The organism is Citrobacter sp. On2M (assembly GCF_018035235.1).
Classification (GTDB): domain Bacteria; phylum Pseudomonadota; class Gammaproteobacteria; order Enterobacterales; family Enterobacteriaceae; genus Citrobacter; species Citrobacter meridianamericanus.
The window spans coordinates 689,959-920,042 of sequence record NZ_WPCV01000004.1; the positions used below are offsets into that span (position 1 = coordinate 689,959).

The window sequence follows — 230,084 nt, forward strand, 5'->3', positions numbered from 1 at the left end:
GGTAAGAGCTATGCGCGCACAGCCATCCGTTATCGACAGGTTTGTGGATTACTACGCCAGTTTGGATCGCCAGCCTGTCCCCGCGCTTGCCGGGTTGTACGACGTGCATGCGGTACTTGTCGATCCGTTCGGGGAACATAACGGGCTGTTTGCCATCCAGCGCTATTTCTCGCACCTCCTGGCGAATGTAAACGCCTGCCGTTTTGCTATAGATCCGCCGCTTTGTGAGAGCGGGCGGTTTGCCGTGACCTGGACCATGTACTGGTCGCATCCGCGGATTTCTGGTGGAGAAATACGATCTTTGCCGGGATGTTCAATGGTAGAGACGCATGGTGAGAAGATTTTTCGCCAGCGTGATTATTACGATGCCGGTGAGATGCTCTATGAGCATCTGCCACTGTTGGGCTGGGCCGTTCGCGGTGTGAAAAGGAGGGTGCGCGCATGATGACTGTCCTCATTACTGGCGCAAGCTCCGGGATTGGGGCCGGGCTGGCAAAGTCATGGGCCGATGACGGCTGTCACGTGATTGCCTGTGGTCGCAACCCTGAACGGCTGGAACAATTGCGCCAATCCCATGCCAACATTACAGTACGCCTGTTCGATATGACAGACAGGGACGCCTGTCGCCAGGCGCTGGCGGACTGCAAACCCGAACTGGTTATTCTCTGCGCCGGAACCTGCGAATATCTCGACCACGGCTGGATAGATGCCGAGAAGGTTGAACGGGTGATGGCGACGAATTATCTGGGCCCCATCAACTGCCTGGAAGCGCTTCAGACGCAGTTAACCTCCGGTAGCCGCGTGGTGCTGGTCAGTTCGATGGCGCACTGGATGCCGTTTCCTCGGGCTGAAGCCTATGGCGCGTCTAAAGCGGCGCTAACCTGGTTTGCTAACAGTTTGCGTCTGGACTGGGAACCGAAAGGTGTCGCCTTGACTGTCGTTTCGCCAGGATTTGTCGATACCCCGCTTACCCGTAAAAACGATTTTCCTATGCCCGGTCAGGTAAGTGTAGAGCAGGCGGTGAAGGCGATTCGCCGTGGCCTGGTGAAAGGAAAAAATCATATTGCCTTCCCGACAGGCTTTGGCGTGCTGCTGCGTCTGTTGGCCGGGCTGCCTGAGTGTTTCCAGCGCATGTTGCTGCGCAGGATGGTACGTTCATGAAAATTGCTATCATTGGCAGTGGTATTGCCGGACTAACCTGCGCCTGGCGTCTGGCCGGACACCATCAGGTATCGCTTTTTGAAGCGGCGTCGTCCCCTGGCGGCCATACTGCGACAGTGGATGTGGCGACTCCGCACGGGAGTTTCGCGATTGATAGCGGCTTTATCGTCTATAACGACCGAACCTATCCGCGTTTTATGGGCTTGCTGAGCGAACTCGGCATTCAGGGGCAAAAAACGCAGATGAGCTTCTCGGTGCATAATCCGCAAAGCGGTATGGAGTATAGCGGTCATACGCTGACTTCATTGTTTGCCCAACGTCGAAATCTGGTCAACCCCGCATATTGGGGAATGCTGAAAGAGATTGTCCGTTTTAATCGTCTGGCGAAACAGGCATTAAATGAGACCGATGTGAACGCGACGCTTCAGACCTTCCTCGACCAACACCACTTCAGCGTGTTCTTTGCGCGGCATTATATTTTGCCGATGGGCGCGGCCATATGGTCATCTTCACTTCAGGAGATGCGCCGTTTTCCACTGGCGCTGTTCTTACGGTTCTTTGAGCACCATGGCTTGTTGGATATCTGGCATCGACCGCAATGGTATGTGGTGCCGGGCGGATCGCGCGAATACATTCGTGTCATGCTGGCGAAGCTGGGCGATCGTCTGAAATTGCACCTCAATTCACCTGTTCAGCAGGTTATTCGCTACGACAGCGGCGTCAAAATACAATTGGCAGGATCAATACAGACATTTGATCAGGTGATCTTCGCCTGCCATTCCTCGCAGGCTCTGGCTTTACTTGAGGATGCGACCCCAGCAGAACGCGACGTGCTGGGCGCAATTGGCTGGCAACGTAACGAGGTTGTGTTGCACAGCGATCGCCGCTGGTTACCGGTACGCGAACGCGCGTGGGCAAGCTGGAATTACCGCCTGAGTGAGCAAGAGAGGGCCAGCGCTTGCGTCACCTATAACATGAATATTCTCCAGGGATTACCTGAAGGAAGCCCGCTATTTTGCGTGACCCTCAATCCGGACATCCCCATCGACGACCGCTTCGTCTGGCGACGCTTTGTTTACGAGCATCCGTTGTTTAACCCTGAAAGCTGGCGGGCGCAGGCGCGTCGCGCTGAGATCAACGGTCAGCATCGGAGCTGGTTCTGCGGTGCTTACTGGTACAACGGTTTTCACGAAGATGGCGTACGCAGTGCGCTGGATGTGGTACACGGCATTGCCGCAGGAGAGGGGCGCTAAGATGAACAGCTGCCTGTACCACGGCGTATTACGCCACCGACGCCTTCAGCCGGCCACGCACCAGTTTACTTATCAGGTGTTTATGGCTTGGCTCGATCTGGACGAGCTCGCTCAGCTTCCGGGCGTGGGCGTGAAACGTAATCGCTTCGCTGCAACTGCTTTTCATGATGTGGATTACCCGCTGGGAACCCCGTTAAAAGAGAACGTGCTGAATCAGCTTGCCAGCCTGACGGGCGATCGTCCTGAAGGTCGCGTGATGCTCCTGACGCAGTTGCGCTATTTCGGTTTTCATTTTAATCCGGTCAATTTTTACTACTGCTATGACCGCGCGCAGATCCTGCGCTGGGTGCTGGCGGAGGTCCGCAATACGCCGTGGAATGAGCGTCATTACTATGCCGTAGATGCGCAGGAAAAGCGGCCACTGGAAAAAGCGTTCCATGTATCGCCGTTTAATCCGATGGATATGGTCTATCACTGGCGATTTAACTCGCCGGGTAAAACGCTGCATATGCATATCGAAAACCATCAGGCAGAGAAAATTTTTGATGCCACCCTGATGCTCAAACGCGAGCCGTTGACGCCGGCAAGTTTACGCACGTTGCTGCGACGACTGCCGATAATGACGCTGAAAACGGTGTCAGCGATTTACTGGCAGGCGCTACGACTGTGGCTCAAGCGAGTCCCTCTCTACAATCATCCCGTGAGCAGGAGTGAACGATCATGACCGATCCCACCTTTGCGATTGAACCCGATATTCCGCGCAACCTGCGTGTTGCGCGTTGGTTCCTTTTTCGTATGCTGAGCGGCCTTCGTCAGGGTTCAGTCACGGTGCGGGAAGGGGCCCAGGTCTTTCATTTTGGTGATGTTTCGGCTGAATTACGCGCCGACGTACATATTGTTTCGCCCACAGTGTATTGGCGGGTGTTGACGGGGGGAAGTCTTGCAGCGGCAGAGTCCTGGATGGATGGAGAGTGGGAAACGCAGCAGCTCACGCCGTTATTGCAAATATTTGCGCTCAACAGCACCCTGCTGGGGCGACTGGAAAGTGGATTCCGCCTGCTTGGCCGACCCGTTGAGCGTTTACGTCATTGGACGCGCCGCAACCATCGGCAACAGGCAAAAGAAAACATTGCCGCGCATTACGATCTCGGCAATGCCTTTTACGCGCACTTTCTGGATGAGGATTTACTCTATTCCAGCGCCTTGTTCACCTGCCCCGAGCAGTCGTTAGCGCAGGCTCAGCAGGCCAAAATGGCGCGACTTTGCGATCAGCTGGCGCTGACCGCGAATGATCATCTGTTGGAAATTGGGACCGGCTGGGGAGCGATGGCGGAATACGCCGCGCGTCATTACGGATGCCGGGTGACCACCACGACCCTGTCGCAGGAGCAGTTTGCCTGGGCGAAAGCGCGCATTGCCCGCGCTGGTTTACAGGAGAGAGTCACCGTATTGCTCTGCGACTACCGCGACCTGACCGGGGAATTCGACAAACTGGTATCAGTTGAAATGATCGAAGCGGTGGGGCAGCGCTATCTGCCGACGTTTTTCCGTACGTGTCAGGCACGCCTGCGCCCTGGGGGCAAAATGGCGCTTCAGGCGATTACCATTCAGGATCAGCGCTATCGCGATTACAGTAAAAGTGTCGATTTTATTCAGCGCTATATCTTTCCGGGAGGTTTTTTACCCAGCATCACCGCGATGAGCGGCCTGATGACAAAACATACTGACTTTGTGGTTCGCAACCTGTTCGATATGGGGCCCGACTACGCCCGGACTCTTGCGCACTGGCGGCAAGGATTTGTTCACGGCTGGCATGAAATTGAAAAGCTGGGCTTTGATGAGCGTTTTCGCCGTATGTGGTTGTACTACTTCGGTTACTGCGAAGCCGGATTTAACGCCCGCACAATCAGTGTGGTGCAACTGACGGCGGAGCGTCCATGAAGCGCCATTTACAGGTCTTTCTCTTGGCTGTCGGGTTCGATCTGTACTGGTTCATGGTGGTGTTATTTCGTGAGCGCGGTCTGGTGTTATGGCTTGGTCTGGCTATTCTGGCCTGCTTCATGTTGCCTGCGGCGCAACGACTGTGCGCGTTAATGCTGACAGCTGCGGGCGGTGGTTTGGATGCGTTGTGGGCGCTGACCGGGTTGATTGATTTTCACGGCGAAGCATTGTTGCCGTTATGGATGCTTGCGCTCTGGCTCATGTTCGCCGTCATGTGGACGCACCTCACCTGTTCGACCTCCTTGCCAGGATGGATGCTGGTAATCATGGCCACCGGTGGTGGACCGATCGCTTATCTGATAGGAGAGCGTTTGGGAGCCATTACTTTTCTGGAGCCGACATTTATTGTGGTCGGTTTAATGGCGACGGGCTGGCTGGTGTTGATGCTGTTTTTTCATATTTTTATGGGGAGACACCAATGAAACTTGCCTTACTGATACTGCTGGGAGTAATGGCGATTGCGCCGTTTGCAGGTGCCACAGACTGGTTAAGCTGGCGGAAAGTCGGTGATGCGACGCTCACCTGGGGGCCATTCACGATCTATAACTCACAATTACGCACTCCGGATGGGCGCTATCGTGGGTTGAAAGAGGATCAGGCACTGATTATCACCTATCAGCGCAATATTGAACGGCAAGAACTGGTGGATGCCACCCGTGATCAGTGGCGAGCGCAGGGTATTTTGGCACGGGAAGCGCAGAGTGAGTCCTGGCTTCGCATGTTGGGTGAGCTATGGCCAGACGTTGCGCCGGGTACACAACTGGTTTTTGTCTTCCAGGATAAGCAGGGGCAATTTTGGTATCGCTTGTCAGTGGCACAAAGGCATTTCATCCCGCTTGGCCCACCACAGTCGGCGGCGTTCAGCGAAAACTTTCTCGCTGTCTGGCTGGGTTCCCGTACGCAATATCCTGAGCTGCGGCAGCAGCTCACTGGAGGTAATAAATGAAACGTTTATTAGCCCTAAGCTTACCGCTGATGATGCAACTTTCTGGTTGTAGCGCCGAAATTACTGAGTATCGCCAGCAGCAGCCGACGCTGGATATCTTTCAGTATTTTCAGGGAGAAACGCAAGCATGGGGGATGGTTCAGGATCGCAGCGGTAAACAGCTTCGTCGTTTCCATGTCGATATTAACGGCGATGTGGTGGGGGACACATTGACCCTCAATGAACGCTTTGTGTACGACGATGGAGAGAAGCAGCAGCGTGTATGGCATATCCGTAAAGTCAGCGCCGATCGTTACGAAGGTACCGCTGGCGATATTGAAGGCGTGGCGAAGGGGCAAGCAGCGGGCAACGCGTTCAACTGGCATTACAGTATGAATGTGAAAGCCAGCGGCAGAACCTGGTTGCTGAATTTTGATGACTGGATGTACCTGCAGGATGCTAACCATTTGTTTAATAAAACGGAGATGAAGAAATTTGGTCTCACCGTCGGCACGGTGACGCTCTTCTTCTCCCGTAAAACGCAATAGCGAGGAAGACGCCATGAAAATGCAACCCATCGTTGGGATCAGCGGCTGTTTAACGGGGGCTGCCGTTCGCTTTGACGGCGGGCATAAGTGGGCAGAATTTGTGATGGAGAGGCTGGCCCACTGGGTGACTTTCCGGCCAATTTGCCCGGAGATGGCGATGGGCTTGCCTGTCCCCCGACCGGCGCTGCGGCTGGTACAGACGACCGGGGATATCCGTATGCGTTTTAGCCATGCCCCTCACGAAGACGTAACCGACAAAATGGACGACTTTTGCGAGATGTATCTGGCTGGGCTGGAAACATTGTCTGGTTTTATTGTCTGTGCCAAATCCCCCAGCTGTGGCATGGAACGCGTGCGTTTATATGATGAAAAAGGGAATCGTGGGCGTAAAGACGGGGTAGGGCTCTTTACTGCTGCGCTGATGGAGAAATATCCGTGGCTGCCGGTTGAGGAGGATGGACGGCTGCACGATCCGGTTCTGCGTGAAAACTTCGTCGAACGTGTTTTCGCGTTACATGAGCTCAATACGCTGCGCCAAAATGGTCTGACGCGGCGGACGCTACTGGAATTTCATAGCCGTTATAAACTGCAATTGTTGGCCCACCATCAGGCCGGATACCGGGAAATTGGTCCATTTGTCGCATCACTGCATGAGTGGGACGATCTGGACGCGTTTTTTGCGGTCTACCGCGACAAATTAATGGCAATCCTGAAGAAACCGGCCTCGCGTAAAAACCACACTAACGTGCTGATGCACATTCAAGGGTACTTCCGTAATCAGTTAACGATGCGCCAACGCGGTGAGTTACGCGAGGTTATCCTTAATTATCGCGCCGGGCTACTGCCCATATTGGCCCCGATGACGCTGTTGAAACATTATCTGGCGGAATACCCGGACGGCTACCTGCTGACGCAAAATTACTTTGATCCTTACCCGCAAGATTTAACATTGCGACTGTAAGATCTTTACCATCGAGGTTTGCAATTAACGGTAGCGTGTTGAACGTGCCTGCAATGAAATTGTTTCCCTGTCTTATTATCCACTCGTTAGCAGGGAGTCATCAAGGCTTGTTGTGGGCTCGTTATGAGCGATTTAGCTAATAAAAGGCAAAACGAGAGTAAAGCCTCCAACATAAAGTGCTGACCAGCTCGCCGCAGATATCAGACTGACTACATATACTTTCACTGGATGAAGCCGCAACATTCCAGCCACTAGTGGCACAATATAACGGAGTACGGCAATAAAGCGTGAAGTAAAAAGTATCGGTACTGAACTGTTTTGCAACCGGCGTCGAACCCGTACTACTGTATCGGCATGATGGGACATTATGCGTGCAAGCCAGGCCAGGTGTCCCATCATCATTCCAAGATGATAATTAACAATTGTCCCGCACCATGCTCCAATCATTACAGCAATTCCCGCTTCCCATGGTGAAAGCGTCGCCTTGCCGACAGAAATTACAGCAACCAACATAACAGATGCTGGCGGCAATACAGCAGAAATGAGGAACGTAGATTTTGCGAATGCTATTCCAAAAAGAAGGCCCCACAGGCTGAAAGGATGAAGCGCGAATTGGTTCATCAACGCGTTTACCCACTCCATCAGTAATTCTCCAGTTAAGGTCACTTTACAATTTAACCCTGATACGACTCAATCAGGCCTCAACACAGATGAATTACTGACTGTTGCATGAAATCCCGGTGGTGACAGCTATTTGCACATAGCAGCAGAATACAGTCGAGCGGGATAGAGTAAAGGAAGATGAATCGAACGCACTTAATCTGAAACCAGCCACATATCAGCCTCTTCAAACATTTCCTGAACAGTACGACTTATCTGTTCTTTCTCATGTTTGCTCGCGTCAGTGTTGATGGCTGGCAGGGTCATCATCGGTTTAACCCGGACCTCAGCATCGGGGAAGATTCGGTGAACTCTTTTTGTTAATTCGTCCAGAATGATATCTTTTGCACGGGGCAGTCCATCAAAATTCCTTTTGTCATAAACGAGTTCCACAAACATTGCTCATTGTCTCTTTGCTGGATGAATATACAGTATTTATACTGCGTTTTTATGCGGATTTCAATAGAAGGCGTAATCGATGCCACAACATAACGATGTTGAAATCGCCAGGCACGATTCGAAACGGCAAGAACTGAATGGGCCTCTTAGGCAATCCATGCCTGAATATCCCCTCTATCTCACTACAGCATGATTCTTTGTAGGTGCAGGGTTTTCATAAGCCGCTTAAGCGAAAACCGGACGGATGACCGTTGCAAAGGTTCAGTCAATGCTTACAGCACCGGCGTGTATGCCAATGATGAATCGCATTACGGCGCCTTGCTGGAAATGGGATAAGCCTGGAAAATGGGGGAATTTGCCGGAAACCAGGGAACGCTGAACGAATGGTACATACAGTCAGACTGGCGTTTGTCAGTCTGACTATTTGCCAAAATTTAATAAATAACCGTTATAATGACAGCTTGTATGCTTTCATGTCTGCAATGCGGAATGAAGTAATTTCCCGTTATTTTAAGTGCTTAGACTCCGGCATCATTCTCACAAGTGTATTATCCTTCTGTATATAGTGATGGAATAATGCTGCCCCAGCATGGGCTGCAATCAGGAAGTAGCCGATATTGGCAAGTGTTTCGTGAATGTCCTTAACAACTGACTTTATCTCTCCGTTACTGTCAACGAAAGGAGGAATATTTAATCCCAAAAAAGTCCAACTCTTACCACCGAAAGCCATCGTTAAGATCCCTAACAATGGTAGTGCCAGAAAAGAAACATAGAGCAGGATATGCATCAATTTGGCAGACGCCAGTTGCCATGCTGGTGGGGGAGGTATGATGGCCGGGTCACTATATTTATGCTTAATAATTAAACGCACTATCATTAAAAACCAAACAAATACGCCGGCATTGTAATGGGTCTCTTTCATCAACAGGTAAGCATTGCCGCCTTTGGGAAACCAGCCACGGAGCTCCATAGCTGCATAGGTTATTGCTATTAACATCAATGTTAGCCAGTGTAAGTGGATCTGAAGCTTTGAGAACCTGGACATTATTTTTTCCTCAAACGATATGTCGCTGCTACCGTATCGCAGAAAGCTTAACAAATCCTTATTATCAATAGGAGATTAGGATTTAGTTATTTTCAACCTGATACCAGGTGTAATGTATTGACGTGTTACCTGGGCCTCATGGGCCTCCTGGACCTACAGTTCAGGTTTTGATGGCGCTGCGTTCTGTTAACAAAATCAAAAGTCAAGTTTTTTGGTGAGAAATGGATGAGATTCATCCCCCAAAAAGCGTCAGATGTTTGGTTGAGCTGTGAACAATCCAGCGATTATCGTGAGATAAATCTCAGTTCCTGTTCTTTAAAGCCTATATCCTTAGCAGTGTGATGGTTATTTGTGTTTTCCTGTACAGTAATTGGATAACGGTATGGCAGATATAACATTCGCTATGGAGTGTGATTCACGTCACGAGGTGGTCTCAGGAAATAAAGAAAAGTTGGATGTGCAAAGCAATGTGAAATACACAAACCGCAACCAACTTGCGATTGCAGCAGTCCTGTTTTTAGGCGGTATCGCTGGAGTTATTGCTTTGGTATTGTATCTAATGGTGCAGGAAGGGGTGTTTTTGTATTAATTGTTTAGCTATTTTAATGTGATTACTGAGTCACGAATGGATGCTGAAACAAGCTGCTTCTTCCGTACTTATAAATGGAATTACATCGTACGGAATAGCAGTTTGGGACGAAAGATTGAAGATTTTACCGTCATAATTGCTGCTTACAAAAGAAAATGACTTTAATATGAATTCAAAGTCAGCTGGAAGTGTTGTAGGTTGCGTATTTATTTCGTTATAAAATCGTTTACAGCTCCCATTTAAATCTAAACCAGAAAATATTATTCTTTCAAACTTTAAGCTAATGGCTATTTGTAATGCGCTAAATGCGACCGTTGCACTACCAAAATGGCCATAGGTGACATCAGTTGAAAATGCGATCGTTTTCACTTTTCTGAAGGCTGAACACTTAATTTTAAGGTTTTTATTAGCAAAGGATTTTATTTTATAACGAATTTTTCGGCCAATGCCTCCTCTGGATTTGCAAATGTCCTTTAAAAGAAAACATGTGCTGAGTAAGTTCTCTTTCTCGGTCATGTCAGCTCTTTTAACAACATCCTCACTAATAAAAGTATGTTGGGCATAGGTACAATATTTATAAAATAATTCTTTATTATTTTCATAAAATGAACCGTCACAAACAACATAGATAAATACAGGGATATTGTTGTTAACCAAATAACCTGCGCTACCATTTACGCAAATGCAGTTTTTACTACGTATTATATCAAGGGGCGTATCTAATGATGACGGTCCAGACAAGTAAATAATACAATCATCGGAAATCCTTTCACCGATTATTCTATAAAGTACTTCGTGCGTGATGAGCATGATGGTTACCGTTGATGTTATTTTCGAAATAATAACATTGCGTATCTGGATAAAATAAAAGAGATGTTACGTTTTGTTTTTTAAATCTAGATGATTGGTTTTATGAATGTATATTTATTATTGTAATGATAAATGTTTTTTTTGAGGGTGAGGGCATGTAGATCAGGAAGATATGATGATATTGGGTTTTATTTTTCGGTTTTTAAAATCTAAATATTCATAGAGCGAATGAATTTGATTCCGGATTTCTTACTTCGTGAGAATATTGCAGTCGGACTCGTTACTTTTAGTTACAAAAAGCAGGCGTTATTTTAATGATACTCTTATAAAGAATAGGCTGTTGTAACATCGTTGTTTGACAGTGATTATTATGTAACATATCCCTGACGGGCTATCATTGACAGCCCGTCAGGAAGAGGAAATAACATTAGAACTGATAGTTTAAGGATACCCAATAGTTGCGACCTGGGTTTACGTATCCGGTGGTTGATTGCGCCGTCTGATAGTAATCCCCCGCGTAGGTGCTACTACGGCCCACCTGGTAAAGTTTAACCTCGCTAAAGTCTTTATCCAGCACGTTATTGATTGCCGTATTCAGCGTCAGATCTTTGGTCAGTTTGTAAGACATTCCCATGTCCAGGACGGTCCAGGCTTTTAAATTAGCACCTTTATCGTCATAGACGGCTTTTTGTACTGCGCTGAGATTGTCGTAATTTTCCGTGAAGCGTGGGGCTTTACCGCGATACCGTGCGCTCAGCCAGGCGTTCATATCTTCCGTTGCCTGCCAGTTCAGACGGGCGTTAGCCATATGCTTTGGCGTGTAGCTTAACGGCGCGCCTTTATTGTCACCGTCTTTTTGCTTACTCTGGGTGTAGGTGTAATTGAGGGATAGGGTCAGTACATCCGACCAAAGAGGGAAGGTGCTGGCAAATTCAATGCCATCGGTTCTCGCCTTACCGCTGTTGGTATAGCTATTGGTATTGTCATCGATAGAATACGAGACAATTTTATTTTTATATTCGGTATAGAAACCGGTTATGTTGGCGTTCAGCCCGGCGTCGTTCTCATAATACAGCCCGGTTTCGTAGCTGATACTTTCCTCCGGTTTGAGGTCCGGGTTACCGACCGTATTCACCGTTCCTTGTGCGGTTACGCCGCTGATCCCGTTATGTAACTGGCTCAGTGATGGCGCTTTATAACCGGTCGTTACGCCGCCTTTGAGCGTCCATTCCTCAGATACGTCCCAGACCATATACGCACGCGGGCTGAGATGACCACCGAAGACATCGTTATGTTCATAGCGCGTCCCTGCGGTTAAGGCCAGCGAGTCGAGAATATGCCATTCATCTTCGGCATAGGCTGCCCATGTTTTTTGATGGAACGTCTCGCCGGTATTAGCCAGCACCACACCATCTTTCATCCGCGCATCCCAGTATTCTCCGCCGAGGGTTAACAGATGCGAATCACCTAGTGGCGTCAGCAGTACGGAGTCCAGAATGACGTTGGTGTTTTTAAGCTCACGCGCATCACCGGCCCGGCCGGCGTTTTCTGGCGTGAGTGCGGAGGAGACCAGTTGTCGGCCCTTGTTCTCGGTTTCGTTCCAGCCAAGGGAGGATTTCCAGGTACCAAATGTTAAGGCGGTATCGTGACCGAGGGTCACTTTGTTACGCTCATAGCGCAGCGTTTTATCATAACCTCCCGTCAGGTTACCCAACTGACCATCATCGTTGTCATAACGCTGTCTGGCGGCGTCGAGATCCAGCCACAGCGTATTGCTTTCATTGGCTTTCCAGTCGAGTCGCGTGCCGATATTGTAGTTTTCCGACTCGGTTGGATAAGGTATGCGGGTGGAAGAGGTATCGCTCAACGAAGTGATACTCGAACCCTGACGTTGGGTGGTGCTTCCTCGCACCTGCATATCCAGTACGCCTGCGATTAATGGGCCGCTTGACCAGAAGTTGGCGACCGTGCTGTTACCCCACTTATTACTCTCCTGCAGATTAACGCCGGTATTGATGGAAGTGCTCCATTTGTCGGTGCTTTTTTTGGTGATGATATTGACTACGCCACCGATTGCGTCAGAGCCATAAAGTGTCGACATCGGGCCGCGAATTACCTCAATATGGTCGATCGCCGCCAGTGGAGGCATAAAACTGGTATTCATGGCAGAGAAGCCGTTTGGCGTCACGTCGCTACTGCCATTCTGACGAATACCGTCAATCAGAAGCAGGGTATAGCTGGCGGGCATGCCACGAATGCTGATCTCCAGACCACCGGTTTTACCGGTGCTACTTTCAACATCGACCCCTTCAACAGAACGCAGGGCTTCACCTAAATCATTATATTTATTGGTTTGTAATTCTTGCTGTGAAATTACAGAGACGCTGGCGGCGGCATTGGTGATTTTCTTTTCGTAACCGGACGCGGTTACCACCATGACATCTTCGGCGAAAACAAAGGGGCTGGAAAATCCTAAACAGGACAGAACGACAGAGGCAACAGGTTTTAAACGCATAGTCAAACTTCCTTTGTTAAAAATCAAAGGCAGTAAGATAAGTGATCGAAATGATAATACAAATAATTATCATTACAAATTTACATAACTTGTCATTTCTGGTGATTTTCTTGAATAAATATACATAAATTGTCATGAGTTTTAGATAAAGGAAAATCGGGGTGGCCAATAATCCTTATTGATAACTATTAGTCTGTGATTAATATGGCATTGAATACATGGCTAAGGTTTACTCAATTTTCTGAGATTCAGGTCGTACTCATAACGGAGTATCAGAAAAAAGTATGATAATTTTAGAAAATCGTCATACTTTTCTGCGCCGCATCATTTTTTTCGTCATTTCTGTCCGCCATAATCCTATCCCCAGGAGGCCGTTAAACGGCTATCAGTCGTTCGGCGGTATAAAAATAACGCAAATCTGGAAAAAATAATGATCAAAGGCAAGCTAGCACTGCTGACGTGCGCATTGACTCTCGCATTAACCTCACCACTCTTTGCTGCACAAAATGCCAGCGAAGGACAGACGTTAAAGCTGGCAATTGGACCAGAGCCAACGGAGGGGTTTGACCCGATGCTGGGATGGAGTCATGGCAGCTATTTGCTTTTGCATGCACCATTATTAAAACAAAATGCTGATATGAGTTGGGGAAACCTGCTGACGGAAAAAGTAGAAACCAGCGCTGATGGCAAAACCTGGACGTTGACGTTAAAACCCGACCTTAAATTCTCTGATGGTTCCCCGTTAACTGCTGAAGATGTGGTCTTCACTTATAACAAAGCCGCAAAAAGCGGCGGCAAAATCGATATGGGTAACTTCGCCCATGCCAGCCTGAAAGATAACCGTACGGTAGAAATTACGTTGCGTAGCCCGCAAAGTACCTTTGTGAATGTGCTCGGTTCATTAGGCATTGTTCCGGAAAAACGGTATGACGAAAAAACATTTGCGAAAAATCCGATTGGTGCGGGTCCGTATCGACTGGTGAGCTTTCAGCCGGGTCAGCAATTGATCGTGGAGGCTAACCCTTGGTATGCCGGCAAGAAAAATGATTTCAGTAAGCTGGTGTTTGTTTTCCTTGATGAAGATAACGCTTATGCCGCAGCGCGCAGTGGTCAACTGGGACTCGTGCGCATTGCACCTTCGATGGCGGTTGCCCCTCAGCAGCAGAATTTGAAGCTTTGGGTTCGCGACAGCGTGGAAAATCGCGGCATTGTGTTCCCGATGGTTCCTGCGGGTAAAAAAGATGCTAACGGTTATCCGGTCGGTAACGATATCACGGCCGATGTTGCCATCAGGCGTGCCATCAACTACGCCATCGACCGCAAGCAGCTTGCCGATCAGGTTATGGAAGGTCATGCGATTCCGGCGTATAGCGCGGTTCAGGGTCTGCCATGGCAGGGACAATCAGTTGCGTTCAAAGATGGCGATAGCGAAAAAGCGCGAACGATTCTGGAAGAAGCCGGCTGGAAGGTGGGTAAAGACGGTATACGAGTGAAAGACGGTAAAGAAGCTCGCTTGACGTTGTGGTACGCCAGCGGTGACAGCACGCGTCGGGATTTAGCCGAAGCCGTACGTGCGATGCTGGAGCCAGTGGGTATTCAGATTTCTCTGCAATCCGGAAGCTGGGAAACCGTTGAGCGGCATATGCATGCCAACCCGACGCTGTTTGGCTGGGGAAGCCTGGATCCGATGGAGCTTTTCCATCACTACAGTAATCAGGCTGCGGGCGTGGAATACTACAATCCAGGGTATTACAGCAATCCCGCCGTTGAGCAGCATCTTAAACAGGCAATTGACGCTCCAGACTGGCAAAAAGCGTTGCCGTTCTGGCAACAAGTGGAATGGGATGGCAAGCAAGGAGCTGGTGTACAAGGGGATGCGGCCTGGGCATGGCTGCTGAATATTCAGCACACTTACCTGGCAAATCCGTGCATTGATCTTGGCAAAGGCGCACCGGAAATTCACGGTAGCTGGTCACTGCTCAATAATCTGGATGAATGGACCTGGACCTGCCGTTGATGAAGTCTGTTGTAGGCCATTTTCTACGGCTGATGGTGTTATTAGTGCTGGTTGCGGCTGGCACTTTTATGCTGCTCAGCTTTTCTCCTGTTGATCCGATTCGGGCTTATATCGGTAACGATCTCCTGCACGTGCCGCCGGAACAATACGCGCGTATTGCGGCTCGCTGGGGATTGGACCAACCGCTATGGGAGCGTTTTGGGCACTGGTTTGTCCGGGTATTACAGGGCGATCTCGGCTACTCAATGTTGTTTAACGCGCCGGTTGCCAGCGTGATCAAGGAGCGCTTTGCGACCTCGTTTGCACTGCTAAGCGGCGCGTGGCTGCTGTCAGGAATACTTGGAACGATGCTGGGATTTGTTGCGGGACGCTATCTGAATCGCTGGCCGGATAAAGCAATCTGTCGCCTGAGCTATCTGCTTTCTTCGTTGCCGACCTTCTGGATTGGCATGCTGTTGCTGGCGTTATTTGCTGTGCGCTGGCCGGTCTTTCCGGTCTGCTGTGCATGGGAGCCTGGCAATAGCGGTGATATGGCAACATTGAGTGAACGTCTACGCCACCTGGTGCTTCCTGTTTGCGCGCTCAGTTTGTTGGGCCTGGGACAAATTACGCTCCATACGCGGGAAAGTATCGCCAGCGTGATGAAAAGCGAATTTGTTCGTTTTGCGCGTTCTCAGGGAGACAAAGGTTGGTCGCTGTTGCGCCATCAGGTTTTGCGCCACGCCATCACGCCAGCGCTGTGCCTGCAGTTTGCCTCACTGGGTGAACTGCTGGGCGGCGCACTACTGGCAGAAAAAGTGTTTGCTTATCCAGGACTGGGGCAGGCCACTATTGATGCTGGATTACGTGGCGATCTGCCGTTACTGATGGGAATTGTGTTGTTCAGTACCGTATTGGTTTTCATTGGCAACTCGGTGTCTACCTGGCTTGTTCATGCGTTGAACCGTGCTCTGGAGCGACCTGATGCTCTATAACCCGACGCCGACGCTGATTCGTCTTTTGTTCTCTTTTAGCTGCCTGCTGGGCATTGCGGTGTATGGCGCGACGACGCTGGATAACCCATTAAGCGTTAATCTGCTTGCCCGGCATTTACCGCCTGATGCGTTGTACTGGTTTGGCACCGATAATCTCGGTCGCGATCTTTGGATCCGTTGCTTTCAGGGCGCGTTAACCAGTCTGCAAATTGGTATCGGCGCGGCCCTGTGCAGCGGTTTCATTGCATTAATGATGGCGGCTGTTTCGCGTATGCATCCGCGTCTGGATGTGTTTATGCGCCTGATTACCGATGCCATGCTGTCGATGCCGCATCTGCTGTTGCTCATTTTGATCTGTTTTACGCTAGGTGGTGGGAAAAACGGCGTGATTATGGCAGTTGCGCTGACCCACTGGCCGCGTCTGGCTCTGATCCTGCGTGCCGAAGCGCAGCGCGTGGCGCACAGTGACTATCTGACGTTGACCTGGCGTCTGGGACACGGACATTTTTACTGCTGGCGACATCACTATCTACCCGCTTTGTTACCCCAATGGCTAACGGGAACACTGCTGATGTTTCCCCACGCGGTGTTGCATAGCGCGGCGTTAAGCTTCCTCGGTTTTGGACTGGCGCCTCATGAACCGTCACTGGGACTGCTGCTGGCGGATGCGCTGAGATTTATCAGTCATGGCGACTGGTGGTTAGTGCTGTTTCCGGGGCTGATGCTGTTCAGTCTGGTGATGTTATTCGATCAGCTCGCAAGGGCGGTGCATCGTTTATGGTTACGAGGTGACGCATGTTAAGTTTAAGGCAGGTCTCGCTGGAGGTGGCGCGTTATCGCTGGTACGGCGCGCGAAACTGGTCTTCGCTGTTGCAGGATATCTCTTTCGACGTGGCTCCCGGCCAGATGGTGGCGTTAGTCGGAGGAAGCGGGGAGGGTAAGAGCCTGCTGCTGCAATGCCTTCTCGATCTCTTACCGGACAATTTGCGCTTCCACGGCGCTATCACGTTGGAGGGTAAAACGCTGGACAGCGAGGATATTCGCAAATGTCGTGGCAATACCTTCAGCTATGTCCCGCAAGGCGTTCAGGCGCTTAATCCGCTACTCTCGATTGAAAAGCATCTGCGCAGGGCAAGTCATCTCTCCGGCAAGGAGTGGAATGCCGGGAAGATTGACCAATTGCTCAAACGTAGCCAACTGGAAAGCCGTGTATTGGAAGCCTTCCCGCGGCAGCTTTCTGGTGGTATGGCGAAACGTGTTCTGGCCTGTCACGCGTCACTGAGTCAGGCTCGTTATATTCTGGCGGACGAAATTACCGCCTGGCTTGATGCACCGTTGGCTAATCAACTGCTTGAACAACTGCGCGAGCTTTGTGAGAAAGGGGCTGGCGTGTTATGGGTAACGCACGATCTCACACTGGCAGCCCGCCATGCGGACCGCATTGTCGCGCTGCATCAAGGAAGGGTGTCGGATAACGTCAGCAGAGAGCAGTTGTTACGCGGAGAGATCAGCGAGCATCTGCAACGTCAATGGCGGGCGCTACCTGAAATAAGTCAACTTTTTGGAGAGCGGGATGCTGTGCTGTCGTGATGTGACCATTCGCCAGGGAGAACGGGTTTTGTGGCAAAATCTGACCTTCTCTCTGCGCCCTGGAGAACGCATAGGAGTTTGTGCCCCTAGCGGAACAGGCAAAACGACGCTGGGGCGCGTGCTGGCGGGTTGGCAAAAACCGACTTCAGGCGAGATCCTGATCGATGACCAACCGCTGCCGATGCACCAATATTGCCCGGTGCAGCTGGTGCCGCAACATCCGGAATTAACCTTTAATCCCCGACGCAGTACTGGCGATGCGGTTCATGATGCCTGGCTACCTGATGCGGAAATGCTTACCCGTCTTCATATTAACCCTGAGTGGTTAACTCGCCGTCCAGGACAGCTTTCTGGCGGTGAACTGGCGCGCATCGCCATACTTCGCGCACTGGATCCGCGGACGCGTTTTCTTATTGCCGATGAAATTACCGCCCAGCTCGACCCTTCCATTCAAAGAGATATCTGGGCGCTGCTGCTTGAAGAATGTCAGCGTCGGCCATTGGCTATGCTGATTATCAGCCATCAGCAGGCGTTGCTTGATCAGGTCTGCTCCAGGAAACTTATTGAAGAGTAAGGCAAGGGCTTTCAGTTGGTCTATTGATTAAATTGAAATGTTATATTATAACATTTCACTCGCAAATGATTTGAGGGTGAAATTTTGGCTATTCGTATTAAAAAACTGACAATCGCTCTGGGGATGCTTTTAGTCAGTGGTTCGGTTATGGCGCACGGTCATCATTCCCATGGTGCGCCGATGAGTGAAGCGGAACAAAAGGCATCGGAAGGGGTGTTTGATGACAACCAGGTACAAAACAGGGCACTGACCGACTGGGATGGCATGTGGCAATCAGTCTATCCGTATCTGGGCAGCGGTGAGCTTGATCCGGTATTCAAAAAGAAAGCGGAGAAAGACAAAAGCAAAACGGCAGAACAAATTAAAGAGTACTACCGTAAAGGTTATGCAACTAACGTAGACACCATTGGCATCGAAAATGACGTGATGGAATTTCACACCGGTAGTCAGGTTGTATCGTGTAAATACGACTACGCCGGGTATAAAATACTGCACTATAAATCAGGCAAGAAAGGTGTACGTTATCTGTTTGAGTGTAAAGACGCTGACAGCAAAGCACCAAAATACGTACAATTCAGCGATCATATTATCGCGCCGCGTAAGTCCAGCCATTTCCATATTTTTATGGGAAATACCTCACAAGCCGCCTTGCTGGAAGAGATGGAAAATTGGCCTACCTACTATCCTTATCAGTTAAAGGGCGAAGAGGTCGTGGATGAGATGCTGCACCATTAAGCCGGACTAAACTTATCTGTACACACCCGCCGCCAGTGGCGGGTTTTTTAATTAATAACCTTCTCTTTCCATCACCCGATGCATTCGTTAGCATATTGTCTCGCAGCAAGTGCATGTGTTTTTTCAGGAAGAGGTTAATGTGTTCGCAGAGTATGGAGTTCTGAATTACTGGACGTACCTGGTAGGGGCTATTTTTATCGTGCTGGTACCGGGGCCAAATACAATATTTGTGCTGAAAAATAGCGTCGGACGGGGAGTAAAGGGCGGATATCTCGCCGCCAGCGGTGTGTTTATCGGTGATGCCGTACTGATGTTTTTGGCTTATGCCGGTGTTGCCGCATTGATTAAAACAACGCCTGTTTTGTTCAACATTGTTCGCTATCTCGGCGCGTTTTATCTGCTGTATCTTGGCGCGAAAATCCTGTATGCAACACTCAAATCGAGGGCTGGCGATGCGACGCCTGAGGAAGTCCCGTTTGGTGCTATTTTTAAACGAGCATTAATTCTGAGCCTGACCAATCCCAAAGCTATTCTTTTTTATGTCTCGTTCTTCGTGCAGTTTATTGATGTCAATGCGCCGCACTCAGGGCTGTCATTCTTTATTCTGGCTATTACGCTTGAGATAGTGAGCTTTTTCTATCTGAGCTTTCTTATTTTCTCTGGCGCGTTCGTGACGCAGTATATCCGTACGAAAAAGAAACTGGCCAAAGTGGGCAATTCTCTTATCGGTCTGATTTTCGTTGGTTTTGCTGCTCGTCTGGCCACGCTTCAGTCGTGATGCCATTGGCCCGTTGATTACGGCGGGCCTTCAATATTACGTACTGCAATTCATTTACACTTGTATTGTTATAACCAATAAATGGTATTTTAAATGTATATTTAGAGGCGTACCCTGTGTACAGCAGCGGTTCAGAAAGAACTCGCTGGTTGTCGACTGGAAAAGGGAAGAAAAATGCTTCAAATTCCACAGAACCATATCCATACACGCTCTACTCCATTCTGGAACAAAGAAACGGCACCTGCCGGAATTTTCGAACGCCACCTTGATAAAGGAACCCGTGCCGGGGTTTATCCTCGACTTTCGGTTATGCAGGGGGCGGTCAAATATCTCGGATACGCAGATGAACACAGCCCGGAGCCAGTACAGGTGATGGTGATTGAAGCCGGTCAGTTTGGCGTTTTTCCGCCGGAAAAATGGCATAACATTGAAGTGATGACCGACGATACTTACTTTAATATCGACTTTTTTGTTGCCCCGGAAATTCTGATGGAGACTGCAAATCAACGAAAAGTCGTGCGTACCGGCAAGGAGTAAATCATGGGCAAAGCAACCTATACCGTAACAGTGACCAATAACAGCAATGGTGTGTCAGTCGATTATGAAACTGAAGCGCCGATGACGCTGTTGATTCCGGATGTGGCCGCTGAAGTGGTTAAGGACCTGGTCAATACGGTACGTTCATACGATACCGAGAATGAGCACGATGTCTGCGGTTGGTAGATGTTAGCCTCTGCTTCTGATTGAATATCATCGTTTTTGATTTATAAACCGCACTGCGTTTTGACGGCGCAGCGCGGTTTTTTTATCCGTGCTATCCGGGAAATATTCGTAAAAAGATTTATTAAGAATACCTTAAGAAATCCGCATTGATTGCTAATGTTGGATCATTCACAGGGGTTATGATCGTGAAACAGTCACAATACAGAACCTCGCTTATGAAACTGAATACCCGACTAACATTACCTACTTTCATTCTTGGGCTGGTCATCGTAACGATCCCGTTCACTGCGAACTGGAATCTACCTTTGCTCAACGGTACTGTCGTCAGATGGATTGAGAATGGCCAGGCGTTATGGCTGCTGTTTGGTGCGCTTTTTACTCTCAGCTACATCCGGCCCTTATCACGTCCCGAAGGCGAGAAGCAATTTTGGCTTTGGGCGGCTGTATGGTGGTTGGTGTTGCTGGGTCGCAGTACCAGTTGGGGCCGTGATTATTTCCCTGATCAACCTAAACTTCTGTTCAGAGCTATCTCAGTGGTATTGATTGCGATGATTATTCTGCCTGTCCTGATATCAAAACACTTACGCCAAGATATTGCCTGTCGCTTACGCAATGAACCGCTACCGCTGTGGCTATTAGCGATCACCATCTGTGCATTTTTGATATCCGATACGGTAGAGCATCATCGTCTGCTGGCCCCTATCTTTTTGCACAATGCGCAGTACGGCGATCTCATTGAAGAGCTGTATGAACTCCCGTTTATGGCAGGATTGTTCCTGATGAACCTCGGTTTTATGCAGCGGGATAAGCAGGTGGAATCAGCTACCATTCGTTTTAGTGAACCACAACTGGCGAAGTAACGAGAAAATGCCTGAGTCTGGGGATCCAGACTCAGGCGGCCTGGTGGTGACTTACCCAATGGCCTCACACAAGCGTGATTTCATGTCGCTATACGTTTGTGCGGCATACTTTTCTGCCCATCCCTGATCGCTAATGTGCTCAATATTTACGGCGCAATACTTGGTTTCCGGCGTTTTTGAAATAGGATCGAGGTTATCCTGGGTTAACTCGTTACATGCGCCAATCCACCATTGATAGGTCATATACACCGTTCCGACGTTAATGCGATCGGAGACATCCGCGCGGCTGATGACCTTACCTCGACGCGAACTGACCCATACCAGGTCACGATGACGAATACCTAATTTTTCTGCATCATGGGTATTGATTTGCACATACCCTGGTTCATCTGCCAGGGCTTGCAGCGCTGCACAGTTGCCGGTCATTGAGCGACAGGAGTAGTGCCCAACTTCACGCACCGTACACAGTACCAGTGGATATTTTTCATCAGGAACTTCTGCGGGCGCTCGCCACTGTGCGGCAAACAGTTTGCCTTTGCCATTAGCGGTATCAAATTGGCTGTTCGCATAGAGGTAAGGGGTACCGGGGTGATCGAGTTCCGGGCATGGCCACTGCACATGGCCCATCTCACCCATTTTCTCATAGGTTACGCCGTAGAACAGAGGGCATAGTTCGCGCATCTCATCCCAGATTTGCTGGTTACTTTGATACTGCATGGGATAGCCCATTTCGCTGGCCAGCAGGCTGATGATCTCCCAGTCACGCTTTACGTCACCTGAGGGTTCAATCGCTTTTTCAAAACGCTGGAAGCCGCGATCGGCGCAGGTAAAGACGCCACCGTGTTCGCCCCAGGAGGTGGCTGGCAGGAGGACGTCAGCCATTTCCGCTGTTTTGGTCATGAAGATATCTTGCACGACGACAAAATCGAGCGCGTTAAAGCCTTCGCGAACCAGACCCAAATCAGCCTCGGTTTGCAACGGATCTTCCCCCATGATGTAGTAGGCTTTAATTTTGCCTTCGATAGCCAGATGCGGAACTTCGGTGATGCGGGTCCCAACCTTGTCATCCATCTGATTAACATCAATCCCCCAGGCGTTGGCGAATTTCTCCCTGACGGTGAAGTCGGTCACGTCCTGATACCCTGGGAACTGGTTAGGTAGCACTCCCATATCGCACGCGCCCTGGACGTTATTTTGCCCACGCACCGGACCAACGCCGACGTTAGGGCGTCCCAGATTACCGGTCAGCAACGCCAGACTCGACAAGCCTCGAACCACGTCAACGGCCTGACCAAACTGGGTGACACCCATTCCCCACATCACGGTTGCCGATGGCGCAGCGGCAAAAGTACGCATCGCCTGACGAACCTGCTGTGCGGGAACGCCCGTCAAATGTTCAACGGCTTCAGGCGCATAGTCCTTCACGGTTTCCCAGTATGTTTCCAGTCCTTCCGCATGCTTTTGTACATACTCGCGATCGTAGAGTTGCTCATCGATGAGAACATGGCCAAAGGCGTTGACCAGGGCCATATTGCAACCGTTTTTCAATTGCAAATGTTGGTCTGCGATACGAGCAGTTTCAATACGACGTGGGTCGCAGACAATGATTTTTGCGCCGTTTTGGCGAGCTTTAATTACCCGGCGGGCCACTATGGGGTGCGAGTCGGCACAGTTATAACCAAAGATCAGCAGACATTTTGAGTTTTCAATGTCGCTGATGGAATTGCTCATGGCACCATTGCCTAACGTTTCCTGTAACCCGGCAACGGAAGGGCCGTGGCATACACGGGCACAGCAATCGACATTGTTGGTATGGAGAACGCCACGCGCGAACTTTTGCATCACGTAGTTGGTCTCATTCCCTGTTCCACGTGAAGACCCGGTAGTCATGATGGCACGGGGACCATAGGTATTTTTGATTTCAGATAAGCGTTTTGCGGTGTAACGAATAGCTTCATCCCAGCTAACGGGAGTGAATTTTCCACCTTTTTCATACCGGATCATCGGGCGAGTCAGACGGGGAGTCAGAAGGCGAGTGTCGTTAAGAAAGTCCCAACCATAGTAGCCTTTCAGGCATAACTGATTTTGGTTCGTTACCCCCTCTGCGGCCTCGGCGCGGATGATTTTGTTATTTTCCACAACAAGCTTGAGCTTGCACCCGGCCCCACAGTATGGGCATACACTGGTGATTTTTTTCATCAATAACAGACCTGTTAAATGCTGAAATAGCGCGAATTGTAAACGGAGCCACGCGATACGCATCGCGGACTACGATTTGTCATAGTGACGGACTGTTAAAGCATAAAGTGTGCCAGAAGTGAAAACCCAGCAATTGCAGGTGCTGAGGGGGAATGAGACAAACCTGAATGACTGACGATTCGACATTAATGACGAGCTACGTCAGGGCAAGTTCCGCCATTGAATGGTTTAACCTTATGAAAGATCAGAAAAAGATGAAAATGTCAGGTGATGCTCATCACAAATTTTAATTTTTCAGCGCTATGCTATGCTTTTATACAACGAGCGAATCGTTAACTTAAAAACATAAGTGAGGGATATTATGGGCATCATTTCATGGGTGATTTTCGGTCTTATCGCTGGGATTTTGGCAAAATGGATTATGCCGGGTAAAGATGGCGGCGGATTCTTTATGACCATTATCTTAGGGGTTGTTGGTGCGGTAGTAGGGGGGTGGATCAGTACCTTCTTTGGTTTTGGTAAAGTCGATGGTTTCAACTTCGGCAGTTTCGTCGTAGCCGTTATCGGCGCAATTGTGGTGCTGCTTATCTACAGAAAAATCAAAAGCTAAGCAAACATACTGACAAAAAAGGCCACTGATAAGTGGCCTTTTTCAGATTACCACCAGCCCAGTTCTGTTCCCAGAACGACGATGATAGCCACGCCAATCATAATGAGCGTTGTTTTTTTCATCGTTATGCTCCCGGCGCAGCGTAGCCGCCAATAAAAAACCAGGATAAGAAAACGACAGCGGAAATGAAAATGATGACGGGGAAAATAATACCGAGTCGCATACGATTATCTGCCAGGGTTATTTAAAGACGGGTCAGCATAGCAGGGGTTAATGTACGACAAAAGTGGTTTTATCCTGACGCTTTTTATCCTTGTACATTGCACTGTCTGCGAGATGAAGCGCACAGTTTATATCCGTCTCCAGCGGATCGATTTCCACCACGCCCAGACTGGCACCAGGATAAAACAAATGAATGTCGCCCAGGTGATAGTCGCCGCAAATTTGCTGCTGCAACTGATTTTTCACCTGCTGCAGGCGATCGCGCTGCTCCTTGTCATCTTCCGGTGACAAGCTAACGACTAAAAATTCATCACCGCCCAGTCGACCAAGAATATCATTGTCACCGCATTCACGGAGTAGGCGCTGCCCAATCTGGATTAGAAACTGGTCGCCGATCTCATGACCAAATCGATCGTTAATCAATTTGAAATCATCCAAATCAATATAGGCAAAGATTATTTTCTGTCTAAGATGTTGGGCGAGCGAGAAAAGTGTCTCGACGTTTTCAAAAATTGCGCGCCGATTCGGTAATCCGGTCAGGGCATCAGTGTAGGAGTGAGCAACCAGCGCGGCGTTCGCTTCGCGTAGCTGTGCCACCAGCGACTCTTTTTGAATCGACTGGGCGATAAGTCCGGCAAACAGATGCAACACCTGTTCACCACGTTCGCTCAACGCATGCTGGCGGCGGCTGGTAGCACAGAGTGTTCCGTAGAAAGTGCCGTCGGGAAGATGAACCGGAGTACTCAGGAAGGTGGTGATTTCCAGCGCGCGGGCAGCACTGCATTCCGGCCAGCGTGTGGGTACGTTGTCGCTGTACAGACAGTTTTCATCTATGGCGAGTTTGCACAACGTCTCATCCCACGGTACGGACAGCCCTTCGGGGATTTGCATTTGTCGGCTATTACGCGCGTACAAAATATGCTGCAGGCGGGCATCTAAATCAACCTTGGTTAAATAGGTGGATTCCATCTCTGTCACCACTTCCAGCATCTCCAGAAGTTGGCGAACCAGACTCTCAACTGACTGCTCCATGGCTAAGGATTGTGAGACTCTGGCGAGGATCATGTCCGACATGAGGTGTAAATACTCTTGAGTGATGACAGGGCTGATGTGGGCGCATGATAGAACATCCGGGAGCAAGATGAAACACGCGTTCCTGGCTGAAATGTAATCACAAAATTGAAATCGTAACGTTAAACATGGAGATAGAAGGGAAGTCGGGGTAATCTGCCGGAATAATGCTTTTAAACAGGAGTAGAGATGAAACTTACGACTATTGTTTTGCCCGGCTTGCTGGTGCTGGCAGGATGTACCACGCAGCCTGACGCCCCCAAACCGCCAAAAATAGGCATGGCGAATCCGGCATCGGTGTATTGCGAACAAAAGGGCGGTTCGCTGATTGCGGTGCAGACTCCACAAGGCGTAAGGTCAGACTGCAAACTACCTGGTGGGGAAGTGATTGATGAATGGGCGCTCTGGCGCAGAGATCATCCCACCACGGTCAAGTGATACACGGTCAGCATTGACGTAGCCAGTCTGCCAGCACCTGCGCGTGGTTTTGCTGGGTATTTTTCGCCGCATACAGTAGCGTTAAGGTTTGCTTTCGGGCAATCTCTGCAAGACGCTTTCCTTCCTGCTGCTGTTGAGCCAGTTCAGCGCGATATTGCTCAGAAAAATGCGAGAAATCGAGCAGCTCCGCGTGGAATGCCTTGCGTAAATCAGATGACGGGGTAAGTACTTTATTCCATTCGTTGAAAATAAGATCGCTCTTTTTCACCCCACGAGGCCACAACCGGTCGACCAATACACGATACCCATCACTTTTTTCTGCCGGATCATACACGCGTTTGCACTGAATATTCATCTCTTCATCCGCTCCATTACGCCATTGCTAATACGGTAAAATAAGATCGTAAAACGTGACCATTATAGCATTCGACCAGCCCTGCCTCCCAATTTAAGGGATTGTGATACCAACAAAAAATCGGTAGGCTGAGGCTCCTTATAGTGTCCCTCATTGTCTGGACATAAGGAAAGTTTAATGGAAATTTCCCCGATTAAAGATACGCTTCGCATTGCGCTGGTGGGCGATTACAACCCCGATATTGTGGCGCATCAGGCGATTCCTCTTGCCATCGATGATGCTGCTGCCGTCCTGGAATTAGTGGCTGATTATGACTGGCTAACCACATCTGATATCAGCAGCAGTGAGGATCTGGTTGGCTATGATGCCATCTGGGTCGTGCCAGGCAGTCCTTATCGCCACCTGGAAGGGGCGCTGATCGCGATACGCTATGCGCGTGAAAACAGCATCCCATTCCTGGGAACCTGTGGCGGTTTTCAGCATGCGATTCTGGAGTATGCCCGCAATGTGCTGGGCTGGAGCGATGCCGCCCATGCGGAAACAGATACCACGGGTCGGATAGTGATCGCACCGTTGAGCTGTTCGCTGGTAGAAAAAACGGATGATATTGAACTGCGTGCCAATACGCTGATTGCCAAAGCCTACGGACGGGATGTTATCTCGGAGGGATACCACTGCAACTATGGCGTATCGGAAGATTTTGCCGCTTTGCTGGAGAGCGGCGATCTTCGTGTTACCGGTTGGGATGAAGCAGGTGATATTCGCGCCATTGAGTTGGTGACGCATCCTTTTTATGTCGGCACACTCTTTCAGCATGAACGTGGGGCACTGGTGGGAAAACCCGTGCCGTTAGTTCAGGCGATACTGCGCGCTGCGCGAGGATAAAAAACGGGCAGGTCGATCACCACCTGCCCGCTGCATTATGCGCTCGCTATCTCCCGATTGCGTCCCGCACACAGACCAAATACCGCCATCAGCATTGCCAACACGGCGACCCCGGCTAACGGCATCAGCCAGCTCCCGTTGAGGTCGTGAATTTTCCCCATCAGCGGTGGCCCGCAGGCGGCCAATAAATACCCGACAGACTGTGCCATGCCGGACAAGGCCGCAGCCTGATGCGCCGAGCTTGCGCGCAGGCCAATAAAGGTCAAGCCGAGGATCATAGTCGCGCCTGAGCCAAAACCAAACAGTATGGTCCACAGCAAAGCCTGGTCGGGTATGAGGGCGAATCCCGCCGCGCCGATAGCGCACATTAACGAAACCAGAGCGGCGATGGCGCGCTGATCCTTAAATCTGTTCAGAATGAGGGGAATCAATAACCCCGGCGCGGCAGTTGCCAACTGCAGTAAACCATGCAACGAACCGGCCTGAGATTCACTGTAGCCATGGCTAATTAAAATGGCGGGTAGCCAGCCGATGATGACGTAATAGACAAGGGAGTTGATCCCCAGAAACAGCGTCACTTGCCAGGCGAGGCCAGAGCGCCAGATTGCGCGGGAATGCAAGGCGCGCGAGTTACTCAGACTGGCATGAGCGGTCTGGCGGCATTGAGGCAACCAGATAATCAGCGCCAGAAGTGGAAAGGCTATCAGAACCATCAGCGCCCCGCGCCAGCCAAATCCACTTAATGCCAGCGGTACTACAATGGCCGAACCCAGTGCGGCCGCCGCGCCCATGGTCAGCGAGTATGCGCCAGTGAGTTTTGCCACATGTTGGGAAAAATCGCGCTTAATCAACCCGGGTAGTAGCACATTTCCCAGAGCGATACCGCACCCAATGGTGGCAGTACCGCTAAACAGGAATCCTGACGAAGGTAGCGAACGTATCGCAATACCTGCGCAAATCAACAGCATAGCGGCAAACAGGCTGCGTTCGATGCCCCAACGGCGCGCAACGGCGGCAGCCAGGGGGGATACCAGCGCGAAGGCCAGCAGCGGCAGAGTGGTCAGAAGTCCCGTCTGGGCGGTACTCAGGCCGTAGTCGGCGCGAATGGCATCCAGCAATGGGGCCGCTCCGGTAAAGGTGACACGCAGTGTGGTGGCAATCATCAGGATCCCCGCGATCAGCAGCACTGTGTTTTTGCCGCGGGAGGAGGGTGTCGTAATCATTTTTTTCTCATATCGTCAGGCGAGGCGATACTTTAGCGTTTTTACACTATGGATGAATCAAGCTAAAATGACAGTTTATCGCTAAAATAGGACATTATTATGTTGGGGCTGAGACTGGATGGTTATGAACCCGATTTGCATCATGATGCAGCGGTCGCATTTTGTATTCAGGCTCGGGAAGATGAACTTTTCAGTCCTCTGCATCAGCATCGTAAGGGGCAATTGATCCTGGCGCTGCATGGCGCGATCACTTGTGAGGTTGAAAACGCCATGTGGATGGTGCCTCCGCAATATGCGGTGTGGATCCCCGGCGAAATTCCACACAGCAACCATGTTACAGTGGGCGCGCAATTATGTTTTCTGTTTATTGAACCGCAGGCGGTCGTGATGCCTGAACGCTGTTGCACGCTTAAAATCGCCCCATTATGTCGGGAACTCATTCTGGCGCTGGCGTCCAAAACGGATGCTCAACGACTGGAACCGGTAACCCAGCGGTTGACGCAGGTGTTATTTGATGAACTCCCGCAGCAGCCGCAGGAGCAAATGCAATTGCCGGTATCCGATCACCCGAAAATCCGCAGAATGGTGGAGACGATGGCGCGGGAGCCTGCGCAGTGGCAAACGCTAGGGCAATGGGCCAGCGAATTTGCGATGAGTGAGCGAAACCTTGCCCGTCTGGTTGTCAGGGAAACAGGATTAAGCTTTCGTCGCTGGCGTCACCAGCTTCAACTGATTCTTGCGCTGCAGGCGCTGATAGATGGTCATAACGTGCAACAGGTTGCGCAAATGCTCGGTTACGATTCGACCACAGCATTTATCACCATGTTCAAAAAAGGCCTGGGGCAAACACCAGGCCGTTATCTGGCGGGGCTGGCTACTGCTTCCCAACAATCAATGAGACCAGACCTGCCGCAATGAGCGGTCCCACCGGCACACCGCGAAAGAGCGCCACGCCCAATACCGTGCCGACCAGTAAACCTGCAACAAGCTGGGGCTGACTGCCCATAAGCGTGACGCCGCGCCCGCCGAGCCATGAGACAAATACCCCAACGGCAATAGCGACCAGTGATTTCCAGTTCACAAAGGAGTGGATGAGCGTGGAGGGCGGTAGCGTTCCACTGGCTATTGGCGCCATGACGCCAATGGTCAGAATGATAATCCCGACGGTCAGACCCTGTTTTTCTATCCATGGGAAGAAAGTATTGAGAGGGGTAACTCGAACAATGATCAGCACCAGGATTGAAACAGCGACAGTGGTGTTGTGGCTGACAAAGCCCAGAGCTGCCAGTCCGAGGAGGATCAGCAGAGTGACATCAAACATCGTAGTTTCCTTACCAGAAGAAATAATAAGCCTGTTTACTGTACGCGTAAACGCGTGACGGAACAGGCTTTTTTTATGATTATGATTTTTTTTTGGCTAACGCACGAGGCGACGTTTTTTACTGCTAACGCCAACCGTTATTGCTCGCGGCGGAAAGGGATTAATTCAGGTTGCGCGATACGCAGATAATCTGTGGTATCCATGATCACAGATTTTTCCAGCAACCCGGCATTAAACGCAATTTCATTGAAACGCTCAAACAATAGCGGATCGGCAACCAGTTTGAGATTAGGATGGAAGCTAAACGGTGGGATCGCGCCAAAAACGCAGCCTGTCAGTGCATCGACTTCCGCCGGGCTGGCAAGCGATGCTCTTAACCCACCAATATGACCCGCTAACAAACTGAGATCGGCCTGCTGGTCCGCGGGAAGAATTGCCAGCACATGCTGATTAACGCCATTGCCTTTGACCTTACAGACCAGGGCTTTTGCTCCCTGGCCAAGTGCGGTGCCGCGAATTTCAGAAACCGCCTCACATTTGCCGACGGCTTCATGGCTTACCACGCGGTACGTTGCGCCTTGCTCTGATAACAGCGAAATTAAACGCTCATGCGTTGCGTTACCTTTGTTCACTTCCGTCATGACTGACTCCTGGTACAACAATGAAAATCCTGCAGAAAAATAATCACACACCGGCGCGTTTTTTCTGTTTGTTCAGATAAAGTTGTGCATCAGATGCTTTGTAAGCATCATCAATAGTGTCGTTCGGCTGCATATTATAAACCCCGGTGGAGAAGCTGATGGATATATCATGCGCAATAATTTTTAAGTTATAGCGAATCCTTTCCAGCAGGCGGGGCGTTAAATCACTGGGGTGGTCAATGAGGATAATACAAAACTCATCGCCACCGAGGCGGATGGCATAATCGCTTTTGCGAATAGAGCTTTGAATGGCTTTGGCCAGATGGGTGATAATCCGATCGCCTTCTTTATGCCCTAATGTATCATTGATGACTTTCAGCTTATCGCAGTCGATGGCGATAAAAGTAACGAGAGTGCCCGCATTGACCAACTGCTGCAAACGTTGTTCGAGCGTAGGGGTTAAAATTTTCCGATTGTAGAGTCCGGTCATTGCGTCACTGATATTTTCGCGCGTGACGTTGTGATACAAGCGAAAATGCGTTCTGACCAAATTCAACAGCAGAATTGTTGCCAGCAGATAGAAAGCGAAGATTTTCCAGGACGAGACAATAAAATACATTAAATCAAGTGATAAGGTGACTCGTATTCCGCCTGGAATGTCTTTCTCGTAATGAACATAGTGAAACAGGTCAGTCTCACTTTGGTTAACGAGGATTTCTCTACCGGAGCTGATATCCGAGAGCGTAACGTTAAGATAGCGCCAGACCAGAGGCCGGTCGCTGGTATAAAAAATATTCTTTAAATTCTCTTTGTTGATATCCACCATTACTACACCTTTTAACTTACCGGTATAGTAGACCGGCGTTAAAAAGCTCATCACCTTTTTCCCGGTCAGGTTATCCTGATAAATACTGGAGATCACCGTGCGCCCAGTGAAAATACCGTCAATATCATTCTGGTCGATGCCCAGGCTGCCTTTTTGCAAAAATGTCCAGTTATGTATCGCAAATTGGCGCGAGTCGATCCGGTCATAAAAATAGACGTAATTATTTTTGAGGTCGACGTAATATCTGAATTTATACTCCAGCGTACCTAAACCCTGACCGTAATCTTTCTGTTCTCGATTAGCGTTGACCGCCTTATCAAAAGAGGGCAGCAGGAATATGTCTTCAAGTTTTTCGCTACATTTCGTTGAGGTGGTTTGCAGCGTTCCGTGCAAAAGCGGGTAGTTATGCTCTATGAGATTGAGCCCATGAGTGCCGTTCACGCTGTCGAAAGCGTTGCAAAGTGTTTTTTGTTGTTCGACAGAAGCGGGTTCCTTGGGGGATGAAAATGTGCGCATCAGATGGGCTGCAATGCTTTGATTAGTATATCTATCATAAAGAAACGATGAATCGGCTTTCTCATTGATATAGCGCATATACGCATTCATTGCTTTATCGCTGGCAATGAGCTCATAAACCAAAAAAGAAGACGTCAAAACAATTACGCTTACGGAGATAAAGAGCCTGAGCGCTTTATGATGCAATTTCATAATGATTTACAGCCCTGGAGTAGAGATGCGATTTTAGCACATGCACCAGTAACGCTCTAACGGAGCGGCGGGATAAACCATTGCAAAATGTCACTATTCTGGAAAGAGGAATACAATCAGCCGGAGCCAGAGCTACGGCTGATTGTTGTCGGTCAATTATTACTGGTTGTACTTTGCTTATGGAACAGTTCGCGAAATACTGGGTAAATATCATCCTGATCGCGAATATGCTGCATCGCAAAGTTATCAAAGGTTGATTGCAGATGTTCGTATTCACGCCACAGGGTCTGGTGAGCGCGGCGAGTGATTTCGATATAGCTGTAATACCGCACTACCGGCAGCAGTTTTTTCGCCAGAATTTCATGACACAACGGTGAATCATCCGCCCAGTTATCACCGTCCGAAGCCTGTGCGGCATAGATGTTCCACTGCGCCGGGTTGTAGCGCTCTTTTACCACTTCATCCATTAGCTTCAACGCGCTGGAAACAATGGTTCCCCCGGTTTCCTGAGAGTAGAAGAACTCATGCTCATCCACCTCTTTCGCCTGGGTATGGTGGCGAATATAAACCACTTCCACGTTTTTGTAGGTCCGGCTCAGGAACAGGTACAGCAGGATATAAAAACGCTTAGCCATATCTTTGGTCGATTGATCCATTGAGCCGGAAACGTCCATCAGACAGAACATCACCGCCTGGCTGGAAGGATCGGGCCGTTTTTCATAATTTTTGTAGCGTAAATCAAAGGTGTCGATAAACGGTACGCGTTCGATTTTTGCCCGTAATTCGGCAATCTCTTTGCGTAACCGTTCCTCTTCCAGCAACTGCGCGGGTTCACTTTTGGCAATGGTTTCCAAATCCGCTTCAAGCGCGTGCAGCTCGCGACGCTTACCTGCGGTCATGGCCGTACGGCGTGCCAGTGAGTTTTGCAGTGAGCGCACCACGCTGATGTTGGCCGGCACACCGTTAGAGGTAAAACCTGCCCGGTGCGTTTTATACTCCGTTAACTGGCGCTGCTGATTCTGCTTCAGGTTAGGCAGTGCTAAATCTTCGAACAACAGATCGAGATATTCATCTTTAGAGATCTGGAAGACGAACTCATCCTGGCCTTCGCCGTCCTGGCTGGCCTGGCCTTGCCCGCTGCCTGAACCGCCGCCTCCGCCCTGCGGGCGTTCAATACGGTCGTTCTGTACAAAATGGTCGTTACCCGGATGCACACGATGGCGCAGTCCACCACGCCCCTGATGAAACATCGGTTCGCTAATATCATCGGTAGGAATAGAGACAGATTCGCCGCTATCCACATCAGTCACCGAACGCTTGTTAATGGCCTCGGAGATCGACTGTTTAATTTGCGATTTATAACGGCGTAAAAAGCGCTGGCGGTTTACCGTGCTCTTGTTCTTGCCGTTAAGACGCCGGTCAATAAACCAGGTCATAAGCCCCCCGTACTGCATTTGCCAACTTACGCTTCATCCTTCAAGTTGTCACTGCGTTGGCTCACTCCAGTCACGTACTTATGTACGCTCCTGGGGATTCACTCATTTGCCGCCCTGATACCTCTTGAATGATTTCGCGTACAGAAGAACTGTTGGCCCGGTAAATGGATAAAATTTTCCGGGCCGTTTATGTTGTTAAGATGATTTACGTACGCGCAAATACCATTCGCACAGTAAACGCACCTGTTTACGTGTGTAGCCTTTTTCCATCATACGGTCGACAAAATCGTCGTGCTTTTTCTGCTCGTCAGTCGAGGTTTTCGCATTGAACGAAATGACCGGCAGCAGTTCTTCGGTATTGGAGAACATTTTCTTCTCAATAACCGTGCGCAGTTTTTCGTAACTGGTCCAGTTAGGATTACGACCGCTGTTATTCGCTCTGGCACGCAGAACAAAATTGACTATCTCGTTACGGAAATCTTTCGGGTTACTGATACCCGCCGGTTTCTCAATTTTCTCCAGTTCTGAGTTCAGCGACTCACGGTCAAACAATTGACCGGTATCCGGATCGCGATACTCTTGATCCTGAATCCAGAAATCCGCATAGGTGACATAACGGTCGAAAATGTTCTGTCCGTATTCGGAATAAGATTCGAGATAAGCCGTCTGGATCTCTTTGCCGATGAATTCAGCATATTTCGGGATCAGGTAGCCTTTCAGGAATTCAAGATAACGTTCAGCTAACTCCTGCGGGAATTGTTCACGCTCGATTTGTTGCTCCAGTACGTAAAACAGATGCACAGGGTTAGCTGCCACTTCGGCATGGTCAAAGTTAAAGACGCGAGAGAGGATCTTAAACGCGAAACGCGTTGACAGACCATTCATTCCCTCATCGACCCCGGCGTAATCCCGATACTCCTGATAGGATTTCGCTTTAGGATCGGTATCTTTCAGGCTTTCACCATCATAAACGCGCATCTTCGAGTAAATACTCGAGTTCTCCGGCTCTTTCAGGCGAGAAAGAATGGTAAAGCGAGAGAGCGTTTCCAGCGTCCCCGGAGCGCAAGGTGCATGGGTCAGCTCGCTATGATTAAGCAGTTTTTCGTAAATTTTGATCTCTTCGGAGATCCGCAGGCAATAAGGCACTTTGACAATGTAAACACGGTCAAGGAACGCCTCATTGTTTTTGTTATTACGGAACGTCACCCATTCGGACTCGTTCGAGTGGGCAAGAATAATCCCGTTAAACGGCAGGGCAGAGATACCTTCTGTCCCGTTGTAGTTTCCTTCCTGGGTTGCGGTCAGCAGAGGATGCAGCACTTTAATCGGTGCTTTAAACATCTCAACGAACTCCATAATCCCCTGGTTTGAACGGCACAGTGCGCCCGAATAACCGTAGGCATCAGGATCGTTTTGGGCGTGGTGTTCGAGCTTACGAATATCCACTTTCCCGACCAGCGCAGAGATATCTTGGTTGTTTTCATCACCAGGCTCTGTTTTAGCGATAGCGATCTGCTCCAGAATAGACGGCCAGACTTTGACAACGCGGAATTTTGTAATGTCCCCGCCAAAATCATGCAGACGTTTCGCAGCCCAGGGCGACATGATCGTCCCGAGATAGCGACGCGGGATCCCATACTCTTTTTCCAGAATTTGCGCGTCTTCCTGCGGATTAAACAGGCATAATGGATGATCGTTTACCGGGCTACGTTCGCCGTTGGCACTCAGGACATAAATCGGTACTCGCTGCATCAGCGACTTCAGCCGTTCAGCAAGAGATGATTTCCCCCCTCCCACAGGCCCCAGCAGATACAGAATCTGCTTCTTCTCTTCCAGACCTTGAGCCGCATGCTTCAAATAAGAAACAATCTGCTCAATGGCATCTTCCATGCCGTAAAACTCTTCAAATGCGGGATACCGTGCAATCACCCGATTCGAAAAGAGTCGAGAAAGTCGAGGTTCGTGGGCAGTGTCGACCATGACAGGCTCACCAATAGCCATTAATAGCCGCTCAGCCGCATTGGCATAAGCACTGCGATCTTGCCGACAAGTGGTAAGAAACTCCTGCAGTGTGAACTCTTCGTCCTTGGCAGCTTCATAACGCTGGCGATAGTGATCGAATATATTCATGGTATGCCGTCCTTTCGTTTTTTAGCACATGTTAAGAGCCGTTCATATGAATAGTAGAGGCCCCTGAAGAGGTAAACTGAACGACGTCGTTGCCGAAGAAATAAGCAACTCTCATGCCATTGTGGTGGTCAGGAGATCAACGTATTCGGTGATACACCTTCTAAAATTAAGCGTAGATGGCATTTGCAAAACTTGCCTGTGCGCGCAAATGAATTTCAATGGCATATCAATAACTCATCGGCAAAAAAAGCACATCTAATGTAAAGATATGGGGCAGGATTCATGCGGTGTTCACCTTCCTGCAAGCAAATTGTCATCACTCGCTGAGAAATTAGGGGGTTACATTCTGGGGGGAATACGTAAAATAGTTGGGTTGAAGCGTATTGGCGGTTACACTTTGACCGCTACACATTTGAATAAGGAATTATGGACTGTGACCAAACTCAAACTTCTGGCATTGGGCGTCCTTGCCGCAACCGCAGTTAGCACCGCACAGGCGGAAAGTCAGTGGACTGTTGGTGCTGGTGTCGGCGTGATAAACAGCCCGTACAAACAGTATGACCGCGATGTTTATCCCGTTCCGGTTGTTACCTATGAAGGCGATAACGTCTGGTTCCGCGGTCTGGGTGGCGGCTACTATCTGTGGAATGACACGGCAGATAAGCTCTCCATCATGGCGTACTATGATCCGACGCACTTCAAGCCGGGTGATAGCGATAGCCATGCTCTGCGCCAACTCGACAAGCGCAAAGGCAGCTTGATGGCTGGCCTCTCGTATGTACATAACACCCAGTATGGTTTCCTGCGCACCGCACTGGCGGGTGATACCCTGGATAACAGCAACGGCTTTATCTGGGATCTGGCCTGGCTCTACCGTTACACCAATGGTGCGCTGACTCTGACGCCGGGTATCGGTGTGCAGTACAGCAGCGAAAACTACAACGACTATTATTATGGCGTTTCCAATAAAGAGTCTCGCCGCAGTGGCCTGAAAAGCTACAACGCTGACGATGGATGGGATCCGTTCCTGGAGCTGACTGCGAGCTATAACTTCCTTGGCAACTGGGACGTATACGGCACAGGCCGTTATGTGCGTTTGAGTGATGAAGTGAAGGATAGCCCGATGGTTGATAAATCCTGGTCTGGCATCTTCTCGGTGGGTGTGACCTACAAGTTCTGATATCACTGCGTTCAAATACTAGCCCGCTGAGATGCGGGCTTTTTTACGTCATTAAAATTAGGATAACCCCCAGATCATGATGGTGCAATTTGTGCACCTTAACAGGACATATGCCAGTAGTTTTGCTTTACTGTGGTGCATCAACACAGGAGGGTGCGATGACCGTGAAACAGGTGATGTTTACAAAACAGGTATCACTTCCTGCTATTGGGCAGGGTACATGGTATATGGGCGAGGATGCTGGCCGACGCCGGGATGAAGTATCTGCGCTGCAGGCTGGTTTGGATCTCGGCCTGCGGCTGATCGATACCGCCGAAATGTATGCTGATGGTGCAGCGGAAGAGGTGGTTGGTGAAGCATTGACGGGGTGCCGTGATAGCGCTTTTTTAGTCTCGAAAGTTTACCCATGGAATGCGGGTGGGCAGAAGGCCATTGCTGCTTGTGAAGCGAGTCTTCGCCGACTGAAAACCGATTATCTGGATCTCTACTTGTTGCACTGGACGGGAGATTTTTCATTTGCCGAGACCGTTGACGTCATGGAAGTGCTTATCGCACAGGGCAAAATTCGCCGTTGGGGGGTGTCTAATCTCGATTACGATGATATGCAGGCGTTATGGCAGGTCGCTGGTGGGCGGGAATGTGCAACTAACCAGGTGCTCTATCATCTGGCATCGCGCGGTATTGAATATGATTTACTGCCGTGGTGCCAGCAGCAGCAGATGCCGGTCATGGCTTACAGTCCGCTGGCTCAGGCGGGGCGATTGCGCAGTGGCTTGCTTTCTAACCCTGTGGTCAACGACATCGCACGCACACACCATGTTAGCGTCGCGCAGATTTTACTGGCGTGGGTGATTCGTCTTTCGGGCGTGATGGCGATCCCAAAAGCGGCAAGCGTAGCGCATGTCGAACAAAATGCTGCCGCGTTGGAAATCATGCTCTCGGTTGATGAACTGAAGCTGTTGGATGAGGCATATCCGGCACCAAAAGGTAAAACGGCGCTGGATATGGTCTGATTTGTCAAATGACGATGCTCAGGTCTCCGGCTACGTGTTGTTTGTAGGCCGGATAAGGCGTTAGCCGCATCCGGCATGGTGCTCTGAGCTGTTTCAGGCAATGGAGACAATCTTAGCGTTTAGCAACCTGAATGGTTTGCGCCAGGCGAGACGGTTTCTCGGCGGTAGTTTTCTGCGGTTCGGTCGCGTAAGCCGTTTCGACGCAAACAAACGTTTTGTAGCCATCATCCGGCATGTCACCCATGCTAATGGATAGCGCCGGGCCCGGGTTCCAGCCGACAACGTTCAGATGGTGGTGATGGATCACGTTAATATTGCGATTCAGCGCATCATCATGAATGACGCTGCACGCTTGCGGATTCAGATAAACACGATCGGTGCGGTCTGGGAAAGTCTGAATGCCGTCAGCCAGTACATCTTCTTTAGCATCATTCACTTTATCGATCAGGCGATCGCCAAGACCACTGACTTTCACTGCCGCAATATCACCGACGTTGAAATAGGTATGCAGCGCGGAGGTGGTTTCAAACTCACCGTGAGCTTCCAGTTCCATCTCGCAGGTGGCGCCTACTTTGAAGCGGGCTAGCAAGCAGAATTCGTGTGGCCACAGCTGACACGTTTCAGCGCTACTTTGCAGCTCAAATGTCAGGACCACGCCATTGTCGTCTTCATTGTGCGCTTTCAGCGTCCATGGCAAGTTACGAGCAAAACCATGAGAAGGCAAACCTTGTTGAGTCGCCGGGCCAAACCACGGCCAGCAAATGGGGACGCCGCCACGCAGCGCTACGCCGGTTTTGAACGGGGTATTGTTACTTAGCCACAGGACTTCCTCTTCGCCGTTTGGTTTCCAGGATAGAAGATGTGCGCCCTGCAGCGCGAAAGAAGCTTTAACCTGTGGGTGATCGACAACAAGAACCTCAAGCTCATCAAGCTGACGGCGGGATAGGACAGGGGTAATTTGTTCGATTACCGGAAGTGCAAAAATTTTATTAATCATTACGCAGTCCTTTTTAACCTTGAATAATTCGGGTTGCAGGACGGCGGCAAGTGAACGACAAATTCGTCAGGAACGAATTTGAACAACCGAAGGTTGCCTTCGGTCAGGGACATGGATGTCCCTGATTCACCTCGATGAGCTTACTGTAGTAAGCGATTCGAGTGAGAGAGCGTAGCCAACACACCTGCAACTTGAAGTATGACGGGTATCTTCAGGCAAAAAAAAGAGCGACCAGAGTCGCTCTTACAGATTACTGTTTCATCTCAACTTATTTGGAGATGTGAGCAATCAGATCCAGAACTTTGTTAGAGTAGCCGGTTTCGTTGTCGTACCAGGATACCAGTTTCACGAAGTTGTCGTTCAGTGCGATACCTGCTTTAGCATCGAACACGGAAGTGCAAACTTCACCGTTGAAATCGGTAGATACTACGTCGTCTTCGGTGTAACCCAGAACGCCTTTCATCGGGCCTTCGGAAGCAGCTTTGATTGCTTTCTTAATTTCTTCGTAAGAAGCAGCTTTTTCCAGACGAACGGTCAGGTCAACAACGGATACGTTCGGGGTAGGAACGCGGAACGCCATACCAGTCAGTTTGCCGTTCAGTTCTGGCAGAACTTTACCTACAGCTTTAGCAGCACCGGTAGAGGACGGGATGATGTTCTGGGATGCGCCGCGGCCGCCGCGCCAGTCTTTGTGAGACGGGCCATCAACGGTTTTCTGAGTAGCGGTGGTCGCGTGAACAGTTGTCATCAGACCTTCGATGATGCCGAAGTTGTCGTTGATAACTTTAGCCAGCGGAGCCAGGCAGTTAGTGGTGCAGGAAGCGTTAGAAACGATGTCCTGACCTTCGTATTTGTCAAAGTTAGCGCCTTTAACAAACATTGGAGTGTTATCTTTGGACGGACCAGTCAGAACCACTTTTTTCGCGCCAGCAGTGATGTGCTTACGAGCGGTTTCGTCTGTCAGGAACAGGCCAGTAGCTTCAGCAACTACGTCAACACCAACTTCGTCCCATTTCAGGTTAGCCGGATCACGTTCAGCGGTAACACGGATTTTTTTACCGTTTACGATCAGATGACCGTCTTTCACTTCAACGGTACCGTTGAAACGGCCGTGAGTGGAGTCATATTTCAGCATGTAAGCCATGTAGTCAGCGTCTAACAGGTCGTTGATTGCAACGATCTCGATGTCAGAGCGTTCTTGAGCAGCACGGAAAACAATGCGACCGATACGGCCAAAACCGTTGATACCTACTTTGATAGTCATATATTCCACCAGCTATTTGTTAGTGAATAAAAGGTTGCCTGTAAAATTACAAAAACCTTACGCAGCGTCAAGCGGAATCGTGTCAATCATTGCGACAAATCAATCTGCTGCCTAAGCTTTGCGCAACTGACTCGCCTCACTCTTCCTTTGGGCTTGGAACCACATGGGGTCGGCGACCCGAATTTTAAAGGGCAATTAAGATAAAAACGTGAGTCTGATCACGAATTACAGGCTGCCATTTCGCAAGGATCAAGTTTAGAACAAAAGTTCGCACTCCGGTGTTAATGTTTTGTTAGAATCTGTCTCGCAATGTGAGTTTAGATAAAGTGAGATGTGAGCAAATGGCTAATCAACCTTCTCCAGAAGAACTGAAAAAAAATTTAACCGAAATGCAGTTCTACGTGACGCAGAATCACGGGACAGAACCGCCATTTACCGGGCGTTTGCTGCATAACAAGCGTGACGGCATCTACCATTGTCTGATCTGCGACAAACCGCTATTTCGTTCCGAGACAAAATATGACTCTGGTTGCGGCTGGCCCAGCTTTTACGAGCCCGTCAGTGAAGAGGCTATCCGTTACATAAAAGATACGTCACATGGCATGCAGCGCATTGAAATTCGCTGTGGTAACTGTGATGCGCACCTCGGACACGTCTTTCCGGATGGCCCTAAACCTACCGGTGAACGTTACTGCGTTAACTCAGCGTCTTTGAACTTCACCGATGGTGAAAACGGTGAGCAAACCAAGGGCTGAGGAAACGATTCAGCAAATTATTCTACGAAGAGTGGATTTAACATGAATCTTGATGAGATGATCAACAGCATGACGCCGGAAGTTTATCAGCGCTTATCTACAGCCGTTGAACTCGGAAAATGGCCGGATGGCGTCGCGCTAACGGCAGAACAAAAAGAGAACAGTTTACAGCTGGTGATGTTATGGCAGGCGCGAAATAATATTGACGCGCAGCATATGACGATTGATACCAATGGTGAGATGGTGATGAAGAGTAAGCAACAGCTGAAAGTGGAATTTGGTATTATGCCCGAACCGATTGCGACGTTTAAATCCTGATTATCCAGGCCCGACAAACATCGGTGTCGGGCCCGCAGTTGATGTTATTTCTTATTCATCATCGCCTTCAGATCGGCAAACGGATTATATTTCGCCTCGCCGACGTCTTTCTGCGCATCTTCCCCTGCCACTACAGTAGAACCATACTGATCCACCTCAGTATATTTCGAATGCTCATGATCGTGGCAATACAGGCATAGCATCTCCCAGTTGCTACCATCTTCCGGGTTATTGGAGTGATCGTGATCGATGTGATGTACCGTCAGCTCGCGCAGATTGGAATACACGAACTCACGTGAACAACGTCCGCAAACCCAGGGGAAGAGTTTTAGCGCCTTTTCCCGGTATCCGACTTCCAGACGGGCGTAATTTTTAGGGATAAAAGCCATAAAAGCGCATGCCTCCAGTAGATAATGAAGAGCTGCGCCAAAAGCTGGCGCAGCAGAATGGGCTAATCATAACCTATTGTGTCAGGCGTTGGGATCAGTGTTTGATGCCTAGTGAATCGGCTAACTGCCTCGCCAATTGATTATTGTCATCTGCGCCGTACTCCCAGAACATGGCGCCTCCCAACCCTTTGCTTTTGATGTAGTCGGCTTTTATCGCCACCGAACGCGGATTTTCATAGGAGAGGGCAAAGAGTGTTTTTCCATCCGCAGACTGCACCGACAGCCACGGCACTTTTGCTTCATCATCCCAGTGCTGGCTAAAGCGTTTTTGCGGATCGTTGATCAACTTCGCCACAATATCGTTGTACTTCACATAGGTATCTTTGCTCAGATCGACGCCCAGTGATTTGAACAACTCAATTTGCGCTGGCCCAAAATAGGGCTGGGTAGCCGGGTTTTTCTGCGCGTCAGGTTTGCTCCAGTCAATGCCTGGCTCAATGGCGCGTTTTGGTACGCGTCCATAAAAGCCAATGCCCAGATTCATTTGGCTCGGTTTCAGACCGGCTGCGAGATAGTTACTGACTACAAAATCGGCGCTGTACTTATCCGCCGCCGCGACCGTCGGCCATTGCGTCGAATTATACAGGTTCGAGTTAAAATACTGGGTGCCGTAAGCCATGTCATAGGTCATCAGGTTGATGTAATCGAGCGATGGCGCAATGGCTTTCACATCTACCCAGCTTTTCGGACTTTCCGCATTCGCACCCACGGCATGTTGGTGAAGAGACAAGCTGTTTGGGCAGGTGTTATTGGTTGGAAATTACGCCACCAAATGGGGCTGCGAGTCTCTTTTTTGGCCTACAGATTTGCAGAAATGCGCAAATCTGTAGGCTGGAGGAGGCGTTTAAAATTATTTGTGCTGGGTTTCCAGCCAGTCATCAAGTGTATACAGCGTTGCGCCCGCCGCCGCCATATCTATAAAGGCGTTTGCACTGTCCTGGGGTTGAATATTAACGCCACGGCAACCGTCGGTAATAACGCTGACGGTATAACCCAAGTCGAGCGCATCGAGAACGGTAAATTTGACGCAATAATCAGTTGCCAGCCCCATGATGATGAGGTCGGTAATATGATGTTGCTGTAGCCACGCATTCAGTGCTGTAGCCTGGCGACGACCGTTATCAAAAAACGCACTGTAACTGTCGACCAGCGGGTTCTCGCCCTTGGTAAAGGTTTGAGTTATTGCCCGCTGGTTCAGCAGTGGATGCAGGGTTGCACCTTCGCTGTGCTGTACGCAATGGTCAGGCCAGAAGGTTTGCGCGAGGCCATCGAGTTGTCCCTGACTGTAGGGGGCAACCTGATGCTGACTGGCAAAGCTGCCGTGATGAGCCGGGTGCCAGTCCAGGCTGGCAACGACGGTGTCACCGCGTATGGCACACCAGTCAATCAGACGGTTGGCAATATCAATTGTGCTGTCGCCTTGCGGAACGGCGAGCGCACCACCGGCACAAAAGTCATTTTGTAAATCGACCAACAGTAAGGCTCGGGTCATGGGCATAAACTCCTTTATTCGTCCGGGGTAAGCTCACCGCGCAGATTTTGCGTCATTGCTTCACGAATGGTCTGCGTATCCAGTCCCTGACTCAGTAAATAGTGCAATTTGGTGAGCGTGGCTTCGACCGTCATATCCGCGCCGCCAATCACACCCGCATGTGCCAGGGCATTCCCCGTCGCATAGCCCCCCATATTTACCTTGCCGGACATGCACTGGGTCAGGTTAACCACCACAATGCCACGTGAGCTCGCATCTTCAAGTTCTTGCAGAAACTCTTTATTTTGCGGCGCATTGCCCACGCCGTAAGAACGCAGAATTAACGCTTTTACCGGCTGGCGCAGGAAGTTTCGCACCACATCAGCGGAGATACCGGGGTAAATGGTGACCACGCCAATCGGTTGTGGCGTAATAGGGTGCACAATCAGTTCGCCGGTGCCATGTGGTGCAGGCGGTGTCCCCAGGCGACGAATGTGGATCCCTGCCTCCAGCAGCGGTGCAAGGTTGGGTGAGGCAAAGGCGTCAAAACCATCGGCGTGCGCTTTAGTGGTACGGTTGCCACGAAATAGTCGATTGTTGAAAAACAGAGTCACTTCATTAATCGGATAATTTGCCGCAACGTACAGCGCATTGAGCAGGTTGATTTGCCCGTCTGAGCGTAGCTCGGCTAACGGTATTTGTGACCCTGTCACAATTACGGGCTTACCCAGATTTTCCAGCATAAAAGAGAGCGCCGAAGCCGTAAACGCCATGGTGTCGGTGCCGTGCAGAATAACAAAGCCATCATAATCGTCGTAGTGCGCTTTAATGTCTTCCGCAATATGCTGCCAGTCTTCCGGTGTCATATCGGAGGAATCCATCAGCGGGGCGTATTCGTGGATGGTGAAGTCTGGCATCTCCGGACGGTGGAATTCAGGCATCAATGCCAGCTGGCGCTGCAGGTGACCGGAAACGGGAATATAACCCTGTTCTGAGCGCTGCATACCAATGGTACCGCCGGTATAGGCAACGTAAATTGATTTTTTCTGCATGACTTTTCTTCTGTCTCAAAGAAAACCCCTCTTCATCCCGAAGAGGGGTCAATAGTTAGCGAACGTTGGCGCAGGTCAGGCAAAACGCATAGCGGTTTTGCGGATCGTTGAATGCGGCCAGCTTATCGCTTTCGGCTTTTACTGCACTGGCCGCAGAGGCCAGCGGTGGCGGGAGCATAGCCTGTATGGTGTCAGGTAACATGGCACGAACGGAGCCTGACATGCTGTTCATCACCATATCAACGAATGTTGGTTCGTCCTGATAATACTCAATGTGCCACTGTTTCAGTTTGCCAAGCTCAGCCGCTTTCGCGATGGCGTCGTCAAAATCACCGAGGCTATCTACCAGACCGTTGGCCTTCGCATCCTGACCGGTCCAGACGTGGCCCTGGGCGATTTTGTCAATCTGCTCAGGCGTTGTCTTACGCGCATCTGCGACCAGCGTGATAAAGCGCTTGTAGCCGTTCTCAATGCTCAGTTGCATCATCTGCTGCACTTCCGGCGGTAATGCTTTGGTGACGGAGATATCGGCCAGCGGGGAGGTCGCTACGCCGTCAGTATGTACGCCGATAAAGTCCAGGCTATTTTCAACGGTATTGATCACACCAAAGATGCCGATTGAACCGGTCAGAGTGCTGGGGTTCGCCACAATGTAGTTGGCTGGCGTGGAGATCCAGTACCCACCGGAGGCTGCCATGCCGCCCATGGACACCACAACCGGTTTACCCGCCGCTTTTGCCGCAGCCAGCTCAGCACGGATCACTTCAGAGGCGCTCACGCTGCCACCAGGGCTGTTAACGCGCAGAACAATGGCTTTCACTTTCGGATCAAGACGCGCTTCACGGATTTGTGCGGCAGTGGTGTCACCGCCCACATTCCCAGGCGTTTCTTCACCGTCCATAATCGCGCCATTGGCGAAGATAACGCCAATACTGTCGCCAGTGTCGGCCGGGGTTTTCAGCGTGTAATCGTAATAGCTGATGGCGCGGTAGTTTTTATCCGCTTTGCTCCAGCCAAACTGTTTGGTCAGCATTTTTTCGACTTCAGCGCTGGAGGCGAGTGCATCCACCAGTTTGTTGTCGAGCGCATATTTCGCGGTATCACCATCGACTTTCGTCAAACCGTCCAGCATGGCCTGCGCGCCGGGGAACACCTGTTGCGCAGGGATTTGGCGGTTGGCGGCGACCGTGTCGAGATAGTTCTGCCACAGCTCACCGATCCAGCGGCTGTCTGCTTCACGCGCGGCAGGAGACATATCATCGCGGATAAATGGCTCGACGGCAGACTTATAGGTTCCGACGCGGAACACGTGTGTGGAAACTTTCAGCTTGTCGAGCAAGGATTTGTAGTACAGGCCGTTGGTGGCAAAGCCGTGCAGATCAACGGAACCTTGTGGAGAGAGGTAAATTTTGTTGGCAAAACTGGCGAGATAATACTGCCCCTGGCTGAAGTTATCGCCCACGGCAAAGACCGGTTTACCGCTATCGCGGAATTCCCGTAGCGCTTTGCCGATATACTGCATGGACGGCTGATCGGCCCCGGCAAAGTTTTTCAGGTCCATCACGATACCGGTGATGTTGCGGTCATCTTTCGCCTGGCGAATGGTATTCACGATATCGAACAGGGAGTTTTCCTGCAGACGATCGGAACTGGCGCCAAACAACTGACGGCCAATAACGCTTAAGCGACTGGTACTCGAGGGCTTATCAACAATCACGCCCGAGATATCCAGCAGCAGTGCGCCTCGCTCAGCATGTTCGCTGGTGTTGCTGCTACTGACCTGCATCCAGATGCCCACACCAACCAGCACCAAAAAGATGAAGAACAGGTTAAGCACAAATTCACGGACGAAATTGAGTAATCGCCATGTCCATTTAAAAAATCCGGCAATAAATCGCCACAGGGTTCGCATGTATTCTCCCTACCGATTAACAACACGCCACCCGAAATTCCGGAGAAAGGCGTTAAGATGAGGCTATCGTAATGACCCGACAGGCACTTGTCAGCAGGAATCGCCGCCTGTGCTGTAACAAAATCCGCTCACGTGTTAATTTTGTGAACAAATTTCATTGTTGGAGTTAAGCAAATGGATGCACTCGAATTACTTATCACCCGTCGTAGCGCTTCTCGTCTCGTCGAGCCAGCCCCGACAGGAGAGCAACTGCAAAATATTCTGCGGGCGGGAATGCGCGCCCCGGACCACAAAACGCTGCAACCGTGGCAATTCTATGTCATTGAGGGAGAAGGGCGTGAACGCTTTAGCGCCGTACTTGAGAAAGGCGCGATTGCCGCAGGTAGCGATGAAAAAGCTCAGGAAAAAGCGCGCAGCGCACCGTTTCGCGCGCCGCTGATTATTACCGTGGTGGCGAAATGTGAAGAAAACGACAAGGTTCCGCTGTGGGAACAGGAAATGTCTGCCGGTTGTGCAGTAATGGCCATGCAGATGGCGGCAGTTGCCCAGGGCTTTGGCGGTATCTGGCGCAGCGGTGCATTAACCGAAAGTGCGGTTGTTCGCGAAGCATTCGACTGTCGTCCACAGGATAAAATCGTCGGTTTCCTCTATCTGGGCACACCGCAGCTCAAAGCCTCCACGACGATTAACCTGGCCGATCCGAGCGCATTCGTCCGTTATTTCTGATAACAACGGCAAAACTGTCTGGATTATGAGCAAAGAGACCCGAATTCAGACAGTCACTCTTACCACATCATGGAATGAGCGCTACCATATCCGGATTGCACTGACAGGAGATGTCCATGAGCGAGCAAGCTATTCGTTTAACGCAATACAGCCACGGAGCCGGTTGCGGTTGTAAAATTTCCCCCAAAGTACTGGAAACCATCCTGCACAGTGAGCAGGCGAAGTTTGTTGATCCGAACTTACTGGTGGGTAATGAAACACGCGATGACGCGGCGGTATACGATCTGGGGAACGGTACCAGCGTAATCAGTACCACCGATTTTTTTATGCCGATTGTCGATAATCCGTTTGATTTTGGGCGTATTGCCGCCACTAACGCCATCAGCGATATTTTCGCCATGGGCGGCAAACCGATTATGGCAATTGCTATTCTTGGCTGGCCGCTTGATAAGCTGGCGCCGGAAATCGCCCGCGAAGTCACCGAAGGTGGGCGCTTTGCCTGCCGTCAGGCGGGTATCGCGCTGGCGGGCGGTCACTCTATTGATGCCCCTGAGCCTATCTTTGGTCTGGCGGTAACCGGCATTGTCCCGACCGAACGTGTGAAGAAAAACAGCACCGCCGAGGCAGGATGCAAACTGTTCTTGACCAAGCCGCTGGGGATTGGCGTCCTGACTACCGCAGAAAAAAAATCACTGCTGAAGGACGAACACAAAGGACTGGCGACGGAAGTGATGTGCCAGATGAACATTGCTGGTGCGGCATTCGCCGACATAGACGGCGTGAAAGCCATGACCGACGTTACTGGTTTTGGTCTGCTGGGACATCTGAGTGAGATGTGTCAGGGGGCCGGCATTCAGGCGCAGATCGTCTACCAGGATATTCCTAAGCTTCCCGGTGTTGAAGAGTACATTGCACTGGGCGCAGTGCCGGGTGGCACCCAGCGTAACTTTGCCAGCTACGGCCACCTGATGGGTGAAATGCCGCAGTCGGTACGCGATCTGCTCTGCGATCCGCAAACCTCCGGCGGTTTGCTACTGGCGGTAACGCCGGAAGCTGAGGCTGAAGTTAAAGCGGCAGCGGCGCAGTTTGGCATCGACCTCACCGCGATTGGTGAGTTAGTGGAAGCTCGTGGCGGTCGCGCCATGGTTGAGATCCGTTAACTCGATGCGGTTGTTTATTGCCGAAAAACCGAGTCTGGCGCGCGCTATCGCCGATGTGTTGCCAAAGCCACATCGCAAAGGTGACGGCTTTATTGAATGCGGAAACGGACAAGTGGTGACCTGGTGCATCGGTCACCTGCTTGAGCAGGCGCAGCCAGACGCCTACGACAGTCGCTATGCTCGCTGGAGTCTGGTCGATCTGCCGATTGTCCCGGAAAAGTGGCAACTGCAGCCGCGTCCCTCAGTGACCAAGCAACTTAACGTCATTAAGCGTTTTTTGCATGAGGCCAGTGAAGTCATTCACGCAGGTGACCCCGATCGTGAGGGGCAACTGCTGGTGGATGAAGTGCTGGATTACCTGCAACTGGCGCCTGAAAAGCGCCAGCAGGTGCAACGTTGCCTGATTAACGACCTTAACCCGCAGGCTGTGGAGCGGGCTATTGAGCGTCTGCGCGCCAACAGTGAGTTTATTCCGCTGTGCGTCTCGGCGCTGGCGCGTGCGCGTGCCGACTGGCTGTACGGCATCAATATGACGCGCGCTTACACCATTCTTGGGCGTAATGCGGGTTATCAGGGCGTACTTTCGGTCGGACGCGTACAGACGCCAGTGCTCGGCCTGGTGGTGCGTCGCGATGAAGAGATTGAAAACTTTGTCGCCAAAGACTTCTTTGAGGTAAAGGCGCATATCGTGACGCCTGCTGATGAGCGGTTTACCGCTATCTGGCAGCCGAGCGAAGCGTGTGAGTCGTATCAGGATGAAGAAGGGCGCTTGCTGAATCGCACGCTGGCTGAACACGTGGTAAACCGCATTAACGGTCAGCCAGCGATAGTCACCAGCTATAACGATAAACGGGAATCAGAATCTGCGCCGCTGCCGTTCTCGCTGTCGGCATTGCAGATTGAAGCGGCGAAACGCTTTGGCTTAAGCGCCCAAAACGTTCTGGATATCTGTCAGAAGCTGTATGAAACCCATAAGCTGATTACCTATCCGCGTTCGGATAGCCGCTATCTGCCGGAAGAACACTTTGCCGGACGTCACGCGGTGTTGAACGCGATTAGCGTTCATGCGCCGGATCTGCTCCCACAACCGGCGGTCAATCCAGATACGCGAAACCGCTGTTGGGACGATAAAAAAGTGGATGCGCACCACGCCATCATTCCTACCGCACGCACTTCGTCCATCAACCTGAATGACAACGAAGCGAAAATCTACAACCTGATTGCCCGTCAGTATCTGATGCAATTTTGCGCGGATGCGGTATTCAGGAAGTGCGTTATTGAGCTGGATATCGCCAAAGGCAAGTTTGTCGCCAAAGCACGTTTTCTGGCGGAAGCCGGATGGCGCACGCTGCTTGGCAACAAAGAGCGCGACGAAGATAACGACGGGACGCCGTTGCCGGTGGTGGCAAAAGACGACGAGTTGCTGTGTGAAAAAGGCGAAGTGGTTGAACGCCAGACTCAACCGCCACGACACTTTACCGATGCCACGCTACTGTCAGCAATGACCGGGATTGCGCGCTTTGTGCAAGACAAAGATCTGAAAAAGATCCTGCGTGCAACGGATGGCCTGGGAACGGAAGCCACACGCGCCGGGATTATCGAGCTGCTGTTTAAACGTGGTTTTCTGGTGAAGAAAGGGCGTTATATCCATTCCACCGATGCCGGAAAAGCGCTATTTCACTCACTACCTGAAATGGCGACGCGTCCGGATATGACCGCGCACTGGGAATCTATCCTGACCCAAATCAGTGAAAAGCAGTGTCGTTATCAGGACTTTATGCAACCGTTGGTGGGAACGCTGTATCAGCTTATCGATCAGGCGCGCAGCACACCGGTACGACGCTTTCGTGGAATTGCTGCACCGGACGGTGGTGGTGGCGATAAGAAAAAGAGTGCGCCGCGTAAACGCCCGGCGAAAAAAAGCCCGCCATCTGAAGAGGCGGGCGTGTAGTTTCCAGGTCGGATAAGGCACGTGTGCCGCATCCGGCGTACGGAATGAATTAGATCACTCCCTGGCCCAGCATCGCGTCGGCAACTTTCACGAAGCCCGCGATGTTGGCGCCACGTACGTAGTTGGTTTGCTTGCTTTCGCCGCCGTACTCAACGCAGGCATGGTGAATATCCAGCATGATGTGGTGCAGGCGCGCATCCACTTTCTCCGCTTTCCAGCCCAGACGTGCGGCGTTCTGCGCCATTTCCAGACCGGATGTGGCGACGCCACCGGCATTGGCGGCTTTACCCGGCGCAAACAGTACGCCCGCTTCGAGGAACTGGTCGGTGGCTTCGATGGTGGTCGGCATGTTCGCGCCTTCAGCCACGGCCTTGACGCCGTTGGCGATAAGCATTTGCGCGGCTTCCACATCGAGTTCGTTCTGCGTGGCACACGGTAGGGCGATGTCGACCGGAACTGACCACGGTTGTTTGCCTTCCAGGTAGGTCAGGCCAAACTCACGGGCATAATCTGCTACGCGACCGTCGCGGCTGTCTTTGATTGCGCACAGCCGCGCCAGTTTTTCTTTGGTAAATCCGCTTTCATCGACCACAGTACCGCTGGAATCGGAGGCGGTAACCACCCGCGCGCCAAACTCCATGGCTTTCTCAATGGCGAATTGGGCTACGTTACCGGAGCCAGAAACCGCTACGCGCATACCTTCAAAGCCCAGACCATGGCGTTTGAGCATCGCTTCGGTGAAATACACCAGACCGTAGCCGGTCGCTTCCGGGCGAATCAGACTGCCGCCGAAAGAGAGACCTTTACCGGTAAAGACGCAGGCGCTGTTGTTGGAGAGTTTTTTCATCATCCCGGCCATAAAGCCGACTTCACGGCCGCCCACACCGATATCGCCCGCCGGAACATCTGTATCGGGACCTAAATGGCGGAACAGTTCGGTCATCAGCGCCTGGCAGAAACGCATGATTTCGCCTTCACTTTTCCCTTTTGGATCGAAATCGCTCCCGCCTTTACCTCCGCCCATTGGTAGCGTGGTGAGGGCATTCTTAAACGTCTGCTCGAAGCCAAGGAATTTCAGGATCGACAGGTTCACGGAAGGGTGGAAACGCATACCGCCTTTGTATGGGCCAATGGCAGAACTAAACTGCACGCGCCATGCGCGGTTGACCTGCACCTGATTGCGGTCGTCCAGCCAGACTACACGGAACTGGATTACGCGCTCCGGTTCAACCAGACGCTCCAGCAATGACATCTGGCGATAACGCGGGTTTTGTTCAAGGAAAGGCCATAGCGTGGTCATCACCTCACGAACGGCTTGCGCGAACTCGGTCTGATTCGGGTCGCGCTTTTGCACATGGTTAAGGAATGACTCCAGAGAACATGTCTGATCCATAGATATAAGAACCTCTTATGTATTGATATGGTTATATTTTTGATTTTTGTGTTAAGTGTTGTGCAGTTTTTGACTATACCATCAGCACTGTGACGCGACGCAAGAAAAAATTAACCCCGCTAAGTAAATTAATATTGCGTCGTGGGTCATAACTAAAAGCGATGATCGAAGAGGCTAAAGTTTCTGCCGATTTATACCGTTATACTGAGCATAATTGTCAGTTAAAAAGGAAAGAATATGCGCCGTTTAATCGTGGCAGGCGTGTTGGCCCTGGTGTCCAGCGCGACGCTGGCAAATCAGCTTTATCGCCCGGACGTGCAGGTGAATGTACCGCCGGAAGTGTTTAGCTCCAGCGGTCAGCGGGCGCAACCCTGTAGTCAGTGCTGTATTTATCAGGATCAAAACTACTCAGAAGGGGCAGTGATTAAAGCGGACGGCGTTTTGCTTCAGTGCCAACGCGATGAAAAAACGATCAGCACAAATCCGCTGGTCTGGCGTCGCGTAAAAGAATAAACGCTTCCAGTAGTGGGATATCAGCAGGCGCCAGCGGATAACGCAGCGCCTCTTCGGGTGAACACCAGACGATATCCTGATGTTCATACGCTTTCAGTTCCCCCTGATATGACGGTACATGCCAGGCATGTAAGTGAATCAGTCGGCCCGAAACTTCGCGTTGATGGCTGGCAATGTAGCGACCCACGACCGCCTCAATGCCCAACTCTTCACGCAATTCACGGATCAGCGCCTCGGGTTGATTTTCGCCCGATTCAACCTTGCCGCCCGCAAACTCCCACATCCCTGACTGATCCGTATGCTGCGGACGTTGAGCCAGTAAAATTTTGCCATCACGTTCAATAATAGCGGCGACCACGTCGAGGGTTTTCATTATATTCATCAAGATCTAATGACAGAAAATGACATACTATCGTTATCTTTGTTTTATCTAAAGTATTCAGGAGCAACCGTTGAATGATCCTCAGTCGTGGGTAAAACCGTTAACGCGTATCCCTTCCAGTTTAAAACCGCTCGTTGCTACGCAGAAAAAGCATTATGGCGATGTATTGCATCCTACTCGCTGGTGGGGGCGGATGCCGTTTCTGTTCTGGCTGGTGGCGCTGTTTGTCGGATTTCTGGAGCGTAAAAAAGCACGTTTAACGCCGGTGATGCGCGCGCTGTTGATGACCCGCGTTTCTCAGGTGTGCCACTGCGCTTTCTGCGTTGATGCCAACAGTTTACGGTTGGCTGAACGCTGTGGCGCGTTGGATAAAGTCTTACAGGTTGCCAACTGGCAAGAATCGACGCTATTTAACACAGAAGAGCGCGTAGCGCTGGCCTATGCTGATGCGGTCACCGCTACGCCTCCACAGGTTGACGCTGCGCTTAAAGCGCAGATGAAGCAGCATTTTACCGAGGACGCCATTACTGAAATGACCGCGTTGATTGCGTTTCAAAATCTCTCGGCGCGTTTTAATGCCGCTCTCGAGATCCCTTCCCAGGGGCTGTGCGACAGCCTTAAAGGACGCCCGCATGCTTGATCGTCATCTTCATCCGCGATTAAAACCGCTTTTGCATCGCTGCGTGGGCATTATTGATAAGCCTGCGATTACGCCGGACGGGCTTACGCTGGTCGGTTTTGCTATTGGCGTGTTGGCCTTGCCATTTCTGGCGTTAGGCTGGTATCTGGCAGCGTTGGCGGCGATTGTGCTTAATCGGCTTTTTGATGGGCTGGATGGGGCGCTGGCGCGGCGCAGAGGGCTAACCGACGCGGGAGGATTTCTTGATATCTCGCTCGATTTTCTGTTTTACGCCCTGGTACCATTCGGTTTTATGCTCGCCGATCCGGCGGCTAACTCGCTGGCTGGTGGCTGGCTACTGTTCGCCTTTATGGGAACCGGCAGCAGCTTTCTGGCCTTTGCCGCGCTGGCGGCGAAACATCAAATTGATAACCCGGGGTACGCGCATAAATCGTTTTATTATTTGGGGGGGCTGACCGAAGGTACCGAGACGATTATGCTGTTTGTGTTGGGGTGTCTGTTCCCGGAATATTTTGCCATGATGGCGTGGGTCTTTGGCGCACTGTGCTGGATGACGACGTTTACCCGGATCTGGAGCGGATACCTGACACTGAAAGCGGTCCAGCGTCAGGCGTAGCGTATTGCGTTGCCGGATGCGCTTATCCGGCAATAATGACAGCCTTACTTGCTGGTTTCAGGACCCCGTTCACCGCTGGCAACCGGATTTTTGGGATTGCTGCTCCACTCATACCAGCCGCCGTCGTAGACTGAGACGTTTTTCCAACCCATCGCGCGGGCGTACATAAATGTTTCCGAAGCACGCCAGCCGGTACCGCAATAGAACGAGACCTGCTGCTGTGGCAGGATATTCCATTGCTTCCACATGGCGGCGATGTCATCCGCACTGCGCATGGTGCCATCCGGGTTATGGAAATCTTCCATGTGGGTGGAATCACTGCCCGCGTGGCCCCAACGTGCGCCTGCGATCTCACCTTTTGGCTTAATGTAGCTATAGCCGCTGGTGGTACCGACAAATTCCGGCCATGAACGAATGCTCACCAAAGACGCATCCTGGCGATGCAGCAGGCCGCGAGCCTGTTCCATATCCAGCATCAACTGCGGCTGGGCGGGAATGGTCACGCCGAAATCAGGTTCTGGTTTCACCGATGGCGCAGTGCCGCGTTCAACCGGTAAACCTGCGTCGGACCAGGTTTGCCAGCCGCCGTCGAGCAGACGAACATCTTTTACGCCTGCATACAGCATAATTTGCGCCACGCGCGCGGCGGCATAGACATCACGGCCGTATAAAATCACCGTGGTGTCATGGCGGATGCCGTGCTTCGCCAGCATCGCTTTGAGCTGGTCGTCTGACACTTTGTTCCACAGCGGTTCGCTTTCGACTTCGTTGGTATCAATGTAGCCCGCACCGGGGATATGGCTCAGCAGATACAACTTCGGTGCGCCCCAGGCGGCCTCAATCACTTTCCAGTCACCCGCTGGTTTAGCGGTTACGTTTTTACCCTGCTGCAGGTCGTGAAGCCACTGCGGGTACACCAACTGTTCGAAGTGCGGCAGACGTTGCAGGCGGGCAGGGTCCGTAAGCGCATCGCTGAGGGTAGAGATATGGTTAAAGCCAACTTTTTGCAGGCGGGATTTGACAGCCTGCATGTCGTTATCGCTGCCATACAGCGCCACCGGCGCATCGGTGCTGAGTTGATGTGACTTAACCCAGGCGCTGAGTTGTTCATCATTCATCTTGTCGAGCCAGGCAGCAGACAGGTTCAGAGCGGAAGGTTCGTGTCCTGAAGGGCCATTAAGCGACTGCGGCCAGCCGTTGTAAAAAGCGCTCTGACGGGTATCGATCGCCGCGCCTTGCTTTTGGTGTAACTGGTCGAGGGTGAGCGTCTGTGCTGTTTCAGCAGCCCAGGAGGAAGCGCAAGCGAGCCCTAAAGCAAGTGCCAGCGCGGTCATTTGAGAAACACGTTTCATCGAATAGCCCGACGTTGAAAAAAGAGGACGACATTCTGTGCCGCCGGTTAAGTAAAAACCTTGCGTTAACGCAGCATATCGCCACATTCACGCCCAGTTTTCCATCTGTAATACACGACCTGCTGGCGGGACATCCTGCGCGTCATGGGTAACCTGCACCACTGGAATACCCTGCTTACGTACCTCGGTAAAGACCCACTGACGAAAGGTATCACGCAGCGACGCGTCCAGCCGACTAAAGGGTTCATCAAGTAACAGTGCCTGGGGCTGAGCCAGTAGCGCGCGGAGCAGGGCGACACGCGAGCGTTGTCCGCCGGAGAGCGACGCCGGATCGCGCGAATAAAAACCGGCCAGGTCCGCACGTGCGAGAGCGCTTTCCACCGCGTGTCGTCTGGCTGGTCCTTGCAGACTGGCGGGCAGAGCCAGCAGTAAATTCTGCCCAACGCTGAAATGGTCAAACAACAACGCATCCTGGAACAGAATGCCAATCTGGCGCTGCGCCGTAGGCAGCGCGTCAACGCGTCGTTCGTTGAGCCACAGCTCGCCTGATGCCTGAAACTGCGGCGACAACGCCCCGACCATCCACGAAAATAACGAAGACTTTCCGCTACCGGAAGAACCCATAATTGTGACAATGTCACTTTTATCAACCTGAAAGGTAACGTTCTTCAGCAGCGCAGTCGCACCCTGGTACAACGAAACGTTTTGCACAATGAGCATTAGCGGAGTCCTTGTCGAAAGCGGCCAATCCATGCAGCGAGAAATGCGACCAGGGCGAAAATGGTGAGTGGCAACAGAAGTTGCCATAGCGCCTGGGTTGCCAGAATAGCAGTGCTACCGCCGCTGCTTAATGCGACCGCTTCGGTGGTTAACGTGGGAAAGCGCCCGGCACCTAACCACTGCGTCGGCATATACTGGGCGATACTGACAGAGAATCCTACCGCGAAGGCAATCAGCGCCGGGCGAGCCAGTAGGGGACATTTTACCTGCCAGAATATGCGGATCCGTGTCCAGCCCAGCGTTTGCGCAATCAAAATCAATCGCGGGTCAATGCGCTGCCAGGCCGGTTTAAGCACAAATAGCATCCAGGGCATCACCCACAGCAGGTGGCCCCAGATAATGGTCATCATCAGTCCATCCTGTCCGGCATATAACGCCAGCAGATATTGTCCGGTTACCAGCGGTAGTGCGGGCAAAATCAGCGGTAGCCAGACCCAACGGTGTCCGGTTTGCGGCCCCCATTCCAGCCAGGCAAAAAGTATTAGCAGTGCCAGCAGGCTGGAGACAAGTCCCAGTTGCAGACTATTGCTGAGCGCCTCGCTATTTAGCGATGAATAGCTGGCGAGCAGCGCCAGAACCAGCGCGGATACCATACCGCTAAGGGGTAAAAGTTGTACTAACGAACGTTCGGTTGTACAGGATGGAAAACGCAGGCGTTCACCGGTTACTGCGGGAATGGTGCGTCGCCAGGCGCGCCACAACAGATACCCTGCCAGCGCGATGATGAGGAGCAACAGCACCAGCAACAGGCTGGCGAGCGCGCCTTTCGCCTGCTGCCCGGCATCGCCCTGACTGAGCCATTGCCAGCTCAATACGGCAAGCGTTGGCGGATTTCCGGGGCCAAGAACGATTGCCACATCCACAACGGAGAGTGACCAGGCGACAATCGCCAGCATCGCTTTACCTGAGGCAGGGGCGATTGAAGGCAGGATTAGCCAGTTCAGGCATTGCAGTCGGCTGTAGCCCAGCGAATCCAGAACGATAACCTGCTGCGAAAGGTGTTTTTCGCTCAGTTGGGCTGAGAGGAACCATAACAAAAAGGCGCTTTCTTTCACCGCCAGCGTCACGCCAAGTCCAATGCCGTAACGGTCTGGCTGTGGGCTGAGGAACGGGAGCCATTGCCAGATTTTACCGCCTTCAGCAAAAATCAACAGCGCGCTGGTGGCGAAGGCAACGTGCGGAATCGCCAGCAGCCACGGAAGGCGCGAGCACAGACGCGCCCAGCCAGCGCCGGGCCATAAGGCGAGGATTGCCAGTAGTGCAATGATCAGTGCGCCGCCGGCAGCGAGTCCTGTGGAAACAAGCGTCGCCAGTAATGCCTGCGCAAGTTGAGGGTCGGCAAAGAGCGCCAGCCAATGGGTCAGACTAAGGGCTGGCACTATCAGAGAGAAAACCGCTGGCGCCAGCGGCAGATAAACTGCCACCATGATGGCCCAGAGTAGCAAAATTAATGCGTACCGTAGCGGCGTAGCCATTCTTGTTCCAGAGCGTTTACCCAGGCGGCATGCGGTTCTGGCAGCACGGCGGGAAGTCCTTGCGGGATCCGTGCCAGCAGTGCATCACGTTGTTCGACGGGCAATTTTTGTGGATCAAGCACCGAAGGATCTCCCCAGACAGTTGAGTCGGCTTTACGCAGTTGTGCTTCGGGCGAAAGCAGGAAGTTTGCCACGACTTTTGCTCCTGCACTGGCGCGGGCATTCGCCGGAATGGCAACAAAGTGCACGTTGCCGAGCATGCCCTGTGAGAAACCAAAACTGTAGCTGCTTTTAGGCAATTCGCCGCTGGCTACTTTTTGCTGCGCGTGGGCAGGGTTAAAGGTCAATGATAAACGCAGGGTTCCAGAATTGAGTAGCGCATCCATTCGTGCAGGCGAGGGCGGAAAGTCTTTACCTTCACGCCACAGTACAGGGTGCAGTGTATCAAGATAATGCCACAATGGCGCGGTAACGTCGGCGAATGTGGCTGTATCTGGTGCGATTTTAAGCGCTTGTGGTTGCGTGGTGAGCGAAATTAACAACTGCTCCAGAAACGCCGTGCCGGTAAAGTCTGGTGGACGCGGATAGGTCACCGTGCCAGGATGCGCCTGGGCAAATTCTAGCAGCGCCTGTGGGGATTGCGGTGGCTGCGCGGTGAGATCGCGCCTCGCGATGAAGGTTAGCTGTGCGCCACCCCAGGGGGATTCAGCCCCCTCGGTTGGAACGGAGAAATCTTCGCTCACCGGTTTTTGGGTATCAACATAGCGCCAGTTAGGCAACGTTTGCGCCCACTGGGTTTGCAGCAGCCCGGCTTCTTTCAGCGTACGAAAATTTTCGCCGTTTACCCACAGTAAATCGACAGACCCCCCGGTTTTTCGCCCGGATGCAGCTTCAGTCTGAATGCGTTTTACCGCGTCGGCGGCATCTGCGAGACGTACGATTTTCAGGTTTATGGCATAGTGTGTTTTCATCTCGCCGCTAACCCAGTCGAGATACTGGTTAACTGCGTTGTCGCCACCCCAGGCATTGAACCACACCGTCTGACCGCGGGCGTCATTTTTGATTTGCTGCCAGTCGGCATCCTGGGCAAACGTCGCCAGCGGACAGAGCAATAAACTCAGGCACAATAAGCAGTAACGCATAGTATCTCCATTGCTAAAAATGGGGGAATTCTCAGGTTTTTTTTCGTTGATGTTCAAGATACAGGCTTCTCGCCACTGAAATCATCACGCTCAGGGCGAACAGGATGAACAGGCCGGTTACAAACCAAAATGTACCGCCGGTTAACAGGCTACCCGCCCATGAATAGACGATAGTGGCGGGTAACTGGCCGATGCCGGTGGCAATGAAAAAATGGCGAAACCGAATCGAGGTCAGGCCTGCTGCGTAGCTTACCGGATCGAACGGTACAAAAGGTAACAGGCGACAGACAAGAATGGTGTGCTTGCCATAGCGCTCGAAAAAAGCGTCCATGTTGTTCAACACCGTTTTTCCGGTCAGTTTCTCCACCGCGCCACGGCCTAAAACGCGAGCAATAAAAAAGCACAGCGCCGCGCCGGTCATCGCGCTGCACCAGGACAGTACGCCGCCCCAAAATGCGCCAAACAGCGAGGCGTTGGCAAAGGTGATCACAAAGGCCGGAAGGGGGGCGACGATGGCCTGTAAGAGCATCAGGAAGAAAGAAACAACCGCCGCCTGAGTTCCGTAAGAACGAATGAAATTCTCAATGGCATGCTGATCGAGCGTGGCAAATGCCGCCAGGCTGGCGCGGAGAAAATCGCTCACACCAGGTATCCACGCCCACGCCATCAGCGCGAGCAGCAACAGGATAATCACTCCTGCCCGGTAGAAATGGATGCGTCGTTTTATCATTTATCTGCGCACTCGTGAGGAGCTGATGGATCGACATGCTTATAACGAGCCCAGGCTTTGGCAGCCTGTACGAGGACAAAAAGCGCCAGCCCCGCAACGCTGAGCTCACCGATAAATGTCCAACTAATTCCTTCGCTGGCCAGTTCGTGCGACATCAGCGTATAGATAAAGATGCCAGGTAAGGTGGTTACAGCAGATATCACGGTAAATGACCAGAACGGAATGGCCGTCAGCCCATAGGCGTAGTTTTGAATGTTATAAGGGAACAGCGGCACGAGGCGGGTGAGGATAAGAAAGTCAACTCCGCTATGGGCAATGCCTTTTTCGATAGCCTGAAACATTGCCGTATGCCCAGCGTATTTTTGCAGCAGTTCCCGGCCCAGCCAGCGAGCCAGCAAAAAAGACAGCGATGAAGCCACAGTTGCCGCCACTAATGAGATAACCGTCCCGGTCACGGGGCCAAACAGCACACCGCCAACGATCACCAGGATGCTGCCTGGGATGAGACACAACGCCGCGAGAATAAACAGCAGGATAAAAAGCGTATAGCCGAATATGCCGCTCTGGCGGATGACGTCTTGTAAATGATGGAAATTAGTTATCAGGTCGGTCAGACCGTAATGATGGAAAACACCCGCCAGAACGCAGAACAGGGCCCCGACAATCAGCAGCCGGTATTCTGCTTTATGCGAACTTCTTTTTCATGGGGGTTCTCCTGTAAAACTGAGTGCAATGCAGCATTTTCATCAGCGAAAAGTGCGCGCGAAGATATAGTAAAATTCCGACTACAACAATGAATTACCGTTGCTTTATTGATTTTGCACCAAATAAACACACTCTCCAGGCCTGGCCCGGAGAGTGCAAAAACGCAAAAGATTAGACGCGGAATTTAGCCCATACCGGCGCATGATCGGACGGCTTTTCCATGCTGCGAATTTCATAATCGATGCCGGTTTCTTCGCAGCGCTCCGCCAGCGGGTTGCTCGCCAGCAGCAGATCGATACGCAGGCCACGGTTATCGTCAAAGCCTTTTGAGCGGTAATCAAACCACGAGAACTGGTCGTTCTTTTCAGGATAGGCGTGACGGTAGGTATCCACCAGACCCCAGCCCAGCAGACGCTCCATCCACTCGCGCTCTTCCGGCAGGAAGGAGCATTTTCCGGTACGCAGCCAGCGTTTACGGTTCTCTTCGCCAATGCCGATATCGAGATCGGTTGGGCTAATATTCATATCGCCCATGATCAATACCGGATTGTCGCGCTTCAGCTCTGTCTCAAGATAGTTTTGCAGGTTCTGATAAAACGCGGCTTTGGCCGGGAATTTGGTTTCATGGTCACGGCTTTCGCCCTGCGGGAAATAACCGTTGATCACCGTGATGCTGCCCAGAGGAGACGGAATTTCCGCCATGATGATACGACGCTGCGCCTCTTCGCCATCGCCTGGGAAGCCACGACGCACCGCAATTGGTGTTTCTTTTGTTAACAACGCGACGCCGTAATGACCTTTCTGGCCATGATAAAAGACGTTATAACCGAGTTTTGCCACCTCTTCGAGAGGGAACATATCGTCGTGGACTTTTGTCTCCTGTAAGCCAATCACATCCGGTTGGTGTTTTTCGACAATGGCTGCCAGTTGATGGGGACGGGCCCGCAGGCCGTTGATATTAAAAGAGACAAATTTCATAGTCACTGCCACTTTGCAAGATGAATAGTGCAAGGATGGTAGCAGAATTTCTGCAGACTGACTGCTTCTTGTCACGTGATTCCAACAATGATTGCTAATGGTGTTAACGATGGAGCAAAAACTGCACCGTTTTGGCGCGAAGCGCGTCGGAATGGGGCAATAATTTCCGAAAAATTTCGTATACGATCACAATTCCAGAATTATATTTGGCGACTGAATAAAACTGCGTTTTTTCCTCTGTTTAGTCGCCTGATGTGCAAACATATTCACTTTATATGCACATATAGTGAATATCGTCACGTTGTAACTTGTTGATATTCCGTCCTGGACCTCCGTTTATGCACTTTTTTCGCTGGCTGGCACGAACCCTGCAATCTACATTTACACCGCAAACACTATATTTATTAACATATAAATAACCTTTTATTTACCGTTGAGGTCGCTATGTCTCTGTCAATTACGCGTGAAAATTTTGATGAATGGATGATGCCCGTATACGCTCCGGCCCCTTTTATTCCGGTACGGGGTGAAGGTTCACGTCTGTGGGATCAACAGGGTAAAGAGTATATCGATTTCGCGGGAGGCATTGCAGTTAATGCGCTGGGCCACGCACATCCAGCATTGCGTGAGGCATTAAACGACCAGGCGAGCAAATTCTGGCATACGGGAAATGGTTACACCAACGAGCCGGTATTGCGTCTGGCGAAAAAGCTGATTGACGCCACCTTTGCCGAGCGCATTTTCTTCTGTAACTCAGGGGCAGAAGCCAACGAAGCGGCGTTAAAACTGGCACGTAAATATGCTCACGATCGTTTTGGTAGCCAGAAGAGCGGCATTGTGGCGTTTAAAAATGCTTTTCACGGCCGCACGCTATTTACCGTCAGTGCTGGTGGTCAGCCTGCTTATTCACAGGATTTCGCGCCGCTGCCACCGGATATCCGCCATGCCGTGTATAACGATCTCGATTCTGCCAGCCAACTGATTGATGACAGCACCTGTGCGGTCATCGTCGAGCCTGTGCAGGGCGAAGGCGGCGTGGTGCCGGCAACAAACGCGTTTCTGCAGGGGCTGCGTGAATTATGCGATCGCCATAATGCGCTGCTGATTTTTGATGAAGTTCAGACCGGGGTTGGCCGTACTGGCGAGCTGTATGCCTATATGCATTACGGCGTTACGCCGGACCTGCTGACTACCGCAAAGGCGCTGGGCGGCGGTTTCCCTATTGGCGCACTGCTGGCGACAGAGGATTGCGCCAGTGTGATGACGGTAGGTACGCACGGTACAACGTACGGCGGAAACCCACTGGCCACTGCGGTGGCGGGTAAACTGCTGGAAATTGTTAACACGCCGGAAGTGTTGAACGGAGTCAAACAGCGACATGACTGGTTTGTGGAGCGTATTAGCGCCATTAACGAGCGTTTTGAACTGTTTAGTGAAATTCGTGGACTTGGACTGCTGATCGGCTGCGTGCTGAATGCGGAATATGCAGGTAAAGCGAAACTTATCTCACAAGAAGCGGCTGTCGCCGGGGTGATGGTACTGATTGCTGGTGCGAATGTGGTGCGTTTTGCGCCAGCGTTAAACGTCAGCCAGGAAGAAGTTGCTACCGGCCTGGATCGCTTTGCGCTGGCCTGCGAACGCATTAAAGCAGGAGGTACATCATGATGGTGATTCGTCCCATTGAACGTGCTGATATCACCGCGTTGATGCAGCTTGCCGGTAAGACGGGCGGTGGGCTGACCTCGTTACCGGCCAATGAAGCCACGCTGATGGCGCGTATTGAGCGCTCGCTACAAACCTGGCGCGGTGAGTTGCCGAAAAGTGAGCAAGGCTATGTTTTTGTACTTGAAGACAGCGCCAGTGGAACCGTGGCAGGGATTTGCGCCATCGAAGTGGCGGTGGGGCTTAACGATCCCTGGTACAACTACCGGGTTGGGACGCTGGTGCATGCCTCGAAAGAGCTGAACGTATATAACGCGCTGCCGACGCTGTTTCTGAGTAACGATCACACGGGTAGCAGCGAGCTTTGCTCTCTGTTTCTCGATCCCGACTGGCGTAAAGAGGGCAACGGCTATTTGTTGTCGAAGTCGCGCTTTATGTTTATGGCGGCATTTCGTGACCGGTTTAATGAAAAGGTGGTGGCCGAGATGCGCGGCGTAATCGATGAGCACGGTTACTCCCCCTTCTGGGAAAGCCTCGGCAAACGTTTTTTCTCCATGGAATTCAGCCGGGCGGATTTTCTCTGCGGCACCGGACAAAAAGCCTTTATTGCTGAACTGATGCCCAAGCATCCTATTTATACCCATTTCCTGTCTGATGAAGCGCAAAGCGTGATTGGTCAGGTACATCCGCAAACCGCTCCGGCGCGGGCGGTGCTGGAGAAAGAAGGATTTCGCTACCGCAACTATGTCGACATTTTCGATGGCGGTCCGACGCTGGAATGCGATATCGATCGCGTGCGGGCTATTCGTAAAAGCAGGCTGGTGGAGGTGGCTGAAGGTCAGCCTGCAACCGGCGATTACCCGGCCTGTCTGGTCGCCAATGAAAACTATCAAAACTTCCGTGTCATGTTGGTTCGCGCCGACCCGGACACCCAACGTCTGGTGCTGACGGCAGCACAACTGGATGCCCTGAAATGCCACGCGGGCGACCATGTACGTTTTGTGCGTCTTTGTGCAGAGGAGAAAACAGCATGACATTATGGATAAACGGCGACTGGGTAACAGGGCTCGGCGAGCGTCGGGTGAAAACCAATCCTGTCAGTGGAGATGTGCTGTGGCAGGGTAATGATGCCGATGCAACTCAGGTGGCGCAGGCGTGCCACGCAGCGCGTACGGCTTTTCCTAGCTGGGCAAGGCAGACTTTTGCCGCGCGTCAGGCGATTGTGGAGAAATTTGCTGCTCTGCTGGAAAGCAATAAAGCCGGGCTAACACAGATTATCGCACAGGAAACCGGAAAACCTCGTTGGGAAGCCGCCACGGAACTGACGGCGATGATCAATAAAATTGCTATCTCCGTGAAAGCTTACCATGCCCGCACCGGAGAGCAGCATAGCGAATTACCGGATGGCGCGGCAACGTTGCGCCATCGCCCACACGGCGTGCTGGCAGTTTTTGGTCCATATAACTTCCCAGGTCATTTACCTAATGGACATATTGTTCCGGCACTGCTGGCAGGCAATACATTGATTTTCAAACCCAGCGAGCTGACGCCGTGGACCGGTGAAGCCGTGGCAAAGCTGTGGGCGCAAGCGGGATTACCGCCGGGCGTGCTGAACCTTGTACAGGGCGGGCGTGAAACGGGGCAGGCGCTGAGCGCGCTGGAAGACCTCGATGGTCTGCTGTTTACCGGCAGCGCCAATACTGGTTATCACCTGCATCGACAGTTATCTGGTCAGCCGGAAAAAATCCTCGCCCTCGAAATGGGAGGGAACAACCCGTTGATTATTGAGAACCCGGAAGATATTGATGCTGCTGTGCATCTGACCATTCAATCTGCGTTTGTTACCGCCGGACAGCGTTGTACCTGCGCTCGTCGCCTGTTAGTTAAAAAAGGCGCGCAGGGTGATGCGTTCCTCGCACGTCTGGTGGAAGTCAGCCAGCGTTTAATGCCCGGTAACTGGGACGCAGAACCGCAGCCATTTATTGGCGGGCTGATTTCCGAACAGGCCGCGCAGCACGTTTATGATGCCTGGCAGCGTCTGGAGTCGTTGGGTGGACGTACGCTGTTAGCCCCACGTCTGGTGAAAGGCGGAACATCACTGCTGGCTCCCGGTATCATTGAACTGACCGGAGCGGCGAACGTACCGGATGAAGAGGTTTTTGGCCCTCTGCTTGGCGTCTGGCGCTATGACAGCTTTGATGACGCGATTCGCATGGCGAACAACACCCGTTTTGGACTGTCTTGTGGGTTAGTTTCACCCGATCGCAGCCAGTTTGATCAACTGCTGCTGGAGGCGCGGGCAGGGATCGTCAACTGGAACAAACCGTTAACTGGCGCGGCGAGTACAGCGCCGTTTGGTGGTGTAGGTGCTTCCGGAAACCATCGTGCCAGCGCGTGGTATGCCGCAGATTATTGCGCCTGGCCGATGGCAAGTCTGGAATCACCAGCCTTAACGCTGCCAACAGCGTTAAGCCCTGGCCTGGATTTTTCTCGTGAGGATAAGCGATGAAAGCCCGTGAGATAAATTTTGATGGTTTGGTGGGGCTTACTCACCACTATGCTGGATTGTCATTTGGTAATGAGGCCTCAACCAAACACCGTTTTCAGGTGTCGAACCCACGTCTGGCGGCGAAACAGGGTCTGCTAAAGATGAAAGCGCTGGCGGATGCGGGATTTCCCCAGGCGGTGATCCCGCCCCATGAGCGGCCTTATATTCCGGTGCTACGGCAGTTGGGATTTAGCGGCAGCGACGAACAGGTGCTGGGGAAAGTGGCGCGTCAGGCACCGCACTGGCTTTCCAGTGCCAGCTCCGCATCGCCGATGTGGGTGGCGAATGCGGCAACGGTCTGCCCTTCAGCAGATGCGCTGGACGGGAAACTGCATCTGACGGTGGCGAATCTGAATAACAAGTTCCACCGTTCGCTGGAAGCGCCAACCACTGAAGCGTTGTTAAGGGCTATCTTTCGTGATGAGCATCGCTTTGCGGTCCATGGTGCATTACCCCAGGTGGCGCTTTTCGGTGATGAAGGTGCGGCCAACCATAACCGCCTTGGCGGGGAGTACGGCGGCCCCGGCGTACAGCTATTCATTTATGGTCGTGAAGAAGGGAATGCGTCCCAGCCGACGCGCTATCCGGCGAGACAATCTCGTGAGGCCAGTGAGGCAGTCGCGCGACTGAATCAGGTCAACCCGCATCAGTGTATTTTTGCCCAGCAAAATCCGGATGTCATCGATCTTGGCGTGTTTCATAACGATGTGATTGCGGTGTCGAATCGCCAGGTGCTGTTTTGTCATCAGCAGGCGTTTGTCAGACAGCAGGCATTGTTGACGCAGTTGCACAGCCAGGTGGCAGGTTTTACGCCGCTGGAAGTCCCGGCTGCTGAAGTGTCGGTGCAGGATGCGGTGACGACCTATTTGTTTAACAGCCAGTTATTGAGTCGTGATGATGGCTCGATGATGCTGGTTCTGCCACAAGAGTGTCGGGAGCATGCGGGCGTGTGGCGGTATCTGAACCGTCTGCTTGAGGAAGACAATCCGATCGATGAGCTGCGGGTATTTGATCTGCGTGAAAGCATGTCCAACGGCGGCGGTCCGGCGTGTTTGCGCCTGAGAGTGGTGCTTACCCCTCAGGAGCAGCAGGCCGTGAATCCGGCGGTTTTCATGAACGATACGCTGTTTAACACGCTGAATAACTGGGTTGATCGATACTATCGCGATCGTCTTACCGCCGCCGACCTTGCTGACTCGCAACTGCTGCGCGAGGGACGTGAAGCTCTGGATACATTGACACAATTGCTTAGTCTCGGCTCGGTTTATCCTTTCCAACTGGAGAGGTCGAACCATGAATGATTTTCTGACCCAAACGCTTGCAGGGATAACCCCCGAGCAAACCAAGGGCACCGCTCGCGGTTTTTCATGGCAGTGGCTCGGCTACGGGATTCTGGAGCTGACGCCGGACGCACCGGTCGAACATTCTCTGGTGCTGTCAGCGGGGATCCACGGCAATGAAACGGCCCCGGTAGAGATCCTGGATTCATTGCTGTCCAGTCTGTTTCGCGGTGAGTTGACGCTGACATGGCGGCTGCTGGTGATTCTGGGCAACCCACTGGCGCTGGCGGCGGGAAAACGGTATTGCCATAGCGACCTGAACCGAATGTTTGGCGGCCGTTGGCAGGTTCTCGCCGCGAGTGATGAAACGCAACGTGCCCATGAGCTTGAGCTGTGTCTGGAAGATTTTTATACGCGCGCGCAAGAGTCAGTACGCTGGCATCTGGATCTGCATACCGCGATTCGCGGCTCACAGCATCTGCGTTTTGGCGTGCTGCCACAACGAAATATTGCCTGGGACGAAGATTTTCTGGGGTGGTTGGGAGATGCAGGACTTGAGGCGCTGGTGTTCCATCAGACGCCTGGCGGTACGTTCACCCATTTTAGCGCTGAACATTTTGGCGCGCTGGCCTGTACACTGGAACTGGGTAAAGCGCTGCCGTTTGGGCAAAACGATCTGTCCCAGTTTGCGCAGACGGCGGATGCGCTGGCGAGGCTGCTGCAAGGCGAGCGAATGCCTGCAGGAAAAACATCTCCGCTGCGTTACCGCGTGGTATCGCAAATCACGCGACGTAGCGACGATTTCATTCTTCATATGGATAACCAGACGCTCAACTTTACCCCTTTTAAAGAGGGAACTTTGCTGGCGCAGGACGGTGATGAACGTTTTATTGTCACCCATGATGTTGAATACGTTCTCTTTCCGAATCCCAGTGTGGCCTGTGGTTTACGTGCCGGGTTGATGCTCCAAAAAATGTGATAAATATATATGCCCTGATGGTTTATTCCTAAGGGCTTATTTTTGCGTGCTGTTTTTATTTATTACGGATTATTCCTGGTGAATTGCTTTCTTAATAATCAGGGTTCAGGTATAGTTCTTCATAATCCTTTCAAAATCATCCTGTTGTGATTTTTTATTGCAACTCTGCGCAATTTATTCTTTTTTTCTTCATAATTGATGAAAATTTGTTTTTTATACTTTCACTGTTTTACCGTTACTCTGATTAATTGACGCTTAAGCCGGTAAAGTTAATCTCGTCAACACGACATCACATTGCATAAGAGTCGCATGAGTGTCGTAAAAATAACTGAAAGAAAGGATAGAAATTATGCGTAAACTGACTGCTCTGTTTGTTGCCTCTACTCTGGCCCTGGGCGCTGCCAACCTGGCCCACGCCGCTGACACGACAACAGCTGCGCCAGCTGATGCCAAACCGATGATGCACCACAACGGTAAATTCGCCCCGCATCACGACATGATGTTCAAAGACCTGAACCTGACCGATGCGCAGAAACAGCAGATTCGCGAGATCATGAAAGGTCAGCGTGACCAGATGAAACGTCCGCCGCTGGAGGAGCGTCGCGCGATGCACGACATTATTGCCAGCGATAGCTTCGATAAAGCGAAGGCCGAAGCGCAGATTGCGAAGATGGAAGAACAGCGCAAAGCCAACATGCTGGCGCATATGGAAACCCAGAACAAGATTTACAACATTTTAACCCCGGAACAGAAAAAGCAGTTTAATGCCAATTTTGAGAAGCGTCTGACAGAACGTGCGGCGCAGAAGGGTAAAATGCCACAAGCTGCCGAGTAATCGTTCAGCGTTTACACTAAATCATTCATGCTGTGTGTCCTGATTGCCGCACAGTGTGAAACCAAACTCAAGACCGCCGCTCTTGTCCACAATACGTTTATCGTGGTGGGCAGGATCGGCGGTTTTTTCTTTACCGCCTCTTGCACCGCGCTTGTGACACGTTATTCTCCTGAAGCCCGCGAAAATTCCACCGGGACGACGCGTCAGTCTTTTTTGCAAAACACCGGGTTCATCGCTAAGGCAAATCAACTCTGCTGCCGATAACAATAATCTGCAGGGTTAACATAACAATGATGATTTATGGCTGCCAGTTTACGGTGGGGTGCCGTACTGCGCCTTTCTGGAGGGATGATGGAATACTTCGATATCCGCAAAATGCCGGTCAATCTGTGGCGAAATGGTGCGGGAGAAACCCGTGAGATTTGCTGTTTTCCGCCAGCAACACGAGATTTTCACTGGCGGGCGAGTATCGCCTCCATTGCAGCCAACGGAGAGTTTTCTCTTTTTCCCGGCGTAGAACGCGTGATTACCCTGCTGGAGGGCGGTGAAGTGACCCTGGAAGAGTCGAACACCTTCACACATACCCTGAAACAGCATCAGCCTTTTACCTTTGCCGGTGACAAGGTGGTAAAAGCGAAGCTGACAGAAGGAAAGATGTCGATGGATTTCAATATCATGACCCGACGGGATGTCTGCCAGGCGAAAGTCAGAGTTGCCGACCGCACGTTTACGACCTTTGGTTCGCGCGGTGGCGTGGTATTTGTTATCAGCGGTGCCTGGCAATTGGGTGATAAGCTACTGACCGCCGATCAGGGGGCAAGCTGGCACGACGGTAAACACACCGTACGACTGCTGGAGCGCGAGGGAAAACTGCTGTTCAGCGAAATTAACTGGATGCCGGGCCATTCTCCGGACTCAGTTCAATAATGTCATATTGACCAGACAGAACAGGCCTGCAGAGAATTTTGTAGCCATCATGGTCAAAACCGGCCGGCATACGTGCCAGTGTTACCGCCTCATCAAGTGTTGAAACGGCTCCCAGCCACAGCCAGTTATTGATGATGTGGTACTGGGTCATTTCCGCACGGGTTTCCTGCAGCGCAATGGCGTTGTTCCACGGCCAGCAGATTACGCGCACTCTTTCCAGTGCTTCCAGCAGGCGCAAATGATGCGCTTCAGGGCTTTCTTTCCCGCAGCAGGCTCCGGCGCAGCGCTTAAGCGCGGAGCGAAAACAGGCGCGCCCGCGACTCAGGGGTTCCAGCGCCAACAGGCCATAGCATAGCTGTTGTTCATCGGCGAGGCTCTGCAGCGTCTGTAGTGCGGCTCGGCGATTAGCAAACAGGCCAAACAGATTGGTGGCATGGGAGAAGTCAATATCCCGTGCGTAGACAACCTGAACAGTCCGCTCGGTAAGCTGCAAGGCGCAAAGCTGACGATTACGCCGCAGCCTTTTGTTAAACAGTGGCTGCTGCTCTTTGATCAACCGCGCCTCCAGCAGAAGAGCGCCAAGTTCTCCAGCGGTGCAAATCCAGCTAATGCGCCTGGCCTGACGCAGCATACTTGCTTCATCAGCAGTACGCAGGTGCGCCAGCACACGGCTGCGAATATTGATGCTTTTGCCAATATAAAGCGGCATGGTGTCGCTATCACTGTGAAACAGATACACGCCGGGCGTAGTGGGAAGCGCACTCAAAAATGGGCGCAGATGCTCAGGATATTCATAGATTGCCGCTGCCTCAAAGGTCAGACGAGGGGCTGATTGACGCCGTACCACAGTTCACTCCGGATGCTGGTTATTCATCCAGTATAGCAGCCTGGCGGCGATTAAAAAAGCGGCATGAAGTAGCAGGCTAAGGGCAGTGAGCGGCAATCCTGAGGCACTCTGCCCTTATGAAAGAAAAGAATCAGGCTTTTTTCCAGAAATCATCAAACACGGTGATCGGCGTGCGACGTTTGTGCTCGGTTTTCACATACCAGGCTTCGATTTTCTTCGCGATGCTGGCATCCAGCGTTTTTCCCTCCAGATAATCGTCAATGTTGTCGTAAGTGACGCCTAATGCGGCTTCATCCGGCAGAGAAGGTCGATCATCCTCAAGGTCAGCGGTTGGCGCTTTCTTATATAAGTGCTCCGGGCAACCCAGCGCGGCAAGCAGCTGTTTACCCTGACGCTTGTTCAGACGGAAGAGTGGGTTAATGTCTGTACCGCCATCGCCGTATTTGGTGAAAAATCCGGTGATGGCTTCTGCTGCATGATCTGTCCCCACGACAACGCCGCTGGTCATGCCGGCGATACTGTATTGTGCCTTCATACGTTCACGGGCTTTTTCATTGCCGCGCACAAAATCGCTCAGTTCAATACCAGCTTCACGCAGGGCATGTTCACTGGCCAGCACCGCACCCTTAATGTTGACGGTGAGTACGCGGTCCGGTTGAATAAAAGCGATGGCGTCCTGGCAGTCCTGTTCATCAGCCTGAATGCCATACGGTAGGCGTACAGCAATAAACTGCAGTGCGTCATTGCCCGTTTCGTTGCGAAGCTCGGAGATCGCCATCTGGCATAGTTTGCCCGCGAGCGTTGAGTCCTGCCCGCCGCTAATCCCTAATACCAGCGATTTCAGAAAGGGGTAGGTCTGCAGGTAAGATTTCAGAAAATCCACGCTACGGCGAATTTCTTCTTCTGCATTAATGTGCGGTTTAGCGCCAAGCGCCTGGATTATCTCTTGCTGCAGAGTCATTTAACCCCCTGTGAAAAATAAAATGATCAAAAAAATGATGTGTTAAAGCTATCGCGTTGTGGCCCAAACGACAAGGGATGCGAGCCTGATATCGCAGCATTTTGTTTTAATAGAATTTTCCGAAACCGCCTAAGTATCATCTGATTGCTTGAAAAATGCGTTGTTGTGCTCCAGGCTTATATAACACGCTGAAATAAAAGAGGACGGAATATGAACAAGAATCTAACAGGAATTCTGAGCGCAGCGGCTGTTTTGACTATGCTGGCAGGGTGTACGGCCTACGATCGCACGAAAGACCAATTTGTTCAGCCCGTGGTGAAAGATGTGAAGAAAGGAATGAGCCGGGCGCAAGTGGCGCAGATTGCCGGTAAACCTTCTTCTGAAGTCAGTATGATCCATGCGCGTGGGACGTGTCAGACCTACATCCTGGGTCAACGAGATGGTAAAGCTGAAACCTATTTTGTTGCTTTAGATGATACCGGGCACGTGATTAACTCTGGTTATCAAACCTGCGCAGAGTACGATACCGACCCGCAGGCGGCGAAGAAGTAACAACTGTTTATTGCCTGAGCACTCAGAAGAACCGGCCATCGAGCCGGTTTTTTTGTGCCCCACGATCTTATTTATTGCCGCGAATTATTTGCCCGAAATGTGAGGGGGGTCATAACCACAGGTCAAGGAGAGACAATTTAGGTGGTCAAGGAAATACCATCCACCGGTGCAATCCCGTATACTCATTTCAGCCACCTAAAAAAGTAATTTAGCTGACGCAAGTTACCCAGAGCATGGATGCAGGTTATGGCTTGCGGAGTGTCTGGTTGACAGATAATCGCATATGAGGATCGTTTTAATGGAAAAGAAACACATTTATCTGTTTTGTTCTGCGGGCATGTCGACTTCATTGTTGGTTTCGAAGATGCGTGCTCAGGCCGAAAAATATGAAGTGCCGGTTATTATTGAAGCGTTTCCTGAAACGCTGGCCGGAGAAAAAGGACAAGCGGCTGATGTCGTGTTATTAGGTCCACAAATTGCTTATATGTTGCCCGAAATTCAGCGCTTGTTACCAAACAAGCCTGTGGAAGTGATTGACTCGCTGCTGTATGGCAAAGTCGATGGTTTAGGCGTGCTTAAGGCTGCTGTGGCAGCAATTAAAAAAGCCGCAGCAAATTAATTATTTTAATTTTCCCGTCAAAGAGTTATTTCATTAACATTCACCGCAATTATTAATTGCGGTATTTAAGGGTATTTTTCTATGAGTAACGCTATTGCTTCACTTGAAAAGGTACTCCTTCCTTTTGCTGTAAAAATTGGAAAGCAGCCACACGTTAATGCAATCAAAAACGGTTTTATTCGTTTGATGCCGTTGACCCTCGCAGGGGCCATGTTTGTATTAATCAATAACGTTTTCCTGAGCTTTGGGGAGGGGTCGTTTTTTTATTCAATGGGCATTCGACTTGATGCTTCAACTATTGAAACGCTTAATAGTTTGAAAGGCATTGGTGGAAACGTCTATAACGGTACGCTGGGTATCATGTCATTGATGGCGCCGTTCTTTATCGGCATGGCGCTGGCGGAAGAACGCAAAGTCGATGCGCTGGCTGCCGGTCTGTTATCCGTCGCCGCGTTTATGACCGTAACGCCATATAGCGTAGGTGAAGCCTATGCCGTTGGCGCAAACTGGCTCGGCGGTGCCAATATTATTTCCGGTATTATTATCGGCCTCGTGGTCGCGGAAATGTTTACCTTTGTGGTCCGTCGCAATTGGGTGATCAAATTACCTGATAGCGTACCGGCTTCTGTTTCGCGCTCCTTCTCTGCGCTGATCCCAGGTTTCATTATTCTCTCCATTATGGGGATTATCGCCTGGGCATTGAACACCTGGGGTACAAACTTCCACCAGATCATCATGGACTCCATCTCAACGCCGCTGGCATCGCTGGGCAGTGTGGTGGGTTGGGCGTATGTGATTTTTGTTCCCTTGCTGTGGTTCTTCGGTATTCACGGCTCGCTGGCGCTGACCGCGCTGGACAGCGGCATCATGACGCCATGGGCGCTGGAAAATATCTCTATCTACCAACAGTTTGGTTCCGTAGACGCCGCGCTGGAAGCCGGTAAGACGTTCCACGTCTGGGCGAAGCCGATGCTCGACTCCTATATTTTCCTTGGGGGTAGCGGGGCTACGCTGGGTCTGATCATCGCTATCTTCCTGGCATCGCGTCGTCCGGATTATCGTCAGGTGGCTAAACTGGCGCTGCCATCAGGCCTGTTCCAGATTAACGAACCCATTCTGTTCGGTCTGCCGATCATCATGAACCCGGTCATGTTTATCCCGTTCATTCTGGTGCAGCCGATTCTGGCGGCGATTACGCTGGCAGCTTACTACTCAGGTATTATTCCACCGATTACCAATATTGCGCCGTGGACAATGCCAACCGGTTTGGGGGCGTTCTTTAACACCAACGGTAGTGTCGCTGCTCTGCTGGTCGCGCTGTTCAACCTCGGCATCGCCACGCTGGTTTACCTGCCGTTCGTGGTGGTAGCTAATAAAGCACAGAATGTTATTGATCAAGAAGAAAGCGAAGAAGATATCGCTAACGCATTGAAATTCTAAATTTAATCCGGCATGGCTTCACGGTCATGCCGGACTGAACCAGAGGAAAAAAGTATGTTGGATATCGAGAACATCGTCGACACGCAGTCAGAAGCAGAAGAACTAGAAGAAGTGGTGATGGGCCTCATCATCAACTCCGGTCAGGCGCGTAGCCTGGCGTACGGCGCGCTCAAAATGGCCAAGCAAGGCGATTTCGAGTCAGCAAAGGCCATGATGGACCAGTCTCGCCTGGCGCTGAACGAAGCGCACCTCGTGCAAACGAAACTGATTGAAGGCGATCAGGGCGAAGGTAAAATGAAAGTCAGCCTGGTGCTGGTCCACGCGCAGGACCACCTAATGACATCTATGCTGGCGCGTGAGCTGGTAACTGAACTGATTGAGCTTCATGAAAAGCTGAAATAACGAGGAGTGCATAATGCAGCTACAGATTAACGCACCGGAAATCAAAACCGTCTTTGAGCAACAACTGTTTAACGGCAAAAATTTCCATGTGTTCATCTATAACAAAACTGAGAGTATCAGTGGGCTGCATCAGCATGACTACTATGAATTTACCCTGGTTTTAACCGGGCGCTATTATCAGGAAATCAACGGCAAACGCGTATTGCTTGAGCGTGGGGATTTTGTTTTTATCCCGTTGGGATCGCACCATCAGAGTTTCTATGATTTTGGCGCGACAAGGATCCTTAACGTCGGTATCAGCAAACGTTTTTTTGAACAGCATTACCACCCGCTGCTGCCATTTTGTTTTGTTGCATCGCAGGTCTATCGGGCGAATAATTCGTTTCTTACCTACATTGAAACGGTTATTGCATCACTGAACTTTCGTGAGAGCGGACTGGATGAATTTGTCGAAGTGGTCACCTTCTACATTATTAATCGGTTACGCCATCATCGTGAAGAGCAGGTGTTAGATGATATTCCGCAGTGGCTTAAAACCACCGTCGAGACCATGCACGACAAACGACAGTTTAGCGAGAATGCGCTGGAAAATATGGTACACCTGTCCGCGAAATCCCAGGAGTATCTGACCCGTGCAACCCAGCGTTATTACAGCAAAACGCCAATGCAGATTATTAATGAAATCCGCATTAATTTTGCTAAAAAGCAGCTTGAAATGACGAACTATTCAGTAACGGATATTGCCTACGAGGCAGGTTACAGTAGTCCAAGTCTGTTTATTAAAACGTTTAAAAAGCTGACGTCATTTACACCTAATAGCTATCGTAAGAAATTAACTGAATTTAATCAGTAAATATTATTTACCAATAAACCATTTTTTATAGCTTGCCCAAAATAGCGTCGGGACAGCCACGCTATACCTGACAAACGGGTTGAGCATAATACACGTCAGTGTGTTGACACTGAAGGGAGAAAATATGAGCCAGAAATTAAAAGTCGTCACGATTGGTGGCGGGAGCAGCTACACCCCTGAATTACTTGAAGGCTTTATTAAGCGCTATCATGAATTACCGGTTTCTGAATTGTGGCTGGTTGATGTCGACGGTGGAAAAGAGAAGCTGGACATTATTTTTGACCTTTGTCAGCGTATGATCGACAAAGCGGGCATCCCAATGAAGTTGTTTAAAACACTGGATCGCCGGGAAGCGCTGAAAGATGCTGATTTCGTTACCACCCAGTTGCGGGTTGGGCAACTGCAAGCCCGTGAAAAGGATGAACGCATTCCCCTGAGCCACGGGTATCTGGGGCAGGAAACCAACGGCGCTGGTGGGCTGTTCAAGGGGTTGCGAACCATTCCGGTTATCTTTGATATTGTGAAAGATGTGGAAGAATTGTGCCCGAATGCGTGGGTGATCAACTTCACTAACCCAGCAGGGATGGTAACTGAGGCGGTTTATCGTCATACGAATTTCAAGAAATTCATCGGGGTATGTAATATTCCGATCGGCATGAAAATGTTCATCAGCGACGTGCTGGCGCTGAAAGAGAGCGATGACTTATCCATCGATCTGTTCGGTCTGAATCATATGGTCTTTATTAAGGATGTTCTGGTCAACGGTGTGTCACGCTTTGATGAACTGCTGGACGGCGTTGCGTCGGGTCAGTTGAAAGCCTCTGGCGTGAAGAATATTTTCGACCTGCCGTTCAGTGAAGGGTTGATTCGCTCGCTGAAACTGCTGCCGTGCTCGTATTTGTTGTACTACTTCAAGCCAAAAGAAATGCTGGCGATTGAAATGGGCGAATACTATAAGGGCGGCGCGCGCGCTCAGGTGGTACAACAAGTTGAGAAGCAACTGTTTGAGCTCTACAAAAACCCTGATCTGAACGTGAAGCCAAAAGAGCTGGAGCAGCGCGGCGGGGCCTATTACTCCGATGCGGCCTGTGAAGTGATCAATGCCATCTACAACGACAAACAGACCGAGCACTATGTCAACGTTCCTCATCATGGGCATGTTGATAATATTCCTGCCGACTGGGCGGTGGAGATGACCTGTACGCTGGGACGCAACGGTGCTACGCCACATCCACGTATTACCCATTTTGATGAGAAAGTACTCGGCCTTATCTATACCATTAAAGGCTTTGAAGTTGCGGCGAGCAATGCGGCGCTGAGCGGTGAGCTGAATGATGTGCTGCTTGCGTTGAATCTTAGCCCGCTGGTTCACTCTGACAGCGATGCCGAAATTCTGGCGCGTGAGCTGATTCTGGCGCATGAAAAATGGCTGCCAAACTTCGCCGGGTGCATCGAGAAACTCAAAAGCGAACAACACTAACTGGGGTCGGTTATGGAACGCGTACTGATTGTTAATGCGGATGATTTTGGCCTGAGTAAAGGACAAAACTATGGCATTGTTGAAGCCTGTCGTAATGGTGTTGTCACCTCGACAACGGCGCTGGTTAACGGCGCGGCAATTGACCATGCGGTACAGCTGAGTCGCGACATACCTGAACTTGCCGTCGGAATGCACTTTGTTCTGACGCTGGGTAGGCCGTTGACGGCAATGCCAGGCCTTACTCGTGAAGGGGTACTCGGGAAATGGATCTGGCAGATGGCAGAGGAAGACACTCTGCCACTGGATGAAATTTCACAGGAACTGGCCGCGCAGTATCAGCGTTTTATTGACCTGTTCGGACGGGAGCCAACGCATCTGGATAGCCATCACCATGTGCATATGTTCCCGCAGATTTTCCCTATAGTGGCCGGGTTTGCTGCCCAAAAGGGGATTGCGTTACGGATTGATCGTCAGACGGTATTTCAGGCGTCTGACTTTCCGCAAACGTTACGGACTTCCCAGGGATTCAGCAGCGAGTTTTATGGCGAAGCGATTTCCGAAGCGTTGTTCTTGCAGATGCTTGATGCGTCAGCAGACCGGGGAGAGTCTTCGCTGGAAGTGATGTGTCATCCGGCCTTTATCGATGAGATTATTCGTCAAAGTGCCTACTGTTACCCCCGCTTAACTGAGCTCGACGTGCTGACGTCTTCGTCACTGAAATATGCTATTGCGGAGCGCGGTTATCGTCTTGGCAGTTTTCTGAACGTGTAATTCCTGAGTTTGCGGCGCTTAATGCGCCGCATTTTTTAGGCAGGGATTGTGTCAACTTTTCCCGCGCGTGACCAGACGCGGTGCGCGGTCATCAGTGTCAGCAGAGCATCCATAAACTGTACGTCTGCACAGTCCGCTTCCACCACGCCTTCTTCTCCTTCATTTTTGATATTCAACGTTGCTTTAAACTGACGAGCATCACCAGCCAGGGCGATAGGTTTTAAGTGTTTATACGCTTCGAGTAAGTAATATCGGGCATCTCCGTTCATTGCGATATCCGCAATATTCCCACATGGAACAATGACCGCATCGACCGTCAGTGATGGCGAACCCGCAAAGGTACCGGCGATAGTCAGGACGGAGCCATCGTCGGCTACCACATTACCCATTCGGGAATAGAGCAGTTTGGCGTGAACACCTTTGGCCTGTAGGGCTTGCATGATGGCGAGCAGGTCGCCCGACTTTACCTGGTCATTAAGTAAAATGGCGACTACGCGGCCCTTAATCTCACCTTTCGCCCCCGCATATAAACTGAGTGACGGCGCATTTTCCAAACCGTTGACGTTGGGCGGCGGCACAATTTGGGTCTGTTCCTCAGTGAGTTCAAAACCGAGATTCCCGGCAACCGCCACAGCGAGAGCAGTGTCAATATGGGCTAACTGTTCGACCACTCTTTCTCTGATATAGGGGCGCGTAACTTTACTGAGTTCGAAACTGAATCCGCCGATAATATGCTGCTGCTCAATTGGCGTCTGACTTAGCCAGAACAGGCGAGGCTGCGCATAGTATTCGCCAAAAGAGGGGCTGCGTTCGCGGATTTTGTTTCCTTCAATCCGTTCCTGATACGACTCAAATCCACCACGTTTTGGCCCCGGCGGTGTTTCACGCGGCCAGTTATCATTGATGGAATTCGGTTCATAGTTGGCTGGATTGGTATCGATGTCCATGCGATGCATGCCATCACGCTGGAAATTATGGTACGGACAGGTTGGGCGATTAATTGGGATTTCATGGAAATTGGGACCACCCAGGCGGCTGATCTGGGTATCGGTATAGGAGAACAAGCGGCCTTGCAATAGGGGGTCATTGGTAAAATCGATGCCAGGGACGATGTGCCCGGGATGAAAAGCCACTTGCTCATTTTCGGTAAAAAAATTGTCCGGATTGCGGTTTAGCACCATTTTACCGACGAGTTGGACCGGAACCAGCTCTTCCGGGATCAGCTTGGTCGGGTCTAGCAGGTCAAAATCGAACTTGAATTCGTCCTCTTCGGGAATGAGTTGTAGCCCCAGTTCATATTCCGGGTAATCGCCCGCTTCAATCGCTTCCCAAAGTTCGCGGCGATGAAAGTCGGGATCCCGACCGGTAAGTTTTTGTGCTTCATCCCATACCAGCGAGGCCTTGCCTGCCAGCGGTTTCCAGTGGAAACGGACAAAGGTGGCTTTCCCTTGATCATTAATCAACCGAAACGTATGAATGCCAAAACCTTCCATCGTGCGATAGCTACGTGGGATACCCCGGTCAGACATCGCCCATATAACGTTGTGCAACGTTTCAGGCTGTAATGAGACATAATCCCAGAAGGTGTCATGGGCGCTTTGGCCTTGCGGGATAGCCCAATGCGGCTCCGGTTTTACCGCATGGACAAAGTCCGGAAATTTATGGGCATCCTGAATAAAGAAAATGGGCGTATTGTTTCCCACCAGATCAAAAATACCCTCTTCAGTATAAAATTTGGTCGCAAATCCCCGTATATCTCTGACCGTATCCGCCGAGCCTGCGCCGCCCTGAACCGTAGAGAAGCGCACAAAAACCGGTGTAATTTTATTCTCGTCGCTGAGGAAGTCTGCTTTCGTCGTCGCGCTCAAGCTGGCATAAGGCTGAAAGTAACCATGCGCGGCAGAACCGCGGGCATGTACGATCCGCTCCGGGATGCGTTCATGATCAAAATGGGTGATTTTTTCCCGCAGGATAAAGTCCTCAAGCAGGGTTGGCCCTCGGTTTCCGGCGCGCAGAGAGTTTTGATCGTCCGCAATACGCACCCCCTGATTGGTGGTCAGAGCAAAATCTTCGCTTCCTTTACGAAAACTTTCCAGCGCATTGAGTTTGTCACTTCTGATGTCTGGCGCTTTTAAACTGCCGGACGTGGTTGGCTGCGCGCCCGGTGGAGTGGGTTCTGGTGTTGACCGGTGTGAACCGTCAGCTGGCGCCAGTGAGTCAAGTCCTGGCTGGGATTCGCTGGCATCATGAACCGGCGCTGAGTGATGGAGTGGGTGCTTATCATTCTGTGACATTAAACTCGTCTCCTGTTTTCATTGCTGAAAGGGTCGTTGCTGCTGTCAAAAGCTTTAACTATAGACCACTCACTCAATGGCGCAGGTGCGGGCCGATGGCGTAAAGCGCGATGAAACAGACAAACCGCGCACGCAAGGCAGGACGCAAGGGGGCGAAATCGGCTAAGATAGCAGTTTTCTGATTTTTAGAATTTGTCTTTAGTGAAGCAATTGATTATGAAACCTCTTCGCCAACAAAATCGTCCAGTTATCAGCTATGTTCCGCGCGTGGAGCCCGCGCCGCCAGAGCATGCGGTTAAAATGGATGCGTTTCGTGACGTATGGATACTGCGCGGAAAATATGTCGCTTTTGTCTTAATGGGGGAGGCATTTCAACGTTCGCCTGCATTTACGGTCCCGGAATCAGCGCAACGTTGGGCTAATCAAATTCGCCAGGAAAATGAACTAAGCGAGTAATGGATATAAAAAAAACCGCCGGAGCATGACACTCCGGCGGTTTTTTGTTTTCAGCTATCAGGCTTAGCGATGCGCCAGTTCAGCGTTATCGTCGCTGTCCAGAATCGTTTTATCGGTTTGCTTCAGCCATTGGCTGGTCAGCGTACCGGCAGTCATGGAACCGCTTACGTTCAGGGCGGTACGACCCATATCGATCAGTGGCTCAACAGAGATCAGCAGGGCAACCAGCGTGACCGGCAGACCCATTGCAGGCAGGACGATCAGCGCAGCAAACGTTGCACCGCCTCCTACACCCGCAACCCCTGCAGAACTGACCGTCACAATACCTACCAGTGTGGCAATCCACATTGGGTCCAGTGGGTTGATCCCGACGGTCGGTGCGACCATTACTGCCAGCATAGCCGGGTACAGACCCGCACAACCGTTCTGACCAATCGTGGCACCAAAAGAGGCGGCAAAGCTGGCGATAGATTCAGGCACGCCCAGACGACGGGTTTGCGCTTCAACGTTCAGCGGAATTGAGGCTGCGCTGGAACGGCTGGTGAAGGCGAATGTCAGCACCGGCCACACCTTGCGAAAGTATTTCAGCGGACTAACGCCGTTAATACCCAGCAGGATCCCGTGAACCACGAACATAATTCCCAGACCGAGATAAGAGGCCACGACGAAGCTACCCAGCTTAATGATGTCCTGCAGGTTGGAACCGGCCACCACTTTGGTCATCAGCGCCAGAACACCGTACGGCGTCAACTGCATCACCAGACGAACCAGCTTCATCACCCAGCTTTGCAGGGTATCGATAGCGATCAGGACGCGCTCGCCTTTTGGCGCATCATCTTTCAACAGCTTCAGCGCGGCAACACCGAGGAATGCTGCGAAGATGACCACGCTGATAATCGACGTCGGGTTAGCACCGGTCAGATCGGCAAACGGGTTTTTCGGGATAAACGACAGCACCAGCTGCGGAACGCTGAGATCAGCCACTTTGCCAACATAATTGGTTTCAATAGCGTTCAGACGTGCAGTTTCGGCACCACCTTGTACCAGTCCTTCGGCGGTCAGGCCGAACAGGTTGGTCACCAGAACCCCGACCAGTGCGGCAATCAGCGTAGTAAACAGCAGCGTGCCGATGGTGAGGAAGCTGATTTTACCTAACTGAGAGGCGTTGTGCAGACGTGCAACGGCGCTGAGAATGGACGCAAATACCAGCGGCATAACAATCATTTGCAGCAACTGGACATAACCGTTGCCTACAATGTTGAACCACTGTACGGAATCTTTAAGAACCTGGCTGTCGGAGCCATAAATGGTATGCAGGGCGAGGCCAAACACCACACCCATGACCAGACCGACCAGTACTTTTTTGGCCAGACTCCACTGTTTGTGCCGGGCTTGCGCCAGCACGAACAGCAACACTATGAACACGATAATGTTCGCGATTAAAGGAAAGTTCATCCCCGTTCTCCTGATCTTATTATGCGTATCACCGTGTGAAGGTGATTCTGTTGGCGCAAGATTAGCAGAACTGTGACATGCCTCTTATATTCAAATGGAATTGTTTATACCAAAAATGACATTTTGGCTGGTTTATTAGTCAACCTGGTGCGTTATAAAGCGATTAAACTGCATTTGTAGTGTATTAATCATCTGTGATGACCAGCGTATCGCGCTGTTCTCCTGTACGGTCTGCGGCATCCAGATTGCCCACGCGAACAGCGCCATGCACAGAAACCGTTCCAGTTGGTTGCCTTTTTGCGGCACGAGGATGGGCAGACGAAAACGCCAGCGGCAGGGCCAAAGCAGGGGAACGCCAGCTGGAGTCAGCATGTCAGCCAGAATGTGACTGAGATAACCGAGAACCATACCTTGTAAGGCATCTGCCGGGATTATCCAGGTATCAGGGACTTTCAGGTAAAACGTGGTCAGTAGGGCAAAAACCGCCAGCAGGCTATGCGTAAATCCGCGATGACCAAATGCCCTGGCAATGGGTTTAGATATCCACTTCAGACGCTGTCCCAGCAGGGATTTGGGATGATCAATATCCGGCAGCAGGCACGTTAAAATGGCTGAAGGAACAATATGCCACCAGTCACCCTGCGCAAGAACGGGCGTTAGCTCGGCATTCTTGGCAAATACCGCACAGGCAATAGAAAAAAGAAGGTGACCTTCCGCCGTCATGATAAAACCCAATAAACTGTCGATTCATACAGTATAGGGGTTTTATACAGTAGGCGGAAGAGGTGACGTTGTAACCCTTTGTCACAAGTGTGTCTTTACCGCGCCAACCACCCGCCATCTACGGCCAGCGTATGGCCGTGAATATAGTCAGAGGCAGAGCTAGCGAGGAAAACGACCGGGCCTTTCAGGTCATCAGGCGTGCCCCAGCGTTCGGCGGGGATACGATTGACAATCTCCTGATTACGCTCGCTGTCTTCGCGTAGTTGCTGGGTGTTATTAGTCGCCATATAGCCGGGCGCGATGGCGTTGACATTAATTCCCAGAGCCGCCCATTCGTTAGCCAGCTGGCGGGTGATACCCAGAACGCCGCTTTTGGATGCGGTATAGGAAGGCACGCGGATACCACCCTGAAAAGAGAGCATTGAGGCAATGTTAATGATTTTTCCGCCGTTGCCCTGAGCCAGAAACTGGCGCGCCGTGGCCTGTGACAAAAAGAAAACGGATTTAAGGTTCAGGTTCAATACGTCATCCCAATCCTTTTCGCTGAAGTCCAGCGCATCCTGACGACGTATGGTTCCCGCATTGTTGACCAGAATATCGACCCGGCCAAACGTTGACACTGTTTGCGTGACGATGCTGGTGATCGTTTCCTGTTGACTGAGGTCGGCCTGAATTGCCATAAAACGTCGACCGATCGCGTTAATCTTCTCTGCGGTTTCATGCGGTATTTTGCGATTCACGCCGACCACATCGCAGCCTGCTTCGGCCAGCGCTACAGCCATACCCTGCCCAAGGCCGGTATCACACCCGGTGACGATGGCGACTTTACCCTCGAGACGAAAAGCATTCTGCATTATGTCCACCCCAACTATTTATGTCATCAACGCTTACGATAGGGGAAGAATAGGAGAGGTTAAACAGAAATACAATTAAAATGAAACGGTGTTTTAAAATAAGCGGGCAATGCGATCATTGCCCCTGGCAGGATTAGCCGCGCAGATCTGCGACAGTCAGTTCGGTGAGCGAGGTCAGCTTAACGTCGGCAAGAACGAAGCGGGGATCGTGCTGATTTTCATGCGCAGGTACTACGATGGAACGCATGCGGGCGGCTTTCGAAGCAATCATACCGTTCACCGAGTCTTCCAGCGCGACGCAGTTTAAAGGGTCAATGCCCAGTTTTGTGGCGCAATCGAGATAAACCTGCGGGTGTGGTTTGCTGTAGGGCAGTTTTTCCGCAGAAGCCAGTGCGTCGAAGCTGCTGCGCAGATCAAACATGGTCAACACTTTTTCCAGCATATGCAGCGGCGAAGCGGATGCCAGACCTACTTTGATTCCCTGTGATTTGCATAACGCCACGGCTTCGCGCACCCCTGGCAGCAGCGGCTTCGTTTCTTCAACCAGCGCAATTGCGCGGTATATGATGCGCTCGGTGACTTCCTGGCGTGAAGGTCCGTTCCACGGTTGCTGCGTAAACCACAAATCAACCACCATGTCGATGCGTAAGCCCAGGGTATCGGGAAGTTCATGGCGGCGGGAGATATCAACGCCTAAACTTGCTATCACATCCAGTTCGGCCTGATCCCAGAGCGGTTCAGAATCGACCAGTAATCCATCCATATCGAAAATTGCAGCAAGAATTTGACGCGGGGTTGACATTACAACCTCTCCTTTACGGTAATAAAAGGGATTAAGAGCCCGTCTGGACAGGCTTTGGGCGTTTATTATGGCTAATTCAACAGTATACTGCCTTTAAAGATCAGGCGAAAATGGTTATCAACGGGTAAACTTAGGCCAAAATGACACGTCTTTATCAAGGGGAACTCATGACGTATCAACAAGCTGGACGCATTGCTGTCTTGAAAAGGCTGGTGGGATGGGTAATTTTCATTCCCGCGCTGATTTCAACACTGGTTTCAGTACTGAAGTTTATGTATGCGCACAGCGAAAAGCAGGAGGGAATTAACGCGGTCATGCTCGATTTTGCCCATGTAATGATCGATATGATGCGGGTTAACACCCCTTTTCTTAACGTGTTTTGGTATAACTCGCCGACGCCCGATTTTCAAAGTGGACTGAATCTCGTCTTTTGGCTGATTTTCATCCTGATTTTTATCGGTCTGGCGTTGCAGGATTCAGGCGCCAGGATGAGCCGTCAGGCGCGTTTTTTACGCGAGGGCGTTCAGGATCAACTGATTCTGGAACAGGCAAAAGGCAGTGAAGGGTTAACGCGAGAGCAGCTTGAGTCGCGTATTGTGGTTCCGCACCATACGATCTTTTTACAAATTTTCCCGCTGTATATTTTGCCGGTGATCGTTATCGTGATCGGCTACTTCTTCTTTTCATTGTTGGGCTTTCTGTAAGTGCTGCACGTTCAGGCCTGTCGCATTTTGAACCGCCAGGCCTGATAAGCGTGCTAAGCTGCCAGTAATCTGTCCAGTGCCTTCTGCGCCACAACCAGATGCTGCCCCCCAAACAGAATTGCCCGATTCAACAGCGTATAGAGCTGATAGACAGGTTGTCTGTCGAGAAAATCTAATGGTAACGGCGACACAGACTGATAACCGTCATAAATTTGCGGCGGCTGATCGGTGTGTAACGGTAGCATTGCCAGATCGCACTCCCGGTCTCCCCAGTAGCAGGCAGGGTCAAAGATATAGGGACCGTTCGGGCCGAGGGCACAGTTTCCTGACCACAAATCACCGTGCAGGAGAGACGGCTGCGGCTGATGTGAAGACAGACGCTGCTGAACATGCTCGACAATGGCGTCGATATTGCCAAACGCAATGCCTTTTTCCGCGGCGAGCTCCAGTTGCCAGCCAATACGCTGCTCGGCAAAAAAGGTCGACCAGCGACGTTGCCAGGTATTAGGTTGCGGCGTGGTTGAGAGCGCATTATCGAAGTCGAGCCCGAACTGAGGCTGATCGCTCCATTCATGCAAATGCGCAAGCTGTTGACCGAGGATAAAGGCGTTGTGTGCATCAAGCGGGCGGGGAGGGAGGAAATCCATCACCAGAAAGCTGTAATCTCTGTCTGCACCTACCGCCCAAACTTTCGGCACAGATACGGTTTGACTGCGTGAAAGTAGCTCCAGCTGATCGGCTTCCGCCGTAAAGCCGGTTAACAGCTCTCTTTCATCGCATTTGACGAAAAAATCGCGCCCCGCATAGCGTAAATGCCATGCGGCGTGGATCTCTCCGCCGGGCAGTTCGTTACGCAGTTCGATTTCGCCTTCACCTAATTGCTCGCTTAAAAGACGACTGATAGCCTGCCACATGATGTCTCTCCCCATGTTGTCTGCCAGATCATAAGGTTAGCGCAAGAATGCGGTTAAAAAACACGAACTGACGCACACCACGGACGCGTCATCGCTGGAAAGGCACTTAATGTTTGTCGTTCTTCCTAACCTCGCATTGCTGTGAAGACGTCCGGTTGCTCGTGATTCACTGCTTTGTAATCACGTGACTTTTTATCATAGACGTATAACACTAGCGCCGACAGTTTTACGGGAAAATCTTCCTTTAACCTAACACAAGGGAAGGTCTCATTGCTGAGCAAGGTATGCGTATATTTTCTTCGTATCGTCTAAAGCACACAGGCGCGTCCCCTGGTTCAGGGTTGCGGCGCTACCGGCTGCGACACCGTAGCGAACAATATCTTCAAAAGGTGCGTTTTCAGCCAGTTTAAGCGTCATGGCCCCGACCATACTGTCGCCTGCGCCCACAGTACTTTGGCTTTTCACCGGCGGCGGAACCACCTGGACGCAGGTTTCACGATCAACGCCCAGCGCCCCCTGTGGGCCAAGCGAGACCACAACGCGATGTGCTTTACCGCTTTGCACGATTTCCTGTGCGGCTTTACGCACATCATCGGGTTGGGTAAGCTCGCGGTTTACCAGCGCGCTCAGCTCTTTGAGGTTGGGTTTGACCAGTTCGATATTGCCGATAGCCAACGCTGCTGCAAGCGCTTCGCCAGAACTATCGACGATGCAGCGAATTCCCTGTTTTTGCGCCGTGCTAATGAGCCGGGTCAGCTTCTCAAGCTGTACCCCTGGCGGCAAACTGCCGCTAATAACCAGCAGCGCGCCAGACTCAATTTCCAGCACTTGATCCTGAAGCTGACAGAACTCAGCATCGGTCAACGCAGCGCCGGGCATGACAAAGCGATACTGTTCGCCGCTGGACTCAACATGGACATGGAGATTTTGTCGGGTCCAGTCTTTGGCCTCGACGGTGGATACGGGAACATTTTCGTCGGCAAGCAATGCGACGAGATGCTCTCCAGTGGCGCCCCCCGCGGGGAAGATGGCCGTGGCGGTTCCTCCAAGATGGGCAATTGCGCGAGCGACATTGATGCCGCCACCACCGGGCTCAAAAACCGGCGAGGTACAGCGAAGCTTACCTTCCGGGTAGATTTGTGGGGTTATTGTTGCGCTATCGAGAGAGGGCGCAAGTGTTAACGTATAGATACGTACCATCTTTACCTCCTGTTAGGCTTTCCTCAGTCTGGCACTTAACCTTTCGAAAGTGAAGTAATTAACAACATGATTTTTCGTGTCTTTATTTAAAACATTTGCGTTAAAGATATATAAATAAAAAAACGGTTTAGGAAGGCTCTTATTCAAAAAATGAAATAAGAATTTATTGCTATGTTATTCGAGTCTTTTTATAATTTGTTACCTTTCAAGGGTCTCTTGTCATTGATCCATATGAAAGTTTCCGAGACCGTAATGGTCTCTTTTTTTGTTGTACGGACTCTTAATAAATGAAGCTTTTGAAGACAGTGCCCGCAGCATTACTGCTGACGGGGGGCCTGCTTGCGTCAATGCATGCTGTTGCCGATGATTCCGTTTTTACTGTCATGGATGACCCTTCCAGCGCGAAAAAACCCTTTGAAGGTAACCTGAACGCGGGATATCTCGCCCAGTCAGGCAACACAAAAAGTTCCTCCTTAACGGCAGACACCACCATGACCTGGTATGGTGAATCCACGGCGTGGTCTTTGTGGGGAAATGCCAGTAATACCTCTTCGAATGATGAGCGTTCCTCGGAGAAATATGCCGTAGGTGGCCGTAGTCGCTACAACATGACCGACTATGACTATCTCTTTGGGCAGGCAAGCTGGTTGACCGACCGTTACAACGGCTATCGTGAGCGCGATGTGCTGACCGCAGGTTATGGTCGTCAGTTCCTCAACGGACCAGTACACAGTTTCCGTTTTGAATTCGGTCCTGGCGTGCGCTATGACGAGCATACGGATGGCACCACTGAAACGCAGCCGCTGGGTTATGCGTCAGGAGCTTATGCGTGGCAGATGACTGACAATACTAAGTTTACACAAGGTGTGTCGGTATTTGGTGCTGATGATACAACACTCAACTCTGAAACGGCGTTGAACGTTGCTATCAACGAACACTTTGGGTTGAAAGTGGCTTACAACGTCACCTGGAACTCTGAACCACCGGCAACAGCGCCGGAACATACCGATCGCCGTACGACTGTTTCACTCGGCTATCGTATGTAATGACAAACCGGGTCAAATAATTGGCCCGGCTTTTATCTATTAACGTTAAGTTAATTTAATAGTTAATCTGTGTTTTATTTTTAATACTTATCAATAACGCGCTATTTTTTAGACGAATTCGATTTAGTTGATAAATACAATGGAACCAGAACAGCGACCAGTATTTTAACCCCAGATCATCGCTGCCCAACGCAGTATCAGCATTGCTGCACAAATAACCAGCAGGATCACCACCATCTTCCAGTGTTTCTTCGCAAAGCGGTTTTTTGGCATTGTTTTTTCCTGCTCTGGTTAAATGACTTTCTGTAAGTGTAACAAAGACGTCAGGGTGTCAGTGAATTGATTTACATCATAGAGTGCACGTTGATTGTTGCTTTGTTTGAATCGCCACGGATAATCTGGACACTTCTGAGCCGTTGATAATACTGGTTTTCATATTCTGTCGGTGATATCTGATTGCTCGAACCATGCCGACGCTTACTGTTATAAAACATTTCGATGTAATCAAAAATATCGCTGCGGGCTTCTTCCCGTGTTCCGTAGATCTTTTTCTTTATCCGTTCGCGTTTCAGCAACTGGAAAAAGCTTTCTGCAACCGCATTATCGTGACAGTTACCGCGACGGCTCATGCTGCCCTCCAGACCATGTGATTTCAGGAACGACTGCCACTCATGGCTTGTGTACTGACTGCCCTGATCTGAATGAACCATCACCTGTTTTAGAGGATTACGTCGCCATATGGCCATCAGAAGCGCATTCAGGACAATGTCCTTTGTCATCCGGGATTGCATTGACCAGCCGATAATTTTGCGTGAGAACAGATCAACAACCACGGCAAGATACAGCCAGCCTTCGTGGGTCCTGATGTAAGTTATGTCCGTTACCCAACGCTCATCCGGAGCATCCGGATTGAACTGTCGCTGGAGCCTGTTGGGCGATACGATACTGACCTCGCCTTTGTGTGCCCGCGGGCTCCGGTACCCGACCTGAGCCTTTATCCCGGCACGATTCATCAGTCGCCAGACTCTGTTCACTCCGCACTGTTGCCCGCTATCCCGCAAGTCCAGATGGATCTTGCGATAACCATAAACGCAACCGGACTCCAGCCAGAACTGTTTGATCTGTCCCGTCAGTCTCAGATCTATCTGGTGGCGCTGAGAATACGGTTGCTTAAACCAGGCGTAAAAGCCACTGGGATGAACATCCAGCACCCTGCAGAGCAGACGAACAGGCCAGCAAAGGGAGTTGTCACGAATAAAGGCGTACCTCAGTCGGACAGCTTTGCGAAGTACGCCGCGGCTTTTTTTAATATGTCCCGTTCGTCAGTAACCCGCTTCAACTCCTTCTGGAGTCGGCGGATCTCGGCCTGAGCATCTGACTGTTCTTTGTTAGTGGATGAGTCCGGACCGTACTTCTTTATCCAGGCGTAAAGGCTGTGGGTGGTGATATCGAGACGTGTTGCAACGCTGGAAACAGAATGACCGCGATCAATAACCTGTTTGACTGCTTCAATTTTAAACTCTTCGGGATAACGTTTACCGCTCATGGGCACCTCTCTTTAAGTCATCTTAAATGACTCTGAGGTGTCTGTTAAACCCGTGGCGATTCAAAAAGCCGCAAGACCTGAAATATAACGCCGGGAAAATTGACGAGTTTGTTACCTCAATGGCTAAGCAATATATCGACCTCATTTAATTCAATTAGGATAATTAATAATACACTCAGAGGAGGAGGCAGGGCTATACAGGATTATAATGTTGGCCTTCTTGGGAAGAAAGCAACTGGACTGGTTATTGAAGATAACAATCTTGACAGGCCTGATCGCGTCACAATAACAAGCTCGGCATGGGTTGGAACTGTCTACAGGAATAACAAAACGCACATACAGTTCGGGAATCAAGGATGTATAATTGCAGGTCAATATCCCACGATTTCAGGAAATGACTTTGATAGCACATCTTTGCTGGCTGCTAATCTTGGTTATCGGATTGATGGAGCAAACGTAGAGAATAACAATTTCTCTAACAACCTTAGTAACCCAATACCACGCGTAATGGACTGGGATAACTTCGCTGCAATGACATACAGGAATAACAGATATATTGGATTAACTGGTGTTGGCGTATTCAGGGGGGCAGCAGACATCATCCAGTGCGGATGGAAACACGCTGATGCAACTGCTGGGCTGACAAGTAAACCAACAGACATCTACCCAGGTAAAGTGTCTCAAAGTATTGGTGATGTGGTTTATAATTCAAGCCCTATACCAGCGAACTTTGATTTCTGCTACGTTGCAGCCTCAAGTGCAACGTGGGGAAAAGTGGCATTAGTAAATCCATAAAATCAGGCCTCCAACGGAGGCCTTTTCTTTACTTGATGAAATCAATAATATTATCTTTAGACTTAGACCATACTAATTTAGCTCCTGACTTAGAAAGATGTACAGCATCTGAATAAATGAACTGATAATCATCTGTCATGGTAGAGCATTTGCCATCCTTGCAAAGGATGTCGTATGGATCAATAAATAATACATTTTTATACCCAGCAAACTCTTTTTTAATGGCAATGTTTATCCTTTTATTTATAGTATCCCTGTCATCTGTTTCAAGGTATTTTGTGCATGCTAATGGAAGATATGAAGGACGGTTCACGCACTTCTCAACACCACCAACTCCTTCTGTTCCTGGGGGAGCTCCAAGAAGAACAACCTTGCGGCCTTTAAATGCCTCAATATTATTTTTAATGTTTTCTATGCTGAATCTAATAAACTCACTTTCATTGGTAAACTTCTTCTGGTTTCCTTCCGTATCACTTATCATCGCTTCATATCCAACCCAACGCATCCCAAAAATAACTGGGACATTAAATTTATTAGAATAATCAATAGCGAAATTTAGTCTTTGCTGGCATTTTGGATCTGGCAAACCAGCATAGAATGTTGTGTAATTACGCGAGAAAAAACAACCGTCATTCATTGATGTTATGAATTTATATCCTTTGCTATCTACATCTATTGCATGTGCGTATTGCCTTGCAAAACTGTCACCCATAATTACCGCAGATACTTTAGTTGCAGTCTTATCTCCAATTATATGTGCTCCAGCATAATAACCATTCCCGCCGTACTGTTGTAGATGGAATGCTCCAGCATCATTCATCTTCTCTTTAAAGTATTCATTAACGCGGAATGAGAAACCATCATGTCTATAAATCATGGTTGATGAGAAAACTATCAATGCCAGCATAGCAACGAAAGACGCACTCATTACATTTATGCCAGATAAGTTAATTCTTCTAAATTTGTTCTCAATTAGCGCATAGCTTACATAGGCAAGCAGCAGCGACATAATTACTAGGGAAATTTTTTCAAAAGTATACAGTGGTCTAAATATATAATATTTATAGAAAACCAATAAAGGCCAGTGTATTAGATATACTGAATATGAAACAAGCCCAATACTTACAAATATTTTGTTCCTCAGCAGGTAGCCAGCTGGAGTATGTTTTGAATAAATAATGCACAGGCATGCACCAATAACTGGTAACATGGCATTTATGCCTGGGAATGCTGTGTTTTTATCGAAGTGAAACGCAGCGTAAATAATCAATGAAATACCAATAATAAACATCAAGGTACTGAGTAGTTTATTACGGCATTTACTATTTGGGATGAAGAATAGTAATCCACCTGCTGCAAACTCAAATATACGGTATTGAACCATAAAATAGTTTTGAGTGGGGTCAATATTGGTCATATACTGAGATGCTATCAGTGAAGCTATGCCTGATGCTGAGATCATGGCTATAGCTAGTTTACGGCTTGCTTTCATTGATAGCCATATAACAATGGGCCATACTAAATAGAATTGCTGCTCGACAGCTAACGACCAAGTGTGTAAAAGCGGATTAATCTCAGAAGATGTATCGAAATATCCAGCACCTAGCATGAAATGAAAATTTGATGCAGAAAGTGCAGAATAAACAGACGTAACACCAAGTTCTTTGAAGTCTCTTGGCGTATAAATTAAAAACCCAAAAGCAAGAGTTAATTAAATTATCGCCAATAGGGTTGGGTATAATCTTGATACCCTTGATAGCATAAACGTGATGTAATTAAATTTTTTCTTCTCAACGCTTGACACCAATATCCCGGTAATAAGGTAACCAGATATAACGAAGAAAATATCAACACCGATAAATCCACCGCTTAATGATGTAAATCCGGCATGAAAGAACAAAACAAGAAGAACCGCAACGGTTCTTAAGCCATCAACATCAGGTTGGTAATATCTTGATGTAGTTTTCTGAGTTTCAGATAAAGCGAACATTCCATGACCTATTAATTTAAAAGTTTAGAATTATTTATCTATATGAGTGTATCAGGTGTGCTAATTATGATCATTCATAACGCTTCCAAGTTGTTAAATCTTCTTTATTTTCCATATAAATCAGTTGCCTACACAATATTTAATCAAGAAAATAATCAAAAAATTTATTACCTGCGTCGGCAGATTTTATCATTTATTTTTATTGCCAATTTCTTCAGGTTGTGCATGTCTGTAAGTATCCAGATGACAATCATCACCACTTCTACAAGCTGATGAGAGAAATTGTTAGCGCTGTACCCTGTCACTAGGCCAAAAAATGAGATTAAGGCAGCAAAACGTACAAGAAAATCAACCATTTTATAACCACTTTTGCGTTTTCGGATTAACAGAAAACATATTAACACCGTAAAAATTATTGATCGATAGAGATGGCAGGTATCAACGATGCCAGGTAGGCATGGCTTAGTGATAGATTGGATAAAAGGGGCAAAATCGGAACACACAAAGCTTTGCATCGGTTTGCAAGGTTTTGCGTTTACCGTCACTTAGTCGAATACGATCGTCCTTGCAAGACAATTTGAAGCAATGTGAAACAGAGTGGTGCAATCACCACTTTTTTAGTGTTACCATCATTTTACCTGATGAGGGACTGAGGATATCAGTTTTTCATTTGTGTACCAGATTGTGTACCAATTTAGCGATTGTTGGTTAGATGGTTGCACAACTTACTGTAAACAAATAAATTTTCTCTTTGTATGTGATCTTACGTGTGGGTCACCACTGCAAATAAGGATATAACATGCCTGTTATTACTCTTCCTGATGGCAGCCAACGCCATTACGACCACGCTGTAAGCCCCATGGATGTTGCGCTGGACATCGGTCCAGGTCTGGCGAAAGCCACTATTGCTGGCCGTGTTGACGGTGAGCTGGTAGATGCTTCCGATCTGATTGAGCATGATGCGAAGCTCTCCATCATCACCGCGAAGGATGAAGAAGGTCTGGAGATCATTCGTCACTCCTGTGCGCACCTGTTAGGGCACGCGATCAAACAACTCTGGCCGCACACCAAAATGGCGATCGGACCGGTTGTTGATAACGGTTTTTACTACGATATCGATCTTGACCGTACGTTAACCCAGGAAGACGTCGACGCGCTCGAGAAGCGGATGCACGAGCTCGCTGAGAAAAACTACGATGTCATTAAGAAGAAAGTTAGCTGGTACGAAGCGCGTGAAACCTTCGTGAAGCGTGGCGAGACCTATAAAGTCTCCATTCTTGATGAAAACATTGCCCATGATGACAAGCCTGGCTTGTACCATCATGAAGAATATGTCGATATGTGCCGTGGCCCGCACGTGCCGAACATGCGTTTCTGCCATCACTTCAAACTGATGAAGACCGCAGGGGCATACTGGCGTGGCGACAGCAATAACAAGATGCTGCAGCGTATTTATGGTACTGCATGGGCAGATAAAAAAGCCCTGAATGCCTACCTGCAACGTCTGGAAGAAGCGGCCAAACGCGACCACCGTAAAATCGGTAAGCAACTTGACCTGTATCATATGCAGGAAGAGGCGCCGGGTATGGTGTTCTGGCACAATGATGGCTGGACTATCTTCCGTGAACTGGAAGTCTTCGTTCGTTCAAAACTGAAAGAATACCAGTATCAGGAAGTGAAAGGTCCGTTCATGATGGACCGTGTGCTGTGGGAAAAAACAGGTCACTGGGATAACTACAAAGATGCGATGTTCACGACCTCCTCTGAGAACCGTGAGTACTGCATTAAGCCCATGAACTGCCCGGGTCACGTGCAGATCTTTAATCAGGGTCTGAAGTCCTATCGCGATCTGCCGCTGCGTATGGCCGAGTTTGGTAGTTGCCACCGTAATGAGCCGTCAGGTGCGCTGCATGGCCTGATGCGTGTTCGTGGCTTCACTCAGGATGATGCGCATATCTTCTGTACAGAAGAGCAGATCCGTGATGAAGTTAACGCCTGTATTCGTATGGTCTACGATATGTACAGCACCTTTGGCTTCGAGAAGATCGTCGTCAAACTGTCCACTCGCCCCGAAAAACGTATCGGTAGCGATGAAATGTGGGACCGTGCTGAAGCTGACCTGGCCGTTGCGCTGGAAGAAAACAACATCCCGTTTGAGTTCCAACTGGGTGAGGGCGCATTCTACGGTCCGAAAATTGAATTTACCCTGTATGACTGCCTCGATCGTGCATGGCAGTGCGGTACTGTACAGCTGGACTTCTCTCTGCCGTCCCGTTTAAGCGCCTCTTATGTTGGCGAAAACAACGAGCGTCAGGTGCCGGTTATGATTCACCGCGCAATTCTTGGGTCGATGGAACGTTTCATCGGTATCCTGACCGAAGAGTTCGCTGGCTTCTTCCCGACCTGGCTTGCGCCAGTTCAGGTTGTGGTCATGAACATCACCGATTCTCAGTCTGAATACGTTAACGAATTAACGCAGAAACTACAAAATGCGGGTATTCGTGTAAAAGCAGACTTGAGAAATGAGAAGATTGGCTTTAAAATCCGCGAGCACACTTTACGTCGTGTCCCTTACATGTTGGTCTGTGGCGACAAAGAGGTAGAAGCAGGCAAAGTTGCCGTGCGCACCCGTCGTGGCAAAGACTTGGGCAGCCGGGACGTAAATGAAGTGATTGAGAAGCTGCAACAAGAGATTCGCAGCCGCAGTCTTCAACAACTGGAGGAATAAGGTATTAAAGGCGGAAAACGAGTTCAAACGGCACGTCCGAATCGTATCAATGGCGAGATTCGCGCCCTGGAAGTTCGCTTAACAGGTCTGGAAGGCGAAGCTTTGGGTATTGTGAGTCTGAGAGAAGCGATCGAAAAAGCTGAAGAAGCTGGAGTAGATTTAGTTGAAATCAGCCCTAACGCCGAACCGCCAGTTTGTCGTATTATGGACTACGGCAAGTTCCTTTATGAAAAGAGTAAGTCTTCTAAGGAACAGAAGAAAAAGCAAAAAGTTATCCAGGTTAAGGAAATTAAATTCCGTCCTGGTACCGACGATGGCGATTACCAGGTAAAACTCCGCAGCCTGGTACGCTTTCTGGAAGATGGCGATAAGGCTAAGATCACGCTGCGTTTTCGCGGTCGTGAAATGGCCCACCAACAGATCGGTATGGAAGTGCTTAACCGCGTCCGTGACGATCTGAGTGAACTGGCAGTAGTCGAATCCTTCCCAACGAAGATCGAAGGCCGCCAGATGATCATGGTGCTCGCTCCTAAGAAGAAACAGTAAGGCCTTCAAGTAGCAATGTCTGTGGAGCCTGCGGGTTCCACAGCCGTTGTTCGCCTACGTTTCGTTTATTAACAATGCGAAGTGGAAGTTATTAAAATGCCAAAAATTAAGACCGTACGCGGTGCTGCTAAGCGCTTCAAAAAAACCGGTGGTGGTGGATTTAAGCGTAAGCACGCAAACCTGCGTCATATTCTGACCAAAAAATCTACTAAGCGTAAACGTCACCTGCGTCCAAAAGGCCTCGTGTCTAAAGGCGATCTGGGTCTGGTTATCGCGTGCCTGCCGTACGCATAAGCCGTTAACGTTTAATTAATTTTTTTACTAAGAATATAGATACAGGAGAGCACATATGGCTCGCGTAAAACGTGGTGTAGTTGCCCGTGCACGTCACAAGAAAATTTTGAAACAAGCTAAAGGCTACTACGGTGCGCGTTCTCGCGTATACCGCGTTGCCTTCCAGGCTGTTATCAAAGCTGGTCAGTACGCTTATCGTGACCGTCGTCAGAAAAAGCGTCAGTTCCGTCAACTGTGGATTGCGCGTATCAACGCAGCAGCACGTCAGAACGGTATTTCTTACAGCAAATTCATCAACGGCCTGAAAAAAGCCTCTGTTGAAATCGACCGTAAGATCCTGGCTGACATCGCAGTATTCGACAAAGTAGCGTTCACCGCTCTGGTCGAAAAAGCGAAAGCAGCTCTGGCATAAGCCGGTGAAAAGAGGGAGCCTGGCTCCCTCTCTTTTATTTGTAGTGCAATCAATTGGTTGACAATTTATTCGTAAGCCTTTTCAATAAAGGTTGTCCGGTTTTTACCACACAAGGTAACGCAAGCATGAATGCTGCTATTTTCCGCTTCTTCTTTTACTTTAGCACCTGAACTCAGGAGGCTTGCGCGTGAAAGAAGAAACGGAAAACAGCGCCTAAAAGCCTCCCTGGTGGAGGCTTTTTTTATACGCGTCATCCTTCAAGTTGTCTCTGTGTTGGCTGCATTCGCTTACCCCAGTCACGTACTGATGTACGTTCCTGAGGGTTTGCTCTTTTGCCGCCGTGACACAACTTGAATGATTTTGCGTATTTACGAGCGACTAGTGAATATCGCAACATAACGAGGAAAACCATGTCACATCTCGCAGAGCTGGTTGCCAGTGCAACGGCCGCCATTAACCAGGCTTCAGATGTTGCCGCGTTAGACAATGTCCGCGTCGAATATTTGGGCAAGAAAGGGCATCTGACCCTTCAGATGACTACCCTGCGCGAACTGCCGGCGGAAGAGCGTCCGGCTGCAGGTGCGGTGATAAACGAAGCCAAAGAGCAGGTTCAGCAAGCGCTCAACGCGCGTAAAGCCGAATTAGAAAGTGCTGCGCTGAATGCACGTCTGGCTGAAGAAACGATCGATATCTCCCTGCCAGGGCGTCGCATCGAAAACGGCGGTTTGCATCCGGTAACACGTACTATCGACCGTATTGAAAGTTTCTTCGGTGAGCTGGGCTTTACCGTGGCGACCGGTCCGGAAATCGAAGATGACTATCACAACTTCGATGCACTGAATATTCCTGGCCATCACCCGGCGCGCGCTGACCACGACACTTTCTGGTTTGATGCGACGCGTCTGCTGCGCACACAGACTTCCGGCGTGCAGATCCGCACCATGAAGGAAAAACAGCCACCGATTCGTATTATCGCCCCGGGTCGCGTATATCGTAACGACTACGATCAGACGCACACCCCGATGTTCCATCAGATGGAAGGGCTGATTGTTGATACCAACATCAACTTCACCAATCTGAAAGGTACGCTGCACGATTTCCTGCGCAACTTCTTTGAAGAAGACCTGCAGGTTCGTTTCCGTCCTTCCTACTTCCCGTTCACCGAACCTTCTGCGGAAGTGGACGTGATGGGCAAAAACGGTAAATGGCTGGAAGTGCTGGGTTGCGGAATGGTTCACCCGAACGTGCTGCGTAATGTCGGCATCGATCCGGAAATATACTCTGGCTTTGCATTCGGCATGGGTATGGAGCGTCTGACCATGCTGCGTTACGGCGTGACCGATCTGCGCTCTTTCTTCGAAAACGATCTGCGTTTCCTCAAACAGTTTAAATAAGGGCAGGATAAAACAATGAAATTCAGTGAACTGTGGTTACGCGAATGGGTAAACCCGGCGATTGATAGCGATGCGCTGTCAAACCAAATCACGATGGCGGGTCTGGAAGTTGACGGTGTGGATCCTGTTTCCGGCGCGTTCAACGGCGTTGTAGTGGGCGAAGTGGTTGAGTGCGCTCAGCACCCGAACGCTGATAAACTGCGCGTCACCAAAGTGAATGTAGGCGGCGAGCGCCTGCTGGATATCGTCTGCGGCGCGCCAAACTGCCGTCAGGGGCTGAAAGTGGCCGTGGCAACCGTTGGTGCCGTTCTGCCGGGCGATTTTAAAATCAAAGCCGCGAAACTGCGCGGTGAGCCGTCTGAAGGTATGCTGTGTTCGTTTTCCGAGCTGGGCATTTCCGACGATCATAACGGTATTATCGAACTGCCAGCCGATGCGCCAATTGGTACGGATATCCGTGAATATCTGAAGCTTGACGATAATACTATCGAAATTAGCGTCACCCCGAACCGTGCCGACTGCTTAGGGATTATCGGTGTCGCACGTGATGTTGCTGTGCTGAACAAAGCTCCGCTGGTTGAGCCGGAAATGGCACCAGTAGCCGCAACCATTAGCGACGTCCTGCCGATTCAGGTCGAAGCTGTGGAAGCCTGCCCACGCTATCTGGGCCGTATGGTGAAGGGCATCAACGTTAAAGCGCCAACCCCGCTGTGGATGAAAGAAAAACTGCGTCGTTGCGGGATCCGCTCTATTGATGCCGTGGTTGACGTAACGAACTATGTGCTGCTCGAACTGGGTCAGCCAATGCATGCTTTCGACAAAGACCGCATTGAAGGTGGGATTGTTGTCCGTATGGCAAAAGAGGGGGAAACCCTGGTATTGCTGGACGGCAGCGAAGCGAAGCTGAACGCGGATACGCTGGTGATTGCAGACCATAACAAAGCGCTGGCGATGGGCGGTATCTTTGGCGGCGAACACTCCGGTGTGAATGATGAAACGCAAAACGTCCTGCTGGAATGCGCATTCTTCAGCCCGCTGTCTATTACCGGTCGCGCACGTCGTCACGGCCTGCACACCGATGCGTCTCACCGCTATGAGCGCGGTGTCGATCCTGCGCTGCAACATAAAGCCATGGAACGCGCTACGCGCCTGCTGATTGATATCTGCGGTGGTGAAGCGGGTCCAATTATTGACGTGACGAACGAAGCCACGCTGCCAAAACGCGCAACTATTACGCTTCGTCGTAGCAAACTTGATCGTCTGATTGGGCACCATATTGCGGATGAGCAGGTGAGCGATATTCTGCGTCGTCTGGGTTGTGACGTTACGGAAGGGCAAGATGAGTGGAAAGCGGTAGCCCCAAGCTGGCGTTTCGACATGGAGATCGAAGAGGACCTGGTCGAAGAAGTCGCCCGCGTGTACGGTTATGACAATATCCCGAATACGCCAATTCAGGCGGGGCTTATCATGGGTACGCATCGTGAAGCGGATTTATCGCTGAAACGTGTGAAAACCATGCTGAATGATAAAGGCTATCAGGAAGTTATTACCTACAGCTTTGTCGACCCGAAAGTTCAGGCGCTGCTGCATCCAGGTGAAGAAGCGCTGCTGCTGCCAAGTCCAATCTCTATTGATATGTCGGCAATGCGTTTGTCCCTGTGGACCGGCTTGCTGTCTACAGTAGTGTATAACCAGAACCGTCAGCAGAACCGCGTGCGTATTTTCGAAACGGGTTTACGTTTTGTACCGGATACGCAGGCCAACCTCGGGATCCGTCAGGATCTGATGCTGGCGGGTGTGATCTGCGGTAACCGTCATGATGAACACTGGAATCTGGCAAAAGAGACCGTTGATTTCTATGATCTGAAAGGCGATCTGGAGGCGGTGCTCGACCTGACCGGCAAACTGGCGGACATTCAGTTCAAAGCTGAAGCAAATCCAGCCCTGCATCCAGGTCAATCTGCGGCGATTTATCTGAAAGGTGAACGCATTGGTTTCATTGGGGTTGTTCATCCTGAACTGGAACGTAAACTGGATCTGAACGGTCGCACTCTGGTGTTTGAACTGGAGTGGAATAAGCTCGCAGACCGCGTGGTGCCTCAGGCGCGTGAAGTTTCTCGCTTCCCGGCGAACCGTCGCGACATCGCAGTTGTTGTGGCAGAAAACGTTCCCGCTGCGGATATTTTATCCGAGTGTAAGAAAGTTGGCGTAAATCAGGTAGTTGGCGTAAACTTATTTGACGTGTACCGCGGTAAGGGTGTTGCGGAGGGTTATAAGAGCCTCGCTATCAGCCTGATCCTTCAGGATACCAGCCGTACACTTGAAGAAGAGGAGATTGCCGCTACCGTCGCCAAATGTGTAGGGGCATTAAAAGAGCGATTCCAGGCATCATTGAGGGATTGAACCTATGGCGCTTACAAAAGCTGAAATGTCAGAATATCTGTTTGATAAGCTTGGGCTTAGCAAGCGGGATGCCAAAGAACTGGTCGAGCTGTTTTTCGAAGAGATCCGTCGTGCTCTGGAAAATGGTGAGCAGGTAAAACTCTCTGGTTTTGGTAACTTCGATCTGCGTGATAAGAATCAACGTCCGGGACGTAACCCGAAAACGGGCGAAGATATTCCCATTACAGCACGGCGCGTGGTGACCTTCAGACCCGGACAGAAGTTAAAAAGCCGAGTCGAAAACGCAACGCCCAAAGAAGAGTGATTTAACGATCAGCTAAGTCACTTGCTCTGCCATCAAAGCGGCAGCGCAAACCATGATATATAACTAAAAAGGCCGCTCTGCGGCCTTTTTCCTTTTCACTACCGAATCAGCACCGTAGAATCACCTTCATCTCTTTTCAGCAGAATGGAAAACATGCTGACTTTCGCTCATCTACAGCAGCGACGAAATGTGCGCTGGATATTGTCACTGTCAGTACTGATGCTGCTAGCAACGATTCTAAGCTTGTGCGCAGGAGAACAGTGGATCGCCCCTGGCGACTGGTTCAGTGCCCGCGGCGATCTGTTCGTCTGGCAAATCCGACTTCCCCGAACCCTGGCCGTTTTGCTGGTAGGCGCTGCGTTGGCCTTATCTGGCGCAGTGATGCAAGCTCTGTTTGAAAACCCGCTGGCGGAGCCTGGGTTATTGGGCGTGTCTAACGGTGCAGGGGTAGGACTCATCGCGGCAGTGCTGCTGGGACAGGGCCAGCTTCCAGGCTGGGCGTTGGGTTTATGCGCCATCGCCGGGGCGCTGATTATCACGCTTATTTTGCTCCGTTTCGCCCGTCGCCATTTGTCTACCAGCCGCCTGCTGTTGGCGGGGGTGGCGCTGGGAATTATCTGTAGCGCGCTAATGACATGGGCCATCTATTTTTCCACGTCTTTCGATTTACGACAGCTGATGTACTGGATGATGGGAGGTTTCGGCGGCGTCGACTGGCATCAGGCCTGGCTAATGGTGGCGCTGATCCCAGTACTGGTGTGGATCTGCTGTCAGTCGCAGCCGATGAATATGCTGGCGCTGGGGGAGACTTCTGCACGCCAGCTGGGGCTGCCATTGTGGTTCTGGCGTAATCTGCTGGTTGTCGCTACGGGCTGGATGGTTGGCGTCAGCGTGGCGCTGGCGGGGGCGATTGGCTTTATTGGGCTTGTGATCCCACATATTCTGCGGCTGTGCGGTTTAACCGATCATCGCGTGTTACTGCCGGGCTGTGCGTTGGCTGGCGCTATCGTATTACTGTTAGCTGATGTTGTCGCGCGTCTGGTGTTGGCCTCGGCTGAGCTGCCTATCGGCGTGGTGACGGCCACCATGGGCGCACCGGTATTTATCTGGCTATTGCTAAAAGCCGCGCGCTAGAACGTGTTGGTTCGGTCTATGATTAAAAACTGAAAATCCACTTGTTGTTCTGGAGATGCTATGCAAAACACTATCCTCGATACAGAAGTGATCACCATCGACGGTGAGGTTACCTCACTGCAGCCGTATTCCGGAAATGTGCTGTTAATTGTCAACGTGGCGTCAAAATGTGGGTTGACGCCGCAATATGAGCAACTGGAGAACCTACAGAAAACCTGGCATCAGCAGGGTTTCACCGTACTTGGATTCCCTTGCAACCAGTTTCTGGGCCAGGAGCCGGGCAGCGAAGAGGAAATCAAAACGTACTGCAGTACTACCTGGGGGGTTACCTTCCCGATGTTCAGCAAGATTGACGTTAACGGCGAGGGACGCCATCCACTGTATCAGAAACTGATTGATGCCGCGCCAACAGCCACTACGCCTGTGGAGAGCGGATTCTATGAGCGCATGGCGAGTAAAGGTCGGGCGCCGCTCTACCCGGACGATATTTTGTGGAATTTCGAGAAGTTTTTAGTGGGGCGAGATGGTCAGGTATTGCAACGATTCTCACCCGATATGACGCCTGAGGATCCCATCCTGGTGCAGTCCATCAAGAAGGCGCTGGTAAACTAATGTCTCGATTGATGCAGCTACAGGACGTAGCGGAATCAACCCGGCTCGGCCCGCTTTCCGGTGAGATAAAAGCGGGGGAGATCCTGCATTTAGTGGGCCCTAACGGCGCCGGAAAGAGCACGCTGTTGGCGCGGATGGCGGGTCTGACGACCGGAGAAGGCAGTATCACCTTTGGTGATATGTTGTTGGACGAATGGCCAGCGGCAAAGCTGGCGCAATATCGTGCCTATCTTGCGCAACAGCAAAACCCGCCGTTTGCGATGCCGGTCTGGCATTTTCTGACGCTGCATCAACCAGATAAAGCACGTACCGATCAGCTACAGGACGTCGCCGATACGCTTGGGCTTGGAGATAAGCTGCCACGTAGTGTGAATCAGCTCTCCGGCGGAGAATGGCAGCGCGTGCGCCTGGCAGCGGTTATCCTGCAGATTTGCCCGCAAGCGAATCCCTTTGGCCAGCTTTTACTGCTGGATGAGCCGATGAACAGCCTGGACGTGGCGCAACAAAATGCACTGGATCGGTTGTTGAGTCAGCTGTGTTTGCAGGGCATCGCGATTGTTATGAGCAGCCATGACCTTAATCACACCTTACGCCATGCGCATAAGGCCTGGCTCCTTAAACGCGGGAAGTTGCTTGCCAGCGGCCCACGGGATGCAGTGCTGACGCCAGCTAATTTGACTGCGGCTTATGGCGTAAACTTCCGTCGTTTGGACATTGAAGGCCACAGAATGCTCATATCAACCACTTAAGTTAAATGGGTTCTTGAAAATCATATAATTTCCACGCTAAATTGGTATAAAAATATAATTCAGAGGATTCTTCCTGAATGCGCTTTTGGCTTATTTTCATCACAGCATTGTTTTTGGCGGGCTGCAGCAGCCATCGTGCTCCTGCGCCAAATGCTCGCTTGTCGGATTCTATCGCCGTTATCGCCGGTCTGAATGACCAGCTACAAACCTGGCACGGAACACCCTATCGTTACGGTGGCATGAGTCGTAGCGGGGTAGACTGTTCTGGATTTGTTTTGATGACAATGCGCGACAAATTCGATCTGCAACTCCCGCGTGACACACGCACACAATCAAAGATTGGTACCGAAATTGATAAAGATGATTTGCTGCCAGGCGATCTGGTTTTCTTTAAAACCGGATCAGGGGAAAGCGGTCTGCATGTCGGAATTTACGATACCAACAATCAATTTATTCATGCCTCAACCAGTCGCGGAGTTATGCGTTCGTCACTGGATAACGTTTACTGGCGTAAAAACTTTTGGCAGGCGCGACGTATTTAATCCTCATAAGACACAAGGCTGCCAACGACTGCGCAGCCTCGACATCACCATTTGAAAGTTAACTTTTATTTCTGCCGCCAGCCGAACAATAACCCTGAGCAATAAGAGCGTATTTTGCTAAAAATATGATTTATTCCGAGATATTAAAAAGTGCAAAGCTGGATATTCGCTTATAATCAGGATAAGCTAAAAAAAAGGATTCGATTTACTGGCTAAAAAGGGAAAAATGAAAGAGCCTCTACTTGCATCAGCAATAACGTATTTCTCCATCCTTTGCTACAGGATGCCGGATAACACCTATGCAGAGGGGCTGGCACGATGATTGTTTCACTGGATACGCTATACCATTCAGAGTTTTCTTTTCTTCCTGCGAGAAGCGAAAAAGGCGATCTTGAATACGTTGATATCATCACCAGTTTTGCCAGTGAGCAGGGGGGCGTGCGTATACCCACCGAGCTGGTACTGCCTCGGATGTCGGACGATGAGCAATGTCGCTTATTTACCGAAAAGCTTGATTTAATCGAAACGTGCCAACATTTTTTTATTCAACGAAAAGTTTCTGCCTGGATTAATTTAACGCCGGCAATTGCTAATACTTTATTATCAGATGATAAATTTGCTTCACAAGTTGAACGATTTTCGTTTCTGGAAATGGCAATTAATGAAAACTTTCCAGAGTTAAATAATGGAAGAGAGAATCCAACGCTGGCTGCATTGGCGGCGCGATTTCCATTAGTACTGACAAACTATGGTGCTGGCGGGATATCTACCCGGGCAATTTTTGATGGGCTGTTCAAACGCGTCGTGTTGGATAAAAACTTTGTTCAACAAAGGATTGCACATATTTCATTTGAGCCATTTATGCGGGCTATCCTGGCGCAGATATCTCCCTGTAGTGAGTCCGTCATCATTAGCGGTATTGATACACCAGAGATGTTAGCACGTGTATTACCTCTGGGATTCAGTGCCATGCAGGGAGGATTATGGCCTGCCGTGCCTCCTGCGCAGATAATTTCGCTCGCTAAGAGATGACCCTATTATTTGCTGGTGTTTAACAGACTATTAACAGTCTACACTAGAGGCAGGAGGCCCTATGACCCTGTCTTTTACCACCCGCTGGCGTGATGAGTTACCAGCAACCTATACAGCTCTTTTGCCTACTCCCCTGAAAAATGCGCGCCTGATCTGGCATAACGATGCGCTGGCGGAGCAATTAGCGATACCGGAGTCGCTATTTGATATTCCAACCGGTGCAGGTGTTTGGGGAGGCGAATCGCTGCTGCCCGGGATGTCGCCTGTAGCGCAAGTTTATAGCGGGCATCAGTTCGGCGTTTGGGCAGGCCAGCTTGGCGATGGCCGCGGGATCCTACTAGGCGAACAACAACTTGCGGATGGCTCAACGCTTGACTGGCACCTGAAAGGGGCCGGGCTTACGCCTTATTCCCGCATGGGAGATGGGCGCGCCGTGCTGCGCTCGACAATTCGCGAGAGCCTGGCCAGCGAAGCGATGCATTATCTGGGCATACCGACCACGCGGGCATTGTCGATTGTGACCAGCGACACGCCGGTGTATCGCGAAACGGTAGAAGCAGGAGCGATGCTCATTCGTGTGGCGCAAAGCCATATGCGCTTTGGCCATTTTGAACACTTTTACTATCGTCGCGAGCCGGAAAAAGTGCGCCAACTGGCTGACTTTGCGATTCGGCATTACTGGCCGCAATGGCAGGAAGAAGCCGATAAGTATCTGTTGTGGTTTAATGATGTTGTCACGCGTACTGCAACACTAGTCGCTGACTGGCAGGCGATAGGATTCGCGCATGGTGTGATGAACACGGACAACATGTCGATTCTGGGGCTGACGATGGATTACGGTCCATTCGGTTTTCTTGATGACTACGTGCCCGATTTTATCTGCAACCACTCAGACAATCAGGGGCGATACAGTTTCGATAATCAACCAGCCGCGGCGCTGTGGAACATGCAACGTCTGGCGCAAACCCTGTCACCATTTATCCCGGTCGAGGCGCTCAATGATGCGCTGGACAGTTACCAACGGGCACTGTTGACTCGCTACGGTCAACGGATGCGGCAAAAACTCGGTTTCTTTAGTGAGCAAAAAAACGATAACGATCTGCTTAGCGAACTGTTTAGTCTGATGGCGCGAGAAAGAAGTGATTATACGCGAACGTTTCGCATGCTCTGCCAAACGGAACAACACAGTGCGCAATCCCCGCTGCGCGATGAGTTTATCGACCGCGCGGCGTTTGACGACTGGTTCGCTCGGTATCGCGCGCGCCTGCAGCAAGACGGCATCGCCGATGCGGTCAGACAAACGCAGATGAAAGCGACAAATCCGGCAATGGTGTTACGTAACTGGCTGGCGCAGCGGGCGATTAGTCAGGCGGAGCAGGGGGATTACGCCGAACTGCATCGGTTGCATTCAGCGTTGCGTACTCCGTTTGTCGATCGTGATGATGACTATGTCAGCCGTCCTCCTGACTGGGGTAAACGGCTGGAGGTGAGCTGTTCGAGCTAAGGTGCCAGAAACACCTGCGGGGACACGGTGGCCGGATGCTGACCAACGTGTATCTGAGCACCGTACCAGTGCTGCAGATCATCGGCCTGTAACACAGCCGCCGGCGTTCCCTGCGACACCAGCCTGCCGTTGTGCAGCAGCACTATTTTGTCTGCCCACAATGCGGCGAGGTTCAGATCGTGAAGCACAATACACACATGTAGCTCTTGTGACGCGGTGAGCGTCTTCAGCAGGCGCAACAAATGCTGCTGGTGATAAAGATCCAGCGCCGAAGTAGGCTCATCAAGGAATAACCAGCCACGAGGCGCACCGTCGCACCAAAGTTGCGCCAGCGCACGGGCCAACTGTACGCGCTGTTGTTCGCCGCCGGAAAGCGCGGCGTATTGCCGGCCCGCCAACGGTGTGCATCCGGTCATTTCCATCACCTGAGCGATGAGTCGTGGCTCCGGCCGCGGCGTCCAGGGCGCGCGTCCCATCGCGATAACGGCCTCTACCGGCCAGTCAAATCCCAGCCGTGTTTGCTGGCGCATCACTGCCCGATGTCGTGACAGCGTCTGGGGAGGCCATTCATCCAGCGGTTTGTCCGCCAGCATGCAGCATCCACTCGCCGGTTGCAGAAAACCGGTCAGCAGGCGCAGCAGGGTGGATTTCCCCGCGCCGTTTGGGCCAATGAGCGCCACCAGTTCACCTTTTGCGAGGGAGAGGGATACGTCGTTAATCACCGCTCTGCCAGCCACACGATAATGAAGCCCTTCAGCGATAAAATGTTCAGCCATGCGGTCCTCGCTGACGAAAAATAAGCCATAAAAACCACGGAGCGCCAAGGAGACTGGTTAACAGACCGACTGGCATCTCCGCAGGCGCAACCGCCGTACGGGCCAGCGTGTCGGCAACCAGCAATAAAAACGCGCCCGCCAGCACGGAGCCGGGGATAACGGCCCGATGGTCTGAACCGAGCCACATACGCATTAAATGTGGGATAACCAACCCGATGAAGCCAATGACACCGGTTACCGCTACGGCTGAGGCAACCAGCAATGCGCTACACAGTAGCAAAATACGTTGAACGCTACGCACATCTACACCGAGATAATGCGCGTCTTCTTCACCCAACTGCAGCAGGTTCAGCGCCGGTGCCAGACGCCAGATGGTCAGTACCGTCGGGATAGTCAGTGACGTGACAGCCAGCAGCGTTGGCCACTGCGCGGTCCCCAGACTTCCCATCCCCCATAACGACAACTGGCGCAATTGCGCATCATTACTGACCCATGACAAAACGCCAACCGCCGCTCCGCAGAGCGCGTTAATTGCAATACCGACCAGTAACAGACGTGAGAGTGAACCGCCGCGCTGTTGGCTGAGGATAAAAATCACTACCGTTGCCGCCAGGGCGCCAATAAAAGCGGCCAGCATTGGGGCGTACAGCATCAACAATGCGGGTAAAGAGACAGGTAGCACGACCCATAAAGCGACGGCGCAGGCGGCACCGCTGCTTATGCCCAGCAATCCCGGATCGGCAAGCGGGTTGCGAAACAGTCCCTGCATCACGCAGCCTGCGAGCGCCAGAGCGCCACCAATGATTAACGCCAGCAGAACGCGCGGCAGACGAATTGTGAGCCAAATTTGACGCAGCGCTTCATCGCCATCGCGCCAAAGCAGACTTACCGGCAGGCGCAACGCGCCAAAACCGGTAGCCAGGATGGTTGCCACGACCAACATGAAGGCGAGTGCCCATAAAGAACAACTGATTCGTCGGGACATCAGGGCAATTGCTCTGCTTTGGCACGAAGCTGCAATATCGCCTGTGGCGTGCGTATGCTAAAGCCGAGCAGCGCCATATCGTCAATCTGCAATACCTGTTTATTCCGTCCAGCTGGCGTCTGCGCAAGACCCGACAGCGCCCACAGGTTCGCTTCGCCACCCATCGCCTTAACGCCATCTTGTGAAATCACTACCAGATCGGGCTGGCTGGCAATGACGCCTTCTTGTGACATCGGCTGATAGCGGGTAACGCCCTGCATGGCATTGCGCAAACCGGCGGCACGAATCGCCGCATCGGCTCCGGTTTGTTGACCTGCTGCCATCGCGGTCATTCCGCCATGATTGAGAATAAACAGTACGCGTTTGTTAAGTCCGGATGACGGCAATGCCGCCAGTTCCTGACGTAAGCGGGTGCGCAGCGTTTCGCCCTCATCCTCCCGGTGGGTTGCTTCGGCGATGACGCGGATTTTTTCATCAATCACGTTGAGATCGTTGCTCGCCGGGATCGTGACAACCCTGACATTGCTCTGCTCAACCTGTTTTAGCGCCAGAGAGGGCTGCGCCTGTGCGCTGGCAAGGACCAGCGTAGGGCGGGTGGCAAGGATCCCTTCGGCGTTGAGTTGGCGCAAATAGCCCACATCCGGCAATGCGGTTGCCGCTTCCGGCCACTGGCTGGTGCTGTCGAGCGCCACAAGAGATGACTGTGCGCCCAACGCGTAGACAATCTCCGTGACATCCCCACCGAGCGCAACAACTCGTTCCACGGGCGCAGCCAGCGCTGCGATGGGCAGCAGAGCAATCAGGACCAGCAGTTTTTTCATGCGGCAAGTCCTTTCGGCGTGAGCGCGTCAATCTGTGCGCGCCATTGCGTCTGCTCAGGTTCGCCTTCCGTACGTTGACCATACAACTGGGCGATTTGCGTGCCGTCGGCAGCAAACAGTTCCAGACTGGTGACGTGGCCATCGGCGGTCGGTTTGCGCGTTACCCACGTTTCTGCCACGCTCTCTTCCAGCAGATGTAAGGTAAATGCCGGGTTGAATATATTCAGCCAGCCTTTCATCGACACCAGTTTTTCTATTACGCCGGTAAAAATCTGTACGCACCCGCGATTACCTACGAAGACCATAATTTCATTGCCATCCTGGCGTGCGGCATCAAGTATCTGCGCCAGTGCACGATTAGAAACTTTGCAGGCCAGATCGTCACCAACGAGATTAAATGCCTGTTGACGGGTGAGCTCGTGGCGTTTCAGCAGACCGAAGAACTGATGTACATCGGTCATGGCTCGCCACTCTTGATCAACCGTATGCGCATCGACCGTGATGGCGGCTGGTGCAGACGTGTTAGCAGGTTGCAGTACCAGTGGCGGGTTTTCAGCGAAGATGAAACGGGTCAGCAACGCAGCCCATTCCTCAACGAGAGTATTCTGTGTGGCATAGACTTTCAGCAGCGCATCCCCCTGATGGTCAAAGAACTGAATGCTCTGACGCTCGCCGTGGGCCGTGGTCTCACTGATATGGAAGGCGCTTGCCCACTGATTAAGGAACAGACGCAGGTCGAGGGCGCGCGGATTAAGAACCAGTCCGGCATGACCGTTCAGGTGCTGATTGGTAAAAGCGCCAACCTGTTCATGCACCGCATATTCGTTGCGGCAAATGCATTTGGTTTCGCCTACGGTTTCCAGTGCGCCGAGGATTTCGCGGACTTTGCCACGTAAGCGCCAGGCGTCATGGCCGACACGCGCAAAGGTCAGCTCGGCTTCACTAATATTCATCAACCCTGCAATATCGCGTGCGTATTTACCGGGATTTTCTTTCTTCAGTTCCAGCCAGCATGTGTAATGATTCATTGTCTCTTCCTTCCAGATTGCTACCCCGGCGAACCGGGGAAAAGTGATTACCACTGATAACTCACGAAAATTTTGCCATTGCGACCATCCTGCGGAATGCCTTGCGGCGACCAGTACTCTTTGTCGAAGGCGTTGCCCAGCACCAGCGTGGTGGTCATGCCTTTCAGCGCTTGTTGACCCTGATAGCTCACGTAGAAATCGTTTACCGCATAGCCGGGCTGTTTAGCGTAGCTGCTGCTGATATGCGTGGAGCGGTCGGCAAATGTCCCTATCCAGCCCACGGAGAATCCGCTGTGCGCAACCGGCACATTTAGTTTGCTGGTGACGGTGTCCGGGTTAATGCTGGAAATGTATTCGCCCGTGTCAGTATCTTTGCCGCGCGTACGGTTATAGGCCATGTCGAGGCTGAATAAGTCGGCGGTATATTTCGCCATGACGTCCCAACCCCAAATTTTGGCGTTGGGGACGTTATAGGACATCGTTGTTGCGGCAGCAAAGTCGACGCTGGTGGAGATGTAATCTTTCGCTTTGGTGTCGAAATAGCTGGCTTTAAATTCGAGCGCATCGCTTGCCATCAGCAGATCGTCAAAGCGCAGGCCAAATCCGTATTCCTGCGTTTCGTTGGTTTCCGGACGCAGGTTAGGATTGGGTACCCAGTAGTTAGTGTAGAAACGACCAATAGAGAAATGTTTAGCATCGTTATACATCTCGCCCATGGTCGGCGCACGGAAGGCCTGAGCGTATGAACCGAACAGCATCAGCCAGTCGGCTGGCGTAACGGTGAGTCCGGCGCGGGACGACCATTTGTCGGCATCAACATCCGCGTAACCATCGCTGCTACCGCGATACGAGTCATAACGGGTCCCACCGAGCAGCGTAACCGGCAGGTCGCGCAGGGTGATTTCATCCTGTAGCCAGCCGGAGCTGAAATCGATCTTTGCCTCCGGGAAACCGGTGGTTGTGCCGCCAGGCTGTTGTTCCTGACGATAATATTCGCCGCCATAGGTCAGCAGGTGAGAGGCAAAAGAGTCGGTAAACAGGCGGCTGCGATTGTCGATTTTACCGCCTTTGGTGGTCTGTTTGCGAAATTCGCTGGTGTTATCCATGTTTTGTGCATTAATGCGCGCTTCGGACCAGTAAATACGGGCATCCGCGTTCAGCCAGTCATTGTCTGCCGGAGCGAGCGAGTAGGTCAGTTGCGCATCGCGCTGGATGGTTGAACGGTCAGTCATCGGGTTGCTGGTGGCATCCGTCGCGCTGGTTTGTGGGTTCTTAGGTTCACGGGCCTCATTGTTGTAGTAGCGTAACGAGCCTGCCAGCGTCTGGGCGCCGTCAATTTTCCAACTGCCTTTCGCCAGCATATTGTTGATCGCTTCGTCGTTTGGCGCCGTAGTACCGTCGCTCTGGCGCAAATCACCTCGATCGCGACTCGACCATGCAAGCAGTCCGTCCAGCGTATCGGTGCGCCCAAACGCGCTGGCGCCCATACCGAGGCTGTGATCGCCGGTTCCCGCAGTACCAAATACGCGGTAACCGCTGTTTTTTCCGGCTTCCAGCAGATCCTTGGCATCCGCAGTGTCATACGCGATCACGCCGCCAAGTGCGCCGCTGCCGTACAGCAGTGCAGAGGGACCGCGTACGACTTCGATGCGTTTGATAAGCGCCGGGTCGAGGAAGGTACTGTTCAGGTGCCCGGTATCAGTTCCTTGGCGAACGCCGTCAACCAGCACCAGAACGCCGCGTCGATCGTAGCCGCGCAGATTCACGTCCTGACCGTTGGTGCGCCCCGTGCCATCGAGGGTCAGCCCTGGAACCTTGCGTAGCAGGTCAGCAGCCGAACTGGCGGTCTGGTTTTCCGGGGCGGTGGCATCTATCACGCTGACCATCATTGGCGCTTCAAAGACGCTACGGGCGTTGCCGGTGGCGGTGACGGTCATATCTTCGACCGCTGCATACGCGATGGCGGGCAGGCTACTGACAATCGCCAGCGCCAACAGCGAAGGACGTAGGGATGCGGTGTGCAGGTATGGCATAGCAACTCTCCATTAGGAAATCGAAAAGCGCTGGCTGCCTGGGTATGACCTGGGTGGCTGGCGAACAGTATTGTTTATTTGGTCAGAATGAGTTTTCCGGTTTGGGTCTGGCGCAACAAGTAGTGCTGACCATCATGTTCTATGATCACACGTCCTTCTTTACCCAGCAGGCTTTTGCTGTCAATTTGACGCTCATTTGGCGCGGCAGAAGGCGGTGCATTTTCTTTTGCAGACGTTGTTGTTGAGTTATCCATACGTGACATAGTGTTTAAAAATAACAATCAATGTAACAATGATAATCATTATCATCAAACAGCAAATTTGCGGCAAGCATTTTTGTGAAATAATTGTGACGAGAACGGATTTTGTACAGCAAAGAGGGGGAAAACATAGGATTAGCACCGGGCAACGTAGTGTTACCCGGCGAACAGCATTAAAAACGGCTATCAACCGCAGAGGCGAGTTTTTCAACCAGCAGTTCGGTATCCTCCCAGTTCAGGCACGGGTCAGTAATGGACTGACCGTACACCAGCGGCTGGCCGCTAACGATTTTTTGCGTACCTTCACGCAGGAAACTCTCGGCCATAATCCCGGCAATCGCCGTCGAACCATTACGAATTTGCAGACAGACGTCATCGCATACTTCCAGCTGACGACGATGCTGCTTCTGGCAATTGCCGTGACTAAAATCGACCACCAGATGCTCAGGCAGCGAAAATTCGTGCAGCGTATCGCAGGCGGCGGCAATATCTTCCGCATAATAATTCGGTTTTTTACCGCCGCGCATGATGATATGCCCGTAAGGATTACCGCTGGTCTGGTAAATGGTCATCTGGCCGGTTTTATCCGGTGAGAGGAACATGTGACTGGCGCGAGAGGCACGAATTGCATCGACGGCGATACGCGTATTGCCATCTGTACCGTTCTTAAAACCGACCGGGCAGGAGAGCGCGGATGCCATCTCGCGGTGGATTTGGCTTTCGGTGGTGCGCGCGCCAATGGCTCCCCAACTGATTAAATCGGCAATAAACTGACCGGTCACCATGTCGAGGAATTCTGTTGCCGTCGGTACGCTTAATTCATTAACCTGCAACAGCAGTTTACGCGCCAGTTCAATGCCGTGATTTACGCGGTAGCTGCCGTTTAAATCCGGATCGGAAATTAAACCTTTCCAACCCACGACGGTGCGCGGTTTTTCAAAATAGGTGCGCATTACGATTTCCAGACGCGCCTGATGTTTCTCGCGCAGGGCCTGCAAACGCGTCGCGTATTCCATGGCGGCATCAAGATCGTGAATCGAGCAGGGACCCACGATCACCAGCAAACGCGGGTCTTCACCATTTAAAATTTTTTCTATCCGGCGTCGGGATTCCGTGACATGACGGGCGACGGAGGACGAAACAGGATACCGTTGCGCAAGCTCTGCTGGAGTGACCAGGTTGTCAATACGCGCAGTACGGAGTTCATCGGTTCTGTTCATTATTTGTCTCAGAAATTTGTTGCTTCAACGGCAGGACTACCGGGAAGTGATGTACATCACAATATCACACTCATCCTGCCTGGTGGCGAGCATCATAACAAAAAATCGAACCAATGAACTAGCGTTCTAGTACATGCGCCGATTCAGCCCCATAATGTCGAGGATCTTGGTAGCAATCTCTTCTACCGAATAATTGGTACTGTTCAGCCATGGGATTTGATTTTTCCGGTATAGCGCTTCTACCTCAGCAACTTCCATCCGGCACTGGCGCAGCGAAGCGTACCGACTGTTCTCCCGGCGTTCTTCGCGGATTGCCGCCAGGCGCTCTGGGTCGATGGTCAGGCCGAACAATTTATGCTGTAACGGCTTCAGGGACGCTGGCAGTACCAGATTATCCATATCATCGGCAATAAAGGGGTAGTTGGCGGCGCGAATACCAAACTGCATCGCCAAGTACAAACTGGTCGGGGTTTTGCCGCAACGGGAAACGCCAAGCAGGATCACCTGCGCCTGATCGAGGTTGCGCAACGAAATACCATCGTCATGGGCAAGGGTGTAATCAATAGCGGCAATGCGCGCGTCGTATTTGTTGAGATTACCGGGATTCAGACCGTGGGTGCGATGGGCGATTGGCGTGGGATCGAGCTTCATCTCGTGCTGCAGCGGAGCAACCAACGCCTGCACGATATCCTGACAAAACCCCTCGCTTTGCAAAATGATTGAGCGTATTTCTGGCAGGACGATGGAGTAGAACACCAGAGGACGCACGCCAGTTTGTTGGTAGATCGCGTCAATCTGGTCTTTTACCGCCCGCGCACGGCTCTCATTTTCCACAAACGGCAGCGTAATGCTGCTGATCGTGACCGGAAATTGCGACATTACCGCGTGGCCCAATACCTCGGCGGTGATGGCCGTACCATCAGAAATATAAAATACATGACGATCAACAGCATTATCCATTTTGCTCATCCTGGGCAGACATAATTCTCTGAAAGCATAAATTAAAATTCGCCAGAAGCGAATATTGCTGCATCTTTTTTATAAAATGAAACGGTATTTTTATATTTAATGAAAAGTACATTTCATTTTTCGGAACAAATGTTTATACCGGTAGTTTTTGTGGAAATCCCCTGTGGCTCGCGGGTTTGCGCAAATGCGGAAACAATCTGAAAAAATAAAAAATAAAGTTGCTTGAACGATTCACCGTTTTTTTCGCTGGAGTAAATATGCAAAGATAATTACGCAAAATTGAGTTTTCTAACCTCGTTCAAATATAAGGATTGTTCGATGTCCAACAATGGCTCGTCACCGCTGGTGCTTTGGTATAACCAACTCGGCATGAATGATGTAGACAGAGTTGGGGGCAAAAATGCCTCCCTGGGTGAAATGATTACTAACCTTTCAGGTATGGGTGTTTCCGTACCGAATGGTTTTGCAACGACCGCCGATGCGTTTAACCAGTTTCTGGACCAAAGCGGTGTAAACCAGCGCATTTATGAGCTGCTGGATAAAACGGATATTGACGATGTCACCGAGCTTGCAAAAGCCGGCGCGCAGATCCGCCAGTGGATTATCGACACTCCTTTCCAGCCGGAGCTGGAAAATGCCGTCCGCGATGCTTACGCGCAGCTGTCAGCGGACGATGCCCATGCATCTTTTGCCGTACGTTCTTCCGCCACCGCAGAAGATATGCCAGATGCGTCATTTGCCGGGCAGCAGGAAACCTTCCTCAACGTCCAGGGATTTGATGCTGTACTGGTTGCTATCAAACACGTATTTGCCTCGTTGTTTAACGACCGTGCGATCTCTTATCGTGTCCATCAGGGTTATGACCATCGTGGCGTAGCGCTCTCTGCGGGTGTGCAGCGGATGGTGCGCTCAGACCTCGCGTCTTCCGGCGTCATGTTCTCCATCGATACCGAATCCGGTTTCGATCAGGTGGTGTTTATCACGTCTGCATGGGGCCTGGGCGAGATGGTCGTGCAGGGGGCCGTTAACCCGGATGAATTCTATGTGCACAAACCGACGCTGGCAGCTAATCGTCCGGCTATCGTCCGTCGCACAATGGGTTCGAAAAAAATCCGTATGGTCTACGCGCCAACCCAGGAACACGGTAAGCAGGTAACGATTGAAGATGTCCCGCAGGAACAGCGCGACATTTTCTCCCTGACCAATGCTGAAGTGCAGGAACTGGCGAAGCAGGCGGTACAGATCGAGAAGCACTACGGTCGTCCGATGGACATCGAATGGGCGAAAGACGGTCATACCGGCAAGCTGTTTATTGTGCAGGCGCGTCCGGAAACCGTGCGTTCTCGTGGCCAGGTGATGGAGCGTTATACGCTGCATGCGCAGGGTAAAATTATTGCTGAAGGTCGTGCCATCGGTCACCGCATTGGCGCGGGTCCGGTCAAAGTCATTCAGGACATCAGCGAAATGAACCGTATCGAACCCGGCGATGTGCTGGTGACTGACATGACCGACCCGGATTGGGAACCGATCATGAAGAAAGCTGCGGCGATTGTCACCAACCGTGGCGGTCGCACCTGTCACGCGGCGATCATCGCCCGTGAGCTGGGGATCCCGGCAGTGGTTGGCTGTGGCGATGCTACCGAGCGCATGAAAGACGGTGAGAAGGTTACTGTCTCCTGTGCCGAAGGTGACACCGGTTATGTTTACGCTGACATGCTCGACTTTAGCGTGAAGAGTTCCAGCGTCGAAACCATGCCGGATCTGCCGTTGAAGGTGATGATGAACGTCGGTAACCCGGACCGCGCTTTCGACTTCGCCTGCCTGCCAAACGAAGGTGTTGGCCTGGCTCGTCTGGAATTTATCATTAACCGCATGATTGGTGTACACCCTCGCGCGCTGCTGGAGTTCGATGACCAGACGCCTGAGTTGCAAAACGAAATCCGCGCCATGATGAAAGGTTTCGATTCTCCACGTGAATTCTACGTGGGTCGTCTGACGGAAGGGATCGCGACGCTGGGGGCGGCGTTTTATCCGAAACGCGTCATCGTGCGTATGTCTGACTTTAAGTCCAACGAATATGCCAACCTCGTCGGCGGTGAGCGTTATGAGCCGCATGAAGAGAACCCGATGCTGGGCTTCCGTGGAGCGGGCCGTTACGTTGCTGATAGCTTCCGCGACTGTTTCGCGTTGGAATGTGACGCAGTGAAACGTGTCCGTAACGATATGGGCCTGACTAACGTCGAAGTGATGGTACCGTTTGTACGTACCGTTGCCCAGGCGAAAGCGGTGGTGGAAGAGCTGGCACGCCAAGGGCTGAAACGCGGTGAGAACGGACTGAAGATCATCATGATGTGTGAGATCCCGTCCAACGCCTTGCTGGCCGAGCAGTTCCTCGAGTACTTCGACGGCTTCTCCATCGGCTCAAACGACATGACGCAGCTGGCGCTGGGTCTGGACCGTGACTCTGGTGTGGTTTCTGAACTGTTTGATGAGCGTAACGACGCGGTGAAAGCTCTGCTGTCGATGGCGATTCGCGCAGCCAAGAAACAAGGCAAATACGTGGGTATCTGCGGTCAGGGTCCCTCTGACCACGAAGACTTCGCGGCCTGGCTGATGGAAGAGGGGATCGACAGTCTGTCGCTGAACCCGGATACCGTCGTGCAGACCTGGCTGAGCCTGGCTGAACTGAACAAGTAACATTATGCCGGATGGTGGCGTAAGCGCGTTATCCGGCCTACGGTGAGTATCATTCGTGGGCCGGATAAGATGCGGTAGCATCGTCATCCGGTATTTTATCCTTCCACGCTTAAGCCTGATGCAATATTGTCAGTACAGTGCGCAGATCGGTCACTGCGATTTGCCCCGGAGCAGATGCTTTTTTCACCGCACCGAACGTGGCTGCTGAACCAAAAACCTCGCCAGCTAAACGAGAAATCACCCCGTTTTTTGCCATCGACATCGTGATAATTGGACGATCGGCATAGCGTTCATGCATTTCCAGCGTCGCGCTGAGCAGCGTCAGCACATCCGTTTTGCATTGCGGCATCAGCGCAATTTTGGGGATATCGGCGTCCAGTTCCTGCATTTTACGCAGACGCTGAACAATCTCCTCAGCGGCCGGCGTTTTATGAAAATCATGATTCGACATAATAACCAGGACTTTTTTGGCGTGAGCTTGCTCAACGGTTGCTTTCACCTGCGCATCACCAGTGAATAGCTCGAGATCGATCATATCCACCAGACCACAGTCTATCGCTGCACGGTTTAGTGCGAAATAGTCTTCAGCAGGTAAGGCCTGCTCGCCGCCTTCCTGCGCAGTACGGAAGGTAAAAAGTAACGGCTTGTCAGGCAGAATCTCGCGGATGGCGCGCGCAGCGTCCAGTACTGCGTCAATGGATGCGACATCGGCAAAATGGTCAACGCGCCATTCCAGAATATCGAAATCCGCTTCGCGATAGGTCAGCGCTTCACTTTTTACCATTGCGATGTCTTTAGCCATCAGTGAGACAATGATCTTCGGCGCACCCTTGCCAATTACGACATTTCTTACAGTTACGGTTTTCATTGATTACCCTATAAATATTGGCTGATATCTGTCCGTCAGCCCCCTGAGCCTTCAACAATATCACGGTTTTGTGCTTGATATCGAAACCACTTTTTTAATTGGTACAGACCGTTGAATGGTGGGAAAGTTAAGAAAGGAGAGTATGGCGATTAGAAGGGTACGAAGGACAAAAAAAAAGCCCATCGTGGGAGATGGGCAAAGACTACACACAGCAATTCGTTGTTTCACTCAGGGGATTTCCATGCTTATAAATCAATGTGTTGATCTAAAGCCATGGGCTAATAGTAGGCATACGGCTTTTTAACGTCGATCAGATTCATCTCAATAGTTTAAAAACTGTAAAGAATTTGCGACACAAATGAGTGTTTAAAGAAGGGCAACGTTGGGTCTGATTCAGTAAATGGGAGGGATTAATTAGAATTGTTAAACAGTCAGGCAGCTGTGCCGCCTGACGTGGGATTACTTATTGCGTTCTATTTCAGCAATTTCTTCGAGGATTGTATCCGGATCGCTATCCGGCGCAGGGGCTTCGTTTACCCATGCGGAGAACAGACGCCAGGAAACAGCCAGGACCACCGGGCCGATAAACAGGCCAATCATGCCGAATGCAATTAGTCCACCGATGACCCCTGAGAGAATCAGGATCAATGGTAAATCGGCACCCATACGAATCAGCATCGGGCGAATCACGTTATCCAGCGTTCCGACCACACCGCTCCACACGAGCAGCACTGTGCCCCAGGTTGAATCGCCCGTCCAGTACAGCCAGATAATGGCCGGGACCAGCACCGGCAAGGGGCCCAGCTGTACCAGACAAGAGAGGATCATCACCACTGCCAGCAGCGTGGCATACGGCACGCCGGTTACCGCCAAACCAATACCGCCGAGCACGGCCTGCACCAGTGCGGTGACCACGACGCCTAATGCGACGGCGCGAATGGCCTGTGCTGCCAGCAGAATGGCGGCATCGCCGCGTTTGGATGCCAGGCGGCAAGCGAAGTGACGAATACCTAACGCTACCTGTTCACCGCGCCAGTACAGTAGGGCACTGAACAGCAGCATCAGACCACAGTGCATCATAAAGCGGCCAATATGTGCAGCCTGACCGACGAACCAGGTTGTCGTCGTGCCAATATAAGGACGAACCTTCGCCATGATGGCCGAGCCGCCCATATCCAGCAGGCTGTGCCATGCGGCATACATTTTGGCGCCGACTAACGGAATACTATTCAGCCACGCCAGATCCGGCAGCGTCATATCGCCTGCGGTTACGGCATGGATCAACGGCCCGCTGCCATCCACAATGCTATTAACCAGCAGCGCGATAGGAATGATAAACAACAGTACCAGCAGCAGGGTCATCACCAGCACGGCCAGCGAGCGACGCCCCCAGAGCAGTTTTTGTAAGCGTAGCAGGATGGGCCAGGTCGCAATGACCACCGTACCTGCCCAGGCAAAACCGAGGATAAAGGGTTGAACAATCCAGAGACACGCCACAATCATGATGGCTAAAAACAGCACCGATAGCAGCACTTGTGCAATATCCCTGGGCTGACGGAAATTTACCATAAATACTTTTCACCTTTGTCTTTGCGTCAGAACGTTGACGCGACGTGAACATCTAAATGACACCCTGTAATGATGAGCAATTTCAGCGGTTTTGAACAGGTGGATTCTGCCTGTAAATCTGCTGAGCGTATTAGAAAAAAATGTGATACAACAAACAAAGCAACACGCAAACGATTAAATTCACAACACAGACCGCAGGAAAGGGTCACTATAATGATTCCACAAATTTCTCAGGCACCGGGTGTCGTTCAACTGGTGCTCAACTTTTTGCAGGCGCTGGAGCAGCAAGGATTTACGGGCGATACGGCAACGAGCTATGCCGATCGTCTGACAATGTCGACGGATAACAGTATTTATCAGCTGCTTCCTGATGCTGTGGTTTTCCCTCGTTCAACCGCAGATGTGGCGCTAATCGCCCGTCTGGCGGCAGAACCTCTTTTCTCTTCGCTCATTTTTACTCCGCGCGGCGGCGGCACCGGAACCAATGGTCAGGCGCTGAATCAGGGCATTATTGTTGATATGTCTCGCTACATGAGCCGTATCATTGAAATCAATGTGCAGGAAGGTTGGGTGCGGGTCGAAGCTGGGGTAATCAAAGATCAGCTCAACCAGTTTCTGAAGCCTTACGGCTATTTCTTTGCTCCCGAATTATCTACCAGTAACCGGGCTACGCTGGGAGGGATGATCAATACCGATGCCTCCGGACAAGGTTCGTTGGTTTACGGTAAAACCTCCGATCACGTACTGGGGATCCGCGCGGTGCTGATGGGGGGCGATATTCTTGATACTCAACCCATGCCGGTCGAACTTGCCCAAACGTTGGGTAACAGCAATACCACCATTGGACGCATTTACAAGACAGTTTATGAACGTTGCCGCGACAACCGAAAACTGATCATTGATAAATTCCCGAAACTTAATCGCTTCCTGACCGGGTACGATTTACGGCACGTCTTTAATGATGAGATGACCGAATTTGATTTAACCCGCATTCTGACCGGCTCTGAAGGTACGCTGGCGTTTATCACCGAAGCCCGTCTGGATATCACGCCGTTGCCCAAAGTCAGACAGTTGGTTAACGTCAAGTACGACTCGTTTGACTCGGCACTACGTAACGCTCCGGTGATGGTGGACGCGCGCGCGCTGTCAGTAGAAACCGTCGACTCCAAAGTGCTTAATCTGGCGCGGGAAGATATTGTCTGGCATTCGGTCAGTGAATTGATTACCGATGTCCCTGATAAAGAGATGTTGGGCCTGAATATCGTCGAATTTGCGGGTGACGATGAAGCATTGATCGATGCTCAGGTTAGTGCGCTGTGTGAACGTCTGGATGGGTTAATTGCCCGTCAGGAGGCCGGTGTCATTGGTTGGCAACTGTGTACTGAACTCTCGGGCGTAGAGCGTATTTACGCCATGCGTAAAAAAGCAGTCGGTTTGTTGGGGAATGCAAAAGGTGCTGCAAAACCTATTCCGTTTGCCGAGGACACCTGTGTTCCGCCGGAGCATCTGGCTGACTATATTGCCGAGTTCCGTGCGTTGCTCGACAGCCACGGTCTGAGTTATGGCATGTTTGGTCACGTGGATGCCGGCGTGCTGCACGTCAGGCCGGCGCTGGATATGTGCGACCCGCAGCAGGAAGTACTGATGAAGCGCATTTCTGATGATGTTGTCGCGCTGACGGCAAAATATGGCGGTTTGCTGTGGGGCGAGCACGGGAAAGGTTTTCGTGCAGAATACAGTCCGGCATTCTTCGGGGAGGAGCTGTACCGCGAACTGCGTAAAGTGAAATCAGTGTTTGATCCGCAAAACCGTCTCAATCCAGGGAAAATCTGTCCACCGGAAGACGTAGATGCGCCGATGATGAAAGTAGATGCGGTGAAGCGCGGGACGTATGATCGTCAGATCCCACTGGCCGTACGTCAGGAGTGGCGCGGGGCAATGGAGTGTAACGGCAACGGGTTATGCTTTAACTTCGATGCGAAAAGTCCCATGTGCCCGTCGATGAAAATCAGCCTCAACCGTATTCATTCGCCAAAAGGGCGAGCTACCCTGGTGCGTGAATGGCTACGTTTGTTAGCTGATCGCGGGATCGACCCAATACAGCTGGAAAAAGAGCTACCGGAAAAACGCGCCAGTTTACGTGCGCTGATTGCCCGTACCCGCAACAGTTGGCATGCGCGCAAGGGCGAATATGATTTCTCGCACGAAGTAAAAGAGGCAATGTCCGGCTGTCTGGCATGTAAAGCCTGTTCAACACAGTGTCCGATTAAAATCGATGTGCCGGAGTTCCGCTCGCGCTTCCTGCAGCTGTACCACACGCGTTATCTGCGCCCGCTGCGCGATCACATGGTGGCGACCGTTGAGAGCTATGCGCCGTTAATGGCGCGGGCACCCAAAACGTTTAACTTTTTCATCAATCAGCCGCTGGTACGTAATCTGGCGAAAAAGCACATCGGTATGGTCGATTTACCGCTGTTGTCTGCGCCTTCGCTACAACGTCAGCTGGTTGGTCATCGCTCCGCCAATATGACGCTGGAACAGCTCGAATCACTCACTCTTGAGCAAAAAGCGCGTACAGTGCTGGTGGTGCAGGATCCGTTCACCAGCTATTACGATGCGCAGGTGGTGGCTGATTTTATACGCCTGGTTGAAAAGCTGGGCATGCAGCCGGTACTGCTACCGTTCTCGCCAAACGGCAAGGCGCAGCATATTAAGGGCTTTTTAAACCGTTTTGCGAAAACCGCGAAGAAAACATCGGAGTTTCTCAATCGGGTGGCGAAGCTGAATATTCCGATGGTGGGTGTTGATCCTGCGCTGGTGCTTTGTTATCGCGACGAATACAAACTGGTGCTCGGGGAACAGCGGGGTGATTTCCATGTGTTGTTAGCCAACGAGTGGTTATCGACAATTGTGGAAGCGCAGCAGCCAATCGCGGTTGGCGGTGAACCGTGGTACTTCTTTGGTCACTGTACCGAAGTGACAGCTCTGCCAGGCGCGCCTGCGCAGTGGGCGGCTATTTTTGCCTGCTTTGGCGCAAAGTTGGAAAACGTCAGCGTGGGTTGCTGTGGTATGGCGGGTACCTATGGTCACGAAGTGAAGAATCATCAGAACTCACTCGGGATCTATGAGTTATCATGGCACCAGGCAATGCAACGATTGCCGCGTAACCGTTGTCTGGCGACCGGATACTCCTGTCGCAGTCAGGTAAAACGCGTTGAAGGTACGGGAGTTCGCCATCCATTACAGGCACTGCTGGAGATTATAGGATGATCTGGAAACGTGAAGTCACCCTTGAGGCGCTCAATGCCATGGGTGAAGGAAACATGGTTGGGCTGCTCGATATCCGTTTTGTGCACATTGGTGACGATTCGCTGGAAGCCACGATGCCGGTGGATCACCGTACCAAACAACCTTTTGGTTTGCTGCACGGCGGCGCATCCGTAGTACTGGCGGAAAGCATGGGTTCGGTGGCAGGCTACCTGTGTACTCAGGGTGAACAGAAAGTGGTGGGCCTGGAGGTCAACGCCAACCACATTCGCTCCGCGCGGGAGGGCCGCGTCAGAGGGGTATGTCGTGTGGTGCATACCGGCTCCCGTCATCAGGTGTGGCAAATTGAGATTTTCGATGACCAGGGACGATTGTGTTGCACGTCGCGTCTGACGACCGCAATTTTGTGATGCATATTGCTTTTGGTCATTATCTGCGCAGGGAATGGTGTTATACTGTGCAGGTTTTGAACACAAGCGAGGATGATATGTCTACCCAATTAGACCCGGCCCAACTGGCAATAGAATTTTTACGTCGTGATAAATCCGATCTTTCACCGGCTCAGTACCTGAAAAGACTGAAACAACTCGAACTGGAGTTTGCTGATTTACTGGCGCTTTCATCGATTGAACTGAAAGAAGAGATCTATTTTGCCTGGCGCATGGGCGTTCATTGATTCCGGTATGCTTATCGAGTAAAAACCCCGACACGCGTTCGGGGTTATTTTTTGCCTTAAATCTTCATTACCACTTCATCTCACCGGTATTGACTTTTGCACTTAGCTCCAGAGAGCTTGTGTCCGCGAGACCTGACCAAGCCGCGGTCATGGTTTTAATCACATAGTCAGATCCTTTCTTCGCCTCTAATGCCTGCTCAAACGACTGCAAATAGTCCTGAGTGAAGCGAATCGCTTTATCGCCCGTAGGGCGTTCGCCAATGTAATGACCTGGGATCACCTGAGTGGGGTGTAAGTTCTGCATTTCGCTCAGTACGCTACGCCATGCGCTACGTTGTTCTGCAGACTGAGTATCTGCCGTCCAGACATGTATACCGGAAGCCACGCCAGTACCGCCAATAATGGCACGGTTTGCTGGGATCCAGACATAGGCTGCATAATCGTCGGGATGGCGCAGTTCCAGTGTTTCGCCATCAACCGTGAACTGCGTTTGCGTTGTCGCCTGCGGAACGGTGAGCGATGTTGGCGCACCATCCTTCATTTGCGGACCCCAGAACTGCAGTTTAGCCTCTTTGGTGGCGCGGATATGGTCCACTACGTGTGGTGTTGCCAGAACTTTTACCTGTGGGAAGGCATTGACGATAGGCTGCAGGCCAAAATAGAAATCCGGATCGCCGGAGGTGATCACGATAGCCTTCAGCGTTTTACCGCTGGCGTGAATCATCTGCACCAGTTGTTCGCCATCTTTGGTGCTGAACTGGGCGTCAAACAAAATGGCCTCTTTGGGACCAGACACCAGCGTCGAAGAGACCGGGAAAATACCCTTGTCCTGGGGATTGTAAACCTCCAGTTGTAGCGGCGCGGCGAAGGCTGAAGAAGCGAAGAGAGGTAACAGCAGGGCCAGAGTTTTAACTTTCATGCCGGGTAACCTTATGCAGGGAATTGTCTTTTGATAGTTCCCGTATTTTAAGGAAATTCGGATCTGTTAGAATTCCCTCATTAGGACATGCTGAGTTTCATAAAACGATCGGATGGGATGTAATGGACAGAGTAATGGCGGCAACGGTATTTAACCATATCTGTGATTTGGGCAGTCTGAGCGCCGCTGCACGTGCATTGGGGCTTTCCCGTCCGATGGTCAGTCGTTACCTCGACGAGATGGAAAAATGGGCAGGCGCAAGGCTTATCCATCGATCATCGCGTCGCTTGACGATCACGCCAGCGGGTGAAGAGGCATTAGCGAAAACACGTTCTCTGGCGCAACTCTCGCTGGATATCGGGGCCGCCAGCGCCGCGCAAACGCCCAGTGGCACGCTACGTGTGGCCTGTGCGCACTTTACTGCTATGCATATATTAGCGCCGGTACTGCCCACATTTCTGGCGCAGTATCCGCAGTTGCGGATCGAGGTGGAGATCAATAATCAACCGGTAAGCCTGGTAGGAGAACGGATTGATGTGGCAATCCGTATAACGGAAAATCCCGAACCCGGAACCATCGCCCGTCGCCTTGGCGACTGTAAATCGGTGCTCTGCGCGTCTGTAGATTACCTGCATCAATACGGTACTCCTGAAACGCTCGACGATCTGACGCGGCACAATTGCCTCTATTACAGCGGGTTTGCTGGTAAATCCTGGCACTTTCAGGATGTCTACGACCAGGATGTCGCCGTTGCGATTAAAGGGAACTTGAGCGCCGGAATCTCTTCGCTGCTCTGTGAGTCGGCGCAGGCGGGAATGGGCATTGCGCTGGTGCCGGAACTGGAGGCGCGGGAAGGGCTGGCGCAGGGGGCGTTAATTCGCTTATTACCAGAGCTACAGCCCAAATGCCTGCCGATTTATGGTTTATACCTTTCTCGGGAGCATCAGCCAGCTGGGTTACGCCTGTTGTTAGACGCAATTAGTGAAACTACGCGCTAATTATGTCATTGACTGCGCTCAAAAAATAATCAAACCGCAATTTGTGTTAAAAAAAAATTATCAGTGTATGAGATTCTTCTTATCGCCCCTTCAAGAGCTAAGCCATTGTGAGTGCCGGAGATAAGCGCCGGATGGGGCCGGAACCCTTAAGCCTGCCAGCAATCAGACTTAAGGGTTTTTTGTTGTTTGTCAATTAGCTGGGGTCGATTCCATTATCATTGACACGGAAAATATAAAAATCCCATTTAGTTCGCGCAGGCTTTTTTACTTTCCGGCGATATAGCAGGGGTATTCGCGGATGTGCCATGGCATAGTAACTCTGTCATAACGTCGTTAATTGTTATCGCGTGCAGCAACGGACTGTACTTTCCACTCGCCATTTTCATTAACCATACAATCAATAACTGTGTGAGGATTTTTTTTGCCGAACGTTATATTGACGTTTACGCAGACAGGATCCCAGTCATATGAGGATATGGCCACATTCTCTGTCCAGTCGTCACCGATATATTGTGATTTTAGAAAAAAATCAGAAGAATAGAAAACCTCATCATCATAATTTGGATCTTGTGTTCGCCTTAGTTTCTGCATTGTTGATGCAGTAACGTATTTATCGATATCCTTACCGTCGGTAATCGGGAAATTATTATTGTTAATTTGGTTCACGTACCACTTATTAAATGCAACGGCCTGGTTAACAGGATCGTTGGTATTATTTGCTATAGCAGATGAGGTCACCAGTAGCAAAAGCAGTAATTTTTTCATGTTACTTGTGCCTGTATATAGTAACAGTGGGCTGGATTTTTCTGTACTGTGGCCCAGGGCATAAACTGCGCTGTACGAAATCGGAGTACCAGGCTCCCGTCCCATCGTAAATACAGGCGTGCCCATACTGGTTTGGACCTGGTAAAGCATCAATAACCGCTATATCGCCCTCTATTGGGGTGCCGTATGATTTGCTGAATCCTGCTTTTTCTAGTGACCTTGCAAAACTGTTGGCGTTAGTACCTTCAATTTTTGACGCCGCCAGCGCGAATTGCTGCAGCTACTGCTCGAGCGCAATAACCCTGGCTTTTTTGATGCGCGTGACTTCGCGTATACGAGACCGCATCATGTTTATTCCATGACATAATTTCCCCTTAGTAATAGAATGAATCATAAAATAATAATACTCCGGCACTTAATTCGAAATTGTATTTTATAGTGAGATTTAATTAATCAACATATGTAATGCCAATATTAATTATCGAATTGATAATTAAAGCGTATGGCAATATATTGAATTAGCAATTAGTCCTGCAAATCCCAAAGTTAATCTTATTTACGTAATGTTTACTGTTAAAATCAAACTGGCTTGTAAATTATGACGTTTAAAATTGGGAACACGCCTCGCATAACCTCCATTTTAGGATTTGGGGGGCAAAATCGCGCTGAGGGCTCAATTTGGGGCGTTAAATAGTCTGTACTTATCTATCACGAGAAAAGACTAAGTTACTGACTATATAATAATCACATGATTTCATTAAATTTTCAAAACCTATCTCTTAAATAGACATTATCTATACATCTTTTGATCTTTGACCTGCCTGAACGATTGGATTTTCATAATCCATTATTAATCAAAGCATTGAACAAAATAATCCATCTCTGATAACCCGCGCTGCAGGGTCTATGCTTATTAAAAGTAACCAAAAAGGGCGATTAACCCGAATGCCCCTGCTGTTGAGGGGTTGAAGTGATAATCATTATCACTAACATATTGTTATAGCTTAAAAGCTAGTGACTCGAGGTAACCCTATGGAATTGCATTCAGGAACATTTAACCCGGAAGATTTTGCATGGCGTGGACTGAGGTTAACGCCAGCGGCTGCGGCGCACATCCGCGAACTGATGGCAAAGCAACCCGGCATGTTGGGCGTTCGCTTGGGCGTGAAGCAAACGGGATGTGCAGGATTCGGCTACGTGCTGGATACCGTCCGTGAGACTCAAAAAGACGATCTCCTGTTTGAAATGGATGGTGCCAGACTGTATGTGCCGTTACAGGCGATGCCGTTCATCGACGGCACAGAAGTCGATTTTGTTCGCGAAGGATTAAATCAGTTATTTAAATTTCATAACCCGAAAGCCCAGAACGAATGCGGCTGTGGCGAAAGTTTTGGGGTATAGGCGGTACTATGTCTCGTAATACTGAAGCAACTGACGATGTCAACACCTGGGCTGACGGGCACCTTAATTACAAAGAGGGGTTCTTCACCCAACTGCAAACCGACGAGCTGGCGAAAGGGATCAGCGAAGAGGTCGTGCGCGCAATTTCGGCAAAACGTAATGAACCCGACTGGATGCTGGAATTCCGCCTTAATGCCTTTCAGGCATGGTTGACCATGGAAGAACCGCACTGGCTAAAAGCGCACTATGACAAACTGAATTATCAGGATTACAGCTATTACTCTGCGCCGTCCTGCGGCAACTGCGATGAAACCTGTGTGTCTGAACCGGGAGCGGTGCAGCAAACGGGCGTAAATGCATTTTTAAGTAAAGAGGTCGAGGACGCCTTTGAACAGCTTGGCGTGCCGGTCCGCGAAGGCAAAGAGGTGGCGGTTGATGCCATTTTTGACTCGGTGTCGGTGGCGACCACCTATCGCGACAAACTGGCGGAACAGGGCATTATTTTCTGTTCGTTCGGTGAGGCGATTCACGACCACCCGGAGCTGGTAAAACAGTATCTGGGCACGGTTGTTCCGGGTAATGACAATTTCTTTGCCGCGCTGAATGCGGCAGTGGCCTCCGACGGTACGTTTATTTATGTGCCGAAAGGTGTGCGTTGCCCAATGGAACTGTCGACCTATTTCCGTATCAATGCGGAAAAAACCGGGCAGTTTGAACGCACCATTCTGGTTGCGGATGAGGGAAGCTACGTCAGCTATATCGAAGGCTGTTCGGCCCCTGTGCGCGACAGCTATCAGCTGCATGCTGCGGTAGTGGAGGTCATCATCCACAAAGATGCCGAAGTGAAATACTCGACGGTACAAAACTGGTTCCCTGGGGATGGTAACACCGGCGGCATTTTGAACTTCGTTACCAAGCGGGCGCTGTGCGAAGGCGAAAACAGCAAAATGTCGTGGACGCAGTCAGAAACCGGTTCGGCCATTACCTGGAAATACCCAAGCTGCATTCTGCGTGGGGATAACTCTATCGGCGAATTCTACTCCGTGGCCCTGACCAGTGGTCATCAGCAGGCCGATACTGGCACCAAGATGATCCACATTGGCAAGAACACCAAATCAACCATCATCTCGAAAGGTATCTCCGCCGGACACAGTCAGAACAGCTATCGCGGTTTAGTGAAAATCATGCCAACCGCCACCAATGCCCGCAACTATACCCAATGCGACTCGATGCTGATCGGCGCGGATTGTGGGGCGCACACCTTCCCGTATGTGGAGTGTCGTAACAACAGCGCCCAGCTTGAACACGAAGCCACGACGTCGCGCATTGGTGAAGACCAGCTATTTTACTGCCTGCAGCGCGGTATCAGCGAAGAGGATGCCATTTCGATGATCGTGAATGGTTTCTGTAAAGACGTGTTCTCTGAACTGCCGCTGGAATTTGCCGTGGAAGCGCAAAAACTTCTCGCCATAAGTCTTGAACACAGCGTCGGTTAAAATTTAAGGAAAGCACATGTTAAGCATCAAAGATTTACAGGTCAGTGTGGAAGATAAGACGATCCTGCGTGGGCTGAGTCTTGACATTCGCCCCGGAGAAGTGCACGCCATTATGGGGCCAAACGGTTCCGGGAAAAGTACGCTTTCCGCCACGCTCGCCGGACGTGAAGACTATGAAGTCACCGGCGGGACGGTAGAGTTCAACGGTAAAGATTTACTGGAACTGTCACCGGAAGAGCGGGCCGGTGAAGGCATCTTTATGGCATTTCAGTATCCAGTAGAAATCCCCGGCGTAAGTAATCAGTTTTTCCTGCAAACGGCACTGAATGCGGTGCGCACCTACCGTGGCGAAGAGTCACTGGACAGGTTTGACTTCCAGGATCTGATGGAAGAAAAAATTGCGTTGCTGAAGATGCCGGAAGATTTGCTCACGCGTTCGGTCAACGTCGGTTTCTCCGGCGGTGAGAAAAAGCGTAATGACATTTTGCAAATGGCGGTACTGGAGCCTCAGTTGTGCATTCTGGATGAGTCAGACTCCGGGCTGGATATCGACGCGCTGAAAATCGTCGCCGACGGCGTGAACTCGCTGCGTGATGGGCAACGTTCATTCATTATCGTCACCCATTATCAGCGTATCCTGGACTATATCAAACCCGATTATGTTCACGTTCTCTACCAGGGGCGAATTGTGAAATCCGGTGATTTCACACTGGTCAAACAACTGGAGGAGCAAGGTTATGGCTGGCTTAGCGAACAGCAGTAACGTGTTGCAACAGTGGCACCATCTGTTTGCGACGCAAGGTGAGACTCGCTCGCAACATGCCCAGCAGCACCTGCAACAGATGCTGCGACTGGGGCTGCCAACGCGTAAGCATGAGGACTGGAAATACACGCCGCTGGAGGGATTAATCCACAGCCAGTTTGTCAGCCATGTCACTGAGATATCGTCAGCCCAGTGTGAAGCGTTAGTACCGGCTATTGAGGCCATACGACTGGTATTTGTCGACGGGCAATTCTCTCCAACGCTGAGCGACAGCGCAGAAGGTAGTGGTTTTGATATTACCGTTGATGATGTACGCCAGACGCTACCGGCCGCCATCCAACCGGAAGTCTTTCTGCACCTGACCGAAAGCCTGTCGCGTAGCGTCACGTACATTAAGGTGAAGCGAAACCAGCGGCCGAAGAAACCGCTGTTGTTGTTGCACATTACCCAGGGGCTGGCGAGCGATCAGGTGAATACGGCGCACTATCGCCACCATCTGGAACTGGCGGAAGGGGCTAAAGCAACCGTCATTGAACACTATGTCAGCCTTAGCGAGCTTCGTCATTTCACTGGCGCACGCTTAACCATTAATGTCGCGGCGAATGCGCACTTGCGCCATATCAAACTGGCGTTTGAGAATCCGCAAAGCCACCACTTCGCACATAATGACATTCAATTGGGGGCGGATGCCACGGCCACCAGCCACAGCTTTTTACTCGGTGATGCGGTGCTGCGCCATAACACCAGCACTCAGCTTAACGGCGAAAACACGACGCTTCGGCTCAACAGCCTGGCGATGCCGGTGAAAAATGAAGTCTGCGACACCCGCACCTGGCTTGAGCATAACAAGGGATATTGCAACAGCCGCCAGTTGCATAAAACGATTGTCAGCGATAAGGGGCGGGCGGTATTCAATGGCCTTATTAACGTTGCTCAGCACGCTATTAAAACTGATGGTCAGATGACCAACAATAATTTGCTGCTCGGTAAACTGGCTGAGGTGGATACCAAACCACAACTTGAAATCTATGCCGACGACGTGAAATGCAGCCACGGGGCGACGGTAGGGCGGATCGACGACGAGCAGATGTTCTATCTGCGTTCGCGTGGGATCGGCCAGCAGGATGCCCAACAAATGATTCTCTATGCGTTTGCCGCTGAGCTAACGGAAGCCCTGGACGAGGAAACGCTGAAGCAACAGGTATTGGCAAGGATCGCCCAACGCTTGCCGGGAGGCGTAGCATGACATTTCCCATTGAAAAAGTGCGGGCCGATTTTCCAATCCTGACGCGTGAAGTGAATGGTTTACCGTTGGCGTATCTGGACAGCGCCGCCAGCGCGCAAAAACCTAACCAGGTGATTGATGCTGAAGCCGAGTTTTACCGTCACGGCTATGCGGCGGTCCACCGTGGTATCCATACGTTGAGTGCTCAGGCCACGGAAAAAATGGAGAATGTGCGCAAGCTCGCCTCGCTGTTTATTAACGCCCGCTCAGCGGAGGAGCTGGTGTTTGTTCGCGGTACCACGGAAGGGATCAACCTGGTAGCAAACAGCTGGGGCAACAGCAATGTGCGGGCGGGTGATAACATCATCATCAGTGAAATGGAGCATCATGCCAACATTGTGCCCTGGCAGATGCTGTGTGCCCGCGTCGGGGCTGAACTGCGCGTTATTCCACTTAATGACGATGGTACATTGCAACTGGAAGCGCTGCCGATGCTGTTTGACGATCGCACGCAACTGCTGGCGATTACCCACGTATCTAACGTACTGGGCACGGAAAACCCGTTGGGTGAGATGATCGCGCTGGCGCATCAATACGGTGCAAAAGTACTGGTGGATGGCGCACAGGCGGTTATGCACCATCAGGTGGATGTGCAGGCGCTGGATTGCGACTTCTATGTTTTCTCCGGTCACAAGCTCTATGGGCCAACTGGTATTGGCGTTCTGTATGCCAGAGAGTCGCTGCTACAGGAGATGCCGCCGTGGGAAGGTGGCGGGTCGATGATTGCGACAGTGAGCCTGAGCCATGGAACGACATGGGCCAAAGCCCCCTGGCGGTTTGAAGCCGGAACGCCAAATACGGGTGGAATTATTGGGCTCGGCGCGGCTATTGAATATATTTCAGCGCTGGGGCTGGCTGAAATCAGCGAATATGAACAATTCATGATGTGCTATGCGCTTGAACAGCTGGGGGATGTGCCGGATTTAACGATCTACGGACCGGATAACCGTCTGGGCGTGATTGCGTTTAACCTCGGCAAGCATCATGCTTATGACGTCGGGAGTTTTCTCGATAACTATGGCATTGCTGTACGAACGGGGCATCACTGCGCATTGCCGCTGATGGCCTTTTATAACGTTCCCGCGATGTGCCGGGCGTCGATTGCCATGTACAACACCCATGAAGAAGTGGATCGCCTGGTAACAGGTCTCAAGCGTATTCATCACTTACTGGGCTAACAGGGAGGCGTTATGGCTGCGCTACCGGATAAAGAAAAGTTGTTGCGTAATTTTACGCGTTGCGCTAATTGGGAAGAGAAATACCTGTACATTATTGAACTGGGTCAACGTCTGCCACAATTAAGCGACGACGATCGTAATGTGGAAAATAGCATCCAGGGATGTCAAAGCCAGGTATGGATTGTTATGCGTCAGAATGCCGAAGGAATTATTGAATTTCAGGGCGACAGCGATGCGGCTATTGTGAAAGGGCTTATTGCGGTGGTATTCATTTTGTATGACCGCATGATGGCCCAGGATATTGTGAATTTTGATGTGCGTCCGTGGTTTGAAAAAATGGCGCTCGCACAGCATCTCACACCGTCTCGGTCACAAGGGCTCGAAGCGATGATTCGGGCAATTCGCGCCAAAGCCGTAACTCTTAGCTAAACTGATAAGACACGTCATTTTTCAGAGCGACCTGAACAATCTCGTGTTGGGCAACGCAGTGACTCGTAGGCCGGATCGGGCGCTTGCCGCCATCCGGCATGAACGCCAGGGGGGTGAGTGAGTATGAAACGCGCGTCTGTTATTACGTTAATGCTAATCGGCGCTTACAGTGCTATTCAGGCCGCATGGGCGGTCGATTATCCTTTGCCACAGGCGAACAGCCGTCTTGTTGGGCAAAACCAAACCTACACCGTGCAGGAAGGCGATAAAAATCTACAGGCGATTGCCCGTAAGTTTGATACTGCCGCAATGCTGATCCTTGAAGCCAATAATACTATTGCCCCCGTCCCAAAACCCGGAACGCTGATTACCATTCCCTCGCAATTATTGCTGCCAGATGCGCCACGCGAAGGCATTATTGTGAATCTTGCGGAACTGCGTCTGTATTACTTCCCGCCGGGTGAGAATATTGTTCAGGTCTTCCCGATTGGGATTGGTTTACAAGGACTGGAAACGCCGGTTATGGAAACCCGGGTTGGGCAGAAAATCCCAAATCCCACCTGGACTCCTACACCAGGCATCCGTAAACGCTCTCTGGAGCGAGGCATAACTCTACCGCCAGTTGTACCCGCTGGGCCAAATAACCCGTTAGGGCGCTTTGCACTGCGTCTGGCGCATGGAAACGGTGAATACCTGATCCATGGCACCAGCGCGCCGGATAGCGTGGGCTTGCGTGTGAGTTCCGGTTGTATTCGCATGAATGCACCGGACATCAAAGCATTGTTTGCTCAGGTCCGCACTGGAACGCCGGTCAGAGTGATTAATGAACCGATTAAATATTCGGTTGAGCCGAACGGCATGCGCTATGTCGAAGTGCATCGACCGTTGTCGCCGGAAGAGGAACAAAACGTCCAGACTATGCCCTATGTACTACCCGCCGGTTTTACCTCATTTAAAGACGACAAAGCCGTGGATAACAGCCTGGTGGAACGAGCGTTGTATCGCCGCGCGGGCTATCCTGTCACAGTGACAGCCGGACAAGTCTCGGTAGTTAGCAAGGGTGCGGAAGTGAAGTCTGCGCGTAATGGCGTACCAGGAGGGGATGCAGAGGTGCACGCAACGCAATAGCAGGGAAAGGAAATTCAGAGCAAAAAAATGGCGCACAATGTGCGCCATTTTTATTACACAGATACTATTACTTGCGGTATTTAGTAGCTGCGTTGTCCAGACGCTGGTTAGCGCGAGCTGCGTCATCTTTAGCAGCCTGAACGTCGGAACGCATTGCGTTCACGTCGTTGCTCAGCTGGTCAACTTTAGCGTTCAGAGTCTGAACGTCAGAAGACAGCTGATCGATTTTAGCATTGCTGGAGCAACCTGCCAGCAGAGTAGAACCCAGGATTACCGCGCCCAGTACCAGTTTAGTACGATTCATTATTAATACCCTCTAGATTGAGTTAATCTCCATGTAGCGTTACAAGTATTACACAAAGTTTTTTATGTTGAGAATATTTTTTTGATGGGAATGCACTTATTTTTGATCGTTCGCTCAAAGAAGCATCGAATTGTGCAAAAACAGCTAAAAAACCGAGTGAAAACAGAAAGCTTCCATCGGATTCATCTTAGATAATCTCGGATTAGATAGTGAAATCCGATTTGATTTTTTATTAATTGTGGCTATCGATAAAATAAAAAAAGCGCCGCAAGGGCGCTTTTCAAGCAAATTAATTCGCGGTGGAATTATTACAGCACGTGAACAGATGCAGTGTTGGTGGTTCCGCTCGGAACCAGCGCACCGGAAACCATCACAACTACGTCGCCTTTCTGAGCCAGACCGCTCTCCAGAGCAACTTCTTTGCCCAGGCGATAGAAATCATCGGTAGAGCTGATTTCTTTAACAACTTGTGCAACAACACCTTTGCTCAGCACCAGTTGACGCGCGGTAGTTTCATTGGTGGTCAGCGCCAGAATGGTCGCATCCGGGAAGTATTTACGTACTGCGCGAGCAGATTTACCGCCCTGGGTTGCAACGACGATCAGTGGAGCATCCAGTTTTTCTGCAGTTTCAACCGCGCCACGGCAAACGGCTTCGGTGATGCGCAATTTGCGGCTGTCGTTGTTGAAGTCCAGACGGCTGGTCATCACGCGGTCAGTACGCTCACAGATGGTCGCCATGATGGTGACGGCTTCCAGCGGGTATTTACCTTTTGCAGACTCACCAGACAGCATGACTGCGTCGGTACCGTCGAGGATGGCGTTAGCAACGTCGCCGGCTTCAGCACGGGTCGGACGCGGGTTTTTGATCATCGAGTCCAGCATCTGGGTCGCAGTGATAACGACTTTACGCGCACGGATACATTTTTCGATGATCATCTTCTGTGCGAAGATAACTTCTTCAACCGGGATCTCAACGCCCATATCGCCACGAGCAACCATGATGCCGTCAGACGCTTCGAGGATTTCGTCGAAGTTGTTCAGGCCTTCCTGGTTTTCGATTTTGGAGATGATCTGGATGTTTTCGCCGCCGTGCGCTTTCAGGTGCTCACGGATTTCAACGACGTCAGAACGTTTACGGATAAAGGAAGCCGCAACGAAGTCAACGCCTTGTTCGCAACCGAAGATCAGGTCTTGTTTGTCTTTTTCAGCCAGTGCTGGCAGCGCGATGGAAACGCCTGGCAGGTTAACGCCTTTGTTTTCGCCCAGGTCGCCGTTATTCAGCACTTTACAGATAACTTTGTTACCTTCGATAGCGGTAACTTCCATGCCGATCAAACCATCGTCAACCAGAACGGTGTTGCCGACGGACAGATCTTTCGTGAAGCCTTCATAGGTAACAGCAACGATTTCGTTGTTGCCTACGACAGATTTGTCGGTGGTGAAGGTGAAGGTCTGGCCCGCTTTCAGGGAAACGTCGTTACCGCCTTCCAGTTTGATGGTACGGATTTCCGGACCTTTGGTGTCGAGCAGGATTGCGGCTTTCTTACCGGTTTTGCTCATGACGTTGCGCAAATTCTTGATGCGCTGACCGTGTTCTGCGTAATCACCGTGGGAGAAGTTCAGACGCATGACGTTCATGCCCGCGTCCAGCATTTTGGTTAACATCTCTTCGGATTCGGTTTTCGGACCGATGGTGCAAACAATTTTCGTCTTTTTCATGACAGTCTTAGTCTTTAAGTTGAGAAGGATATGGAAATCTGGCTCCCGCCGCGCACGGACGGGAAGCTAAACCTGAGTTACGAAAGTTGTGATGCCTCGCTCTAAGGATAGGTGACATCGAAAGAGCGTGCAGAGGAATGTGTGCTTGCGTTTCAGCCCAACGGGATGGTGAGTTTTGTAGTCGTTGAGTTTTACAGGTCAATGTGCTGAAACCATTCAAGAGACAATTGGCGCGCATTATACGCTGAAAAATATCAAAAAGGAAAATGGAAACAGCGTTTCAAAACACTTCTGTGCAGTTTTACAGAAAATATTCATTAATTTGTTCAGATGTATGGATAAAGAAGTTGTTTGCCACTGTGGTTTGTTGCGCAACACGCTGAAAACGTCATCCCGGTGCCTGTGTTATATGCACATGACGCCAACCATATCGACATATTTCTAAATGTTATATCAAATTCATTTTAATTCATTTTAAAAGCCAACCTTGCTGATTACACTCGTTTGGACATCCATACTGCTAAACAGCTAAAAGCGCTAGCAGAAGAACACTAAGCAGCAGCGGATACCCAAACGACATGATTGTCCTGAAAAATATTTCGAAAGTGTTTACGCCAGGCAGGCTTGCCATTACCGCTGTCGATAACGTCAACCTGACGGTTGAACAGGGACAGATTTACGGAATTATTGGTTACAGCGGGGCGGGGAAAAGCACCTTAATTCGCTTGCTCAATGGGTTGGAAAAACCAACCTCAGGCAGCGTAACAATTAACGGTCACGATATCTCTGCCGCCCGTGGGGAATCGTTACGTCAGGCGAGACTGAAAATCAGCATGGTGTTTCAGCACTTCAATTTGCTGTGGTCGCGGACCGTTAGCGAGAATATTGCTTTCTCTATGCAAATTGCTGGCGCGTCGAAAGCGTCTATCAAATCGCGGGTTGCCGAACTGATTGCGCTGGTTGGGCTGAGCGGTCGCGAAAATGCGTATCCGTCCCAGCTAAGCGGTGGACAAAAACAACGGGTAGGGATTGCCCGCGCGCTGGCGAATAATCCTGACGTATTGCTGTGTGACGAAGCCACCTCGGCGCTGGATCCGCAAACCACCGATCAGATTCTCGATTTACTGCTCGATATTAACCGTCGCTTCAAATTAACCATCGTGCTGATCACCCATGAAATGCACGTAGTACGCAAGATCTGCGATCGCGTGGCGGTCATGGAAAATGGCAAAGTCGTTGAAGAAGGCGACGTGCTCAGCGTTTTTACTCATCCGCAACAGGCGATCACCCGACAGTTCGTTCGTCAGGTGAGTCAATACGGTGAGGAAGACGAATTCAACCCGCAGTTGGCCAGCGAACTTGGCGGCGTGGTGATCAAGCTTACGTTTACCGGGCAACGTACACATCGGCCAGTGGTTGGCGAATTGACCCTACGCTATGGCCTGCCGTTTAACATTTTACACGGCAAGATGACGCAAACCGCGCACGGTGTGTTTGGTCAGCTCTGGGTGCACGTGGTGGCCTCAGAAGAACAATTGAACAATATTTTGGCCGACCTGCGCCAGAGCGACATTGAAGGCGAGGTGATTCAACATGGCTGAAGAACTTTTTCCTCATCTAAAGTGGGACCAACTGCTGGCGGCAACCCAGGAAACGCTCTACATGACTGCCCTTTCAGGCGCAGCGACCTTTATTCTGGGAATCGCACTTGGGCTGGCGTTATTCCTGACCGCACGCGGTGGACTGTTTCACAATCGCGCGGTGTATAGCGGTATTTCGCTGGTGGTGAATATCTTTCGCTCGATCCCATTCATCATTTTGATCGTGCTACTGATCCCGTTTACCAAAGTAATGGTTGGCACCATTCTCGGCGCCAATGCCGCGCTGCCTGCGCTGATCGTAGGGGCTGCACCGTTTTATGCGCGGCTGGTCGAAATTGCCCTGCGTGAAGTCGATAAAGGCGTGATTGAAGCGACGCGTTCGATGGGCGCACGTCTGAGCACACTTATTTTTCGGGTTTTACTGCCAGAATCCTCTCCTGCCTTGGTGTCCGGCATCACCGTAACGCTGATTGCACTGGTTAGCTACAGCGCGATGGCGGGGGTGATTGGCGCCGGTGGTTTAGGGAATTTGGCCTATCTGGAAGGATTCCAGCGCAACCACAGCGACGTCACGCTGGTGGCGACAGTGACGATTTTGCTCATTGTTTTCATCATCCAGCTTTGCGGCGATGTGATCACCTCTCTGTTAGATAAACGCTAATAAAATACGGAAACCATTATCATGAAAAAATCACTGACGTTACTTGCCGCAGCAACCTTAAGCGCCCTGAGCTTTGCCTCGTGGGCAGATACGCTGACCGTTGGCGCGTCCAACGTGCCGCATGCAGAGATCCTTGAGCAGGCTAAACCTATACTGGCGAAGCAGGGGATCGATCTGGAGATCAAACCGTTCCAGGATTACATTCTGCCGAACACCGCGCTGGCTGGCCGTGAGATTGACGCTAACTACTTCCAGCATATTCCGTACCTTAACAGCGTGATAAAAGATCATGCTGGCGATAATACTTATGATTTCGTCAGCGCTGGGGCGATCCACATTGAGCCGATTGGTATCTATTCGAAAAAAGTGAAATCGCTTAAAGATCTGCCGGAAGGTGGCAAGGTCATCATGCGCGATGCGGTATCTGAGGAAGGCCGTATTCTGTCGATTTTCGAAAAAGAGGGGGTGATTAAGCTGAAGCCAGGCGTAGATAAAGTGACCGCGCGCATTAGCGACATTGTTGAGAACCCAAAAAAACTGAAGTTCCTGCCTAACGTGGAAGCCGCGCTGTTGCCGCAGATGTATAACAATGATGAAGGCGATGCGGTGGTGATTAACGCTAACTACGCCATCGACGCCGGGCTGGATCCAGTGAAAGATCCGATTGCCGTTGAAAGCGGTGAAAACAACCCGTACGCCAACATCATTACCGTGCATCGTGGCGACGAGAAGAAGAAGGATATCGTCGCATTGGTCGATGTCCTGCACTCCAAAGAAATCCAGGACTGGATCCGTACCAAATATAAAGGCGCGGTGATCCCGGTTAATAACTGATCCGCTTTTTGCCGAGTGGCGAATGAACGGTAACATATTGATGACGTTAACGTTCGGTGTATTAGCCAGTTCAGAAACATACGGTCATACAGGATGGACCTGAACGTTGACGTCAATCGATCCGGTTAACCATATGGCTGGATAGGTGATCAGATATATGGGGTGTTGAAATGAAAACTATAAAGGGACTCTGATGGAGTCCCTTTATTTATTAATGTAACCATTATCACCAGCATGATAAAACATTTATTTTATTACATATAATATTGCCGCAAGCATACAAAAAAAACAGGAGATAATGATGCTAAAATAATAATTTATTACATATATTCTTGTGAGTTTTTTAGGAAGCGAACGTATAAACTCCACATCATTAATATTTTCGCTATATTTTGACTTTTTATTATATAGTATAGGATATAATATGAAACTCATTTTCATATTATATCCTGCCAAAAAAAAATGGTGATGAGGTGTAAAATAACTCTGTGCTTAATGGTAAGTTCCCAAATTTATTTTTATATAAATCACATATAGTATAAAAATTTCTATTGGCTATAAACATTAGAAAGTATATAATCATACCTCCTAAAAATACTATACCTATTAAACTTAAAGTAATTAATGATTTACTAATCATTTTCTCTCTTTATCCTATAGATAAATAATAACTCTTGCTTTTCCCATATTTTATTTTTTCGTATTGTATATTACCTCTCCGGACGTTTCACCTATCTTTTCTCCTGCTTTGCTTACGCCAAATGCTGCCGCTGCCTGTACAACGATCCCGCAAACAATACCTCCAATACCTCCTTCTGGAGCACTTAATACAGTCAATACTACTGAACATATAGCGGTCGTACCAGATTTGATTGAAGCATTAAACATAGCTGGAACTAGCAAACCCCCTGAAAACTTGCCAATTTCAGTGTAAGCCGTTTTTTCACAATCTCTACCAATTGTACAGGCATCATAAATAGAATTAGCACCATTCAATGCTGACAGGGCAATGCCAAATTTATTGAATGTTTTCATTATCTTTACCAGTTTTGCTGATTTTTCTATATAAGTTGCGTAACCTTCAATATCGTTAATCCCGGTCTGATTCCATTTATGAACAATAGACGACGAAGACAATCTCAGTGCTTTTTTAATATCATCATACTGTGCAAGACCAATATGCTCTCTAAATATTTTTAAAAATATCCCAGTGACCCGACCTAAAACCCATAATTCATGTTCGCTTATGTACTGACAAATTTCTCTGTTGCTTTGATAGAAATACATTTCAGAAACTTACTCATCGGTTAAAAGAACAATAAAAAACTAATTTTTATATCAATTATGTGATTCCTGTAACATAAAAAATAAAAAAGCCTGAATCTTTTTTTTAATAATTCAGGCTTTCAATAATTAATTTAATTAAATTTGTTTTATGAATGCGTTATAATTTTTTTTCAATGCTTTTATTAACATGATTAACGATTTATACGCTCAATTCTCGCTGGCAATCCCTGGCGCACTGCGGCTCCCGACACCCAGTCAAGCCAGGTATTGGCAACCTGTCGGGTAGGATCCGCAAAGCCCAAATCATTGAGATTAATTCCTGACTTTATTTGTGCATCAAATGCCATTGGCTTGCCGTCGAGCGTATGCTGAGCTGCGCCCATCTCTTTATGCCCGTAACCGTGTTCAATGGCGATCACGCCCGGCATGACGCCATGCAGCAGGCTTATCTGCGCCTGCGCCTGCCCGCCAGGCGTAGTGATCCGCACCCTATCGCCATGTGCTAAACCATACCGCTCACCATCCTGCGGATTGAGCGCCACCAGATTAACCGGTTTCAGATGATGCAGGCGCGGGATCACCGCCGTGGCGCTGGACATAGTATTGGATTTAAAGGAAATCAGTTTCAGCGGCCACTCTTGTTCCGGGAACAATTCCTCGACCGCACGTCCATCTGACAGGCGCGAAGGATACCAGGCGGGGCAGCCGCTGTAACGCTCGCCGGTAATCGCATGGCGGTGCGCGGCGACGTCCGCATTCCATATTTGCAGCGGTTTTTCCCACGCATTGCCGACACGGTTATCGACCCGACCACTGTTATCCGGCGCAAAACGGCCACCGCGCGAATAGATAAACGCCACGCGGCTTACCTCATCGGTTTTTAACGTTTGAGTCATTACAGGCAAGATTCGTTGCACCCCGGTCAGCGCGATGTCATCTTCCCGTGCCTCTGCCACAGGCGCTTTGCCCATAAACGCAATATTGGCGGCGAGTCGCAGGTAGTAATCTTCCGCACGATTCAACGGATAGTGATTGCCCTGCGGATCGGTAATTGCGTTGTCGCCAAATCCGGGTAGTCCGATACGTTTCGCAACGGCGATACAAAAAGCTTCCATCGAGGCCGGTTGACCATCTGCGGTAGTGCTGGTTGCGGCTCTGACGACAGGCCAACGCGCTGTGGTCGCTTTGCTGGCGACACCCGCCCACGGCGCACTGAATCCCCAGCTTTCAAAGTTGTGGGTATCTGGCACGATGTAATCTGCCAGCGCCGTGGTTTCGTTCATAAAAGCGTCAATGGCGATAAACAGCGGCAAACGCGCAGGATCTTTAAGCTTTTCTTCCGCCACGGCGCGCAACCCTGCAATGCCGTAGAACGGATTGGTCATATTAGAGATCCAGGCTTTTAGCGGATAAGGGTAACCTTCCAACGCTGAGACGAGGAGTTCAGTGAGCTGACCGGCAACAAACGGATACCACGGGGCTTTGGCCGGGAAGGGCGACTGTCCGGCAGCCACCTTATTACGGTACTCTTCGGAAGACTCATAAGCCGTTTTACTGCGCGCGATGCTTAACCCTTTGGGTTTAACCTTCCCGGCGAAGCTGTCCATGTTGTAGCGTGGGCCGTCGGTGGCGCCATTAAACTTGCCGCCGCCGACAAACACGCCGCCTTCAAGACTGAGGTTGCCAATCAGCGCATTGAGCATCATCACTGACCAGGCATTATAGAATCCATTGCCTGCCATCATTCCACCATGCGTGATCACTGCCGCTTTACGGCCATGGCGGGTAAACGCGTCGGCCAGTGCGCCAATGTCTGCTTCAGATACGCCGCACTGCTGGCTGTATTGTGCCAGCGACAGTTTCCCTGCGGACTCTTTCAGACATTGAAGGCTGCTTTTTACGGTCACCGTCTGTCCGTCTGCCAGCGTGACGTCGCGGGTGACGAATAGCTGCGCGCGCGCACAACTGCTGGCTGCGACAATTTCGCCAGCTTCGTTAATGACTACCGGCACCTGGGCGGCATCTGCGCTCAGGTGCGCGAGGGTTAAATGCTGTCCGGCAAGGGTTGGAAGCTCATTGGTAATCACCAGATGCGTCGCATTGGTCCAACTTTTTTCTCCTGCCTGCTGCATGGCCTGCACGCCGGGTATGGCGAGGTAATCGGCGTTATAACGTTGTTTATCGATAATCCAACAGATCATCCCCATCGCCAGCGCGGAGTCACTTCCTGGGCGTACGGGCTGCCAGTGGCCGCGATCGTCAGCCAGTACGGTGGTTAATGGCAGGGCTGGTGCCACCACTACATACCGGAAGTCGTTACGTAAACGGGCACTGGCCAGTTGGCGAGCCTGGCGCTTAAACGGGTTGCCGGATTGCGCCGGAGACGTACCCATAAACAGCGCAAATTCGACGTTGTCCCAGTCGGGCTTCACGTGGGTGTTTTTATCCAGATCGCCCATTAGCGCGCCGGAACCTGCCCGATAAGCCAGACCGCAGTATGCGCCATGGGCACCGAAGTTTTTACTGCCAAAACTGTTCAGTGCGAAGCGGCGTAAAAATGAATCACGACCTTCATCGCTGGTATTGGTTACCAGCAGTTGATTGGATTTTGGGCCAAATCCGGGATGTCCGGCATCAAGCGGTGTGTTGGTGTTATGGATTGCGCGCAAGCCATCAACGTGACCTTCACCAAACAAATCGCCACCTTCCACTACCTCTTTGATCAATTGTTCAAAACTAATGCGTTGCCATTTTCCTTCACCGCGTTTGCCGACGCGTTTCATTGGCTCCAGAATGCGCAGCGGGCTGTATAGTCCTTCAAGTAAGGTGGCGCCACGGGCGCAGGCAGTGGAACGCGCGTCCAGACCCGATTCGCCCGCCAGCTGTTCCATTGCAGTGGCAAAGGGGACGGCGGAGTCAATATGATGCTCCTGAGACAACGGATGATACGGATTGCCCGCAATGCGAAGTACCTTACCTTGTTCACTGTCAACGCGAACCCGCACGCCACACTGCGTCCAGCAGCCGAAGCACTGCGTCATGGAGATAACCTGCTGTGGGTTCTGCTGCCAGCGCGGCTGGGCATTAGCTTCAGGGATGAGGGCGTTACCAAAAATGCGGTCACGGGTAATTTTGCCCGAGGTTCCGTCCAGTAAACCGTCTATCGCGCGCTTTGCCACGTCCCGATAACTCAGGCCAAAAGTCACCATACCACCTACGGCAAGGCCCACTTTAAGCCACTGACGACGGGTTAAATTAGCCATGTTGCATTCTCCTTGCGATCGCGTTCAGGGCTTCACGAACAATAATGATCAGCGCAATCCACAGGCCGAAGGTACCCACAATGGCTAGCCAACCATCGGTACCGCTGGGCAAGGTGTAAGGATTAAACTGCGCGTTAAGTTTCGGTACGGTCTGTACCTGAATGAGTAATGTCCAGCGCATCAGCCAGCACAGTGCCATTGCGCTTAACGCGAGTACTATGCGCAGCGGCAGCGATAAGGGGTTACGTAGCACCAGCGTGCAAAGAACAAGCGAAATAAGCCAGAGCACAACCCAGCCGATGGCGTAGTGTTGTGCCGAAGAGGCCACATCCAGCCATTGGCGGATAGCCGAACCGGAAAGCGTATTACCGCTTGCCCACGCCACTACAACTAAAGCCAGTGCTACCAGGGTGACTATCTGTCCCCACGCCAGTTTGCGCGCTAATGTTCCCTCGCTTTTAGATACTGAGATGAGTAGGGCGAGAAATGTTTGCAAGGCGCTGAGAAACATCGCAACCGGAAAGGCGTAGCTGAACCAGACGGGGCGCGCCTGAACTACCGACACTTCGCGTCCGGTATAAATCAGCAGTCCGATGGCCGAAAGTGCGCTACCCAATGTTAACCATTTTGTGACACTGTAACTTTTAAGTGTGAGCCGTTTAACGTGCTGCGCCAGAAACCACAGACCCAGGAAGCCAGTAAATAGCGGTAAAAACAGCGCGCCCCACGGCATCCACGACCACGGCGTCGGAAAAGCATAAAAATGCCAGACGCGGGCAGTTTGGTGTAAGTCAGCTGTCAGCGCTAGCGGCGCAGTAATTGCGCAGGTCAGGGCGATTAGCAGCGTCATGTTTTCCAGTTCCGGCGTCTCTTGTTTGCGCCAATGAAGCACACAGGCGAACAGCGCGGCGCAGGCAGCAATGCCGATGAAAAAGAAATATTGTACGGCCCAGGGTAACCAGCTTACGTCCTGGGGATGGGCCAGAACCTCGTCGATAATTAGTGAATGGTTCATTTAAACCTCCTGCCAGAGAGCGGGTTGAGCGCGTCCCATCAACGGGGTGACAAACGCTTCATCCAGGCCCAGATAGAACACGTGGGGTGAAGTCCCGTTTTCCGGTTTCAGGACTTTGATGGCGTCATGGTGTTCATGCAGCATTTGCGAAATTCGGCTGTGCGGATCTTTGATATCGCCGATAATGCGTGCGCCGCCGACGCAGGATTCCACGCAGGCCGGGAGCAGGCCAGCTTCCAGGCGATGAACACAAAAAGTGCATTTATCGGCGGTTTGCGTTTCATGGTTGATGAACCGCGCATCATAAGGACAGGCCTGAACGCAGTAGGCGCACCCCACACACCGCGTGTTGTCGACCACCACAATGCCATCTTCGCGTTGGAAGGTGGCCTGTACTGGGCAAACGGGAACGCAGGGGGGATTATCACAATGATTGCACAGACGCGGCAGCAGAACGTTAGTGACGCTCAGCTGGCCTTCAATTTGCACCTGATACTGATTGACGAGGGTACGAAACTCGCCTTGCGGCGTCTGGTTTTCAATAGCGCAACTGACGGTACAGGCCTGGCAGCCAATACAGCGTCGCAGGTCAACCAGCATGGCGTAGCGATGCTGAAGTGAGCCTTCATGGCGTTCAGGCGAAAAGGGAAATTGCGCCTGAGCCAAAGGTACCAGCGATGCGCCAGCGGTCAGGACGCCAAGTTGCTGGAGAAACTGCCGTTTACTGCTGTCCATATTTTCTCCCGTCACGATGCAACAACGAAACATTGGTCACGCCGTTGATTGCGTGTGATGAATAAAGAATCTCGATGATTTACAGTGTAAAAATCGTGACGGGGAGTACTCTATTGTGGTTAACCACATACCCGGCTAGTTGTTGATCTAAAACAACATATAAGACAGGGATAATTGAGTGGGACGCAACGTAGTAAAATGTCTGACGCTGCTGGCGTCGCTGTGGATGCTGAGCGGTGTAGTCAGGGCGCAGACATGGAACATTGGTATTTTGGCAATGCGTGGGGACGTCTCCACACGTAATCACTGGCAGCCGCTGGAGACTATGTTAAATCAGCAAATCCCCGGCGAACAGTTTCACATTCAACCGCTGGATCTGCACCAGATGCAGGAGGCGGTGAATCGCGGAGCAGTACAATTTGTAGTCACTAATCCGGCGCAGTTTGTTCAGCTAAACAGCCGTTCGGCGCTGCGCTGGCTGGCTTCGCTGCGCTCTACCCGCGGCGGGAAAGCCGCCAGTAACGTAATTGGCAGCGCGATCCTTGTCAGACGCGACAGCGGGATAACCTCTCCACACGATCTGATCGGCAAAACCGTTGGCGCCATTGATGCGCAGGCATTTGGCGGCTATTTATTAGGATATAAAGCACTTAGCGATGCAGGCCTGCGCCCGGAGCGTGATTTGCGCCTGACATTTACTGGATTTCCCGCTGACGCGTTACTCTATTTATTACGCGAAAAAGCCGTGCAGGCGGTGATTGTGCCGGTATGCCTGCTGGAAAAAATGGATGAAGAAGGGCTGGTTCGTAAAACAGATTTTATGACCGTGCTTAACTATCCGACGTCGATTCCCTGTTTAACCAGCACGCCGCTCTATCCTGACTGGTCATTTGCGGCGCTGCCCGCGGTAAGCGACGAGCTGGCCGATCGCGTCACGCGGGCCCTGTTTAATGCGCCGCAGGACGCGACATTTCGCTGGGGAGCGCCCGCCTCGACCCGCGAGGTGGAAGCGTTGCTGCGCGATGTCCGCCAGCATCCGCAGCAGCGGCAGCTGTGGCTTGATGTCAAAAGCTGGTTTATTCAACATCGGCTGGCGATGGGAGCGGCGGCCATCGTGCTGTTGTTGCTCACGCTCAACTACATCTGGGTGATGTTGTTGGTTCGCCGACGCGGCAGGCAACTGGAACGAAACAACGTACTGTTGCGCAAACAGGAGCAGGCGTTGGAAACGGCTCGCCAAATGAGCGTGTTAGGAGAGATGACTTCCGGCTTTGCCCATGAGCTAAACCAGCCGCTGTCGGCTATCCGCCATTATGCGCAAGGTTGTCTGATTCGCCTGCGCGGTCAGGATGAACAACACCCATTGTTACCCGCGCTAGAACACATTGATACTCAGGCGCAGCGGGGCGCTGATACGCTGCGCAATCTTCGTCAGTGGGTCAGTCAGGCACAGGGTAATCCGGTGATGACCGATGACTGGCAAGCCGTCAACGTTCACGATGCAATCCATCACGTCTGGCAATTATTGCGCATGCCTCAGCAATTCCCGGCGATAGCGCTGCAAACGCGAGTTAGCAAGGCGTTAACGCTAACGTTGCCGAGCGTTCTTCTCGAACAGGTGCTGGCCAATCTGGTACTCAATGCCGCCCAGGCCGGGGCTACCACAGTGTGGTTTAGCGCCTTGCGTCAGGATGGCGGTGTGAGTATTCAGCTGCAGGATAATGCCGGAGGCATTGACGAGGCTCAGTTGTACCAGGCTTTTCAGCCGTTTATGACCACGCGTAAAGAGGGCATGGGACTCGGCCTGGTGATTTGCCAGCGGTTGGTACGCTTCGCAAACGGAGACATTGATATCAAAAATCATCCAGCTCCCGATGAAAAAGCAGGTGCAGTAGTGACATTACATTTTAAGCAAAACCAGGAGGAGGGCCGTCGTGGCAATCATTCATCTGCTGGATGACGACATCGCTGTAACCCAGGCCTGTGCGTTTTTACTGGAAAGTCTGGGATATGAGGTGAGTTGCTGGGAGCAAGGCGAAACATTCCTTGCCAGGGCAAATCTGCACCAGGTGGGCGAACTTCTGCTGGATATGCGGATGCCGGTACTCGATGGACACGCGGTGCATGAAGCAATGCGTCAGCGAAAGAGCACGCTGGCGGTCGTCTTTCTCACCGGGCATGGCGATGTGCCGATGGCGGTTGAACAAATGAAACGTGGTGCGGTCGATTTTTTGCAAAAGCCGGTGTCCGCCGCGCCGCTGCAGGCGGCATTAGAGCATGCATTGCAGGTTTCTCAGGCCGCCTTCTCGCGACAAAAGATCGTGGTCTGCTATCAGCAGCTTACGCCAAAGGAGCGAGAGTTGGCACAACTGGTAGCAAAAGGGTTAATGAATCGGGAAATTGCTGACGCCATGAATATTGCCGTGCGTACGGTTGAGGTTCATCGGGCGCGGGTGATGGAAAAAATGCAGGCGGGGAGCCTGGCTGAGCTGGTTAACCGTCTTCAACAGGTTCTGTAGATTGATGACATTTGATTGATTTTCATTGAATTTTGTCTAAACCACCATACTGATATATGCTGTGGGTCTGAGTTAATGACGAGCAGGCAAAAATGGGAAATCAGACCAAAGACGACGAGTTGTACCGTGAAATGTGCAGAGTAGTCGGTAAAGTAGTGCTGGAAATGCGCGATCTGGGACAGGAGCCTAAGCATATCGTCATTGCGGGAGTACTGAGAACGACCCTCGCCAATCAGCGTGTGAAGCGCAGCGAGTTAGAAAAAGAGGCAATCGAGACTGTAATTAAAGCGTTGGCCGGTTAATTCATAAAAAGAGGAAGGGAGATTCTTCGCCGTCCTCTTATTCTCGTTACGTTAATCTACCAATATATATAATTTAGTACTGCAATCAGAAGAAGGTTTTTCGCTATATATTAAATTGTATATCGTTTGATATATAAAATATATATGAGAGTGGGGTCACAAATATTTGTAAATCATATGAAATTCTATTTCAATTTATCTTAATGATAATAAATATCACTCCGCATTAATTATTTCCCTTCCGTTTTTTAATTGATGACGATCAAAACTATAAGCCCTAAATAACCACATTATTCCTGTACCTAACCCCAAAGGATTAGATTCATTCAGTTTAACCACCGTCATTTACACGATCAGGTTAGGGCAAAAATTTACGTGTTGTTGGCAACATTAATCGCTCGAAATGGCTTGAGCTGCACTGGTTTAATTTAGCCTGGAGGTGTTGCTACCACAGCGTTTGCGAAGAGGATGCGAAATAAATGAACCAGGTTGATCGTCCATTTTTAGATTGTGGTTTAACGCGGCTTGAATTTCTGCGGATATCAGGCAAAGGCCTTGCGGGATTAACCATCGCCCCTGCGTTGTTATCACTTTTTGGCTGTAAGCAGGAAGATGTCGACAGCGGTACTGTGGGTCTTATCAATACGCCGAAAGGGGTGCTGGTGACCCAACGAGCACGCTGTACGGGCTGCCACCGCTGTGAAATTTCCTGCACTAATTATAACGATGGTGCCGTGGGCACTTTCTTTTCCCGTATAAAAATCCATCGCAATTTCTTCTTTGGCGATGATGGTGTTGGCTCCGGTGGCGGACTGTATGGCGATTTAAACTATACCGCTGATACCTGTCGTCAGTGCAAAGATCCGCAATGTATGAAGGTCTGCCCCATTGGCGCTATTACCTGGAAACAGGAAGACGGTTGTATTGCCGTGGATCACAAACGTTGTATTGGCTGTAGCGCGTGTACTACTGCCTGTCCGTGGATGATGGCGACCGTGAATACCGAAACCAAAAAATCCTCAAAATGTGTGTTATGCGGGGAATGCGCAAATGCGTGTCCAACTGGGGCATTAAAAATTATCGAGTGGAAAGATATTACTGTTTGATAGATAGCAGGCATGCCTGATACGCGTCATTAATTGCCGAAAATATCGCGGTGTTGCAGAAAAAAAACTGCCTGACGGATGGCGAGTATATCTATTAAACCTTCTTGCAAAGGAAAACATGATGGCTAATGGTTGGACAGGTAATATTTTACGGGTCAATCTCTCTACGGGTAATATCACCCTTGAGGATTCCAGTAAATTTAAAAAATTTGTCGGCGGGATGGGCTTTGGTTATAAAATTATGTACGACGAAGTTCCGCCCGGCACCATGCCTTTTGATGAAGGGAATAAGCTGGTTTTTGCCACCGGGCCGTTAACGGGTTCTGGTGCTCCGTGTAGCTCCCGCGTCAATATCACCTCCTTATCGACCTTTACCAAAGGTAATTTAGTCGTGGATGCCCATATGGGGGGATTCTTTGCCGCGCAAATGAAATTCGCCGGATACGACGCCATTATTATTGAAGGCAAATCCGCGACCCCCGTCTGGCTCAACATTAAAGACGATAAGGTTAGCATTGAAAAAGCCGGTTTCCTGTGGGGTAAGGGGACGCGCGCCACAACTGAAGAAATTTGCCGCATTACCAGTCCTGAAACCTGCGTTGCCGCGATAGGCCAGGCGGGGGAAAATCTGGTGCCGCTCTCCTGCATGATCAACAGTCGTAACCACAGCGGCGGTGCTGGTACCGGCGCAGTAATGGGCTCGAAAAACCTGAAGGCTATTGCGGTAGAAGGCACTAAAGGCGTCAATATTGCCGACCGCAAAGAGATGAAACGGCTCAATGACTACATGATGACCGAGCTCATCGGTGCCAACAACAACCACGTTGTGCCAAGCACCCCGCAGGCCTGGGCGGAATACTCTTCGCCAAATTCCCGCTGGACGGCGCGTAAGGGACTCTTCTGGGGCGCAGCAGAAGGGGGACCAATCGAAACCGGGGAAATCCCACCTGGCAACCAGAATACCGTGGGTTTTCGAACCTATAAATCCGTTTTCGATCTGGGACCAGCCGCTGAGAAGTACACGGTCAAAATGAGCGGCTGCCATTCTTGCCCAATTCGTTGTATGTCGCAGCTTAATGTCCCGCGGGTGAAAGATTTTGGTGTACCGAGTACCGGTGGTAATACTTGCGTAGCGAACTTTGTCCACACCACCATTTTCCCCAATGGCCCGAAAGATTTCGACGATAAAGACGATGGGCGCGTGGTGGGGAACCTGATTGGCCTGAACCTGTTTGACGATTACGGCATCTGGTGTAACTACGGGCAGTTGCATCGTGACTTTACTTACTGTTATTCGAAAGGCGTATTTAAGCGCGTGCTGCCAGCAGAGGAGTATGCGGAGATCAGGTGGGATCAGCTGGAAGAAGGCGATCCTAATTTTATTAAAGACTTTTACTATCGACTGGCGCACCGCGTAGGCGAACTTAGCCACCTTGCGGACGGCTCGTATGCCATTGCTGAGCGCTGGGATCTGGGCGAAGAGTACTGGGGCTACGCCAAAAATAAACTGTGGTCACCGTTCGGTTTTCCTGTTCACCATGCGAACGAGGCTTCAGCGCAGGTGGGGGCGATCACCAACTGTATGTTTAACCGTGACTGCATGGCGCACACCCATATCAACTTCATCGGTTCCGGTTTGCCGTTGAAATTGCAGCGCGAAGTGGCGGGCGAGCTGTTTGGTTCACAGGATGCCTACGATGAAACCAAAAACTACACCCCGATCAATGCTGCCAAGATCAAATATGCCAAATGGACGCTGCTGAAAGTCTGCCTGCATAACGCGGTGACGTTGTGCAACTGGGTCTGGCCGATGACGGTTTCCCCGCTCAAGAGCCGCAACTATCGCGGGGATTTGGATCTGGAAGCAAAATTCTTCCAGGCGGTCACCGGCGATGAAACCACGCAAGCGAGTCTGGATCTGGCTGCTGAACGCATCTTTACTTTGCATCGTGCTTATACCGTCAAACTGATGCAAACCAAAGATATGCGCAATGAGCACGATCTCATCTGCTCCTGGGTGTTCGATAAAGATCCGAAGATCCCCGTCTTCACTGAAGGGACCGACAAGATGGATCGGGAAGATATGCGTCAGTCATTGACGATGTTCTATCAGGAAATGGGCTGGGATCCAGAGCTGGGTTGCCCAACGCGTGAAACCCTGAACCGACTCGGACTTGAAGATGTAGCCGCTGATTTGGCGGCGCAAGATCTGTTGCCGGCGTAAGGAACGCGAGATGACAAACGTGAGCGATGTTCTGACACCCGATGAGGCGCTTCCTGACGAGGTAGATGGCCACAAGAGACAATGGTTGCAGGCTTTTCACCCGCCGGTAGAACAGGTGAGTGTGCCGCAGGTTCAGGACCCCGCCAACCCGCAGACGATTGTGGCAGATTTTATCCGTCAGCATTCAGTTTCGGGGCAACTGGTGGCGCGTAGTCTGTTTTTGCTACCACCTTACTCGGTCCCTGAAACCGATCTCTCCGCGCTACTGGATGCGCTGTGTCTGGATGCGAATAGCACGGATATCACCTGTGTGCAGGGCACCGAAGATGCGTATTTCTATTCGACGCAAACCATGACGGCAAACTACGCCAACATGTGTGTGCAGGTACTGGAAAACGACATCTGCCTCGCGATTGCCGAGGCGGTACGTTTTGATTGTCGAACGTACCCTCGCCCCTATAAGGTCGCCATGTTGATGCAACCGCCGTATAGCTTTGAATCTCAGCAGGTTACAGCGGCGCTAACGGCCATGGAAATGCATCCTGATTACGCAGATATACGGACTGTGGAATCGTCAAATGCGGAGCCTTATCTGTTTAGCGAACGTTTTATGAGTTATGGCAAAGCGTACGGCCTGTGCGAATGGCTTGAGGTTGAGCAGTATCAGAACCCCTGAATTTTTCAGGTTGATGTCATGGAACGTGTGGACGACCACTGTCACAGTATTAGAGGATAACCCGATGTCCTTCACCCGACGAAAATTTGTCATTGGCATGGGGACGGTAATTTTTTTCACCGGCCCGGGTCAAAATTTGTTAGCGAGTACGAAGAGCCCTAAAGCCGTGCGTTACGTCATGATTCACGACGAATCACTGTGTAACGGATGTAATCTCTGCGCCCGAGCATGCAGGAAAACTAACCATGTACCAGCCCAGGGCAGTCGATTGTCGATAGCGCATATTCCGGTCTCGGATAACGACAACGAAACGCTGTATCACTATTTCCGTCAGTCCTGCCAGCATTGTGATGATGCGCCCTGTATTGAGGTGTGTCCAACCGGTGCTTCCTGGCGAGATGAGAACGGCATTGTGCGGGTTGACGCGTCTTCCTGTATCGGCTGCAGCTACTGTATTGGCGCGTGTCCTTATCAGGTGCGCTATCTAAACCCGCAGACCAAAGTAGCGGATAAATGCGACTTTTGCGCTGAATCTCGTCTGGCGAAAGGTTTCCCGCCGATCTGTGTTAATGCTTGCCCGGAACATGCGCTGATTTTTGGTCGTGAAGATAGCCCGGAAATTCAGACCTGGTTGCGAGAGAACAAATATTACGAATATCAACTTGCAGGCGCCGGAAAACCCCATCTGTATCGTCGGTTCGGTCAACATTTGATTAAAAAGGATAATGTATGAACGCGTCGCAGAATGCCGAACAGTTTCATGCCCAGCTTGCGCAGTATGTTCCCCTGTTTTCACCGGACTACTGGCCCGTGTGGTTGGTCATTGCCGGATTGATGCTGGTGGGGATGTGGATGGTGCTGGCGCTACACGCCATGCTGCGCTTTCGGGCTGCGCATAAAGCACCGGCAGGGCACGGTGAGACGGTCTATTTATACTCAAAGGCCGTTCGTTTGTGGCACTGGTCGAATGCGCTATTATTCCTGCTACTTCTGGTCAGTGGCCTGATCAATCACTTCTCTGCTGCCAGCGCGTCGGTGATGAAAAGCCTGGTTACCGTACATGAGGTTTGCGGCTTTTTGCTGCTCGCTTGTTGGATAGGTTTTGTTCTGATCAACATGATTGGCGGCAACGGGCATCACTATATTATTCAACGTCAGGGCTGGATCGCTCGCGCGCAGAGACAAGCACGTTTTTATCTGTTTGGCATTATGCAGGGTGAGCCACATCCATTCCCGGCATCAAAGCGTTCTAAATTCAATCCGCTACAGCAAGCGGCCTATGTTGGCGTGATGTATGGTTTGCTGCCACTGCTGCTTATCTCTGGGTTGCTGTCGCTCTATCCTACGGTCGTCGGCGATGTGTTCCCTGGCGTGCGTTACTGGTTACTTCAGGCGCACTTTGCGCTGGCAATTGTCAGTCTTTTTTTCATTTTTGGGCATCTTTATCTTTGCACAACAGGTCGTACGCCGGGCGAAACCTTCAAGTGTATGGTGGATGGCTATCACCGGCATTAAGCGATGATGATTACGCGAAGTGATTTACGGGCCTGGCGCGTTGGGCCCGTAATGTATCGCTGGTTTCTACGTGCATTTCCGTTAGGTGGAAGTTACGCCGATGTTCATCGTGCGCTCCAGCGGGAAGGGTATACAGACTGGGCAAATAGCCTGGTGGAATACGGCTGGTCAAAATGGCGGGAAGAGGCGAGTTTTGTCCAGCAGGATATTAATGCTATGGGGAATATTGTCCGTGCGCAAACGGCGGGGGAAATCAATCGTCCGCTGGCGAGTGCGGAAGATAACGCCCGATGTAGTAGCGCAGACGATAACGTTAAAATCGCCAGCGCCGGGTATGCCGTACAAATCGCCAGCGCAGGTTACAGCGCACGTATTGGCAGCGTCGGCTATAACGCGCATATTGGCAGCTCAGGCGATCGCGGGCGAATTGCGGTAGCGGGTAATTCGGCGCGGATCAGTAGCGTGGGCGACGCAACGCGTATCGCCTGTACCGGCATGCGAGTACGCATCAGCTCGCTCGGCGACCGGAACCGGATTGCCTGCAGCGGTGATTTAACCCAGTTGGCCTGCTTCGGCGCAGAATCTAACATTGCCAACTGTGCGGACAACATCCACATTATTGCCAGCGGAGAAAACGCCGTTGTTGCCAGTACCGGCACCGTCGACTCGATCATTCTCGGCCCCGGCGGCTGCGCGGCGCTGGCCTATCACGATGGCGAGAGAATGCGCTTTGCGCTTGCTGTTGAGGGGGAAAACAACATTCGGGCGGGGGTGAAATATCGGCTCAACGAAGAACATCAATTTATTGAATGTTGAATCTCTTACCGGGAAGGAATCTGCAGGAAGTAAAAACCGGCATTGCGCCGGTGTGGAAATCAGATTTTGCAGGCATCGCCGCAGTCGTTATCAGCAACAATTTCTTGTGCTTTTTGGTCTGCATCTTCCAGACGTTCGGCGTTGCGGGCCTGCGCTTCTTCCAGCCCATCAAAGACCAGATTATCGAGATCAATTTCCATCATTCACCTGCTCAGGTTCATCGTTTAACATCTCGTTATTATATTGCAAAAATGTTGTTTAACAGCAGCGATTTTTGCTACTTAACCTCCGACTTAAACCAGGTGCGCGTATTTATCCGGCACTGTTTTCCACAAATGGCGGTTGGCCGCACTAAGAATAATATCGCGCATGCATTCCCGCGCCGTAACGGCCTGGCGTAATCGTATTGCTTCCAGAAGGAGTCGGTGTTGCTCAACGGCATGCTCGGTCTCCTTAACCGATGACTCCTGCGTCTGTTTAAACGACAGCATCATGGCGGCTGAAAGGGCGTTGCCAATGGACATTAAAAAGGGGTTATGGCAGGACTTGAGTAATGCCGTGTGAAAGGCTAAATCACCTTCCTCGAAGAGGGCAACCTGATCCTGCCTTTGCCCGCGCGACATAAGCGTCCAGGCATCTTCAATGGCAGCTAAATCGCGAGCTGTAGCGTTAGCGGCGGCCAGCGCAGCGGCGTTAGGTTCAAACATCAGACGCGTTACCATCAGTTGCTCTGCAACATCGGGCGAAATACCAACTTCTTCCATCCAGCTCAGTACATCCGTATCCAGAAAACTCCAGAGTTCACGCGGGTTAACCGTGCTGCGTCGTTTCGCCTGAATTGATAGTAAACCTTTCGCCGACAGGACATGCAACGCATTACGCACAGAGGTACGCGACGCGCAATATTGCACGGCAAGTTCATTTTCGCCGGGGAGCATCTCTCCATCGTCCAAGGTTCCGCGAATGATTTTCATCGCCAGATCGCGGGTAATCGTTTCAGAGATGTTTGTTAGCGAGGTAGTCATATTCGGCCTTGAAGAAATGAGAATGAGGCATTGTACTCGAAAAACAGAATGTTAGGTATACAAGATAGTTCTTCTTGTGAGATCAGCTTACGACATGAAATGTTTTATTTCACTTCACGATCGCGATCACAGATCGGTAACATTAACTCAATTACATTCTTGTCATACAAGATATGTTTATTGAGGTTACAAGATGAGTGGGGAATGGATCGCGATCGACTGGGGAACCTCGAATTTTCGCGCGTGGTTGATGGCAGGAAACGATGTGCTGGATAAGCGCAGCGCCAGCTGCGGACTTCTTCACGTCGAGCCGGGGCGGTTCGATTCGACGTTAAAAATGCTACTGGGCGAGTGGGTGGAATCAGGTTCACCGATGATTGCAATGGCAGGAATGGTAGGTTCGCAGCAGGGTTGGTATGAGGTTGATTACTGTCCATTACCCGCGAGCACCGATAGCCTGCTTACGCACAGCAAAAAATTCACCACCTCCTGGGGCAGCGAAGCATGGATTGTACCAGGCATACGTAAAGCACCTAACGGTGACATACCGGATGTGATGCGCGGTGAAGAAGTACAACTATTCGGGCTGTCCTTATTGGAAGGTATCGTCGACTTCCGGGCGATTCTGCCGGGTACACATAGCAAACACGCTCGAATGAAGAAGCGAGAAATCGTTGATTTTTCGACTTATATGACAGGCGAACTATTCCACGTGCTAATTACCCACTCCTTGCTGGGACGTGCGCTTCCTGATGCGGTGGTTGATGACAGTGCATTCTTGCGCGGTGTTGCGGCATCCCGGCGCAACGCTGCATTAAGCCAACTTCTGTTTTCTGCCCGGACGCTACGGCTTTCGGGGGAAATACCGCCTGAATCTGTGAGTGATTATCTCTCCGGTCTATTGATTGGAATGGAGTTTTGCACTGACAACACCGGACTCGTTTGGCTGGTGGGCAGTACGGCGTTAACACGACGTTATCAATTGGCTGCCAATGCGTTTGGTATTCAGACACGCTGCATCGATGGTGATCGCTGTTTTATTGCCGGTATGCAGTCTCTTCAACAACAACTAGCAGAGAAACAAAATGGACAGCTTTAACTTTGCCAGCTTATGGCAAAAAACGCCGCTTCCTATGATCGCGATTTTACGCGGTCTGACACCAGAGGACGCGCCGGAAATTGGCGACGTATTACTCGAGGCCGGCTTCACCTGGCTCGAAGTCCCGCTGAATTCACCGCGAGCGCTCGATTCTATCACGCTGCTCCGTGAACGGGTGGGTGAGCGTGCTATCGTCGGAGCGGGTACGGTATTGACGACAGAACAGGTCGATAGTGTTGTCGATGCGGGCGGTCAGGTCATCATCTCACCCAATATGAACACCGCAGTGATCAGCCGTAGCAGAGATCATGGCGTCATCAGTTTGCCCGGCGTTACCACACCAAGCGAAGCGTTTATGGCGCTGGATGCTGGTGCCAGCGGATTGAAGTTTTATCCGGCGGAAATGATCTCACCGGAGATACTCCGTGCCATGTGCGTGGTTTTACCCCCTCACGTCGTGTGTATGCCGGTTGGCGGTATTTCCGCTAAAGCGCAACAGTTACAAAACTGGTGTAAGGCGGGAGCAAAAGGTTTTGGTTGCGGCGGCGGTTTGTATCGTGCGGGCGCAGATTATGAACAGGTTCGATCCAACGCGCAGGCCTATGCCCAGGCATGGCAACAGGTTAATACCTGAGCATCGCGACAATAACAACTCAAGAGGCTGAAAGATGAATACGCGTACCCTTGATACTGAAAATAAAAATGCGGTTTATCGTAAAGTGACCCGACGGCTGATCCCGTTTTTAATCCTGTGTTATTTCTTCGCCTATCTCGATCGGGTGAACGTGGGTTTTGCCAAACTCCATATGCAGGATGCGTTGAATCTCAGCGATACGGTTTATGGGATCGGTGCTGGTATCTTCTTTATCGGTTACTTTCTTTTTGAAGTGCCGAGTAACCTGCTAATGCAGCGTTTTGGTCCCCGTTTCTGGATTGCACGCATCATGGCAAGCTGGGCAGTTTTATCAGCATTGACGATGTTTGTTACCACACCAACCCAGTTTTACATTGTACGTTTTTTACTTGGTATCGCAGAGGCCGGTTTCTTTCCGGGGATTGTTTATTATTTAACGCTGTGGTTCCCTTCCTGGCGTTCAGCGCGCACGCTGGGGCTGTTTATTCTGGTGACGCCGCTGTCGACCATTATCGGCAGCCCGTTGTCAGGGCTAATCCTGAAAATGTTCGAAGGTGTTGGTCAACTGCACAACTGGCAATGGTTGTTCCTGGTGGAAGCAATCCCGTCATTCCTACTGGCCTTCGTCGTGCTGCGTTATCTCGATAATGACGTGAAATCGGCCAAATGGTTATCGGATGATGAGAAAGCGCTGATTGAGCAAGATCTGCATAAAGATCAGCTTGATAAAGTCGCAGCCAACGCCGGAATGCCGCAGCACAGCCTGTCTGCGATGTTCCGTAACCGCTTCGTCTGGTTGCTGGCGCTGATTTTCTTCAGTTTTAACATTGGCTATTACGGTATTAACTTCTGGCTGCCATCGATTATTAAAAGCTCCGGCGTACAGGACGATTTTGCTATCGGCCTACTGGCGGCGGTACCCTATATTTTCGGTGCGGCCTGCATGTTGTGGAACAGCCGTCACTCTGATCTGAAGCAGGAGCGTCGCTGGCACATAGCTATTCCGGCGATTATCGGTGCGATTGGTCTGACATTTAGCGCCCTGAATGAAGGCTCCACGTTCTGGATGATGGCATGGATTTGTGTCGCCATGTCCGGCACGTTATCCCTAATCCCAACCTATATCAGCCTTCCGGGGACGTTACTTTCTGGTACGGCAGCGGCTGCTGGTATCGCATTAGTCAATTCGATTGGTAATCTAGCCGGATTCTTTGGTCCAACCGTTCTCGGCTGGCTGAAAGACACCACCGGCAGCACCAGTAGCGGACTGTATATTCTGGCGGGCTTCCTTGTACTCTGCGCGCCGCTGATTTTCCTCATTCCCGGACGCTTGGTTAATCCCCGCGACCGCAAAAAAACACCAGCAGAAAACAGTGTATTAACGAAAAGAGGTCATATATGAGCAGTTGTGGCAGCGGATGCGCAGGTTGTGGTGGCGAGCACTTCAACCCGATCCTCAGCGGTGATGATGGCGCTTTAAAACGCGCCTTGTATAAATCAATGGGCCATACAGACGAACAGTTGCATCGCCCGGTGATTGCCGTCGTCAACAGCTATACCAATGCGACAGCGGGACATGCCAATCTGAATGAACTGACTGCGCATGTGCTGAAAGGCATCGATGAGGCTGGTGGCGTGGGGATGGTGTTTGGCACTATCGCTCCATGCGATGGGATTGCTGAAGGGCATCTGGGTATGCGCTATATTCTGGCGGCCCGCGAAATTATCGCCAGTTCGATCGAAGTGATGATGCGCGCTCACCGCTTCGACGGCATGGTGCTGTTGGGGTCGTGCGATAAAATCGTGCCCGCTATGCTGATGGCGGCAGCACGTCTCGATATCCCGGCTATTTTAGTAAATGGCGGGCCAATGTATCCCGCAGAATACAAAGGTAAACACTGGGACGGCAATATCGTCACCGAGGCTATTGGCTGGAAACGTCGTGGCGAAATTGATGACGCTGAATTCCGCCATATTGAAGATATTGCTGAGCCGGGCCACGGTTCCTGCACGATGTACGGTACAGCCAACACGATGTGTTGTATTGCGGAAGTATTAGGCATGAGCCTGCCAGGGAGCAGTATGCTGCCTGCGATTTCACATGAACGACGAGATTGTGCTTATGCGACTGGGGTAACGGCTGTTGATCTGGTTAAGCGTGGCGTGAACGCCCGACAAATTATTACGCGCGAATCGATCCGCAATGCGATGACTTATCTGCTGGCAACGGGAGGTTCCACTAACGCTATTTTGCATCTACAGGCTATTTATTATGAAGCCGAGTTGGGACATCTGCCCTTGGCTGAATTTGATGCTCTCAGTCACCAGGTACCGCTGGTCGCCTCGCTCTATCCGGCGTCGGAGTATGACATGATCGATTTCTGGGAAGCGGGCGGTGTCGCGGCAGTGGAAAAAGAGATCGCCAATTTACTGGATCTCAGTTGCCTGACGGTCAACGGGCAAACAAAAGGTGAATGGCTACGGGGTGTTCCCAATTCCCGCCGCCCGGAAGTTATCCATACACTGGCTATCCCGGTACGCAATGAGTCGGGGGTTGCTGTGTTACATGGCAATCTGTCACCAATGGGGTGTGTCGTGAAGCCAGCTGCAGTGCCGGACCATTTGATGGTCTTTACCGGACCTGCTGTGGTATTTAACAGCGAAGATGAGGCCGTGGAATCGATTCTCTCCGGTGATATTCAGCCGGGAAGCGTACTGGTGCTGCGCTACGAAGGACCAAAAGGCGGACCGGGTATGCCAGAGATGTATAAGCCAATGAAATTCCTCGAAGGAATGAAGCTGTCAGACTCCTGTGCGCTGATTACTGATGGACGTTTTTCCGGCTCGAATCGTGGGCTGTTTGTTGGGCATATTTCGCCAGAAGCCAGCGATGGTGGTGTTCTGGCGCTGGTCGAAAGCGGGGATTCGATCAGCATTAATATTCCTCAGCGGACATTAATGTTGAATGTGGAAGAGAGGGTCTTGAACGAACGTCAGCAACACTGCCAACTGGTCCATAAAGACGTTCCACGTGGGTTCTTACGTTTGTATCGTCGCTGGGCGCTACCGGCTGCGCAGGGGGCTGTATTGGCGGATAGGGGAGATTTGTAATGATTACGGTTGCGCGCATCCGAGGGGTTAATCCCATTGTTGCTCTGCCGTTTACACCGCAGGGTGACGTGGATTTTACGAGCTTTCGTCGTTTGTTGGCGCATCTTTCTGGCATCGGTGTTAATGGGCTCACACTGTTTGGCATTGCCAGTGAATTTCCGAAACTTGACGATAATGAACGTCAGCAACTGGCGGAAGTCTTTGTTGCTGAGTTAGCGGATAAAGGCATATTTCGCGCACTGTCGATCACCGACCATAGCACAGAAGTGGCCGTTCGCCGTGCGCGGCGCTACCAGAGTATGGGCGCTGATGCGCTAATGTTGTTGCCGCCTTTTTTCCTACAGCCATCGCTTGCCGCAGTGCAGGCGCATATTGCCGCGGTACTGGAAGCGGTCACTATTCCGGTGATGGTGCAGTACGCGCCAGGAGAAACGGGGTTCCCGGTTACACCTGCGCAATTGGCTGAGGTGGCAAAACGTTACCCACATGCGGTGTTCAAGATTGAATGTAATCCGCCGGTGAACTATACGCGTGAATTTCTGCAGCAGGCGCCAGACGCGCATGTGCTAAACGGTTATGCCGGTTTGTATATGCTGCAAATGCTGGAGTCGGGAGGAAAAGGGGTGATGCCTGGCTGCTCGTTTAGCGAAATTTATGTGCAAATCTATCGTCACTGGTTGGTAGGTGAGCATCAGCAAGCGACGCAGTTACATGAGACGCTGTTACCGTATATACAACGCTGGATGCAGCACTGCGAATATATCATTCAGGTAGAAAAAACAATCTTACAGCGCAGGGGGATCATTACGGCTGATTACTGTCGCAAACCTGGCTGGTCATTGACGCAGGAGGATATCACTGCTATCGATCGTTTTATTTCACAATTTAGTTTGTCGGTCTGCACTGGCTAACAATTCAACAGCCGCGCATCTGAACAGCCACGCCGAACAGATGCGCGATTCCTCAGTAACGTATGGCTCCTTTCTCTTTTGTCAGCATGAATACATCACTTTTTTGTTAATTTGTTGTTAATTTTGATGGTTTATTCCAGTTTTTTCGGGAATGTGATGTGCGATCATTTTTAACAATTACGTGACAAAATCACTATACATATAACTTAATATCTTTTATACATTAATTGTTCAACCCTGCGACTATTCCACAAAAGAGAAAGCTATATGGAACAGACACCTGATAAGAAAAACGATAATTTTCAGAAAGATGGCAAAGAACAATTCAATCGCTCGATAGGTCTTATTTCAAACTTTGCGTTGGGTTTTACCTATCTGTCGCCGCTTACCGCTGTCTATTCGCTGTTTGCGCTGGCCGTAACGCTGGCGGGGCCGCCGGCAGTATGGTGGATTTTAATCGTTGCATGTGGACAACTTTTAGTGGCATTGGTGTTTGGTGAGGTCGCTTCCCAGTATCCCATAACCGGCGGGCTTTATCCTTGGGCCAGGAGGTTATGGGGCAAGAAATATGCGTGGATCGCCGCCTGGATTTACCTGTGGGCGCTGGTGGTCACCATTACGTCAATCGCGGAATATACATCAACGTTTGTAGAGTCGCTCTTTCACTATGGTCAGACGCCAGCCACGATGCTGCTGACGTCCGTTTTACTGCTGCTTTTGATGATGGCTGTTAATATGTCCGGGACTAAAAATCTGGCCCGGGTCGCAAAAATTGGCTTCTGGTGTGAAATTGTCAGCGTGATTGCGCTGGGGATTTATCTGTTGATTTTCCACCGTTCGCAGCCGTTCTCGGTCATCTTCGATTCGATGGGGGTGCTGGCTCATGATGGCAGCTATTCAACTGCATTTATGTCTGCCGCGCTGATGGGGCTGTTCATGTTCTTTGGCTTTGAGGCCTGTGGTAATGTTGCGGAAGAGGTACAAAATCCAAGTAAAAAGATCCCTGTTGCGATGATTCTAAGCATCGTATTTGGCGCGATTTCCGCGATTATTTCCGTTATGGGTTACCTGCTGGCTTCGCCAAATCTGATAAGTATCGTCAATGGCAAAACGTCCGACCCGATCCCGACCATCCTGAATGAAGCACTTGGTGAAACCGGTGCAACTGTCTTTATCATTGTTGCGATTGTGGCGATGCTGTCGTGCATTCTGTCTCTGCAGGCTGCGTTAAGCCGTCTTATCTTTTCCTTCTCCCGCGACAAAATGCTGCCGGGCAGTGAATGGATGTCAAAAATATCTAAAAATGGTGTTCCGGATAATGCCATGGTCGTTAGCTGTCTGCTGCCCGTCATCATCTGTGTTTGGGTTTATTTCCAGCCAGACAACCTGTCGCGTATTACCGCATTTGCCGTTATCGGGATTTACATCTCGTTCCAGATGGTAGTGCTTGCCGCGCTACGCCAGCGTCTCAAAGGCTGGAAACCGGCTGGAGAGTGGACTATTGGCGGTTGGGGCGTGATTGTGAATGTGCTGGCGCTGGCCTATGGATTGTGCGGGATTTGGTTGCTGGCACAACCGGCAGACAGCAGCGACTTCATCGATCGTTGGACGGTACTGTTCGGCCTGGCGATTGTTGTTGGCTCTGGTCTTATCTATATGTTCCTGACACGACCTTTCGGACGATCTGCGGCACCGGAAAACGACGCCATTGCTTATGCTAACAAACTCAATGTGGGGCAGGATAATTAAAACTAAGGGCCCTCGGGCCCTTAGTTTTGATAGTGATAAAGGATAAAGTAGTCGCTCTGGTAAACCACGGTGCTGTGCGTGGGGGACAGCAATTCCCCCACGCGAAAACGCGGCCAACTGGAGAAGATAATCCGGTTTTCCAGATTGGTCAGAATGACATAGTCAGGGTGGGGACAGGAAAGCAGTTCGGCTTCAATCTGACTGACCAGCAGATCGACGGCGGCGACGCCAAGAAACTGCTCATTGTAATAGACCGGCACCGCCGAGGTCAGGGTGTAAGAGATATTGCAGATATAGTCGACGTAGGGGCCGTGGATATACGCTTTTCCCTCCGGAGGTGAGTGCTTAAACCACTCGAAGGTTCTGAAATCCAGTCGTTGCTGCGTGGCCTGATCTAAATCGAGATGGGCCTGGCTCAAGCCATTATCTTTCTTATACCACCATTCCAGCAGCCAATACTCTTTTGCGGTTGCGGTGCTCTCAATATGGCTGGCGAACCCGGCCCCTGAGCAGTAATGGTTGTCACTGAGGGTGCGTTTGATGTGCTGCTGAACGGTCGATCTCACCGACGGATCGAGAACTACTTCTGCGGAGGCCTTTTGCACCCCAGAAATAGCCTCATGGATGCTCCTCGCCAGCGCAACGGTAGACTCTACGGTAGAGGCGGTAATATCATCAATCTTACGAATTAATGCGCTTAAAGATGTCGAAGAGCTCATTGTCTGTTCTGCCTTCACTGATTGTCAGTTCGCGTTATATTTCAACTTTTTTTCAATAAGGTAATAGGTAAACGTGTCGATGATCCTCGTGGCAAGCTGCACCGATTCCGCCTCGTTGTGAGCCGCTAACGCATCCGCCAGCGCTGAATAAAGCGCGATAATCTCCGCATGAACGCTGTCTATGCGATAGAGTATCGCCACCAACGATGCCCATTCTGCCTGCACCTGTAGTTCCTGGTTGGCCAGCCGCGCGGAATGCGAACTGGCGGCTATCGCCAGCAGGCAACGCATATCTGCCTGGGTCATTAGTTCAGGTGAATTTGCCTTTCTGAGCACCTCAACAAACTCGCGAAATTTGGCGATGTCCGCGCTGGTCATTCGTCTGGAAGCCAGCCTTGCGCTATGGCTAATGATGGCACAATGCATTTCACCCAGATCAGAAAGATAATCTGTGCTTATCGCTTTGAACGGATGCAGAGCGTTGTTTTTGCTATCAATTTTTTCGCAAACGAAGCTCCCGCCATTACGACCACGAACCGTATAGATTAGATTATTAGCCCGAAGCGTATTGAGCGCTTCTCTGATGGTAATATGTGAGACGCCCATCATCTTTGCCAAATCAGTTTCGTTGGGAAGTTGTTCCTTTGGCTCCAGCAACCCGGTGATAATAGCGTTTGAAAGGCGTTGCACTATCTGGTCCGAACGACTGACCTGCCCGATAGGCGCAAATATGACCGCGTGAGTAATCATAACTTTTCTGCACTCAATTCCCTGAAACAACGACCATTTCTAACACATGCCCGCTGGGCAAGGAAGGTAAGAATGGCCGAGTTACTTTACATGCCTGTACGCAACTTCACAGCACAAGCGGATGTGTGTCCCGATAACCTCATGATGAGTTGGACATAACGCGTCAGCTCACGATGAAAAGCCTTTTCCTGTAAATGTGAAATCCAAGTTAAAAATGCGAGCCCTATCATAGTGTCAATGTTGCGTATTTGAAATTTTTTTACAATATATATATTACATAAGATTCTTTATGTATTAACCGGCAGGAGAAAGGCATGAAAACCCTGAAGCATTTCATCAATGGGCAATATGTAGCAGGCAGCAGCCAAGATACCTTCGAACTGGTAAGTCCGGTCGACGGCGAAACGTACGCATTATCTCCCAACGCTAGTGCGGCAGAGGTGGAGCAGGCCTACTCGGCGGCGGAGGCGGCGTTTAGCATCTGGAGAAAATCGACGCCAGCACAGCGGCAGAAGGCGCTTTTGTGCCTTGCAGATGAGATAGAGCGAAACGTTGAGCGACTGGTAAACGCGCAGAGCCAGGAAACCGGTCAGCTCCGCCATTTTATTGAGAAAGAAGAGATCGCGGCATCCTGTGATGCCATCCGCTTTTTTGCCGGCGCGGCGCGCTGTCTTGAAGGGAAGGCAGCAGGAGAATATTCCGCCGGGTTTACCTCGACTATCCGTCGTGAACCGCTGGGTCTTGTTGGACAAGTGACACCGTGGAACTACCCGTTCATGATGGCAGTATGGAAGATTGCGCCAGCGCTGGCGGCAGGCAACACGGTCGTGTTAAAGCCAAGCGATACAACGCCAGCCAGCACGCTGCTGTTGGCTGAATTGGCCGCGCCGTTGTTCCCAAGAGGAGCATTTAACGTCGTGCTGGGCAAAGCCAATACTGGTTCGCTGGTGGTCTCAAACCCGAAGGCCTCGCTGGTTTCGATTACCGGTTCGGTTCGCGCGGGTCTGCAGGTTGCTGCCTCTGCAGCGGCGAATCTGACTAAAGCACATCTGGAATTAGGCGGAAAAGCGCCCGCAGTGGTGTTTGCTGATGCGGATATCGACAAAGCGATTGCGACGATTACCACGGCAGGTTTTTTCAATGCCGGACAGGACTGCACGGCGGCTACGCGTATCCTGGTCGAACAGTCCATCTACGCTGAATTTCTGGAAAAGCTGATCCAGAAAACGAAGAGTATTAAATTTGGTCCACCAGAGGATCAGGATGCGCTGTACGGCGCATTGAACAGCAGAAACCAGCTCGAGCAGGTGAAAGGCTTTATTGAGCGTTTACCTGCACATGCAATAGTTGAAACCGGTGGGCGAGCCGGGCCGGGGCCGGGTTTCTATTTTGAGCCGACGATCGTCTCCGGGTTGCATCAACATGATGAAGCAATACAACATGAATTATTTGGGCCGGTGATGGCTATTCAGTCGTTTTCAACTGATGAAGATGCGTTACTCAAGGCTAATGATGTGGAGTATGGTCTTGCTGCCAGCGTCTGGACCAGCAACCATGGTCGTGCCCAGCGTTTCAGCATTGCCCTCGATTTTGGCACGGTATGGATTAACAATCACATTCCGCTGTGCGCCGAAATGCCGCACGGGGGGTTCAAAAAATCGGGTTACGGAAAAGATCTTTCATCTTATTCACTTGATGAGTATACCCGAGTGAAACATATTATGTGCGATATCGCTGAATAGCGGTTAGCAGGAAGTTCATCAATTATTATGATTCTAAAAAACGGGATGAAGAGTTAAAGCCAGTGAGGTCGTCGGCTGTATCGCTTTATTAAGATGAAGGGATATATCTCTTATTTGGTCGTATTTAGGGCAGTGTGTAGCAATAAGGAAAAAAGTAAATGGCAATTACCAGACGTGATTTTCTGAACGGCGTCGCGGTGACTATTGCTGCGGGGCTTACTCCGCTGGAGTGGGTCAGGGCGGCAGGAAAGAGTAATGCATTTATCGATGGGAGTTATTATCCGCCGGCACTGACCGGGTTGCGGGGTAATCATCCAGGATCATTTGAAATGGCGCATGCGCTAGGCCGCGAGCAGAAGCATTTTGATTTAAACGCTCTGCCCGTTGAGGAAGAGTACGATCTGGTGATTGTGGGGGGCGGGATTAGCGGGCTGGCTGCCGGGTGTTTCTGGCGACAACTTGCCGGGCAAAATAGCCGGGTACTGATCCTCGATAACCATGACGATTTTGGCGGGCACGCCAAACGTAATGAATTCACTCACTCGGGCAAAAAATTACTCGGTTATGGCGGCAGCGAAGCATTCCAGTCGCCCGCGCATAATTTCAGCCCTGAAGTACAAAAACTGATGGAAACCATAGGCGTCAGCGTCACGCGGTTAAAAGAGAGTTTTGACGTAAACTTCTACCCCGACTGGCAGCTCAGTCGCGGGGTTTTTTTCGATAAAAAGAATTTTGGCGAGACAAAAATCGTCAGCGGCGATCCGGGGCGCGCGGTATCAGATGATATTCCGCCGGACAGACTAAATGGCCGGAAAATTGAAGACTTTATCAATGATTTCCCACTCAGTGAGAACGACAGAAAAGCGCTGATCGACCTGCACGTGCATCCAGGCGACTATCTTCCCGGTATGACGGTCGATGAGAAAATGGCATGGCTGGATACCCACAGCTACAGTGAATTTTTGGCCACAAAAGTCGGTTTGAGCAAAATGGCGCTGCTCTATTTCCAGCAGCGTTCCAACGACTTCTTTGCCATCGGCATTGAGGGTATCTCCTGCAGCGATGCCAGGGCATGCGCATTACCCGGCATGGAAGCGCTGGGACTACCGCCGTTGGACGGAGAATCGCTGGCCGATCTCGAAGAACCGTATGTCTACCATTTCCCGGACGGTAACGCTGGCCTGGCCCGACTGCTCGTCAGGTATATGCTGCCGGATGCGCTTCCGGGTAACACGATGGAAGATTCTGTCCTCACAAGACTGCATTACGAAAAGCTGGATCTGCCGGAAAACGCCACGCGCCTGCGCCTGAACAGCACGGTGATTAATGCGGCTAATGTACAGGATGGCGTGGTGGTGACCTATCTGCGTGACGGCAAAATGCATCGTGTGCGCGGCAAAAATACCATCATGGCGGGTTATAACATGATGATCCCTTATCTGGTGCCTGAGATGCCTGAACAGCAGCAGGCGGATCTCAAACTAAACGTGAAGGCGCCGTTGGTGTACACCAACGTGGTAGTCAAGAACTGGCAGGCGTTCAAACAGCTCGGCGTACATGAATTTTATTCTCCGGCGGCACCTTACAGCCGGGTTAAGCTCGACTATCCGGTTAGCATCGGAGGGTATCAACATCCGGCCTCACCGGACGATCCGATGGTTATTCACATGGTTTATGTGCCTACCTATCCGGGCAGTAACTTGTCCGCCAGAGAGCAGTTCCGTCTGGGACGAGCCTATTTGCTGGGGACCACATTTGCGGCGCATGAGGAGATGATTCGCGCCCAGTTGCAGGAAATGTTTGGTTCGACAGGCTTTGATAATCAACGCGACATCTCCGCCATCACTGTTAACCGCTGGGCGCATGGTTATGCGTATTACGCCAACTCGTTGTTTGATGATATGGATAAAATGCCAGAAATTATCGAGCGTGCGCGTCAACCAGTGGGCCGCATTGCTATCGCCAACTCTGATTCTGACTGGAGTGCTTATGCGCACACAGCCATCGATCAGGCATGGCGTGCGGTTAACGAACTCAAGGATATGGGGTGATTTATGCGTAACGTAACCATTCTTGCCGCCTGTTTATTTACCGCCTCGGTAAGTGCTGCTGAATCTAGTGGTGAATATATCGCGCGAATTTCTGACTGCGTGGCTTGTCATACCGCAGAGGGTGGTGTTGCGATGGCGGGGGGTAAAAAGTTTCCCACGCCGGTGGGCGATATTTTTTCGACCAATATTACTCCAGACAAGACGCAGGGTATTGGTAATTATTCATACGAGGATTTTGAAAAGGCCGTACGTCAGGGAATTGCCAAAGACGGTCATCCGCTCTATCCGGCTATGCCTTATCCCTCTTATGCGAAGTTGTCTGATGAGGATGTACAGGCGCTGTATCGTTATTTTATGCATGACGTTACGCCGTCGGCACAACCCAATAAAGAGAATGCCATCCCGTGGCTGCTCTCCGCCCGCTGGCCGCTGCATATCTGGAACTGGCTGTTTACCGATGCGCCCGCGACGGCTGTAGAGAGCGCGAAATCAGAGGGCAATGCTGCCTTGGTAAAACGGGGCGCTTATCTGGTGGAAGGTCCGGGACACTGCGGCTCGTGCCATACCCCAAGAGGCATGGCGATGAACGAAAAAGCCTATACCAATGCTGATGCCGAGTATCTGAGCGGCGCGATGATCGACGGCTGGTATGCGCCATCGCTGCGGGGCAGCGGAATGTCTGAGCAGGCGTTAAAATCGCTGTTACTGACCGGTAAAAGCAAACATGCCGCGGTTTCTGGTTCGATGGCTGAAGTTGTTACGCAAAGTACACAGTATCTGACCGACGAAGATGCCACGGCGATCGCGCAATATCTGCTGAGCCTGAAAAGCACGAAGCCCGAAACGGTGCGCGCGGCGGCAACCACGGCGTCGTGGTCGAACTCGCCCGAGGCGGGCAAAGTAATCTATAACCGTTACTGCTCCACCTGTCATGGCCTCGAAGGGAAAGGTACGGATGATAATGCGCCTTCGTTGATCAATAACCCGTTGGTGATGGTTGATGACCCAACGCCGCTGTTCAGAGTGATTGCCCATGGTGCAGAAACACCGACTACGCGTGGCAGTGTCTCCTTTAAGATGCCAGCCTACGGGGGCGTGTTAAGTGACAACGAAATGCGCGATGTGATTAATTACGTGCGTAAAAGTTGGGGAGAAGGGAATAGTGAAGTAAGCCAGCAGGATCTGGCTGGTGTGAAAAAAGCATCACATTAAACAGCATGCCGGATGATTGTAATTTGTCGGGCGGATAAGGCACTTAGACGGCGTTTACTCTGATAATACCTACCAGTCGGGTAAACGCCGCCGCCATTTCATGTTCTTCAATGCTGGCAAATCCCAGCAGCAAGCCGCTACGTTTGTCTTCATCCACATAGTAGCGTGACAGCGGGCGCACCAGTAGCCCTTGCGCATTTGCCTGTTGGGCAATCAAAACATCATCGCTCCCGGCGGGTAATTGTAAAATCATGTGCAGCCCGGCGTTGCTGCTGAAAGAGCCTAGATAATGCTCACCAAGCTGGCGGTTGATAAGCTCAACCAGCATTTGACGCCGACGGCTGTACAGCTGGCGCATTTTTCGAATGTGCGCGGCGTAGTAACCCTCGCGGATAAACTCCGCCAGCGCGGCCTGAATCAGCAAATGCCCGCCACGATAGAGGTCGTTATGGACCTTCTTTAGCGGCGTGGCTAACTGTTTGGGTAACACCACATACCCGAGCCGTAGCGCGGGATAGAGTGTCTTACTGAATGTTCCGATGTAGATCACTGGCGTCTCTTCCTCCAGTCCCTGCAATGATGGAATAGGCTGGCCGGAAAAACGAAACTCGCTGTCGTAGTCATCTTCTATTATCCAGCTTTGTGTTTCACGGGCGCGAAAGAGCAGTTGTCGACGGCGACTGAGACTCATAACCGATCCGAGCGGATATTGATGTGACGGTGTCACAAAAATAAGCTTTGGCGCGGATTCGCCAGCTTCCGGCGGAACCATACCTTGTTCATCTACCGGAATCGCCGAAAAATTAACCGCATTGATGCGCAGAATATTCTTGATTCCCCAGTAGCCAGGCTCCTCAATCCAGGCGTTATCACCCGGGTTGCATAAAGTACGAGTCACCAGATCCAGCGCCTGGTGAATACCTTCAGTAATCAGAATCTGCTCCGGTGAACACCGCACGCCGCGGGCGGTGCGCAGATAGTCTGCCAGGGCTTCTTTCAGCTCATTCACACCGCCGGCGGCATCGTAAGTAAGAAGCTCCGGGCGCAACCGTCTCGCCAGCCGATCCTGAATTTTTTTGAGCACCCGGTGAGGGAAATGCGCTACATCAGGTACGCCTGGAATGAAAGCACCCCACTGACGGGGACTGGCGCTGGCATGACCTAACAGCTCAAGGCAGCGGTCAGATAACCGGGGGCTCTCTTCCGGAGCAGCACCAGGCGCTTTGTTGGGATGCAGGTCCAGATTGTCCAGCACGCTGTCGGTGACAAATGTTCCGCTGCTGGTGCGCGCGGAGATATACCCTTCGGCTTGCAATTGCTCGTAAACCCGCAGGACGGTATTGCGCGATAGCGTCAATTCGCCTGCCAGGTCGCGCGACGGCGGCATTCGGGTAGCCGGTTTCAGGCTACCTTCGAGGATGCAACTGCAGATGGCGGCATACAGGCGACGATGCAGTTTTTCATCCGTCTGTTGGCTAAATGCCTGCTTGATCACATCTCCGGCAAGTGAACGCATTTGGATCCTTAAAATAAAACGATTTGGCTCTCGATTAAAGTACCAGACGGCGTCTAAATTTAAAGCGTAATTCAACCCAAATATGTTTATGACAAGGTGTGAGAATGAACAATAAAAACCTGCAACAACGTCGTCTGGATGCCACCCCGCGTGGGGTGGGCGTGATGTGTGATTTTTATGCCCAGTCGGCAGAAAACAGCACCATTACGGATATCGAGGGCAATCAGTACATTGATTTTGCTGCCGGGATTGCCGTGCTGAACACCGGACACCGTCATCCTCGTCTGGTGCAAGCTGTTGAAGCACAGCTTCAGGCTTTTACTCATACGGCTTATCAAATCGTCCCATACGAAAGCTATGTGTCCTTGGCTGAGAAAATCAACGCCGTCGCACCTATCGACGGCAAGCGTAAAACCACCTTCTTCACCACCGGGGCTGAAGCGGTGGAAAACGCAGTAAAAATTGCCCGCGCGTATACCGGCCGTCCAGGTGTTATCGCGTTTGGTGGGGGTTTTCATGGGCGTACTTACATGACGATGGCGTTAACAGGCAAAGTGGCGCCGTATAAAAAAGGTTTCGGTCCGTTCCCGGGCTCTGTATACCATGCGCCGTATCCTTCTGCGTTGCAGGGGATTTCCACAGCGGATTCCATCAAAGCGATTGAGCGCCTGTTCAAAGCTGATATCGATCCAACCCAGGTGGCGGCGATTATTTTTGAACCTGTCCAGGGCGAAGGGGGCTTCGTAGTGGCACCGGCGGAGTTTGTGGCTGCCATCCGCCGTATTTGCGATGAGCATGGCATCGTGATGATCGCTGATGAGGTGCAAAGCGGATTTGCCCGTACCGGCGAGCTGTTTGCAATGGATCATTACGCCGATAAAGCGGACCTGATGACCATGGCGAAGAGCCTGGCTGGCGGGATGCCACTGTCAGGGGTAGTGGGTAAAGCAGACATTATGGATGCGCCTGCGCCGGGTGGTTTAGGCGGTACTTACGCCGGGAACCCGCTGTCGATTGCAGCGGCCCATGCGGTGCTGGATATCATTCGTGATGAAAAGCTGTGCCAGCGTGCGGCGGCTCTCGGAGAACAACTGCGTGCCACTCTGACAGATGCGCAAGCAGAGTGTCCTGAACTGGCTGAAGTGCGTGGCTTAGGCTCGATGATTGCCGCTGAATTCTGTGATGCTGCGACGGGGGAACCCAGTGCGGCCGTGGCACAACGCGTGCAGAAGAAAGCCCTTGAGCAAGGATTGCTGCTGCTAACCTGTGGGCAGTATGGCAACGTTATTCGTTTCCTTTATCCACTGACGATCCCGCAGGATCAGTTCGCCAGAGCGCTTGATATCATCAAAGTGGCCACCAAATAGTAGCGCCGCACACTATTAATGAAAGCCGACAGTAGCTCTTGCCGTCGGTTTTCCTTCGTTCGCATAAATTGATCCACTTCGTGTGCATTGCAGTAATTTTCGGGAATGGGTTGCCAGTTTATTCGTTATGTAATTTAATACATAGCGATTTTTACTCCTCTCTTCAGATGGTATCCCATGTTAAGTCTCCGTTCTTTTGCGCTGGTATGTGCCAGCATGTTGTTCGCGTTTGCTGCCCAGGCCGACCGGACGATCACCGACCAGCTTGGTCGTCAGGTGACCATTCCTGATCGCGTCGATAAAGTGGTCGTGCTGCAACACCAGACGCTGAATATTCTGGTCCAGCTCAATGCGCAGCAGGACATTGTTGGCGTGATGTCGAGCTGGAAAAAGCAGCTTGGACCTGAGTTTGCGCGCTAAAACAGGGTATTCGCCTGATTGCGGACGTCGTAGGGCGTAAACCGCAGGCCGAAACCTTAATTGATTACGTTTTTGCGGCGCGGACAAAATTCAACGCACCAGTCTCAAACATCCCGGATGCGCAAAAAGTCCGTATTTATATGGCTAACCCCGACCTGATGACGTACGGCTCCGGGAAGTATACGGGACTGATGATGCAGCATGCGGGAGGATTGAACGTGGCGGCTGCCAGTGTGAAAGGCGCACGTCAGGTTGCGCTGGAGCAAGTATTAGCCTGGAATCCGCAGGTGATTTTTGTCCAGGATCGCTACCCGCAGGTTGTGGCTGAGATCCAAAACGATCCCAATTGGCAGGGGATTGATGCGGTGAAAAATCATCGCGTCTGGCTGATGCCTGAATACGCCAAAGCCTGGGGCTATCCGATGCCGGAAGCGCTGGCGATAGGGGAGCTGTGGATGGCCAAAAAACTGTATCCGGATGCCTATAAAGACGTGGATATCGATGCGCAGGCGCAAGACTACTATCAGCGCTTTTATCGCGTGAATTGGCATTCAGATGCCGCTAAGTAAGCGCATTCCACCCCAGCAACTGCTCTTAATCGCGGTGGTCCTGTTGCTGGGCACCAGTTCGCTGTGTCTTGGGCAGTATCCGCTGTCGTTACGTGAGGTATTTTATCATCTGACGCACTTTAGCGGCGCTGAAGGGATTGCCGGTCAGGTTATCTAGACGGTCAGGCTGCCGCGTATTGTGATGGCGTTGCTGGCAGGTGGCGCGCTGGGTTTATGCGGCGCGACGCTGCAAGGGGTATTTCATAATCCGCTGGTCGACCCGCATATTATCGGTGTGACATCGGGGGCTGCTTTTGGCGGAACGTTGGCTATTCTGCTCGGCCTGTCGCCGTGGTTGATGATGGGCTCAACGTTTTTCTTCGGTCTGACGGCGCTGATCCTGGTGTATGCCATTGCTGCGTTGCAGGGGCTGGAGAATACGCTGGTGCTGATCCTGTCGGGTATTATCTTGAGCGGCTTTTTTGCCGCGCTGGTGAGCCTGATTCAGTATCAGGCTGATACTGAAGAGACATTACCCAATATCGTGTTCTGGCTGGGGCGTAATGGTCTGGGGAAGAGTACGCTGCTCGATACGCTAACCGGCACGCGGCCTGCTTTGGGCGGCAGCATTGAGAAGGAGGGGGAAAAGGGATTGTGGCACAGCATTGCTACCATGGAAGAGGGCATAGTATTCGATCTCAAACGCAAAAGGTTTTGCTTAGAAGATGAATGATACGCGCTGAACACGGCGTTTAGTAGGTTTTAGCGCATCGTTTATTAACAGCATTATGCGGACAATTAATTGAACTGAAGGATAAAAACAGAAGGTTTATTGAGGAATAACTATGGGAAGCAGCACCAAATCATTGAGATAATTTGGTGCGTCCGAGTGGACTCGAACCACCGACCCCCACCATGTCAAGGTGGTGCTCTAACCAACTGAGCTACGGACGCAAGATGGTGCGTTCAATTGGACTCGAACCAACGACCCCCACCATGTCAAGGTGGTGCTCTAACCAACTGAGCTATGAACGCAACGTTGTAGGTGACAACGGGGACGAATATTAGCGGCACAGACCGAATGAGGCAAGAGGGAAATAGCATTTTTCTTCCTGATCTCACGCGATTGCAGAGTAATTAAGCAAGTTGACTATATTTTGTTGATTTTGCAGCGTGTTTTTTATTCAGGCAGCAAGCAGGTGCATAATGTGAACGGTTTTGAATGACTTGAGCGCTCAGTCTTTTAGCGCTGCAAGGATCGTGGCTTCTATTTTCTCTGGGGTCGTGAAGGGGGCAAAACGTTTAAGCGGCTTGCCGTCACGCCCGATCAGGAACTTAGTGAAGTTCCACTTGATCCGCCCACCCAGCATGCCGGGTAATTCGTCTTTAAGGAAACGAAACACCGGATGTGTAGAAGCGCCGTTGACGTCCACTTTCTCAAACATTGGGAAGCTCACACCGTAGTTGATGTGACAGGTTTGAGCGATTTCATCGGCTCCACCAGGTTCCTGCTTACCAAACTGGTTGCAGGGGAAACCCAGCACCACCAGACCCTGCGCGGCGTACTTCTTGTAGAGTGCTTCGAGGCCTGCATATTGTGGCGTGAAGCCACAATGGCTGGCGGTATTCACCACCAGCACCAGTTTGCCAGCGTAATCGGCCATCGAGATGGGTTGGCCATTGAGACTGGTGGCAGTGAGTTGATGAAAGGTGGTCATACCGGAATCCTCAAATATGGTTGCATTACTCATATTGCCTGCGGGTTACAGGCTTCGCTTCGTGACTTGTTATTATGGTAGCAACTGCCAGATTAATAAAATGACTAAGTTGAGAGGAAGGGAAAGGATTTTTCAACGGGTTAAGGGCGATTAATCTTCACTCTGAATTTTGCTGATAAAACGTGGATAAGATTCTGAAAACTCCCGGCGAAGGTAACTCGTCGGGAGCTGTCTTTATTTATTGAGCCAACTGTAACAGGTCGAGTTCAGAACACCGGCAAACCCAGCCCTAGCTTCACTTCTCTTAATGTCTGCTGTGTGACTTCATGCGCCTGTTCGCTGCCTTTTTTGAGCATCGCCATCAGCATGCCTTTATCCTGGATGTAAGTTGCGCGCCGCTCGCGCATCGGGGCAATAAGCTCTTGCAAGCACATCTCCAGCTCGTTTTTGCATGCACGGTCGCCCAGCCCGCCGCGCTGATAATGCGCTTTCATCTCCGCGACTTTTGCTTTATCCGCATGAAAAGCATCGAGGTAAGTGAATACCATATTGCCGTCAATCTGCCCTGGATCGGACACTTTTAGATGATTGGGATCGGTGTACATCGCGCTGACCGCATGATGAATGGCCTCTTCGCTGGCGGACAAGAGTAATGTATTGCCAAGCGATTTTGACATTTTGGCATTACCGTCGATCCCCGGAAGACGGCTGGTTTCACTCAGCAGCGCTTTACAATGCGACAAGACGGGGGCAGGTAACAGACTATTCATTTTATGCACGATTTCATTGGTCTGTTCAATCATTGGCAACTGATCGTCGCCAACGGGAACCACTTCGGCTTTGAAGGCTGTAATATCTGCCGCCTGGCTGATGGGATAAACCAGAAAACCAACCGGTAACGAGCGGGCAAACCCTTTCTGCGCAATTTCGTTTTTGACCGTAGGATTACGCTCCACGCGAGCCACGGTGACGATGTTCATATATAGCGCGGTCAGCTCCGCAAGGGCAGGCAGGGCCGATTGCAAACAAATAGTGGTCAGTGAAGGATCTATTCCTGCAGCAAGATAATCGGCCAGCACTTCGGGAATATTGTCGCGGATCTTTTGCGGTGTGCTGCCGTTATCGGTCAGCCCTTGGAGGTCAGCAACTAATACAAACTGCTGATAATCGTGTTGCAGCATGGCGCGCTGACGCAGCGAGCCAACATAATGACCGAGGTGCAACGGGCCGGTAGGTCGATCGCCAGTGAGGATAATGGTTTTGTTGTTCATATAAGACTCCTTAGTCATAAAACCGAAAGGGGTCTTCAAATGCAAATAACCGCCTTTCGGCGGTTATCTAAAATGGGGAAAACACATTCTGACCGCCTTTAAGAAGGCAGCCACCACAGGTTGTGATTAAAAGCGGTGATATCGTGTTTTGTGTTCATTGAAATAACATATCACCGCCTGGCATCGAGGTAAAGCCATGTTCAGCTCGCTTCCAGCATGCCAAAGCTCACGATGCGCGAACGTCCCAGCTCTTTAGCGCGATACAAGGCCACGTCTGCAGCACGCAGCAGGTTGTCGCTCTGGGCGTGCTGAGGATAGCTGGCTACGCCAATAGAGACATCGACGTGACCAATTTCAGAGACGCCAAAGCGCAGCGACAGTTCCCGTACACCGTTATAAATATCCGTCGCAAAGCGGTTGGCGGCCTGCTCATCCGTATTGGCCAGCAGCACCAGAAATTCCTCACCGCCATAGCGGAAAGCCATGCCGCTGTCGTGGACCACGCGCTGAATAGTCGTGGCGATACTTTTTATCACGCTATCTCCTGCCTCATGACCAAAGCGATCGTTAATATTTTTAAAATGGTCGATATCGATCATCAGGCAACTGATCGGCTCCTGGTTGCGTACGGCCTGGCTCATCTGAGTGCGTAAGGAATCTTCCAGATGATGACGGTTGCGCAGACCGGTTAGCGGATCGTAGAGCGCTTTCTCAAGCAGCGCATCGCGCAGGCGCTGGTTGGCTAAGGCCAAACCGAGTGCTTCCGCCATCAGCTCCAGATACGCACGCGAAGGAGCTGACTCATTGCTGAGATTCTGGAATGAAAGCAGGCCAATGGCTTCACCCTGGGCAATCAGTGGCACGCACAGAGTATGTTGCTGGCATGATTCCGGCAGATGGTAGCAGGCGATATCGGGTTCGCCTTGCACCGGCGGATGGCTCTGACCGCGGCGCACTGCCCAGCACTCGTCCGGATGGAAAGCATCTGTTTTGCCCTGCGGTGAGAGCCATTGTGCAACGCAGCGCACCTGCCAGGGCTCCCGGTCAAGAATGTAAAGTCGTCCAGCAATACCTGGGGCAATATTCGGTGCAAACAGCTCAGCCACATTGATGACATCAGCAAAACTCTCGCAGCCCTGTAAGCGTTGTGTCATACGCGCCAACAGTTCGCGAATTGCCCAGTCAGCGTCTCGTTCTTGCTCCAGCTGTTGCCGTACCAGGCCGTTTTCGCGAAAAATGCGGATCGCCTGCGCCATATCGCCGATTTCATCAATCTGGTTAAAGCTTGGTGTCTCAACGGCGTAATCCTGCGATGCCAAACGGTTGACCACATCGCTCAAACGCACGACGGGACGCAGTACACGGCGTTTTAAAATAAAGCCGAGGACGAACAAAAATAGCAGAGCCGTAAGCCCAACCATCACTTCAGAGGCCGTACGCAGCTTACGCGATGTTTGGGTTGCATCTTCAATGGCATTACGCACGCGGTTGTCGAGCAACTGGCGGAAATGGTCTATGCGATCCTGAGCTCGCTCCAGTTCCTGTTCATAGGCTTTCCCGTACAGCAGGGCGATGGCCTGCGACTCTTCTCCACGCGCGACGCTGGCAAGCGCCGTGGCCTGCTCATCCTGCAGGGCATCCACAATCTGCAGCCCTTCATGCAATAGCGCCAGCTCTTCATCCGTTGCCCCAAGGTCTTTTAGCTTCGACAATCGCTGTTCAACCGCTTTTAGCGACGCTTCTTTCTGGCGGTAGGTGTTAAGTGCTTCTGAATCTTTTGCAATAACATATTCGCGTGCCAGATCTGATAGAGACCAGGCGTCAAGCTCCACTTCTTCGGTCAGTTGATCGAATTGATAACGCTGCTCCACCACCTGGCGTTCGGTATTATCGGCGCTGGAGGCCATCAGCATGACAATGCCGGAGGCGATGGTCAGACATACCGTCGCGCTATAGGCCCAGTTGGTAATTGTGGCTATTCGCACTGATGAGTTCCTTTTGCGACGATTAATGAATAAGCATGATTGAAATTATAGGAAACGTATGATTTTGCGTGAAAACAAAAGGCGGCCCTGAGACCGCCTTTTGTTATCGTCCAGCCATCACAGATCTGGAGGATTTTTTCCTTCTTCCATAAAAGCTTCGTCGATTCCTTCCACGTTACCTTCATGGTCACGTCCGGAAAACAGATTCCAGCAGGTAATGAACAGCGCGGCAATTAGCGGGCCAATTACAAAGCCGTTGATACCGTAGATCTCCATTCCGCCGAGGGTGCTTATCAGGATCAGGTAATCAGGCATTTTGGTGTCTTTACCGACCAGCAGCGGGCGCAGGATATTGTCCACCAGCCCGACGATAATCACGAAGAAGCCGACGATGAACAGCCCTTGCCATATCTGATGCGTGGCGAAAAGGAATATTGCCGCAGGTACCCAGACGATCGCTGAGCCGACAGCGGGCACGAGGGAGAGAAACGCCATTAGCGCGCCCCACAGTACGCTGCCGTCGATATCAACAACAGCAAACGCGATGCCGCCAAGAATCCCCTGAACCAACGCGACTACCGCCGTGCCCTTAACCGTAGCCCGTGTCACGCCAACGAACTTAGCGAACAGGTGCTGTTTGGCAAAATCAGAAAGCGGTAATGAGTCCAGAATCTGGCGTACCAGATAAGGTCCGTCCTTTAGTAAGAAAAACAGCAGATACAGCATGATGCCAAAGCTAATAGCAAAGCCGAATGTCCCTTTACCAATCAGGAACGCGCTACCTGCCAGGTACTGGCCACCCTGCAGCGCAACGTCCGACAGTTTTTTCTGGAGCTGTGCAACGTTGTCCAGATTATGTTCGGCGAGGAATCCTCTGGCCCAGTCAGGAAGATGCGAAATAATGGAGGTGACCACTTCCGGGAACTGTGTGTCGTTTTGTTGTAATTTGGTATACACCACGTTCAACTCAATCGCCAATGAGGAGAGGATCACCATCAGTGGGATAAAGACAATCAGACAGATAATGCCGATGGTGAGCAGTGATGCCAGCCCGTTGCGTTCGCCAAGGGCACTGCGCAGCCTGTTTTTCACCGGGTTGAATATTGTGGTCAGGATGGCAGCCCACAAAATAGCAGAAAAGTAGGGGGACAATACATCGAAAAACGCCCAGGTAACGAGGGCAAGGATGAAAATGAAGAAACCTTTAGTCAGTCCGTTAAATCGCATTAGTGAACCCTGTAATGAGAAGCAGTCCCGACTATAGAACTGTTCAGGGAAATTACCAACTTTCACTGCAAATATTCGTTATTTATGATTAATGTATCCGAACATTAAAAATTAAAGCTCACGAAAGTATGTCGTTTAAATATGCTTTACTTAATGGAACAGTCACACGAATCCTTCCCGAAAAGGGGCGCAAACAAAAGAGGGGATCGTTATGCATACTCAACCTGTTATCGGGATTAGTGGATGTTTGACCGGCTCAGCCGTGCGATTCGATGGTGGGCATAAGCGGATGGGGTTTGTGATGGACGATCTGGCTAAGTGGGTGACTTATAAACCTGTCTGTCCGGAGATGTCCATCGGTTTGCCTGTACCACGTCCCGCGTTGCGTCTGGTTCAGACTTCCCAAGGGGATATTCGCATGTGTTTTAGCCATGCGCCGGGTGAAGATGTAACAGATAAAATGTCCGAATTCACCGCCTCATATCTACAGGGACTTGGTAGTCTGGCGGGTTTTATCGTTTGTGCTAAATCACCGAGCTGCGGGATGGAAAGAGTAAGGCTGTATGACGAAAAGGGAAATCGTGGGCGAAAAGAGGGGACGGGTTTATTTACTGGTGCATTAATGGAAACCTACCCGTGGTTGCCGGTCGAAGAAGATGGCCGCTTGCACGATCCGGTGCTGAGGGAAAATTTTGTCGCGCGAGTGTTCGCGTTACATGAGCTAAATAAGTTGCGAGCCAATGGCCTTACTCGCCACGGATTAATACACTTTCATAGTCGCTATAAGCTCCAGCTGCTGGCTCATAACCAGGCGGGTTATCGGGAAATTGGCCCCTTTGTTGCCTCGCTTCACCAGTGGGATGATTTGGATGCTTTTTTCGTGGCCTATCGTGAAAAGCTTATGGCTATTCTTAAAAAGCCCGCATCGCGGAAGAATCACACCAACGTGCTGATGCATATTCAGGGTTACTTCCGTGAGCAATTGAGCGCTCGCCAGCGCGGAGAGTTACGTGACGTCATCCTCAACTACAGCAGTGGACTTTTGCCAATCCTGGCTCCACTCACGCTACTCAAGCACTACCTGGCTGAATACCCGGACAGCTACCTGCTTGGCCAGAACTATTTTGATCCTTATCCGAATGAATTAGCGCTTCGTTTAATGGTTAATTAGCTTACTGTTGGCGAATACGGGAAGTTATCACATTTTATTTAAACTTCCGTGAGGATGTGGTGATCACAATGCTGCCATGATGCGCTCATGTCATTCATGGAGAGCGCATCATGCGACCATCAACTTCAGAAACGGTACACCCGCTTTGGCTGCGCTGTTGCCATTGGGTAAATGTCGTTGCTATCGCGGGCATGTTGTTTAGCGGTTGGCGCATCTACAACGCCGCACCGCTATTTTCATTTGAGTTTCCTGCACAAATAACCCTCGGTGGCTGGCTGGGGGGCGCACTCCAGTGGCACTTTGCCATGATGTGGGTACTGGCCTTAAATGGCGCAATTTATCTCTCGCTAGGCATAGCCAGTGGCCGTTTTCGGCAAAAGTTTTTTCCGTTGTCATATCGACAGTTGAAGGACGATCTCTTGCAGGCGCTGCGAGGGAAACTCCAGCACGCCGATCTGCGCCACTACAATATGGTGCAAAAAATAGCCTATCTGTTCATTCTTCTCGATGGCATCGTGCTGGTTTTATCCGGTCTGGTACTGTGGAAATCCGTACAGTTCCCGTTTTTACGGACCTTATTCGGTGGATATGATTCTGCGCGGTATGTCCATTTCTTCGCCATGAGCGCACTTGCGCTGTTTATTGTCATTCATCTGCTAATGGTCCTGCTGGTTCCGCGCACGTTGCTGGCAATGTTACGGGGGCGCTAAGGAAATACATCATGAAAAAATCCCGATTTCTCTCCGACACTGACACGCATTACCTGGTCAAAGAAGCGGAAAAATTACTCAGCCCGGACCGCCGTCGTTTACTGCGCCAGGGACTGACGCTCGGCGGCATCATGATGCTTACCGGTTGCGATATCAGCGATAACACGGATGTGGAAAATGTGCTCTCACGTATGTCACGTTTTAACGATCGGGTGCAGGGGTTTTTATTCAGCGACCGTGCGCTTGCGCCTGAATATACATCCGCAGAGATCACGCGTCCTTTTCCATTTAATGCTTTTTACGGGCCAGAAGATATTCCGCAGGTGGATGGCCGGGACTATCGCCTTGAAATTCGCGGGCTGGTGCGTGACAACCGCAACTGGACGCTGACGGAGCTGCACAACATGCAGCAGACAAGTCAGATTACCCGTCACATTTGCGTTGAGGGATGGAGTGCAATTGGAAAATGGGGTGGTGTGCCGTTTCGCCACTTTTTGACGCTCGTTGGTGCCGATTTGCGCGCGAAGTACGTCAGCTTTCGCTGTGCAGATGACTACTACACCAGCATAGACATGGCCACGGCGTTACACCCTCAGACGCTGATGGCATTGACGTGGGATAACCAGATCCTCCCGGCAGAATATGGCTACCCCATAAAGCTACGTATCCCTACCAAGCTGGGGTACAAGAATCCCAAACATATCCAGGTCATTGAAATCACGAATCGTTTCCCGGGCGGTTATTGGGAAGATCAGGGTTACAACTGGTTTGGTGGCAGTTAATACTACAACACAACGAGGAACTACCATGAAAAAGATGATCATCGCCGCAACCGTATTTTCCGCTCTGTTTATGGCAAACGTACAGGCCGCCGATTCGATGGGCAAAGACGGTATGGCTAAAGACACAATGTCAAAGACACATGACAACATGTGTAAAGACAATATGTGCAAAGACACTATGAGCAAAAAACCAATGACCAAAGACAGTATGGGAAAAATGGACAATATGAAAAAAGATAATATGAATAAAAACCATGAAATGAAAAATTAATTCTTTTTCAATTTCACAGATGTACCCTGTTTTAAAACAGGGTACATTAATTTTTAACGGCGACTGCAGGATGTCAGTCAGTGACTAAAGCTTAATTAACATCCTTTTTCCCAAGGCCAGACCATTCAGAGCTGGGGAGGCGTTTGTGATTTAACCATGTCTGATTTCCTTATCAATACAAGGTTGAGGTTTACCAAACAGATATCCTTGTGCGAAATCGCAGCCGAGAGCCTGCAGTCTTTCCAGTTGTTCCTGCGTTTCAACACCTTCTGCGACAGCCTTCATATTAAGGGACTTCGCCATGCCAGTGATCAGTTTGATGATATTAAGGGCATCTTCCTGTGTAGATATCGAATGCACAAAGGACTTGTCTATTTTGATTTTATCGAAGGCAAGCCTGCTCAGTCGCGAAAGAGAAGAGTATCCGGTACCAAAATCGTCGATGGAGATTTTTACGCCAAGGGCTCTGAGTTTATTCAGGGTATTCATCGGCGTTGTACTCTCAGTAAAGATAGAGGATTCTGTCACCTCCAGTTCAAGACGATCAGGTGGTAGTCCTGTTTCTTTCAGAATGGACAGCACGATACCGGCAAAGGTTTTGCTGCTTAGCTGAACGGGAGAGACATTGACTGAAATTTTAACCGGAATTGCCCAACAAGCTGCCTCCCGGCAAGCAATTTCGAGCACGGCTTTCCCCATCTCATTAATCATTCCTGTTTTTTCAGCAACGGGAATGAAGCTATCCGGTGACAGGAGGCCCTTAAGAGGATGGAGCCATCTAATAAGTGCTTCGTAACTGTAAATTTTCTGGCTGAAAGAGTCGACAATAGGCTGATAATAAACCACGAATTCTTTGTTCACAATTGCCAGGGCCATATCATGCTCAAGTGTTCTGCTTTCTTGCAGCTTTTCTAACATTCGTTGCCGGAAGACCTTTATCTTGCCAGAACCGTCGTTTTTGGCTTCATAAAGCGCCAGATCGGCAAATTTATAAAGATAGTCGGGGCGACGTTCAGTATCTGAGATAACAATACCAACGCAGGTAGTTATATTGATAATTGTGTTGTAAATAGTATAGGGTTGGCTGATATATTCACATATTTTCTGAGCTCGTGAAACTGCGCGACTTTCTGTCAAACCGCTTGAGAGAAACGCAAACTCATCTCCACCTAATCGATACAGTGTATCCGAAGTCAGGCTTATCGAAGTCAGACGGTTTGATATCTGACGTAGTAAAATGTCACCGGCATCATGACCATAGGTATCATTTACCTCCTTGAAGCGATCTAAATCAAACAACATCACAATCACAGAGTCGTTATTTTTTTCTGCCATCTCGATTGTTTTATTTAAATCACCCCAGAATAGCTGGCGATTATTCATCTCGGTAAGAGAGTCATGGTAGACGTCATATTCCAGTTTAGCATTCTGGATTTGTAGCTTTTCTTTAGATATCTGCAGTTCTTCGGCAAGACTCTTAACCTGAAGGTGTGCACGTAGGATATTTCTGTTTTGATAGAAAATGAGCACGCCCAGAATCGCACTCAGTATTATCAGTAGCACAGAGGTTGCTGAATATATGTAGTACAGTGTTTGAATTTTCTGGTTGGCGTTATTGATCGAGTTAACATCCTTGTTTAACGCGCCGGACGAAAGACGACCAAGTGGCGCATCCAGAGTATGCATTTTTTTTAGATAGTCCTGGAGTGCTGAACGGTTCATTTTTTCCAGATTAACATCCAGAAAATTCAGGGTGTTTTCAAGTTTTACCGCCAGTTGACGGTGCGCTATATTGCTTTCAATGTAGCGCCCCAAATCACCCTCTTTGATCAAATCACTCTGGCTGAGCATAATGTCGAGACGCATGCGTACATTATCGAGATTCATCGTATCATCGATAGTGTAAAGAGCTAACAATGATTCAAATCGATAATATTGAGATACCAGCTGTGCAGCAGACCAGGAATCGGTGTAGTGAGTTAGCTTCTGTAACTCTTGTTGTCTTTCATGCACGAGGAATGAGATATATCCAGTAGATATAAAAAGAAAAAAGATGATACCAGCCAGTATTCTGTTCATGATGTTCCTCTGAACGCCTACTCGATATCCATACTACTGACCTGCCATGCAGACCTGGAGTAATAAATCTGGTTATTCAGTTCCGGCATGCTGTCATAGGGGTACACAATGAATAACGGGCCTTTATCACGGATGCGCATATATTTTCCGTTGATTTTTAAAGCAAGGATAGCATCGTATTTTTTGAAATCACTGAGAGGGATAACGGTCGTGTAGTCATTGAGCGCAGTCACCTTTACAACCGATCCTTTTGCACCGACATAATCCATGAGCTTTTGTAATGGAATGCCCGTAAAGGTTGTGCGACCATTATACCAGGGGGAGGTGGTCTGGAAACTTACCATTCCCAGTTTCTCAAGGCTGGCGGTATCAAAAACGGCTTTCCCGTCTTCATTTGTATTTTCAATATTTCCGGACAGTGTTAAAAGGACTTTACCTGCAGGTTTGGGCAGTTCGCTGGCATAGACCTGGGTGACGAGCATAAAGCTTAACAACATGGCGATTAATCGCATTCTGACCTCACCGGCTACCGGATGTGTAAAAGAATTATAATTTAGATATTATGTTAATTATATATGCGGCCTGGTTAATATTTGTTGAATAAACGTGAATATATTTTTATTGATAAAAATCAGATAGTTAGGGTTTGCTTGCTTTTAAAGTTGCTCAAGCAAGGTTGATGAAGTTATTAGAAGGGCGTTAATCTTTATTGATTTGTACAAAAAGCAACCTGTATGTTTAACTGGGATAATTAAACACGCAGAGATGCAAAGGTTTATCTTTTGTGTAGTCACAAGGTAATACTGTTTTTCTTGCGGATGGCTATGTCGGCACAACGCCCCCTCAGCATGTGGCGGAGCACTTTGTGCCAGTAATGAATGACATGTCACTGACCTGCGCTAAGGCATACCTTATATGACCATCTTACTCATTTAACGGTGTCGACTGACGGGCATACAGGTAAGCGGTAGCTCTGGATACCCCCAGATGCTGTGCCACGGTATCCATTGATTTTCGTACGTTCAGCACCCCCTCTTTGCGTAACTGTTGAATCAGCAGCTTACGGTCTTCAGGTTTAAGGGCGCGGGCCGTCGTTGCGCGTTTAGCGGCAAAGTCATCGATACGCTGGCGGATGACTTCATTACTGCCAGGGTCGATATGTTCCTTAATAGGCGAGTTTTCGGTTTCAGTAAATTGTGCAAGGGCACTCTGCATGCCACGAAACAGCGTCATATCCACGTTCAGACAGAGTGCTGCTACGTATTTACCTTCTTCGTCTTTGATGCCAATGGATGTACTTTTCACCGGGCGGCCATCGGCAAACTGGTTGCTGTAATTCGCAATGATGCTGGGAAATTCGGGCGATGCGATTCGCGCCAGACCCAGTTCTGTTGCCGGCTGGCCGGGTTTGCGTCCTGACAAATTGTTATGGATGGACAAAATGGCATGTTCAGGATTCTTGAGGTCATGAACCACCACTTCGCAAAATGGAGAGAAGGTCTCGCCGAGCCCCCTGGCGATAGTGTCAATTTGGCTGAGAAGCGAGTTGTTGTCAGTTTTTGGCATGCCAGTCTCCTGTGGTGATGCCTGTAGCCACGATTGCGAGCAGTTTACAGTGAGCAAGGTTCGCTTTTCCAGACAGGAATATACAGACAGTAATAAGGTATCCGCATAGCAGATACCTTTTTGATCAACTTACGAGGAATTCACTGTAGCGGCTGATATCCACGTTCCCGCCGCTAATGATAATACCGATTTTCTTACCGCGAAGTTCTGCCTTACGGGCTCGCGCAGCAGCAAAACCCAGGCATCCGGTCGGCTCCACGACGATTTTCATGCGCTCAGCGATAAATTTCATCGAGGCGACCAGTTCATCATCTGAGACGGTCAGAATATCGTTAACGTTTTGCTGAATGATCGGAAACGTTATCTTCCCGAGATGTTGGGTCTGCGCACCGTCAGCGATGGTTTTGGGCGTATCAATATGAACAATTTTTCCGCTGCGAAACGACCGTTGCCCATCGTTTCCCGCTTCGGGTTCGACGCCATAGATGAGGCAGTCAGGGGAGAGATGTCGGGCTGCCAGTGCGGATCCTGAAAGCAGGCCGCCGCCACCCAGACACACGAACAGAACGTCCAATTGACCCACTTCTTCAATCAGCTCTTTTGCGGCAGTGCCCTGGCCCGCAATCACGTGCGGATGATCGTAAGGCGGGATTAGCGTCAAACCGTGTTTCTCTGCCAGCTCCCGGCCTATTTTCTCACGATCTTCGGTATAGCGATCGTAAATCACCACATTTCCACCATAGCCTTTTGTTGCCGCAACTTTAGCTGCCGGGGCATCGTGCGGCATGATAATCGTCGCCGGGATCCCCAACAACTTTGCCGACAGGGCAATGGCCTGCGCATGGTTGCCGGAAGAAAAGGTGACGACGCCTGCAGCGCGTTGTTCTGGTGTAAACTGGCGCAGCGCATTCATAGCTCCGCGAAATTTAAACGCGCCCATTCTCTGGAAGTTTTCGCATTTGAAGAAAACGTCAGACGCAAATTCGTCATTAACCGTTCGGGAGGTCATCACCGGTGTTTTGTTGGCATACTCGGCGATGCGCTCTGCCGCAGCGGCAACATCGTTATAATCAGGCAGTGTCATTTCAGTCATTCTTGTTCACCTGTATGTCGTTAAACGTCACGCTTGTGGGGCCAAGGCAATAGCTTCGATTTCCAGCGCGAAACCATAATGAAGCTCTGCAACACCGGCTACTGCTCGAGATGGGCGGAAATCACCGATCCACTCGCCATAGATTTTGTTAAACGTTGGCCACTGGTTGATATCTGTCACATAGACGCGTACTGACACCAAATGCTGTCGGGAAATTCCAGCGCCAGCCAGGCAGGCATCAATATTCTGTAGCACCAGTCGCGTCTGCTCTTCAAAAGAAGCATTCGTTTTCTTTTCGCCATCAATAGTGACCGGCAACTGGCCGGAAATGAAGACGAACCCGCCAGCCGTTGTACTGTGCGAGTAATGACCAGCAGGTGGAAAGCCCCCTGCAGATGCGTTCAATGTAATCTCCACAGACATAAAGAATCTCCTGATGTTGATGATAATTCATTTTGTATAAAATAATACATTTTGTATTATTTTATACGCTTTCATGCAACGTCAGGCTAGTGATAATTTTCACAGGTGCTGATTTTGTGAACTATTGCAAATGTGGTTAACGTAAAAGCTATGCTGAGTGGGAACAGGGAGGTTTCGGTTTTAACGAGGGGAAAGCAGTATCAGTGGTGAAACGCCCCGGGGAGGGGCGTCTGAAGCAAAAAATTAGCCAATATGACCGTGGTTAATTTTACTTAACGGCTCATTAATATCGAAGATTTTGAACGTCACGTCTTCCACTCCCAGATGCTTCAGACGGGCAGTGTGCTTTTTGATATAGGCTAGCGCGCTGACTTCATCCTGAAACAGGTAGATGCCACCGGCTTCGTGGTTTGCTTCGTTCTCGGTCCAGATTTTCCAGATGAACCCCGGCTCCTGGTTGATGGATTCGGCCAGTTCAACAAGCTGATTCGACATCTCAGCGCCAAACGGACCATGAAAATCAAAGTGTATCTGCACGAGTTTGTTCGCCATAAATCCTCCTTGGATTGGTTAATTCGGGGAGAGCTGCTAGCGCAACAGCACTTTCCCAGTTAGATAAGTGATTGCCTGTCCGCCGATATAAACACGCGTTCCTGCCAACTGGCAGCGTAAATCTCCGCCGCGCGCAGAGACCTGGCGCGCCAGCATCTGTGATTTATTGAGTTTTGCTGCCCAGTAAGGAATCAGCATGCTATGTGCCGAGCCCGTGACAGGGTCTTCCGCTACGGCTTCACCCGGACAGAAGAAACGGCTGACGAAGTCGTATTGCCCGTCACCCGGCGCGGTGATACAAACCATTTTCCGCAACGGAAGCATGGCGTGGATGTCCGGGCGTACAGCCTCAACCTGCTGTTGATTATCCAAAACAATCATATAATCGCGCGCGACACGCACTTCTTTGTATTCGGTGATGCCTAATGTTTCCAGCAGTAAGGCGGGCGGTTCGGTGGGCTCGCTTTGCCAGGCAGGAAAATCAAGCGTCAGCCATTCACCGCTGCGCGTGACCGTCAGTGGCCCCACGAATCGAGTGGCAAAATGGAGGGTCGTACCTGGGTAGTCCAGATGTTCAAAGATGACATGTGCGGCGGCAAGCGTGGCATGTCCACACAGATTGATTTCTCCCTGAGTGGTAAACCAGCGCAGCTCAAAGCCATTCTCGTTGACGACAAAAAAAGCGGTTTCTGACTGGTTATGCTGCTGCGACATTTTCAATAATGTTTCATCGGGCAACCAGTCTGGGAGCGGACATACTGCTGCGGCATTACCGCCAAACGTGGTGGTGGTAAAGGCATCTACCATATAGAAATCGATTTGTTGCACGGTGTAACCCTCTCATCGTACTCGGGATAACCCACACTCTATCATGCCTGTACGACTCAAATTCGCCAGTCTGGTGAAAATTGGATATGATCTGCTCCCACATTTCATTCTGGCCGCACATGTCTACGATCCTCGATACTTTTATTGCCCCGCCTTGTCATGACGAGATAGAGATCCTCTATCAGGACGAACATCTGGTGCTTATCAATAAACCTGCCGGGCTGCTAAGTTTGTCGGGGAAAAATCCGCAAAATCTCGATTCGGTACATCATCGGCTGGTACAGATTTATCCCGGTTGCACGCTGGTACATCGGCTCGATTTTAGCACTTCAGGGTTGATGGTGGTTGCCCGTAACAAAGCGATCAACGCCGCGCTTTGCCAGCAGTTCAGTCGACGTACGGTAAGCAAAATGTACAGCGCGCTGTTATGTGGGCATCTGAAAAATGATGAAGGGGTTATAGACGCAGCGATAGCCAAAGACCCGGCGTTGTTTCCACGGATGTCGATTTGCGCCTTCAACGGCAAACCCGCGCGCTCGCGCTATCAGGTTGTTGAGCGTTTTCATTATCGCCAGGAAAATGGGGCGTCACTCTGCCTGACCCGGGTACAACTGACGCCTGAAACCGGGCGTACCCATCAACTGCGGATCCACTGTCAGTTGTTAGGACATCCGATTTTAGGCTGTGATTTGTATGGAGGTTGTCTGCTGCCAGGCACTGAAAGGGCGCCGCGACTGATGCTGCATGCCAGTGAATTGCATTTCAGGCATCCCATCAGTCAGGAATGGATGAATGTCCAAAATGCCAGTCCGTTCTGAGGATGAAAAAAGCCGCCAACGGCGGCTATTTGGGTATTATCGTGCAGCTCGTTGCAATATAACCGCTGACGGTTGGCGTTGTAGAAAACGCATTCGCAGCATCATCAGCACCGCCGCAGAAGTCAGGCCGATAATAAAGCCCATCCAGAATCCTGCTGGCCCCATCCGGTCAACCACCAGATCGGTCAGCGCCAGAATATAGCCGCTCGGCAGACCCAGCACCCAGTAGGCCGTAAAGGTAATAAAGAAAATTGAACGGGTATCTTTATAACCACGCAGGATACCGCTGCCAATAACCTGGATAGAGTCAGATATTTGATACACCGCCGCCAGCAACATGAGCTGTGCTGCCAGAGCGACAACTTCCGGGTTATTGTTGTAGAGCAGGGCAATGTGTTCACGGAATGTCACGGTGAAAATCGCCGTTACCACGGCCATGCAGACACCGACGCCCAGACCCGTTCTGGCTGCGGTTTGGGCATCCAGCGTGGAACCCTGACCCAGACGATAACCGACACGAATGGTGACGGCGGCAGCCAGAGACATCGGCAGAACGAACATTAACGAGCTGAAGTTCAACGCGATCTGGTGTCCGGCGACGTCAACAATCCCCAGTGGGGAAACCAGCAACGCGACTACTGCAAACAGCGTCACTTCGAAAAACAACGCCAGCGCGATAGGTAAACCCAATTGCACCAGACGCTTCATTACTGCGGTGTCCGGCTTCTGGAAACCACGCTCATTACGGATGTCGCGCATTGAGCGTGCGCGTTTAATGTAAGACAGCATCGCGATAAACATTACCCAGTAAACCGCTGCCGTAGCGACGCCACAACCCACGCCGCCCAGTTCCGGCATGCCTAAATGCCCATAAATGAAAACGTAGTTAACCGGAATGTTCACCAGCAGGCCGAGAAATCCCATCACCATTGCGGGTTTGGTCTTGGCCAGACCTTCGCACTGGTTACGGGCTACCTGGAAGAACAAATACCCCGGTGCGCCCCACAGCAGCGCGCGAAGATAGCCAACGGCTTTATCCGCCAGAGCCGGGTCGATGTTATGCATGGAGCGAATAATGTAGCCTGCGTTCCATAGCACGATCATAATCAGAACGGAGACGCTACCCGCCAACCAGAATCCCTGACGTATTTGATGGGCAATCCGATCGCGGCGTCCGGAACCATTGAGTTGCGCAATGACCGGCGTCAGAGCCAGTAACAGTCCATGGCCAAACAGAATAGCTGGCAGCCAGATGGACGTTCCAATAGCGACGGCAGCCATGTCCGTGGCGCTGTATCCACCCGCCATGACGGTATCAACGAATCCCATTGCAGTTTGAGCGATTTGCGCAAGAATCACCGGAATTGCCAGAGCTAATAACTGACGCGCTTCACTTACATACTTTTGCACGTGTACACCACTATATTGTTGTTATTTGAGAGACTAAAAAAGCCGCCTTATCTGGCAGCAAGGAGAAAAAGCTGGGGAAATTTCAGTCTATTGTAGCGAGGAATACGTAATTCTCCAGTGAAAAAACAGGCAGTAGCGGCGCATCGCTGGCAACCTGAATTTCCACCTGCTATTGTGCTGTGCAGAGATGTCTTAATTGAGTTCAGGAGTTAGAAGTATGTTTACGGGTATTGTGCAGGGCACCGCGAAATTGGTGTCTATTGATGAAAAACCAAATTTTCGTACGCATGTTGTGGAGTTACCTGAATATATGCTGGATGCGCTTGAGACCGGCGCATCGGTTGCCCACAATGGGTGCTGTCTGACGGTCACCGAAATCAACGGTAACCAGATAAGCTTTGATCTGATGAAAGAAACGTTGCGTATCACAAATCTGGGGGATCTGAAGGTCGGAGATTTGGTCAATGTTGAGCGCGCGGCAAAATTCAGTGATGAAATCGGCGGGCATTTAATGTCGGGCCATATTATGACTACTGCCGAAGTATCGAAAATTCTGACCTCAGAAAACAATCGCCAGGTGTGGTTTAAAGTTCAGGATCCGTCACTGATGAAATATATCCTGTACAAAGGATTTATCGGTATTGACGGCATCAGCCTGACGGTAGGCGAAGTCACACCGACACGCTTTTGCGTGCATTTGATTCCGGAAACCCTGGAGCGTACGACGCTTGGCAAGAAAAAACTGGGTGCGCGGGTCAATATCGAAATCGATCCGCAAACGCAGGCGGTGGTTGATACCGTTGAGCGTGTGCTGGCGGCGCGAGAAAGCGCTATCAGCAACGTCACAGGTGAAGCAGGAGCCTGAGAGTAAAGCCCCCGTTAGCACGGGGGCGATAATAATTAGCGGGGAACGCGTAGGCCGTGTTCAACTCCGCGGGAGAAAACCACCTGCCATAGCTGAATGTCGCGAGCGCGAAATGCGCCTGCGCAAGCGTTCAGGTAATAGCTGAACATCCGTTTAAAGCGCTCGGTGTAATTATCGGCGATTTCAGGCCAGGAACTCATGAAACGTTCGTGCCAGGCCATCAGGGTGGTATCGTAATCCGCACCAAAATTATGCCAGTCTTCCATCACAAAATGCGGCTCGCTGGCGTTGGCAATTTGGCGAACTGACGGTAAACAGCCGTTCGGGAAGATATATTTATTGATCCACGGGTCAACGTTATTGTCGGTTTTATTAGAACCGATGCTATGCAGCAAAAAGAGACCGTCCGGTTTTAAATTGCGATCGACTACGTCAAAATAGGTCGCGTAATTTTTCGGTCCTACATGTTCAAACATGCCGACGGAGACAATGCGATCAAATTTGTCGTTCAGGTCGCGATAATCCTGCAGCAAAATGGTGACATCCAGCCCCGCACAACGCGCTTGCGCCATTTTCTGTTGTTCTGCAGAAATGGTCACGCCTACCACGCTTACGCCATATTGTGATGCCAAAAACTGGGACAAGCCACCCCAGCCGCAGCCTATATCGAGTATCCGCATTCCTGGCTGCAACTGCAGTTTTTCGGCAATCATTTTCAGCTTCGCCTGCTGGGCAGATTCCAGGGTGTCGGCATCTTTCCAGTAGGCGCAGGAATACTGCATATAAGGGTCGAGCATGCGGGAAAAGAGATCGTTGCCTAAATCGTAATGTTCTTTGCCGACAACCCACGCACGTTTTTTGGTCTGCAAATTAAACAGGCGAGCCGCTGCAATTCGCAGTGTATCTTTGAAATGGCGGGGGAGTTGGTTTTCAAGACCGGCGCGCAGGGCTTTACTAAAAAACATGTCCAGCCGGTCGCATTCCCACCAGCCATCCATATAACTTTCACCCAAACCTAACGATCCTTCCTGCAATACGCGCTTGAAAAATCTAGGGTTGTTAACGCGAATATCTGCCGGTGCCGGACCATTAACGGCGATGCCTGCACGGCTTAACAATTCACTGGTGATGCGGTACCAGTTATCATCCGGTACGCTGATATCTTCTATACACGATGAACTCATAGCTTCTCCATCACTGGTCGGTGATCAGAACCTTAAAACAGCGTAGACGCTTTTTTGGGCTGTGTGAGAAATCTCACGAAATTAATCCGTGAATCTATAATCCGACGTAGAACAGAGGAAGGGAAGAACCCTTGCCGAAAAGACCATCCGTGGGAATACGAGAACGTTCTTGTTCCCGTTACCGCATAAAAATTATCGTTTTTTTAAAAACCGGAAATCAGTATAGGCCTGAATTTTTGATGATTCAACATATAATTGTTAGCGGGCTAATTAATAGCCCGCGGTAATTATTAATGAGACTCTCCGTGGACAATTTGCACACGGTCGTCTGTTTGAGGGGTGCCAGCTTTCTGTGATTGCATTTTGTACCCTACGGCCGCCAGTAGCACCGTAGTCAGCATCACGCTGGTAGTGGTGAGCAGCGGGGTGGCGATCAGCCAGGAAACCACAAGGCTTGCCAGGAAGCATAAACCCAACTGCAACGTATTCTGCAATGCGGCTGCTCGTCCGGTCGCCTGCGGGAACGGGCGTAATGCCTGAGCGACAACGATAGGGTAGATGGCACCGTTGGCAATCGCCATCACGCAGAATGGGATCAGGATTTCAGCGAGCGCAACATGGTGAATAAAGCCGGTAGCCCAGGTGGCAACGACACTAATCGCATACAGGATGAGTAACCATGGCAGCAGTTGACGACCTTGCCATTTTTGTAACGCAGCGCGACAGCCGTAACCGCCGACTAAGAAGGCGATGGTTTGCGGTACATAGCTCAGGCCAATCACTGCCGGGCTGTAGCCCATTTCGCTGAGGATGAACGGGGAGCCCGTCAGCCATGCGAAGAAGCTCGCGGAACAGGCGGCATAAATCAGTACGTTCCCGCGATAGGTTTTCGAGCGTAGCAGGGTGGCGAATGTCAGTTTATCCTGGCTGTCGTCGCGCGCTTTAGCCGTTGGTTTTAAGCGCAGGGCAGGAAGCATCAGAATTAGGGTTATGGCAAACAGGGTGGCGAAAATGGCCTGCCAGGAAAAATGTACAAGGATCCAACTGCCTAACAACGGCGCCAATGCCGGAGATAATCCGACCAGCGGCATAATGGTGGCAAAGATGCGATTTACTTTTTGTGACGGATAATAATCAGTGACCAGCGCCTGCCAGATTACCGATGCCGCACAGACACCAACGGCTTGAACAAAACGCAGCGCCAGCAGGCCTGTGGCGTTTTCAACCCACAGCATGCCCAGACTACCCAGAGCAAAGATAGATAAACCCAGCAACAAAATAGGTTTGCGGCCGTAGTGGTCGGAAAGTGGCCCCCACAGAAGCTGTGCCACGGCAAAACCGGCTAAGAACAAGCTAAGGCTGGCGCTGACGGCTGATGCAGGCGTTTGCAGATCGGACTGAATTGCGGCGAAGGCGGGCAGATACATATCCGTTGCCAGAAAGCCGAGCACGCTAAGACCCGCCAGCCAGACTAAAAACCCTTTCCCAGGTTGCATCATCATTTCTCTTTTTTAGCAGTAGAACAATGCCGCTGAGTGTAGTGAGTGTAATTCTTGCTGTGAAACGCTAATATTTGCTTACTGATTTCAAATTTTTTGCAGGCAGAATATGTGGTCGGAATATTCACTTGAAGTGGTTGATGCGGTTGCGCGTAATGGCAGCTTTAGTTCGGCCGCGCAGGAGTTGCACCGTGTACCCTCAGCGGTAAGCTACACCGTACGTCAGCTGGAAGAGTGGCTGGCGGTGCCGCTTTTTGAGCGACGTCATCGGGATGTGGAGTTGACGCCTGCCGGTGCGTGGTTTCTCAAAGAAGGCCGCTCTGTTATCAAAAAAATGCAGATCACCCGCCAGCAATGTCAGCAAATTGCCAACGGCTGGCGCGGACAGCTGGCGATTGCGGTAGATAACATTGTTCGCCCGGATCGCACCCGACAGATGATCGTGGATTTCTATCGTCATTTTGATGATGTGGAACTGTTGGTTTTTCAGGAAGTGTTTAACGGCGTCTGGGATGCGCTGTCCGATGGCCGCGTTGAGCTGGCAATTGGCGCCACGCAGGCGATTCCGGTGGGGGGACGCTATACCTTTCGCGACATGGGAATGCTGAGCTGGAGTTGCGTGGTGGCCAGCCATCATCCGTTGGCGTCAATGCCTGGGCCGCTTAGCGACGACACGTTGCGCAACTGGCCGTCGCTGGTGCGTGAAGATACTTCCCGTACGCTGCCAAAACGCATTACCTGGCTGCTGGATAACCAAAAACGTGTCGTGGTGCCTGACTGGGAATCTTCCGCTACCTGCTTATCCGCAGGGTTGTGTGTTGGCATGGTACCGACGCATTTTGCCAAACCGTGGATCGATAGCGGCAAGTGGGTCGCGCTACAGCTGGAAAATCCATTTCCTGATGCCGCATGCTGTCTGACATGGCAACAGAACGATACGTCACCTGCATTGAGCTGGCTGTTGGACTATTTAGGGGATAGCGAAACGCTGAACAAAGAGTGGCTGCGGGAGCCAGATGAGGCTCCCGCACAACGGTCTTAACGACGGTAATCGCGGAACGGGCCGTCGGCAACGGAGCGACGCTCTACCAGACGCGGATGCACCTCGATAGATTGCGACTCTTCACGTTTATTCACGATACGGTCTAACAGCATATTGAAGGCCGTTTCACCGAGCGAATCTTTAGGCTGGTGAATGGTCGTCAGAGCCGGCGTGAAGAAACGGGCGTTGCGCACGTTGTCGTAGCCGATAAGCGAGATATCCTGCGGTACCCGCAGTCCCATCTCATCAGCGGCGCACAGCGCACCCATCGCCATGATATCGCCACCACAGAAGACGGCGGTCGGACGATGCGGCTGTGACAGAATTTGCTGCATGGCGCGATAGCCGGATTCAGGCTCAAAATCCCCCTGGACAATCCAGTTGTCCGGTACTTTTATCAGCGCTTCTTCCATCGCTTTCATAAAGCCAGCCAGACGCCCGGCTCCGGTGTTACGTTCCATTGGGCCTGGGATCACGCCAATCTCACGATGACCGCGTTCGACCAGATACCGACCCGCCATGTAACCACCTTCGAAGGCATTATCAATGACGGTATCGGTAAAGTCGGCTTTGGCCTCGCCCCAGTCCATGACGACCATCGGGATATGGCGGTATTCTTCGAGCATCGAAAGCAGCGACTCCGGATACTCAGAGCACATCACCAGCAGACCATCAACGCGCTTTTGCGCCATCATCGACAGATAAGCCTGCTGTTTTTCAAGGCTGTTCCATGCGTTACCCAGAATCAGGGTATAGCCTTTCTGGAAACAGTTTTTCTCAACGGCTTCGATAATTTCAGCGAAATAGGCCGCTTCACTGCTGGTGGCCAGCAAGCCAATAGACTTGGTGTGATTCACCTTCAGGCTGCGCGCAACTGCGCTCGGAGAATAGTGCAGCTCTTTGATTGCCGCCCAGACAGCATTACGCGTTTCTTCCGCGACAAAGCGCGTCTTGTTAATCACGTGTGATACGGTTGTAGTGGAAACGTTTGCTCGCTTCGCTACATCTTTAATTGTTGCCATTACATCTCACTCCAGACCATATCCTAAGCTCCTGAGAATACTCCAGGTAAACGTTTGCCTTCACACACCCTTAACGCAACGTAAGGGTTGCGGCACGCCGGGAAAACGACACGGAACGTCAGGAAGGGGTCAATGGCCGGTACGCTAATCAAGTAAGCGTGGAATTTTGTCTGATCTTAACGAAAAGGGGAAGAGTTAAAAGCAGTTATCAATATAAATCGTGAGAGATTTTTGCTTTCAAGTGTGTAAAAATGCGCAATATCACTTTTTGTGTGGGAATAAAAAGGAGAAAACTTGATGAGCACCGATCTGAAATTTTCGTTAGTGACTACCATTATTGTTCTGGGTTTGATCGTCGCGGGTGGCCTGACCGCAGCGCTGCATTAATTTCCTCGAGGGAGTTAGCTCTCCCTCACTCTTTCCGCTCGTCTATCTCTTCTATTGTTTGCGAATAAGCAAAAGTCTTTTGCAATTTTGTTAACTTTATTAATTTTGCGATCAATGTCATGCTTTTGACTCTTATTTTATGTCGCGCCACGGCTCGACGTTACGGAGTCGCAATATGAAACTCAATTATCCTTTACTGGCGCTGGCGATCGGAGCGTTTGGCATTGGCACCACCGAATTTTCGCCAATGGGATTATTGCCCGTCATAGCCAAAGGAGTGGATGTTTCGATTCCGGCCGCCGGCATGTTAATCAGCGCGTATGCGGTTGGCGTGATGGTGGGGGCTCCGCTGATGACATTATTATTGTCTCATCGTGCGCGACGTAATGCGTTGATTTTCCTGATGGCGATTTTCACGTTGGGTAATGTCCTCTCGGCGATTTCACCGGATTACTCCACGCTGATGTTATCGCGCATTTTGACCAGTCTTAATCACGGGGCATTTTTCGGCCTTGGCTCTGTGGTTGCTGCAAGTGTGGTGCCCAAACATAAACAGGCCAGTGCCGTGGCAACCATGTTTATGGGGTTAACCATTGCCAATATTGGCGGCGTTCCGGCGGCGACCTGGCTTGGTGAAAGCATCGGCTGGCGCATGTCGTTCATGGCAACGGCAGGGCTCGGCGTTATCGCCATGGTCAGTCTGTTCTTCTCATTACCCAAAGGCGGGGCGGGAGAGCGTCCGGATGTACGCAGCGAACTGGCGGTACTTATGCGTCCTCAGGTGCTGTCGGCTCTGCTGACGACCGTGCTGGGAGCAGGGGCGATGTTCACGCTTTATACCTACATCTCACCGGTGCTGCACACTATCACTCATGCCACACCAGCATTTGTGACCGGTATGCTGGTGCTGATTGGCGTGGGCTTCTCAATCGGTAACTATTTTGGCGGCAAGCTGGCTGACCGTTCAGTCAATGGTACGTTGAAAGGCTTTTTACTGCTGTTAATGGTTATTATGCTGGCCATTCCTTTCCTTGCGCGTAATGAGCCTGGCGCGGCGGTCAGTATGGTGGTCTGGGGTGCGGCGACATTTGCAGTGGTTCCACCGTTGCAGATGCGAGTGATGCGTGTTGCCAGTGAAGCGCCGGGTTTATCATCGTCAGTCAATATTGGCGCATTTAACCTGGGGAATGCACTGGGGGCCGCAGCCGGTGGGGCGGTGATATCCGGTGGCCTGGGTTACAGTTTTGTGCCTGTGATGGGGGCGATTGTGGCAGGGCTTGCGCTGCTGCTGGTGTACATTTCCGCAAGAAGACAGCCTGAAGAGGCTTGCACTACCGCGAATTAATGCAAAAACGCAGAAGGAAGCCCTTCTGCGTTATCTTTTTTATGCTGCGAAGTTCTTCGCAACAAACTCCCAATTCACCAGCGCCCAGAAATGTTCCAGGTAGCCAGGACGAGCATTGCGATAGTCGATGTAGTAGGCGTGTTCCCATACGTCAACGGTCATCAGTGGCGTCGCGTCGGTGGTCAGCGGCGTACCCGCGTTGGAGGTTGAAACGATAGCCAGTTTGCCATCCGTTCCTTTAACCAGCCAGGTCCAGCCAGAACCGAAGTTTTTGATAGCGGCATCGGTGAACTGTGCTTTGAAATCTGCAAAGCTGCCAAAGGAGGCTGCAATGGCTTCGGCCAGTTTACCAGTCGGTTCGCCACCTGCGTTCGGTGCCAGGCAGTTCCAGTAGAAAGTGTGGTTCCAGACCTGGGCTGCGTTATTGAATACACCACCTTCAGAGCTACGAACGATCTCTTCCAGTGATTTACCTTCAAACGCCGTGCCTTTGATCAGGTTATTCAGGTTAGTAACGTAAGTCTGGTGATGTTTGCCATAGTGGTATTCCAGCGTTTCAGCAGAAATGTGCGGGACCAGAGCATCTTTGGCATACGGTAATGCAGGTAATTCGAACGACATTGCTTCTCTCCTTATTATTTATATTGAGTACACACAATAGCCTCATTGTGAGTAAGGATAGGGTAGCAAATTGAAAGGTTATGCAAAAGAAGAACTTACCCTACAGCATGTTCTGTAGGGTAAGTTTTTAGCGAATTGTTTTTGGCGTCATTACCCGGCGAGCGCCCACATAGTGGCGCTGCCAGTAATCTTCGCTCAGCGAGGTGATTTGAATTTCCCGGCCGCTGCGCGGGGACTGAATAAATTTTCCGTTGCCGACATACACACCAACGTGATCGGCTGTTCCGCGACCCTGAGTACGGAAAAAGACCAGATCGCCATTTTTCAGTTCGCCACGTTCAATCGGCGCGGCATCACGTAGATGGTACATTTCGTTCGCAGTACGGGGAATGCGGAATTTCACCAGATCTTTATAGGCATAATAGACCAGACCGCTGCAGTCAAACCCGGTTCTTGGCGATGTACCGCCCCAGCGATAAGGCTTGCCTATTTGATTCATCAGCGTGGACATGGCGGTTTTAGTGGCTTTCTGCACTTTGACCTTGTGTGCGTCAGCGAGCGTAGTCGGAGCCGTGGTTTTCACTTTTACACAGCGTGGCTTATGGCCTTTACGCGGCGTGCATTTTTCAGTCCAGGTCACGGCAGCGGTTTGTGCTGCGGCGGTTTTGCCTCGACGGTTTGCAGTTTTAGTCGACTTTGCCGGAGTGGCAGTGCGATTTTTAGAAGAGGAAGCGGTTTTGGTGCTGGTTTTACTGGAGGTCTTTGTCGCCGTTTTCTTGTTGGTCTTTGTTGTTTTTTGGCTGGTTGTTGCGCTTTTCTTTTTATCTACCGTTTTGATGGGGTGGGATTGGGTAGTTGTCGTCCTGGCCTGCTTGGAAGCATGAGCCATAGGCGTAAAGGGCAGTGTAGTAAAAAGTAAAGCACAGAGCGTGATCGAGATTCGGTTTATCCGCGCCACTGAGCAGTCCTCTGGTAAGGCAGGTCTATAGTGCCTGCGTGTGATTTTCAAAACTTGATGATTCTAATCTATAGAAAGAGGGAAAGTTAATAGCTTTTTTTGTTTAAAACTGTGTTTCGTAACCGACCGCAAAAAAAAACAGCAATTAACGTGGAAACAGGTGAAAGGACAATCAAATCCACAGGCTTCAAGGGGATAAATGAGATTATGAATGCAACTTTTAGCGTCAGGGGATAAAATAATAAGGCGTAATGAAAATGTTATTTTCCGTTGCCTGTCTGACCCGTTACAATGTCAGACTACTGCCGTAAAAGAAGTTTAAGGAAGCAAGATAATGAGCACCACTATCGAAAAAATCCAGCGCCAGATCGCTGAAAACCCGATTCTCCTGTACATGAAAGGTTCCCCTAAACTGCCAAGCTGCGGTTTCTCCGCTCAGGCTGTGCAGGCGTTGTCTGCCTGTGGTGAGCGTTTTGCTTACGTTGATATTCTGCAGAACCCGGATATTCGCGCCGAGCTGCCGAAATACGCAAACTGGCCGACCTTTCCGCAGCTGTGGGTTGATGGTGAGCTGGTTGGCGGCTGTGACATTTTGATCGAAATGTACCAGCGCGGTGAGTTACAGCAGCTGATTAAAGAAACAGCGGCGAAATACAAAACCGAAGAACCAGACGCTGAGTAATTTTAGCGGAAATAAAAAAGCGACCTGTGATGGTCGCTTTTTTTATCGATCCGTTATGCCTCTTCAGGCACGGGAAGAGGCCAACCGCCGAGGCGTTTCCAGCGGTTAACGATTTCGCAAAACAGTACGGCCGTCCGTTCGGTATCATACAGCGCCGAGTGCGCCTGATTCCCGTCAAACTCCATTCCAGCCGCCAGACATGCTTTTGACAACACCGTTTGCCCCAATGACAGACCGCTTAATGCCGCAGTATCAAAAGTGACAAATGGATGAAATGGATTTCGTTTGAGAGAGGCGCGCTCTGCTGCGGCCATCATGAAACTGTGATCGAAGGTAGCGTTATGCGCCACCATGATAGCCCGATTGCAGCCGCTGTCTTTAATCCCTTTGCGTACCATTTTGAAGATGGCATGCAGTGCGTCATATTCGCTGACCGCACCACGTAGCGGATTGTTAGGGTCAATACCGTTAAAGGCGAGGGCTTCCGGCTGTAAATTCGCGCCTTCAAATGGCTCTACGTGGAAATGTAACGTCGTGTCCGGCATCAGCCAGCCTTGTTCATCCATTTTCAGTGTGATGGCGGCGATCTCAAGCAGCGCATCGGTTTTGGCATTGAACCCTGCGGTTTCGACATCAATGACGACAGGATAAAAACCACGAAAACGGTCACACAGACCGGAAAGTTGAGCGTTATCGGACATCTGGGTCTCTTAATACGGGAAAATTGCAGCACGTATTATTGCAAAATGATGAGTATAAAACTACGGGCACAGACGATCTGCGCCCGAGGGGGAAGTTAGTCGCCCAGACCGCGCCCGGCGTCTTTCTCTTCGATCAGCTCAATTTTGTAACCGTCCGGATCTTCAACGAACGCGATCACTGTTGTGCCGCCTTTTACCGGACCCGCTTCACGCGTTACGTTGCCGCCATTCTGACGAATACGTTCACAGGCTTCGGCCGCATTGTCTACACTCAGGGCGATATGGCCGTAGGCTGTGCCCAGCTCATACTTATCGACACCCCAGTTATAGGTCAGTTCGATCACCGCTTCACTGGTTTCCGGGCCGTAGCCGACAAAGGCCAGAGAGTACTTATATTCAGGGTTCTCGCTGGTACGCAGCAGCTTCATGCCCAGCACGTTGGTGTAAAACTCGATGGAACGCTGCAGGTCACCCACGCGCAGCATGGTATGAAGTAAACGCATCTTTTTCCCCTTCGAAAATGGCTAATACATTCAAAATGTTGTTTTAGTATAGCGGCGTTGTTACACCGCTATCAATGGCAGAACTGAGTTTGTGACGTTAGAGGGTAGGATAATCGGTGTAACCTTCAGCGCCGCCGCCGTAGAAGCTTTCGGCACGCTGTGGATTCAGCTCCGCTTTACGCTGCAGACGCGCGACCAGATCCGGGTTAGCGATATAAGCGCGACCAAAAGCAACGGCGTCGATCAGACCTTTTTCGATCAGCGATTCTGCTTTTTCTGGTGTGTAGGCGCCCGCGCCAATGATCGGACCGTGAAAACGCGCGCGAACTTTTTCGCGAAACGCATCGGAATACGGCTCGCCACCGGCCCAGTCAGGTTCCGACATATGCAGGTAAGCGATGCCGCGTTTGCCCAGTTGTTCAATCAGATAAAGCGCATCGGCTTCTTCGTTCGGACCGTTGTCAACGTTCTGGAAAGAGCCAATCGGGGAGACGCGAATACCAATGCGATCGGCACCCCATTCTTTAATACCTGCATCGACAACGTCCAGTACCAGACGCGCACGATTTTCGACGCTACCACCGTATTGATCGGTACGCTGGTTAGACGTTGGTGACAGGAACTGGTGCAGCAGGTAGCCGTGAGCGGAGTGCAGTTCTACCATGTCGAAACCTGCTTCGCGTGCGTTGGCTATAGCCTGACGGAAGTCATTTACAATGCCTGGAATTTCTTCGGTTTCCAGAGCGCGCGGCATGGAGGTATCGACGCGTGTTGCCAGGCCGTTTTCATCACGCAATGAGGTGCGGGTACCTGCGATAATTGCAGAAGGTGCAACCGGTGCCTGTCCATTTGGCTGCAGACTGGCGTGAGAAATGCGCCCGGTGTGCCACAACTGAACGGCAATATGACCTTGCTCAGCGTGTACAGCCGCAGTGATTTTTTTCCAGGCGACGATTTGTGCTTCGCTGTGTAAGCCGGGGGCTCCAGCATACCCTTTTGCCTGGGCGGAAATCTGCGTGGCTTCGCTGATAATAAGGCCTGCGCTGGCGCGTTGACGGTAATACTCGACCATCAGCGGAGTAGGGATGTCGCCAGGCTCGATGCTGCGCAGACGCGTCAGTGGCGCCATGAATACGCGGTTAGCTGCCGTGATGGCACCCACTTTCAGTGGGGAAAACAGTTTTTCAGATGACATGTGGCACTCCTGAATAGACCGGTCGTCTAGTAATAAAGTAAATAAAAACGCCTGTTAAACGGCAGGCGTTGTGATGATGTTTTTAACGTGCGCCAGCGCATTTTCCAGCGGGGTGGCGCTACGAGAAATCTTGGCCTGCAGGTTGGCACCAAGCCAGAGTGCATACAGGACCTGCGCTTGCTGTAACGGCTCGCCAACAAAGGACAGACATTGGTTGGCCCGACCTTTCTCCAGCGCCTGCGCTAACAGCGCAATAATGTGTCGCGCGCCTTTATCCATCGCTGTGCGCATATCTTCTGACAGATCGCATACTTCAGCAGAAAGTTTTACAGTTAAACAGCCGCTAATAATCCCGTGCTGGCTAAACTGGTTCAGGGTTTCCTGATAGTAGGCCAGTATTCGGTCGCGGTAATTCCCCGCCCCTGTATCAAAATGCGTAGCCAGTCGCTGATGATAGGCCGCATAGTGGCGTTCCAGCATCGCGACACCGAATGCTTCTTTAGAGCGAAAATAGTGATAAAACGAACCCTTAGGAACTTCAGCAGTTTTCAGTAGTTCGCTTAAACCCATGCCGGTGAAGCCGCGCTGCATACACAGCTGTTCGCCAGTCGCCAGCAGATGTTCGCGTGTATCGTATTCAGTGACTTTGTTCATGAGATGGAGTGTAATAGACCAGTCGGTCTAATGCAATAGCCCCTTGCGAGAAATTCAGTTAACGTCTTCAATAAGTATATCAATTTTACTAAAGGAGGGGATGTGGCGGAACAGCTGGAGTTTTTCCCCGTCCAGAGCCCATGCCGTGGAATATGTCAGTCTGACGAGCGCGGCTTTTGCCGTGGCTGTTTTCGTAGTCGGGATGAGCGTTTTAACTGGCAAAAGATGAGCGATGCCGAAAAGCAGGAAGTGCTGCGGCTTTGTCGTCAGCGTCTGATGCGTAAATTACGCGCAAACAAACCCAATCCTTCGGAAGAACCGCAACAACCTTCACTCTTTTAAAAGTGTAATTGCGTATACTCGATGCACATTCACTCATAAGGAAGCTGCTATGGTTCAGCGTATTACTATTGCGCCACAAGGTCCTGAATTTTCTCGCTTTGTGATGGGGTATTGGCGCCTGATGGACTGGAATATGTCCGCGCGCCAGTTAGTCAGCTTTATTGAAGAGCATCTGGATCTGGGGGTTACCACCGTCGATCACGCCGATATTTACGGTGGATACCAGTGTGAGGCGGCGTTTGGCGAGGCAATGAAGCTGGCCCCGCATCTGCGTGAAAAAATGCAGATTGTGACTAAATGTGGGATCGCGACGACAGCACGCGCGGAAAATGTGCTGGGCCATTACATTACCGATAGTGCGCATATTATTGCCAGTGCGGAACAGTCGTTGAAATTACTGGCGACCGATCATATTGACCTGCTGCTGATCCACCGTCCTGACCCGCTTATGGATGCAGACGACGTAGCAGACGCTTTTAAAAAATTACACCATAGCGGCAAAGTACGTCACTTTGGCGTTTCTAATTTCACTCCCGCACAGTTTTCACTGCTGCAATCGCGTCTACCGTTTACGCTGGCAACCAACCAGGTTGAGATCTCTCCGGTACATCAGCCGCTCCTGCTGGATGGTACTTTAGATCAACTGCAGCAACTGCGTATTCGTCCAATGGCCTGGTCCTGCCTTGGTGGCGGTCGCTTGTTTAATGACGATGCGTTCCAGCCATTACGCAATGAACTTGCCGCGATCGCAGAAGAGTTAAACGCGCAGTCTATTGAGCAGGTGGTGTACGCCTGGATTTTACGCCTGCCGTCCCAGCCGCTGCCAATTATTGGCTCAGGTAAGATAGAACGTGTCCGCGCCGCCATTGAGTCTGAGTCACTGGACATGTCTCGCCAGCAGTGGTTCCGTATTCGTAAAGCCGCCCTGGGTTACGACGTACCTTAATCGCGTTTTCAGCGCTTTACCGTTCAAATTAGCGTCACTGGTTTACACTTATCAATCAGACACCCTTTGGACGGAGTTCTTATGAAGCGTTTGAGTTTGGCCATTATCACATTACTCGCCTGTGCAAGTGCACAGGCTGCCAGTGAAGAAAAGGTGACGATGAATCTGGTAACGTCGCAAGGCGTCGGCCAGGCGATTGGTACGGTCACTATTGCTGAAACCGCGAAAGGACTGGAGTTTACGCCCGATCTTAGAGCGCTGCCGCCAGGTGAACATGGCTTCCATGTGCATGCGAATGGCAGCTGTCAACCGGCTATTAAGGAAGGAAAAGCTTCAGCCGCAGAATCGGCCGGAGGCCATTATGATCCACACAAAACTGGCAAACACGAAGGGCCGGAAGGCGCAGGTCACATGGGCGACCTGCCGCTGTTACTGGTAAATAACGACGGGAACGCCACAACACCAGTTTTTGCACCGCGGCTGAAAACGCTCGACGAGGTGAAAGGTAAGGCGCTGATGATCCATGTGGGCGGCGATAATATGTCCGATCAACCGAAACCGCTGGGCGGTGGCGGAGCGCGCTACGCTTGTGGCGTTATTAAATAATCAACTACTTAGTGTACCCGGCGGCGGCGCTTGTTCGAGTTGCGAAAGCGAACAGTGTAGCCGCCAGACAAGCGCAGACAGTTCCTGCGCGGCAGGTTGATGATGGTGGGCAAGCGTATCGCAGATGCGCTGTAACTGATTTAGCGTGGCATTCAGCGGTCGTTGCTGGACGCCACGTTCACTCATCACGTCACGGAGCAGTAAGATACATACGTCCCTGACGCGAGCGAGTGGATCTGAACGCGCCTCCCATGTGCGAAGCTGCCACACCACGTGTGAGCAGTTCAACAAAACTACTCCCCAACGCAATAACCAGCGTCTCGCCAGCGCGTCCTGACTGTTGCTAAGCTGGCTGACGTGGTGATAGGTCAGCGACTCAAATTCGTTTTCACTGAGTGAGGGACGTCGACTCAGCTGATCGACAAAATACCTACGCAGGGCACGAATATGACGCCGACTTTTCCGCGCATCTGAACCTGGACGCAGAATAGCGAAGGCCAGCCAGGACAGCGCCACGCCGATGATTTTCGCCATATTGTCATTCAGGAAATCAGCGAAATCATAAACCGGCGGATTGGTTACCGCGATAAACGATCCCATAAACACGATCAGCTGTCCCCACAGGCCCGCCAGTGCAGGCATTTGTAGCTTCAGGAGTTGCATGGTGGCGAGAAGCGGGAAGAGAAAAAGAATGAATTGCCAGAGATCGGAAATTTGCACCATCAGGCCAAACTTAACCACGAAGCTAAACAGCGACAGCAGAACCAGCGTGCGCATCAGCAGCGAAAGTGACTTGAATGGTGTAGCGACGGTAGAATACAGAACGCTGCTGATGGCTGCGAGCGTGAGCGCGCCAGATCCTGATTCCCATTGTGCGCCAATGCTCCATGCGCCGATAAGCATCAACGTGCAGAATGTACGCAACCCGCTCCAGATGGCTTCCGCATTATCAGTGTGGCGCGCAAGACCTGGCGTACGGTCAACATTAATCTGTTCCGCAGTGACCCCATTTTCAAGTAAATGCAGGTAATGGCTACTGCGCAGGTAAATTCGGCAAAAATAGCGTAACCGTTGCCAGAAAGCGACGTGTCGGTAGTCGCGCGCATCGGTTGGGCGAAGAGGGGCAATAATACGCGCAACGGTGTAGCTGTCGGTATTGGATTTGACCAGCGCGCTGAGCAACTGCTCGATGACCTCCCGGGTATTGACCGGGGGATTAGGCCAGTTCAGCAACATCCTGCGCAGACTGGAAATCACGCTGGTCATACGCAACTGCTGGTGCAACAGCGAATTGAGCAACGCATTTTGACGGCGAAAGCGGTAGTGGCTCCAGAACGCCTGTATACGCAGCAGGTTCATGGTCAGGATCTGCCCGATGACACTTTCATGAGCCGTACGAATGGCGTCCGTTGTCTCCGGTTGCCAGAGTAAGCTGGCATGTTCCAGTAAACGAGAATGCATGTTTTTCAGCGCGGTAAGTAACGTGGTGCCATCGGAGGTGCTGGGCAGGATCATCATCATCATCCCACCGCACAGGATACCCACGATAACCTCGCACACGCGGGCCTGCGCGATATTCCACAACTGCGTAATCTCAATGGTATTAACCATGGGAAACGCAATGATTGCCGCGGTGTAGCCCGCCAATTGAAAGGCGTAAGCGACGTTATTGGTAAAATGGGCACAGGCCCAGGTACAAAAACCAATCCACAGCGACATGCAGAGCAAAAACAACCACGGCTCATTGAGAGCATGTCCGGCAATAATTAAGGCGGCGGTGGCACCAAGCAAGCTACCCGCAACGCGACCGAGGCTTTTACTGATAACCCCACCAACAGTAGGAAAGCTGACCACCGCCGCCGAGGTCATCGCCCAGTAGGGTTCATCCAGATTCAGGTAATAGGCGAACGTTAACGCCAGACACATCGCAATGGTGTTTCGCAGTGCATAGCGCCACTGCGCCGCCGTGGCTTTAAACCACGGCAAATTGCCAGGTGTCAGATGGGGCAGTTTCATTTACGCTGACCGATAGACACGCTGCAGGTCGTACCTGAAACCAGCGTGATACCCTGCACTGGCTCGTCGAATTCGATGCGCACCGGAACACGTTGCGCCAGGCGCACCCACGGCACGTTAGGTTTAATATCGGGGATCAGGCCGGAGTCACTTTCCACACTTTGGTCGTAGATGGCACGACCAATACTGGATACGTGACCCTGTAACTTTATATTGCCACTGTAGAGGGTGATCAGCGCAGGCGCACCTTCGCGAATATGGCGCAATTTGGTTTCTTCAAAATACCCCATTACATAAAAAGATTGACTGTCGACAAGGGCAAACAGGGGTTTACCGGTTGAGGCGTAGTCTCCGGTACGGATTGAAAGGTTGGTGACCCAGCCTGCCACGGGGGCTTTGACCACCGTTTGTGTCAGTTGCCACTGTGCCTGGCGCAGACTGGCCTCTGCTGCTTTAACGCTCGCCTGCATGGCTTTCACGTTGAGGTTGGCGGTATCCAGGTCTTCGGCAGAGATATAATTTTGCGATAAGTGACGGCGGCGGTTAGCCTCGTTATTGGCTTTTGCCAGATCGGACTGTGCTTTAGCCAACTGGGCTTGTGCATTCAGTTCAGCAATGTGAAATGGCGTCTTGTCGATAACAAACAGGACATCGCCTTCATTCACAAACTGGTTATCTTTTATGTTGAGTTCGCTGATACTGCCCGAAACCTGCGGCGTGATGCTGACCTGCTCAGCGCGCACTTTGCCGTCACGGGTCCAGGGCGATTGCATATAGTAATTCCACATCCACCATCCTGCGAAAACTGCGATTGCAGCGACTATAATCGTGGAGAAGTATTTAACGGTTTTAAGCGACATAATCACCACACAATCAGCATGACAAAGGCCAGACATACGCATAGCGTAAAGAGGGACAGATCCATTAACAGGGGATGCCAGATTTCGCCGGAATAAATCCAGTCGCGAAGCAGGCGATGAACAACCAGCCAGAGAAGGAATCCTGCTACAAATGCCTTGAAAACAGGCGGGAAGTAGACAGATGCGCCGATCATTAAATCTTGTAGGGGCAATCCTGTTGCATTAAACATAAACTTCACGGGCAAAATCCTTGGCGGAAGAGAGCATCGCTATAGGTTTAGCAAAAAAGAGACAACGAGTCTCTGTAACGCATAATGTCTGAAAAAATGTCTGCCGGTAAGCAAATTTGGCAATACATTTGTTTTGGCAATACAAATGCTGCACACTATTCTAAAATCAGCACAATAACTTAGCAAGCTAATTATAAGGAGATGAAATTGGAATCGCCATTAGGTTCTGATCTGGCACGGTTGGTGCGCATTTGGCGTGCTCTGATTGACCATCGCCTGAAACCTCTGGAGTTGACGCAGACCCATTGGGTTACGCTGCACAACATTCATCAATTGCCGCCCGATCAATCGCAGATTCAGTTGGCGAAAGCGATTGGCATCGAACAGCCTTCGCTGGTACGTACGCTTGACCAACTGGAAGAAAAGGGACTCATTTCACGCCAGACTTGCGCCAGCGATCGCCGGGCAAAGAGAATTAGACTGACAGAAAAAGCAGAGCCGCTGATCGCGGATATGGAAGCGGTTATCAACAAAACACGTGGAGAAATTTTGGAAGGGATTTCAGCTGAGGAAATTGATCTGCTGATTAAACTGGTCGCCAGACTGGAACATAATATTATTGAGCTACAGTCACAAGGCTGATACAGAAGATAGCGTGTGGCCAGAGTCTGACCACACGTAAATTCGATTAGCGTGGAGACACGGTAACCTGGCTGCCGTTGTTTGCCATAACAACGCGTTGACCGGCTGAAAACTTGGTCGCACCCTGTTTCTGAACCACCATAATGGTATTACCGTCGTCCTTACGGATTTCCAGTTCCACACCCTGGGTTTTATTCATCGCACCTTGTACGCTTTGACCCGCTACGCCGCCGGCAACGGCGCCTGCAGCCGTCGCTAATGAACGACCCGTACCGCCGCCAACGGTGTTACCGAGGAACCCGCCGAGTACCGCACCGCCAATAGCGCCAATCACGTTTGCGTCATCACCACCCTGGATTTGCACCGGACGAACATGAACAATCGTACCGTAGGTCACGTTCTGAACTTGTTTCGCTTCGGATGCGGTATATACGTCGCCCGAAAGGCTATCATTGTTAACGCAGCCCGCTAAAGATACGCCCATTAATGAAACAATCAGCACACGTTTAATCATTTACAAATCTCCTTTGTCGCCACGAAATGCTCAATAAGCACCCTTCATGACTAAATTATATGGCATTTGTGAACCCAAGTTCACATGTTCTACTGGAACAATATGAAAATCTTAACTGAAATCGGATATACCGAGTATAAACGAATCATTCATATAATTGATGTAATAAAGCATCCATTGTAATGATTAGCCATCAAAAATCATTAAGGAAGCATGGCATTACTCGGCACTTTATGGTTGAGTGTCAAGGCTAATTTGCTTAAAAGGATGACATATGAAATCGGGCCGTTTTATCGGTGTAATGTCTGGAACCAGCCTTGATGGCGTCGATGTTGTGCTGGCGACAATAGATGAAACGATGGTTGCGCAACAGGCGAGTCTGAGCTGGCCTATTCCTGGTCATGTAAAACAAGCGATTCTGGATATCTGTCAGGGTCAGCAGCTTACGCTTTCTCAGTTTGGGCAACTGGATGCACAGCTCGGTTATCTGTTTGCTGAGGCGGTGAATGCCCTGCTGGCGCAGGAAAAGATGAAACCGCAGGACATTGTTGCGATCGGTTGTCATGGGCAAACCGTGTGGCATGAACCGACAGGCCCCGCGCCGCACACGCTGCAAATTGGCGACAATAATCAGATTGTGGCACGCACAGGGATAACCGTAGTAGGCGATTTTCGCCGCCGCGATATCGCCCTCGGCGGGCAGGGGGCACCGTTGGTTCCGGCTTTTCATCAGGCGCTGCTGGCTCATCCAACGGAGCGGCGGATGGTGCTAAACATCGGCGGAATTGCCAATTTGTCTCTGCTTATTCCCCAGCAACCCGTTCGCGGCTACGATACCGGACCTGGCAATATGCTGATGGATGCCTGGATCTGGAGGCAATGTGGTCAACCCTACGACAAAGATGCGCAGTGGGCCAGTTCAGGAACGGTGATCCTGCCTTTACTGCAAAATATGCTTAGCGATCCTTATTTTTCTGCGCCTTCACCCAAAAGCACCGGTCGTGAGTATTTCAATTATGGCTGGATAGAACGTCATCTGTCGCAGTTCCCGGGTATAAGTCCGCGGGATGTACAGGCGACGCTTGCCGAACTGACCGCGGTGACTATTTCAGAGCAGGTCTTGCTCAGCGGCGGCTGTGAACGACTCATGGTCTGCGGAGGAGGAAGCCGTAATCCGCTGTTGATGATGCGTCTGGCGGCATTATTGCCGGGTACAGAGGTCACCTCAACCGATGAAGCCGGGATTAGCGGCGACGATATGGAAGCGTTAGCCTTTGCCTGGCTGGCGTGGCGAACGCTGGCAGGGTTACCGGGAAATCTGCCTTCAGTCACCGGCGCATCAGAGCCGAGCGTTTTAGGGGCGATTTATCCAGCTAACCCTCGAACTCAGAGTTAACTGAAATTATTCAGCGCCATATGCCGGTAAACTAGGAATATTAGGGAGGGTGCCATTACCCTCCAGGACCAGGAAAGTCTTCAGGATATGGCTATGAAAAAACTGTTGTTAGTGTGTCTGCCGGTACTGCTTAGCGGGTGTAGTGTGTACAACCAATTTGTCGAACGTATGCAAACGGATACGCTGGAATATCGTTGTGACGAAAAACCGCTTACCGTGAAGTTGAACAATACCCGTCAGATGGCAAGCTTTGTATATGATAATCAGCTATTGAACCTCAAACAGGGCGTGTCGGCATCAGGTTCGCGCTATACCGATGGTATCTACGTCTTCTGGTCTAAAGGCAACGAGGCAACGGTCTATAAACGAGACAGAATTGTGCTAAATAACTGTCAGTTACAGAACCCGAAGCGTTGAGATTTTCACCTGGGCGGCGCACAATAGCGTCACCCACTGACAATCCGTAGCCAACATCATGTCTGATAACGACGAATTGCAGCAAATAGCGCATCTGCGCCGTGAATACACGAAAGGCGGTCTTCGCCGCCGCGATCTTCCCGCCGACCCCCTTGCACTGTTTGAGCGCTGGCTGGGGCAAGCCTGTGATGCCAAACTCGCCGATCCCACCGCGATGGTCGTTGCGACCGTCGATGAAAATGGTCAGCCGTATCAGCGTATCGTGTTGCTCAAACATTATGATGATAAAGGGCTGGTGTTCTATACCAACCTCGGTAGCCGTAAGGCGCATCAGATCGAGAAAAACCCACGCATTAGCCTCTTGTTCCCCTGGCACACGCTGGAACGGCAGGTGATGGTTATCGGTAAGGCTGAGCGTCTTTCCACACTTGAAGTGGTCAAATATTTCCACAGTCGCCCACGCGACAGCCAGATTGGCGCCTGGGTATCTAAACAATCCAGTCGGATCTCCGCTCGCGGTATTCTCGAAAGCAAATTCCTCGAACTGAAACAGAAGTTTCAGCAAGGGGAAGTGCCTCTGCCCAGTTTCTGGGGCGGCTTTCGTGTGAGTATTGAACAAATGGAGTTCTGGCAGGGTGGTGAAAACCGCTTACACGATCGTTTTTTATACCAACGCGAAGATAACGCGTGGAAAATTGATCGCCTGGCTCCCTAAAGATGCAAATTTCTTGTTTTAAGCGCTGGTGCTGAACAATCCGGCGCTTTATTCTATGTTTCTTTCGCATCAGGCGAAAAGTCGTGTACCGGCAAAGGTGCAGTCGTTTTATACATGGAGATTTTGATGGCAAGCAGTAACTTGATTAAACAATTGCAAGAGCGGGGGCTGGTGGCCCAGGTGACGGACGAGGAAGCGTTAGCAGAGCGACTGGCGCAAGGCCCGATCGCGCTCTATTGCGGCTTCGATCCTACCGCTGACAGCTTGCATTTGGGGCATCTGGTTCCATTGTTATGCCTGAAACGCTTCCAGCAGGCAGGCCATAAACCTGTCGCACTGGTAGGTGGCGCAACCGGTCTGATTGGTGACCCGAGCTTTAAAGCCGCCGAGCGTAAACTGAATACCGAAGACACCGTGCAGGAGTGGGTGGACAAAATCCGCAAACAGGTTGCGCCGTTCCTCGATTTCGACTGTGGCGACAACTCGGCGATTGCTGCGAATAACTACGACTGGTTTGGCGGTATGAACGTACTGACCTTCCTGCGTGATATCGGCAAACACTTCTCTGTTAACCAGATGATCAACAAAGAAGCGGTGAAGCAGCGTCTGAACCGCGACGATCAAGGGATCTCCTTTACCGAGTTTTCTTACAACCTGCTGCAGGGTTATGACTTTGCCTGTCTGAATAAACTGCACGGCGTGGCGCTGCAGATTGGTGGTTCAGACCAGTGGGGTAACATTACTTCAGGTATCGATTTGACCCGTCGTCTGCATCAGAATCAGGTATTTGGTCTGACCGTTCCGCTGATCACTAAAGCTGACGGCACCAAATTCGGTAAGACTGAAGGCGGCGCTGTGTGGCTGGATCCGAAGAAAACCAGCCCTTATAAATTCTACCAGTTCTGGATCAACACCGCCGATGCGGACGTTTATCGCTTCCTGAAATTCTTCACTTTCATGGACATTGAAGAGATCAATGCGCTGGAAGAAGAAGATAAAAACAGCGGTAAAGCACCGCGTGCCCAGTATGTACTGGCCGAACAGGTCACGCGTCTGGTTCACGGTGAAGAAGGTCTGGTTGCGGCAAAACGCATTACCGAAAGTTTGTTCAACGGTAATTTGAGCGATTTGAGCGAAGCTGATTTCGAACAGCTGGCGCAGGATGGTGTGCCGATGATCGAAATGGATAAGGGTGCCGATCTGATGCAGGCGCTGGTGGACTCCGAACTGCAGCCTTCTCGCGGTCAGGCACGTAAGACCATCGCGTCAAACGCGGTGACCATCAACGGTGAGAAGCAATCTGATCCGGAATATTTCTTCCAGGAGAGTGATATCCTGTTCGGGCGCTACACCTTACTGCGCCGTGGTAAGAAGAATTATTGTCTGATTTGCTGGAAGTAAGATTTAGTTAGCAGGGGCGTGGGAAACTTCGCCCCTTTATTTTTTCAGGGTTGTGGTAAGCAAAATGAAGAATATCCTCGCCATCCAGTCCCACGTTGTTTTTGGTCATGCGGGCAATAGTGCAGCAGAGTTTCCAATGCGTCGTCTTGGCGCAAATGTCTGGCCGCTGAATACCGTTCAGTTTTCTAACCATACACAATACGGTAAATGGACCGGTTGCGTTATGCCGCCGAGCCACCTGACCGAAATCGTTCAGGGTATTGCCGATATTGATAAACTTCAAACCTGTGACGCAGTCCTGAGCGGTTATCTTGGTTCAGCAGAGCAGGGCGAGCATATTCTGGATATTGTACGCCAGGTGAAAGCGGCCAATCCGCAGGCGAAATACTTCTGCGACCCGGTGATGGGGCATCCGGAGAAAGGGTGTATCGTTGCACCCGGCGTAGCCGAGTTTCACGTGCGCCATTCGTTGCCGGCCAGCGACATTATCGCCCCGAATCTGGTTGAACTCGAAATTTTGTGCGAACACGCGGTTAACAGCGTCAATGAGGCAGTGGCAGCCGCACGTGAGCTCATTGCGCAAGGACCGGCAATTGTGCTTGTGAAGCATCTGGCTCGTGCAGGTATTAGCTCAGATCGTTTCGAGATGTTGTTGGTCACAGCCGACCAGGCGTGGCACATCAGCCGACCGTTAGTTGATTTTGGCGCTCGTCAGCCCGTTGGCGTCGGTGATGTCACCAGTGGCTTGTTGCTGGTTAAACTGTTGCAGGGGGCGTCTTTACAGCAGGCGCTTGAGCATGTGACAGCGGCGGTGTATGAAGTGATGATCGCCACCAAAGAGATGCACGAGTATGAGTTGCAGGTGGTGGCCGCGCAGGATTCTATCGCCAGGCCTGAACATTACTTCAGCGCGACGCAGCTGTAATCAATGCCCGATGGCGCTCTCGCTTATCGGGCATTGGTTTGACTATAGGCCGGGTAAGCGCCAGCGCTACCCGGCAACAGCAGTTAATTTAACCCTTCAGCTTTCAACGCCGCTGCAACCGCCGGGCGTTCAGCCATCCGCGCCATATACGCGTCTATATTGCTTAAACCGGCCATATTCAGCTTCACCGCATAGGCCCAGCGCAGCACGGTGAAAAGATAAGCGTCCGCAATGCTGAAGCGCGAGCCACAGATCCATGGGTTATCTTTCAGCGAGTCATTCACATACTGCATTTTTTTCTCCAGCAGCGCGCGAACGGTTGGCTTGAAGTCCTCCGGCGTATCGGGACGGAAAAGTGGTGTAAAGCCTTTATGCAGCTCTGTCGCAATGTAGTTAAGCCATTCGATGGTTTTGTAACGGGAGAGGCTGCTTGTAGGGGCCAGGAGCTGACGGTCTGGCACGCTGTCTGCCAGGTATTGCATGATGGCGACGCCTTCGGTCAGTAGCGTTCCGTCATCCAGCAGCAGCGCGGGGACTTGACCTTTTGGGTTTACCGCGAAAAAATCATCGCCGTTTTCCAGACGTTTCTTCATCAGATCAACACCATCCAGCGTGAAATCTTTACCGCTCTCACGAAGCGTGATGTGGGAAGCGAGAGAACAAGCGCCCGGTTTGTAGAACAGTTTCATCGGTAACTCCTTTTGGCTGAGGTATACCGTATGGTAGTGCTACCTCAGGCAAAAAAAAAGCCGCTAACATCAGTTAGCGGCCGGAAAGAAAGTTTCCCTGAGAATTACGCTGTTGCGGCCTTAGCGGCTTTCTCATCGGCTTCGTCGTCCTGAGTCATACGATTCAGTTTCGGTGCCGTCAGCAGCATCAGAACAGCGATAACCGCCGTTGCAACACCAATCTGCAGGAACACGCGACCGTAGACTTCCAGAGACATCAGCGGGTCAGTCACATTCTCTGGGACCGCCATCATGTTAGCCACGTAACCACCGATGATATTGGCACCGGCAGTGGTCAGGAACCAGCTACCCATGATGAAGCCCATCAGGCGTTGCGGAACCAGCTGTGCCACCATTGCCAGACCCAGACCGGAGATCATCAGCTCACCGATACTTTGCAGGCCGTAGCAGATGATCAACCAGTTAACGGAAACGATGCCCGCGTCGGTAGCGAATTTCGCACCCAGCGGCAGGATCAGGAACGCACCGGAACACAGCACCATACCAATCGCAAACTTGGTTGGCATCGGCAGCGTATCGCCCATCTTGTTATAGATAGCGGCGAGGATTGGGCTACCAATGATGATCCAGAACGGGTTCAATGCCTGGTATTGTTCAGGTTCAAAAGCAATACCAAGAATAGAGTGCTCAACGTTACGAATCGCGAAGAAGTTCAGCGAGGTCGGCATCTGGCTGTACAGCACGAAGAAGATAATCGCTTCCAGCATCAGAATGAAGGCAACGATCATTTTACGACGGGCAGCACCTTTCATGGTGAAGGCTTCTTTACCGAAGATAAACACGATACCAATGGCAATCACACCCAGAACCATACGTGCGATCTGCTGGTTATGCAGCAGCCAGGTTGCAATCGCGATCAGCACCACAACGCCAACGATGGTCAGCAGCAGGTTACGGAAGTTGATTGGCTCAAAGTCAGGCTTAGAACCGTACTGTTTAACCCAGCGCTGGCAGAATGCGAAGTTAACCACGGTAATCAGCATACCCACGACGCTCAGTGCGAACGCGGTGCTCCAGCCGTAACGCGCAGCCAGCCACGGCGTTGCCAGCATAGAGAAGAACGAACCGATGTTGACGGACATATAGTACATGGTAAATGCACCATCAAGACGCGGGTCATCTTTGGCATAGCAGGTAGAGAGCAGGGATGATGGGTTTGCTTTAAACAGACCGTTACCGACTGCGATGGCCGCCATACCCATATAAACGATACCCGCATCGTGACCGGACCATGCTACCAGCGCATAACCAATCGCCAGCACAACGGCACCCAGCATAATGACGCGTTTTGTACCCAGAACTTTATCACCTAACCAACCGCCAATCGCAACCAGGCCATATACCAGGGCGCTAAAGGAGGAGAAAAGGGTGATGGAATCCGCTTCTGACATGCCCAGTTGTTTAACCAGGTAGACGGCCATAATTCCTTGCAGGCCGTAATAACCAAAACGTTCCCACAGCTCAATTGAGAAAATGAGATAGAACGCTTTTGGTTGTTTGAAGGCGTTTAAACTCACGCCTTCTGTTGGTTTATTGTTTGCAGTAGACACTTTTACCTCTTTTTTTACATCCCATATCAACGGGGGTGTTCAGGTACGTGATGAGTCAAGTTCATCCGTCCGATTGTTATAGTGGGAGGGGAAACGGCAAGTAATGTTCACTATCTTGACCCTTCAGACAAGTGGTTTGTAATAATCTGTTACATATATCATGACTGGTGAAATCGTCGGGGCGCTGAAATGTTATCTAGCGTTAAATTTCTTCATTTAGAAAATGACAGATTTTTACACTGTTTAATTACGGTGAAAACCGCAATGTGGCGATATGTTCTGCTATTTGCGGTTGAATCCAGTGATATAGGCCAATATCTGAAAAATAGCTAGTGTAATGTTTTGTTTATAAACTGTTCACTTAGGTCATCTGATTGTCACTTTAACTAAAAAATAAATATTTTTTAACATTGTGTTAGCTGCGTGATCCTGATCACGTATAGATAGAAATTTCTAGTACTAAAAAAACGATTAACCTGCTCAGGCGCTAATTCACAAGAATATTACATTAGAGATGGGTAATTGAATGGCATCATTGTCGGGAAAACTATTGCGAGGGAGTGCATAACTAATCGTTATGTATGCGAGGGGCAAAGAGGATGCCCCGGCAGCATCAGATATCAACTTTCTCTTTGAATTCACAGAGATCTTCGATGATGCAGGAACCACAACGAGGCTTCCTGGCTATACAGGTGTAGCGGCCATGAAGAATTAACCAGTGATGGCAATCGACTTTAAATTCACTGGGTACGACTTTCAGTAGCTTCTCTTCTACCTGTTCGACGTTTTTACCAGGGGCAAATTGTGTCCGGTTACATACCCGGAAAATATGGGTATCTACAGCAATAGTCGGCCAGCCAAAGGCTGTATTTAACACCACATTCGCCGTCTTGCGCCCAACGCCAGGCAGGGCTTCTAATGCGGCTCTGTCTTCCGGAACCTCGCCATTGTGTTGTTCCAGTAAAATGCGGCAGGTTTTAATCACGTTCTCCGCTTTGCTGTTAAACAAACCGATTGTTTTAATGTAGGACTTAACGCCTTCGACGCCTAGCTCCAGCATCGCGGCGGGCGTATTAGCGACGGGGTAAAGCTTGGCTGTTGCTTTATTGACGCTGACATCGGTGGCCTGAGCGGAAAGCAAGACCGAAATCAGCAGTTCGAAAGGTGATGTAAAATTAAGCTCGGTTGTTGGATGCGGATTGTTATCACGCAGGCGAGTGAGAATTTCCAGCCGTTTAGCTTTGTTCATGACACATTCCCTGTTTCACCAGCCGGACTGTCCACGACAGCCGCCTCGGCACGACGTTTCTTTATTTTCTCATCAATAAGATACTTAACTGCCAGCATCAAGCCCAGACCAATAAACGCGCCTGGTGGCAGCATGGCCAGCAGAAACGGCGTATCAGTATGGAAGATCTCAACGCGCAATACTTTAGCCCAGCTACCCAACAAACCGTCGGCGCCATCAAATAGTGTACCGTTACCAATTATTTCACGCAGTGAGCCCAGAACAAACATGGCGCCGGTAGCCCCCATACCGATGGAGAAACCATCGAGCGCGGATAATGCAGGGCCTTTTTTGGCGGCGAAGGCTTCAGCACGACCAACAACAATACAGTTGGTCACAATCAGCGGGATAAAGATGCCCAGAGACTGATACAGGCCAAAGGCGTAGGCATTAATCAGCATCTGCACTGCACTCACCACAGAGGCGATGATCATGACATAAATTGGAATACGGATTTCAGGCGGTGTCCAGCGACGAAGGGCCGAAATCGTCAGATTGGTCAGCGTCAGGACGAGCGTCGTCGCGAGCCCCAGCCCCAGCGCGTTAGTGGCGGTAGAGGTAACAGCCAACAACGGACACATCCCGAGTAACTGCACAAGCGCGGAGTTATTTTTCCATAACCCCTGGACAATAACGTCTTTAATTTCGCTCATGGTTTATTCTCCACAGGCGCTAAGTTGAGGAAGCTGTGCGGGTAGCGTTTGCGCATACAAACCGGCGCGTTTTACTGCATTCACAACCGCCCGCGGCGTAATGGTTGCGCCAGTAAACTGGTCAAAGTCACCGCCGTCTTTTTTTACCGCCCAGTGGGCGTCGTTACCCGCAGCGATTGTTTTGCCACTAAAGTGGGTGATCCAGTCAGAAAGCCGCAGTTCGATTTTGTCGCCCAGTCCCGGCGTTTCATGATGCTCGGTTACCCGCGTACCCAACACAGTACCCGTAAAATCGACACCGACCAGCAGTTGAATAGCCCCGGAATAACCATCTGGCGCTGTAGCTTCAAGAATTGCTGCCACGGGATGGTCGTCCTGGCGCGCAATATACACACGGTGAGTACCTTTACCTAACGCCTGCGCATTAACCAGATAACAGCTCTCAGACAAGTTATTATTGTAGCGGTCGCCTGGCAGAACCTGATCGAACAGTGCTTTTTGCTGCAGTGCGGCCTGTTCATCAATGGTGGACTTGGTTAATTGATTGATTGCCGCGGTTAATCCCGTTGAGCCCGCAGCAAACAGCGCCAGCGTAATACCGTGTTTACGAATCGTTTTCAGCATTGGAATTCCTTAGCGATGTCCGTACACGCGAGGGCGGGTGTAATAATCAATCAAGGGAACCGTGATATTTGCCAGTAATACGGCAAAGGCCACACCGTCAGGATAACCGCCAAAACTGCGAATCAACCACACTAACAGACCTGCAAGTGCGCCAAAAATCAGGCGGCCACGGTTAGTTGTCGAGGCCGTAACGGGGTCGGTAAGAATAAAGAATGCACCCAGCATGGTCGCGCCTGAAAGCAGGTGTAACTGAGGTGATGCGAGTGACTCCGGTGAGAACCACCATCCCAGGGTGGCGCAAACGGCGAGAGACAGAAGAAAGCTAACCGGGATATGCCAGCGAATCGCCTTCTGCCATAACAGAACGATCCCGCCTGCCAGCCAGGCAAGATTAACCCACTGCCAGCCTGCACCTGCCAGCACACCGCTATAGATCGGGTATTGCATCACCTGTTCAACAGTACGCCCTGCATGCAATGACGTCTTAAAGGTGTCAAGAGGCGTTGCCTGGCTGATACCATCAATGCCCATTCGCAGCGTATTCATATCCCCGCCGCTGACAGTGTGGCCGCTAAGGATAACGTTCAGTGCGTCAAAGAACCCAGGCACGGTAGCCGCAATTTCGTGCGGCGGCAGCCAGCTGGTCATCTGTACCGGAAATGAGATTAGCAGCACGACGTAACCAATCATGGCAGGGTTAAACGGGTTCTGACCGAGACCGCCATACAACTGTTTAGCAATAATAACCGCGAATACCGTGCCTAATACCACCATCCACCAGGGGGAGAGCGGAGGAATACTCACGGCCAGCAACAACCCGGTGAGTAAGGCGGAGTTGTCTTTTAAAATTGGCACGATGGGTTGTTTCCTCAGTCTAAGCACGCCCGCTTCGGCGGCGATAGCGCTGATGGCGGCCAGAACTATCTGGAACAACGTACCCCAGCCAAAGAACCACAGCTGCGCGGCGATCCCTGGCAACGCCGCAAGTAACACCAACATCATGATTCGTGATGTCTGGCGCTGGTTATGGGTATAAGGGGAGCTTGCTATTCTGAATACCATTTATTCCTCGTTAACAACCTGCTGCTGCGCGGCTTTCTTTGCCTGAGCGCGTGCGATAGCGGCCGCGACGGCGGCTTTACGTGGATCAACCGACTCGGCTGTTGCCGTTGCTGTCTGCTGCTCAAGCTTGCGGGCTTTTGCACGAGCGATTGCCGCTTCCACGGCGGCTTTGCGGGGATCAACCGGTTCGGCTGTTTCCGGTGCTGTCTGCTGCTCAAGCTTGCGGGCTTTTGCACGAGCGATTGCCGCTTCCACGGCGGCTTTGCGGGGATCAACCGGTTCGGCTGTTTCCGTTGCTGTCTGCTGCTCAAGCTTGCGGGCTTTGGCGCGAGCAATTGCCGCTTCGACGGCAGCTTTACGCGGATCTGTACCCGTGCTGCTGCCTTCACTTTGCGGCGAATTTTCCTTACGGGAAGCACGAGCTTGCGCCTTACGCGCCTCGCGTGCGGCAATCACTGCGCTATTGTCAGGTTTTTCACCTGCCTGAATTACTACCGGCTGCAGCGCCTGAGCCTGTTTTTCTTTTACGCGAGCCAGCGCGGCGGCGATGGCATCATGATCTTTCGCTGCAGGCTGAACGGCTGCGTTTTTGTGACGTTCAAGACGGGCAGCTTTTTCACGTTCAAGGCGTGCCTGTCGGGCTTCAAATCGCGCTTTTGCTTCAGCTGCACGTTTTTCTTCCTGACTAATGGCGTAAATCTCGGCTTTTTCCTGACGGAAATACTGCACCAATGGAATGTTGCTTGGGCATACCCAGGCGCAGGCACCGCATTCAATGCAGTCGGCGATATTGTGGGCCGTGGCTTTGTCGTGCTGTTGCCCTTTACTGAACCAATAAAGCTGCTGTGGCAGGAGATCGGCCGGGCAGGCATCGGCGCAAGCGCTACAGCGAATACAGCCTTTCTCTTCTGGCGTTTCACCCATTTCACTAGCAGAAGGTGCCAGAAGACAGTTGGTTATCTTGACCACCGGTACATCCAGCCATGGCAGCGTAAAGCCCATCAGCGGTCCACCCATAATCACCATCTGGTCGGCGGAAGGACAAAAGCCCGCGTCGTTGAGCAGATGACGAACTGGCGTACCTAAACGCGCCCAGACGTTGCCTGGACGACTGACGGCCTCCCCGGTAAGCGTCACGACACGCTCGGTGATCGGTTCTCCGTCAATTACCGCACGTTTGATCGCATAGGCGGTTCCGACGTTTTGCATCAGCACGCCAATATCGGATGAGCGTCCACCATGGGGAACCTGCTTGCCAGTCAGAATTTGCGTTAACTGTTTGGCCCCGCCGGACGGATACTTAGTAGGGATCACGCGCAAGCTGATATCGTGTGAATCAGCCAGCACCGCGCGCAGCATGGAAATTGCCTGCGGTTTGTTATCTTCGATGCCCAACAGAATTTCACGTGGCTGAAGAATGTGGGCCAGGATGCGGATACCTTCGACGACCTGCGCTGCGCAGTCCTGCATCAGGCGGTCATCAGCTGTAATATACGGCTCGCATTCAGCGGCGTTGATGATCAGTGTTTCAATTTTATCACCGCCGCCCTGCAGTTTTACACCGGTGGGAAAACCTGCGCCGCCCAGTCCGGCGACGCCAAACTGATGAATACGCGCGATCAGTTCTTCTCGGCTGCGGGAGCGGTAATCGGCCCAGCCGTCGCGCTCAATCCAGCGGTCTTCGCCATCAGCGTCAATGATAACGCTCAGCTCAGCTAACGCCGATGGATGCGCGGTAGAGTGCGGGGCAATGGCCACCACGGTGCCTGACGTTGGCGCATGTACCGGAAGCATTTTGCCACGCCCTATGGTTAGCGCCTGACCTCGCAACACAGTGTCGCCCACGCTGATGCACAGTTCACCCTCCGCGCCAATATGTTGTTTCAGCGGAATAACAAAACGTGGCGCCAGCGGAACCTGCCGCAGCGGCGTACCGTTTGACTGAGTCTTCATTTCTGGTGGATGAATGCCGCCATCAAAGTCCCAGATTTTATTTTTTCTGAATGCAGAGAATAACTTAAACATGTTGTTCCACGGGAATGATGCGCACAGGAATGGTGTTTAAATCCCATTTCCAGCTGTCTGGTGTCTCGGCTACCGGACGTAACTCGATGCACTGCGTCGGGCACGGATCAACGCACAGGTTGCAGCCGGTGCAGAGATCGCTCATCACCGTGTGCATGGCGCGCGTCGCGCCCACGATCGCATCGACGGGGCAGGCCTGAATGCACTTTGTGCAACCGATACAGTTATTTTCATCAATGACCGCCAGCATACGTACGGGCGTAACATCATGTTCATCACCATCAATCGGCTGCGGGTCGACGTTCAGCAGGGCGGCAATTTTTAACATCACAGCTTCACCACCGGGTGCGCAACGGTTAATTTTTTCACCCTGAGAGCCGATCGCTTCTGCATAAGGATGGCAGCCCGGATAACCGCATTGTCCACATTGGCTTTGTGGTAGAATTTCATCAATTTTCTCCACCACCGGATCATCCTCGACGGCAAAGCGTCGTGAGGCGTAACCCAAAATAGCGCCGAACGCCAGACCCAGTAGACTCACTGCGGCAACGGCAATCCAGATAGCATTCATTACAACTTCACCAAACCACTAAAGCCCATAAAGGCCAATGACATTAGACCGGCGGTAATTAGAGCAATTGCGTTACCGCGAAACGGAGCCGGGACATCTGCCACAGCAAGGCGTTCGCGAATAGCAGCGAACAGTACCATCACCAGCGAGAAGCCGACAGCGGCGGAAAAACCGTACAGTGCCGACTGTAAAAAGTTATGGCCGAGGTTGATATTCAGAAGCGCCACACCCAACACCGCGCAGTTTGTGGTGATCAGCGGCAGGAAGATCCCCAGCAGACGGTAAAGTGCAGGGCTGGTTTTGCGTACAACCATCTCAGTAAACTGCACAACGACAGCGATAACCAGAATAAATGCCAACGTGCGCAGATAGATGAGATTGAGCGGGATTAGAATCCAGGTATCAATCAGCCATGCGCAGATGGATGCCAGCGTCATGACAAACGTCGTGGCAAGGCCCATACCCATTGCGGTTTCCAGTTTTTTGGAAACGCCCATGAATGGACAAAGGCCCAGAAACTTAACCAGTACAAAGTTATTGACCAGTACAGTTCCGACAAACAGCAGCAGGTAATCAGTCATTTTTCGGCCTGAAATAAAAAAGCCGCCTATTATCTGACAATCCAGAACAGGCGACAACAGGTTAACTGTAGGGTTATTACGGGTTCACAAACGTTGTTTTTACGCGCTGCGAGCGTTTAAAGTAGGGTACCAACAGTGCTGCCGCTAACAATGGGAACAACAGTTGGCGCACGGCAAAGGCGTCCGGGACCGGTGAAAAAGCAAACGCTTTAATCGCCAGTAGCACGGAAATCAACAACCACAGAATATAGTGCTTGGGCACACAGGCTCTGCGCTTGAAAAATGCAATCGTCAGCCACAGTGTGTAATACCACATGGCGATTGCGGTAATAAAGGAGACGCCCCATAGCAACAAATTGGCCGTACTTTGTTCACCCAGGGTTTGGAAGGTTTGCGGTGTAGCCAGCGCAGTGACGTAAAGTAGTAACGCCAGCGAAGCGCTCAGCAATGCGACTAACAGCCAGGCCAGTGGCCCAAGTAGCCAGCCTCCGATACGTTGTGCCGGTGTGGTAGTCATCTCTTCTCCAGGTTTACGCGCGCGATCAAGCATGCCTTTTATTTTGGGGCAATTATTATAAAGCTTTTAACGTTAAGCGCTACTTTCTTATTTATTGCACGTAATGCCAGACTGATTTAGGGATCTGACCAACATCAAACAGGCGGCCTCCCGAAGTTAGCTCTGCACGGCGGTGGTCTGCCGCACGGTACATATTGATAATGTCGCCGTCGTCGGTGAGCGTGTAGTTAAGATGGTCGAACAGTTTTTCCAGGCTTTCGAGTGAACTGATTTTGCGGAATTTTAATAAGTAATCCTGAACAGTCATAAATGAAGATCCATATTAATAAAATAATACCAACGGAGTAGATAATATAAAAAATAAACAACGTGCACAGGTAAAAGCGGATTTACGCGCAAATGTAAGAAGAGAGTTCATACCTGTGGAAAAGTAGGCGTTATGCACACCTGCAGCAAGGGTAACGCGCTTCGCTACCACAGGCAATATGCTGCGGAGAAGGATGCGGCATAATTCGCTTTTTTTGACAGAATTCGATCTTTTGTAGCCATATGACGCAACTAACACATGTTAATTGCCGGGCGCAAAAGTGCTGCAGATGCTTATTTCTTCTGCACGGTAGCAACGGGCTCCGGCGGCTGGTAATTGTCAATATGATTGGCAACACCCAGCAGGATCACGGAGACGGTGAGAACAATCCAACCTGTTAATTCAATAAGACGATTCATTACTGATGACATTTGCTTTGATTTATCCATAAACACAGGCTGCAAATGTTACTAATCTCTCAATAATACAGCAAGATAATTGGGAACGATTTCTCCCTCTTTTTCGCGGTAAGTTAAGCATAAGTGGCATATGTTTGACTTAAGTTAAGAAACAACCTTTGTAGCGTAAAGGTTATTAAACTATTGAGACGTTGCAGGGTATGGTGTGAAATAGGTCAGTCCTGAATTGAGAGGCAATAACATGAGCGACAACATCCGCGTTGGGCTAATTGGCTATGGTTACGCCAGCAAAACTTTCCATGCCCCGCTGATCGTGGGCACACCGGGCCTGGAATTGGTTGCAGTTTCCAGTAGTGATGAAGCAAAAGTGAAGGCAGACTGGCCGCAGGTCGCGGTTGTTGCTGAGCCTAAGCATCTTTTTAACGATCCGAATATCGACCTGATTGTGATCCCCACGCCTAATGATACGCACTTCCCGTTAGCAAAGGCTGCGCTGGAAGCGGGCAAACATGTGGTTGTTGATAAGCCTTTCACTGTGACACTGTCACAAGCTCGCGAACTGGATGCGTTAGCGCGTAGCCTCGGGCGTGTGCTGTCTGTTTTCCATAATCGGCGCTGGGACAGTGATTTTCTGACGCTCAAAGCTCTGCTGGCGGATGGTGTGCTGGGGGAAGTCGCGTATTTCGAATCTCATTTCGATCGTTTCCGTCCGCAGGTTCGTGACCGTTGGCGTGAACAGGGCGGCCCGGGAAGCGGTATCTGGTATGATCTAGCACCGCACCTTTTGGATCAGGCGATTAACCTGTTTGGTTTACCCGTCAGCTTGACGGTTGATCTGGCTCAACTTCGCCCGGGGGCGCAAGCAACGGACTACTTCCATGCCATTCTGACGTATCCGCAGCGTCGTGTGATTCTGCACGGTACCATGCTCGCAGCCGCAGAATCTGCCCGTTATATTGTACACGGTTCGCGCGGTAGCTATGTGAAGTATGGTCTTGACCCACAGGAAGAGCGCCTGAAAAATGGCGAGCGACTGCCTCAGGAGGATTGGGGTTATGACATGCGCGATGGCGTATTGACGCGAATTGAAGGTGAAGAGCAGGTTGAAGAGACCTGGCTTACCGTACCGGGCAATTATCCTGCGTATTATGCTGGCATTCGTGATGCGTTAAATGGTCACGGTGAAAACCCTGTACCGGCGAGACAAGCGATCCAAATCATGGAACTGATTGAGCTTGGTATTGAATCAGCTAAGCATCGTTCGACATTGTGCCTTGCCTGATTACGCCAATGCCGGATAACTATGCCCGGGCACAGTTATCCGGCTTACAAAAACCAACGTAGGCCGGATAAGCATTAGCGACCTGCGATACTGCCGTTACGCTGCGGCAACTTTCTCACGCAGCGCACGTTTCTCTTCGTTACTCAGAAATGCCATTTCCAGTCCGTTGATTTGCGCCTGGCGGATCTGTTCGCGCGTTAACCCCGCAGCGGGTGCGGCAATGGTGTACTCATGAATAATATCCACCCCTTGCACCGCCGGATCGTCCGTATTTAAACTGGCTACCACGCCGTGCTCGAGGAATGTCTTCAGCGGATGGGTCGCCAGCGAGGCGACGGTGCTGGTCTGAATGTTCGATGTCAGGCAGGATTCGATGCCGATCCGGTGCTCAGCGAGATAATCCATTAACGCACGATCTTCAACGGCTTTAACGCCGTGACCAATACGCTCAGCGCCCAGCTCTTTAATGGCCTGCCAGATGCTTTCTGGTCCCGCGGCTTCACCTGCATGCACGGTAATACGCCATCCCGCGTCACGCGCCTGGTTGAAATGCGACAGGAACAGACTACCCGGGAAGCCCAGCTCGTCGCCGGCCAGATCCAGGGCGGTAATCTGGTCCCGGTGTGCTAACAGCGCATCCAGCTCCTGCAGGCAGGCGGCTTCACCGAAGGTACGACTCATAATGCCAATTAAGCGTGCCTCGACGCCAAAGGTCTTGCAGCCTTCGCGAACGCCGGCAATGACGGCTTCAACTACGCCAGCAACGGGAAGTTGATGCGCCATCGCCATATAGCCTGGGGAAAAACGTAATTCTACATAGTGCAGGCCGTTACGTGCGGCATCCTCAATATTCTCAAATGCCACACGGCGACAGGCATCCAGCGAGGCCAGTACCTTCACGCCCCAATCGAGCTTGGATAAAAAGCTCACTAAATCCGGCTCAGTAGATGTGATTTGTACATGAGGGATCAGTGTTTCAAGTGTTTGCGCCGGAAGCGTCAAATTGAACTGACGACCCAGATCGAGGATCGTTTGCGCACGGATGTTACCATCAAGGTGGCGATGGACGTCGGTTAGTGGGAGGGAAGTATCAATCATGGTCGCACTCGTGTATTTAGGTAAAGTGCGTCGTATTATATGAAAAAATCGGGATAAAAATCTATGTTGCGCAATGAATAATTTCATTGCGCAAACTGAGTTAGCGTACCGAATGGATGGCGTTAATCAATCCCTGAACGCCTTTTTCAAGCTTGGATCGTGGACATCCGGCGTTGAGACGCACAAAACCTCGACCTTCTTCTCCGTAGGTATATCCCGGCATGATGGCGACTCTCTGCTGGTTGATGAGAGCATCCTGCAAGGCATGGTCATCAATATTCAGCGGGCGCAGGTCAATCCATGCCAGATAAGTGGATTGCGGAACCTGCCAGTTAAGTTCGGGGAAGGCCGCATTTAGCTCTTGGGCTACGTAATGCAGATTACTGGCAAGATAGTCGCGCAGCGAATCAAGCCAGCTTGCGCCTTGTTGATAAGCGGCAATATGCGCGCTAAGCGCCAGCACCGCAGGCGAGGAAAGACCATCACGACCCTTCAACGCGCTGAGGTAATCATTGCGGCTTTGCGCATCCTCAATGATTCCATAAGCCCCGGTTAATGCCGGAATATTAAAACTCTTTGAGCCGGAGGTGAGCAGAGCCCAGTTTTCGCGCGCGACGTTACTCCACGGAATGTGCGGTTGTTCTCCCCATACCATATCCATATGGATCTCATCGGAAATAACCTTAACGCCGTGGCGTTCGCACAGTTCCGCCATGGTTTCCAGTTCATTGCGAGTCCACACTTTGCCCGTCGGATTTTGTGGGCTGCAAAGCAGAAGAATTTTACTTTCTGGTCGAGAAAGCGCTTTCTCCAGGGCAACCATGTCGCAATACCAGCCGTCAGTGCGCTTTTCCAGTTCGACAGCGCGCACCACGCGCTGATTACCTTCAATTGCTTTGTAAAACGCGTCGTACGCCGGCGTATGAATCACCACCGCATCACCCGCAGAAGACCACTGGCGGATCAGCTCCGAGACCATATAGATGACCGAGGGGCCATACACCAGCGACTGAGGATCGATTTGCGTATTGTGACGCATATGAAACCAGTGGCTAATCGCTGCCAGAAACTCATCATTTTTCCAGCGACTGTAGCCGAGCACGCCATGTGACAGGCGCTGAGTCAGCGCCTCCAGAATACAAGGCGCGGTGGCAAAATCCATATCGGAGATGGTGAACGGCAGCAGGTCGGCTGAACCAAAACGGTCGGCAACGTAATCCCACTGAGTACACCAGGTACCGTGCCTGTCCACTACCTTTGAAAAATCATACATAGTGTTGTCCTTAAGCCTGTACGGTGTTCATCAGAACCGCGATCTCGTCTTTTACTGACTGGACCTGCGGACCAATAACGACCTGAAGGTTATGCTGATTGAGCTGTACTACGCCAATGGCACGATTGTCCTTCAGAGCCTGTACGTTAACAAGCGACATATCTTTTACTGACAAACGCAGACGGGTAATACAGTTATCCAGGCTGACAATGTTTTCCGCACCGCCCAGCGCTGCCAGAATAGCAGGAACGTTGTAACCCGATTTACCAGGCGCTCCAGCCATGACTTTCTCGATATTGTTGGCAAGTTCTACTTCACGACCCGGCGTCTTCAAATTGAAGCGTGTGATGGCGAAGCGGAAGATCACGTAGTACACCGCAAACCAGATCGCCGCTACAACAGGGACCAGATACCACTTGGTGGACAGCCCGTGCAGAATGCCAAACACCACGAAGTCAATCAGGTTACCGTCAGTATTACCGATGGTGACGCCAAGTACCGCCATTACGGTGAAGCCAAGCCCGGTCAACAGGGCGTGGATCACATACAGAACCGGGGCGACGAACAGGAATAAGAACTCGAGGGGTTCGGTAGTGCCACCAATAACGCAGGCAATCAGACCAGAAATTAATAACCCTTTAATTTTATGACGATTTTCAGGACGCGCGCAGTGGTACATCGCTAATGCCGCACCCGGTAAACCACCGAGGAACGCCGGCATTTTACCCTGGGACAGGAAGCGAGTTGCGCTTTCAGAGAAACCTTGCGTTGTCGGGCAGCTCAACTGAGCCTGGAAAATAGTTAGTGCGCCGCTCACACTATGACCGCAGACTTCCTGAGTACCACCGGCCTCCGTGAAGCGAATTAATGCCACCAGAATATGATGCAGGCCAAAAGGTAGCAGCAGACGTTCACCGGTACCAAACAGCATCGGACCAAATTCGCCTGCGCTGTTGATGATGTGGCCGAGCCCGGTAATACCCATGGCGAAAACCGGCCAAATCAGGGGAATAACCAACCCGACCAGTCCCATCACCACCGAGGAAATGATAGGCACAAAGCGGGTTCCGCCGAAGAATGCCAGCGCATCCGGCAGGCGAATATTGTGGAAGCGTTCATGCAGCATCCAGACAATGATCCCGGCAATTACTGCGCCGAGGATCCCGGTATCGATCGACTGGATCCCCAAAATATTTTGCACGTTGTTGGCTTTCAGGATCGCTGCATCAGTGGTGGGTAAGATACCTTTGGCGGTTAACCAGAAGTTGACGGCAAGGTTCATGACCGCATACCCGACAAAACCGGCAAAAGCCGCCACGCCTTTGTTCTCGCGCGCCAGACCAAGAGGAATGGCGATACAGAACATCACTGGCAGGAAGCTAAACGCAAATGAGCCAACTTTACTCATCCAGGTAAAGATGGCCTGTAGCAGCGGATTCCCCAACGCCGGGATCAGCGTCAGGACATCATGGCTGCTTAACGAGCTGCCGATCCCCAACATGATCCCACAAAATGAGAGCAGTGCGACGGGCAGCATGAAGGTCTTGCCCAACTGCTGAAAAAATTCCCATAACGTTATTTTTGGTGTGGTTCTCGTCGTCATCAAACGACTCCTTGTAAAAGCTGGCTGACTAATGATGGCGAGAAGATAAAACGTTTTACCTAATTTTAGTGCGGTACAAATCACATTATCGAACGATAATAGAGCGTATAAATATAAGTGATTGATAAAACGTTTTATCCATCACGTTATCAGGGAGTTTTCTGTTTTTATGGCTATAGCCAAAAAAATAACCATCCATGATGTTGCGCTGGCTGCAGGGGTTTCGGTCAGTACTGTCTCATTGGTGCTTAGTGGAAAAGGGCGAATTTCATCAGCGACCGGCGAACGGGTGAATGCTGCTATTGAGCAACTGGGATTTGTACGTAACCGGCAAGCATCTGCATTGCGCGGTGGGCAGAGCGGTGTTATTGGTTTGATTGTGCGCGATCTTTCTGCGCCATTTTACGCCGAATTGACGGCGGGCCTGACGGAAGCGTTAGAAGCACAGGGGCGCATGGTGTTCTTACTGCACGGCGGGAAAGATGGTGACCAGCTGGCCCAGCGTTTCGCGATGTTACTCAATCAAGGGGTAGATGGCGTGGTGATCGCGGGGGTAGCTGGCAGCAGTGACACACTGCAACAGCTGGCTGCTGACAAAGGGATCCCAGTGGTTTTTGCATCACGAGCCAGCTATATGGACGATGTTGACACCGTCAGGCCCGATAACATGCAGGCTGCACAGTTACTGGTTGAACATCTGATCCGCCACGGACACCAACGAATTGCCTGGCTGGGTGGCAAGAGTTCTTCATTGACCCGCGCAGAGCGCATCGGCGGCTATTGTGCTACGTTGCTAAAATATGGTTTACCGTTTCATAGCGAGTGGGTGCTGGAATGTTCATCCAGTCAGAAGCAGGCCGCAGAAGAGGTGACGGCGCTATTACGTCGCAATCCAACGATCAGTGCGGTGGTATGCTACAACGAAATCATTGCCGTAGGTGCCTGGTTTGGCCTGATGAGAGCGGGGCGTCAGAGTGGTGAAATTGGCGTAGATCGCTATTTCGAACAGCAAATTTCGCTGGCCGGATTCGCCGATGTGGCAGAAAACGCGCTGGACGATATTCCCATTATCTGGGCATGCACGCCTGCGCGTGAAATGGGATACACCCTTGCTGAACGCATGTTACAACGCATTGGCCACGATGAAAGTCATTCACGCAATCTGACGCTTTCCGCTCGTCTGGTGGCAGCGAAATAAAAAAGCCCGACAAACAACGTTA

General features: G+C 51.0%; 227 protein-coding genes, 2 tRNA genes, 1 other RNA gene, 6 pseudogenes and 1 other annotated feature. Of the genes and pseudogenes, 124 read left to right on the plus strand and 112 right to left on the minus strand.

The window, feature by feature from the left end; translation table 11 throughout:
• The first annotated feature begins 10 nt into the window (after positions 1-10).
• From On2M_RS13630 to On2M_RS13670, 9 genes are read left to right on the plus strand one after another with little or no spacing between them, the layout of a single operon-like run.
• On the plus strand, positions 11-445 hold the full coding sequence (locus On2M_RS13630; protein WP_151218950.1) for a nuclear transport factor 2 family protein: 435 nt from the start codon (positions 11-13) through the stop codon (positions 443-445).
• Entirely contained in the window at positions 442-1,161 is a 720-nt protein-coding gene (locus tag On2M_RS13635; protein ID WP_210904975.1) for an SDR family NAD(P)-dependent oxidoreductase, read from the plus strand. Before On2M_RS13630 ends, On2M_RS13635 begins: the two co-directional genes overlap by 4 nt.
• On the plus strand, positions 1,158-2,414 hold the full coding sequence (locus tag On2M_RS13640; RefSeq protein WP_210904976.1) for an FAD-dependent oxidoreductase: 1,257 nt from the start codon (positions 1,158-1,160) through the stop codon (positions 2,412-2,414). Before On2M_RS13635 ends, On2M_RS13640 begins: the two co-directional genes overlap by 4 nt.
• Before the next feature lies 1 nt (position 2,415).
• Positions 2,416-3,138 carry a DUF1365 domain-containing protein gene (locus On2M_RS13645; protein ID WP_210904977.1) on the plus strand — a complete coding sequence of 241 codons (723 nt, stop codon included), beginning with the start codon at positions 2,416-2,418 and terminating at the stop codon, positions 3,136-3,138.
• Positions 3,135-4,355 (plus strand): cyclopropane-fatty-acyl-phospholipid synthase family protein, encoded by a 1,221-nt coding sequence (locus tag On2M_RS13650; protein WP_151218954.1) that lies wholly within the window; start codon positions 3,135-3,137, stop codon positions 4,353-4,355. The genes On2M_RS13645 and On2M_RS13650 overlap by 4 nt, the downstream gene beginning before the upstream one ends.
• Complete coding sequence (locus On2M_RS13655; protein ID WP_187252571.1) at positions 4,352-4,837, plus strand: DUF2878 domain-containing protein; 486 nt, start codon at positions 4,352-4,354, stop codon at positions 4,835-4,837. Before On2M_RS13650 ends, On2M_RS13655 begins: the two co-directional genes overlap by 4 nt.
• Positions 4,834-5,361, plus strand: a complete 528-nt coding sequence (locus tag On2M_RS13660) for a hypothetical protein (RefSeq protein WP_151218956.1) — start codon at positions 4,834-4,836, stop codon at positions 5,359-5,361. The genes On2M_RS13655 and On2M_RS13660 overlap by 4 nt, the downstream gene beginning before the upstream one ends.
• Positions 5,358-5,888 carry a DUF3833 domain-containing protein gene (locus On2M_RS13665; RefSeq protein WP_151218957.1) on the plus strand — a complete coding sequence of 177 codons (531 nt, stop codon included), beginning with the start codon at positions 5,358-5,360 and terminating at the stop codon, positions 5,886-5,888. The genes On2M_RS13660 and On2M_RS13665 overlap by 4 nt, the downstream gene beginning before the upstream one ends.
• Positions 5,889-5,901: 13 nt before the next feature.
• Positions 5,902-6,849 (plus strand): DUF523 and DUF1722 domain-containing protein, encoded by a 948-nt coding sequence (locus tag On2M_RS13670; protein WP_210904978.1) that lies wholly within the window; start codon positions 5,902-5,904, stop codon positions 6,847-6,849.
• Positions 6,850-6,981: 132 nt separating this feature from the next.
• Here On2M_RS13670 and On2M_RS13675 read toward each other — a convergent pair whose 3' ends face one another.
• From On2M_RS13675 to cybB, 3 genes are all read right to left on the minus strand, one after another.
• Positions 6,982-7,491: a VTT domain-containing protein gene (locus tag On2M_RS13675; protein ID WP_210904979.1), complete on the minus strand. Its 510-nt coding sequence runs from the start codon at positions 7,489-7,491 to the stop codon at positions 6,982-6,984.
• A gap of 174 nt (positions 7,492-7,665) precedes the next feature.
• Positions 7,666-7,908 (minus strand): DinI family protein, encoded by a 243-nt coding sequence (locus On2M_RS13680; RefSeq protein WP_151218960.1) that lies wholly within the window; start codon positions 7,906-7,908, stop codon positions 7,666-7,668.
• A gap of 505 nt (positions 7,909-8,413) precedes the next feature.
• A complete protein-coding gene (gene cybB / locus On2M_RS13685) occupies positions 8,414-8,953 on the minus strand; it encodes a cytochrome b561 (RefSeq protein ID WP_151218961.1) in 540 nt (179 codons plus the stop codon).
• A 382-nt stretch (positions 8,954-9,335) separates the two neighbouring features.
• Here cybB and On2M_RS13690 point away from each other — a divergent pair, with 382 nt between their 5' ends.
• Complete coding sequence (locus On2M_RS13690) at positions 9,336-9,542, plus strand: hypothetical protein (RefSeq protein ID WP_210904980.1); 207 nt, start codon at positions 9,336-9,338, stop codon at positions 9,540-9,542.
• 30 nt (positions 9,543-9,572) lie between these two features.
• Here On2M_RS13690 and waaZ read toward each other — a convergent pair whose 3' ends face one another.
• Both waaZ and On2M_RS13700 read right to left on the minus strand, forming a co-directional pair.
• Complete coding sequence (gene waaZ / locus On2M_RS13695; protein WP_210904981.1) at positions 9,573-10,352, minus strand: 3-deoxy-D-manno-oct-2-ulosonate III transferase WaaZ; 780 nt, start codon at positions 10,350-10,352, stop codon at positions 9,573-9,575.
• Positions 10,353-10,779: 427 nt separating this feature from the next.
• Positions 10,780-12,867, minus strand: coding sequence for a TonB-dependent receptor (locus On2M_RS13700; RefSeq protein WP_151218964.1), 2,088 nt, complete (start codon positions 12,865-12,867; stop codon positions 10,780-10,782).
• A gap of 430 nt (positions 12,868-13,297) precedes the next feature.
• Between On2M_RS13700 and On2M_RS13705 the strand changes: the two genes are divergently transcribed.
• The 10 genes from On2M_RS13705 (at position 13,298) to On2M_RS13750 (ending at position 21,118) form a co-directional block, all read left to right on the plus strand.
• A complete protein-coding gene (locus On2M_RS13705) occupies positions 13,298-14,884 on the plus strand; it encodes an ABC transporter substrate-binding protein (RefSeq protein WP_210904982.1) in 1,587 nt (528 codons plus the stop codon).
• Entirely contained in the window at positions 14,884-15,858 is a 975-nt protein-coding gene (locus On2M_RS13710; protein WP_151219102.1) for an ABC transporter permease, read from the plus strand. The genes On2M_RS13705 and On2M_RS13710 overlap by 1 nt, the downstream gene beginning before the upstream one ends.
• The gene (locus On2M_RS13715) at positions 15,848-16,660 is read left to right on the plus strand and encodes an ABC transporter permease (RefSeq protein ID WP_151218966.1); all 813 of its coding nucleotides are present in this window, start codon (positions 15,848-15,850) and stop codon (positions 16,658-16,660) included. Before On2M_RS13710 ends, On2M_RS13715 begins: the two co-directional genes overlap by 11 nt.
• The gene (locus On2M_RS13720) at positions 16,654-17,448 is read left to right on the plus strand and encodes an ATP-binding cassette domain-containing protein (protein WP_210904983.1); all 795 of its coding nucleotides are present in this window, start codon (positions 16,654-16,656) and stop codon (positions 17,446-17,448) included. The genes On2M_RS13715 and On2M_RS13720 overlap by 7 nt, the downstream gene beginning before the upstream one ends.
• The gene (locus On2M_RS13725; protein WP_151218968.1) at positions 17,432-18,022 is read left to right on the plus strand and encodes an ATP-binding cassette domain-containing protein; all 591 of its coding nucleotides are present in this window, start codon (positions 17,432-17,434) and stop codon (positions 18,020-18,022) included. The genes On2M_RS13720 and On2M_RS13725 overlap by 17 nt, the downstream gene beginning before the upstream one ends.
• A gap of 84 nt (positions 18,023-18,106) precedes the next feature.
• Positions 18,107-18,757 carry a metal-binding protein ZinT gene (zinT, locus tag On2M_RS13730; protein ID WP_210904984.1) on the plus strand — a complete coding sequence of 217 codons (651 nt, stop codon included), beginning with the start codon at positions 18,107-18,109 and terminating at the stop codon, positions 18,755-18,757.
• 139 nt (positions 18,758-18,896) lie between these two features.
• On the plus strand, positions 18,897-19,535 hold the full coding sequence (gene leuE, locus On2M_RS13735; RefSeq protein WP_151218970.1) for a leucine efflux protein LeuE: 639 nt from the start codon (positions 18,897-18,899) through the stop codon (positions 19,533-19,535).
• Positions 19,536-19,709: 174 nt separating this feature from the next.
• Positions 19,710-20,072, plus strand: coding sequence for a DUF1971 domain-containing protein YeaR (yeaR, locus tag On2M_RS13740; protein WP_151218971.1), 363 nt, complete (start codon positions 19,710-19,712; stop codon positions 20,070-20,072).
• A gap of 3 nt (positions 20,073-20,075) precedes the next feature.
• Positions 20,076-20,258: a DUF1869 domain-containing protein gene (locus On2M_RS13745; protein ID WP_003840863.1), complete on the plus strand. Its 183-nt coding sequence runs from the start codon at positions 20,076-20,078 to the stop codon at positions 20,256-20,258.
• A gap of 215 nt (positions 20,259-20,473) precedes the next feature.
• Positions 20,474-21,118, plus strand: a complete 645-nt coding sequence (locus On2M_RS13750; protein WP_151218972.1) for a hypothetical protein — start codon at positions 20,474-20,476, stop codon at positions 21,116-21,118.
• Between the two features lie 51 nt (positions 21,119-21,169).
• Here On2M_RS13750 and fdhF read toward each other — a convergent pair whose 3' ends face one another.
• The gene (gene fdhF / locus On2M_RS13755; RefSeq protein WP_151218973.1) at positions 21,170-23,317 is read right to left on the minus strand and encodes a formate dehydrogenase subunit alpha; all 2,148 of its coding nucleotides are present in this window, start codon (positions 23,315-23,317) and stop codon (positions 21,170-21,172) included.
• A gap of 361 nt (positions 23,318-23,678) precedes the next feature.
• Here fdhF and On2M_RS13760 point away from each other — a divergent pair, with 361 nt between their 5' ends.
• Positions 23,679-23,927, plus strand: coding sequence for a GlsB/YeaQ/YmgE family stress response membrane protein (locus tag On2M_RS13760; RefSeq protein ID WP_151218974.1), 249 nt, complete (start codon positions 23,679-23,681; stop codon positions 23,925-23,927).
• Positions 23,928-23,974: 47 nt separating this feature from the next.
• Here the strand turns inward: On2M_RS13760 and yoaJ are convergent, their stop codons facing one another.
• Genes yoaJ through On2M_RS13775 form a run of 3 tightly spaced genes read right to left on the minus strand, consistent with a single transcriptional unit; the run spans position 23,975 to position 25,223 of the window.
• Positions 23,975-24,049, minus strand: a complete 75-nt coding sequence (gene yoaJ, locus On2M_RS13765) for a protein YoaJ (RefSeq protein ID WP_099530266.1) — start codon at positions 24,047-24,049, stop codon at positions 23,975-23,977.
• Between the two features lie 2 nt (positions 24,050-24,051).
• Positions 24,052-24,150, minus strand: a complete 99-nt coding sequence (locus On2M_RS13770) for a YoaK family small membrane protein (protein ID WP_032941789.1) — start codon at positions 24,148-24,150, stop codon at positions 24,052-24,054.
• A gap of 47 nt (positions 24,151-24,197) precedes the next feature.
• Positions 24,198-25,223 (minus strand): GGDEF domain-containing protein, encoded by a 1,026-nt coding sequence (locus On2M_RS13775; RefSeq protein WP_151225350.1) that lies wholly within the window; start codon positions 25,221-25,223, stop codon positions 24,198-24,200.
• Between the two features lie 186 nt (positions 25,224-25,409).
• Here On2M_RS13775 and On2M_RS13780 point away from each other — a divergent pair, with 186 nt between their 5' ends.
• Positions 25,410-25,658, plus strand: a complete 249-nt coding sequence (locus On2M_RS13780) for a DUF333 domain-containing protein (RefSeq protein WP_187252566.1) — start codon at positions 25,410-25,412, stop codon at positions 25,656-25,658.
• Positions 25,659-25,665: 7 nt separating this feature from the next.
• On the opposite strand, the gene On2M_RS13785 is transcribed toward On2M_RS13780, so the two are convergent.
• The gene (locus On2M_RS13785) at positions 25,666-26,013 is read right to left on the minus strand and encodes a DUF488 domain-containing protein (RefSeq protein ID WP_187252565.1); all 348 of its coding nucleotides are present in this window, start codon (positions 26,011-26,013) and stop codon (positions 25,666-25,668) included.
• Positions 26,014-26,190: 177 nt separating this feature from the next.
• On the opposite strand from On2M_RS13785, the gene On2M_RS13790 reads away from it, so the two are divergent.
• Entirely contained in the window at positions 26,191-26,898 is a 708-nt protein-coding gene (locus tag On2M_RS13790) for a CTP synthase (protein ID WP_210904985.1), read from the plus strand.
• A 35-nt stretch (positions 26,899-26,933) separates the two neighbouring features.
• On the opposite strand, the gene On2M_RS13795 is transcribed toward On2M_RS13790, so the two are convergent.
• Entirely contained in the window at positions 26,934-28,121 is a 1,188-nt protein-coding gene (locus On2M_RS13795; RefSeq protein ID WP_151218978.1) for a CynX/NimT family MFS transporter, read from the minus strand.
• A gap of 99 nt (positions 28,122-28,220) precedes the next feature.
• On the opposite strand from On2M_RS13795, the gene On2M_RS13800 reads away from it, so the two are divergent.
• Positions 28,221-29,039, plus strand: a complete 819-nt coding sequence (locus On2M_RS13800; RefSeq protein ID WP_151218979.1) for a helix-turn-helix transcriptional regulator — start codon at positions 28,221-28,223, stop codon at positions 29,037-29,039.
• Here On2M_RS13800 and On2M_RS13805 read toward each other — a convergent pair.
• From On2M_RS13805 to yeaG, 5 genes are all read right to left on the minus strand, one after another.
• Positions 28,996-29,442: a DUF441 domain-containing protein gene (locus On2M_RS13805; protein ID WP_003832453.1), complete on the minus strand. Its 447-nt coding sequence runs from the start codon at positions 29,440-29,442 to the stop codon at positions 28,996-28,998. The two genes, On2M_RS13800 and On2M_RS13805, sit on opposite strands and share 44 nt — an antisense overlap.
• Positions 29,443-29,579: 137 nt before the next feature.
• Positions 29,580-30,083: a YbaK/prolyl-tRNA synthetase associated domain-containing protein gene (locus On2M_RS13810; protein WP_151218980.1), complete on the minus strand. Its 504-nt coding sequence runs from the start codon at positions 30,081-30,083 to the stop codon at positions 29,580-29,582.
• A gap of 43 nt (positions 30,084-30,126) precedes the next feature.
• On the minus strand, positions 30,127-31,617 hold the full coding sequence (gene dgcJ / locus On2M_RS13815; RefSeq protein ID WP_187252564.1) for a diguanylate cyclase DgcJ: 1,491 nt from the start codon (positions 31,615-31,617) through the stop codon (positions 30,127-30,129).
• 152 nt (positions 31,618-31,769) lie between these two features.
• Positions 31,770-33,053 (minus strand): YeaH/YhbH family protein, encoded by a 1,284-nt coding sequence (locus On2M_RS13820; RefSeq protein ID WP_048214373.1) that lies wholly within the window; start codon positions 33,051-33,053, stop codon positions 31,770-31,772.
• A 195-nt stretch (positions 33,054-33,248) separates the two neighbouring features.
• Positions 33,249-35,183: a protein kinase YeaG gene (yeaG, locus tag On2M_RS13825; RefSeq protein WP_043016649.1), complete on the minus strand. Its 1,935-nt coding sequence runs from the start codon at positions 35,181-35,183 to the stop codon at positions 33,249-33,251.
• A gap of 433 nt (positions 35,184-35,616) precedes the next feature.
• Here yeaG and On2M_RS13830 point away from each other — a divergent pair, with 433 nt between their 5' ends.
• Together On2M_RS13830 and On2M_RS13835 are read left to right on the plus strand one after the other, a co-directional pair.
• Positions 35,617-36,363, plus strand: coding sequence for a MipA/OmpV family protein (locus On2M_RS13830; protein ID WP_151218982.1), 747 nt, complete (start codon positions 35,617-35,619; stop codon positions 36,361-36,363).
• Between the two features lie 158 nt (positions 36,364-36,521).
• The gene (locus On2M_RS13835) at positions 36,522-37,376 is read left to right on the plus strand and encodes an aldo/keto reductase (RefSeq protein ID WP_210904986.1); all 855 of its coding nucleotides are present in this window, start codon (positions 36,522-36,524) and stop codon (positions 37,374-37,376) included.
• A gap of 112 nt (positions 37,377-37,488) precedes the next feature.
• Here the strand turns inward: On2M_RS13835 and On2M_RS13840 are convergent, their stop codons facing one another.
• Together On2M_RS13840 and gapA are read right to left on the minus strand one after the other, a co-directional pair.
• Positions 37,489-38,373 (minus strand): D-hexose-6-phosphate mutarotase, encoded by an 885-nt coding sequence (locus On2M_RS13840; protein WP_210904987.1) that lies wholly within the window; start codon positions 38,371-38,373, stop codon positions 37,489-37,491.
• A gap of 268 nt (positions 38,374-38,641) precedes the next feature.
• Positions 38,642-39,637: a glyceraldehyde-3-phosphate dehydrogenase gene (gene gapA, locus On2M_RS13845; protein ID WP_003030697.1), complete on the minus strand. Its 996-nt coding sequence runs from the start codon at positions 39,635-39,637 to the stop codon at positions 38,642-38,644.
• Between the two features lie 341 nt (positions 39,638-39,978).
• On the opposite strand from gapA, the gene msrB reads away from it, so the two are divergent.
• Positions 39,979-40,392: a peptide-methionine (R)-S-oxide reductase MsrB gene (msrB, locus tag On2M_RS13850; protein ID WP_061067757.1), complete on the plus strand. Its 414-nt coding sequence runs from the start codon at positions 39,979-39,981 to the stop codon at positions 40,390-40,392.
• Positions 40,393-40,434: 42 nt separating this feature from the next.
• Positions 40,435-40,710: a YeaC family protein gene (locus On2M_RS13855; protein ID WP_151218986.1), complete on the plus strand. Its 276-nt coding sequence runs from the start codon at positions 40,435-40,437 to the stop codon at positions 40,708-40,710.
• A 44-nt stretch (positions 40,711-40,754) separates the two neighbouring features.
• Here On2M_RS13855 and yajD read toward each other — a convergent pair whose 3' ends face one another.
• From yajD to sppA, 5 genes and pseudogenes are all read right to left on the minus strand, one after another.
• Complete coding sequence (gene yajD, locus On2M_RS13860; RefSeq protein ID WP_003030690.1) at positions 40,755-41,099, minus strand: HNH nuclease YajD; 345 nt, start codon at positions 41,097-41,099, stop codon at positions 40,755-40,757.
• A gap of 94 nt (positions 41,100-41,193) precedes the next feature.
• A pseudogene (locus On2M_RS13865) lies at positions 41,194-41,871 on the minus strand (glycosyl hydrolase family 18 protein); the annotation flags it as partial.
• 138 nt (positions 41,872-42,009) lie between these two features.
• Positions 42,010-42,651 carry a bifunctional nicotinamidase/pyrazinamidase gene (gene pncA / locus On2M_RS13870; protein ID WP_151218987.1) on the minus strand — a complete coding sequence of 214 codons (642 nt, stop codon included), beginning with the start codon at positions 42,649-42,651 and terminating at the stop codon, positions 42,010-42,012.
• A gap of 14 nt (positions 42,652-42,665) precedes the next feature.
• Positions 42,666-43,682, minus strand: a complete 1,017-nt coding sequence (gene ansA / locus On2M_RS13875; protein WP_151218988.1) for an asparaginase — start codon at positions 43,680-43,682, stop codon at positions 42,666-42,668.
• Between the two features lie 55 nt (positions 43,683-43,737).
• Entirely contained in the window at positions 43,738-45,594 is a 1,857-nt protein-coding gene (gene sppA / locus On2M_RS13880; protein WP_210904988.1) for a signal peptide peptidase SppA, read from the minus strand.
• A 174-nt stretch (positions 45,595-45,768) separates the two neighbouring features.
• On the opposite strand from sppA, the gene On2M_RS13885 reads away from it, so the two are divergent.
• The 3 genes from On2M_RS13885 to On2M_RS13895 all read left to right on the plus strand — a co-directional run bounded on the left by On2M_RS13885 (position 45,769) and on the right by On2M_RS13895 (position 49,431).
• Entirely contained in the window at positions 45,769-46,320 is a 552-nt protein-coding gene (locus On2M_RS13885) for an NAD(P)H nitroreductase (RefSeq protein WP_151218990.1), read from the plus strand.
• A gap of 116 nt (positions 46,321-46,436) precedes the next feature.
• On the plus strand, positions 46,437-47,480 hold the full coding sequence (gene selD / locus On2M_RS13890) for a selenide, water dikinase SelD (RefSeq protein ID WP_187252559.1): 1,044 nt from the start codon (positions 46,437-46,439) through the stop codon (positions 47,478-47,480).
• Positions 47,481-47,484: 4 nt separating this feature from the next.
• On the plus strand, positions 47,485-49,431 hold the full coding sequence (locus On2M_RS13895) for a DNA topoisomerase III (protein ID WP_210905247.1): 1,947 nt from the start codon (positions 47,485-47,487) through the stop codon (positions 49,429-49,431).
• Between the two features lie 49 nt (positions 49,432-49,480).
• On the opposite strand, the gene gdhA is transcribed toward On2M_RS13895, so the two are convergent.
• The gene (gene gdhA / locus On2M_RS13900; RefSeq protein WP_151218991.1) at positions 49,481-50,824 is read right to left on the minus strand and encodes an NADP-specific glutamate dehydrogenase; all 1,344 of its coding nucleotides are present in this window, start codon (positions 50,822-50,824) and stop codon (positions 49,481-49,483) included.
• A 237-nt stretch (positions 50,825-51,061) separates the two neighbouring features.
• Here gdhA and On2M_RS13905 point away from each other — a divergent pair, with 237 nt between their 5' ends.
• Positions 51,062-51,337, plus strand: coding sequence for a YnjH family protein (locus tag On2M_RS13905; protein ID WP_151218992.1), 276 nt, complete (start codon positions 51,062-51,064; stop codon positions 51,335-51,337).
• On the opposite strand, the gene On2M_RS13910 is transcribed toward On2M_RS13905, so the two are convergent.
• Positions 51,297-51,710 carry a pyrimidine (deoxy)nucleoside triphosphate diphosphatase gene (locus On2M_RS13910; RefSeq protein WP_151225358.1) on the minus strand — a complete coding sequence of 138 codons (414 nt, stop codon included), beginning with the start codon at positions 51,708-51,710 and terminating at the stop codon, positions 51,297-51,299. The genes On2M_RS13905 and On2M_RS13910 overlap by 41 nt on opposite strands.
• A gap of 79 nt (positions 51,711-51,789) precedes the next feature.
• On the opposite strand from On2M_RS13910, the gene On2M_RS13915 reads away from it, so the two are divergent.
• Together On2M_RS13915 and On2M_RS13920 are read left to right on the plus strand one after the other, a co-directional pair.
• Positions 51,790-52,359, plus strand: coding sequence for a carboxymuconolactone decarboxylase family protein (locus On2M_RS13915; protein WP_187259554.1), 570 nt, complete (start codon positions 51,790-51,792; stop codon positions 52,357-52,359).
• Entirely contained in the window at positions 52,352-52,975 is a 624-nt protein-coding gene (locus tag On2M_RS13920) for a CDP-alcohol phosphatidyltransferase family protein (RefSeq protein WP_187252557.1), read from the plus strand. Before On2M_RS13915 ends, On2M_RS13920 begins: the two co-directional genes overlap by 8 nt.
• 44 nt (positions 52,976-53,019) lie before the next feature.
• Here On2M_RS13920 and On2M_RS13925 read toward each other — a convergent pair whose 3' ends face one another.
• The 7 genes from On2M_RS13925 to xthA all read right to left on the minus strand — a co-directional run bounded on the left by On2M_RS13925 (position 53,020) and on the right by xthA (position 60,137).
• Entirely contained in the window at positions 53,020-54,327 is a 1,308-nt protein-coding gene (locus tag On2M_RS13925; RefSeq protein ID WP_151218996.1) for a sulfurtransferase, read from the minus strand.
• 87 nt (positions 54,328-54,414) lie between these two features.
• Positions 54,415-55,047, minus strand: a complete 633-nt coding sequence (locus On2M_RS13930) for an ATP-binding cassette domain-containing protein (protein WP_151218997.1) — start codon at positions 55,045-55,047, stop codon at positions 54,415-54,417.
• A complete protein-coding gene (locus tag On2M_RS13935) occupies positions 55,047-56,582 on the minus strand; it encodes a thiamine ABC transporter permease (protein WP_210904989.1) in 1,536 nt (511 codons plus the stop codon). The genes On2M_RS13930 and On2M_RS13935 overlap by 1 nt, the downstream gene beginning before the upstream one ends.
• Complete coding sequence (locus On2M_RS13940; protein WP_151219104.1) at positions 56,555-57,724, minus strand: ABC transporter substrate-binding protein; 1,170 nt, start codon at positions 57,722-57,724, stop codon at positions 56,555-56,557. Before On2M_RS13940 ends, On2M_RS13935 begins: the two co-directional genes overlap by 28 nt.
• Before the next feature lie 31 nt (positions 57,725-57,755).
• Entirely contained in the window at positions 57,756-58,454 is a 699-nt protein-coding gene (locus On2M_RS13945) for a TVP38/TMEM64 family protein (RefSeq protein ID WP_187259550.1), read from the minus strand.
• The gene (locus On2M_RS13950) at positions 58,451-59,107 is read right to left on the minus strand and encodes a TVP38/TMEM64 family protein (RefSeq protein ID WP_210905248.1); all 657 of its coding nucleotides are present in this window, start codon (positions 59,105-59,107) and stop codon (positions 58,451-58,453) included. The genes On2M_RS13945 and On2M_RS13950 overlap by 4 nt, the downstream gene beginning before the upstream one ends.
• Positions 59,108-59,330: 223 nt before the next feature.
• Positions 59,331-60,137: an exodeoxyribonuclease III gene (gene xthA, locus On2M_RS13955; RefSeq protein ID WP_043016615.1), complete on the minus strand. Its 807-nt coding sequence runs from the start codon at positions 60,135-60,137 to the stop codon at positions 59,331-59,333.
• 444 nt (positions 60,138-60,581) lie between these two features.
• Between xthA and On2M_RS13960 the strand changes: the two genes are divergently transcribed.
• The 7 genes from On2M_RS13960 to ves all read left to right on the plus strand — a co-directional run bounded on the left by On2M_RS13960 (position 60,582) and on the right by ves (position 68,368).
• Positions 60,582-61,802, plus strand: coding sequence for an aspartate aminotransferase family protein (locus On2M_RS13960; RefSeq protein WP_210904990.1), 1,221 nt, complete (start codon positions 60,582-60,584; stop codon positions 61,800-61,802).
• Positions 61,799-62,833, plus strand: coding sequence for an arginine N-succinyltransferase (gene astA / locus On2M_RS13965; RefSeq protein ID WP_079224490.1), 1,035 nt, complete (start codon positions 61,799-61,801; stop codon positions 62,831-62,833). Before On2M_RS13960 ends, astA begins: the two co-directional genes overlap by 4 nt.
• A complete protein-coding gene (astD, locus tag On2M_RS13970) occupies positions 62,830-64,308 on the plus strand; it encodes a succinylglutamate-semialdehyde dehydrogenase (protein WP_210904991.1) in 1,479 nt (492 codons plus the stop codon). Before astA ends, astD begins: the two co-directional genes overlap by 4 nt.
• Positions 64,305-65,648: an N-succinylarginine dihydrolase gene (astB, locus tag On2M_RS13975; protein WP_210904992.1), complete on the plus strand. Its 1,344-nt coding sequence runs from the start codon at positions 64,305-64,307 to the stop codon at positions 65,646-65,648. The genes astD and astB overlap by 4 nt, the downstream gene beginning before the upstream one ends.
• Positions 65,641-66,606, plus strand: a complete 966-nt coding sequence (astE, locus tag On2M_RS13980) for a succinylglutamate desuccinylase (RefSeq protein ID WP_151219003.1) — start codon at positions 65,641-65,643, stop codon at positions 66,604-66,606. The genes astB and astE overlap by 8 nt, the downstream gene beginning before the upstream one ends.
• A 349-nt stretch (positions 66,607-66,955) precedes the next feature.
• Positions 66,956-67,441 (plus strand): ATP-independent periplasmic protein-refolding chaperone Spy, encoded by a 486-nt coding sequence (gene spy, locus On2M_RS13985; protein ID WP_003030629.1) that lies wholly within the window; start codon positions 66,956-66,958, stop codon positions 67,439-67,441.
• Positions 67,442-67,792: 351 nt separating this feature from the next.
• Positions 67,793-68,368, plus strand: coding sequence for an environmental stress-induced protein Ves (gene ves, locus On2M_RS13990; RefSeq protein WP_151219105.1), 576 nt, complete (start codon positions 67,793-67,795; stop codon positions 68,366-68,368).
• Here the strand turns inward: ves and cho are convergent.
• Both cho and nadE read right to left on the minus strand, forming a co-directional pair.
• Positions 68,328-69,215, minus strand: a complete 888-nt coding sequence (gene cho, locus On2M_RS13995) for an excinuclease Cho (RefSeq protein ID WP_210904993.1) — start codon at positions 69,213-69,215, stop codon at positions 68,328-68,330. The genes ves and cho overlap by 41 nt on opposite strands.
• A 130-nt stretch (positions 69,216-69,345) precedes the next feature.
• Positions 69,346-70,176 carry an ammonia-dependent NAD(+) synthetase gene (gene nadE / locus On2M_RS14000; RefSeq protein WP_210904994.1) on the minus strand — a complete coding sequence of 277 codons (831 nt, stop codon included), beginning with the start codon at positions 70,174-70,176 and terminating at the stop codon, positions 69,346-69,348.
• A 210-nt stretch (positions 70,177-70,386) separates the two neighbouring features.
• Between nadE and osmE the strand changes: the two genes are divergently transcribed.
• The 7 genes from osmE to chbG all read left to right on the plus strand — a co-directional run bounded on the left by osmE (position 70,387) and on the right by chbG (position 76,293).
• Positions 70,387-70,728, plus strand: coding sequence for an osmotically-inducible lipoprotein OsmE (gene osmE / locus On2M_RS14005; RefSeq protein WP_003030621.1), 342 nt, complete (start codon positions 70,387-70,389; stop codon positions 70,726-70,728).
• Between the two features lie 298 nt (positions 70,729-71,026).
• Positions 71,027-71,347, plus strand: a complete 321-nt coding sequence (gene chbB / locus On2M_RS14010; protein WP_187252550.1) for a PTS N,N'-diacetylchitobiose transporter subunit IIB — start codon at positions 71,027-71,029, stop codon at positions 71,345-71,347.
• Between the two features lie 81 nt (positions 71,348-71,428).
• Positions 71,429-72,787 (plus strand): PTS N,N'-diacetylchitobiose transporter subunit IIC, encoded by a 1,359-nt coding sequence (chbC, locus tag On2M_RS14015; RefSeq protein ID WP_187252549.1) that lies wholly within the window; start codon positions 71,429-71,431, stop codon positions 72,785-72,787.
• Positions 72,788-72,841: 54 nt separating this feature from the next.
• The gene (gene chbA, locus On2M_RS14020; RefSeq protein WP_003030618.1) at positions 72,842-73,189 is read left to right on the plus strand and encodes a PTS N,N'-diacetylchitobiose transporter subunit IIA; all 348 of its coding nucleotides are present in this window, start codon (positions 72,842-72,844) and stop codon (positions 73,187-73,189) included.
• Positions 73,190-73,199: 10 nt separating this feature from the next.
• Positions 73,200-74,042, plus strand: a complete 843-nt coding sequence (chbR, locus tag On2M_RS14025) for a transcriptional regulator ChbR (RefSeq protein WP_151219008.1) — start codon at positions 73,200-73,202, stop codon at positions 74,040-74,042.
• A gap of 124 nt (positions 74,043-74,166) precedes the next feature.
• Positions 74,167-75,522, plus strand: a complete 1,356-nt coding sequence (locus tag On2M_RS14030) for a 6-phospho-beta-glucosidase (RefSeq protein WP_151219009.1) — start codon at positions 74,167-74,169, stop codon at positions 75,520-75,522.
• A gap of 12 nt (positions 75,523-75,534) precedes the next feature.
• Positions 75,535-76,293 carry a chitin disaccharide deacetylase gene (gene chbG, locus On2M_RS14035; RefSeq protein ID WP_151219010.1) on the plus strand — a complete coding sequence of 253 codons (759 nt, stop codon included), beginning with the start codon at positions 75,535-75,537 and terminating at the stop codon, positions 76,291-76,293.
• A gap of 35 nt (positions 76,294-76,328) precedes the next feature.
• Here chbG and katE read toward each other — a convergent pair whose 3' ends face one another.
• Positions 76,329-78,587, minus strand: coding sequence for a catalase HPII (gene katE / locus On2M_RS14040; RefSeq protein ID WP_187252548.1), 2,259 nt, complete (start codon positions 78,585-78,587; stop codon positions 76,329-76,331).
• A 192-nt stretch (positions 78,588-78,779) separates the two neighbouring features.
• Between katE and cedA the strand changes: the two genes are divergently transcribed.
• Entirely contained in the window at positions 78,780-79,043 is a 264-nt protein-coding gene (gene cedA, locus On2M_RS14045) for a cell division activator CedA (protein WP_151225369.1), read from the plus strand.
• Between the two features lie 63 nt (positions 79,044-79,106).
• Here cedA and tcyP read toward each other — a convergent pair whose 3' ends face one another.
• The 4 genes from tcyP to hxpB all read right to left on the minus strand — a co-directional run bounded on the left by tcyP (position 79,107) and on the right by hxpB (position 82,877).
• Complete coding sequence (tcyP, locus tag On2M_RS14050; protein WP_151219012.1) at positions 79,107-80,498, minus strand: cystine/sulfocysteine:cation symporter; 1,392 nt, start codon at positions 80,496-80,498, stop codon at positions 79,107-79,109.
• Between the two features lie 135 nt (positions 80,499-80,633).
• Complete coding sequence (locus On2M_RS14055; RefSeq protein ID WP_151219013.1) at positions 80,634-81,233, minus strand: metal-dependent hydrolase; 600 nt, start codon at positions 81,231-81,233, stop codon at positions 80,634-80,636.
• Between the two features lie 83 nt (positions 81,234-81,316).
• The gene (kduD, locus tag On2M_RS14060; protein ID WP_151225708.1) at positions 81,317-82,078 is read right to left on the minus strand and encodes a 2-dehydro-3-deoxy-D-gluconate 5-dehydrogenase KduD; all 762 of its coding nucleotides are present in this window, start codon (positions 82,076-82,078) and stop codon (positions 81,317-81,319) included.
• 130 nt (positions 82,079-82,208) lie between these two features.
• On the minus strand, positions 82,209-82,877 hold the full coding sequence (gene hxpB / locus On2M_RS14065) for a hexitol phosphatase HxpB (protein ID WP_210904995.1): 669 nt from the start codon (positions 82,875-82,877) through the stop codon (positions 82,209-82,211).
• A gap of 167 nt (positions 82,878-83,044) precedes the next feature.
• Between hxpB and On2M_RS14070 the strand changes: the two genes are divergently transcribed.
• A complete protein-coding gene (locus On2M_RS14070) occupies positions 83,045-83,581 on the plus strand; it encodes a YniB family protein (RefSeq protein ID WP_187252547.1) in 537 nt (178 codons plus the stop codon).
• Between the two features lie 53 nt (positions 83,582-83,634).
• On the opposite strand, the gene On2M_RS14075 is transcribed toward On2M_RS14070, so the two are convergent.
• Together On2M_RS14075 and pfkB are read right to left on the minus strand one after the other, a co-directional pair.
• Positions 83,635-84,495: a fructosamine kinase family protein gene (locus On2M_RS14075; RefSeq protein WP_043016598.1), complete on the minus strand. Its 861-nt coding sequence runs from the start codon at positions 84,493-84,495 to the stop codon at positions 83,635-83,637.
• 267 nt (positions 84,496-84,762) lie between these two features.
• Entirely contained in the window at positions 84,763-85,695 is a 933-nt protein-coding gene (gene pfkB, locus On2M_RS14080; RefSeq protein ID WP_151219015.1) for a 6-phosphofructokinase II, read from the minus strand.
• A 287-nt stretch (positions 85,696-85,982) separates the two neighbouring features.
• On the opposite strand from pfkB, the gene On2M_RS14085 reads away from it, so the two are divergent.
• Entirely contained in the window at positions 85,983-86,741 is a 759-nt protein-coding gene (locus On2M_RS14085) for a YdiY family protein (protein WP_151225371.1), read from the plus strand.
• Positions 86,742-86,906: 165 nt separating this feature from the next.
• Here the strand turns inward: On2M_RS14085 and yniD are convergent, their stop codons facing one another.
• Both yniD and On2M_RS14095 read right to left on the minus strand, forming a co-directional pair.
• On the minus strand, positions 86,907-87,014 hold the full coding sequence (gene yniD / locus On2M_RS14090) for a small membrane protein YniD (protein WP_151219016.1): 108 nt from the start codon (positions 87,012-87,014) through the stop codon (positions 86,907-86,909).
• A gap of 71 nt (positions 87,015-87,085) precedes the next feature.
• Positions 87,086-88,287 (minus strand): IS3 family transposase gene (locus On2M_RS14095; protein ID WP_210904996.1). Its coding sequence is split into 2 segments (ribosomal slippage): positions 87,086-88,053 and positions 88,053-88,287, totalling 1,203 coding nucleotides; the frame shifts between segments, so codons are not numbered across the junction.
• A 99-nt stretch (positions 88,288-88,386) separates the two neighbouring features.
• Here On2M_RS14095 and On2M_RS14100 point away from each other — a divergent pair.
• Positions 88,387-89,082 carry a hypothetical protein gene (locus On2M_RS14100; RefSeq protein ID WP_210904997.1) on the plus strand — a complete coding sequence of 232 codons (696 nt, stop codon included), beginning with the start codon at positions 88,387-88,389 and terminating at the stop codon, positions 89,080-89,082.
• A 28-nt stretch (positions 89,083-89,110) separates the two neighbouring features.
• Here On2M_RS14100 and On2M_RS24235 read toward each other — a convergent pair whose 3' ends face one another.
• Together On2M_RS24235 and On2M_RS24240 are read right to left on the minus strand one after the other, a co-directional pair.
• Positions 89,111-90,091, minus strand: coding sequence for an SGNH hydrolase domain-containing protein (locus tag On2M_RS24235; protein ID WP_348772786.1), 981 nt, complete (start codon positions 90,089-90,091; stop codon positions 89,111-89,113).
• Positions 90,074-91,072 (minus strand): annotated as a pseudogene (locus On2M_RS24240) (acyltransferase); the annotation flags it as partial. The gene On2M_RS24235 and the pseudogene On2M_RS24240, both read right to left, overlap by 18 nt.
• A gap of 799 nt (positions 91,073-91,871) precedes the next feature.
• Between On2M_RS24240 and thrS the strand changes: the two are divergent.
• The 14 genes from thrS to selO all read left to right on the plus strand — a co-directional run bounded on the left by thrS (position 91,872) and on the right by selO (position 104,726).
• A complete protein-coding gene (gene thrS / locus On2M_RS14115; protein ID WP_210905000.1) occupies positions 91,872-93,800 on the plus strand; it encodes a threonine--tRNA ligase in 1,929 nt (642 codons plus the stop codon).
• Positions 93,801-93,803: 3 nt separating this feature from the next.
• Positions 93,804-94,346: a translation initiation factor IF-3 gene (gene infC / locus On2M_RS14120; protein ID WP_048997935.1), complete on the plus strand. Its 543-nt coding sequence runs from the start codon at positions 93,804-93,806 to the stop codon at positions 94,344-94,346.
• 96 nt (positions 94,347-94,442) lie between these two features.
• A complete protein-coding gene (gene rpmI / locus On2M_RS14125; RefSeq protein ID WP_003030583.1) occupies positions 94,443-94,640 on the plus strand; it encodes a 50S ribosomal protein L35 in 198 nt (65 codons plus the stop codon).
• Positions 94,641-94,695: 55 nt separating this feature from the next.
• Entirely contained in the window at positions 94,696-95,052 is a 357-nt protein-coding gene (gene rplT, locus On2M_RS14130; RefSeq protein ID WP_003030578.1) for a 50S ribosomal protein L20, read from the plus strand.
• A 120-nt stretch (positions 95,053-95,172) separates the two neighbouring features.
• Positions 95,173-95,297, plus strand: a sequence feature (Phe leader region).
• Complete coding sequence (gene pheM, locus On2M_RS14135; protein WP_001386830.1) at positions 95,178-95,222, plus strand: pheST operon leader peptide PheM; 45 nt, start codon at positions 95,178-95,180, stop codon at positions 95,220-95,222. Its footprint overlaps the feature before it by 45 nt.
• A 165-nt stretch (positions 95,298-95,462) precedes the next feature.
• Positions 95,463-96,446: a phenylalanine--tRNA ligase subunit alpha gene (gene pheS, locus On2M_RS14140; protein WP_103770153.1), complete on the plus strand. Its 984-nt coding sequence runs from the start codon at positions 95,463-95,465 to the stop codon at positions 96,444-96,446.
• Positions 96,447-96,461: 15 nt separating this feature from the next.
• Positions 96,462-98,849, plus strand: a complete 2,388-nt coding sequence (pheT, locus tag On2M_RS14145; RefSeq protein WP_210905001.1) for a phenylalanine--tRNA ligase subunit beta — start codon at positions 96,462-96,464, stop codon at positions 98,847-98,849.
• A 4-nt stretch (positions 98,850-98,853) separates the two neighbouring features.
• Complete coding sequence (ihfA, locus tag On2M_RS14150) at positions 98,854-99,153, plus strand: integration host factor subunit alpha (protein ID WP_003030571.1); 300 nt, start codon at positions 98,854-98,856, stop codon at positions 99,151-99,153.
• Between the two features lie 153 nt (positions 99,154-99,306).
• The gene (gene btuC, locus On2M_RS14155) at positions 99,307-100,287 is read left to right on the plus strand and encodes a vitamin B12 ABC transporter permease BtuC (RefSeq protein WP_151225373.1); all 981 of its coding nucleotides are present in this window, start codon (positions 99,307-99,309) and stop codon (positions 100,285-100,287) included.
• A gap of 60 nt (positions 100,288-100,347) precedes the next feature.
• Positions 100,348-100,899, plus strand: coding sequence for a glutathione peroxidase (locus On2M_RS14160; RefSeq protein ID WP_151225374.1), 552 nt, complete (start codon positions 100,348-100,350; stop codon positions 100,897-100,899).
• Positions 100,899-101,648 carry a vitamin B12 ABC transporter ATP-binding protein BtuD gene (btuD, locus tag On2M_RS14165; protein WP_151219020.1) on the plus strand — a complete coding sequence of 250 codons (750 nt, stop codon included), beginning with the start codon at positions 100,899-100,901 and terminating at the stop codon, positions 101,646-101,648. Before On2M_RS14160 ends, btuD begins: the two co-directional genes overlap by 1 nt.
• 77 nt (positions 101,649-101,725) lie before the next feature.
• Entirely contained in the window at positions 101,726-102,190 is a 465-nt protein-coding gene (locus On2M_RS14170; RefSeq protein WP_151219021.1) for an NlpC/P60 family protein, read from the plus strand.
• A gap of 318 nt (positions 102,191-102,508) precedes the next feature.
• Positions 102,509-103,222 carry an EAL domain-containing protein gene (locus On2M_RS14175; protein ID WP_210905002.1) on the plus strand — a complete coding sequence of 238 codons (714 nt, stop codon included), beginning with the start codon at positions 102,509-102,511 and terminating at the stop codon, positions 103,220-103,222.
• Between the two features lie 61 nt (positions 103,223-103,283).
• Positions 103,284-104,726: a protein adenylyltransferase SelO gene (gene selO, locus On2M_RS14180; RefSeq protein WP_210905003.1), complete on the plus strand. Its 1,443-nt coding sequence runs from the start codon at positions 103,284-103,286 to the stop codon at positions 104,724-104,726.
• On the opposite strand, the gene On2M_RS14185 is transcribed toward selO, so the two are convergent.
• From On2M_RS14185 to ppsR, 8 genes are all read right to left on the minus strand, one after another.
• Positions 104,723-105,502, minus strand: a complete 780-nt coding sequence (locus On2M_RS14185) for a heme ABC transporter ATP-binding protein (protein ID WP_210905004.1) — start codon at positions 105,500-105,502, stop codon at positions 104,723-104,725. The two genes, selO and On2M_RS14185, sit on opposite strands and share 4 nt — an antisense overlap.
• Positions 105,495-106,487: an iron ABC transporter permease gene (locus tag On2M_RS14190; protein ID WP_210905005.1), complete on the minus strand. Its 993-nt coding sequence runs from the start codon at positions 106,485-106,487 to the stop codon at positions 105,495-105,497. The genes On2M_RS14185 and On2M_RS14190 overlap by 8 nt, the downstream gene beginning before the upstream one ends.
• The gene (locus On2M_RS14195) at positions 106,487-107,308 is read right to left on the minus strand and encodes a hemin ABC transporter substrate-binding protein (RefSeq protein WP_187252539.1); all 822 of its coding nucleotides are present in this window, start codon (positions 107,306-107,308) and stop codon (positions 106,487-106,489) included. The genes On2M_RS14190 and On2M_RS14195 overlap by 1 nt, the downstream gene beginning before the upstream one ends.
• Complete coding sequence (chuS, locus tag On2M_RS14200; RefSeq protein ID WP_210905006.1) at positions 107,305-108,336, minus strand: ChuX/HutX family heme-like substrate-binding protein; 1,032 nt, start codon at positions 108,334-108,336, stop codon at positions 107,305-107,307. Before chuS ends, On2M_RS14195 begins: the two co-directional genes overlap by 4 nt.
• Positions 108,337-108,383: 47 nt before the next feature.
• Entirely contained in the window at positions 108,384-110,369 is a 1,986-nt protein-coding gene (locus On2M_RS14205; RefSeq protein WP_210905007.1) for a TonB-dependent hemoglobin/transferrin/lactoferrin family receptor, read from the minus strand.
• 74 nt (positions 110,370-110,443) lie between these two features.
• Entirely contained in the window at positions 110,444-110,632 is a 189-nt protein-coding gene (gene hemP / locus On2M_RS14210) for a hemin uptake protein HemP (protein ID WP_151219026.1), read from the minus strand.
• Positions 110,633-110,802: 170 nt separating this feature from the next.
• Entirely contained in the window at positions 110,803-111,849 is a 1,047-nt protein-coding gene (gene aroH, locus On2M_RS14215) for a 3-deoxy-7-phosphoheptulonate synthase AroH (RefSeq protein ID WP_151219027.1), read from the minus strand.
• Between the two features lie 126 nt (positions 111,850-111,975).
• Positions 111,976-112,809, minus strand: a complete 834-nt coding sequence (gene ppsR, locus On2M_RS14220; RefSeq protein ID WP_003030553.1) for a posphoenolpyruvate synthetase regulatory kinase/phosphorylase PpsR — start codon at positions 112,807-112,809, stop codon at positions 111,976-111,978.
• A 327-nt stretch (positions 112,810-113,136) separates the two neighbouring features.
• Here ppsR and ppsA point away from each other — a divergent pair, with 327 nt between their 5' ends.
• Complete coding sequence (ppsA, locus tag On2M_RS14225; RefSeq protein WP_187252536.1) at positions 113,137-115,515, plus strand: phosphoenolpyruvate synthase; 2,379 nt, start codon at positions 113,137-113,139, stop codon at positions 115,513-115,515.
• A gap of 109 nt (positions 115,516-115,624) precedes the next feature.
• On the opposite strand, the gene aroD is transcribed toward ppsA, so the two are convergent.
• The 3 genes from aroD to ydiK all read right to left on the minus strand — a co-directional run bounded on the left by aroD (position 115,625) and on the right by ydiK (position 117,952).
• Positions 115,625-116,383 carry a type I 3-dehydroquinate dehydratase gene (gene aroD, locus On2M_RS14230; RefSeq protein ID WP_187252535.1) on the minus strand — a complete coding sequence of 253 codons (759 nt, stop codon included), beginning with the start codon at positions 116,381-116,383 and terminating at the stop codon, positions 115,625-115,627.
• A gap of 167 nt (positions 116,384-116,550) precedes the next feature.
• An RNA gene (gene rprA / locus On2M_RS14235) (antisense sRNA RprA) lies at positions 116,551-116,658 on the minus strand.
• A 184-nt stretch (positions 116,659-116,842) separates the two neighbouring features.
• A complete protein-coding gene (gene ydiK, locus On2M_RS14240) occupies positions 116,843-117,952 on the minus strand; it encodes an AI-2E family transporter YdiK (RefSeq protein WP_151219029.1) in 1,110 nt (369 codons plus the stop codon).
• Positions 117,953-118,165: 213 nt separating this feature from the next.
• On the opposite strand from ydiK, the gene On2M_RS14245 reads away from it, so the two are divergent.
• The 3 genes from On2M_RS14245 (at position 118,166) to On2M_RS14255 (ending at position 121,895) form a co-directional block, all read left to right on the plus strand.
• Positions 118,166-121,222, plus strand: coding sequence for an FAD-binding and (Fe-S)-binding domain-containing protein (locus On2M_RS14245; protein ID WP_151225381.1), 3,057 nt, complete (start codon positions 118,166-118,168; stop codon positions 121,220-121,222).
• On the plus strand, positions 121,219-121,629 hold the full coding sequence (gene menI, locus On2M_RS14250) for a 1,4-dihydroxy-2-naphthoyl-CoA hydrolase (protein ID WP_187252534.1): 411 nt from the start codon (positions 121,219-121,221) through the stop codon (positions 121,627-121,629). Before On2M_RS14245 ends, menI begins: the two co-directional genes overlap by 4 nt.
• A 77-nt stretch (positions 121,630-121,706) precedes the next feature.
• On the plus strand, positions 121,707-121,895 hold the full coding sequence (locus On2M_RS14255; protein WP_151219032.1) for a YdiH family protein: 189 nt from the start codon (positions 121,707-121,709) through the stop codon (positions 121,893-121,895).
• 67 nt (positions 121,896-121,962) lie between these two features.
• Here On2M_RS14255 and On2M_RS14260 read toward each other — a convergent pair whose 3' ends face one another.
• Positions 121,963-122,814 carry a Vmh family MBL fold metallo-hydrolase gene (locus On2M_RS14260; protein ID WP_151219033.1) on the minus strand — a complete coding sequence of 284 codons (852 nt, stop codon included), beginning with the start codon at positions 122,812-122,814 and terminating at the stop codon, positions 121,963-121,965.
• 122 nt (positions 122,815-122,936) lie between these two features.
• On the opposite strand from On2M_RS14260, the gene On2M_RS14265 reads away from it, so the two are divergent.
• Positions 122,937-123,812: a LysR family transcriptional regulator gene (locus On2M_RS14265; RefSeq protein WP_210905008.1), complete on the plus strand. Its 876-nt coding sequence runs from the start codon at positions 122,937-122,939 to the stop codon at positions 123,810-123,812.
• Positions 123,813-124,145: 333 nt separating this feature from the next.
• On the opposite strand, the gene On2M_RS14270 is transcribed toward On2M_RS14265, so the two are convergent.
• Positions 124,146-124,577, minus strand: a complete 432-nt coding sequence (locus On2M_RS14270; RefSeq protein ID WP_210905009.1) for a DUF3828 domain-containing protein — start codon at positions 124,575-124,577, stop codon at positions 124,146-124,148.
• Between the two features lie 1,032 nt (positions 124,578-125,609).
• On the opposite strand from On2M_RS14270, the gene sufA reads away from it, so the two are divergent.
• The 7 genes from sufA (at position 125,610) to On2M_RS14305 (ending at position 132,257) form a co-directional block, all read left to right on the plus strand.
• Positions 125,610-125,978, plus strand: a complete 369-nt coding sequence (gene sufA, locus On2M_RS14275; protein ID WP_151219036.1) for a Fe-S cluster assembly scaffold SufA — start codon at positions 125,610-125,612, stop codon at positions 125,976-125,978.
• Positions 125,979-125,986: 8 nt separating this feature from the next.
• Positions 125,987-127,474, plus strand: a complete 1,488-nt coding sequence (sufB, locus tag On2M_RS14280) for a Fe-S cluster assembly protein SufB (RefSeq protein ID WP_210905010.1) — start codon at positions 125,987-125,989, stop codon at positions 127,472-127,474.
• Between the two features lie 16 nt (positions 127,475-127,490).
• The gene (sufC, locus tag On2M_RS14285) at positions 127,491-128,237 is read left to right on the plus strand and encodes a Fe-S cluster assembly ATPase SufC (protein ID WP_151225388.1); all 747 of its coding nucleotides are present in this window, start codon (positions 127,491-127,493) and stop codon (positions 128,235-128,237) included.
• Positions 128,212-129,483 (plus strand): Fe-S cluster assembly protein SufD, encoded by a 1,272-nt coding sequence (gene sufD, locus On2M_RS14290; protein WP_210905011.1) that lies wholly within the window; start codon positions 128,212-128,214, stop codon positions 129,481-129,483. The genes sufC and sufD overlap by 26 nt, the downstream gene beginning before the upstream one ends.
• Complete coding sequence (gene sufS, locus On2M_RS14295; RefSeq protein WP_210905012.1) at positions 129,480-130,700, plus strand: cysteine desulfurase SufS; 1,221 nt, start codon at positions 129,480-129,482, stop codon at positions 130,698-130,700. Before sufD ends, sufS begins: the two co-directional genes overlap by 4 nt.
• Before the next feature lie 12 nt (positions 130,701-130,712).
• On the plus strand, positions 130,713-131,129 hold the full coding sequence (gene sufE / locus On2M_RS14300; RefSeq protein ID WP_151219041.1) for a cysteine desulfuration protein SufE: 417 nt from the start codon (positions 130,713-130,715) through the stop codon (positions 131,127-131,129).
• Positions 131,130-131,252: 123 nt separating this feature from the next.
• A complete protein-coding gene (locus On2M_RS14305; protein ID WP_187253017.1) occupies positions 131,253-132,257 on the plus strand; it encodes a L,D-transpeptidase family protein in 1,005 nt (334 codons plus the stop codon).
• Positions 132,258-132,324: 67 nt separating this feature from the next.
• On the opposite strand, the gene lpp is transcribed toward On2M_RS14305, so the two are convergent.
• The 3 genes from lpp to On2M_RS24245 form a co-directional block, all read right to left on the minus strand.
• Positions 132,325-132,561: a murein lipoprotein Lpp gene (lpp, locus tag On2M_RS14310; RefSeq protein ID WP_003029373.1), complete on the minus strand. Its 237-nt coding sequence runs from the start codon at positions 132,559-132,561 to the stop codon at positions 132,325-132,327.
• Between the two features lie 308 nt (positions 132,562-132,869).
• The gene (gene pykF, locus On2M_RS14315) at positions 132,870-134,282 is read right to left on the minus strand and encodes a pyruvate kinase PykF (protein ID WP_003029366.1); all 1,413 of its coding nucleotides are present in this window, start codon (positions 134,280-134,282) and stop codon (positions 132,870-132,872) included.
• 7 nt (positions 134,283-134,289) lie between these two features.
• Positions 134,290-134,484, minus strand: coding sequence for a hypothetical protein (locus On2M_RS24245; RefSeq protein WP_242637968.1), 195 nt, complete (start codon positions 134,482-134,484; stop codon positions 134,290-134,292).
• 376 nt (positions 134,485-134,860) lie between these two features.
• On the opposite strand from On2M_RS24245, the gene On2M_RS14320 reads away from it, so the two are divergent.
• The 4 genes and pseudogenes from On2M_RS14320 to On2M_RS24440 form a co-directional block, all read left to right on the plus strand.
• Positions 134,861-135,883 (plus strand): ATP-binding cassette domain-containing protein, encoded by a 1,023-nt coding sequence (locus On2M_RS14320; RefSeq protein WP_151219042.1) that lies wholly within the window; start codon positions 134,861-134,863, stop codon positions 135,881-135,883.
• Positions 135,876-136,544, plus strand: coding sequence for a methionine ABC transporter permease (locus On2M_RS14325; protein WP_151219043.1), 669 nt, complete (start codon positions 135,876-135,878; stop codon positions 136,542-136,544). Before On2M_RS14320 ends, On2M_RS14325 begins: the two co-directional genes overlap by 8 nt.
• Before the next feature lie 21 nt (positions 136,545-136,565).
• A complete protein-coding gene (locus On2M_RS14330) occupies positions 136,566-137,378 on the plus strand; it encodes a MetQ/NlpA family ABC transporter substrate-binding protein (protein WP_187252528.1) in 813 nt (270 codons plus the stop codon).
• Positions 137,379-137,394: 16 nt separating this feature from the next.
• A pseudogene (locus tag On2M_RS24440) lies at positions 137,395-137,552 on the plus strand (penicillin binding protein PBP4B); the annotation flags it as partial.
• A gap of 516 nt (positions 137,553-138,068) precedes the next feature.
• On the opposite strand, the gene On2M_RS14335 reads toward On2M_RS24440, so the two are convergent.
• The 4 genes from On2M_RS14335 to ttrB form a co-directional block, all read right to left on the minus strand.
• The gene (locus On2M_RS14335) at positions 138,069-138,665 is read right to left on the minus strand and encodes a hypothetical protein (protein WP_210905013.1); all 597 of its coding nucleotides are present in this window, start codon (positions 138,663-138,665) and stop codon (positions 138,069-138,071) included.
• A gap of 191 nt (positions 138,666-138,856) precedes the next feature.
• Positions 138,857-141,928, minus strand: coding sequence for a tetrathionate reductase subunit TtrA (gene ttrA / locus On2M_RS14340; RefSeq protein ID WP_210905014.1), 3,072 nt, complete (start codon positions 141,926-141,928; stop codon positions 138,857-138,859).
• A complete protein-coding gene (ttrC, locus tag On2M_RS14345) occupies positions 141,921-142,943 on the minus strand; it encodes a tetrathionate reductase subunit TtrC (RefSeq protein ID WP_210905015.1) in 1,023 nt (340 codons plus the stop codon). The genes ttrA and ttrC overlap by 8 nt, the downstream gene beginning before the upstream one ends.
• Positions 142,944-143,678 carry a tetrathionate reductase subunit TtrB gene (gene ttrB / locus On2M_RS14350; RefSeq protein WP_222840911.1) on the minus strand — a complete coding sequence of 245 codons (735 nt, stop codon included), beginning with the start codon at positions 143,676-143,678 and terminating at the stop codon, positions 142,944-142,946.
• 226 nt (positions 143,679-143,904) lie between these two features.
• Here ttrB and ttrS point away from each other — a divergent pair, with 226 nt between their 5' ends.
• From ttrS to ydhT, 9 genes are all read left to right on the plus strand, one after another.
• Entirely contained in the window at positions 143,905-145,638 is a 1,734-nt protein-coding gene (gene ttrS / locus On2M_RS14355; RefSeq protein ID WP_210905249.1) for a tetrathionate respiration histidine kinase TtrS, read from the plus strand.
• A complete protein-coding gene (ttrR, locus tag On2M_RS14360) occupies positions 145,613-146,197 on the plus strand; it encodes a tetrathionate respiration response regulator TtrR (protein ID WP_210905016.1) in 585 nt (194 codons plus the stop codon). The genes ttrS and ttrR overlap by 26 nt, the downstream gene beginning before the upstream one ends.
• Positions 146,198-146,289: 92 nt before the next feature.
• Positions 146,290-146,499, plus strand: coding sequence for a fumarate hydratase FumD (fumD, locus tag On2M_RS14365; protein WP_151219047.1), 210 nt, complete (start codon positions 146,290-146,292; stop codon positions 146,497-146,499).
• Positions 146,500-146,978: 479 nt separating this feature from the next.
• Positions 146,979-147,605 (plus strand): ferredoxin-like protein, encoded by a 627-nt coding sequence (locus On2M_RS14370; RefSeq protein WP_003029338.1) that lies wholly within the window; start codon positions 146,979-146,981, stop codon positions 147,603-147,605.
• A 121-nt stretch (positions 147,606-147,726) separates the two neighbouring features.
• A complete protein-coding gene (locus On2M_RS14375; protein ID WP_210905017.1) occupies positions 147,727-149,829 on the plus strand; it encodes an aldehyde ferredoxin oxidoreductase in 2,103 nt (700 codons plus the stop codon).
• A 10-nt stretch (positions 149,830-149,839) separates the two neighbouring features.
• Positions 149,840-150,505 (plus strand): YdhW family putative oxidoreductase system protein, encoded by a 666-nt coding sequence (locus On2M_RS14380; protein ID WP_210905018.1) that lies wholly within the window; start codon positions 149,840-149,842, stop codon positions 150,503-150,505.
• A 64-nt stretch (positions 150,506-150,569) separates the two neighbouring features.
• A complete protein-coding gene (locus On2M_RS14385; RefSeq protein WP_151219049.1) occupies positions 150,570-151,238 on the plus strand; it encodes a 4Fe-4S dicluster domain-containing protein in 669 nt (222 codons plus the stop codon).
• Positions 151,235-152,020 (plus strand): thiosulfate reductase cytochrome B subunit, encoded by a 786-nt coding sequence (phsC, locus tag On2M_RS14390; protein WP_210905019.1) that lies wholly within the window; start codon positions 151,235-151,237, stop codon positions 152,018-152,020. Before On2M_RS14385 ends, phsC begins: the two co-directional genes overlap by 4 nt.
• A 3-nt stretch (positions 152,021-152,023) precedes the next feature.
• Entirely contained in the window at positions 152,024-152,836 is an 813-nt protein-coding gene (gene ydhT / locus On2M_RS14395) for a protein YdhT (RefSeq protein WP_210905020.1), read from the plus strand.
• Positions 152,837-152,895: 59 nt separating this feature from the next.
• Here ydhT and On2M_RS14400 read toward each other — a convergent pair whose 3' ends face one another.
• The gene (locus tag On2M_RS14400; protein ID WP_151219111.1) at positions 152,896-153,036 is read right to left on the minus strand and encodes a hypothetical protein; all 141 of its coding nucleotides are present in this window, start codon (positions 153,034-153,036) and stop codon (positions 152,896-152,898) included.
• A gap of 93 nt (positions 153,037-153,129) precedes the next feature.
• Positions 153,130-153,861: an FCD domain-containing protein gene (locus tag On2M_RS14405; protein WP_151219052.1), complete on the minus strand. Its 732-nt coding sequence runs from the start codon at positions 153,859-153,861 to the stop codon at positions 153,130-153,132.
• A gap of 193 nt (positions 153,862-154,054) precedes the next feature.
• Here On2M_RS14405 and On2M_RS14410 point away from each other — a divergent pair, with 193 nt between their 5' ends.
• The 6 genes from On2M_RS14410 to On2M_RS14435 all read left to right on the plus strand — a co-directional run bounded on the left by On2M_RS14410 (position 154,055) and on the right by On2M_RS14435 (position 161,365).
• Positions 154,055-154,960: a 2-dehydro-3-deoxygalactonokinase gene (locus On2M_RS14410; protein WP_210905021.1), complete on the plus strand. Its 906-nt coding sequence runs from the start codon at positions 154,055-154,057 to the stop codon at positions 154,958-154,960.
• A complete protein-coding gene (locus On2M_RS14415) occupies positions 154,947-155,594 on the plus strand; it encodes a 2-dehydro-3-deoxy-6-phosphogalactonate aldolase (protein ID WP_187252521.1) in 648 nt (215 codons plus the stop codon). Before On2M_RS14410 ends, On2M_RS14415 begins: the two co-directional genes overlap by 14 nt.
• Positions 155,595-155,628: 34 nt before the next feature.
• The gene (locus On2M_RS14420; protein WP_151225395.1) at positions 155,629-156,996 is read left to right on the plus strand and encodes an MFS transporter; all 1,368 of its coding nucleotides are present in this window, start codon (positions 155,629-155,631) and stop codon (positions 156,994-156,996) included.
• Positions 156,993-158,705: a dihydroxy-acid dehydratase gene (ilvD, locus tag On2M_RS14425; RefSeq protein ID WP_151219056.1), complete on the plus strand. Its 1,713-nt coding sequence runs from the start codon at positions 156,993-156,995 to the stop codon at positions 158,703-158,705. Before On2M_RS14420 ends, ilvD begins: the two co-directional genes overlap by 4 nt.
• On the plus strand, positions 158,705-159,616 hold the full coding sequence (locus On2M_RS14430) for a dihydrodipicolinate synthase family protein (protein WP_210905022.1): 912 nt from the start codon (positions 158,705-158,707) through the stop codon (positions 159,614-159,616). The genes ilvD and On2M_RS14430 overlap by 1 nt, the downstream gene beginning before the upstream one ends.
• Positions 159,617-159,883: 267 nt before the next feature.
• The gene (locus tag On2M_RS14435) at positions 159,884-161,365 is read left to right on the plus strand and encodes an APC family permease (protein ID WP_210905023.1); all 1,482 of its coding nucleotides are present in this window, start codon (positions 159,884-159,886) and stop codon (positions 161,363-161,365) included.
• Positions 161,366-161,385: 20 nt separating this feature from the next.
• On the opposite strand, the gene On2M_RS14440 is transcribed toward On2M_RS14435, so the two are convergent.
• Together On2M_RS14440 and On2M_RS14445 are read right to left on the minus strand one after the other, a co-directional pair.
• Positions 161,386-162,084, minus strand: coding sequence for a cache domain-containing protein (locus On2M_RS14440; RefSeq protein ID WP_151219059.1), 699 nt, complete (start codon positions 162,082-162,084; stop codon positions 161,386-161,388).
• Positions 162,085-162,108: 24 nt separating this feature from the next.
• The gene (locus On2M_RS14445) at positions 162,109-162,834 is read right to left on the minus strand and encodes a GntR family transcriptional regulator (protein ID WP_151219060.1); all 726 of its coding nucleotides are present in this window, start codon (positions 162,832-162,834) and stop codon (positions 162,109-162,111) included.
• 314 nt (positions 162,835-163,148) lie between these two features.
• Here On2M_RS14445 and On2M_RS14450 point away from each other — a divergent pair, with 314 nt between their 5' ends.
• The 3 genes from On2M_RS14450 to On2M_RS14460 all read left to right on the plus strand — a co-directional run bounded on the left by On2M_RS14450 (position 163,149) and on the right by On2M_RS14460 (position 167,839).
• Complete coding sequence (locus On2M_RS14450) at positions 163,149-164,576, plus strand: gamma-aminobutyraldehyde dehydrogenase (protein ID WP_210905024.1); 1,428 nt, start codon at positions 163,149-163,151, stop codon at positions 164,574-164,576.
• 158 nt (positions 164,577-164,734) lie between these two features.
• Positions 164,735-166,627 carry an FAD/NAD(P)-binding protein gene (locus tag On2M_RS14455; RefSeq protein WP_151219062.1) on the plus strand — a complete coding sequence of 631 codons (1,893 nt, stop codon included), beginning with the start codon at positions 164,735-164,737 and terminating at the stop codon, positions 166,625-166,627.
• 3 nt (positions 166,628-166,630) lie between these two features.
• Entirely contained in the window at positions 166,631-167,839 is a 1,209-nt protein-coding gene (locus On2M_RS14460) for a cytochrome c (protein WP_210905025.1), read from the plus strand.
• 43 nt (positions 167,840-167,882) lie between these two features.
• On the opposite strand, the gene On2M_RS14465 is transcribed toward On2M_RS14460, so the two are convergent.
• Complete coding sequence (locus tag On2M_RS14465; protein ID WP_210905026.1) at positions 167,883-169,355, minus strand: PLP-dependent aminotransferase family protein; 1,473 nt, start codon at positions 169,353-169,355, stop codon at positions 167,883-167,885.
• A gap of 104 nt (positions 169,356-169,459) precedes the next feature.
• On the opposite strand from On2M_RS14465, the gene puuE reads away from it, so the two are divergent.
• The 3 genes and pseudogenes from puuE to On2M_RS14480 all read left to right on the plus strand — a co-directional run.
• Positions 169,460-170,722 carry a 4-aminobutyrate transaminase gene (puuE, locus tag On2M_RS14470; protein ID WP_210905027.1) on the plus strand — a complete coding sequence of 421 codons (1,263 nt, stop codon included), beginning with the start codon at positions 169,460-169,462 and terminating at the stop codon, positions 170,720-170,722.
• A gap of 216 nt (positions 170,723-170,938) precedes the next feature.
• Positions 170,939-171,711 (plus strand): annotated as a pseudogene (locus tag On2M_RS14475) (ABC transporter substrate-binding protein).
• Positions 171,698-172,246 (plus strand): annotated as a pseudogene (locus On2M_RS14480) (iron chelate uptake ABC transporter family permease subunit); the annotation flags it as partial. The pseudogenes On2M_RS14475 and On2M_RS14480, both read left to right, overlap by 14 nt.
• 321 nt (positions 172,247-172,567) lie before the next feature.
• Here On2M_RS14480 and On2M_RS14485 read toward each other — a convergent pair.
• The 6 genes from On2M_RS14485 to On2M_RS14510 form a co-directional block, all read right to left on the minus strand.
• Positions 172,568-172,644: transfer RNA gene (locus tag On2M_RS14485), tRNA-Val, on the minus strand.
• A 4-nt stretch (positions 172,645-172,648) separates the two neighbouring features.
• Positions 172,649-172,725, minus strand: a tRNA-Val gene (locus tag On2M_RS14490).
• 200 nt (positions 172,726-172,925) lie between these two features.
• The gene (locus tag On2M_RS14495) at positions 172,926-173,408 is read right to left on the minus strand and encodes a glutathione peroxidase (protein ID WP_210905028.1); all 483 of its coding nucleotides are present in this window, start codon (positions 173,406-173,408) and stop codon (positions 172,926-172,928) included.
• A 266-nt stretch (positions 173,409-173,674) separates the two neighbouring features.
• On the minus strand, positions 173,675-174,679 hold the full coding sequence (trpS, locus tag On2M_RS14500; RefSeq protein WP_187259518.1) for a tryptophan--tRNA ligase: 1,005 nt from the start codon (positions 174,677-174,679) through the stop codon (positions 173,675-173,677).
• A gap of 200 nt (positions 174,680-174,879) precedes the next feature.
• Entirely contained in the window at positions 174,880-176,664 is a 1,785-nt protein-coding gene (locus On2M_RS14505; protein ID WP_210905029.1) for a diguanylate cyclase, read from the minus strand.
• 117 nt (positions 176,665-176,781) lie between these two features.
• Positions 176,782-177,891, minus strand: a complete 1,110-nt coding sequence (locus On2M_RS14510) for an AI-2E family transporter (protein WP_151219068.1) — start codon at positions 177,889-177,891, stop codon at positions 176,782-176,784.
• Positions 177,892-178,102: 211 nt separating this feature from the next.
• On the opposite strand from On2M_RS14510, the gene On2M_RS14515 reads away from it, so the two are divergent.
• The 4 genes from On2M_RS14515 to On2M_RS14530 all read left to right on the plus strand — a co-directional run bounded on the left by On2M_RS14515 (position 178,103) and on the right by On2M_RS14530 (position 180,825).
• Positions 178,103-179,062 (plus strand): DUF523 and DUF1722 domain-containing protein, encoded by a 960-nt coding sequence (locus On2M_RS14515; protein WP_151225403.1) that lies wholly within the window; start codon positions 178,103-178,105, stop codon positions 179,060-179,062.
• 110 nt (positions 179,063-179,172) lie between these two features.
• Positions 179,173-179,772, plus strand: a complete 600-nt coding sequence (locus On2M_RS14520; RefSeq protein WP_151219069.1) for a cytochrome b/b6 domain-containing protein — start codon at positions 179,173-179,175, stop codon at positions 179,770-179,772.
• Positions 179,773-179,783: 11 nt separating this feature from the next.
• The gene (locus tag On2M_RS14525) at positions 179,784-180,554 is read left to right on the plus strand and encodes a molybdopterin-dependent oxidoreductase (RefSeq protein WP_151225404.1); all 771 of its coding nucleotides are present in this window, start codon (positions 179,784-179,786) and stop codon (positions 180,552-180,554) included.
• Between the two features lie 25 nt (positions 180,555-180,579).
• Positions 180,580-180,825 (plus strand): pentapeptide MXKDX repeat protein, encoded by a 246-nt coding sequence (locus tag On2M_RS14530; protein ID WP_151219071.1) that lies wholly within the window; start codon positions 180,580-180,582, stop codon positions 180,823-180,825.
• Positions 180,826-180,975: 150 nt separating this feature from the next.
• On the opposite strand, the gene On2M_RS14535 is transcribed toward On2M_RS14530, so the two are convergent.
• The 7 genes from On2M_RS14535 to On2M_RS14565 form a co-directional block, all read right to left on the minus strand.
• The gene (locus On2M_RS14535) at positions 180,976-182,904 is read right to left on the minus strand and encodes a GGDEF domain-containing phosphodiesterase (protein WP_151219072.1); all 1,929 of its coding nucleotides are present in this window, start codon (positions 182,902-182,904) and stop codon (positions 180,976-180,978) included.
• Positions 182,905-182,921: 17 nt separating this feature from the next.
• Positions 182,922-183,416 carry a molybdopterin-dependent oxidoreductase gene (locus tag On2M_RS14540; RefSeq protein ID WP_151219073.1) on the minus strand — a complete coding sequence of 165 codons (495 nt, stop codon included), beginning with the start codon at positions 183,414-183,416 and terminating at the stop codon, positions 182,922-182,924.
• 412 nt (positions 183,417-183,828) lie between these two features.
• Complete coding sequence (locus On2M_RS14545; protein ID WP_210905030.1) at positions 183,829-184,470, minus strand: PAS domain-containing protein; 642 nt, start codon at positions 184,468-184,470, stop codon at positions 183,829-183,831.
• 124 nt (positions 184,471-184,594) lie between these two features.
• Positions 184,595-185,563 carry a threo-3-hydroxy-L-aspartate ammonia-lyase gene (locus On2M_RS14550; RefSeq protein ID WP_210905031.1) on the minus strand — a complete coding sequence of 323 codons (969 nt, stop codon included), beginning with the start codon at positions 185,561-185,563 and terminating at the stop codon, positions 184,595-184,597.
• A gap of 27 nt (positions 185,564-185,590) precedes the next feature.
• Positions 185,591-185,986: a RidA family protein gene (locus On2M_RS14555; protein WP_151219076.1), complete on the minus strand. Its 396-nt coding sequence runs from the start codon at positions 185,984-185,986 to the stop codon at positions 185,591-185,593.
• 243 nt (positions 185,987-186,229) lie between these two features.
• Positions 186,230-186,538 carry a monooxygenase gene (locus On2M_RS14560; RefSeq protein WP_151219077.1) on the minus strand — a complete coding sequence of 103 codons (309 nt, stop codon included), beginning with the start codon at positions 186,536-186,538 and terminating at the stop codon, positions 186,230-186,232.
• A 36-nt stretch (positions 186,539-186,574) separates the two neighbouring features.
• The gene (locus tag On2M_RS14565; protein ID WP_187252505.1) at positions 186,575-187,366 is read right to left on the minus strand and encodes a PhzF family phenazine biosynthesis protein; all 792 of its coding nucleotides are present in this window, start codon (positions 187,364-187,366) and stop codon (positions 186,575-186,577) included.
• Positions 187,367-187,485: 119 nt separating this feature from the next.
• Here On2M_RS14565 and On2M_RS14570 point away from each other — a divergent pair, with 119 nt between their 5' ends.
• The gene (locus On2M_RS14570; RefSeq protein ID WP_210905032.1) at positions 187,486-188,184 is read left to right on the plus strand and encodes an RluA family pseudouridine synthase; all 699 of its coding nucleotides are present in this window, start codon (positions 187,486-187,488) and stop codon (positions 188,182-188,184) included.
• 36 nt (positions 188,185-188,220) lie between these two features.
• Here On2M_RS14570 and mdtK read toward each other — a convergent pair whose 3' ends face one another.
• The gene (gene mdtK, locus On2M_RS14575; RefSeq protein WP_151219079.1) at positions 188,221-189,594 is read right to left on the minus strand and encodes a multidrug efflux MATE transporter MdtK; all 1,374 of its coding nucleotides are present in this window, start codon (positions 189,592-189,594) and stop codon (positions 188,221-188,223) included.
• Positions 189,595-189,811: 217 nt separating this feature from the next.
• Between mdtK and On2M_RS14580 the strand changes: the two genes are divergently transcribed.
• On the plus strand, positions 189,812-190,459 hold the full coding sequence (locus tag On2M_RS14580; protein ID WP_016152982.1) for a riboflavin synthase: 648 nt from the start codon (positions 189,812-189,814) through the stop codon (positions 190,457-190,459).
• Between the two features lie 35 nt (positions 190,460-190,494).
• Here the strand turns inward: On2M_RS14580 and cfa are convergent, their stop codons facing one another.
• Together cfa and punC are read right to left on the minus strand one after the other, a co-directional pair.
• On the minus strand, positions 190,495-191,643 hold the full coding sequence (cfa, locus tag On2M_RS14585) for a cyclopropane fatty acyl phospholipid synthase (RefSeq protein ID WP_151219080.1): 1,149 nt from the start codon (positions 191,641-191,643) through the stop codon (positions 190,495-190,497).
• 290 nt (positions 191,644-191,933) lie between these two features.
• Positions 191,934-193,139, minus strand: a complete 1,206-nt coding sequence (gene punC / locus On2M_RS14590; protein WP_151219113.1) for a purine nucleoside transporter PunC — start codon at positions 193,137-193,139, stop codon at positions 191,934-191,936.
• 112 nt (positions 193,140-193,251) lie between these two features.
• Here punC and punR point away from each other — a divergent pair, with 112 nt between their 5' ends.
• Positions 193,252-194,184, plus strand: coding sequence for a DNA-binding transcriptional activator PunR (punR, locus tag On2M_RS14595; protein ID WP_151219081.1), 933 nt, complete (start codon positions 193,252-193,254; stop codon positions 194,182-194,184).
• On the opposite strand, the gene purR is transcribed toward punR, so the two are convergent.
• The gene (gene purR / locus On2M_RS14600; protein WP_151219082.1) at positions 194,181-195,206 is read right to left on the minus strand and encodes an HTH-type transcriptional repressor PurR; all 1,026 of its coding nucleotides are present in this window, start codon (positions 195,204-195,206) and stop codon (positions 194,181-194,183) included. The two genes, punR and purR, sit on opposite strands and share 4 nt — an antisense overlap.
• Before the next feature lie 297 nt (positions 195,207-195,503).
• Here purR and cydH point away from each other — a divergent pair, with 297 nt between their 5' ends.
• The gene (gene cydH / locus On2M_RS14605; protein WP_003029209.1) at positions 195,504-195,593 is read left to right on the plus strand and encodes a cytochrome bd-I accessory subunit CydH; all 90 of its coding nucleotides are present in this window, start codon (positions 195,504-195,506) and stop codon (positions 195,591-195,593) included.
• Positions 195,594-195,768: 175 nt separating this feature from the next.
• Positions 195,769-196,938, plus strand: coding sequence for an MFS transporter (locus On2M_RS14610; RefSeq protein WP_210905033.1), 1,170 nt, complete (start codon positions 195,769-195,771; stop codon positions 196,936-196,938).
• 39 nt (positions 196,939-196,977) lie between these two features.
• Here the strand turns inward: On2M_RS14610 and sodB are convergent, their stop codons facing one another.
• Positions 196,978-197,559, minus strand: a complete 582-nt coding sequence (gene sodB, locus On2M_RS14615; protein ID WP_151219085.1) for a superoxide dismutase [Fe] — start codon at positions 197,557-197,559, stop codon at positions 196,978-196,980.
• 127 nt (positions 197,560-197,686) lie between these two features.
• Positions 197,687-198,517 carry a C40 family peptidase gene (locus tag On2M_RS14620; protein WP_187252502.1) on the minus strand — a complete coding sequence of 277 codons (831 nt, stop codon included), beginning with the start codon at positions 198,515-198,517 and terminating at the stop codon, positions 197,687-197,689.
• A gap of 334 nt (positions 198,518-198,851) precedes the next feature.
• Between On2M_RS14620 and grxD the strand changes: the two genes are divergently transcribed.
• Positions 198,852-199,199 carry a monothiol glutaredoxin 4 gene (gene grxD / locus On2M_RS14625; protein ID WP_003832760.1) on the plus strand — a complete coding sequence of 116 codons (348 nt, stop codon included), beginning with the start codon at positions 198,852-198,854 and terminating at the stop codon, positions 199,197-199,199.
• Between the two features lie 53 nt (positions 199,200-199,252).
• Here the strand turns inward: grxD and rnt are convergent, their stop codons facing one another.
• From rnt to On2M_RS14645, 4 genes are all read right to left on the minus strand, one after another.
• A complete protein-coding gene (rnt, locus tag On2M_RS14630) occupies positions 199,253-199,900 on the minus strand; it encodes a ribonuclease T (RefSeq protein ID WP_003029200.1) in 648 nt (215 codons plus the stop codon).
• 95 nt (positions 199,901-199,995) lie between these two features.
• On the minus strand, positions 199,996-200,403 hold the full coding sequence (gene gloA / locus On2M_RS14635) for a lactoylglutathione lyase (RefSeq protein WP_003029198.1): 408 nt from the start codon (positions 200,401-200,403) through the stop codon (positions 199,996-199,998).
• A gap of 97 nt (positions 200,404-200,500) precedes the next feature.
• A complete protein-coding gene (locus On2M_RS14640; RefSeq protein WP_210905034.1) occupies positions 200,501-201,598 on the minus strand; it encodes an alkene reductase in 1,098 nt (365 codons plus the stop codon).
• 54 nt (positions 201,599-201,652) lie between these two features.
• Positions 201,653-202,252: a TetR/AcrR family transcriptional regulator gene (locus tag On2M_RS14645; protein WP_187259505.1), complete on the minus strand. Its 600-nt coding sequence runs from the start codon at positions 202,250-202,252 to the stop codon at positions 201,653-201,655.
• A gap of 102 nt (positions 202,253-202,354) precedes the next feature.
• On the opposite strand from On2M_RS14645, the gene On2M_RS14650 reads away from it, so the two are divergent.
• From On2M_RS14650 to sodC, 3 genes are all read left to right on the plus strand, one after another.
• Positions 202,355-202,594 (plus strand): DUF1289 domain-containing protein, encoded by a 240-nt coding sequence (locus On2M_RS14650; RefSeq protein WP_151219088.1) that lies wholly within the window; start codon positions 202,355-202,357, stop codon positions 202,592-202,594.
• A 49-nt stretch (positions 202,595-202,643) separates the two neighbouring features.
• Positions 202,644-203,540 (plus strand): aldo/keto reductase family oxidoreductase, encoded by an 897-nt coding sequence (locus On2M_RS14655; protein WP_151219089.1) that lies wholly within the window; start codon positions 202,644-202,646, stop codon positions 203,538-203,540.
• 81 nt (positions 203,541-203,621) lie between these two features.
• Entirely contained in the window at positions 203,622-204,146 is a 525-nt protein-coding gene (sodC, locus tag On2M_RS14660; protein ID WP_151219090.1) for a superoxide dismutase [Cu-Zn] SodC, read from the plus strand.
• Here sodC and On2M_RS14665 read toward each other — a convergent pair.
• From On2M_RS14665 to On2M_RS14675, 3 genes and pseudogenes are all read right to left on the minus strand, one after another.
• Positions 204,122-206,162: pseudogene (locus On2M_RS14665) on the minus strand (FUSC family protein). The gene sodC and the pseudogene On2M_RS14665 overlap by 25 nt on opposite strands.
• Complete coding sequence (locus On2M_RS14670; RefSeq protein ID WP_210905035.1) at positions 206,159-207,022, minus strand: HlyD family secretion protein; 864 nt, start codon at positions 207,020-207,022, stop codon at positions 206,159-206,161. The pseudogene On2M_RS14665 and the gene On2M_RS14670 overlap by 4 nt, the downstream one beginning before the upstream one ends.
• Positions 207,023-207,024: 2 nt before the next feature.
• On the minus strand, positions 207,025-207,261 hold the full coding sequence (locus On2M_RS14675; RefSeq protein ID WP_103770040.1) for a DUF1656 domain-containing protein: 237 nt from the start codon (positions 207,259-207,261) through the stop codon (positions 207,025-207,027).
• A 192-nt stretch (positions 207,262-207,453) separates the two neighbouring features.
• Between On2M_RS14675 and slyA the strand changes: the two genes are divergently transcribed.
• The gene (gene slyA / locus On2M_RS14680) at positions 207,454-207,894 is read left to right on the plus strand and encodes a transcriptional regulator SlyA (protein ID WP_151219093.1); all 441 of its coding nucleotides are present in this window, start codon (positions 207,454-207,456) and stop codon (positions 207,892-207,894) included.
• A gap of 46 nt (positions 207,895-207,940) precedes the next feature.
• Here the strand turns inward: slyA and slyB are convergent, their stop codons facing one another.
• Complete coding sequence (gene slyB / locus On2M_RS14685; RefSeq protein WP_151219094.1) at positions 207,941-208,408, minus strand: outer membrane lipoprotein SlyB; 468 nt, start codon at positions 208,406-208,408, stop codon at positions 207,941-207,943.
• Positions 208,409-208,682: 274 nt separating this feature from the next.
• Here slyB and anmK point away from each other — a divergent pair, with 274 nt between their 5' ends.
• The 5 genes from anmK to pdxY all read left to right on the plus strand — a co-directional run bounded on the left by anmK (position 208,683) and on the right by pdxY (position 213,262).
• Positions 208,683-209,804: an anhydro-N-acetylmuramic acid kinase gene (gene anmK, locus On2M_RS14690; protein WP_151219095.1), complete on the plus strand. Its 1,122-nt coding sequence runs from the start codon at positions 208,683-208,685 to the stop codon at positions 209,802-209,804.
• 87 nt (positions 209,805-209,891) lie between these two features.
• The gene (gene mliC, locus On2M_RS14695) at positions 209,892-210,221 is read left to right on the plus strand and encodes a C-type lysozyme inhibitor (protein WP_210905036.1); all 330 of its coding nucleotides are present in this window, start codon (positions 209,892-209,894) and stop codon (positions 210,219-210,221) included.
• A 58-nt stretch (positions 210,222-210,279) separates the two neighbouring features.
• Positions 210,280-210,936: a pyridoxamine 5'-phosphate oxidase gene (gene pdxH / locus On2M_RS14700; protein WP_087878779.1), complete on the plus strand. Its 657-nt coding sequence runs from the start codon at positions 210,280-210,282 to the stop codon at positions 210,934-210,936.
• A gap of 126 nt (positions 210,937-211,062) precedes the next feature.
• Positions 211,063-212,337, plus strand: coding sequence for a tyrosine--tRNA ligase (gene tyrS, locus On2M_RS14705; protein ID WP_003029168.1), 1,275 nt, complete (start codon positions 211,063-211,065; stop codon positions 212,335-212,337).
• A gap of 64 nt (positions 212,338-212,401) precedes the next feature.
• The gene (gene pdxY, locus On2M_RS14710; RefSeq protein WP_151219097.1) at positions 212,402-213,262 is read left to right on the plus strand and encodes a pyridoxal kinase PdxY; all 861 of its coding nucleotides are present in this window, start codon (positions 212,402-212,404) and stop codon (positions 213,260-213,262) included.
• An 83-nt stretch (positions 213,263-213,345) separates the two neighbouring features.
• Here pdxY and gstA read toward each other — a convergent pair whose 3' ends face one another.
• The 12 genes from gstA to blr form a co-directional block, all read right to left on the minus strand.
• Positions 213,346-213,951: a glutathione transferase GstA gene (gstA, locus tag On2M_RS14715; protein WP_151219098.1), complete on the minus strand. Its 606-nt coding sequence runs from the start codon at positions 213,949-213,951 to the stop codon at positions 213,346-213,348.
• Positions 213,952-214,055: 104 nt separating this feature from the next.
• Positions 214,056-215,561: a dipeptide/tripeptide permease DtpA gene (dtpA, locus tag On2M_RS14720; RefSeq protein ID WP_187252496.1), complete on the minus strand. Its 1,506-nt coding sequence runs from the start codon at positions 215,559-215,561 to the stop codon at positions 214,056-214,058.
• 613 nt (positions 215,562-216,174) lie between these two features.
• Positions 216,175-216,810 (minus strand): endonuclease III, encoded by a 636-nt coding sequence (gene nth / locus On2M_RS14725; protein ID WP_003029161.1) that lies wholly within the window; start codon positions 216,808-216,810, stop codon positions 216,175-216,177.
• Positions 216,807-217,502: an electron transport complex subunit E gene (locus On2M_RS14730; RefSeq protein ID WP_210905037.1), complete on the minus strand. Its 696-nt coding sequence runs from the start codon at positions 217,500-217,502 to the stop codon at positions 216,807-216,809. Before On2M_RS14730 ends, nth begins: the two co-directional genes overlap by 4 nt.
• A gap of 3 nt (positions 217,503-217,505) precedes the next feature.
• Positions 217,506-218,126, minus strand: a complete 621-nt coding sequence (gene rsxG, locus On2M_RS14735; protein ID WP_151225413.1) for an electron transport complex subunit RsxG — start codon at positions 218,124-218,126, stop codon at positions 217,506-217,508.
• A 9-nt stretch (positions 218,127-218,135) separates the two neighbouring features.
• Entirely contained in the window at positions 218,136-219,188 is a 1,053-nt protein-coding gene (gene rsxD / locus On2M_RS14740; protein ID WP_210905038.1) for an electron transport complex subunit RsxD, read from the minus strand.
• Positions 219,189-221,213 (minus strand): electron transport complex subunit RsxC, encoded by a 2,025-nt coding sequence (gene rsxC / locus On2M_RS14745; RefSeq protein WP_210905039.1) that lies wholly within the window; start codon positions 221,211-221,213, stop codon positions 219,189-219,191.
• A complete protein-coding gene (rsxB, locus tag On2M_RS14750; RefSeq protein ID WP_006684670.1) occupies positions 221,206-221,784 on the minus strand; it encodes an electron transport complex subunit RsxB in 579 nt (192 codons plus the stop codon). The genes rsxC and rsxB overlap by 8 nt, the downstream gene beginning before the upstream one ends.
• Positions 221,784-222,365, minus strand: coding sequence for an electron transport complex subunit RsxA (gene rsxA, locus On2M_RS14755; RefSeq protein WP_003029144.1), 582 nt, complete (start codon positions 222,363-222,365; stop codon positions 221,784-221,786). Before rsxA ends, rsxB begins: the two co-directional genes overlap by 1 nt.
• 76 nt (positions 222,366-222,441) lie before the next feature.
• Positions 222,442-222,882: a DUF2569 domain-containing protein gene (locus On2M_RS14760; RefSeq protein WP_151219115.1), complete on the minus strand. Its 441-nt coding sequence runs from the start codon at positions 222,880-222,882 to the stop codon at positions 222,442-222,444.
• Between the two features lie 91 nt (positions 222,883-222,973).
• A complete protein-coding gene (ydgT, locus tag On2M_RS14765) occupies positions 222,974-223,189 on the minus strand; it encodes a transcription modulator YdgT (RefSeq protein WP_151219116.1) in 216 nt (71 codons plus the stop codon).
• A gap of 293 nt (positions 223,190-223,482) precedes the next feature.
• Positions 223,483-223,608 (minus strand): division septum protein Blr, encoded by a 126-nt coding sequence (blr, locus tag On2M_RS14770; protein WP_210905250.1) that lies wholly within the window; start codon positions 223,606-223,608, stop codon positions 223,483-223,485.
• 241 nt (positions 223,609-223,849) lie between these two features.
• Between blr and On2M_RS14775 the strand changes: the two genes are divergently transcribed.
• Positions 223,850-224,890 carry an oxidoreductase gene (locus On2M_RS14775; RefSeq protein ID WP_151225417.1) on the plus strand — a complete coding sequence of 347 codons (1,041 nt, stop codon included), beginning with the start codon at positions 223,850-223,852 and terminating at the stop codon, positions 224,888-224,890.
• Positions 224,891-224,986: 96 nt separating this feature from the next.
• On the opposite strand, the gene add is transcribed toward On2M_RS14775, so the two are convergent.
• From add to malX, 3 genes are all read right to left on the minus strand, one after another.
• A complete protein-coding gene (gene add / locus On2M_RS14780) occupies positions 224,987-225,988 on the minus strand; it encodes an adenosine deaminase (RefSeq protein ID WP_151219119.1) in 1,002 nt (333 codons plus the stop codon).
• Between the two features lie 100 nt (positions 225,989-226,088).
• A complete protein-coding gene (locus tag On2M_RS14785) occupies positions 226,089-227,261 on the minus strand; it encodes a MalY/PatB family protein (RefSeq protein WP_210905040.1) in 1,173 nt (390 codons plus the stop codon).
• Between the two features lie 10 nt (positions 227,262-227,271).
• Positions 227,272-228,864: a maltose/glucose-specific PTS transporter subunit IIBC gene (malX, locus tag On2M_RS14790; RefSeq protein ID WP_151225419.1), complete on the minus strand. Its 1,593-nt coding sequence runs from the start codon at positions 228,862-228,864 to the stop codon at positions 227,272-227,274.
• 169 nt (positions 228,865-229,033) lie between these two features.
• On the opposite strand from malX, the gene On2M_RS14795 reads away from it, so the two are divergent.
• Entirely contained in the window at positions 229,034-230,062 is a 1,029-nt protein-coding gene (locus On2M_RS14795; RefSeq protein ID WP_210905041.1) for a Mal regulon transcriptional regulator MalI, read from the plus strand.
• Positions 230,063-230,084: the final 22 nt, after the last annotated feature.

Excerpts from the sequence above, each read along its gene's own strand:
- On2M_RS13630 (WP_151218950.1), top strand. The coding sequence starts at position 11 with ATGCGCGCACAGCCATCCGTTATCGACAGGTTTGTGGATTACTACGCC.
- On2M_RS13635 (WP_210904975.1), top strand. The coding sequence starts at position 442 with ATGATGACTGTCCTCATTACTGGCGCAAGCTCCGGGATTGGGGCCGGG.
- On2M_RS13640 (WP_210904976.1), top strand. The coding sequence starts at position 1,158 with ATGAAAATTGCTATCATTGGCAGTGGTATTGCCGGACTAACCTGCGCC.
- On2M_RS13645 (WP_210904977.1), top strand. The coding sequence starts at position 2,416 with ATGAACAGCTGCCTGTACCACGGCGTATTACGCCACCGACGCCTTCAG.
- On2M_RS13650 (WP_151218954.1), top strand. The coding sequence starts at position 3,135 with ATGACCGATCCCACCTTTGCGATTGAACCCGATATTCCGCGCAACCTG.
- On2M_RS13655 (WP_187252571.1), top strand. The coding sequence starts at position 4,352 with ATGAAGCGCCATTTACAGGTCTTTCTCTTGGCTGTCGGGTTCGATCTG.
- On2M_RS13660 (WP_151218956.1), top strand. The coding sequence starts at position 4,834 with ATGAAACTTGCCTTACTGATACTGCTGGGAGTAATGGCGATTGCGCCG.
- On2M_RS13665 (WP_151218957.1), top strand. The coding sequence starts at position 5,358 with ATGAAACGTTTATTAGCCCTAAGCTTACCGCTGATGATGCAACTTTCT.
- On2M_RS13670 (WP_210904978.1), top strand. The coding sequence starts at position 5,902 with ATGAAAATGCAACCCATCGTTGGGATCAGCGGCTGTTTAACGGGGGCT.
- On2M_RS13675 (WP_210904979.1), bottom strand. The coding sequence starts at position 7,491 with ATGGAGTGGGTAAACGCGTTGATGAACCAATTCGCGCTTCATCCTTTC.
- On2M_RS13680 (WP_151218960.1), bottom strand. The coding sequence starts at position 7,908 with ATGTTTGTGGAACTCGTTTATGACAAAAGGAATTTTGATGGACTGCCC.
- cybB (WP_151218961.1), bottom strand. The coding sequence starts at position 8,953 with ATGTCCAGGTTCTCAAAGCTTCAGATCCACTTACACTGGCTAACATTG.
- On2M_RS13690 (WP_210904980.1), top strand. The coding sequence starts at position 9,336 with ATGGCAGATATAACATTCGCTATGGAGTGTGATTCACGTCACGAGGTG.
- waaZ (WP_210904981.1), bottom strand. The coding sequence starts at position 10,352 with ATGCTCATCACGCACGAAGTACTTTATAGAATAATCGGTGAAAGGATT.
- On2M_RS13700 (WP_151218964.1), bottom strand. The coding sequence starts at position 12,867 with ATGCGTTTAAAACCTGTTGCCTCTGTCGTTCTGTCCTGTTTAGGATTT.
- On2M_RS13705 (WP_210904982.1), top strand. The coding sequence starts at position 13,298 with ATGATCAAAGGCAAGCTAGCACTGCTGACGTGCGCATTGACTCTCGCA.
- On2M_RS13710 (WP_151219102.1), top strand. The coding sequence starts at position 14,884 with ATGAAGTCTGTTGTAGGCCATTTTCTACGGCTGATGGTGTTATTAGTG.
- On2M_RS13715 (WP_151218966.1), top strand. The coding sequence starts at position 15,848 with ATGCTCTATAACCCGACGCCGACGCTGATTCGTCTTTTGTTCTCTTTT.
- On2M_RS13720 (WP_210904983.1), top strand. The coding sequence starts at position 16,654 with ATGTTAAGTTTAAGGCAGGTCTCGCTGGAGGTGGCGCGTTATCGCTGG.
- On2M_RS13725 (WP_151218968.1), top strand. The coding sequence starts at position 17,432 with ATGCTGTGCTGTCGTGATGTGACCATTCGCCAGGGAGAACGGGTTTTG.
- yeaR (WP_151218971.1), top strand. The coding sequence starts at position 19,710 with ATGCTTCAAATTCCACAGAACCATATCCATACACGCTCTACTCCATTC.
- On2M_RS13745 (WP_003840863.1), top strand. The coding sequence starts at position 20,076 with ATGGGCAAAGCAACCTATACCGTAACAGTGACCAATAACAGCAATGGT.
- On2M_RS13750 (WP_151218972.1), top strand. The coding sequence starts at position 20,474 with ATGAAACTGAATACCCGACTAACATTACCTACTTTCATTCTTGGGCTG.
- fdhF (WP_151218973.1), bottom strand. The coding sequence starts at position 23,317 with ATGAAAAAAATCACCAGTGTATGCCCATACTGTGGGGCCGGGTGCAAG.
- On2M_RS13760 (WP_151218974.1), top strand. The coding sequence starts at position 23,679 with ATGGGCATCATTTCATGGGTGATTTTCGGTCTTATCGCTGGGATTTTG.
- On2M_RS13770 (WP_032941789.1), bottom strand. The coding sequence starts at position 24,150 with ATGCGACTCGGTATTATTTTCCCCGTCATCATTTTCATTTCCGCTGTC.
- On2M_RS13775 (WP_151225350.1), bottom strand. The coding sequence starts at position 25,223 with ATGTCGGACATGATCCTCGCCAGAGTCTCACAATCCTTAGCCATGGAG.
- On2M_RS13780 (WP_187252566.1), top strand. The coding sequence starts at position 25,410 with ATGAAACTTACGACTATTGTTTTGCCCGGCTTGCTGGTGCTGGCAGGA.
- On2M_RS13785 (WP_187252565.1), bottom strand. The coding sequence starts at position 26,013 with ATGAATATTCAGTGCAAACGCGTGTATGATCCGGCAGAAAAAAGTGAT.
- On2M_RS13790 (WP_210904985.1), top strand. The coding sequence starts at position 26,191 with ATGGAAATTTCCCCGATTAAAGATACGCTTCGCATTGCGCTGGTGGGC.
- On2M_RS13795 (WP_151218978.1), bottom strand. The coding sequence starts at position 28,121 with ATGATTACGACACCCTCCTCCCGCGGCAAAAACACAGTGCTGCTGATC.
- On2M_RS13800 (WP_151218979.1), top strand. The coding sequence starts at position 28,221 with ATGTTGGGGCTGAGACTGGATGGTTATGAACCCGATTTGCATCATGAT.
- On2M_RS13805 (WP_003832453.1), bottom strand. The coding sequence starts at position 29,442 with ATGTTTGATGTCACTCTGCTGATCCTCCTCGGACTGGCAGCTCTGGGC.
- On2M_RS13810 (WP_151218980.1), bottom strand. The coding sequence starts at position 30,083 with ATGACGGAAGTGAACAAAGGTAACGCAACGCATGAGCGTTTAATTTCG.
- dgcJ (WP_187252564.1), bottom strand. The coding sequence starts at position 31,617 with ATGAAATTGCATCATAAAGCGCTCAGGCTCTTTATCTCCGTAAGCGTA.
- On2M_RS13820 (WP_048214373.1), bottom strand. The coding sequence starts at position 33,053 with ATGACCTGGTTTATTGACCGGCGTCTTAACGGCAAGAACAAGAGCACG.
- yeaG (WP_043016649.1), bottom strand. The coding sequence starts at position 35,183 with ATGAATATATTCGATCACTATCGCCAGCGTTATGAAGCTGCCAAGGAC.
- On2M_RS13835 (WP_210904986.1), top strand. The coding sequence starts at position 36,522 with ATGACCGTGAAACAGGTGATGTTTACAAAACAGGTATCACTTCCTGCT.
- On2M_RS13840 (WP_210904987.1), bottom strand. The coding sequence starts at position 38,373 with ATGATTAATAAAATTTTTGCACTTCCGGTAATCGAACAAATTACCCCT.
- gapA (WP_003030697.1), bottom strand. The coding sequence starts at position 39,637 with ATGACTATCAAAGTAGGTATCAACGGTTTTGGCCGTATCGGTCGCATT.
- msrB (WP_061067757.1), top strand. The coding sequence starts at position 39,979 with ATGGCTAATCAACCTTCTCCAGAAGAACTGAAAAAAAATTTAACCGAA.
- On2M_RS13855 (WP_151218986.1), top strand. The coding sequence starts at position 40,435 with ATGAATCTTGATGAGATGATCAACAGCATGACGCCGGAAGTTTATCAG.
- yajD (WP_003030690.1), bottom strand. The coding sequence starts at position 41,099 with ATGGCTTTTATCCCTAAAAATTACGCCCGTCTGGAAGTCGGATACCGG.
- pncA (WP_151218987.1), bottom strand. The coding sequence starts at position 42,651 with ATGACCCGAGCCTTACTGTTGGTCGATTTACAAAATGACTTTTGTGCC.
- ansA (WP_151218988.1), bottom strand. The coding sequence starts at position 43,682 with ATGCAGAAAAAATCAATTTACGTTGCCTATACCGGCGGTACCATTGGT.
- sppA (WP_210904988.1), bottom strand. The coding sequence starts at position 45,594 with ATGCGAACCCTGTGGCGATTTATTGCCGGATTTTTTAAATGGACATGG.
- On2M_RS13885 (WP_151218990.1), top strand. The coding sequence starts at position 45,769 with ATGGATGCACTCGAATTACTTATCACCCGTCGTAGCGCTTCTCGTCTC.
- selD (WP_187252559.1), top strand. The coding sequence starts at position 46,437 with ATGAGCGAGCAAGCTATTCGTTTAACGCAATACAGCCACGGAGCCGGT.
- On2M_RS13895 (WP_210905247.1), top strand. The coding sequence starts at position 47,485 with ATGCGGTTGTTTATTGCCGAAAAACCGAGTCTGGCGCGCGCTATCGCC.
- gdhA (WP_151218991.1), bottom strand. The coding sequence starts at position 50,824 with ATGGATCAGACATGTTCTCTGGAGTCATTCCTTAACCATGTGCAAAAG.
- On2M_RS13905 (WP_151218992.1), top strand. The coding sequence starts at position 51,062 with ATGCGCCGTTTAATCGTGGCAGGCGTGTTGGCCCTGGTGTCCAGCGCG.
- On2M_RS13910 (WP_151225358.1), bottom strand. The coding sequence starts at position 51,710 with ATGAAAACCCTCGACGTGGTCGCCGCTATTATTGAACGTGATGGCAAA.
- On2M_RS13920 (WP_187252557.1), top strand. The coding sequence starts at position 52,352 with ATGCTTGATCGTCATCTTCATCCGCGATTAAAACCGCTTTTGCATCGC.
- On2M_RS13925 (WP_151218996.1), bottom strand. The coding sequence starts at position 54,327 with ATGAAACGTGTTTCTCAAATGACCGCGCTGGCACTTGCTTTAGGGCTC.
- On2M_RS13930 (WP_151218997.1), bottom strand. The coding sequence starts at position 55,047 with ATGCTCATTGTGCAAAACGTTTCGTTGTACCAGGGTGCGACTGCGCTG.
- On2M_RS13935 (WP_210904989.1), bottom strand. The coding sequence starts at position 56,582 with ATGGCTACGCCGCTACGGTACGCATTAATTTTGCTACTCTGGGCCATC.
- On2M_RS13940 (WP_151219104.1), bottom strand. The coding sequence starts at position 57,724 with ATGCGTTACTGCTTATTGTGCCTGAGTTTATTGCTCTGTCCGCTGGCG.
- On2M_RS13945 (WP_187259550.1), bottom strand. The coding sequence starts at position 58,454 with ATGATAAAACGACGCATCCATTTCTACCGGGCAGGAGTGATTATCCTG.
- xthA (WP_043016615.1), bottom strand. The coding sequence starts at position 60,137 with ATGAAATTTGTCTCTTTTAATATCAACGGCCTGCGGGCCCGTCCCCAT.
- On2M_RS13960 (WP_210904990.1), top strand. The coding sequence starts at position 60,582 with ATGTCTCTGTCAATTACGCGTGAAAATTTTGATGAATGGATGATGCCC.
- astA (WP_079224490.1), top strand. The coding sequence starts at position 61,799 with ATGATGGTGATTCGTCCCATTGAACGTGCTGATATCACCGCGTTGATG.
- astD (WP_210904991.1), top strand. The coding sequence starts at position 62,830 with ATGACATTATGGATAAACGGCGACTGGGTAACAGGGCTCGGCGAGCGT.
- astB (WP_210904992.1), top strand. The coding sequence starts at position 64,305 with ATGAAAGCCCGTGAGATAAATTTTGATGGTTTGGTGGGGCTTACTCAC.
- astE (WP_151219003.1), top strand. The coding sequence starts at position 65,641 with ATGAATGATTTTCTGACCCAAACGCTTGCAGGGATAACCCCCGAGCAA.
- spy (WP_003030629.1), top strand. The coding sequence starts at position 66,956 with ATGCGTAAACTGACTGCTCTGTTTGTTGCCTCTACTCTGGCCCTGGGC.
- ves (WP_151219105.1), top strand. The coding sequence starts at position 67,793 with ATGGAATACTTCGATATCCGCAAAATGCCGGTCAATCTGTGGCGAAAT.
- nadE (WP_210904994.1), bottom strand. The coding sequence starts at position 70,176 with ATGACTCTGCAGCAAGAGATAATCCAGGCGCTTGGCGCTAAACCGCAC.
- osmE (WP_003030621.1), top strand. The coding sequence starts at position 70,387 with ATGAACAAGAATCTAACAGGAATTCTGAGCGCAGCGGCTGTTTTGACT.
- chbB (WP_187252550.1), top strand. The coding sequence starts at position 71,027 with ATGGAAAAGAAACACATTTATCTGTTTTGTTCTGCGGGCATGTCGACT.
- chbC (WP_187252549.1), top strand. The coding sequence starts at position 71,429 with ATGAGTAACGCTATTGCTTCACTTGAAAAGGTACTCCTTCCTTTTGCT.
- chbA (WP_003030618.1), top strand. The coding sequence starts at position 72,842 with ATGTTGGATATCGAGAACATCGTCGACACGCAGTCAGAAGCAGAAGAA.
- On2M_RS14030 (WP_151219009.1), top strand. The coding sequence starts at position 74,167 with ATGAGCCAGAAATTAAAAGTCGTCACGATTGGTGGCGGGAGCAGCTAC.
- chbG (WP_151219010.1), top strand. The coding sequence starts at position 75,535 with ATGGAACGCGTACTGATTGTTAATGCGGATGATTTTGGCCTGAGTAAA.
- katE (WP_187252548.1), bottom strand. The coding sequence starts at position 78,587 with ATGTCACAGAATGATAAGCACCCACTCCATCACTCAGCGCCGGTTCAT.
- tcyP (WP_151219012.1), bottom strand. The coding sequence starts at position 80,498 with ATGAACTTTCCTTTAATCGCGAACATTATCGTGTTCATAGTGTTGCTG.
- hxpB (WP_210904995.1), bottom strand. The coding sequence starts at position 82,877 with ATGTCAACCCCGCGTCAAATTCTTGCTGCAATTTTCGATATGGATGGA.
- On2M_RS14070 (WP_187252547.1), top strand. The coding sequence starts at position 83,045 with ATGACGTATCAACAAGCTGGACGCATTGCTGTCTTGAAAAGGCTGGTG.
- On2M_RS14075 (WP_043016598.1), bottom strand. The coding sequence starts at position 84,495 with ATGTGGCAGGCTATCAGTCGTCTTTTAAGCGAGCAATTAGGTGAAGGC.
- pfkB (WP_151219015.1), bottom strand. The coding sequence starts at position 85,695 with ATGGTACGTATCTATACGTTAACACTTGCGCCCTCTCTCGATAGCGCA.
- On2M_RS14085 (WP_151225371.1), top strand. The coding sequence starts at position 85,983 with ATGAAGCTTTTGAAGACAGTGCCCGCAGCATTACTGCTGACGGGGGGC.
- yniD (WP_151219016.1), bottom strand. The coding sequence starts at position 87,014 with ATGCCAAAAAACCGCTTTGCGAAGAAACACTGGAAGATGGTGGTGATC.
- On2M_RS24235 (WP_348772786.1), bottom strand. The coding sequence starts at position 90,091 with ATGTCGCTGCTGCTTGCCTATGTAAGCTATGCGCTAATTGAGAACAAA.
- thrS (WP_210905000.1), top strand. The coding sequence starts at position 91,872 with ATGCCTGTTATTACTCTTCCTGATGGCAGCCAACGCCATTACGACCAC.
- rpmI (WP_003030583.1), top strand. The coding sequence starts at position 94,443 with ATGCCAAAAATTAAGACCGTACGCGGTGCTGCTAAGCGCTTCAAAAAA.
- rplT (WP_003030578.1), top strand. The coding sequence starts at position 94,696 with ATGGCTCGCGTAAAACGTGGTGTAGTTGCCCGTGCACGTCACAAGAAA.
- pheS (WP_103770153.1), top strand. The coding sequence starts at position 95,463 with ATGTCACATCTCGCAGAGCTGGTTGCCAGTGCAACGGCCGCCATTAAC.
- pheT (WP_210905001.1), top strand. The coding sequence starts at position 96,462 with ATGAAATTCAGTGAACTGTGGTTACGCGAATGGGTAAACCCGGCGATT.
- ihfA (WP_003030571.1), top strand. The coding sequence starts at position 98,854 with ATGGCGCTTACAAAAGCTGAAATGTCAGAATATCTGTTTGATAAGCTT.
- btuC (WP_151225373.1), top strand. The coding sequence starts at position 99,307 with ATGCTGACTTTCGCTCATCTACAGCAGCGACGAAATGTGCGCTGGATA.
- On2M_RS14160 (WP_151225374.1), top strand. The coding sequence starts at position 100,348 with ATGCAAAACACTATCCTCGATACAGAAGTGATCACCATCGACGGTGAG.
- btuD (WP_151219020.1), top strand. The coding sequence starts at position 100,899 with ATGTCTCGATTGATGCAGCTACAGGACGTAGCGGAATCAACCCGGCTC.
- On2M_RS14170 (WP_151219021.1), top strand. The coding sequence starts at position 101,726 with ATGCGCTTTTGGCTTATTTTCATCACAGCATTGTTTTTGGCGGGCTGC.
- On2M_RS14175 (WP_210905002.1), top strand. The coding sequence starts at position 102,509 with ATGATTGTTTCACTGGATACGCTATACCATTCAGAGTTTTCTTTTCTT.
- selO (WP_210905003.1), top strand. The coding sequence starts at position 103,284 with ATGACCCTGTCTTTTACCACCCGCTGGCGTGATGAGTTACCAGCAACC.
- On2M_RS14185 (WP_210905004.1), bottom strand. The coding sequence starts at position 105,502 with ATGGCTGAACATTTTATCGCTGAAGGGCTTCATTATCGTGTGGCTGGC.
- On2M_RS14190 (WP_210905005.1), bottom strand. The coding sequence starts at position 106,487 with ATGTCCCGACGAATCAGTTGTTCTTTATGGGCACTCGCCTTCATGTTG.
- On2M_RS14195 (WP_187252539.1), bottom strand. The coding sequence starts at position 107,308 with ATGAAAAAACTGCTGGTCCTGATTGCTCTGCTGCCCATCGCAGCGCTG.
- chuS (WP_210905006.1), bottom strand. The coding sequence starts at position 108,336 with ATGAATCATTACACATGCTGGCTGGAACTGAAGAAAGAAAATCCCGGT.
- On2M_RS14205 (WP_210905007.1), bottom strand. The coding sequence starts at position 110,369 with ATGCCATACCTGCACACCGCATCCCTACGTCCTTCGCTGTTGGCGCTG.
- hemP (WP_151219026.1), bottom strand. The coding sequence starts at position 110,632 with ATGTCACGTATGGATAACTCAACAACAACGTCTGCAAAAGAAAATGCA.
- aroH (WP_151219027.1), bottom strand. The coding sequence starts at position 111,849 with ATGAACAGAACCGATGAACTCCGTACTGCGCGTATTGACAACCTGGTC.
- ppsR (WP_003030553.1), bottom strand. The coding sequence starts at position 112,809 with ATGGATAATGCTGTTGATCGTCATGTATTTTATATTTCTGATGGTACG.
- ppsA (WP_187252536.1), top strand. The coding sequence starts at position 113,137 with ATGTCCAACAATGGCTCGTCACCGCTGGTGCTTTGGTATAACCAACTC.
- aroD (WP_187252535.1), bottom strand. The coding sequence starts at position 116,383 with ATGAAAACCGTAACTGTAAGAAATGTCGTAATTGGCAAGGGTGCGCCG.
- ydiK (WP_151219029.1), bottom strand. The coding sequence starts at position 117,952 with ATGGTAAATTTCCGTCAGCCCAGGGATATTGCACAAGTGCTGCTATCG.
- On2M_RS14245 (WP_151225381.1), top strand. The coding sequence starts at position 118,166 with ATGATTCCACAAATTTCTCAGGCACCGGGTGTCGTTCAACTGGTGCTC.
- menI (WP_187252534.1), top strand. The coding sequence starts at position 121,219 with ATGATCTGGAAACGTGAAGTCACCCTTGAGGCGCTCAATGCCATGGGT.
- On2M_RS14255 (WP_151219032.1), top strand. The coding sequence starts at position 121,707 with ATGTCTACCCAATTAGACCCGGCCCAACTGGCAATAGAATTTTTACGT.
- On2M_RS14260 (WP_151219033.1), bottom strand. The coding sequence starts at position 122,814 with ATGAAAGTTAAAACTCTGGCCCTGCTGTTACCTCTCTTCGCTTCTTCA.
- On2M_RS14265 (WP_210905008.1), top strand. The coding sequence starts at position 122,937 with ATGGACAGAGTAATGGCGGCAACGGTATTTAACCATATCTGTGATTTG.
- On2M_RS14270 (WP_210905009.1), bottom strand. The coding sequence starts at position 124,577 with ATGAAAAAATTACTGCTTTTGCTACTGGTGACCTCATCTGCTATAGCA.
- sufA (WP_151219036.1), top strand. The coding sequence starts at position 125,610 with ATGGAATTGCATTCAGGAACATTTAACCCGGAAGATTTTGCATGGCGT.
- sufB (WP_210905010.1), top strand. The coding sequence starts at position 125,987 with ATGTCTCGTAATACTGAAGCAACTGACGATGTCAACACCTGGGCTGAC.
- sufC (WP_151225388.1), top strand. The coding sequence starts at position 127,491 with ATGTTAAGCATCAAAGATTTACAGGTCAGTGTGGAAGATAAGACGATC.
- sufD (WP_210905011.1), top strand. The coding sequence starts at position 128,212 with ATGGCTGGCTTAGCGAACAGCAGTAACGTGTTGCAACAGTGGCACCAT.
- sufS (WP_210905012.1), top strand. The coding sequence starts at position 129,480 with ATGACATTTCCCATTGAAAAAGTGCGGGCCGATTTTCCAATCCTGACG.
- sufE (WP_151219041.1), top strand. The coding sequence starts at position 130,713 with ATGGCTGCGCTACCGGATAAAGAAAAGTTGTTGCGTAATTTTACGCGT.
- On2M_RS14305 (WP_187253017.1), top strand. The coding sequence starts at position 131,253 with ATGAAACGCGCGTCTGTTATTACGTTAATGCTAATCGGCGCTTACAGT.
- lpp (WP_003029373.1), bottom strand. The coding sequence starts at position 132,561 with ATGAATCGTACTAAACTGGTACTGGGCGCGGTAATCCTGGGTTCTACT.
- pykF (WP_003029366.1), bottom strand. The coding sequence starts at position 134,282 with ATGAAAAAGACGAAAATTGTTTGCACCATCGGTCCGAAAACCGAATCC.
- On2M_RS14320 (WP_151219042.1), top strand. The coding sequence starts at position 134,861 with ATGATTGTCCTGAAAAATATTTCGAAAGTGTTTACGCCAGGCAGGCTT.
- On2M_RS14325 (WP_151219043.1), top strand. The coding sequence starts at position 135,876 with ATGGCTGAAGAACTTTTTCCTCATCTAAAGTGGGACCAACTGCTGGCG.
- On2M_RS14330 (WP_187252528.1), top strand. The coding sequence starts at position 136,566 with ATGAAAAAATCACTGACGTTACTTGCCGCAGCAACCTTAAGCGCCCTG.
- On2M_RS14335 (WP_210905013.1), bottom strand. The coding sequence starts at position 138,665 with ATGTATTTCTATCAAAGCAACAGAGAAATTTGTCAGTACATAAGCGAA.
- ttrA (WP_210905014.1), bottom strand. The coding sequence starts at position 141,928 with ATGGCTAATTTAACCCGTCGTCAGTGGCTTAAAGTGGGCCTTGCCGTA.
- ttrC (WP_210905015.1), bottom strand. The coding sequence starts at position 142,943 with ATGAACCATTCACTAATTATCGACGAGGTTCTGGCCCATCCCCAGGAC.
- ttrB (WP_222840911.1), bottom strand. The coding sequence starts at position 143,678 with ATGGACAGCAGTAAACGGCAGTTTCTCCAGCAACTTGGCGTCCTGACC.
- ttrS (WP_210905249.1), top strand. The coding sequence starts at position 143,905 with ATGCTGAGCGGTGTAGTCAGGGCGCAGACATGGAACATTGGTATTTTG.
- fumD (WP_151219047.1), top strand. The coding sequence starts at position 146,290 with ATGGGAAATCAGACCAAAGACGACGAGTTGTACCGTGAAATGTGCAGA.
- On2M_RS14370 (WP_003029338.1), top strand. The coding sequence starts at position 146,979 with ATGAACCAGGTTGATCGTCCATTTTTAGATTGTGGTTTAACGCGGCTT.
- On2M_RS14375 (WP_210905017.1), top strand. The coding sequence starts at position 147,727 with ATGGCTAATGGTTGGACAGGTAATATTTTACGGGTCAATCTCTCTACG.
- On2M_RS14380 (WP_210905018.1), top strand. The coding sequence starts at position 149,840 with ATGACAAACGTGAGCGATGTTCTGACACCCGATGAGGCGCTTCCTGAC.
- On2M_RS14385 (WP_151219049.1), top strand. The coding sequence starts at position 150,570 with ATGTCCTTCACCCGACGAAAATTTGTCATTGGCATGGGGACGGTAATT.
- phsC (WP_210905019.1), top strand. The coding sequence starts at position 151,235 with ATGAACGCGTCGCAGAATGCCGAACAGTTTCATGCCCAGCTTGCGCAG.
- ydhT (WP_210905020.1), top strand. The coding sequence starts at position 152,024 with ATGATGATTACGCGAAGTGATTTACGGGCCTGGCGCGTTGGGCCCGTA.
- On2M_RS14400 (WP_151219111.1), bottom strand. The coding sequence starts at position 153,036 with ATGGAAATTGATCTCGATAATCTGGTCTTTGATGGGCTGGAAGAAGCG.
- On2M_RS14405 (WP_151219052.1), bottom strand. The coding sequence starts at position 153,861 with ATGACTACCTCGCTAACAAACATCTCTGAAACGATTACCCGCGATCTG.
- On2M_RS14410 (WP_210905021.1), top strand. The coding sequence starts at position 154,055 with ATGAGTGGGGAATGGATCGCGATCGACTGGGGAACCTCGAATTTTCGC.
- On2M_RS14415 (WP_187252521.1), top strand. The coding sequence starts at position 154,947 with ATGGACAGCTTTAACTTTGCCAGCTTATGGCAAAAAACGCCGCTTCCT.
- On2M_RS14420 (WP_151225395.1), top strand. The coding sequence starts at position 155,629 with ATGAATACGCGTACCCTTGATACTGAAAATAAAAATGCGGTTTATCGT.
- ilvD (WP_151219056.1), top strand. The coding sequence starts at position 156,993 with ATGAGCAGTTGTGGCAGCGGATGCGCAGGTTGTGGTGGCGAGCACTTC.
- On2M_RS14430 (WP_210905022.1), top strand. The coding sequence starts at position 158,705 with ATGATTACGGTTGCGCGCATCCGAGGGGTTAATCCCATTGTTGCTCTG.
- On2M_RS14435 (WP_210905023.1), top strand. The coding sequence starts at position 159,884 with ATGGAACAGACACCTGATAAGAAAAACGATAATTTTCAGAAAGATGGC.
- On2M_RS14440 (WP_151219059.1), bottom strand. The coding sequence starts at position 162,084 with ATGAGCTCTTCGACATCTTTAAGCGCATTAATTCGTAAGATTGATGAT.
- On2M_RS14445 (WP_151219060.1), bottom strand. The coding sequence starts at position 162,834 with ATGATTACTCACGCGGTCATATTTGCGCCTATCGGGCAGGTCAGTCGT.
- On2M_RS14450 (WP_210905024.1), top strand. The coding sequence starts at position 163,149 with ATGAAAACCCTGAAGCATTTCATCAATGGGCAATATGTAGCAGGCAGC.
- On2M_RS14455 (WP_151219062.1), top strand. The coding sequence starts at position 164,735 with ATGGCAATTACCAGACGTGATTTTCTGAACGGCGTCGCGGTGACTATT.
- On2M_RS14460 (WP_210905025.1), top strand. The coding sequence starts at position 166,631 with ATGCGTAACGTAACCATTCTTGCCGCCTGTTTATTTACCGCCTCGGTA.
- On2M_RS14465 (WP_210905026.1), bottom strand. The coding sequence starts at position 169,355 with ATGCGTTCACTTGCCGGAGATGTGATCAAGCAGGCATTTAGCCAACAG.
- puuE (WP_210905027.1), top strand. The coding sequence starts at position 169,460 with ATGAACAATAAAAACCTGCAACAACGTCGTCTGGATGCCACCCCGCGT.
- On2M_RS14495 (WP_210905028.1), bottom strand. The coding sequence starts at position 173,408 with ATGACCACCTTTCATCAACTCACTGCCACCAGTCTCAATGGCCAACCC.
- trpS (WP_187259518.1), bottom strand. The coding sequence starts at position 174,679 with ATGAACAACAAAACCATTATCCTCACTGGCGATCGACCTACCGGCCCG.
- On2M_RS14510 (WP_151219068.1), bottom strand. The coding sequence starts at position 177,891 with ATGCGATTTAACGGACTGACTAAAGGTTTCTTCATTTTCATCCTTGCC.
- On2M_RS14515 (WP_151225403.1), top strand. The coding sequence starts at position 178,103 with ATGCATACTCAACCTGTTATCGGGATTAGTGGATGTTTGACCGGCTCA.
- On2M_RS14520 (WP_151219069.1), top strand. The coding sequence starts at position 179,173 with ATGCGACCATCAACTTCAGAAACGGTACACCCGCTTTGGCTGCGCTGT.
- On2M_RS14525 (WP_151225404.1), top strand. The coding sequence starts at position 179,784 with ATGAAAAAATCCCGATTTCTCTCCGACACTGACACGCATTACCTGGTC.
- On2M_RS14530 (WP_151219071.1), top strand. The coding sequence starts at position 180,580 with ATGAAAAAGATGATCATCGCCGCAACCGTATTTTCCGCTCTGTTTATG.
- On2M_RS14535 (WP_151219072.1), bottom strand. The coding sequence starts at position 182,904 with ATGAACAGAATACTGGCTGGTATCATCTTTTTTCTTTTTATATCTACT.
- On2M_RS14540 (WP_151219073.1), bottom strand. The coding sequence starts at position 183,416 with ATGCGATTAATCGCCATGTTGTTAAGCTTTATGCTCGTCACCCAGGTC.
- On2M_RS14545 (WP_210905030.1), bottom strand. The coding sequence starts at position 184,470 with ATGCCAAAAACTGACAACAACTCGCTTCTCAGCCAAATTGACACTATC.
- On2M_RS14550 (WP_210905031.1), bottom strand. The coding sequence starts at position 185,563 with ATGACTGAAATGACACTGCCTGATTATAACGATGTTGCCGCTGCGGCA.
- On2M_RS14555 (WP_151219076.1), bottom strand. The coding sequence starts at position 185,986 with ATGTCTGTGGAGATTACATTGAACGCATCTGCAGGGGGCTTTCCACCT.
- On2M_RS14560 (WP_151219077.1), bottom strand. The coding sequence starts at position 186,538 with ATGGCGAACAAACTCGTGCAGATACACTTTGATTTTCATGGTCCGTTT.
- On2M_RS14570 (WP_210905032.1), top strand. The coding sequence starts at position 187,486 with ATGTCTACGATCCTCGATACTTTTATTGCCCCGCCTTGTCATGACGAG.
- On2M_RS14580 (WP_016152982.1), top strand. The coding sequence starts at position 189,812 with ATGTTTACGGGTATTGTGCAGGGCACCGCGAAATTGGTGTCTATTGAT.
- cfa (WP_151219080.1), bottom strand. The coding sequence starts at position 191,643 with ATGAGTTCATCGTGTATAGAAGATATCAGCGTACCGGATGATAACTGG.
- punC (WP_151219113.1), bottom strand. The coding sequence starts at position 193,139 with ATGCAACCTGGGAAAGGGTTTTTAGTCTGGCTGGCGGGTCTTAGCGTG.
- punR (WP_151219081.1), top strand. The coding sequence starts at position 193,252 with ATGTGGTCGGAATATTCACTTGAAGTGGTTGATGCGGTTGCGCGTAAT.
- purR (WP_151219082.1), bottom strand. The coding sequence starts at position 195,206 with ATGGCAACAATTAAAGATGTAGCGAAGCGAGCAAACGTTTCCACTACA.
- cydH (WP_003029209.1), top strand. The coding sequence starts at position 195,504 with ATGAGCACCGATCTGAAATTTTCGTTAGTGACTACCATTATTGTTCTG.
- On2M_RS14610 (WP_210905033.1), top strand. The coding sequence starts at position 195,769 with ATGAAACTCAATTATCCTTTACTGGCGCTGGCGATCGGAGCGTTTGGC.
- sodB (WP_151219085.1), bottom strand. The coding sequence starts at position 197,559 with ATGTCGTTCGAATTACCTGCATTACCGTATGCCAAAGATGCTCTGGTC.
- grxD (WP_003832760.1), top strand. The coding sequence starts at position 198,852 with ATGAGCACCACTATCGAAAAAATCCAGCGCCAGATCGCTGAAAACCCG.
- rnt (WP_003029200.1), bottom strand. The coding sequence starts at position 199,900 with ATGTCCGATAACGCTCAACTTTCCGGTCTGTGTGACCGTTTTCGTGGT.
- gloA (WP_003029198.1), bottom strand. The coding sequence starts at position 200,403 with ATGCGTTTACTTCATACCATGCTGCGCGTGGGTGACCTGCAGCGTTCC.
- On2M_RS14640 (WP_210905034.1), bottom strand. The coding sequence starts at position 201,598 with ATGTCATCTGAAAAACTGTTTTCCCCACTGAAAGTGGGTGCCATCACG.
- On2M_RS14645 (WP_187259505.1), bottom strand. The coding sequence starts at position 202,252 with ATGAACAAAGTCACTGAATACGATACACGCGAACATCTGCTGGCGACT.
- On2M_RS14655 (WP_151219089.1), top strand. The coding sequence starts at position 202,644 with ATGGTTCAGCGTATTACTATTGCGCCACAAGGTCCTGAATTTTCTCGC.
- sodC (WP_151219090.1), top strand. The coding sequence starts at position 203,622 with ATGAAGCGTTTGAGTTTGGCCATTATCACATTACTCGCCTGTGCAAGT.
- On2M_RS14670 (WP_210905035.1), bottom strand. The coding sequence starts at position 207,022 with ATGTCGCTTAAAACCGTTAAATACTTCTCCACGATTATAGTCGCTGCA.
- slyA (WP_151219093.1), top strand. The coding sequence starts at position 207,454 with ATGAAATTGGAATCGCCATTAGGTTCTGATCTGGCACGGTTGGTGCGC.
- slyB (WP_151219094.1), bottom strand. The coding sequence starts at position 208,408 with ATGATTAAACGTGTGCTGATTGTTTCATTAATGGGCGTATCTTTAGCG.
- anmK (WP_151219095.1), top strand. The coding sequence starts at position 208,683 with ATGAAATCGGGCCGTTTTATCGGTGTAATGTCTGGAACCAGCCTTGAT.
- mliC (WP_210905036.1), top strand. The coding sequence starts at position 209,892 with ATGGCTATGAAAAAACTGTTGTTAGTGTGTCTGCCGGTACTGCTTAGC.
- pdxH (WP_087878779.1), top strand. The coding sequence starts at position 210,280 with ATGTCTGATAACGACGAATTGCAGCAAATAGCGCATCTGCGCCGTGAA.
- tyrS (WP_003029168.1), top strand. The coding sequence starts at position 211,063 with ATGGCAAGCAGTAACTTGATTAAACAATTGCAAGAGCGGGGGCTGGTG.
- pdxY (WP_151219097.1), top strand. The coding sequence starts at position 212,402 with ATGAAGAATATCCTCGCCATCCAGTCCCACGTTGTTTTTGGTCATGCG.
- gstA (WP_151219098.1), bottom strand. The coding sequence starts at position 213,951 with ATGAAACTGTTCTACAAACCGGGCGCTTGTTCTCTCGCTTCCCACATC.
- nth (WP_003029161.1), bottom strand. The coding sequence starts at position 216,810 with ATGAACAAAGCTAAACGGCTGGAAATTCTCACTCGCCTGCGTGATAAC.
- On2M_RS14730 (WP_210905037.1), bottom strand. The coding sequence starts at position 217,502 with ATGAGCGAAATTAAAGACGTTATTGTCCAGGGGTTATGGAAAAATAAC.
- rsxG (WP_151225413.1), bottom strand. The coding sequence starts at position 218,126 with ATGCTGAAAACGATTCGTAAACACGGTATTACGCTGGCGCTGTTTGCT.
- rsxD (WP_210905038.1), bottom strand. The coding sequence starts at position 219,188 with ATGGTATTCAGAATAGCAAGCTCCCCTTATACCCATAACCAGCGCCAG.
- rsxC (WP_210905039.1), bottom strand. The coding sequence starts at position 221,213 with ATGTTTAAGTTATTCTCTGCATTCAGAAAAAATAAAATCTGGGACTTT.
- rsxB (WP_006684670.1), bottom strand. The coding sequence starts at position 221,784 with ATGAATGCTATCTGGATTGCCGTTGCCGCAGTGAGTCTACTGGGTCTG.
- rsxA (WP_003029144.1), bottom strand. The coding sequence starts at position 222,365 with ATGACTGATTACCTGCTGCTGTTTGTCGGAACTGTACTGGTCAATAAC.
- On2M_RS14760 (WP_151219115.1), bottom strand. The coding sequence starts at position 222,882 with ATGACTACCACACCGGCACAACGTATCGGAGGCTGGCTACTTGGGCCA.
- ydgT (WP_151219116.1), bottom strand. The coding sequence starts at position 223,189 with ATGACTGTTCAGGATTACTTATTAAAATTCCGCAAAATCAGTTCACTC.
- blr (WP_210905250.1), bottom strand. The coding sequence starts at position 223,608 with ATGAATCGTCTTATTGAATTAACAGGTTGGATTGTTCTCACCGTCTCC.
- On2M_RS14775 (WP_151225417.1), top strand. The coding sequence starts at position 223,850 with ATGAGCGACAACATCCGCGTTGGGCTAATTGGCTATGGTTACGCCAGC.
- add (WP_151219119.1), bottom strand. The coding sequence starts at position 225,988 with ATGATTGATACTTCCCTCCCACTAACCGACGTCCATCGCCACCTTGAT.
- On2M_RS14785 (WP_210905040.1), bottom strand. The coding sequence starts at position 227,261 with ATGTATGATTTTTCAAAGGTAGTGGACAGGCACGGTACCTGGTGTACT.
- malX (WP_151225419.1), bottom strand. The coding sequence starts at position 228,864 with ATGACGACGAGAACCACACCAAAAATAACGTTATGGGAATTTTTTCAG.
- On2M_RS14795 (WP_210905041.1), top strand. The coding sequence starts at position 229,034 with ATGGCTATAGCCAAAAAAATAACCATCCATGATGTTGCGCTGGCTGCA.